217 protein-coding genes, 2 tRNA genes, 4 pseudogenes and 3 riboswitches (1 of these 226 only partly in view) are annotated in these 230,686 nt (G+C 43.1%); of the genes and pseudogenes, 67 read left to right on the plus strand and 156 right to left on the minus strand.

Going from position 1 to position 230,686, the window contains the following annotated elements:
• The 4 genes from mgtA to trpS all read right to left on the minus strand — a co-directional run.
• Positions 1 to 1,607, minus strand: the 5' portion of a protein-coding gene (mgtA, locus tag ACSYSN_RS06670; RefSeq protein WP_491712072.1) for a magnesium-translocating P-type ATPase. 1,084 nt of this gene lie to the left of the window's left edge; only the first 1,607 of its 2,691 coding nucleotides appear in the window; it begins with the start codon at positions 1,605 to 1,607; its stop codon lies off the left edge, out of view.
• Between the two features lie 88 nt (positions 1,608 to 1,695).
• Positions 1,696 to 1,859, minus strand: a riboswitch (M-box (ykoK) riboswitch).
• Between the two features lie 56 nt (positions 1,860 to 1,915).
• A complete protein-coding gene (locus ACSYSN_RS06675) occupies positions 1,916 to 2,575 on the minus strand; it encodes a TPM domain-containing protein (RefSeq protein ID WP_491712073.1) in 660 nt (219 codons plus the stop codon).
• Positions 2,505 to 2,984 (minus strand): deoxycytidylate deaminase, encoded by a 480-nt coding sequence (locus tag ACSYSN_RS06680; protein WP_491712074.1) that lies wholly within the window; start codon positions 2,982 to 2,984, stop codon positions 2,505 to 2,507. The genes ACSYSN_RS06675 and ACSYSN_RS06680 overlap by 71 nt, the downstream gene beginning before the upstream one ends.
• 3 nt (positions 2,985 to 2,987) lie before the next feature.
• Complete coding sequence (gene trpS / locus ACSYSN_RS06685) at positions 2,988 to 4,007, minus strand: tryptophan--tRNA ligase (protein WP_491712075.1); 1,020 nt, start codon at positions 4,005 to 4,007, stop codon at positions 2,988 to 2,990.
• Positions 4,008 to 4,104: 97 nt separating this feature from the next.
• On the opposite strand from trpS, the gene ACSYSN_RS06690 reads away from it, so the two are divergent.
• Positions 4,105 to 4,707, plus strand: coding sequence for an SOS response-associated peptidase family protein (locus ACSYSN_RS06690; protein WP_491712076.1), 603 nt, complete (start codon positions 4,105 to 4,107; stop codon positions 4,705 to 4,707).
• A 90-nt stretch (positions 4,708 to 4,797) separates the two neighbouring features.
• Positions 4,798 to 4,868 (plus strand) — tRNA-Gly (locus ACSYSN_RS06695).
• 42 nt (positions 4,869 to 4,910) lie between these two features.
• Here the strand turns inward: ACSYSN_RS06695 and ACSYSN_RS06700 are convergent.
• The 3 genes from ACSYSN_RS06700 to greA all read right to left on the minus strand — a co-directional run bounded on the left by ACSYSN_RS06700 (position 4,911) and on the right by greA (position 7,533).
• Entirely contained in the window at positions 4,911 to 5,573 is a 663-nt protein-coding gene (locus ACSYSN_RS06700) for a CPBP family intramembrane glutamic endopeptidase (protein ID WP_317637251.1), read from the minus strand.
• 108 nt (positions 5,574 to 5,681) lie between these two features.
• Complete coding sequence (locus ACSYSN_RS06705; RefSeq protein WP_491712915.1) at positions 5,682 to 6,995, minus strand: Y-family DNA polymerase; 1,314 nt, start codon at positions 6,993 to 6,995, stop codon at positions 5,682 to 5,684.
• Between the two features lie 76 nt (positions 6,996 to 7,071).
• Entirely contained in the window at positions 7,072 to 7,533 is a 462-nt protein-coding gene (greA, locus tag ACSYSN_RS06710; protein ID WP_491712077.1) for a transcription elongation factor GreA, read from the minus strand.
• Positions 7,534 to 7,738: 205 nt separating this feature from the next.
• Between greA and ACSYSN_RS06715 the strand changes: the two genes are divergently transcribed.
• A complete protein-coding gene (locus ACSYSN_RS06715; protein ID WP_491712078.1) occupies positions 7,739 to 8,161 on the plus strand; it encodes an Hsp20/alpha crystallin family protein in 423 nt (140 codons plus the stop codon).
• A gap of 128 nt (positions 8,162 to 8,289) precedes the next feature.
• The gene (locus ACSYSN_RS06720) at positions 8,290 to 9,606 is read left to right on the plus strand and encodes a C1 family peptidase (protein WP_491712079.1); all 1,317 of its coding nucleotides are present in this window, start codon (positions 8,290 to 8,292) and stop codon (positions 9,604 to 9,606) included.
• 51 nt (positions 9,607 to 9,657) lie between these two features.
• Here ACSYSN_RS06720 and ACSYSN_RS06725 read toward each other — a convergent pair whose 3' ends face one another.
• From ACSYSN_RS06725 to ACSYSN_RS06745, 5 genes are all read right to left on the minus strand, one after another.
• Entirely contained in the window at positions 9,658 to 10,596 is a 939-nt protein-coding gene (locus ACSYSN_RS06725) for a nucleoside hydrolase (RefSeq protein WP_491712080.1), read from the minus strand.
• 8 nt (positions 10,597 to 10,604) lie between these two features.
• Positions 10,605 to 11,561, minus strand: coding sequence for an ABC transporter permease (locus ACSYSN_RS06730; protein WP_491712081.1), 957 nt, complete (start codon positions 11,559 to 11,561; stop codon positions 10,605 to 10,607).
• On the minus strand, positions 11,561 to 12,694 hold the full coding sequence (locus ACSYSN_RS06735) for an ABC transporter permease (RefSeq protein ID WP_491712082.1): 1,134 nt from the start codon (positions 12,692 to 12,694) through the stop codon (positions 11,561 to 11,563). Before ACSYSN_RS06735 ends, ACSYSN_RS06730 begins: the two co-directional genes overlap by 1 nt.
• Positions 12,687 to 14,222 carry an ABC transporter ATP-binding protein gene (locus ACSYSN_RS06740; RefSeq protein ID WP_491712083.1) on the minus strand — a complete coding sequence of 512 codons (1,536 nt, stop codon included), beginning with the start codon at positions 14,220 to 14,222 and terminating at the stop codon, positions 12,687 to 12,689. The genes ACSYSN_RS06735 and ACSYSN_RS06740 overlap by 8 nt, the downstream gene beginning before the upstream one ends.
• 70 nt (positions 14,223 to 14,292) lie before the next feature.
• Positions 14,293 to 15,384, minus strand: a complete 1,092-nt coding sequence (locus tag ACSYSN_RS06745; protein WP_317637259.1) for a BMP family lipoprotein — start codon at positions 15,382 to 15,384, stop codon at positions 14,293 to 14,295.
• A 295-nt stretch (positions 15,385 to 15,679) separates the two neighbouring features.
• On the opposite strand from ACSYSN_RS06745, the gene ACSYSN_RS06750 reads away from it, so the two are divergent.
• Positions 15,680 to 16,183, plus strand: coding sequence for a methylated-DNA--[protein]-cysteine S-methyltransferase (locus ACSYSN_RS06750; RefSeq protein ID WP_491712084.1), 504 nt, complete (start codon positions 15,680 to 15,682; stop codon positions 16,181 to 16,183).
• Here ACSYSN_RS06750 and ACSYSN_RS06755 read toward each other — a convergent pair.
• The 11 genes from ACSYSN_RS06755 to ACSYSN_RS06805 form a co-directional block, all read right to left on the minus strand.
• Positions 16,180 to 16,833 (minus strand): HD domain-containing protein, encoded by a 654-nt coding sequence (locus ACSYSN_RS06755; RefSeq protein WP_491712085.1) that lies wholly within the window; start codon positions 16,831 to 16,833, stop codon positions 16,180 to 16,182. The genes ACSYSN_RS06750 and ACSYSN_RS06755 overlap by 4 nt on opposite strands.
• Before the next feature lie 29 nt (positions 16,834 to 16,862).
• Positions 16,863 to 17,711: a C39 family peptidase gene (locus ACSYSN_RS06760; protein ID WP_491712086.1), complete on the minus strand. Its 849-nt coding sequence runs from the start codon at positions 17,709 to 17,711 to the stop codon at positions 16,863 to 16,865.
• 116 nt (positions 17,712 to 17,827) lie between these two features.
• A tRNA-Thr gene (locus ACSYSN_RS06765) sits at positions 17,828 to 17,900 on the minus strand.
• 66 nt (positions 17,901 to 17,966) lie between these two features.
• Positions 17,967 to 18,305: a heavy metal-binding domain-containing protein gene (locus ACSYSN_RS06770; protein WP_491712087.1), complete on the minus strand. Its 339-nt coding sequence runs from the start codon at positions 18,303 to 18,305 to the stop codon at positions 17,967 to 17,969.
• Positions 18,306 to 18,404: 99 nt separating this feature from the next.
• Positions 18,405 to 18,806 carry an NUDIX domain-containing protein gene (locus ACSYSN_RS06775; protein WP_491712088.1) on the minus strand — a complete coding sequence of 134 codons (402 nt, stop codon included), beginning with the start codon at positions 18,804 to 18,806 and terminating at the stop codon, positions 18,405 to 18,407.
• A gap of 54 nt (positions 18,807 to 18,860) precedes the next feature.
• A complete protein-coding gene (gene tyrS, locus ACSYSN_RS06780) occupies positions 18,861 to 20,126 on the minus strand; it encodes a tyrosine--tRNA ligase (RefSeq protein WP_491712089.1) in 1,266 nt (421 codons plus the stop codon).
• A 261-nt stretch (positions 20,127 to 20,387) separates the two neighbouring features.
• The gene (locus ACSYSN_RS06785; protein ID WP_491712090.1) at positions 20,388 to 23,360 is read right to left on the minus strand and encodes an LTA synthase family protein; all 2,973 of its coding nucleotides are present in this window, start codon (positions 23,358 to 23,360) and stop codon (positions 20,388 to 20,390) included.
• A 293-nt stretch (positions 23,361 to 23,653) separates the two neighbouring features.
• Entirely contained in the window at positions 23,654 to 24,766 is a 1,113-nt protein-coding gene (locus ACSYSN_RS06790) for an LCP family glycopolymer transferase (protein WP_491712091.1), read from the minus strand.
• A 111-nt stretch (positions 24,767 to 24,877) separates the two neighbouring features.
• On the minus strand, positions 24,878 to 25,441 hold the full coding sequence (locus ACSYSN_RS06795; protein ID WP_317637270.1) for an aldose epimerase family protein: 564 nt from the start codon (positions 25,439 to 25,441) through the stop codon (positions 24,878 to 24,880).
• Between the two features lie 321 nt (positions 25,442 to 25,762).
• Positions 25,763 to 26,050 (minus strand): type II toxin-antitoxin system HicB family antitoxin, encoded by a 288-nt coding sequence (locus tag ACSYSN_RS06800; RefSeq protein WP_317637271.1) that lies wholly within the window; start codon positions 26,048 to 26,050, stop codon positions 25,763 to 25,765.
• A gap of 243 nt (positions 26,051 to 26,293) precedes the next feature.
• Positions 26,294 to 27,724: an MFS transporter gene (locus tag ACSYSN_RS06805; protein ID WP_491712092.1), complete on the minus strand. Its 1,431-nt coding sequence runs from the start codon at positions 27,722 to 27,724 to the stop codon at positions 26,294 to 26,296.
• 198 nt (positions 27,725 to 27,922) lie between these two features.
• On the opposite strand from ACSYSN_RS06805, the gene hflX reads away from it, so the two are divergent.
• Positions 27,923 to 29,215: a GTPase HflX gene (gene hflX / locus ACSYSN_RS06810; RefSeq protein WP_491712093.1), complete on the plus strand. Its 1,293-nt coding sequence runs from the start codon at positions 27,923 to 27,925 to the stop codon at positions 29,213 to 29,215.
• Positions 29,216 to 29,301: 86 nt separating this feature from the next.
• On the opposite strand, the gene ACSYSN_RS06815 is transcribed toward hflX, so the two are convergent.
• The 4 genes from ACSYSN_RS06815 to ACSYSN_RS06830 form a co-directional block, all read right to left on the minus strand.
• The gene (locus ACSYSN_RS06815; RefSeq protein ID WP_491712094.1) at positions 29,302 to 30,207 is read right to left on the minus strand and encodes a C40 family peptidase; all 906 of its coding nucleotides are present in this window, start codon (positions 30,205 to 30,207) and stop codon (positions 29,302 to 29,304) included.
• Positions 30,208 to 30,364: 157 nt separating this feature from the next.
• Positions 30,365 to 31,099 carry a C40 family peptidase gene (locus tag ACSYSN_RS06820; protein ID WP_491712095.1) on the minus strand — a complete coding sequence of 245 codons (735 nt, stop codon included), beginning with the start codon at positions 31,097 to 31,099 and terminating at the stop codon, positions 30,365 to 30,367.
• Positions 31,100 to 31,318: 219 nt separating this feature from the next.
• Positions 31,319 to 31,804 carry a C40 family peptidase gene (locus ACSYSN_RS06825; RefSeq protein ID WP_317637279.1) on the minus strand — a complete coding sequence of 162 codons (486 nt, stop codon included), beginning with the start codon at positions 31,802 to 31,804 and terminating at the stop codon, positions 31,319 to 31,321.
• 174 nt (positions 31,805 to 31,978) lie between these two features.
• Positions 31,979 to 32,527, minus strand: coding sequence for a guanylate kinase (locus ACSYSN_RS06830; RefSeq protein ID WP_491712096.1), 549 nt, complete (start codon positions 32,525 to 32,527; stop codon positions 31,979 to 31,981).
• 94 nt (positions 32,528 to 32,621) lie between these two features.
• Here ACSYSN_RS06830 and ACSYSN_RS06835 point away from each other — a divergent pair, with 94 nt between their 5' ends.
• Both ACSYSN_RS06835 and ACSYSN_RS06840 read left to right on the plus strand, forming a co-directional pair.
• Positions 32,622 to 32,948, plus strand: a complete 327-nt coding sequence (locus ACSYSN_RS06835) for a DUF2187 domain-containing protein (RefSeq protein ID WP_491712097.1) — start codon at positions 32,622 to 32,624, stop codon at positions 32,946 to 32,948.
• A 100-nt stretch (positions 32,949 to 33,048) separates the two neighbouring features.
• Positions 33,049 to 34,557 (plus strand): O-antigen ligase family protein, encoded by a 1,509-nt coding sequence (locus ACSYSN_RS06840; RefSeq protein WP_491712098.1) that lies wholly within the window; start codon positions 33,049 to 33,051, stop codon positions 34,555 to 34,557.
• A 23-nt stretch (positions 34,558 to 34,580) separates the two neighbouring features.
• On the opposite strand, the gene ACSYSN_RS06845 is transcribed toward ACSYSN_RS06840, so the two are convergent.
• Positions 34,581 to 35,201, minus strand: coding sequence for an LVIS_2131 family protein (locus ACSYSN_RS06845; protein ID WP_491712099.1), 621 nt, complete (start codon positions 35,199 to 35,201; stop codon positions 34,581 to 34,583).
• Positions 35,202 to 35,244: 43 nt separating this feature from the next.
• Positions 35,245 to 35,841, minus strand: a complete 597-nt coding sequence (locus ACSYSN_RS06850; protein WP_491712100.1) for a hypothetical protein — start codon at positions 35,839 to 35,841, stop codon at positions 35,245 to 35,247.
• Positions 35,842 to 36,197: 356 nt separating this feature from the next.
• On the opposite strand from ACSYSN_RS06850, the gene ACSYSN_RS06855 reads away from it, so the two are divergent.
• Both ACSYSN_RS06855 and ACSYSN_RS06860 read left to right on the plus strand, forming a co-directional pair.
• Positions 36,198 to 37,775, plus strand: coding sequence for a multicopper oxidase family protein (locus ACSYSN_RS06855; protein ID WP_491712101.1), 1,578 nt, complete (start codon positions 36,198 to 36,200; stop codon positions 37,773 to 37,775).
• Positions 37,776 to 37,876: 101 nt separating this feature from the next.
• Positions 37,877 to 38,587 (plus strand): C39 family peptidase, encoded by a 711-nt coding sequence (locus ACSYSN_RS06860; RefSeq protein WP_491712102.1) that lies wholly within the window; start codon positions 37,877 to 37,879, stop codon positions 38,585 to 38,587.
• 185 nt (positions 38,588 to 38,772) lie between these two features.
• Here the strand turns inward: ACSYSN_RS06860 and ACSYSN_RS06865 are convergent, their stop codons facing one another.
• The 3 genes from ACSYSN_RS06865 to ACSYSN_RS06875 are packed head-to-tail and all read right to left on the minus strand — an operon-like array spanning position 38,773 to position 41,565.
• Positions 38,773 to 39,231, minus strand: coding sequence for a threonine/serine exporter family protein (locus ACSYSN_RS06865; RefSeq protein WP_491712916.1), 459 nt, complete (start codon positions 39,229 to 39,231; stop codon positions 38,773 to 38,775).
• A gap of 2 nt (positions 39,232 to 39,233) precedes the next feature.
• The gene (locus ACSYSN_RS06870) at positions 39,234 to 40,010 is read right to left on the minus strand and encodes a threonine/serine exporter family protein (RefSeq protein ID WP_491712103.1); all 777 of its coding nucleotides are present in this window, start codon (positions 40,008 to 40,010) and stop codon (positions 39,234 to 39,236) included.
• Between the two features lie 7 nt (positions 40,011 to 40,017).
• Positions 40,018 to 41,565, minus strand: a complete 1,548-nt coding sequence (locus ACSYSN_RS06875) for an ABC-F family ATP-binding cassette domain-containing protein (RefSeq protein WP_491712104.1) — start codon at positions 41,563 to 41,565, stop codon at positions 40,018 to 40,020.
• Between the two features lie 147 nt (positions 41,566 to 41,712).
• On the opposite strand from ACSYSN_RS06875, the gene ACSYSN_RS06880 reads away from it, so the two are divergent.
• Positions 41,713 to 42,249, plus strand: coding sequence for a hypothetical protein (locus tag ACSYSN_RS06880; RefSeq protein ID WP_491712105.1), 537 nt, complete (start codon positions 41,713 to 41,715; stop codon positions 42,247 to 42,249).
• 45 nt (positions 42,250 to 42,294) lie between these two features.
• On the opposite strand, the gene ACSYSN_RS06885 is transcribed toward ACSYSN_RS06880, so the two are convergent.
• Positions 42,295 to 42,654, minus strand: coding sequence for a hypothetical protein (locus ACSYSN_RS06885; RefSeq protein WP_491712106.1), 360 nt, complete (start codon positions 42,652 to 42,654; stop codon positions 42,295 to 42,297).
• A 27-nt stretch (positions 42,655 to 42,681) separates the two neighbouring features.
• Complete coding sequence (locus ACSYSN_RS06890) at positions 42,682 to 43,854, minus strand: LCP family protein (protein WP_491712107.1); 1,173 nt, start codon at positions 43,852 to 43,854, stop codon at positions 42,682 to 42,684.
• A gap of 137 nt (positions 43,855 to 43,991) precedes the next feature.
• Here ACSYSN_RS06890 and pepF point away from each other — a divergent pair, with 137 nt between their 5' ends.
• Positions 43,992 to 45,797, plus strand: coding sequence for an oligoendopeptidase F (pepF, locus tag ACSYSN_RS06895; protein WP_491712108.1), 1,806 nt, complete (start codon positions 43,992 to 43,994; stop codon positions 45,795 to 45,797).
• Positions 45,798 to 46,080: 283 nt separating this feature from the next.
• On the opposite strand, the gene ACSYSN_RS06900 is transcribed toward pepF, so the two are convergent.
• Positions 46,081 to 46,437, minus strand: a complete 357-nt coding sequence (locus ACSYSN_RS06900; protein ID WP_491712109.1) for an ATP-binding cassette domain-containing protein — start codon at positions 46,435 to 46,437, stop codon at positions 46,081 to 46,083.
• A gap of 241 nt (positions 46,438 to 46,678) precedes the next feature.
• Here ACSYSN_RS06900 and ACSYSN_RS06905 point away from each other — a divergent pair, with 241 nt between their 5' ends.
• A complete protein-coding gene (locus tag ACSYSN_RS06905; RefSeq protein ID WP_491712110.1) occupies positions 46,679 to 46,954 on the plus strand; it encodes a DUF2087 domain-containing protein in 276 nt (91 codons plus the stop codon).
• 65 nt (positions 46,955 to 47,019) lie between these two features.
• Here the strand turns inward: ACSYSN_RS06905 and ACSYSN_RS06910 are convergent, their stop codons facing one another.
• The 15 genes from ACSYSN_RS06910 to ACSYSN_RS06980 form a co-directional block, all read right to left on the minus strand.
• The gene (locus ACSYSN_RS06910) at positions 47,020 to 48,162 is read right to left on the minus strand and encodes an ArgE/DapE family deacylase (protein ID WP_491712111.1); all 1,143 of its coding nucleotides are present in this window, start codon (positions 48,160 to 48,162) and stop codon (positions 47,020 to 47,022) included.
• A 15-nt stretch (positions 48,163 to 48,177) separates the two neighbouring features.
• On the minus strand, positions 48,178 to 48,924 hold the full coding sequence (locus ACSYSN_RS06915) for an amino acid ABC transporter ATP-binding protein (RefSeq protein ID WP_491712112.1): 747 nt from the start codon (positions 48,922 to 48,924) through the stop codon (positions 48,178 to 48,180).
• Positions 48,917 to 50,395 carry an ABC transporter substrate-binding protein/permease gene (locus ACSYSN_RS06920; RefSeq protein WP_317637298.1) on the minus strand — a complete coding sequence of 493 codons (1,479 nt, stop codon included), beginning with the start codon at positions 50,393 to 50,395 and terminating at the stop codon, positions 48,917 to 48,919. The genes ACSYSN_RS06915 and ACSYSN_RS06920 overlap by 8 nt, the downstream gene beginning before the upstream one ends.
• Before the next feature lie 161 nt (positions 50,396 to 50,556).
• Positions 50,557 to 51,786 (minus strand): alpha-hydroxy-acid oxidizing protein, encoded by a 1,230-nt coding sequence (locus ACSYSN_RS06925; RefSeq protein WP_317637299.1) that lies wholly within the window; start codon positions 51,784 to 51,786, stop codon positions 50,557 to 50,559.
• A 169-nt stretch (positions 51,787 to 51,955) separates the two neighbouring features.
• On the minus strand, positions 51,956 to 52,753 hold the full coding sequence (locus ACSYSN_RS06930) for a metal ABC transporter permease (protein WP_491712113.1): 798 nt from the start codon (positions 52,751 to 52,753) through the stop codon (positions 51,956 to 51,958).
• Positions 52,753 to 53,373 (minus strand): metal ABC transporter ATP-binding protein, encoded by a 621-nt coding sequence (locus ACSYSN_RS06935; RefSeq protein ID WP_491712917.1) that lies wholly within the window; start codon positions 53,371 to 53,373, stop codon positions 52,753 to 52,755. The genes ACSYSN_RS06930 and ACSYSN_RS06935 overlap by 1 nt, the downstream gene beginning before the upstream one ends.
• Positions 53,374 to 53,420: 47 nt before the next feature.
• Positions 53,421 to 54,602 (minus strand): SLAP domain-containing protein, encoded by a 1,182-nt coding sequence (locus tag ACSYSN_RS06940; RefSeq protein ID WP_491712114.1) that lies wholly within the window; start codon positions 54,600 to 54,602, stop codon positions 53,421 to 53,423.
• A gap of 19 nt (positions 54,603 to 54,621) precedes the next feature.
• Positions 54,622 to 55,503: a metal ABC transporter solute-binding protein, Zn/Mn family gene (locus tag ACSYSN_RS06945; protein ID WP_491712115.1), complete on the minus strand. Its 882-nt coding sequence runs from the start codon at positions 55,501 to 55,503 to the stop codon at positions 54,622 to 54,624.
• A gap of 283 nt (positions 55,504 to 55,786) precedes the next feature.
• Complete coding sequence (locus ACSYSN_RS06950) at positions 55,787 to 56,512, minus strand: LrgB family protein (RefSeq protein WP_317637303.1); 726 nt, start codon at positions 56,510 to 56,512, stop codon at positions 55,787 to 55,789.
• On the minus strand, positions 56,512 to 56,952 hold the full coding sequence (locus ACSYSN_RS06955) for a CidA/LrgA family protein (protein ID WP_491712116.1): 441 nt from the start codon (positions 56,950 to 56,952) through the stop codon (positions 56,512 to 56,514). Before ACSYSN_RS06955 ends, ACSYSN_RS06950 begins: the two co-directional genes overlap by 1 nt.
• Positions 56,953 to 57,122: 170 nt before the next feature.
• Positions 57,123 to 57,854: a LytR/AlgR family response regulator transcription factor gene (locus tag ACSYSN_RS06960; RefSeq protein WP_491712117.1), complete on the minus strand. Its 732-nt coding sequence runs from the start codon at positions 57,852 to 57,854 to the stop codon at positions 57,123 to 57,125.
• 12 nt (positions 57,855 to 57,866) lie between these two features.
• Complete coding sequence (locus ACSYSN_RS06965; RefSeq protein WP_491712918.1) at positions 57,867 to 59,567, minus strand: LytS/YhcK type 5TM receptor domain-containing protein; 1,701 nt, start codon at positions 59,565 to 59,567, stop codon at positions 57,867 to 57,869.
• A gap of 249 nt (positions 59,568 to 59,816) precedes the next feature.
• Positions 59,817 to 61,766: a PTS fructose transporter subunit IIABC gene (locus ACSYSN_RS06970; RefSeq protein WP_491712118.1), complete on the minus strand. Its 1,950-nt coding sequence runs from the start codon at positions 61,764 to 61,766 to the stop codon at positions 59,817 to 59,819.
• Positions 61,767 to 61,781: 15 nt separating this feature from the next.
• Positions 61,782 to 62,696, minus strand: coding sequence for a 1-phosphofructokinase (gene pfkB, locus ACSYSN_RS06975; RefSeq protein ID WP_491712119.1), 915 nt, complete (start codon positions 62,694 to 62,696; stop codon positions 61,782 to 61,784).
• Entirely contained in the window at positions 62,693 to 63,451 is a 759-nt protein-coding gene (locus ACSYSN_RS06980) for a DeoR/GlpR family DNA-binding transcription regulator (RefSeq protein ID WP_317637308.1), read from the minus strand. Before ACSYSN_RS06980 ends, pfkB begins: the two co-directional genes overlap by 4 nt.
• Before the next feature lie 166 nt (positions 63,452 to 63,617).
• On the opposite strand from ACSYSN_RS06980, the gene ACSYSN_RS06985 reads away from it, so the two are divergent.
• Positions 63,618 to 64,973, plus strand: a complete 1,356-nt coding sequence (locus ACSYSN_RS06985; RefSeq protein ID WP_491712919.1) for a threonine/serine exporter family protein — start codon at positions 63,618 to 63,620, stop codon at positions 64,971 to 64,973.
• A gap of 595 nt (positions 64,974 to 65,568) precedes the next feature.
• On the opposite strand, the gene ACSYSN_RS06990 is transcribed toward ACSYSN_RS06985, so the two are convergent.
• Positions 65,569 to 65,946 (minus strand): hypothetical protein, encoded by a 378-nt coding sequence (locus ACSYSN_RS06990; protein WP_491712120.1) that lies wholly within the window; start codon positions 65,944 to 65,946, stop codon positions 65,569 to 65,571.
• Between the two features lie 11 nt (positions 65,947 to 65,957).
• Complete coding sequence (locus ACSYSN_RS06995; RefSeq protein ID WP_491712121.1) at positions 65,958 to 66,617, minus strand: hypothetical protein; 660 nt, start codon at positions 66,615 to 66,617, stop codon at positions 65,958 to 65,960.
• A 246-nt stretch (positions 66,618 to 66,863) separates the two neighbouring features.
• Between ACSYSN_RS06995 and ACSYSN_RS07000 the strand changes: the two are divergent.
• The 3 genes and pseudogenes from ACSYSN_RS07000 to ACSYSN_RS07010 form a co-directional block, all read left to right on the plus strand.
• Positions 66,864 to 66,981, plus strand: a pseudogene (locus ACSYSN_RS07000) (IS30 family transposase); the annotation flags it as partial.
• 304 nt (positions 66,982 to 67,285) lie between these two features.
• Complete coding sequence (locus ACSYSN_RS07005; RefSeq protein ID WP_491712122.1) at positions 67,286 to 67,561, plus strand: hypothetical protein; 276 nt, start codon at positions 67,286 to 67,288, stop codon at positions 67,559 to 67,561.
• A 294-nt stretch (positions 67,562 to 67,855) separates the two neighbouring features.
• Positions 67,856 to 67,936, plus strand: coding sequence for a putative holin-like toxin (locus ACSYSN_RS07010; protein ID WP_223902397.1), 81 nt, complete (start codon positions 67,856 to 67,858; stop codon positions 67,934 to 67,936).
• Positions 67,937 to 68,136: 200 nt separating this feature from the next.
• Here the strand turns inward: ACSYSN_RS07010 and ACSYSN_RS07015 are convergent, their stop codons facing one another.
• The gene (locus ACSYSN_RS07015; RefSeq protein ID WP_491712123.1) at positions 68,137 to 68,262 is read right to left on the minus strand and encodes a hypothetical protein; all 126 of its coding nucleotides are present in this window, start codon (positions 68,260 to 68,262) and stop codon (positions 68,137 to 68,139) included.
• Between the two features lie 192 nt (positions 68,263 to 68,454).
• Complete coding sequence (locus tag ACSYSN_RS07020; protein WP_491712124.1) at positions 68,455 to 68,847, minus strand: hypothetical protein; 393 nt, start codon at positions 68,845 to 68,847, stop codon at positions 68,455 to 68,457.
• A gap of 483 nt (positions 68,848 to 69,330) precedes the next feature.
• Here ACSYSN_RS07020 and ACSYSN_RS07025 point away from each other — a divergent pair, with 483 nt between their 5' ends.
• A complete protein-coding gene (locus ACSYSN_RS07025) occupies positions 69,331 to 69,618 on the plus strand; it encodes a bacteriocin immunity family protein (RefSeq protein WP_491712125.1) in 288 nt (95 codons plus the stop codon).
• 460 nt (positions 69,619 to 70,078) lie between these two features.
• Here ACSYSN_RS07025 and ACSYSN_RS07030 read toward each other — a convergent pair whose 3' ends face one another.
• From ACSYSN_RS07030 to ACSYSN_RS07065, 8 genes are all read right to left on the minus strand, one after another.
• Positions 70,079 to 70,375 (minus strand): bacteriocin immunity family protein, encoded by a 297-nt coding sequence (locus tag ACSYSN_RS07030; RefSeq protein WP_491712126.1) that lies wholly within the window; start codon positions 70,373 to 70,375, stop codon positions 70,079 to 70,081.
• Positions 70,376 to 70,834: 459 nt separating this feature from the next.
• Complete coding sequence (locus tag ACSYSN_RS07035; protein WP_491712127.1) at positions 70,835 to 71,467, minus strand: hypothetical protein; 633 nt, start codon at positions 71,465 to 71,467, stop codon at positions 70,835 to 70,837.
• Positions 71,468 to 71,849: 382 nt separating this feature from the next.
• Positions 71,850 to 73,289 carry a vinyl phenol reductase gene (gene vprA / locus ACSYSN_RS07040; RefSeq protein ID WP_491712128.1) on the minus strand — a complete coding sequence of 480 codons (1,440 nt, stop codon included), beginning with the start codon at positions 73,287 to 73,289 and terminating at the stop codon, positions 71,850 to 71,852.
• A gap of 70 nt (positions 73,290 to 73,359) precedes the next feature.
• Entirely contained in the window at positions 73,360 to 75,225 is a 1,866-nt protein-coding gene (locus tag ACSYSN_RS07045; protein ID WP_491712129.1) for an FAD-dependent oxidoreductase, read from the minus strand.
• A gap of 29 nt (positions 75,226 to 75,254) precedes the next feature.
• Positions 75,255 to 76,475 carry an MFS transporter gene (locus tag ACSYSN_RS07050; protein ID WP_491712130.1) on the minus strand — a complete coding sequence of 407 codons (1,221 nt, stop codon included), beginning with the start codon at positions 76,473 to 76,475 and terminating at the stop codon, positions 75,255 to 75,257.
• 28 nt (positions 76,476 to 76,503) lie between these two features.
• Positions 76,504 to 77,988, minus strand: coding sequence for an FAD-dependent oxidoreductase (locus ACSYSN_RS07055; RefSeq protein ID WP_491712131.1), 1,485 nt, complete (start codon positions 77,986 to 77,988; stop codon positions 76,504 to 76,506).
• A 205-nt stretch (positions 77,989 to 78,193) separates the two neighbouring features.
• On the minus strand, positions 78,194 to 79,105 hold the full coding sequence (locus ACSYSN_RS07060) for a LysR family transcriptional regulator (protein WP_491712132.1): 912 nt from the start codon (positions 79,103 to 79,105) through the stop codon (positions 78,194 to 78,196).
• Between the two features lie 141 nt (positions 79,106 to 79,246).
• Complete coding sequence (locus ACSYSN_RS07065; RefSeq protein ID WP_491712133.1) at positions 79,247 to 81,049, minus strand: FAD-binding protein; 1,803 nt, start codon at positions 81,047 to 81,049, stop codon at positions 79,247 to 79,249.
• Positions 81,050 to 81,237: 188 nt separating this feature from the next.
• On the opposite strand from ACSYSN_RS07065, the gene ACSYSN_RS07070 reads away from it, so the two are divergent.
• A complete protein-coding gene (locus ACSYSN_RS07070; protein WP_491712134.1) occupies positions 81,238 to 81,900 on the plus strand; it encodes a TetR/AcrR family transcriptional regulator in 663 nt (220 codons plus the stop codon).
• 1 nt (position 81,901) lies between these two features.
• Positions 81,902 to 83,716, plus strand: coding sequence for a translation elongation factor 4 (gene lepA, locus ACSYSN_RS07075; RefSeq protein ID WP_491712135.1), 1,815 nt, complete (start codon positions 81,902 to 81,904; stop codon positions 83,714 to 83,716).
• Between the two features lie 114 nt (positions 83,717 to 83,830).
• On the opposite strand, the gene ACSYSN_RS07080 is transcribed toward lepA, so the two are convergent.
• Positions 83,831 to 84,523 (minus strand): 2,3-diphosphoglycerate-dependent phosphoglycerate mutase, encoded by a 693-nt coding sequence (locus ACSYSN_RS07080; protein ID WP_491712136.1) that lies wholly within the window; start codon positions 84,521 to 84,523, stop codon positions 83,831 to 83,833.
• A 154-nt stretch (positions 84,524 to 84,677) separates the two neighbouring features.
• On the opposite strand from ACSYSN_RS07080, the gene ACSYSN_RS07085 reads away from it, so the two are divergent.
• From ACSYSN_RS07085 to ACSYSN_RS07095, 3 genes are all read left to right on the plus strand, one after another.
• Complete coding sequence (locus ACSYSN_RS07085; protein ID WP_491712137.1) at positions 84,678 to 85,475, plus strand: DUF6612 family protein; 798 nt, start codon at positions 84,678 to 84,680, stop codon at positions 85,473 to 85,475.
• A gap of 161 nt (positions 85,476 to 85,636) precedes the next feature.
• Complete coding sequence (locus ACSYSN_RS07090; protein WP_491712920.1) at positions 85,637 to 86,608, plus strand: Gfo/Idh/MocA family protein; 972 nt, start codon at positions 85,637 to 85,639, stop codon at positions 86,606 to 86,608.
• A 28-nt stretch (positions 86,609 to 86,636) separates the two neighbouring features.
• Positions 86,637 to 87,005, plus strand: a complete 369-nt coding sequence (locus tag ACSYSN_RS07095) for a hypothetical protein (protein ID WP_491712138.1) — start codon at positions 86,637 to 86,639, stop codon at positions 87,003 to 87,005.
• Between the two features lie 120 nt (positions 87,006 to 87,125).
• Here the strand turns inward: ACSYSN_RS07095 and ACSYSN_RS07100 are convergent, their stop codons facing one another.
• The 8 genes from ACSYSN_RS07100 to ACSYSN_RS07135 form a co-directional block, all read right to left on the minus strand.
• Complete coding sequence (locus ACSYSN_RS07100; RefSeq protein WP_491712139.1) at positions 87,126 to 88,253, minus strand: SLAP domain-containing protein; 1,128 nt, start codon at positions 88,251 to 88,253, stop codon at positions 87,126 to 87,128.
• 44 nt (positions 88,254 to 88,297) lie between these two features.
• On the minus strand, positions 88,298 to 89,515 hold the full coding sequence (locus ACSYSN_RS07105; RefSeq protein ID WP_491712140.1) for a glucosaminidase domain-containing protein: 1,218 nt from the start codon (positions 89,513 to 89,515) through the stop codon (positions 88,298 to 88,300).
• 121 nt (positions 89,516 to 89,636) lie between these two features.
• The gene (locus ACSYSN_RS07110; protein ID WP_491712141.1) at positions 89,637 to 90,125 is read right to left on the minus strand and encodes a sigma-70 family RNA polymerase sigma factor; all 489 of its coding nucleotides are present in this window, start codon (positions 90,123 to 90,125) and stop codon (positions 89,637 to 89,639) included.
• Positions 90,126 to 90,353: 228 nt separating this feature from the next.
• A complete protein-coding gene (locus ACSYSN_RS07115) occupies positions 90,354 to 91,187 on the minus strand; it encodes a hypothetical protein (RefSeq protein WP_491712142.1) in 834 nt (277 codons plus the stop codon).
• 160 nt (positions 91,188 to 91,347) lie between these two features.
• Positions 91,348 to 92,709 (minus strand): SLAP domain-containing protein, encoded by a 1,362-nt coding sequence (locus ACSYSN_RS07120; RefSeq protein ID WP_491712143.1) that lies wholly within the window; start codon positions 92,707 to 92,709, stop codon positions 91,348 to 91,350.
• 91 nt (positions 92,710 to 92,800) lie between these two features.
• Positions 92,801 to 94,636, minus strand: coding sequence for an SLAP domain-containing protein (locus ACSYSN_RS07125; protein WP_491712144.1), 1,836 nt, complete (start codon positions 94,634 to 94,636; stop codon positions 92,801 to 92,803).
• A 512-nt stretch (positions 94,637 to 95,148) separates the two neighbouring features.
• Positions 95,149 to 95,385 carry a DUF2922 domain-containing protein gene (locus ACSYSN_RS07130; RefSeq protein ID WP_491712145.1) on the minus strand — a complete coding sequence of 79 codons (237 nt, stop codon included), beginning with the start codon at positions 95,383 to 95,385 and terminating at the stop codon, positions 95,149 to 95,151.
• A 22-nt stretch (positions 95,386 to 95,407) separates the two neighbouring features.
• The gene (locus ACSYSN_RS07135) at positions 95,408 to 95,620 is read right to left on the minus strand and encodes a DUF1659 domain-containing protein (protein WP_491712146.1); all 213 of its coding nucleotides are present in this window, start codon (positions 95,618 to 95,620) and stop codon (positions 95,408 to 95,410) included.
• A gap of 217 nt (positions 95,621 to 95,837) precedes the next feature.
• Here ACSYSN_RS07135 and ACSYSN_RS07140 point away from each other — a divergent pair, with 217 nt between their 5' ends.
• The 4 genes from ACSYSN_RS07140 to ACSYSN_RS07155 all read left to right on the plus strand — a co-directional run bounded on the left by ACSYSN_RS07140 (position 95,838) and on the right by ACSYSN_RS07155 (position 101,450).
• Positions 95,838 to 96,704, plus strand: a complete 867-nt coding sequence (locus ACSYSN_RS07140) for a hypothetical protein (protein WP_491712147.1) — start codon at positions 95,838 to 95,840, stop codon at positions 96,702 to 96,704.
• A gap of 221 nt (positions 96,705 to 96,925) precedes the next feature.
• On the plus strand, positions 96,926 to 97,363 hold the full coding sequence (locus ACSYSN_RS07145; RefSeq protein ID WP_491712148.1) for a hypothetical protein: 438 nt from the start codon (positions 96,926 to 96,928) through the stop codon (positions 97,361 to 97,363).
• Positions 97,364 to 97,481: 118 nt separating this feature from the next.
• Positions 97,482 to 99,512, plus strand: a complete 2,031-nt coding sequence (locus ACSYSN_RS07150) for a KUP/HAK/KT family potassium transporter (RefSeq protein ID WP_491712921.1) — start codon at positions 97,482 to 97,484, stop codon at positions 99,510 to 99,512.
• Between the two features lie 399 nt (positions 99,513 to 99,911).
• Positions 99,912 to 101,450, plus strand: coding sequence for an L-lactate permease (locus ACSYSN_RS07155; protein WP_491712149.1), 1,539 nt, complete (start codon positions 99,912 to 99,914; stop codon positions 101,448 to 101,450).
• A gap of 128 nt (positions 101,451 to 101,578) precedes the next feature.
• Here the strand turns inward: ACSYSN_RS07155 and ACSYSN_RS07160 are convergent, their stop codons facing one another.
• The 7 genes from ACSYSN_RS07160 to ACSYSN_RS07190 all read right to left on the minus strand — a co-directional run bounded on the left by ACSYSN_RS07160 (position 101,579) and on the right by ACSYSN_RS07190 (position 110,708).
• Positions 101,579 to 101,869: a hypothetical protein gene (locus ACSYSN_RS07160; protein WP_491712150.1), complete on the minus strand. Its 291-nt coding sequence runs from the start codon at positions 101,867 to 101,869 to the stop codon at positions 101,579 to 101,581.
• A 153-nt stretch (positions 101,870 to 102,022) separates the two neighbouring features.
• A complete protein-coding gene (locus ACSYSN_RS07165) occupies positions 102,023 to 103,972 on the minus strand; it encodes a M13 family metallopeptidase (protein WP_491712151.1) in 1,950 nt (649 codons plus the stop codon).
• 96 nt (positions 103,973 to 104,068) lie between these two features.
• A complete protein-coding gene (locus ACSYSN_RS07170; RefSeq protein ID WP_491712152.1) occupies positions 104,069 to 105,298 on the minus strand; it encodes an MDR family MFS transporter in 1,230 nt (409 codons plus the stop codon).
• 144 nt (positions 105,299 to 105,442) lie between these two features.
• A complete protein-coding gene (locus ACSYSN_RS07175; protein ID WP_491712153.1) occupies positions 105,443 to 106,702 on the minus strand; it encodes a carboxylate--amine ligase in 1,260 nt (419 codons plus the stop codon).
• A gap of 19 nt (positions 106,703 to 106,721) precedes the next feature.
• Positions 106,722 to 108,671 carry an asparagine synthase (glutamine-hydrolyzing) gene (gene asnB / locus ACSYSN_RS07180; protein WP_491712154.1) on the minus strand — a complete coding sequence of 650 codons (1,950 nt, stop codon included), beginning with the start codon at positions 108,669 to 108,671 and terminating at the stop codon, positions 106,722 to 106,724.
• A 101-nt stretch (positions 108,672 to 108,772) separates the two neighbouring features.
• A complete protein-coding gene (locus ACSYSN_RS07185; RefSeq protein WP_491712155.1) occupies positions 108,773 to 110,170 on the minus strand; it encodes a metallophosphoesterase in 1,398 nt (465 codons plus the stop codon).
• Between the two features lie 52 nt (positions 110,171 to 110,222).
• Complete coding sequence (locus ACSYSN_RS07190; protein ID WP_491712156.1) at positions 110,223 to 110,708, minus strand: hypothetical protein; 486 nt, start codon at positions 110,706 to 110,708, stop codon at positions 110,223 to 110,225.
• A gap of 140 nt (positions 110,709 to 110,848) precedes the next feature.
• On the opposite strand from ACSYSN_RS07190, the gene ACSYSN_RS07195 reads away from it, so the two are divergent.
• On the plus strand, positions 110,849 to 111,421 hold the full coding sequence (locus ACSYSN_RS07195) for a DNA-3-methyladenine glycosylase I (protein WP_491712157.1): 573 nt from the start codon (positions 110,849 to 110,851) through the stop codon (positions 111,419 to 111,421).
• Positions 111,422 to 111,478: 57 nt separating this feature from the next.
• Here the strand turns inward: ACSYSN_RS07195 and phnE (ACSYSN_RS07200) are convergent, their stop codons facing one another.
• From phnE (ACSYSN_RS07200) to ACSYSN_RS07225, 6 genes are all read right to left on the minus strand, one after another.
• Positions 111,479 to 112,291, minus strand: a complete 813-nt coding sequence (phnE, locus tag ACSYSN_RS07200) for a phosphonate ABC transporter, permease protein PhnE (protein WP_491712922.1) — start codon at positions 112,289 to 112,291, stop codon at positions 111,479 to 111,481.
• Positions 112,291 to 113,094: a phosphonate ABC transporter, permease protein PhnE gene (gene phnE / locus ACSYSN_RS07205; RefSeq protein ID WP_491712158.1), complete on the minus strand. Its 804-nt coding sequence runs from the start codon at positions 113,092 to 113,094 to the stop codon at positions 112,291 to 112,293. The genes phnE (ACSYSN_RS07200) and phnE (ACSYSN_RS07205) overlap by 1 nt, the downstream gene beginning before the upstream one ends.
• The gene (phnC, locus tag ACSYSN_RS07210; protein WP_491712159.1) at positions 113,087 to 113,860 is read right to left on the minus strand and encodes a phosphonate ABC transporter ATP-binding protein; all 774 of its coding nucleotides are present in this window, start codon (positions 113,858 to 113,860) and stop codon (positions 113,087 to 113,089) included. Before phnC ends, phnE (ACSYSN_RS07205) begins: the two co-directional genes overlap by 8 nt.
• A gap of 19 nt (positions 113,861 to 113,879) precedes the next feature.
• Positions 113,880 to 114,806, minus strand: a complete 927-nt coding sequence (locus ACSYSN_RS07215) for a phosphate/phosphite/phosphonate ABC transporter substrate-binding protein (RefSeq protein WP_491712923.1) — start codon at positions 114,804 to 114,806, stop codon at positions 113,880 to 113,882.
• Positions 114,807 to 115,100: 294 nt separating this feature from the next.
• The gene (locus ACSYSN_RS07220; RefSeq protein ID WP_491712160.1) at positions 115,101 to 116,033 is read right to left on the minus strand and encodes a phosphate/phosphite/phosphonate ABC transporter substrate-binding protein; all 933 of its coding nucleotides are present in this window, start codon (positions 116,031 to 116,033) and stop codon (positions 115,101 to 115,103) included.
• Between the two features lie 144 nt (positions 116,034 to 116,177).
• Positions 116,178 to 116,645: a universal stress protein gene (locus tag ACSYSN_RS07225; RefSeq protein ID WP_491712161.1), complete on the minus strand. Its 468-nt coding sequence runs from the start codon at positions 116,643 to 116,645 to the stop codon at positions 116,178 to 116,180.
• Between the two features lie 154 nt (positions 116,646 to 116,799).
• Here ACSYSN_RS07225 and ACSYSN_RS07230 point away from each other — a divergent pair, with 154 nt between their 5' ends.
• Both ACSYSN_RS07230 and ACSYSN_RS07235 read left to right on the plus strand, forming a co-directional pair.
• Positions 116,800 to 117,600 (plus strand): tyrosine-protein phosphatase, encoded by an 801-nt coding sequence (locus ACSYSN_RS07230; RefSeq protein ID WP_491712162.1) that lies wholly within the window; start codon positions 116,800 to 116,802, stop codon positions 117,598 to 117,600.
• Positions 117,601 to 117,614: 14 nt separating this feature from the next.
• Entirely contained in the window at positions 117,615 to 118,091 is a 477-nt protein-coding gene (locus ACSYSN_RS07235; protein WP_491712163.1) for a nucleoside 2-deoxyribosyltransferase, read from the plus strand.
• Between the two features lie 100 nt (positions 118,092 to 118,191).
• Here the strand turns inward: ACSYSN_RS07235 and nagA are convergent, their stop codons facing one another.
• Entirely contained in the window at positions 118,192 to 119,346 is a 1,155-nt protein-coding gene (nagA, locus tag ACSYSN_RS07240; protein ID WP_491712164.1) for an N-acetylglucosamine-6-phosphate deacetylase, read from the minus strand.
• 157 nt (positions 119,347 to 119,503) lie between these two features.
• Here nagA and ACSYSN_RS07245 point away from each other — a divergent pair, with 157 nt between their 5' ends.
• The gene (locus tag ACSYSN_RS07245) at positions 119,504 to 122,554 is read left to right on the plus strand and encodes a TIM-barrel domain-containing protein (protein WP_491712165.1); all 3,051 of its coding nucleotides are present in this window, start codon (positions 119,504 to 119,506) and stop codon (positions 122,552 to 122,554) included.
• Between the two features lie 445 nt (positions 122,555 to 122,999).
• On the opposite strand, the gene ACSYSN_RS07250 is transcribed toward ACSYSN_RS07245, so the two are convergent.
• Positions 123,000 to 123,929, minus strand: a complete 930-nt coding sequence (locus tag ACSYSN_RS07250) for a cytochrome C5 (RefSeq protein ID WP_491712166.1) — start codon at positions 123,927 to 123,929, stop codon at positions 123,000 to 123,002.
• A 143-nt stretch (positions 123,930 to 124,072) separates the two neighbouring features.
• Between ACSYSN_RS07250 and ACSYSN_RS07255 the strand changes: the two genes are divergently transcribed.
• A complete protein-coding gene (locus tag ACSYSN_RS07255) occupies positions 124,073 to 125,311 on the plus strand; it encodes an MFS transporter (RefSeq protein WP_491712167.1) in 1,239 nt (412 codons plus the stop codon).
• 48 nt (positions 125,312 to 125,359) lie between these two features.
• Here the strand turns inward: ACSYSN_RS07255 and ACSYSN_RS07260 are convergent, their stop codons facing one another.
• The 4 genes from ACSYSN_RS07260 to ACSYSN_RS07275 all read right to left on the minus strand — a co-directional run bounded on the left by ACSYSN_RS07260 (position 125,360) and on the right by ACSYSN_RS07275 (position 129,308).
• Positions 125,360 to 125,881 (minus strand): STM3941 family protein, encoded by a 522-nt coding sequence (locus tag ACSYSN_RS07260; RefSeq protein WP_491712168.1) that lies wholly within the window; start codon positions 125,879 to 125,881, stop codon positions 125,360 to 125,362.
• 184 nt (positions 125,882 to 126,065) lie between these two features.
• Positions 126,066 to 126,890 (minus strand): histidine phosphatase family protein, encoded by an 825-nt coding sequence (locus ACSYSN_RS07265; protein ID WP_491712169.1) that lies wholly within the window; start codon positions 126,888 to 126,890, stop codon positions 126,066 to 126,068.
• Between the two features lies 1 nt (position 126,891).
• The gene (locus ACSYSN_RS07270) at positions 126,892 to 128,337 is read right to left on the minus strand and encodes a 6-phospho-beta-glucosidase (protein ID WP_491712170.1); all 1,446 of its coding nucleotides are present in this window, start codon (positions 128,335 to 128,337) and stop codon (positions 126,892 to 126,894) included.
• Between the two features lie 101 nt (positions 128,338 to 128,438).
• Positions 128,439 to 129,308, minus strand: coding sequence for a BglG family transcription antiterminator (locus ACSYSN_RS07275; RefSeq protein ID WP_491712171.1), 870 nt, complete (start codon positions 129,306 to 129,308; stop codon positions 128,439 to 128,441).
• 253 nt (positions 129,309 to 129,561) lie between these two features.
• Between ACSYSN_RS07275 and ACSYSN_RS07280 the strand changes: the two genes are divergently transcribed.
• From ACSYSN_RS07280 to ACSYSN_RS07295, 4 genes are all read left to right on the plus strand, one after another.
• A complete protein-coding gene (locus tag ACSYSN_RS07280; RefSeq protein WP_491712172.1) occupies positions 129,562 to 130,533 on the plus strand; it encodes a class A sortase in 972 nt (323 codons plus the stop codon).
• Between the two features lie 23 nt (positions 130,534 to 130,556).
• Positions 130,557 to 131,630: a P1 family peptidase gene (locus ACSYSN_RS07285; protein ID WP_491712173.1), complete on the plus strand. Its 1,074-nt coding sequence runs from the start codon at positions 130,557 to 130,559 to the stop codon at positions 131,628 to 131,630.
• Positions 131,631 to 131,936: 306 nt separating this feature from the next.
• A complete protein-coding gene (locus ACSYSN_RS07290; RefSeq protein ID WP_491712174.1) occupies positions 131,937 to 132,521 on the plus strand; it encodes a hypothetical protein in 585 nt (194 codons plus the stop codon).
• Positions 132,522 to 132,533: 12 nt separating this feature from the next.
• Positions 132,534 to 133,127: a hypothetical protein gene (locus tag ACSYSN_RS07295; RefSeq protein ID WP_491712175.1), complete on the plus strand. Its 594-nt coding sequence runs from the start codon at positions 132,534 to 132,536 to the stop codon at positions 133,125 to 133,127.
• Positions 133,128 to 133,189: 62 nt separating this feature from the next.
• Here the strand turns inward: ACSYSN_RS07295 and ACSYSN_RS07300 are convergent, their stop codons facing one another.
• Positions 133,190 to 133,963 (minus strand): tyrosine-protein phosphatase, encoded by a 774-nt coding sequence (locus ACSYSN_RS07300; RefSeq protein WP_491712176.1) that lies wholly within the window; start codon positions 133,961 to 133,963, stop codon positions 133,190 to 133,192.
• Positions 133,964 to 133,991: 28 nt separating this feature from the next.
• A complete protein-coding gene (gene glpK, locus ACSYSN_RS07305) occupies positions 133,992 to 135,503 on the minus strand; it encodes a glycerol kinase GlpK (protein ID WP_491712177.1) in 1,512 nt (503 codons plus the stop codon).
• Positions 135,504 to 135,696: 193 nt separating this feature from the next.
• Between glpK and thiD (ACSYSN_RS07310) the strand changes: the two genes are divergently transcribed.
• The 3 genes from thiD (ACSYSN_RS07310) (at position 135,697) to ACSYSN_RS07320 (ending at position 137,959) form a co-directional block, all read left to right on the plus strand.
• The gene (gene thiD / locus ACSYSN_RS07310) at positions 135,697 to 136,449 is read left to right on the plus strand and encodes a bifunctional hydroxymethylpyrimidine kinase/phosphomethylpyrimidine kinase (RefSeq protein ID WP_491712924.1); all 753 of its coding nucleotides are present in this window, start codon (positions 135,697 to 135,699) and stop codon (positions 136,447 to 136,449) included.
• 64 nt (positions 136,450 to 136,513) lie between these two features.
• Positions 136,514 to 137,185, plus strand: coding sequence for a type 1 glutamine amidotransferase (locus ACSYSN_RS07315; protein ID WP_491712178.1), 672 nt, complete (start codon positions 136,514 to 136,516; stop codon positions 137,183 to 137,185).
• A gap of 150 nt (positions 137,186 to 137,335) precedes the next feature.
• On the plus strand, positions 137,336 to 137,959 hold the full coding sequence (locus tag ACSYSN_RS07320; protein WP_491712179.1) for an NAD(P)H-binding protein: 624 nt from the start codon (positions 137,336 to 137,338) through the stop codon (positions 137,957 to 137,959).
• 173 nt (positions 137,960 to 138,132) lie between these two features.
• Here ACSYSN_RS07320 and tenA read toward each other — a convergent pair whose 3' ends face one another.
• On the minus strand, positions 138,133 to 138,798 hold the full coding sequence (gene tenA / locus ACSYSN_RS07325) for a thiaminase II (protein WP_491712180.1): 666 nt from the start codon (positions 138,796 to 138,798) through the stop codon (positions 138,133 to 138,135).
• A gap of 459 nt (positions 138,799 to 139,257) precedes the next feature.
• Here tenA and ACSYSN_RS07330 point away from each other — a divergent pair, with 459 nt between their 5' ends.
• The 4 genes from ACSYSN_RS07330 to thiE all read left to right on the plus strand — a co-directional run bounded on the left by ACSYSN_RS07330 (position 139,258) and on the right by thiE (position 143,789).
• The gene (locus tag ACSYSN_RS07330; RefSeq protein ID WP_491712181.1) at positions 139,258 to 141,144 is read left to right on the plus strand and encodes a beta-glucoside-specific PTS transporter subunit IIABC; all 1,887 of its coding nucleotides are present in this window, start codon (positions 139,258 to 139,260) and stop codon (positions 141,142 to 141,144) included.
• Positions 141,145 to 141,332: 188 nt separating this feature from the next.
• Positions 141,333 to 141,433, plus strand: a riboswitch (TPP riboswitch).
• Between the two features lie 84 nt (positions 141,434 to 141,517).
• Complete coding sequence (gene thiM, locus ACSYSN_RS07335) at positions 141,518 to 142,306, plus strand: hydroxyethylthiazole kinase (protein WP_491712182.1); 789 nt, start codon at positions 141,518 to 141,520, stop codon at positions 142,304 to 142,306.
• An 11-nt stretch (positions 142,307 to 142,317) separates the two neighbouring features.
• Complete coding sequence (gene thiD, locus ACSYSN_RS07340; protein WP_491712183.1) at positions 142,318 to 143,121, plus strand: bifunctional hydroxymethylpyrimidine kinase/phosphomethylpyrimidine kinase; 804 nt, start codon at positions 142,318 to 142,320, stop codon at positions 143,119 to 143,121.
• A gap of 11 nt (positions 143,122 to 143,132) precedes the next feature.
• On the plus strand, positions 143,133 to 143,789 hold the full coding sequence (gene thiE, locus ACSYSN_RS07345) for a thiamine phosphate synthase (protein ID WP_491712184.1): 657 nt from the start codon (positions 143,133 to 143,135) through the stop codon (positions 143,787 to 143,789).
• 88 nt (positions 143,790 to 143,877) lie between these two features.
• Here the strand turns inward: thiE and gap are convergent, their stop codons facing one another.
• Positions 143,878 to 144,894 (minus strand): type I glyceraldehyde-3-phosphate dehydrogenase, encoded by a 1,017-nt coding sequence (gene gap, locus ACSYSN_RS07350; RefSeq protein ID WP_491712925.1) that lies wholly within the window; start codon positions 144,892 to 144,894, stop codon positions 143,878 to 143,880.
• A 111-nt stretch (positions 144,895 to 145,005) separates the two neighbouring features.
• Here gap and ACSYSN_RS07355 point away from each other — a divergent pair, with 111 nt between their 5' ends.
• Positions 145,006 to 145,737, plus strand: a complete 732-nt coding sequence (locus tag ACSYSN_RS07355; protein WP_491712185.1) for a LysR family transcriptional regulator — start codon at positions 145,006 to 145,008, stop codon at positions 145,735 to 145,737.
• 94 nt (positions 145,738 to 145,831) lie between these two features.
• On the opposite strand, the gene ACSYSN_RS07360 is transcribed toward ACSYSN_RS07355, so the two are convergent.
• The 6 genes from ACSYSN_RS07360 to ACSYSN_RS07385 all read right to left on the minus strand — a co-directional run bounded on the left by ACSYSN_RS07360 (position 145,832) and on the right by ACSYSN_RS07385 (position 149,653).
• Positions 145,832 to 146,098 carry a hypothetical protein gene (locus ACSYSN_RS07360; RefSeq protein ID WP_491712186.1) on the minus strand — a complete coding sequence of 89 codons (267 nt, stop codon included), beginning with the start codon at positions 146,096 to 146,098 and terminating at the stop codon, positions 145,832 to 145,834.
• A 498-nt stretch (positions 146,099 to 146,596) separates the two neighbouring features.
• Positions 146,597 to 146,725 (minus strand): hypothetical protein, encoded by a 129-nt coding sequence (locus ACSYSN_RS07365; RefSeq protein ID WP_491712187.1) that lies wholly within the window; start codon positions 146,723 to 146,725, stop codon positions 146,597 to 146,599.
• Complete coding sequence (locus tag ACSYSN_RS07370; protein ID WP_491712188.1) at positions 146,726 to 147,115, minus strand: hypothetical protein; 390 nt, start codon at positions 147,113 to 147,115, stop codon at positions 146,726 to 146,728.
• Positions 147,108 to 147,371, minus strand: coding sequence for a hypothetical protein (locus tag ACSYSN_RS07375; RefSeq protein ID WP_491712189.1), 264 nt, complete (start codon positions 147,369 to 147,371; stop codon positions 147,108 to 147,110). Before ACSYSN_RS07375 ends, ACSYSN_RS07370 begins: the two co-directional genes overlap by 8 nt.
• A gap of 79 nt (positions 147,372 to 147,450) precedes the next feature.
• A complete protein-coding gene (locus ACSYSN_RS07380; protein ID WP_491712190.1) occupies positions 147,451 to 148,449 on the minus strand; it encodes a helveticin J family class III bacteriocin in 999 nt (332 codons plus the stop codon).
• A 211-nt stretch (positions 148,450 to 148,660) separates the two neighbouring features.
• The gene (locus tag ACSYSN_RS07385) at positions 148,661 to 149,653 is read right to left on the minus strand and encodes an SLAP domain-containing protein (protein WP_491712191.1); all 993 of its coding nucleotides are present in this window, start codon (positions 149,651 to 149,653) and stop codon (positions 148,661 to 148,663) included.
• A 154-nt stretch (positions 149,654 to 149,807) separates the two neighbouring features.
• Here ACSYSN_RS07385 and ACSYSN_RS07390 point away from each other — a divergent pair, with 154 nt between their 5' ends.
• From ACSYSN_RS07390 to ACSYSN_RS07400, 3 genes are read left to right on the plus strand one after another with little or no spacing between them, the layout of a single operon-like run.
• Complete coding sequence (locus tag ACSYSN_RS07390) at positions 149,808 to 150,341, plus strand: helix-turn-helix domain-containing protein (RefSeq protein WP_491712192.1); 534 nt, start codon at positions 149,808 to 149,810, stop codon at positions 150,339 to 150,341.
• 32 nt (positions 150,342 to 150,373) lie between these two features.
• Positions 150,374 to 150,976 carry a DDE-type integrase/transposase/recombinase gene (locus ACSYSN_RS07395; protein WP_491711753.1) on the plus strand — a complete coding sequence of 201 codons (603 nt, stop codon included), beginning with the start codon at positions 150,374 to 150,376 and terminating at the stop codon, positions 150,974 to 150,976.
• A 3-nt stretch (positions 150,977 to 150,979) separates the two neighbouring features.
• Positions 150,980 to 151,204, plus strand: coding sequence for an IS3 family transposase (locus tag ACSYSN_RS07400; protein WP_491712039.1), 225 nt, complete (start codon positions 150,980 to 150,982; stop codon positions 151,202 to 151,204).
• 280 nt (positions 151,205 to 151,484) lie between these two features.
• On the opposite strand, the gene ACSYSN_RS07405 is transcribed toward ACSYSN_RS07400, so the two are convergent.
• The 16 genes from ACSYSN_RS07405 to lysA form a co-directional block, all read right to left on the minus strand.
• Positions 151,485 to 152,219 (minus strand): LiaF transmembrane domain-containing protein, encoded by a 735-nt coding sequence (locus tag ACSYSN_RS07405; RefSeq protein ID WP_491712193.1) that lies wholly within the window; start codon positions 152,217 to 152,219, stop codon positions 151,485 to 151,487.
• On the minus strand, positions 152,216 to 152,674 hold the full coding sequence (locus tag ACSYSN_RS07410) for a LytTR family DNA-binding domain-containing protein (RefSeq protein WP_317637397.1): 459 nt from the start codon (positions 152,672 to 152,674) through the stop codon (positions 152,216 to 152,218). The genes ACSYSN_RS07405 and ACSYSN_RS07410 overlap by 4 nt, the downstream gene beginning before the upstream one ends.
• A gap of 215 nt (positions 152,675 to 152,889) precedes the next feature.
• Positions 152,890 to 153,498 carry a P-loop nucleotide/nucleoside kinase family protein gene (locus ACSYSN_RS07415; RefSeq protein WP_491712194.1) on the minus strand — a complete coding sequence of 203 codons (609 nt, stop codon included), beginning with the start codon at positions 153,496 to 153,498 and terminating at the stop codon, positions 152,890 to 152,892.
• 14 nt (positions 153,499 to 153,512) lie between these two features.
• A complete protein-coding gene (locus tag ACSYSN_RS07420) occupies positions 153,513 to 154,352 on the minus strand; it encodes a class II fructose-bisphosphate aldolase (protein ID WP_491712195.1) in 840 nt (279 codons plus the stop codon).
• 43 nt (positions 154,353 to 154,395) lie between these two features.
• Positions 154,396 to 154,812, minus strand: a complete 417-nt coding sequence (locus ACSYSN_RS07425) for a hypothetical protein (RefSeq protein WP_491712196.1) — start codon at positions 154,810 to 154,812, stop codon at positions 154,396 to 154,398.
• 19 nt (positions 154,813 to 154,831) lie between these two features.
• Complete coding sequence (locus ACSYSN_RS07430) at positions 154,832 to 156,163, minus strand: PTS sugar transporter subunit IIC (RefSeq protein ID WP_491712197.1); 1,332 nt, start codon at positions 156,161 to 156,163, stop codon at positions 154,832 to 154,834.
• 22 nt (positions 156,164 to 156,185) lie between these two features.
• On the minus strand, positions 156,186 to 156,491 hold the full coding sequence (locus ACSYSN_RS07435; protein ID WP_317637402.1) for a PTS sugar transporter subunit IIB: 306 nt from the start codon (positions 156,489 to 156,491) through the stop codon (positions 156,186 to 156,188).
• Positions 156,484 to 158,589, minus strand: coding sequence for a BglG family transcription antiterminator (locus tag ACSYSN_RS07440; protein WP_491712198.1), 2,106 nt, complete (start codon positions 158,587 to 158,589; stop codon positions 156,484 to 156,486). The genes ACSYSN_RS07435 and ACSYSN_RS07440 overlap by 8 nt, the downstream gene beginning before the upstream one ends.
• Positions 158,590 to 158,904: 315 nt before the next feature.
• Complete coding sequence (locus ACSYSN_RS07445; RefSeq protein WP_491712199.1) at positions 158,905 to 159,438, minus strand: FMN-binding protein; 534 nt, start codon at positions 159,436 to 159,438, stop codon at positions 158,905 to 158,907.
• Positions 159,439 to 159,886: 448 nt separating this feature from the next.
• On the minus strand, positions 159,887 to 160,948 hold the full coding sequence (locus tag ACSYSN_RS07450; RefSeq protein ID WP_491712200.1) for an aspartate-semialdehyde dehydrogenase: 1,062 nt from the start codon (positions 160,946 to 160,948) through the stop codon (positions 159,887 to 159,889).
• Positions 160,948 to 162,135 carry an aminotransferase class I/II-fold pyridoxal phosphate-dependent enzyme gene (locus tag ACSYSN_RS07455; RefSeq protein ID WP_491712201.1) on the minus strand — a complete coding sequence of 396 codons (1,188 nt, stop codon included), beginning with the start codon at positions 162,133 to 162,135 and terminating at the stop codon, positions 160,948 to 160,950. Before ACSYSN_RS07455 ends, ACSYSN_RS07450 begins: the two co-directional genes overlap by 1 nt.
• Before the next feature lie 10 nt (positions 162,136 to 162,145).
• Positions 162,146 to 162,910 carry a 4-hydroxy-tetrahydrodipicolinate reductase gene (gene dapB, locus ACSYSN_RS07460; protein ID WP_491712202.1) on the minus strand — a complete coding sequence of 255 codons (765 nt, stop codon included), beginning with the start codon at positions 162,908 to 162,910 and terminating at the stop codon, positions 162,146 to 162,148.
• Positions 162,910 to 163,833: a 4-hydroxy-tetrahydrodipicolinate synthase gene (gene dapA / locus ACSYSN_RS07465; RefSeq protein WP_491712926.1), complete on the minus strand. Its 924-nt coding sequence runs from the start codon at positions 163,831 to 163,833 to the stop codon at positions 162,910 to 162,912. Before dapA ends, dapB begins: the two co-directional genes overlap by 1 nt.
• Positions 163,833 to 164,993, minus strand: a complete 1,161-nt coding sequence (locus ACSYSN_RS07470) for an N-acetyldiaminopimelate deacetylase (protein ID WP_491712203.1) — start codon at positions 164,991 to 164,993, stop codon at positions 163,833 to 163,835. Before ACSYSN_RS07470 ends, dapA begins: the two co-directional genes overlap by 1 nt.
• Before the next feature lie 4 nt (positions 164,994 to 164,997).
• Positions 164,998 to 165,708, minus strand: coding sequence for a 2,3,4,5-tetrahydropyridine-2,6-dicarboxylate N-acetyltransferase (gene dapD / locus ACSYSN_RS07475; RefSeq protein ID WP_317637413.1), 711 nt, complete (start codon positions 165,706 to 165,708; stop codon positions 164,998 to 165,000).
• Positions 165,709 to 165,717: 9 nt separating this feature from the next.
• The gene (gene lysA, locus ACSYSN_RS07480) at positions 165,718 to 167,028 is read right to left on the minus strand and encodes a diaminopimelate decarboxylase (protein ID WP_491712204.1); all 1,311 of its coding nucleotides are present in this window, start codon (positions 167,026 to 167,028) and stop codon (positions 165,718 to 165,720) included.
• A gap of 88 nt (positions 167,029 to 167,116) precedes the next feature.
• A riboswitch (Lysine riboswitch) is annotated at positions 167,117 to 167,293 on the minus strand.
• A 279-nt stretch (positions 167,294 to 167,572) separates the two neighbouring features.
• On the opposite strand from lysA, the gene ACSYSN_RS07485 reads away from it, so the two are divergent.
• On the plus strand, positions 167,573 to 168,925 hold the full coding sequence (locus ACSYSN_RS07485) for an aspartate kinase (protein ID WP_491712205.1): 1,353 nt from the start codon (positions 167,573 to 167,575) through the stop codon (positions 168,923 to 168,925).
• 19 nt (positions 168,926 to 168,944) lie between these two features.
• Entirely contained in the window at positions 168,945 to 169,931 is a 987-nt protein-coding gene (gene dapF / locus ACSYSN_RS07490; RefSeq protein WP_491712927.1) for a diaminopimelate epimerase, read from the plus strand.
• A gap of 258 nt (positions 169,932 to 170,189) precedes the next feature.
• Here the strand turns inward: dapF and ACSYSN_RS07495 are convergent, their stop codons facing one another.
• The 21 genes and pseudogenes from ACSYSN_RS07495 to ACSYSN_RS07595 all read right to left on the minus strand — a co-directional run bounded on the left by ACSYSN_RS07495 (position 170,190) and on the right by ACSYSN_RS07595 (position 192,648).
• Positions 170,190 to 170,525: a hypothetical protein gene (locus ACSYSN_RS07495; RefSeq protein ID WP_491712206.1), complete on the minus strand. Its 336-nt coding sequence runs from the start codon at positions 170,523 to 170,525 to the stop codon at positions 170,190 to 170,192.
• A gap of 7 nt (positions 170,526 to 170,532) precedes the next feature.
• Positions 170,533 to 171,007: pseudogene (locus tag ACSYSN_RS07500) on the minus strand (transposase); the annotation flags it as partial.
• Positions 171,008 to 171,247: 240 nt separating this feature from the next.
• A complete protein-coding gene (locus tag ACSYSN_RS07505) occupies positions 171,248 to 172,645 on the minus strand; it encodes an APC family permease (RefSeq protein ID WP_491712207.1) in 1,398 nt (465 codons plus the stop codon).
• Between the two features lie 13 nt (positions 172,646 to 172,658).
• The gene (locus ACSYSN_RS07510) at positions 172,659 to 173,387 is read right to left on the minus strand and encodes a gamma-glutamyl-gamma-aminobutyrate hydrolase family protein (RefSeq protein ID WP_491712208.1); all 729 of its coding nucleotides are present in this window, start codon (positions 173,385 to 173,387) and stop codon (positions 172,659 to 172,661) included.
• Positions 173,388 to 173,796: 409 nt separating this feature from the next.
• Positions 173,797 to 175,347: an ATP-binding cassette domain-containing protein gene (locus tag ACSYSN_RS07515; protein ID WP_491712209.1), complete on the minus strand. Its 1,551-nt coding sequence runs from the start codon at positions 175,345 to 175,347 to the stop codon at positions 173,797 to 173,799.
• A gap of 307 nt (positions 175,348 to 175,654) precedes the next feature.
• Entirely contained in the window at positions 175,655 to 176,089 is a 435-nt protein-coding gene (locus ACSYSN_RS07520; protein ID WP_491712928.1) for an ASCH domain-containing protein, read from the minus strand.
• Complete coding sequence (locus ACSYSN_RS07525; protein ID WP_491712210.1) at positions 176,089 to 176,481, minus strand: cytidine deaminase family protein; 393 nt, start codon at positions 176,479 to 176,481, stop codon at positions 176,089 to 176,091. The genes ACSYSN_RS07520 and ACSYSN_RS07525 overlap by 1 nt, the downstream gene beginning before the upstream one ends.
• A gap of 39 nt (positions 176,482 to 176,520) precedes the next feature.
• Positions 176,521 to 177,009 carry a GNAT family N-acetyltransferase gene (locus ACSYSN_RS07530; RefSeq protein ID WP_491712211.1) on the minus strand — a complete coding sequence of 163 codons (489 nt, stop codon included), beginning with the start codon at positions 177,007 to 177,009 and terminating at the stop codon, positions 176,521 to 176,523.
• Positions 177,010 to 177,249: 240 nt separating this feature from the next.
• A complete protein-coding gene (locus ACSYSN_RS07535) occupies positions 177,250 to 178,416 on the minus strand; it encodes a MalY/PatB family protein (protein ID WP_491712212.1) in 1,167 nt (388 codons plus the stop codon).
• Positions 178,417 to 178,418: 2 nt separating this feature from the next.
• Positions 178,419 to 179,309 carry a DUF3737 family protein gene (locus tag ACSYSN_RS07540; protein WP_491712213.1) on the minus strand — a complete coding sequence of 297 codons (891 nt, stop codon included), beginning with the start codon at positions 179,307 to 179,309 and terminating at the stop codon, positions 178,419 to 178,421.
• A 328-nt stretch (positions 179,310 to 179,637) separates the two neighbouring features.
• Positions 179,638 to 180,495 carry a PRD domain-containing protein gene (locus tag ACSYSN_RS07545; RefSeq protein ID WP_491712214.1) on the minus strand — a complete coding sequence of 286 codons (858 nt, stop codon included), beginning with the start codon at positions 180,493 to 180,495 and terminating at the stop codon, positions 179,638 to 179,640.
• 9 nt (positions 180,496 to 180,504) lie between these two features.
• Positions 180,505 to 180,921, minus strand: coding sequence for a PTS sugar transporter subunit IIA (locus ACSYSN_RS07550; RefSeq protein WP_491712215.1), 417 nt, complete (start codon positions 180,919 to 180,921; stop codon positions 180,505 to 180,507).
• 1 nt (position 180,922) lies between these two features.
• A complete protein-coding gene (locus ACSYSN_RS07555) occupies positions 180,923 to 181,744 on the minus strand; it encodes a PTS system mannose/fructose/sorbose family transporter subunit IID (protein ID WP_491712216.1) in 822 nt (273 codons plus the stop codon).
• Complete coding sequence (locus tag ACSYSN_RS07560) at positions 181,737 to 182,531, minus strand: PTS mannose/fructose/sorbose/N-acetylgalactosamine transporter subunit IIC (protein ID WP_491712217.1); 795 nt, start codon at positions 182,529 to 182,531, stop codon at positions 181,737 to 181,739. The genes ACSYSN_RS07555 and ACSYSN_RS07560 overlap by 8 nt, the downstream gene beginning before the upstream one ends.
• A gap of 2 nt (positions 182,532 to 182,533) precedes the next feature.
• A complete protein-coding gene (locus ACSYSN_RS07565) occupies positions 182,534 to 183,028 on the minus strand; it encodes a PTS sugar transporter subunit IIB (RefSeq protein WP_491712218.1) in 495 nt (164 codons plus the stop codon).
• A gap of 157 nt (positions 183,029 to 183,185) precedes the next feature.
• Positions 183,186 to 184,265, minus strand: a complete 1,080-nt coding sequence (locus ACSYSN_RS07570) for an alpha/beta hydrolase (RefSeq protein WP_491712219.1) — start codon at positions 184,263 to 184,265, stop codon at positions 183,186 to 183,188.
• Between the two features lie 172 nt (positions 184,266 to 184,437).
• On the minus strand, positions 184,438 to 185,460 hold the full coding sequence (locus ACSYSN_RS07575) for a branched-chain amino acid aminotransferase (protein ID WP_317637431.1): 1,023 nt from the start codon (positions 185,458 to 185,460) through the stop codon (positions 184,438 to 184,440).
• A gap of 187 nt (positions 185,461 to 185,647) precedes the next feature.
• Positions 185,648 to 187,741, minus strand: coding sequence for an ATP-dependent Clp protease ATP-binding subunit (locus tag ACSYSN_RS07580; RefSeq protein ID WP_491712220.1), 2,094 nt, complete (start codon positions 187,739 to 187,741; stop codon positions 185,648 to 185,650).
• Between the two features lie 205 nt (positions 187,742 to 187,946).
• Complete coding sequence (locus tag ACSYSN_RS07585; protein ID WP_491712221.1) at positions 187,947 to 190,481, minus strand: AAA family ATPase; 2,535 nt, start codon at positions 190,479 to 190,481, stop codon at positions 187,947 to 187,949.
• Positions 190,481 to 191,350 carry an alpha/beta hydrolase gene (locus ACSYSN_RS07590; RefSeq protein WP_317637434.1) on the minus strand — a complete coding sequence of 290 codons (870 nt, stop codon included), beginning with the start codon at positions 191,348 to 191,350 and terminating at the stop codon, positions 190,481 to 190,483. The genes ACSYSN_RS07585 and ACSYSN_RS07590 overlap by 1 nt, the downstream gene beginning before the upstream one ends.
• Positions 191,350 to 192,648 carry a PTS sugar transporter subunit IIC gene (locus tag ACSYSN_RS07595; protein ID WP_491712222.1) on the minus strand — a complete coding sequence of 433 codons (1,299 nt, stop codon included), beginning with the start codon at positions 192,646 to 192,648 and terminating at the stop codon, positions 191,350 to 191,352. Before ACSYSN_RS07595 ends, ACSYSN_RS07590 begins: the two co-directional genes overlap by 1 nt.
• Before the next feature lie 152 nt (positions 192,649 to 192,800).
• Between ACSYSN_RS07595 and ACSYSN_RS07600 the strand changes: the two genes are divergently transcribed.
• Positions 192,801 to 193,034: a hypothetical protein gene (locus tag ACSYSN_RS07600; protein WP_491712223.1), complete on the plus strand. Its 234-nt coding sequence runs from the start codon at positions 192,801 to 192,803 to the stop codon at positions 193,032 to 193,034.
• A gap of 60 nt (positions 193,035 to 193,094) precedes the next feature.
• Here the strand turns inward: ACSYSN_RS07600 and ACSYSN_RS07605 are convergent, their stop codons facing one another.
• The 8 genes from ACSYSN_RS07605 to ACSYSN_RS07640 form a co-directional block, all read right to left on the minus strand.
• Positions 193,095 to 193,802, minus strand: a complete 708-nt coding sequence (locus ACSYSN_RS07605) for a DUF975 family protein (protein WP_491712224.1) — start codon at positions 193,800 to 193,802, stop codon at positions 193,095 to 193,097.
• A 234-nt stretch (positions 193,803 to 194,036) separates the two neighbouring features.
• Complete coding sequence (locus tag ACSYSN_RS07610; protein WP_491712225.1) at positions 194,037 to 195,011, minus strand: serine hydrolase domain-containing protein; 975 nt, start codon at positions 195,009 to 195,011, stop codon at positions 194,037 to 194,039.
• A complete protein-coding gene (gene dltD / locus ACSYSN_RS07615) occupies positions 195,011 to 196,318 on the minus strand; it encodes a D-alanyl-lipoteichoic acid biosynthesis protein DltD (RefSeq protein ID WP_491712226.1) in 1,308 nt (435 codons plus the stop codon). Before dltD ends, ACSYSN_RS07610 begins: the two co-directional genes overlap by 1 nt.
• Positions 196,308 to 196,550 carry a D-alanine--poly(phosphoribitol) ligase subunit DltC gene (dltC, locus tag ACSYSN_RS07620; RefSeq protein ID WP_491712227.1) on the minus strand — a complete coding sequence of 81 codons (243 nt, stop codon included), beginning with the start codon at positions 196,548 to 196,550 and terminating at the stop codon, positions 196,308 to 196,310. The genes dltD and dltC overlap by 11 nt, the downstream gene beginning before the upstream one ends.
• Positions 196,551 to 196,580: 30 nt before the next feature.
• On the minus strand, positions 196,581 to 197,819 hold the full coding sequence (gene dltB, locus ACSYSN_RS07625; RefSeq protein WP_491712228.1) for a D-alanyl-lipoteichoic acid biosynthesis protein DltB: 1,239 nt from the start codon (positions 197,817 to 197,819) through the stop codon (positions 196,581 to 196,583).
• Complete coding sequence (dltA, locus tag ACSYSN_RS07630; RefSeq protein WP_491712229.1) at positions 197,819 to 199,333, minus strand: D-alanine--poly(phosphoribitol) ligase subunit DltA; 1,515 nt, start codon at positions 199,331 to 199,333, stop codon at positions 197,819 to 197,821. Before dltA ends, dltB begins: the two co-directional genes overlap by 1 nt.
• Before the next feature lie 14 nt (positions 199,334 to 199,347).
• On the minus strand, positions 199,348 to 199,500 hold the full coding sequence (locus ACSYSN_RS07635; RefSeq protein WP_491712230.1) for a teichoic acid D-Ala incorporation-associated protein DltX: 153 nt from the start codon (positions 199,498 to 199,500) through the stop codon (positions 199,348 to 199,350).
• Between the two features lie 108 nt (positions 199,501 to 199,608).
• A complete protein-coding gene (locus tag ACSYSN_RS07640) occupies positions 199,609 to 199,872 on the minus strand; it encodes a hypothetical protein (protein ID WP_491712231.1) in 264 nt (87 codons plus the stop codon).
• A gap of 359 nt (positions 199,873 to 200,231) precedes the next feature.
• On the opposite strand from ACSYSN_RS07640, the gene cbpB reads away from it, so the two are divergent.
• The 3 genes from cbpB (at position 200,232) to ACSYSN_RS07655 (ending at position 203,475) form a co-directional block, all read left to right on the plus strand.
• Positions 200,232 to 200,708, plus strand: a complete 477-nt coding sequence (gene cbpB / locus ACSYSN_RS07645) for a cyclic-di-AMP-binding protein CbpB (protein WP_491712232.1) — start codon at positions 200,232 to 200,234, stop codon at positions 200,706 to 200,708.
• Positions 200,709 to 200,905: 197 nt separating this feature from the next.
• The gene (locus tag ACSYSN_RS07650) at positions 200,906 to 201,469 is read left to right on the plus strand and encodes a hypothetical protein (protein ID WP_491712233.1); all 564 of its coding nucleotides are present in this window, start codon (positions 200,906 to 200,908) and stop codon (positions 201,467 to 201,469) included.
• Between the two features lie 140 nt (positions 201,470 to 201,609).
• Positions 201,610 to 203,475 carry a heavy metal translocating P-type ATPase gene (locus ACSYSN_RS07655; RefSeq protein ID WP_491712234.1) on the plus strand — a complete coding sequence of 622 codons (1,866 nt, stop codon included), beginning with the start codon at positions 201,610 to 201,612 and terminating at the stop codon, positions 203,473 to 203,475.
• 271 nt (positions 203,476 to 203,746) lie between these two features.
• On the opposite strand, the gene ACSYSN_RS07660 is transcribed toward ACSYSN_RS07655, so the two are convergent.
• Positions 203,747 to 204,424: a CPBP family intramembrane glutamic endopeptidase gene (locus ACSYSN_RS07660; RefSeq protein WP_491712235.1), complete on the minus strand. Its 678-nt coding sequence runs from the start codon at positions 204,422 to 204,424 to the stop codon at positions 203,747 to 203,749.
• Between the two features lie 224 nt (positions 204,425 to 204,648).
• On the opposite strand from ACSYSN_RS07660, the gene ACSYSN_RS07665 reads away from it, so the two are divergent.
• From ACSYSN_RS07665 to ACSYSN_RS07700, 8 genes are all read left to right on the plus strand, one after another.
• Positions 204,649 to 205,779: a YdcF family protein gene (locus ACSYSN_RS07665; protein WP_491712929.1), complete on the plus strand. Its 1,131-nt coding sequence runs from the start codon at positions 204,649 to 204,651 to the stop codon at positions 205,777 to 205,779.
• Between the two features lie 54 nt (positions 205,780 to 205,833).
• Entirely contained in the window at positions 205,834 to 208,197 is a 2,364-nt protein-coding gene (locus ACSYSN_RS07670; RefSeq protein ID WP_491712236.1) for an ABC transporter ATP-binding protein/permease, read from the plus strand.
• A gap of 169 nt (positions 208,198 to 208,366) precedes the next feature.
• Entirely contained in the window at positions 208,367 to 209,083 is a 717-nt protein-coding gene (locus ACSYSN_RS07675) for a glucosamine-6-phosphate deaminase (RefSeq protein WP_491712237.1), read from the plus strand.
• Between the two features lie 194 nt (positions 209,084 to 209,277).
• The gene (amaP, locus tag ACSYSN_RS07680; RefSeq protein ID WP_491712930.1) at positions 209,278 to 209,802 is read left to right on the plus strand and encodes an alkaline shock response membrane anchor protein AmaP; all 525 of its coding nucleotides are present in this window, start codon (positions 209,278 to 209,280) and stop codon (positions 209,800 to 209,802) included.
• Between the two features lie 12 nt (positions 209,803 to 209,814).
• A complete protein-coding gene (locus tag ACSYSN_RS07685) occupies positions 209,815 to 209,991 on the plus strand; it encodes a DUF2273 domain-containing protein (RefSeq protein WP_491712238.1) in 177 nt (58 codons plus the stop codon).
• 21 nt (positions 209,992 to 210,012) lie between these two features.
• On the plus strand, positions 210,013 to 210,513 hold the full coding sequence (locus ACSYSN_RS07690) for an Asp23/Gls24 family envelope stress response protein (RefSeq protein WP_491712239.1): 501 nt from the start codon (positions 210,013 to 210,015) through the stop codon (positions 210,511 to 210,513).
• 243 nt (positions 210,514 to 210,756) lie between these two features.
• Positions 210,757 to 211,407 carry a deoxynucleoside kinase gene (locus ACSYSN_RS07695; RefSeq protein WP_491712240.1) on the plus strand — a complete coding sequence of 217 codons (651 nt, stop codon included), beginning with the start codon at positions 210,757 to 210,759 and terminating at the stop codon, positions 211,405 to 211,407.
• A gap of 12 nt (positions 211,408 to 211,419) precedes the next feature.
• Positions 211,420 to 212,106, plus strand: coding sequence for a deoxynucleoside kinase (locus ACSYSN_RS07700; RefSeq protein WP_491712241.1), 687 nt, complete (start codon positions 211,420 to 211,422; stop codon positions 212,104 to 212,106).
• A 79-nt stretch (positions 212,107 to 212,185) separates the two neighbouring features.
• Here ACSYSN_RS07700 and ACSYSN_RS07705 read toward each other — a convergent pair.
• Positions 212,186 to 212,905, minus strand: a pseudogene (locus tag ACSYSN_RS07705) (Cof-type HAD-IIB family hydrolase).
• 222 nt (positions 212,906 to 213,127) lie between these two features.
• Between ACSYSN_RS07705 and ACSYSN_RS07710 the strand changes: the two are divergent.
• From ACSYSN_RS07710 to ACSYSN_RS07730, 5 genes and pseudogenes are all read left to right on the plus strand, one after another.
• A complete protein-coding gene (locus ACSYSN_RS07710; protein ID WP_491712242.1) occupies positions 213,128 to 214,435 on the plus strand; it encodes an NCS2 family permease in 1,308 nt (435 codons plus the stop codon).
• A gap of 103 nt (positions 214,436 to 214,538) precedes the next feature.
• A complete protein-coding gene (locus ACSYSN_RS07715; protein ID WP_491712243.1) occupies positions 214,539 to 215,993 on the plus strand; it encodes a DASS family sodium-coupled anion symporter in 1,455 nt (484 codons plus the stop codon).
• Positions 215,994 to 216,120: 127 nt separating this feature from the next.
• Positions 216,121 to 217,339: pseudogene (locus ACSYSN_RS07720) on the plus strand (NCS2 family permease).
• A 178-nt stretch (positions 217,340 to 217,517) separates the two neighbouring features.
• Complete coding sequence (locus ACSYSN_RS07725; protein ID WP_491712244.1) at positions 217,518 to 217,811, plus strand: hypothetical protein; 294 nt, start codon at positions 217,518 to 217,520, stop codon at positions 217,809 to 217,811.
• Between the two features lie 1,440 nt (positions 217,812 to 219,251).
• Positions 219,252 to 219,569, plus strand: a complete 318-nt coding sequence (locus ACSYSN_RS07730) for a hypothetical protein (protein ID WP_491712245.1) — start codon at positions 219,252 to 219,254, stop codon at positions 219,567 to 219,569.
• A gap of 174 nt (positions 219,570 to 219,743) precedes the next feature.
• On the opposite strand, the gene gnd is transcribed toward ACSYSN_RS07730, so the two are convergent.
• The 8 genes from gnd to ACSYSN_RS07770 form a co-directional block, all read right to left on the minus strand.
• Complete coding sequence (gnd, locus tag ACSYSN_RS07735; protein WP_491712246.1) at positions 219,744 to 221,129, minus strand: NADP-dependent phosphogluconate dehydrogenase; 1,386 nt, start codon at positions 221,127 to 221,129, stop codon at positions 219,744 to 219,746.
• Positions 221,130 to 221,237: 108 nt separating this feature from the next.
• Positions 221,238 to 223,037 carry a pyruvate oxidase gene (spxB, locus tag ACSYSN_RS07740; RefSeq protein WP_491712247.1) on the minus strand — a complete coding sequence of 600 codons (1,800 nt, stop codon included), beginning with the start codon at positions 223,035 to 223,037 and terminating at the stop codon, positions 221,238 to 221,240.
• A gap of 262 nt (positions 223,038 to 223,299) precedes the next feature.
• On the minus strand, positions 223,300 to 225,198 hold the full coding sequence (mnmG, locus tag ACSYSN_RS07745; protein WP_491712248.1) for a tRNA uridine-5-carboxymethylaminomethyl(34) synthesis enzyme MnmG: 1,899 nt from the start codon (positions 225,196 to 225,198) through the stop codon (positions 223,300 to 223,302).
• 8 nt (positions 225,199 to 225,206) lie between these two features.
• Positions 225,207 to 226,592, minus strand: a complete 1,386-nt coding sequence (mnmE, locus tag ACSYSN_RS07750) for a tRNA uridine-5-carboxymethylaminomethyl(34) synthesis GTPase MnmE (RefSeq protein ID WP_491712249.1) — start codon at positions 226,590 to 226,592, stop codon at positions 225,207 to 225,209.
• Between the two features lie 106 nt (positions 226,593 to 226,698).
• Positions 226,699 to 227,565 carry a membrane protein insertase YidC gene (locus ACSYSN_RS07755; RefSeq protein WP_491712250.1) on the minus strand — a complete coding sequence of 289 codons (867 nt, stop codon included), beginning with the start codon at positions 227,563 to 227,565 and terminating at the stop codon, positions 226,699 to 226,701.
• Between the two features lies 1 nt (position 227,566).
• Positions 227,567 to 227,935 (minus strand): ribonuclease P protein component, encoded by a 369-nt coding sequence (rnpA, locus tag ACSYSN_RS07760; RefSeq protein WP_491712251.1) that lies wholly within the window; start codon positions 227,933 to 227,935, stop codon positions 227,567 to 227,569.
• 52 nt (positions 227,936 to 227,987) lie between these two features.
• Entirely contained in the window at positions 227,988 to 228,128 is a 141-nt protein-coding gene (gene rpmH, locus ACSYSN_RS07765; RefSeq protein ID WP_003549412.1) for a 50S ribosomal protein L34, read from the minus strand.
• A gap of 123 nt (positions 228,129 to 228,251) precedes the next feature.
• Positions 228,252 to 228,533, minus strand: coding sequence for a hypothetical protein (locus ACSYSN_RS07770; RefSeq protein ID WP_491712252.1), 282 nt, complete (start codon positions 228,531 to 228,533; stop codon positions 228,252 to 228,254).
• Positions 228,534 to 228,851: 318 nt separating this feature from the next.
• On the opposite strand from ACSYSN_RS07770, the gene ACSYSN_RS07775 reads away from it, so the two are divergent.
• Positions 228,852 to 229,493: a DUF3862 domain-containing protein gene (locus ACSYSN_RS07775; protein WP_491712253.1), complete on the plus strand. Its 642-nt coding sequence runs from the start codon at positions 228,852 to 228,854 to the stop codon at positions 229,491 to 229,493.
• A 69-nt stretch (positions 229,494 to 229,562) separates the two neighbouring features.
• On the opposite strand, the gene ACSYSN_RS07780 is transcribed toward ACSYSN_RS07775, so the two are convergent.
• Entirely contained in the window at positions 229,563 to 230,447 is an 885-nt protein-coding gene (locus ACSYSN_RS07780) for a DUF4097 family beta strand repeat-containing protein (protein ID WP_491712254.1), read from the minus strand.
• Positions 230,448 to 230,686 lie beyond the last annotated feature (239 nt).

Consider the following 230,686-nt stretch of genomic DNA (forward strand, 5'->3'; position numbering starts at 1 on the left):
TTGGCACTCTCCTTGGGCGGATCAAGAAAGGCTAAAAACCCGCAAAGAATTAGCTCATTTTCATCCTTGACCGAAAATTCGCCCACTGGGGCCGGATTCCGCTTATAGCCAATCATAATCACGCGCAGGCCATCATCATTCATGTTGTTGACCTTTTCCATTACCTTTTGTTTACGCTCTGGGGTTAGCGGCAGAATCTGGCCATCAACCTCAAGCTTGGTAGCAACAGCCATCATTTCTTCAGAAGCGCCCTTGGTTACCAGCAAGTGTTCGCCATGTTCACGATCAGCATTCTCAACCACAACACTCATGCGTCGTCTGGAGAAGTCGAAGGGGATTTCATCAATCTTGTTATAATCACGCTGGATTTCACTAATATCGAGTTCGTCACCGGAAGCCTCGATAATTGCCTTGTCAATCAGATTTTTCATCCCCGTTTGATAATTAGCATTGATGTAGCCCATTTCCAAAATCCGCGGGTTTTCGTGCAAGTTCAAGTCATAATGGCGTTCTAGTACGACCTTGTCCTGGGTAAGTGTTCCCGTCTTGTCGGTACACAGGATGTCAGCAGAGCCAAAATTCTGAATTGAGTTCATTTTTTTGACGATTGTCCCCTTTTTGGACATCTCAATTGAACCCTTAACCAAGTTAGTGGTAACAATTACCGGCAGCATCTCTGGAGTCAAACCAACTGCGGTCGCAATCGAAAAGATCAAGGCATTAACCCAGTCACCCTTAGTTAGACCATTAATAATTAATACCAGCGGCGCAATGACTGCCGTCATAACAATCAAAAGCTTAGAAACGTTCTTGATTCCCACGTCAAAAGTCGTGTTTTTAACATCACTGTGGGCAATGTCATGCGCCAGCTTGCCAAACATGGTCCGCTCACCCGTGGCAAAAACTACACCTAAGCCAGAACCAGAAACAATTGTCGTTCCCTCGTAGAGAATGTTGGGGTAATCCAGATAGTCACGATCTTGACCTAATTGCGGTTTCTTAGTCGCAATTTTTTCAACTGGATTTGATTCACCATTGAGCGAACTAGATGAACAAAAGAGGTCTTTACTAGTAAGTAACCGCATGTCTGCCGGCACCATATCACCAGCAGCCAGACGAATTACATCACCAACCACCACCTTGCTGGTATCGATCTCCTGGTCCTTGCCATCCCGGATGATATCCGTGGTAACCGAAACCATTTTTAAAAGTGCTTCAACGGCACTAGAAGATTTGACATTTTGGATAAAGCTAGTAATCCCTGAAATGACCACCATCGTGAGCATGATGGCAACTGTACTCAGATCTTTTTCTCCGGCCGGTACAAAAATATAGTCGGTACAGAGAGAAATTGCCGCCAAGGCTAATAAGACCAACGTAAACGGCGTTATAAAGGCCTCAGCTAGAAACTGCAGCTTAGAGTTGCGCTTACCAGACGCGATTGTATTGGAACCAAATTCCTCCCGGTTTTTTTCTGCTTGACTACTGGTCAGTCCGTCGCTGCTTGCATGGAGCCTTGCGAGTGTCTCTGCCCTATCCTCATTGGCAATGGCTTTGACTAGCTCCAGGTCCTTGTTGCTAGCAACTTCAGTTGGTTTTCTCAGCATCTTCATCACTCCTTTTCTTTCCAAAACGCAAACAAACTAAAAAGAGATCGCCCTCATACCGCTGGCGACCCCCTTTTAAACAAGGTATCATTAATACTCGTCGTTCAGTTTTAACACTACGTGACGTAAGCTCAGGCTAGCTATCTGGTTACCGCCTTATCTCGACGGTAACTATTTAACTCATTGGCATCTCTGGATGTTTCTGAGCGATAGCATTTGTTCACGTAGGAGTCTCACCTAACAGTTTATTTGTTTTATTTGATTTGCACTGTGAGTGTAATACACATCACCAACCCAAGTCAACCCATTTACTTATTTTTTGGGTGCAAGTTATTTTTAAAGAATAAAGCCAGTCCCCCCAAAACGACCACAAGGGCTAGGGCAATCGGAAGTGCTAGCCGGTGGGGATGCGTGATTTGGGCGCGTTCCTCTGCCGACAAGTCGTACCTATCAAGCGAATACTGATACTGTTGGTCAATGGTGGTCGCACATGCTCTAAAGACGAAGCGTAAGCCTTGATTAAATTTTTGGCGGTTATTGCTGCGCAAGCGGTCGGACTGTGCCCGAATGATGCTACCGCGAATATCCGCGGTAAAGCCGCCGTGTAAGTCCTTACTGGTATAAATCTGGACGTTACGCTTCTGATCTTTACTACCTACCACGATAAAGACGGTGTGTTTATACTTACTCAGTTTTTTGGGCGTTAAATGATTCACCCGGTTTACTGTCTGCACAATAATTCGCGGTTGCTCACTCGTCTGCAGATAACGATCGTTCTTAGCCATAATCAACTTACTGGTTTCACGGTCCAGCAGATGACTATTGTCTTTGACGTTGGGATTGGTAAAAGCCGTCATCGTGCAAAACACCCCCACCAAGGCAAGCATTAACGTCAACTTAGTTTTCAACGTCTGCCAGCATTTGAGCCAATTGCTCCACGTAGTCGCGGTCAATTTTAATTTGCTCATAGGGTACCCCACATTCTTTAAACAACGCTATAGTTAACGGACTATCATGATAGTCAAAGTAATAATTAACTTTTTTGACTCCGGCCTGCGTCAGTGCTTTGGCACAATTGTAACAAGGAAAGTGCGTTACGTAGATTTCCGTAGCGGCAGTCAAAACTCCGTTCTTGGCACATTGAATCAACGAGTTCATTTCCGAGTGAATTGTCCGCACACAATGCCCATCCACCATCTGATGACCGACGTCATCACAATGCGGAGCACCCGTCACGGAACCGTTGTAGCCGGTTCCGATAATTCGATTGTCCTTGACCAAGACACTACCAACAAGCGCTCGCGCACAAGTTGAGCGTTGGGCAATCACCAGTGCTTGCATCATAAAGTATTGTTTCCAAGGAATCCGTTTACGCATTTTTTACCTCTTAAAGTAATTCAGGCCAATTGCCTCACGCACCTCAGTCAGAGTTTGATTAGCTACTTGATTGGCCTGGTCTGAGCCTGCTACTAGCATCTCCTCAACCTCAGCTAAATTTTGCTCAAAGTGGGCTCGGCGAGCCCGAATTGGACTCAATTCTGCTTCCATTACTTCGTTCAGGTAACGTTTAATTTTGACATCGCCCAAGCCACCTTTTTGGTAATCTTCTTTCAATTCTGCTACCTTATCCTTATCAGGGGCAAAAATATCAAGATAGGTAAAGACCGTATTACCTTCAACCTTGCCTGGATCCTCGACATGAATATGCCCCGGGTCAGTATACATTGACATGATCTTCTGCTTGACAGTTGCTGCATCATCAGACAGGTAAATCGCATTATTCAATGACTTGGACATTTTGGCATTGCCATCGAGTCCAGGCAACCGCCCTTGGCCTTGGGTCGGAAAATAACCTTCCGGTTCAACCAGCACCTGACAATTATATACACGGTTGAAAGTCCGCACGATCTCACGGGTTTGTTCAAGCATTGGTGCCTGATCATCGCCAACCGGCACCAGTGTTGCTTTAAAGGCCGTAATATCGGCTGCTTGAGACACTGGATAATTCAAAAAGCCTACTGGTAGGGACTCAGCAAAGCCTTTTTGCTTAATTTCAGCCTTCACAGTGGGATTACGCTCCAAGCGGCTAACCGTTACCAGGTCCATATAATAAGCTGTCAGCTCGAACAAAGCTGGAATTTGCGACTGCACGAAGATGGTTGAAATAGTTGGATCAAGCCCCACCGCCAGATAGTCAAGGGCAACTTGCACGAGACTGGTGCGGATTTTTTCGGGATCACGGGCATTGTCAGTCAGGGCCTGAGTGTCGGCAATCATAATGAACGGGTGGTAATCACCAGTATTTTGCAGTCTAACCCGATTTTTTAAAGAACCAATGTAGTGGCCCACATGCAATCTCCCAGTTGGGCGATCGCCTGTTAGGATAACTTTCTTATTCATTCTATCTTGCCTTCCTTGAACTTTTAAAACCTATTTCATCTGCTAATTATAGTCAATTCTACCAAAAATCAAGTGATGATTAAATACGGAGAGAAAAATGTTCAATCAATTTCAATTAGCCAGTCTGGCCGAAATTAGCAAGTATCTGATACAGGACTTGAACTTACCACTAGTCGAACCAGCTGCTCAGCTTCCGCAAGCGCAGCAAATCTTTCCCCAAGCGGCTGCACCTGTCTTGCTTTTTCAAGATAAGCAGTTAATCTTAGACAAAAAGACCTGGGGTTATCCCAGCCCATTCGCCAACAAGGTAATCTTCAATGCTCGTATTGAACGCTTTTTTGCGGAAAAACCGTCGCTGTGGGACAGCTCCTTTGCAAAACGGCGTTGTCTCATTATTGCCAAGCAATTCTTTGAATCCGGGCCGCAAACTTATCTAGCTAGCAACGGCCGCCGTTACCATGAACGTTTCAGTTTTCGCAATGAAACTGAACCATTGACCTTAATTGCCGGAATTTATCAAGAAGACCATTTCGCCATGGTGACGACTGCCCCTAATTCAGTAATGGCACCACTTCATGACCGAATGCCCTTAGTCATTCAACCCCAGGAATTGCGGCAGTGGCTCTTTCAAAACTTCACTTCATTGCTTGACCGTAGTCAGATACCCCTAGCCGTCAGCAAAATACCGCAAAGACAATAGCCAATCTGCTACTTTTGCTAGTTACCGGTCTAAATTTTTTAAATCGAAACTTGGATTTAGACCAAAAACATGGTAAACTGGTTCAGTAATGCGGGTATAGTTTAATGGTAGAACGTTAGCTTCCCAAGCTGAAGATGCGGGTTCGATTCACGCTATCCGCTTGAAACAAAAAAGGCAATGACTTAAGTCATTGCCTTTTTTTGTTAGGTCATAATAACCAAGATCAATCCGTTAACTATTGCCAAGTAGACAGGCATCCAGAGCGTTTGGGTATAGAGGTAAGACCAAGCAAAGATGGCACCAAAGATCAAATTGACCACCAGTAACGGCAGCGAATTTTGCCAATTGAGCAGGCTAAAGACCAAGCCCGAAGCAAGTGTCCCCAGCGCAGCTGTCATTACGGTGTTACGCCGGAAGGCATAGTTAAACAAAAATCCAGTCGCCAGAAATTCCTGCAGCACAGGTACGACAATACCTACTGCCAATAATAAAAACCAGTACGTACCACTTGCTTCATGGTGCAAGTAGTCAAGCTGAAAGCCATACAGTTTGAGTTTGCCATAAGACTGTAACCACGACACGCTAATCCGCAGAACCGTCACGACCACCGTCAAGCCCACAATAAGACCGAATTCACTCAACCATGAGCCCGTGAAACTGCGGTCGAAATAACGCTGCTCCCGGTTAAAACGATAAATAAAAAACAACAAAACCATCAGTGAAATCGTGACAAATAAAATTAAGTCCCAGATGTGAATTGGTGAATTGTTAGTAACAAGCTTAACTACGCCAGCAACCATTATGTAGCCAATTAAGTAAATGGCATAGCGAATTAGGTTGCCTTCTCTTGATGCTGGTGTATTCACAAAAATTACCTCTATCCAATGTGTACCTTACAAGTCCCATATTATAGCAAAAAAAGGCCGCTTTATGAAATGCCAGCTGTTTTTTCTCCTGCAGACCGGCCATAATGCTTACTCATAAGCATTACCACCATTGTGACCACCAACCAGGCTGCTACGTCTGATGGCGGTCGCCCCGGGCAACAGACTGGAAGCCCGGATTAGACTGGTAAAACCGTACCTTTGTCTAATCCGATCGATAGTCAGATCAATGGTATGTTTTTTTAGCTGTTCAGCAGGTTGAACAAAAAAGGTTAGCTGGTCGCTAGTTGCAGGGACCAAGTGGCCACAACTTACTCCTATTTCTCGGACAGGCTCGCCATGCCAATTTTTGCGCAAAAGTGCAATGAGTTCTTGCGCCAGCAGGTCATTGTCATTAGTGGGGAGAATTTTTTGCTGAACGCTGAAACCCTTGCGGTTGCCATCTTGCTGATATCGTGAAAAGCCAATATGTAGACTAAGGCAGCCGGCCTGCAGGTGATGTGCCCGAATCCGAGCGGCCACCTGCTCACCAATTTCACGGAGGACGATTTCCAGCTCACGTTGGACCGTATAATCCCTTGTTAAGATTTGCGAATTACCATAGCTTTTCGTCCGCGGTTGGTACTTTTGACTGATGATACTACGGTCAACCCCCCAACTCATGGCAAATAATTGTGCGCCAATAACCCCGAATTCTTTTTGTAAAATAGCCGGATCAGTGTGAGCTAATTCATACATATTATTAATCTGTAACCGGTGCAGACGCTTGGCCGTTCTCTTGCCAATCCCCCAAACATCTTCTAAATTAGGAAGCCGCCAAATTGTGTCGGGCACATCAATGTAGTGCCAGTAATCAATCATCGATTCCCGGTGTTTAGCCGAAGTATCCATTGCCAACTTGGCCAGTAGGGGATTTTCACCGATCCCACAAGTCGTGTATAGTCCCAGCTCCTTTCTAATTTTTACTTGAATTTGCCGTGCCACCAAGTAAGGATCGTCACCAAACAAGTGCCAGGACTTGGTCATGTCAATCATCGACTCATCAATTGAATAAGCATGGATGTCCTCCTCAGCTGCATATTCCCGCAAAATGTCCAGCACTTGCATGCTACGCCTGATATATAAGTTCATATGTGGTTCTACTAAGATCAAATCGGGGGCCGCATCACTATTAGGTAGGTCACGTACTCGCATCACATTAGTCAAACCATACTTCTTTTTTGCCAGTGGCGACGCTGCCATGATTAATCCCGCGCCCGCCTTACTGTCAGGCTGGTGGGAAACCACTGCTAATACTGCCTTCATCGGATTGAGTCCCCACTTAAGTGCCTCACAACTGGCAAAAAAAGACTTGTTATCAATCATTAAAATCACGCGATGCGGTTCATAGCGGTAATCATACATCATCTTCACCCTCTGTTCCAAACTACTGTTCGATTATCAATTATAGAAACATACGTTTGAACAAGCAAGTAAAAACTTATTTAATCGCAATGATAGTTACCTGGTATTCACCAGCTGGTGCTTCTACCTTAACCTTACTTCCGACCGTTTTTTTCATGATGGACTGTCCCAATGGTGAATCATAGGCCACCTTACCGGCTGTAAGATCGGCCTCCAGCTGGCCCACAAGTTGATACTCCACTGTTTCTTCCTCATCAGCAAATTTCAAAGTGACGGTTTTGCCTAAGTCAACCTTGCCGTCTGCGCTTTTTTCAACAATTTCGGCATACTTTAACTGCTTGTCCAAGTAACGCAACCTGCTCTGCAAGTGTCCCAAGTCCCGTTTAGCTTCCGTATATTCAGTGTTTTCTGACAGGTCGCCTAAGGCTCGTGCCTCCTGCAAAATCTTAATCCGACGGGGCCGGTCCTGCTTTAACCGAGTAATCTCATCCTTGATTTTTTGGTAACCGGTTGGTGTCATTTTTTGATAATAAACCATTATTTTCTCTCCCTACTTTTTTAAAAAATTATCCACAAGCATTTAATGCTATTTTACCAGCATTTAAGCGACTTATTTGGCACTCAAAAATAAAGAGTGCCAATTATTTTATTTTTCCTAATCTGCATACTATAATAAGCAGTGTAAGGAAGAAATGAAAGTCTTCCGTTACAAAATAAAGTTAATTTGAAAGGAAGTTTTTACTATGGCAAATGAAATGATGAATCGGCACAATGACATTTTTGATGCGATGAATGACTGGTTTGATCTTCCAAAGAAAATTTTTGACAACAATGAAATGGCAAAATTAATGCAGGCAGATGTCGTGGAAAACGACCACGAATACGTTATTAAAGTTGACCTGCCCGGCATGGATAAGGACAAGATTAACCTTAGTTATAACAATGGTATTTTGAGCGTTTCAGGTTCGCGCAAGTCCTTCAAGGACATGTCCAAAGATGGTAGTCTTATCCACCGCGAAAGAAGTGAGGGTCACATCTCCCGCAGCTTCAGGCTCCCAAATGTTGCAGCTAGTGACATCCATGCCAAGTATGACAATGGGGTACTGACCATTAACCTACCAAAACAAAGCGCTAGTGAAAGCGAAAACTCGATCCAAATCGACTAGCTATCCAGAGCGTTTTAGGACAGCCCAAGATAATTACTTTGGTAAAACGAGTTCAAATATTGAACTCGTTTTTGTTTTGGCTTAGAATAGAAGATAATTTAAAATTAAATTAAAAAGGAGATTAATTTATGGGACATCAGGTTACCGTCCAAGAAATCGAAAAATTTGCAGACCAATTCAATGCCAACCCTAAAAATCAAGTTATTGCCCGCGCCGCTCAAAAGAGTGGCGTACAGGCAGCCGCATATAACGAGCGGGTGCAAGCTGAATTAAATCGGGTTTTTTCAACTGAACTAGACACTGAAAACGTTACTAATCAGCGCCAATCGGGGCGCTGCTGGGAGTTTGCGACACTCAATATTTTGCGCCATAACTTTGGCAAGCAGCACCACGTTAAGAACTTCACCTTCTCGCAAAGCTACAACTTCTTCTGGGACAAGATTGAACGCGCAAATATTTTTTATGAGAACATTCTAGCTACTGCTGACCAGGCACTAGACTCCCGTACCGTTAAGGCTTACCTTGAAGATGCGGGAGCAGACGGCGGACAATTTCACATGGCCGCTGCCCTAATAGCAAAATATGGGGTAGTACCATCTTATGCCATGCCGGAGAATGCTAACACCAACAATACTCATGCCTTTGCCAAGACACTTGGCGACAAACTGAGAAAAGATGCCCTAGTGCTGCGCGCGTTAAAGCAAAAAGGTCAGGAAGATCAACTTGCCAAAGTACGCGAGCAACTCTTGAGTGAAGTGTATCAAATGACAGCTATTGCAGTCGGTGAGCCGCCCCGGAAGTTTGATCTCGAATACCGCGACGACGACAAAAACTACCACTTGGACAAGGACTTGACACCACTCGAGTTCTTGCACAAGTATATGGGCGACGTTGACTTCGATGACTACGTTGTCCTAACTAACGCGCCCGACCATGAATATAACAAACTGTATGGTTTACCCTTTGAAGACAATGTAGCAGGATCTTATCGTATCAAGTTTCTCAACGTACCAATGGAATATCTCGAATCAGCATCCGTTAGTCAATTAAAAGACGGCGAAGCCGTCTGGTTTGGCAATGAAGTTGGTGCCCAAAGCGACCGCCAGCAGGGTTACCTCAACAGCGACCTGTACCAGTACACTGACTTATATGGGGTTGACCTCAAAATGTCTAAGGGTGACCGACTACGTACCGGAGCTGGAGCTTCCACTCATGCCATGACCATTGTGGGAGTTGACGAAGACCAGGGCCACATCCGCCAATGGAAAGTGGAAAATTCCTGGGGTGAAAAGAACGGCGACAAGGGCTTCTTTGTCATGAATAACGACTGGTTCAGAGACTATACTTATGAAGTAGTTGTCCACAAGAAGTACCTAACCCCCGACCAAGTCGCCTTGGCAGAAGGCCCAGTAACCGACCTACCCGCCTGGGATTCACTTGCCTAGTAATAAATTAAGATGCAAACAAAAAACGAGATTCACAAGAATCTCGTTTTTTTAGTTAGTTCGCATGAGCAGTTCATCAAACCGCTGGAAAAATTTTTCTTTATCAGCCTTGGTTACTAGGGTAAGCTCGCGACCATTTGGATCATCAACCAACCGGCCAGCAGCCACGCCAGCGGTAATTACCTTGACCCGGTGCTGCTCTACCCGCGCAACAACTTCTGGATAAAGTGCACTAATAGTCGTCAAAACATCCCAGAAGTACAGCTGAGCGGTTTGAATCGGTGGATTAACCAAGAGACTGTAAGCTTGCCCCACTAAGTCAATGGCTGGGTACTTGCGCAGGCGAGCCCAATGCATTCTGAGTTCATCGGTTAAGGGTAATTCTTCGCTACTTTCAAGTCCCACCACCTGCATTGGAATAGCCGAGTCTAAAACGCGAGCAACGGCATCTGGGTCCCAGAAGGCATTCCATTCCTGGCTGCCGTCAGCATTGACCTGAACCACATTGCCATGGCCATCAAGTGACCCACCCATCCAATAAAGTCGAGCAATTTTAGTTTCAATTGCCGGACTGGCATCAAGTGCTCGGGCTAGATCAGTTAAAGGTCCGGTCATCACCAAAGTTACTGGCGCGCTCGCCTGTTCAAGCTTGGCTATCATATCTAAGTGCGCCGGCTGCTGCGCCTGCTTAGTGACCACTTTACCTGCTTCATTTAACATTGGCAGGTAGTTGAAGGAATATGAGGCCGTCCGCCACTCTGCTGGAAACTGATTGACGGCGCGAGAAGTTGACCTGGCAACTTCTAACTTGTCACCACGTAAGTTGAAACGGTCGGTCAGCTTTTGACAAACTGCGACAGCTGGATCTACATAGCCGTCGGCATCAATTGCGCTAACACCTAATAGTTTAATGTTGGGGGCTTGCAAAAAAAGCAAGTACGACACCAGGTCATCAATATTGCCGTCATGGTTAAAATAAATTTCTTTCATCGTTCTCCCTACTTAGACTTAATATAATTTTGGCCGTCGGCTGCAGGTGCAACTGACTTACCAAAGAACAAAACCAGTATCACAATCGTAATCACATATGGTGCAATCTGCATGTAAACCGCCGGAATATGGTTGAAAAACGGCAACTGATTACCGATAATGCTAAGACTCTGGGCAAAACCGAAAAATAGTGAAGCAAGCATCGCGCCAAGTGGGTTCCATTTACCGAAAATCATCGCGGCTAAGGCCATAAACCCTTGACCAGCAATTGTAGAAACGGAAAAGTTACCAGAAATCGCCTCTGCAAAGACCGCCCCACCAATGCCGCCCAAAAAGCCAGAAATCAACACACCTGCGTAGCGCATACCGTAAACATTGACCCCCATCGTGTCAGCCGCCTGTGGATTTTCCCCACAAGAACGCAGCCGCAAGCCAAGGCGGGTCTTGTATAACACCCACCACAGGATGAATGCTAGGACAATGGCAAGCCAGGCTGGTGCAGACGTATCCTTAAACAGAATAGGACCGATAACCGGGATATTAGCCAAGCCGGGAAAGCTAAAATATCCAAAGCTCTGACTAATATTTTCCGTTTGACCTTTGTCATAAATAGCTTTAACTAAAAATACACCTAGTGGCGGGGCCATCAAGTTCAAGACCGTTCCACTGATAATATGGTCAGCGTGAAAGTTGATTGTTGCAACTGCATGCAGGAGGGCAAAGAGAACGCCAACCAGACCACCAACCACAATTCCCAGCCACGGCGTCAGGGTACCGAAAGTCGAGGCAAAAGTCAGGTTAAAGACAATTGAAGCAAAGGCGCCCATCGTCATAATCCCTTCTAGACCAATGTTAGTGATACCGGAATTTTCACTGTATACCCCACCTAAAGCAGTAAAAATTAGGGGCGTGGAGTAAACAAAAGTCGAAGACACCAATAAGGGTAAAATTGTCATTAGATTCATTAGACCTGTCCTCCTTCACTAGCCTGCCGGGGGCTAGCTGATTCTTTGGTAATTGTTCCCGGGCGCTTGCTTTGGGTGGTTTGCTTATTCTTAAATAGCAGCCCAATAACGTATTGGATTGCTACGAAAAAGATGATTGCGGCAATCACAATAGACACAATTTCATACGGAATCCCGGCAATTGTTTGCATGCCTAGACCACCAATCTTTAAAATTGAAAACAAGATGGCGGCCAGCAAAATACCTAACGCGGTCCCACCTCCCAAAAGGGCAACGGACAGTCCATCCCAACCAATATCAAGACTAGTGGTTTGCGTAAAGTAGTTCTGGTAAGTCCCCAGACCTTGGACGACACCGCCCAAACCAGCAAAGCCACCTGATAGAAGCATCGAGATCATGATATTCTTCTTAGTCGACATGCCAGCATACCGACTAGCAAAGGGATTAGTTCCAACCGCCTGGATTTCAAAACCAGTTGTCGTCTTTTTCATTAGATACCAGTAAAAGAAAACAGCCACGATTGCAATGAAGATGCCAGCATTGATCCGCGAATCGCCAAACATCGTACTCAACCAAGGAATCTTCAGGCTACCGTTAGCGCTGATGGTCTTAGTCGTGTCAATATCTAGGCGTAGCCTAGCCGGCATCACTTGCTGAGTTAAGTACTGACAAGTATACAAGACAATGTAATTAATCATAATCGTCGTAATTACTTCGTTAGTGCCAAACTGAGCCCGCAAGCCGCCGGCCAGTCCTGCCACTACAGCACCAGCTAAGACGCCGCTAACAATGGCCAGCGGAAGCAGGATAACTTTAGGCAGTTGCGGATTAGCTAGCACGACCCAAATTGCTGCAAGCCAGCCAGCCTGCGCCTGTCCTGGCAAGCCAATATTGAAAAAACCCGCCTGCGAAGCAATGGCAAAGCCAATAGCAGTAAAGATCAGGGGCGTGGCTTCACGGATGGTCTCACCAAGCCCGTTCAAGTTGCCCAGAGCGCTAGTAAACATCGACGTGTAAGCGTCCAGCGGATTGTAACTCCACACTAGCATGATCAGCGCACCGATTAAAAAACCCGCCATAATTGAGATTAAGGGCACCAAAATTCTTTTTGTTTTAGGAGTCACTTTAAGCAAGAGTTGTACCTTCTTTCTTGAAGCCCGTCATTAGCAGGCCTAGTTCCTCATCACTGGTTTCTTCCGGCTTTACTTCACCCGAAATAGTGCCGTCATGCAGGACAATAATACGGTCTGAAAGTTGCATAATTTCATCCAATTCATAGGACACCAGCAGAATCGCCTTGCCCTTGGCTCGTTCAAGCAATAACTGCTGGTGAATGTACTCGATTGCACCAACGTCCAAACCGCGGGTCGGCTGAAAGGCAATAATCAGGTTACTATCACGACTCAACTCGCGCGCAATAATGACCTTTTGCTGATTTCCACCAGATAGGTCGCCAACCGGTTCTGCACTACCCGTTGTCCTAATATCATACTGTTCAATAAGATCATCAGCGAACTTATTAATAACCTCATGGTGCATTACATTGTACTTTGAAAACGGTGCTTGATAGTAGGTCTGCAGACTAAGATTGGCCGCAACCGAAAATGGCAAAATTAAGCCGTATTTTTGGCGGTCAGCTGGAATATGTGCAACCCCGCTAGAAGTGATTTTACGCACATTTTGGTTGGTCATGTCCTGATCAGCAATGATTACGTGCCCTGAATCAACGTGCTGCAAGCCAGTTAGTGCCCGCACTAGTTCATCCTGACCGTTGCCGTCAATCCCAGCAACACCCAAAATCTCACCGCCCCGCAGGTCAAAGGACAGCCCCTTGAGTGCCCAAACTGCTTGCCTATTTTTCACTTTGAGCTTGTCTACCTTCAGCATGGTCTGACCCAATTCAGTGCTGGACTTATCCAACTGCATATTGACGTGCCGCCCAACCATTAGCTCCGCTAAATTATTGTCCGAAACCTCGTTTACCTTAAAGGTGCCCACGCTTTGTCCAGCGCGAATAACCGTTACCTCATCAGCAGTCCGCTTAATTTCCTCAAGCTTATGGGTAATTAAGATAATGGACTTGCCTTCAGCGGCCAGTTCCTTCAATATTTGGATGAATTCCGTAATTTCTTGCGGGGTCAAAACAGCAGTTGGTTCGTCAAAAATCATGATGTCAGCACCGCGGTAAAGAATCTTAAGAATTTCTACGCGTTGCTGCTGCGCTACCGTAATCTCACTTACCTTTTTGAGCGGATCAACGTTGAGGTTATAGCGATCCGACAAGGCCTCAATTTCCTGCTTGGCCTTGGTAAAATCCAGCTTCGGGCCATGGCTTGGTTCATGGCCCAGAATAATGTTTTCCAGAACAGTAAAGGAATCCATCAACATAAAGTGTTGGTGCACCATTCCAATTCCTAAATCTTTGGCAACAGTTGGATTTTTGACAGCGACTTCCTGGCCGCGCACCTTAATTTCACCCGCAGTAGGCATCATCAATCCGGACAAAATACTCATTAAGGTTGACTTACCGGCGCCATTTTCACCAAGTAAAGCCAGAATTTCGCCCTGCTTTAACGTTAAATTAATGTCATCATTAGCCTTGAACCCATTGAAATCCTTGACGATGTGCCGCATTTCAATTACATTTGTCGTCTCGTTCATATTATTGTTAATTTCCTCTGTAAAAAACTCTTTGCATCAGCATACAAAGAGTCTTTAAAGCAACTTACTATTATTTAGCCGGGTGCAGCGGCACCTTAATTTTACCGTTTATAATGTCTTGGCGTGCATCACGGGAATACTTCCAGGCCTTAGCACTAACTTTTCCCCGCTTGATCGAAACTCCATCCGTCTTTAGCCCATAAACCAGGTTTTGCCCACCAGGGAACTTGCCCTGGTATGCTCGGTCGGAAATGTCCTTGGTTGCAATATCAACCCCGGTAATAACTGAAGTCATCACAAAGTTGTCTTTCTTGCCATCCTTAGTCTTATAGTTGCCAAGGTATGATTGGTCTGAGTCGACGCCGATTGCCCACACCTTTTTATCAGCAGGACGATCTTGGTTAATGGCTTTGGCCTCTTGGAACAGTCCATTACCAGCCAACCCTGAAGCATGGAAGATAATATCAGCCTTTTTAGCATACATTGAACGAGCAATGGCCTTTTCTTTGTCGGCGCTCTTGAAATCACCCACGTACTGGTTCAGCAGTGTAATTTTCTTGCCCAATTTTTTGGCTTGATCGTGGACGCCCCGCGTAAACCCAGCATCAAAGAGGTCAATAATGTCGCCGTGAGCACCACCAATGAAGCCAATCGTATTTGTTTTGGTTTCTGTTGCTGCGACTACACCAGCCAGATATGAGGCTTGCTCACTTCTAAAGTTAGCAGAAGCAACGTTTTTCTGACCCTTAATTACTTCATCGACAATAACAAAGTTCTTTTTAGGATACTTCTTAGCAGCTGCACTAACCGCATCCTTTAAGCTATAACCGATACCAAAGATTGTTTGATAACCAGCCTTGCTAGCCTGGTCAAAGTTGGGCTCAAAGTCAGCGGCTCCACTAGACTGAAAGTATTGGTAACCATTGCGGCCCCGCTTTAAATCGTGTTCCTTACCATAATCCTTAAAGCCTTGCCAAGCAGACTGGTTGAAGGAGTTGTCATTGACCCCGGCAGTGTCAGTAATCAAGGCTATCGAATGCTTGGCACTATCACTCGAATTACCACTGCCACCCTGTTTTCTGCCAGCACACGCAGTTAGTGCCACTCCCGCAGCAACGGTTACCGCAGCGAGTGAAAAAATCTTCTTAACTTTAGTTTTCATGTTTGCCCTCCTGGTTTTAATTCCAGTTACTAAAATATCAACATTTAGTGGTTATGTCAAAAATTGAACACAAGATAAAGTGTTGATGTGACAATGTTCTTAATTGGTATAGACCACAAAGTAAGCTAGATCTAGCAAATTTTTGTATACAGCAACGAAAAATTTTAAAATTTTTATTTTTTCGGCCAGTGATCGGACAAATTTCATTAGTCACTTTGCTATTAAAATGGCCATTATTAGACTAAAATTACTAGTGAAATTATTTGCGTAAAAGATTTTTAGGGGGAGCCAGGCCATGCTGCACCAAATAAGCTATCAATCGAACTTGGGTAAAATAACCTTACTGAGCAATGATTATTACTTGCTTGGGCTATGGTTTGCAGAACAAAAATACTACGGCGCTCATTACAACTTGGAGCAAGCTGATAACGTTGTTTCCCAACCACTAAGTCTTGCGGTCAACTGGCTTAATGACTATTTTGCCGGGCGAAATCCGGATCCGGCCGCTATCCCTATCAAGCTTGACGTTACGCCTTTTCGCCAAAAAGTACTCGGTGAATTACAAAAAGTTCCTTATGGTCAAACAGTGACCTATAAAGAACTTTCTCATTGCTTGCAAGCAGGACAGACGAACAAGGTCAATCAGGCCCAGGCAATTGGTGGTGCAGTTGGCCACAATCCCCTAACCTTGATTATTCCCTGCCACCGCGTTATCGGTAGTAACGGTTCACTGACGGGCTATGCTGGTGGAATTGAGCGCAAAAGGGCCCTCTTACGCCTGGAACGACAAACTAGCTAGACTTCCCACTCGTGCTTGAATTCAGCAACAAAGGCCCGCATGAACTCGGTCCGATCATGTGCTAACTTGGTACCGCCAACCGTATTCATCAAGTCTTCTAACTGAAATAGCTTTTCATCAAAATGGTTAATCGTTGTTTCCGTGTGCTTACGGTACTGACTGTGACTGACCAGCTTTTGTGGTTTAATCTGGGGATCATAAATCACATTGCCATGTGCCCCGCCAAAGGTAAACGCACGAGCAATTCCGATTGCTCCTAAACTTTCAATCCGGTCTGCATCCTGGACATATTGACCGGACAGGGGTAGCTGATAGCGGTGCTCAATGTTCTTAGCAAACGACATGTGCTGCATTGTGAACAAGATGTCCTTGGCTTCTAACTCACTAAAGCCAACTTGCGCCAGCAAACCCGTAAGCTGCTTCAAAACCGCCTCAGGGTCCGCACAGACCTTTTCGTCAATTGTGTCGTGCAAGTAGCCGGCTGCCTGAATAATTGCTACCATCCGGCTGTTAGGGCGTGCATCCGCATTGTCCTGTAAATAGAGTTTACTAGCCAAGTGGGCCACACGTTGCCCATGATAAAAATCATGACCGGTTTTTTCATTTTTTAATTGTACTTTGACAAAATCTGTTATTTTAACTAAATCCACCTTAATCAACCCTTCTTATACTCAAACTGCTAACGAATAACCACGGCCCGTGAATGCTGCTTGCGATACAACTGCATGAACTTACTAGTCGACAGCCAAAAGACTTTGTTGGGTGAACTCTTTTTCATATAGGGATCGGCCACTAAAAAGCGGCCGGGCTGGTATCCTACCAAGGTCAATACATGATACGAACCGCGCTGTTGCATATGTAATGTACCAGCAAAGATAACTGGATTGCCGCGCTTTATTTCTGTAATCAAAGTTTGCTTGCCTGCCCCCGAAAAGTTAGCTACAAGCTTAGTATAAGTCTTAGCATAGTTGGTCAGTGGCCCAGGATAAATTGTGCGAATTTCACCCGGTTGGCTTTTAGTGTATGGATCACCATTAAAGCCCGCAGTCGGCCTTGCCGCTCGAGGCATCTTAGCAATAATCGACCTTAAATCCGTCTTACTGGCAATGCCCTTAACTGACAACGCCATTTTCAAACTAGCCGCTTCACACCCATTGGGTGCATAAACGGGATACAACTGGCTGGTATAGGTGTACGGCAACTTATAAACGGCCGGTAAAGTCAAAGCGCCAGCATTTACCCACCCATACGTACGACCACGCCGACTAATTTGAAAGTAGGTGCCGCTCTTAGTGGTAGCAACCTTATCTAGTTGCATTAACTTACCCGCTAGCGACCTAGTCGTCCCCATCGTTTGGCTACCTTGGGTATATGGCTCAGCCCACAACTTCCAGTTGCTACTTCGGACTATACGGCTACTGTAATTTCGGGCTGACTTGATGGTAGCGCGATTGGCTGGAGCTATTCCAATCACTAAGCCAATTCCTAATACCAACAAACTTAGCTTAACCAGTTTTGAAGTTTTCATTTCCGCGCTCCTTTACTTAACTACTACGTGGTAGCTCCACGTAAATTTGCTAACCAGCAGCCAATACTTACCTTGATTAGGATCAACCATATAATCGGTCTTGTTTCTTTGAGTTAAGCCGCTTCCCAGATTTGAACTGGGGGCCTCCTCCTTACCACGGCGGTGCTCTACCTGCTGAGCTAAAGCGGCACTTCAATTCTACCAAAAAAGTACCCACGTCGCGACAGTGGATACTTTTTTGATCTAAATAGTTAATTATTCTGCATTCGTGGTGTATCGAACTGCCGTACCGTAGGCAACAACGGATTGCATATCGCCGGCAATGGAGCCTGAGTCAAAACGCATCATCACCACTGCATCAGCTCCCTGTTCACGAGCTGATGCACGCAATCGGTCTAAAGCCTGTTGACGCGACTCTTCCAGCATTTTGGTATAACTGCGAATTTCGCCACCAACCATTGATTTTAACCCCGCCCCCAAATCTTTGAACATATTCTTTGACTGGGTTGTCAAACCAAAAACTTCACCAATCACTTCATATTCGATACCAGGGATTTTTTCCGTAGTGGTAACCAAAAGTTGACTATCGCTCATATATTGTCCTCCTATAATGGGCTCTTAAAATAACTTTGTTAAAGCTAAATTATGAATTTATTATGCCAACTTGTCAACCTTAAAATAAGTTAAGCTGGTTCACTTCAATACCGCCATAATCTTGCTAGCAATCTTAGGTGGCATCAAGTTAATTTTGCTCAAATCGTTTAGGTCAACCCATGCTGGCTCATAGACATTATCGCTACCAGCTCGATCTCTTTCTTCTCCGCCAATCTTGGGCGCTGTAGTTACATCAACTGCCACCCAGAAAATCAACTGTTCTTCGCCGTGGTCCTCTACCTTAGTCAGCTGCTGCAGACTAGTTGGCGCAAGCTTAAGCCCCAACTCCTCTTTGACCTCGCGTACTACCGCTTGAAGAGGCGTTTCTGCCCCCTTGGCGCCGCCCCCTGGTAGTACCCAGTAGGCTCTTTGGGCTTTAATCCGGTGAATTAGTAGAATGGCCTTCATTTTTGGATTATAAAGTACTACTCGTGCTCGCATCTGCTTGCCTCCTGCTTAGTTAAAAACCACCACTTGTAGGTCGCGTCTTATGCCCTAGTCCTTAATACTAACCAAAGTATACTTTCGCTTACCTTTGCGGACAATGACATATTTGCCATCAAATGCCTTGGACGGGTCAACCTCAAAATTAACTGATTGCTGACGCTCACCATTGATATAAATTGCCCCATTCTGAACATCCTCACGTGCCTGCCGCTTAGACGGTTCAACCTTGATATCAACAAGGAAGTCAATAATATTTTGACTAGTAGTATCCTTTTCAGCCGCTGGTGCATGCTTGAGTCCCTGTTCAATCTGCTTAACGGTCAGGTCTTTAACATTTCCTGAAAAGAGGGCTGCAGTAACCAGTTCTGCTTCCCGCAGTCCTTCCTCACCGTGGACAAACTTGGTTACTTCTTGGGCTAGAGTCTTTTGGGCCGTCCGCTTCCAGGGCTCACTCTTAACTTGCTCTTCCAACTCATTGATTTCTTCATGACTTAAAAAGGTGAAGTACTTCAGGTACTTGACCACATCGCGATCATCTTGGTTAATCCAGAATTGGTAAAACTCGTAGGGACTGGTCTTCTCTGCGTCAAGCCACACAGCTCCACCTGCAGACTTACCGAACTTAGTTCCATCTGCCTTGACCATTAACGGTATAGTCAAGCCAAAGGCCTGACGATTTGTACCTGCCAGCTTATGAATCAAGTCAATCCCGGCCGTAATGTTACCCCACTGATCACTGCCACCAATTTGCATTTGGACGTCGTGGTCCTTATTAAGACGGTAAAAGTCAATAGCCTGCAAAATCTGATAAGAAAACTCAGTAAAAGAAATTCCATGTTCCAACCGGCTCGCCACCACATCTTTATTAAGCATGTTGTTGACCTGGAAGTACTTACCATAATCACGCAAGAAGTCAATCAGACTAATCTGGTCAAGCCACTCCGCATTGTTGATGATTTCGAAGTTATCTGTACCAAACAAGCGCTCCATTTGGGCAGTTAACGCCAGTTCATTTTGATGCAGCTTTTCAGCACTCAGTAGCACCCGCTCAGACTTACGACCAGAGGGGTCGCCAATTGAGCCAGTCCCACCACCAATCACAATTACCGGGTGATAACCTGCTAGCTGGAACCTTTTCAGAATCATGAAGGGAATCAAGTGGCCAATATGGAGCGAATCGCCGGTCGGATCGGTTCCGCAGTATAAGGCCAGGTCATCATGCTCTTGCAAATACTTAGCAAGACTCGCTTCGTCTGTTTGCTGGTTAATGGCACCGCGCCACTTTAAGTCTGCCAAAATATCGAAATTCGCCATTTGTTTTCCTCCAATAAAAAAGTCCCTAGATTCAGGTATGAATCTAGGGACGACTAAATTACTGCTCTTAGCCGTGGTACCACCCACGTTTGCACCTTAAAAAGGGCCTTATTAACGGTCTATACGGGAACCACCCTGCTCGTAATTCGTTGGCTTCGACCTGCCTAGTTTGCACCATCCACTAGTTCTCTGAACTCTGAGTCGATCAACTACTGTTTTTTTCTTAAGTGATCATACTAATTTTGGACTGGTAAGTCAATACTATTTGTAAAAGCCCTTCATCTGTAAGCCGTAAGCCTTACCAGCGGTCATATCATACTGCACCGTCTCGTAATCGGCCAATAACTTCTGTTGCTTCTTAGTCAGGTATTTAGGATCGATTACTTGACCCTTGCGTCCAATTAGCTCATAGCCTTTGTCACCATTAAAGTTGATTGTAATAGCTGGCAGTTTCTTGTGTACTTCAGTCAGCAGGGCCTGGTAAGGCGTCACTTTTGAATCAGTCTGTTGCAGCACCATAGCGATGAAGTCACTGGAGCTGACAAAGTTATTGGCCTTGCGTGGTAATCTGGTCTTGGCACCGTGGTCACGAGCGTACTTGTTAGAATAAATAAAGTAACGGGTTGAGTGCATTTCTACTGGATACTTGGCCGTGTAGCTTTGCGAAACAACACTTGGGTAGTGGTCGCCATAGAAGACTACCGTAATTGGTTTCTTGATGCGATCAATTTTGCCAATAAACTGTTTGACTGCTTGGTCAGTATATTGTGTTCCCTTAACATAGGTCGCCATTTGAACCCGAACCGCTGGTGTATTGAACAAGTCTCCTGAAATCTTACCCATGTATTCGTTATTAGCATACCAATTGTTATACGGCATGTGATTTTGAATCGAAATTAAGTTGATGAATTGGCCATCTTTTCTCGAATTAATTTGCTTCAAACCATTGGCATAAGTAGTGTAGTCAGAGTTATAGCCACTCTTGCCCAATTTCTTTTGGTCAATGATCTTGTACTTCGAACCACTATAAACAAACTTATCAAACTTAAACCGGTGATAGTCTTCACGCCTTGAGTAATAAGTACCAATGAAGGGGTGCACTGCAGACCGGTAATCGAAGTTCATCCCAATTGTTGGGTAAAAGTCGTAGTTAGGGACAACCTGAACATAAGGCGTTAACGTGGACTTAAACAGGCCCATATTAAGCCCAGTCAACGTTTCCCATTCCATGTTGGCCGTGCCACCACCGTAACCGGCGCTAAGCATGGTGCCATATGAAGACCGTGATTTCATTGACTGGATGAACTTGACCGGGTTAGGAACTGAACGGTCAAACCTAATCGTCGGGAAAGTATTGGGATCAACAAAACTTTCACTTAAGTTAAAGACAACGGTCTGGTCGCGCAAATCGTTCTTCCGGTTCTTGTTAATGCGCTCCGCAATCTTACTATATTTATCATTCAGTTGCTTCATAGTGGAAGCTGAATAGCCAGTTGGTTTGTCCATAATCTGCAAGTCAATGTAGTTAAGAAAGTTTAAAACTGGACCATTCACTTGGATATCACGTTCTGGATTACGGAAGCGTTGCCGGTTATCAAAACCACGGTTAATATGGTAAATAACCCCGCCATCGTGGTTAAACCGCAAGGGCGTCATAAACAGCAGCAGGCTGAGCAGAGCCCAGATACCGCGGCGCTTCCACGAGCCATGCTTCTTGATCGGAACCTTGCGCTCCAAAAAGAGATCAAGCACAATGACAGCAATAATCGCTACCAAGATAGCAATCACGGTAGTTTTACCCACCATTGGCAACAGGGTCTTCCAGTTAACAATTTCACTGATTTCAGTTGGGTAAATAGGCTCACCCCGGAGCAGCAACTTAATCTTGTTAGCAATTGCCCAACCAATTGCAATCAAGCTAACCAGCATGTTGGAGGTCCAGTAACGGGTAGTCACAAAGTAAAAGATTGAGAACAGCGCATCAAGAAAGATGGTCGTCAAAATAATGGCAAAAAATTTCGTTCCCAAGAGATAGACAATTGCATTAATGGTAGCAGCAGTACTGATTTGAATGCGCAGATTGTCCGCTTCAATTAAAAAGGAGCCAAAACTGAGTACATAGAACCAAGCCCAGGTAAGCAGCTTAACCCGGTTATTGGCAACAAACCGGGTGAACCGCGACCAGATTGCTTCACAAACCTTGGCCAGGTTCGGTTCATTGTCTAAGTAGTCAATCGTCTTAGCCAGTGGCTTGATTCTAAACAAGTAGCGCTCCAGCACTGCCGCCCAAAGCCAGGCAATTGCAGTCATGACCACAATCATGATTAACTTGTCAAGCGCACCCGACCCAGTAAAGTGAAAGTCATTCATAAATCGCGGCGAAATCGGTGCATCCATAAAAATGATCACCGGAATAAAATACCGCATGTCTTTCTTAGTAAGGGTCATGATGACCTTTTTAAACAGTAAAAAAATTGCTACAACAAGCAAAAACATAAAGGGCGAAGACGGGTTATTCAAAAATTCCCGGTTCCAGTCACCGCCACCGTTACCAGAGATAATCTGTGACCAGTAAACCGCATCAAAACCGGAGACACCAATCACCACCACCAAGAAAGAGATAACACCACTGATTAATGAGAGTGTTAACAGCTTCCCATTGATTGGAAGATCAGCTAAAAACATACCCCATGCAAAAAACAGCACCAGATATAATCCATAAATGGAGTATTTGAAAGATAAGTTGCCCGCGCTCAAGGCAAAACCCAATAACGTGAGCCCACTCAGTACAATTAGATTCTGCTTTACAGTTAATTTGTGCAGTAGGTCAGATAAATGTGACTGCACCAACAAACTGAAAAACAATCCAGCAAATAACACTGAAGTACTAGTAATGATGGGAAAGAGCATGCCCCACACCCGCCACATATTGAAGCGTCCTGGCACCTTAAAGAAGAAGAGTACGTAATAGACCAGCAAGGTGGCCATAGCCAGCAGCCAATACTTATAGCTTTCACTAGCACTCTGCTTCTTGCGGCTATACACCGCTCCAAAAATCATTGGCACAATCATCAAAGTCGCATTATGCATCATGTTAGGCATAAAACGGACAAAGGAGTAATGTGCTTGCGCTGCTACACCCTTCAAACTGTACATCTGCACTAGCATGAACAAGGTTGCCGCCAGCATGCAAATAACTTGAACCGCTTTTAACGTTTTTTTGTTTTTATTCATATTCCAGTCTATGTCCTTACTAAATTAATGATGCGATCGCACACCTCTTAAACCCGCTATCTAAAATACCATAATCCAGGTTCAAGGAGCATTCTTAAGCAACAGGTCATAAAAGCAGTTTCCGTGCTAAATTGTGACCAAAAGAGTGCTATCCAATATTCTACAACACTCACAAAACTAAATTTGCAATTATTACCAGTATACAATATTATACTCCGTTTTTTAGCTAAAACGATAGTCCGCAAAAAACCGCTGGGCCAACTAAGTGGTGCCAGCACTTGAGCGGCGCACCTTTAATTCCCACCAGCTTTTGGTTCAGCATAATCTAAATAAAGGTGGTACTCCTGTGTTGCTAAGTTGCTAAAGTCAAAGCCGCGCGCCACATTACGTTTATTCTGGTAAGTTTCATTGTTTTTGAGCGGCAGTAATTTAAGGCCTAACTCCGCACGCAGATAATCTGATACCCGTTGTAATTCCTTGGTTGACTGCACCTGGTAAGAAACATCGTCAATCGTAGCATTATGACCGTGCAGGTAGTCGCTTTTGGCATGCTTAGTGGTATCACGATAATTTAACGCAATCTGCTGGAGCGCGGCAAAAGTCAGATTAGTCTTAACATTACCGGAAATTGAAGTCAAAACTGAATCAAGCTTGGTTAATGTATTAAGTGAAATCGTTTTTTGAATCAGGGCTGTAATCACTTGGCGCTGGCGCTGTTGGCGACCATAGTCACCCTTGGGATCATCATAGCGCATCCGTGAATAGGCCAACGCACCACCACCACCCATGTGAGTTAACTGATTTTTCTTAAAAATATAACCACCATACTCAAAGCTGAGGTTAGGCCTAATGTCAATCCCGCCAACATAGCGGATTAGCCGCATAATGCCCTTCATGTTGACCAAGGCATAATACTTGATGGGCACGTTAACCAGTTTTGAAACGCTGGCCATCGACATAGCTGCACCCCCAAGCGGATATGCCGCATTAATCTTTTCGATTTGAAAAGTTTCTGCACCCACCATCTGGGCCATCGTATCACGTGGCACCGACATTAACGTGTAGCGCTTTTTTTCTGGATTGACCACAGCAATGATTACCGTATCGGAATTACCCACTTTTTCCGTGCGGTCCAGCGCACCCGTATCAGTCCCTAGCAGCAAAACCGCAAATTTACGCTGGCCGTTGAACTCACCCTGCTTAATTTGAACGTGATTACTGCTGTCATAAGTACTATCAATCGCATTTTTGGTGCGAACATAAACATAGGCTGAATAGGCCGCAACTACCACTGTTGCAAGAGCAAGAACACTCAATACCCACGCCCAAATCCGCCGCTTCCTCTTATGCTTTTCGGCATGTAATGCGACCCGTTTGCGAATGGGCTGATTATCATTATGATCCATCGTTTTTATTTACCAATTATCAATTATTAATACTAATTACATGATTATATCATAGCAAAAAAGCAAACCGTTGCCGGTTTGTCTATAATTTCTTATTAAAATCGTTAAACTTTAGCTCACCGTTAAAGCCAGCTTAAATTCCACACTAGCATCACTTTTCAAAGTAGAGTCATTGGCAGCAATGATTTGCTCATTTTGAGCTAACAACTCAAAGTTGGTGGCCTCCGCTTTTAAAGTTATTTCATCTCGTGTTAGTTCAAGTTCATTCACCCTTTCGGTGATTGACCATCCTGCAAAAACCGGCAGGGTAAAAGCAAAGGAAAAAGGCATATCCTTATGTGAGTTATTTTTTAAATAACACTTGAGTTCAACCCGGTTACCTTCTAATAGATAGGTCAAAATTGCTTCAAAGTGATAGGGAAACTTCTGATAACTGTCATTATCATCAATCAAGGCCAAACTAACCTGCGCATCCCCCTTATCAATGACGGTCCAAGGTAAGAGCTGGGCCCAGTTTTCACTGCGGTCCGCCCCCTTAAAGGCAACCTCTAAATTTTTTCGCGTATCCTGGTCTCTGAGATAATCAATTTGATTATTTTGGTTAACCAGGTTTAACACTTGGCCGCCCTTTTCATCAACGGCCACGCGCAAAACAGAATTTTCAATTGTTTGCATAGCACACTCCAAACTTTCTTCTTAAGAAAATAGCATTTTATCGGTGTTGGTGTCAATTCACGCTTGAAATCTAACTAATTGGCAGCTAGAAGAGCTTCATTTAAATTATTGAAAAAGAATTATACTACAAAAACTTTAATTAGGACCAAAAAATAATTAGGGCAAAACACAATTATCAATAACTTTCCTAAAAGAAAAAGCACAAAACATTAGCAAAATTTGCTCTGGTATACTATAATGTAATTGTTCCCGAGGATTATAAATTTAGTTTTTGGAACAAGTTAATAAAAAGAGTACCCCAAGCAATTGGGGTACTTTTTTCTATATTCGATAATTAATGCGCGCGTGCGCTGCTTCGGTTAGGTCTGCAGAAACTGGCGCAACAAAGGAGCCATCGTTAGGCACTTCGACTTCACTAATTTTACTCGACTGGGGCAGGTCCGTCTTGTTATATAACCGGCTGGCAAGGGTATCAGCAGCCATCTTCATTGCCTCACGCAATCCTTGGCCTTCAGTGATGCCACCCTTAATATCGGGAAAGTTAATGACATAAACATCATTCCCCAATGGCCGAAAAATGGCGGGATAAGTAACTATTCTGTGCTTCATCTACAAACCTCCTTAATTTGTATGTACTCTTACCTATCATATAACAAAACCAGTGAAATTTAATAAAAATTAGTGAAAAATTACGTTTTAACAAAGAAAAATTTTTTCACTTTCCTTTTTTAATAATTTTCTCCTCTTCTTTAAGACGAGCTTAATTGACCAATAAAAAAGCGCTACATCAACTTGTAGCGCTTTTTTTCGATTAATCTTAAAATCCTAAACCTACGGATCAAGCCTGATCACTTAATTCTTTTTAAATAACCGCCAGCCACTCAAAATTACAGTCACCAAGCAGATAAGTAGTGAAATAATGAAAACGACGTGCATACCGTAGATAAAGATTTCCGGCTGCTTGGGCAAATAGCCCGTTACCCGCGCCCCCTTGGCTTGGCTCATGGCAGCAAAAAGAACTGTGGTTGCACTTGAAATCCCAATTACCATACCCAAATTACGGGAAAGTGAGTTAATACTGCCAGCAATGCCCAAATCCTTTTGCTCAACTGAACTCATTACTAAAGAATTATTCGGCGAGCTGAAGATACCACTGCCGAGGCCCATGATTGCGATGCTGACTACAAAAAGCCAAGTAGGTGAATCGAGGTTGCACATCGTGTAACCAATCTGGCTAATTAGCAGTAATACTAACCCGATAAAGGTTATTAACTTGGGACCAATCTTATCAGAGAGTGTCCCGGCAACTGGCGCAGCAAAGAGCTGTACCACTGGCAAAATCATTAAGATGTAACCCGTCTGGCTCGGTGCCAGGTGCCGCGCGTTTTCCAGGTAAAACGGCGTAACTACATTAAAGAAGAAATTAGTAATAAAAATCAATAATGCACACAGCAAACTGACTGAAAAATCCGGGTTTTTAAACAGTTTAAACTGTAGCAAAGGGTTAGTGGTGTGCTTCTCAACGTATACAAAGCTAACCAAACTGACCACCCCAACTAGTAGCATTGCTAAGACAGGGAGAGCAGTAAAGCCCAACTGTTGTCCCAAAAAGACACCGCCAAACAGGGAAATCATTCCTAAAGCAAAGGTAAACGAACCGGTCCGATCAAGTGGTTCATTGGTAAAGGTAATGTCCTTTGGCAGGTAAATAGCTCCGATGATGGCAGCAACAATCCCAACTGGAACATTCAACCAGAAGATATATGACCAAGATAAATGACTTAAAATCAGGCCGCCAAGTCCTGGCCCTGCAATCGAGCCCAGCGCTACAAAGGAGCCAATAGTTCCTAAAGCCTTGCCCCGTTCAGTATTAGGAAAGATTTCGGTAATAATACCATTATTGGTTGCCATCGTCATGGCTGCACCCAGAGCTTGCAGGGCCCGGGCAGCCAAGAGAAATATCAAATTAACCTTAAAGCCAGACAAAAGTGATCCGGCAATAAAGAAAATTGCTCCTAAGCGGAAAATCTTGATTTTTCCGTGTAAGTCGCTCAATTTCCCAAAAAATAAAATAAAGCTGCAGACAATAATCAAATATAGTGAAACTACCCATTCAGATTGACTCATTGGAATCTGCAGGTCCTTGCTGATTACCGGCAAGGCAATATTGACAATGGTCCCATCAAGCGTCGACATGAAGGTAAACAGCCCTACTGCCACTAATATCCACCAGCGATTTTTTTGCACCTTTTGGTTAGTTTGATAACTCAACTTTTCTGTCATTTAAACCAATCTCCTTAATTTCTAATTTAGTTAGGTACCTTATTAGAATAGATTATACTCTTTTTTTCTACGCTGCCAAGTAGCAAATGTATTACAATTGAACTTAACGATAAAAATCGAAAAAAGAAGCTGATTAGGTGGGAAAACTGCTAATACCAATATCATCGGCGTCCAGAATATCGATGGAAAGAGGACTAAATGATTGAGAACATCCCTCACAAAACAAAGGCTTATCTTGCTGGCGTCAACTTGTCTGATGCAAACTTTGAATACTACATGGCCGAACTAGCCAACCTGGCAGCAGCAGCCAACCTGGAAATCGTGGGACAAGCGCGGCAGAATGCTGACCACATTGTCAGCGCCACCTACCTAGGTCTTGGTAAAGTCAATGAAATTAAGGAGCTGGCCCGTGGACTAAAAGCGAAAGTCCTAATCTTAAACGATGAACTGTCGCCCGTCCAAATTCGCAACTTGGAAAAATCGACCAAACTGCGGGTAATTGATCGAACCGAACTGATATTGGAGATTTTTTCCAATCGTGCCCGCACTAAGCAGGCAAAACTACAGGTGCAGTTGGCTCGGCTACAATACGAACTGCCCCGGCTACACCCTTCAGAAAATACCCTTGACCAACAACGCGGCAATGGGGGAACAGCTGGCGGCGGATTTGCTAACCGTGGCGCCGGTGAATCAAGGCTAGAACTGAATCGGCGAACAATTGGCAAGCAAATCGCCACCATCAAAAGTGAATTAAAAACAATTGTTAGTCAAGAAGAAATTAAGGCGAAACGCCGCCATGACAGTCATATTCCCAAAGTAGCTCTTGTTGGTTATACAAATGCTGGCAAATCAACAACAATGAACGGCCTGTTAGCAGCCTTTTCCCCAGAAAATAGGTCCAAACAAGTACTAGTTAAGGATATGCTCTTTGCAACGCTTGATACCAGTGTTCGCCGCATCGATTTAGATAGTAACTTTAGTTTTATTCTTTCCGATACCGTTGGCTTTGTTTCTAAACTGCCTCACAGCTTGATTGAATCCTTTAAGGCTACCCTGCAGGAAGCTAAAGACGCTGACCTATTAATCAATGTGGTAGATGCAGCTGACCCGAACATGATCCAAATGATTCGGACAACCCAAACTGTTTTAAGCGAAATTGGTGTGACAGATATCCCAATGATTACGGCTTATAACAAGGCCGACAAAGCCCACCGTAATTACCCACAAATTGAAGGAGACAGCATTCTATACTCCGCAACCGATTCCACATCGCTAAAAACCCTGGCTAAATTAATTACCAAGCGAGTCTTTGCCAACTATCAAAAAGTCAACTTGCTGTTGCCGCTAAGCGAAGGCAAAGACTTGGCTTACTTGCATACACATGCCCAAGTTATGGCAGAAAAATATCAGCCCGATGGTGTGCACGTAACCGTACGACTGGCTCCAGAAAAACAGGCAAAATTTCAGCGCTATCTTGTAAACATGAACTGACTTGCATAGCTTCACCATGATTTATTTACTTATATAGCAAAACAACAGTTTACTTCAATTTAGTAAACTGTTGTTTTTTATTCATTTTATTGAATTACTCGTTTAGCAACACAAGGATAAAAGTAGGAGCTAATGACCTGTAAAACCACCCCTTGATCAGGAGTAGCTGCATGAACATACTGATTGTTACCAATATAGATACCAACATGGTATGGCGCATCCACTGATCCCCAATACAAGAGGTCTCCTGCTTGTAGTTGATCCATTGCAACGGTTGTACCGACCTTAACCTGGTCAGTGGTCACGCGGGGCAGCTGGACACCCCCCACTTGGCCATAGATGAACTGGACAAGACCGGAACAGTCAAAATTGTCCGGACCATTGCCGCCCCACGCATAGCCCTTACCTACTTGACTCTTGGCTAAGTTCACAACCGCCTGCGCCCGCTGTGAGCTGGGGCCCGTTGGGACTGGGGCTGGGCTTGGACTAGTTACGGCTGGCACGGTACTCGGGCGCGTTTTGCTAGGCTTGGTGCTAACCGGAACTGGCTTAGGTGCAGCCGGCTTGACTGGTTGCTTGGCTTGGCTTTGAATTTCCGGCTTTTTCTTTGCTTTCTTTACCTTTTTTTTAGGTGCTTTGGTAGCAGCCGGCTTGTCTACCTTACTGCCCGCCTCTTTTTCTTCTAAGTCCTCAGTGTAGCGCGCTTGAATCCACTCATCATAGCCAATCTTATACCACAGTCGGCCCTTACGATCGACAGCCGTCTCGGCAACATTCCACTTACTCTTGTTCTTAGCCTGAAAGTTGATTAGTTGGCCACCTTCGTAACTTGTCCAAACTTTGGCGCTTTTTCCCGGCAGACAATTAATCTGCACCCGCTTGATTGGCTCTTTGAGTATGGCCGCATGGACCATCTTCTGTGGTACAGCCGCGACCACACCCGTTAGCGTCAAGGCGGTCGCGAGGCTCATTTTCCAAAAATTGCCTTTCATTAAATTATTCTCCTTTGGTAGCAAAAATGTGATCGAGTAAAAAGTACTCGTCTTTATTTTAGTCGTTTTATATATCTATAATCAAGTTACACCGACAAATAAAAATAAAAAAACACTTAGAATAGTTCTAAGTGTTAAATAATCTTTGCTTAAATTGCTAGTCAAGCACCCGCTTGGCAACTGAAGGATAAAAGTAAGAGCTCAAGCTAGCCTTTACAACACCTTGCTTAGGTGCAGCAGCATGAACGAATTGGTTGTCACCAACGTAAATACCAACATGGTAGGGAGCTGAAGCAGAGCCCCAGAACAACAAGTCACCTGGTTGTAGGTTCTGCATCGAAACCTTCTTGCCTTTCTTCACCTGAGTGTAGGTAGTGCGACTGATTTGCTTGCCCGTAGCCTTGCTATAGACGTACTGCGTCAACCCTGAACAGTCAAATGCACTCGGACCATTGCTACCTTGAACATAAGCCTTGCCAACAGCTGCATTAGCAACGTTAACAACTTTTTGAGCCTGGTCTGCTCTATTACTTGCCTGGACACCTTGGCCAACTTTGGAGCTTATACTCTCCTTAACCGTATACCGGGCCTGAATCCATTGACCCTCGCCAATTTGATACCAGCTTCTGCCCTTTTGGTCAATTGCACTAGCCAAGACTGTAACTGTCTTACCATGCTTAATCCTAGTACCGGTAAATTTGGGGTTCTGATAGTTGTCCCACACATTAATGCCGTAACCAGCAACATAATTGATTCTGACTCTTTGAGCAACAGTTGCAGCTTCGACGCGGGCAGGTCCAAGATTTGAACTAACTGTATTAGCAACCCCGACTCCAGTAACTGTTAAAGCTGCAGCTGTAGTATATTTTACTAAGTCACTCTTGATCTTCAAAAAAATTCCCCCATACAACTTCGCATTAGTCATTACACCTGTTTTTATTTTTTGATTTTAGATTTTATTAGTTAGGTAGATTACAGTAATTAGTCTACTCGTAAGATATTACAAAAAGGTTACAAAAATGATACCGGTAAGTAAAAAACCTCACCAAGATACTTTGGTCAGGGTAAAAGCGAAAATTTTGCAGTTTTATTGGTTGGTTTAGCTTTGGGGTTATTCAAGCACTCGTTTGGCGGCAGCTGGGTAAAAGTAAGCGCTAAGCGCTTGTTGACGAACACCTTGCTGGGGTGTGGCAGCATGAACAAATTTGTTACCACCCACATATATCCCAACGTGGTTCGGCTTAGCTGCTGAACCCCAGTAGAGCAGATCGCCCTTTTTAAGTTTTTTTAGAGATACCTTCTTGCCAAGGGCCACTTGAGTATAAGTTGTTCTAGGCAGGTAGGTATTACCAGCTTGTTGGTAAACATATTGCACAAGCCCCGAGCAGTCAAAGGCAAACGGTCCGGTGGCACCATAAACATAGCGCTTGCCTACTTGCTTTTTAGCAAGTTTAGCAACAGCATTGCGCTTTTGTGTTATCGAACTATCATCACCTTGTTCTGTCGTTGCTGCATTAGCTACATTAGTAGTTGCTATCCCTGTAAAAAATAGAGACATCAATGCAACTAACTTAATTAACTTTCGACTATGCTTCAAACCTGTTTCACTCTTTTCAACTAAATATTTCTTTGTCCTAGTTAGAATTAACTATCTTTAAGTTGTTTTCCGTAATTGGCATTCTATATATTACCCATTGAATGTTACACATTCGTGTCAATCGGACTACAAATTAATAAGAAATACTTGATGAAATTGAAACAAGTGGTAAAATCAGCGTTGCAGTAGGCTTTCTGCTAGCTTGTCCAATTCTTTTTTAGTCTTGGACCAGTCATCATTAACCAATATGTGGGCATCCTGCGCAAGTTCCGGTGGCAACTCATTCAGTTCACTGCCGCTAAGCCGGGCTTGGATTTTAAGTGGATCATCACCGCGTTTGCTTAAACGCTCCTGCAATTCTGCCCTGGTAGTGGTGGTGACATATAGAAAATAAACTTGACCCTTAATTACTTGGAGGTAAGAAGCGGCCCCCTTAATGTCGACAATTAAAGAAACCAGTTCATGCTTACGCCAAGCCTTTCTCAAGGCTTCTTCACTTGAACCATATTGGTAAGAGCCATATTTGACATGTTCAAAAAAATGAAGGCGACTAAAAGTTGCATCACTTTCAAAATGGTAGTCGCGGTCTGGCTGCTCCCCTACACGTAGCGGTCTGGTGGTATGGGTTAGGACCCGCGGAATGTTAAAATTAGCCCTTAGGTAGTCTGAAATAGTCGTTTTACCAGCACCACTAGGACCGGCAATTAATATTAATTTTTGCAAAATCCAAGTCCCCTTTACTTGAAAACCATTAGTTTTTATAATACTATCTTTCTATTATAATTAAACCCGATGATGAGAGGAAGTAAAATTCATCATGAAAAAAGCAGACGTCAAACCAAATAGTATTGTGAGTGCAAAGTCTGAAGAAGAACTGACCAAGCCCTTTTTAGGCAAAGTGGAAAAAATTTACGAAAATTCAGCAATGCTAGCAATTATCGACTTTGATCAAGAGGATGAAACGGCCGTTGGTGACTTAAACAAAAAAATTGTGGTTAACTTCAAGAATCTGAAGAGTGCGCCCAAGCGCAAACTCAAGGAAATTGAAGCTCTAGCTAACAGTGATGTTAAAGTAGAGAAGATTACTCCGACCAAAAAGGCTGCAGCCCAAGCTGATAGCACTACTGAAAAGAAGAGCAAGTAGGATTTTTACTTAAAAAGCAGCAATTATTCCTGACTGCTCTTTTTTTTTGCCGCTTTTTTGCCTAAAATTAGGCTAGTTAATATTTTATGGAGAAGATAAAGTGAAAGATAAAACAAGAACCATCTTATTTTGGTTTATTCTCATTCAGCCGTTTTTAGACTTGTATTGGTTCTACCACGGGCAACTGGCCAATCTCTTACCTTTTACCCTACCAACCATTATCCGCATTTTAGCGGTTGGCGCGCTACTCGGTCTTTACTTTAGCCAAAGAACGGCTTGGCTCAAGCTCAATAGGCAAAAGTGGCTCCTGCTCTATCTAGCGCTTTTGCTTGTCTATTCAGCACTACACTTAGTGCATGTGCGTAATTTTACCAGCATCAGTCCCACCAGCTACGGTTATTCACTCAGCAGTGAACTTTTCTATCTAATTAGAATGACCCTGCCCCTAGTAGTTGTCTATCTTACTACAGAGCTGCAATTTAATCAGAAGCAGTTACGCCTGGTAATCGAGGGCATTGCGGGGCTTTTTTCTGGTACCATTGTCATCTCTAACCTCTTGGTCATTTCGCTGAAGTCCTACGAAACTGGTACTATTAGTGCTAACATCTTTGCCTGGTTTTTTGATTCTAACATCGGATACTCCCACATGGCTTCCAAGGGCTTTTTCAACTTTACCAACATGGTTTCAGCCGTCTTGTTCATGCTGCTGCCGCTGGTATTATACTACTTGTTTACCGCCTTCAGCTGGCATACTGTAACCCTAACCGTGGTCCAAACGCTGGCCATGATTGAGATTGGTACTAAGGTAGCGGCCATCGGCCTGCTTGGTGGCATTGCAATTGGCATTACATTATTTTTGTTTCACCGTTTCGCACTTAAAGATGTCAAAAAAGGGGGCCGACCCCTTTTAACTGCGGTCTTGCTTGAAGTTGCTGCATTAGCTATTTTGCCCTTTGGCCCAGCCAACCAGCGTTACCATTACGAAATCTACTTGGCCCAGCAGTCTGATCATGACTTAACGCGTCCCAAGCAGGAATTAGCGCAGGGGCTCCATAAACATCCCACCGAACCCGAACGCACCGCCTTTTTGCGTGACTTCATTAAGAAGAATTATCGCGTATATGCGCTTAATCCCAAATTTGTTTTCAAAAGCTATCCCTACCAGGACGACCCTGAATTCTGGCTGCAGATCATTCGTGAACCAGGTCAAAGCCGCATGGAAAACCGGCACGTGGAAGCGGCCATGCTCAACCAAGTGGTAAAAACCAATAACAACCACTGGGACAAGTTTTTGGGCATTTCATATACGCGTGAAAATAACATCTTTAATCTCGAACGTGACTTTGCCGCCCAAATATATTCCTTGGGCTGGTGTGGTATGCTGCTCTTTTTAGGGCCCTACTTGATCATCTTAGCCTATTCTGCATACAGGTGGCTTAGGTTCAAGCCTGTTCGAACTTACTTGGTTAGCTCGCTCATTGTTTCTACCAGCTTTGTCCTGCTCGCCGCCTTTTCTTCTGGTAATGTCGTTGACTTCTTGACTGCTAGCTTCATCCTAGCCTTTGTTAGTGGCAACCTGCTGGTTCAAGTACGCAAAAAAGCCTCCTAAGAGGCTTTTTTGTGTGCTTTTAATTAATTGTTTTTGATGAAGGAAGCATCCGGTACTCGGATCAGATAGTAGCGCATGGCATTGCGGCCTGCATGCATGCCAAGTCCATTTTGCCAGACCTTTTTATAAGTAGCGGTATAAACCGCCACATAAGCATGCTGGTATTTACGATCCATCTTCTTAAGCATCTTTTCGTTATATGGAATCCGAGCCGCACTGATGTTAAGCGGGCTCTTGCCATAGGCCACTGTCGCAAAGTCACTAGTCACCTTGGCCTGTTTGCCTGGACGATAATAAGTATAAGTCTGCGTACTAATCTTCTTTTTCTTGGAGTCAACCATCACATAAGTTGAGTTACCAGTGCCCGGATTCACCACCAAGGGTTCGTAAGTGATCTTGGCTGAAATCTTACTTGTATCCGTCAAATCGGGATTATCCAGCATGGTCTGACTAAACAACCAGACGGCACCGATCAGCAAAACAGCGACTTCCAAAATATCAACGGCAAAGTTGGGCCAGCTGAATTGCCGGTGCTTTTTGATAATCATCGCAATCCGGCGTCTACGAATATTCTGAACCACAAAGACGAAATAAAGTATGATGATAACCCATAATAATATACCGAGTAGGTTCCAGTTGAACATAACAATCCTCCCGTAATGTTTCTAGTCTAATAGTTGACTCCGCTTATTTGGAAGACTTAGTGGCTTTAGCCGAGACTTTGCCAGCTTTCGTAGCCGATTTCTTAGTTGCTGCCGGCTTAGCTTTACTTGTTCTGGTAGCTGTTTTTTTGGTGACTGTCTTTTTAGCCGCTGGTTCGGGTTTCTGGTACTCACGTACTTCCTTTAGTTTGACCATTATAGCGTTGGTTAAGTTGGCAATAACCTTGTCTTCATCCGCCGCAAGCTCTTCTTCGGTCGCTAGTTGGTCGATCCTGAAGCCTGAAGCATTGAGATAGTCCGACTGCGTCTCAAAGTAAAGCCGCACCGGATAATCTTTGCCTGCTTCAAAAAAGTTGGCCACCTTCTTGTAGTTGCTATAGGGCAGATTAATAATATTATTTTCCAGTGCGAACACAATCGGTCTTTGTCCAGTCACTTCAAGCGCAATATGACTTAAGGAGTTATGCTTGATGGCAGTAGCAGCTTCTCGCACCATTTTGCTAGCTTGTTCCTTAACCCTGGCCTTAGATTTACTGAGATCCGCATATTTAATGGTGGCTAGGTCTTGTAAGTAGTCTTGTTGTTCAATCTTTTGAGTTAAATCATCCAAATTAATCTTCAAAGTAAAAGTCCTTCAAAATTCAAATTAGTTTTTTGTTCTTCATTTACGATACTCAAATTTCCCCCCAAAAACAATTTATTTTTATTTCTTTTAAAATCTTTTTAAGAACATGCGCTTTAAAAAACATCGATTCCGGCAAATCAAATTGGATTATCCCTGTTAAGATTCAAGCTATACTGGGCTATTCTGCCGATTAAAAAATAACAATTTTGATATTTTACTTCATAATGCATAACACTTTAAGTTGACTCAGAAAAATTTGCTTTTAAGCTCTTTACAAGCGTTTTCACAAAGTGTAAATTGAGTATGTAACTAAAAATTTTTAAGTAAATTTTTTAACTGAAAGGTAGACAGATATGTCAGATAAAGTTTACACAGATTATTTCTATAATTCAGAAGATTTTGATAAAAATCACGGTATGGGCTACCAAGACCTTCATATGCCTGAAGGCGTTGAAGCGCAACCGCTGATTGTGCCACCCGTTCTAGAACCTGATAAGCAGGAAGGCAATGACGTTTGGTTTACAATTGAATCCCAAGAAGGTGAATTCCAATTCTTGCCAGGCAAGAAAACCCACACTTGGGGCTATAACTTCCCTGTTCTTGGTAAGACTATGGTCTTGAAGACTGGTCAACACGTTCACGTAACCTTGAAGAACAGCTTACCAGAATTAACCACATACCACTGGCATGGTATGGAAGTTCCTGGACCTGGCGCTGATGGTGCTTGTCACTCACCTGTTTATCCTGGTGAAGAGAAGCATATCGACTTTACGGTCGATCAACCGGCTGCCTTAACTTGGCTACACGCTCACCCATGTCCATCAACTGCCGAACATGTTTGGATGGGACTGGCCATGGGAGTTGTTATCACTGATGACAACGAGGCTAAGTTACCTATTCCAAAGACCTACGGTAAAGACGAATTTCCGATTATTTTACAGGATCGGATCTTCCACGAAGATAACCAGTTCAACTACAAGGCAGACTACAACCCAATGGGGATCTTTGGTGAAGTACCAGTGATTAACGCTGTAGTTAAGCCTTACGTTGATGTCACTACACAGAAAGTACGTCTGCTCTTCTTGGGTGGCTCTAACCGCCGTGAGTGGAGACTGCACTTCACAGATGACTTGGTAATGACCCAAATCGCTGGTGACGATTCCTTCTTGGAGCATCCAGTTAAGGCAACTAAGTTGCTGATTGCTCCAGGTGAGCGTCAACAAGTTGTTGTCGACTTTGGCAACTATCAGGAAGGTGACGTCGTTAACCTTTACACCGACGACTTTAAGCTGGTTGAATTCCGGATTCACAAGTATGAAAAAGATGATAGTGTCATTCCTGATACCTTGTTTACACCACATGATCCAGAAGTTAATCCCGAAGCCGAAGTGCGCAAGGTTACGATGGACAACCACAACATGATCAACAATAGACTCTTTGCAATGGACCGCATTGACATGAAGCAAACGTTGATGAGTACCGAATATTGGGATGTTACTAACACCAACGACAAGGCCAACGGGATGCTTCACCCATTCCACATTCACGGTGCTCACTTCCTCGTTGTTTCCCGTGACGGTAAAGAGCCTTACCCTAACGAAAGAAACGTCTACAAGGATACAGTTGACGTTGCCCCACAAGAAACAGTTCGTTTGAAGGTTTACTTCCAAAACGCTGGTATCTTCATGTATCACTGCCACATCATCGAACACGAAGATGCCGGCATGATGGCACAAATCCAAATCGTTGATCCAAAAGAGCCAGACAAGAAGTATGACTTGATGGACATGGAGACCCTGACTAAGGCCTTTGCCGAAGAAAGAGGTATTCCAATGGACGAGGTTTGGTGCCCAGGAATGGATACTGAAGGTATGGAAACCAAGGGAATTGACCATACTATGGATTCACTCTCCGGAGCCAGCCACCACTAATTTATTATTTACTGACTAAATAATAAAAATTCATAAAACCACTCAATAATTTGAGTGGTTTTTTGCTTTTCGCAAGCTTCCTATGATTAAATAGCTGTATCATGAGTAAAAAGATTTCTGCCAATAAACCATTAAGACGATTTTTGTTGGGACTATTAGTCATCGGCCTGATCCTAACTGCTATGAACTTCAATGATCTGAAGGATCGCTTCGCTTGGCTAACTATGAAGCCAAGCCAACAGTTAAACGTTCCCATCGAAAATCAGTACCCAGAACTACCTAATGGCTGTGAAGTGACCTCCCTCTCGATGTTACTGCGCTATTATGACATCAAAGCATCCAAGATAGACTTATCCCAGAACATTAAACATGTTGCCTCCTATACCAACAATGGTCACTATCGGGGTAACCCCCACGCCGGCTTTGTCGGCTACATGAGTCAAGCTAATGCGGGTTGGTGTGTTTACGACGAACCCTTAGAAGCGGTTGCGAGCACCTACACTAACCGTATTCGTAACTTTACTGGCCATGATTTCATTCAGGTGTTAAAGCTGGTATCTGATGGGCACCCTGTTTTAATCATTACAACCACCAACTTCAACCGCGTTAAGAACATGCAAACGTGGAACACGGCCCAAGGAAGGGTCCGTGTTACCCCTTCTTCTCATGCCTGCATAATTACCGGTTATCGCAAAAAGACTGGCACCATCTTGGTCAACGACCCCTATGGCCATAAAAACAAACAAGTACCCTGGCAAAATCTGGAACGAAGTTACAAGCAGCAAGGCAAACAAGCACTATATATCAACTAAAAAGAGCAAGTTCAGTTAAGAACTTGCTCTTTTCAAATCGAGGCCTGTAAAAACAGGTGACTACTTCTGTTCACATCAGGTTGGTCAAGCGCCAACACTTCCCGTGTCTGCCAGTTAAGGCGGGCGTCCTCATCCAAATACGCATCTCGCGTTTTTGTCGACTCGCAGTACTTATTGTACCTTTTTTAACCCTGCTTGTAAAATTTCTTTATTCTAAAAAAGATTTCGACGAACATGTTGGACAAAAGCATCCCCAAGGCACTTGACCCCGTGACAATAATCACCCGCAAAACTGCATCGTTGGCCCCCGTAATGTTTCCGGCGGTCAACTCGCGAACAGCCTGGTAGGCTGGTACACCGGGAACAAGCGGTACAATCGCAGGAATATAAAAAACGGTAGCCGGACATTTATGCTTACGAGCAAAGACTATGCCGAGAACCCCAATTGCAAAGGAACCAAGCAAGTTCGACAACAGTCGCCCCATTGCCGCCTGCATGGCTAACCAGTAAATCATCCAGCTGATTACGCCGCTAAGTCCAGCTAGGTTGAGTACCCGACAGGGAACGTTAATAGTCAAAGCAAAACCCACAGAAGCGAGGTAGGCAAAAATAACGTTAATCATAAATTCTAACCAAAAAGGCATCATTACGCTCCCAAAAATTTCAAAATAATTCCGACTCCGCCGCCAAGCGCAAATGCCGTTAGCAGGGCCTCACACATTCGTCCCATCCCAGAAAGCAGATCTCCCTTAAACAAATCGCGTAGCGCATTAGTTAGGGCCAACCCTGGCACCAGAGGCATTAGTGCACCAGTTAAAATATTATCAATCACCAGTTGGGGGTAGAGGTGAACAATGCCAACTGCGACGGTAGTCATGATGAGCGCTGCTACCAATTCAGACAAAAATTTAATATTGGTGTAGCGCTTGAAGTAGTAAAAAGAAACAAACCCAATGGCACCAACAATCGCCGCTACGGGAAAGTCCAACCAATCATAATTATCGATGAACATTACCATCAGCGTTGCACTTAATACGGCTGCACCAATTGTTTGCAGCCAAAGCGGAAAAGTCGGAAAATCACCCTTAGCGATTTTTTTCACCTGCTGTTTGAACTGCCTTAACGTAATCTCCTTAGCTGCAAAGGCACGGGACAGGGAATTGATGCGGTCAACTAGCTCTAAGTTGATATTACGCTCCTGCACTTGAATACTCTGGCAATAATTGCCTTGATCCAAACTCATGAAGATCCCAGTAGGCACAATAAAGACCCTCGGATCAGGTTCCCCGGCACTTTTGGCAATGCGTAGCATCGTATCTTCGACCCGGTACATCTCGCTGCCGCCTTCAATCATCAATTCACCGGCAGTCAAACAGGTATCCAATAAATTTTGGTAAAAATACTTGTCTTGCTTAATCCCCATCTTACGCTCACACCTTGTTCATCGTTTCAATATCAATCGTTTTGTCAATCCAGTCACCCTGGAAAAAGTCCCGCTCGTGGCTGACAATAATTACACCACCTGGAAAGTTGACAATTGCTTGTCTTAGGGAGTCTTTAGCATCGCGGTCCAAGTGGTTGGTCGGCTCATCCAAAAGTAAGAGGTTAGCTGGTTCAAACTGCATTTTGGCCAGCTTAACCTTTTCCTGTTCGCCCCCTGATAACTTTTTGAGTGGACTCATCGCCTGCTGACCCGTCACTCCAAGCCGGGCTAAGGCTCCGCGCAATTCTCTGGGCTTTTCCCGCTCAAACTCTTCTTGCAAATACTGCAGCGGTGTCATATTTTTGTTGGGCCAACTTAAGTCCTGTTTAAAGTAGGCAACCTTAGCAGTAGTTGACAGCTCAAACGTACCAAAAATCGGCTCTAGCTGGCCTAGCAAGGTCTTGAGTAAGGTCGTCTTACCGATCCCATTAAAGCCCGTAATTGCCACCTTTTCACTACCGCCAACTGAAAAATTGAAGGCTTCCTTAACTAAGGCCTGATCATAACCGATGACCAGATCCTGGGTCTGCAAGAGTAAGTTGCTCGCGGTCTCCACATAAGGGAATTCAAAGCGCGGCCGTCGGTTGCCCTTAGGCGGACTGAGCACCTCCAGCTTGGACAGTTGCCGTTCACGCGACTTGGCACTCTTTGACCGAGTACCAGCCTTGTTCTTCCGAATATACGCTTCAGTCTTGGCAATCTTCCGTTGCTGGTTGCTAAAGGCCTTTTGGTAGGTTTCACGATTAGCAGCCTTCTGCCGCATGGCCTGTTTGAGTGACCCAGTGTAGCGCGTAATTGTCCCGAGGTCGACATCAATCACGCAGTTAGTAATCCTGCCCAAAAAGTCATAGTCGTGGCTGACCACAATAAAGGCACCGGAAAAATCGTTCAGATAGTCGACTAACCAGTCAATATGACCGATATCCAAATAGTTAGTTGGTTCATCTAGGAGCAAAACCTCTGGACTCTGGAGTAGCAGTTTGGCCAAAATAATCTTGGATCGTTGCCCACCTGATAGCTCGGCAACGTCGTGATTATAGCCCAATTCGGCCAAACCCAAGCCTGAAGCCACGCGTTCAATTTCGGTGTCAATGCCATAAAAATTATTCTCTTCCAAGTAAGTCTGTAACTTGCCCGCCTGCTCGAGCAAGTCACTGTCTCCCTGATCAGCGTACTGCGCATAAAGTTCGCCTAATTCTCGTTCTTTCTGGTAGAGTGGTTCAAAGGCTGTCCGCAAAAAAGACCGAATGGACACTCCCGGCATGAGTTTGGCATACTGGTCAAGGTAACCAACAGTTACATGGTTCTGCCACTTAACCTGACCTTCATCGGCCAGCATCTCACCCGTCAAGATTTTAATTAAAGTTGATTTGCCGACCCCGTTTTGCCCGGTGACCCCCATGTGGTCTTCCTTGTTGAGGACAAAACTGGCATCTTCATAGAGCGTCTTGTCCACAAAGCTCTGGCCCAAATTTTTAACCGTCAATAAACTCATTATCTATCCTTTTCAAAAAAACAACTTGCTCTAGTATATAATAAAGTGACGTTTTTGGCTCGTTCTCTAAACAAAAACAATTGTGCAGAGAGACATTTCAAGATATAATTTAGGCATCAGCAAACTTTAAATGTTTAGGAGGGAAAAATGAAGAAACTAAAGAAAATTTTAATTACACTTGCCGCACTGGTTACAGTGGGAGGCGCTAGTAGTGCTGCGTTCAGCCTGCCCCGAGCCGTCCAAGCCCAAACAACTAAGACTGCCACAGTCTTTCCCAATAAAATGCGTGGTACTTGGTACTCTTATGACACTACCACTAAAAAGGTCAACAAGCTTAAATTCACTAAAAAGACGCAAATATCGTTTGATGAACAGGGTCAAAAGCTAGTTCAGACACTGCACTCGAAAAAAACGGCTCCGCTCGACCCACAATTTGACCAAGACTATGTCAATTGGATTGTAATTGCGGGCCAGCCTAAGGCCCATGGCCGCAAATGGTTGAACATCGAGGGCTTTGACCACGGCGCTGGTGCTGGTGTTTTTTATAATGTTGCTCAACTTAAAGGCCATCAGGTGCTATCGACTGCAGTAGGGGCGGGTATCTGGCAAACCAAGCACGCCTATAAAACAGCCAAACTGGCCCAAAAATTTCAACAACACCACTATCCTCACTTTGAATATTAGTAAAAAAGAAGTTCTAATAAGAACTTCTTTTTAATTAAAATCTTTTTACTTGTGCTCTCGCTCATACTTCTGCAAAGCGTCCAGTACCTTAGGCCAATAGTGCTTGGGCAGGATCAACTGCAACTTGTCATGATAGATGGGAAAGTCACTGCTCTTCATCCCCGTAATCTGGGCTAGTTCTTCATCAGTCAGGCGAAGTTCGCGGACAATGCGCTTGATTTCCACTGAAGCGTGTCCCCGAAACCAGGAAAGACCGAAGAAGAAAACAGCAAAGAGGCTGGCAGCTAAAACCGCAATGGGAAGAACCCAATGGAAAGTCCGCAAACAGATGAAAAAGGCGGCGATAAAAGCAATCAGGGCCGAAATCAACCCGTAAATCACCGGAAACAAACGCTGCTTGTTCATTTTGCAAACCCCCTCAAGCTTTCTGACTTATTGCCCATAAGAATTGTCATTTGTGTTCTGATTGTTGTCCGCTTCACTGGAAACAGCTGACCGGTATATTTGGTAGTTAGTGAAGGCGTTGGGATCCTTCCACTTAATGTTGTTATTTTGTTCATTTAACTTATTGAGCCGGGTCTCGTCATTGTCGAGGGTCTTCTGGTCCAGGTCCAGGTTCGTGCGAATATGATCAGAAGCTTTTTGCAAGGCCGCGTTAGAAGCGACCTGAATTGAAGAACCGTTAATCCAGGCATCATGACCCTGAATATAACCACTGGCAATGTTGCTTGAGCAGCCCCGGTAGTTCAAGGCCAGAGCCAACATGTCATTGAAAGTCAAATTCGTCTTAACATACTTGGTGAAAATTTTGACCAGATTACGGTAATTAGCAATCGAGTCAACTGAAATGGCCTTGTGCACAACCGCTTCAATCACTTGACGCTGCCTCATCTGCCGCCCATAGTCACCGTGCGGATCATCATGGCGCATCCGCACATAGGCAACAGCATGACGTCCATTTAGACGCTGCTTACCCTTATGAAAATCGCACCAGTCATAAGTGAAGTCAAAGGGCACCTTAACCGTAACCCCGCCTACGGCATCAACCAGACTCTTGAGTGCCTTCATGTTAACTTCAACATAGTAGTGGATGGGTACGCCCAGTAATGCTGAGACGGTTTTCATTGAAGCCTTGCTACCACCGACCCCATAGGCAGAATTAACCCGAAACATGTTGTACTTGTCGCCTGGATCGCCTAAAATATTAGCTAAGGTATCCCGCGGAATGGACGTCATTGTCGCCTTGTTCTTGCCCGGGTTAGCTGTAGCCAAGATTAAAGTATCCGAGTTCCCCCGGTCGTGGCGACCCTCGATTCCCTGGTCAACTCCAAGGATTAGCATTGAAATTGGTTGCTTGTTGGCAATCCGGACTGAGGTGGCCGAATTACCGTTTTCACCGTCGATTGCACTATGCAAGGCGAAGTACAAGTGGGCGGCCCAGGCAAGACCAAAGCACACACACATCACGGCTACAATCCCGCAAATTCGACTAATGGGGTTGCCCGTCAGTGCTGCAGCAGGAGCGGCCCAGGCATGATTACGATGAAGATTGAGAGAACGACGTGCTTTACGGTAGTCTTCTCTGCGTTTTGAATTAGAATTCATTCCACAGTTAATTCCTTCCATTTTGTCCTTGTATATTTGTATCACTTTTAAGTCCGAATTAAAATATCAGCTAAGAGAATTAATAATATCTTATTTTTTAGTTTTTAACATCATTTTTACCATGAAGGAGATTTTTTATGAGCATCCCTAAAAGAAGCGAAGTTCCAGATGAACTTAAATGGGACCTTACCCGGGTCTTCAAAACCGACCAGGACTGGGAGGATGAATATCACCGCGTTAAGCAGGCCATACAGCAGTTGACTGACTTGAAGGCTGACTTCACCGCCTCAGGGCGTAACTTATATGAGGGCTTAAGTCAGATTCTAGCCGTCAGCCGGCAACTAGAGCAGGTCTACGTCTATGCCTCCATGTCCAGTGACGTTGACACCAGTAATGCCCACTACTTGGGTTATGTAGCCCGCGCCCAAACGATCGCAAGCCAACTAGAGGCGGCTACCGCTTTCATGAATCCAGCCATCCTAAGCCTTACCCCAGCAGAACTGGCACAATTCAAACAGGACGAACCACGCCTGGCAAATTATGACCACTTGCTAGAGCAAATCATGCGCCAGCGCCCGCACACGTTATCAGCTCAGGAAGAAAAACTGATCGCTGATGCAGGCGAAGCCATGTCGTCAGCCGAGAATACTTATAACGTACTAACCAACTCGGATATGGAATACGGTTACGTGCAAAATGACGACGGCGAGATGGTGCAGCTATCTGATGGGCTCTACTCCTTACTGATTCAATCACAACAACGGCAAGTGCGCCAAGATGCTTTTGATTCAATGTACGCTACTTATGACCAATTCAAAAACTCCCTAGCTTCAACCCTGGCTGGAGCAGTTAAAGCCCACAATTACAACGCCCGGGTCCATGACTATGACTCAGCTCGCGCTGCAGCTTTGCACGAAAACAACGTGCCAACAGTTGTCTATGATACGCTCATCAAGGAAGTGGATCAGCACCTTAACTTGCTCCATGAATATGTGGACTTGCGCAAGCAAATTCTCGGTGTGGAGCAATTACAGATGTGGGATATGTATGTGCCACTGACGGGTAAGCCCGCGCTCTCCTATACCTTTGACCAGGCTAAAGCAGAAGCCAAAAAAGCCCTGCAACCGCTTGGTGCCGACTACCTAAAGCACGTCGACTACTTATTCAATAACCGCGTGCTTGACGTAGTAGAATCACAAGGCAAGGCAACCGGTGCATACTCTGGCGGCTCTTACGACACTGACGCCTATGAGCTACTCAACTGGGAAGACAACGTGGACTCACTCTATACCCTAGTCCACGAGACCGGCCACTCCGTCCATAGCATGTATACCCGGGAAAGTCAGCCTTACGTCTACGGTGACTATCCCATCTTCGTGGCTGAAATCGCCTCAACCACTAATGAAAACATTTTGACGGAATACTTCCTCGACCACATTACCGACCCCAAGACTCGGGCCTTCGTCCTTAACTATTACCTTGATTCCTTCAAGGGCACTCTGTTCAGACAGGCCCAGTTTGCCGAGTTCGAGCAGACCATTCATGAACTGGACGCACAGGGTGAACCACTGACAGCCGACCAACTTGATGACCTTTACGGTGACTTGAATCAGCGCTACTACGGTTCTACTGTTGAACCCGGCAGTGCCATTGCCAAGGAGTGGGCCCGCGTGCCGCACTTCTACTATAACTTTTACGTTTACCAGTATGCCACTGGGTTTGCGGCTGCCACCGCCTTAGCCAACAATGTGGTGCACGGAACGGCCGAACAGCAGGCAGCCTACATTAACTTCCTCAAGTCTGGTTCTAGCGACTATCCCACTGAAATTATGAAGACGGCCGGTGTCGATATGACCCAACCAGCTTACTTGGAAGAAGCCTTCACCACCTTTACTAAGCGCTTTACGGAATTCAAGGAGATTGTTCAAAATAACTTCAAGTAACAAAAAAGCCCCATTAGGGGCTTTTTTGTTTACTTACACCATCACACAGTAAAACAAACTTAATCGCACTCCTAACAGACATAAGCAGACCAGCAGGTTCTGCACTAGGAGTGGCTGCAAGTAGGCCGGAAAGAAAACAATAATTAGCCAGAGCAAGGTCATTACTAATAGAAGAGCCATGGACAACCATAACTTAGCAGCTGGCAAGTCACCTGCCCAATTCTGCCGGGCCAAGACCAGTAATAATGCTGTTATTACCGCATAAGCCTAGTAAGAGAACTTCTTATTCATCACTAATAATTCCGTCATGTAGCTTCAGGCGCCGGTCATAGTCAATTGCGCTAATATCATCATGGCTAGCCACAATCACTGTCTTATTTTGCTCTCTTAACTCATGCAAGAGAGCAACAAATTGATCGATACTCTCATGGTCAATGCCTCGAGTTGGCTCATCTAACAGAATAATATTCTGCTCTTCCATCACAGCTTGGATAATACCCACTTTCTGGCGCATCCCAACGGAATAGTTAGCAATCGCCCGCGTATCATCTGGATCAAGCTCAAAGTGCGCCAGCAATTCGCAGACCCGGTCCTCATTGAAGCGGTGGTTAAGGTTAGCTAGGAATTGCAGGTTGGTCATGGCCGACTCATATTCCAAAAAGCCCGGATTCTCGATCAGAGCTAACTATTATTTTTCCTTTATTAACTCAACTATACAGTAGCTCACAGTCTATGTAAACGCTTTTACAGTTTAACTGATAACTATTCCGGGTTATAATGGCATTATGCAATAGCTAAATTAAGCTTATCTTCAACCTATTTACAAGTATTAATATATTTTTGCTAAACTGATATCTGACCACGAAAGGACGGCGAAGTTGATGAACACTAACCAACTACTAGAGCGCTATTTAGACTCTAACGGTAGAGTGAAGGCTTGGCCCGGCAAGGCCAAGAAGCGGCTACTGGTCTTGGCTTATCTGGCCTCTAAATTTGAACCGAACACGAAGTATTCAGAACAGGAAGTTAACGCCATTTTGATGCCATTGATTGCAGATTACGTAACCAGACGACGTGACCTAATTGAATATCATTTCTTAAGTAGAACTGCTGACGGCAGCCAGTATTGGCTAAATATGGCTTCTACCAACAGCTGATTTCAAAGCAAAAAAGGGAATATACCATGTTAAACAGTATATTCCCTTTTTTAGTTTTTTGATGTTTAAGCATATTCCTGCCAGAAGCGCAGTGCTAACTTCTGGTAAAGCATGCAGCCAGCCAGATAATCAGCAATAGCTACGAATTCATTGGGTTCATGATCCGTTGTCCCTGCAGCAGGACCCAGAATAATAATGGGAAAGGCACCTGCTTGAACATATTCAGAAGCATCAGTTGCACCAGTGCCAGCGGTAAGTTCACATGGCCGCCCCACATCCTGGCGAACTACTTCTTGGGCAAGCTGGGCCAACTTAGTGGCTGACTGGTCAGGGAGCGGCACCTCTGGAAAACTATAGCGAATTGCTAGCTGAGCTCCTTGATCATTAAGGTCAGCAATCAGTTCTGCCAGTTCAGTATAGATCTGCTCGTTGTCATAGACCGGCGTTGTCCTGATATTGCCGGACAACCACGCACTGGCTGGCACCGAATTAATCTGGTCACCGCCGTGAATCTGGCTGATTACATGAGTCAAGGAGCCTAGAACGGGATCCTGCTTCTTATGACTGTCCATCAGTTCCTGGGCCCTCAACGCAAAATCCATAAGTGGCATAATGGCATTCTGACCCTTATCTGGAGTTGAGGAGTGAACACAAACTCCCTTAGAAGTTACATAGTAATCAATCACACCTTTATGAGTCACGCGAATGTTGAAATGCGATGGCTCACCAATTACCAGACCGTCTAAATCACTGGCGTAGCCTTCCTTGACCAGTTGAGCTGCGCCGTACTCACCCGTTTCTTCACCAACTGAGGCTAACAGGCGAATCCGCCCCGGCAAAGGCTGCTTACTATCCAAGAGGTCCAACATCCCAACTACCATCGCGGCCAGGCCTGACTTCATGTCACTAGTCCCGCGGCCAAAGAGTTGGCCGTCTTTGATAGTAGGGCTAAAGGGTGGCGTTCGCCAACTAGCTAAATCACCTGCCGCAACTACGTCTTCATGGCCCGAAAAACCCAACAAGGGTCCTTGTTCACCCATTGTGACAACCAAGTTGTCGCGCCCTGGGGCATAGGTTACCCGTTCTAGCTTGACGGGATACCCTTTAAATAAGTCGCTCAGGTAGTCGGCCACCAGACTTTCATGGTCATTAGCCGACTCAATTCCAATCAAGTCAGTCAGTATTTTTACCGCACGCTCTTGTTCCACTGTCCTGCCTCTTTCCTATGCTTCCAATATCTTAGCCAAAAAGTCTTGTGCTCGTTCCGTCTGGGGCCGCTCAAAAAAGTCCCGCGGGCTCGCCTGCTCCTGAATATAACCATCCGCCATGAACCAGACCTCATCGGCCACACTCTTGGCAAAGCCCATCTCATGTGTAACGACCACCATCGTCATCCCCTTGTGGGCCAAATCCTGCATTACCTTAAGAACTTCGCCAACCATTTCGGGGTCAAGCGCACTAGTGGGTTCATCAAAAAGCATCACTTCCGGATCCATCGCAAGGGCCCGGGCAATTGCTACCCGTTGCTGTTGGCCACCAGACAAACTGGCTGGAAACTCCTGCGCCTTATCACTCAGACCTACTTGCGCTAGCAGCTCCTTCCCCTTAGTTGTTGCCTCGTCATCACTGCTATTCTTCACCTTCAAAGGAGCCAATTTAATATTTTCGATAATGTTCATATGCGGGAATAAGTTGAATTGCTGAAAGACCATCCCCATTTTTTCGCGTAATTGGTCAAGTTGGTCTTCGCTCAAAGCGGTTAAATCAGTTCCTTCAAATAAAACATGCCCCGTCGAAGGCTGGTCCAACATGTTTAAGCACCGTAAAAAAGTACTCTTACCAGCTCCTGATGGTCCCACCAGGCAAATGACCTGACCTTCATTCACGGTTGCACTAATATCTTTTAGAACATCATTCTTACCAAAGGTCTTGGTCAGGTGTTCAACTTCTATAACTGCCTTCTTAGTCATGGTCCATTTTCCTTTCAAAGTGTTTCATCAGAGTAGATAAGCTAAATGTAATAATAAAGTAGAGCACCATCGTAATTACCAGTGGCATTACCCCGCGGTAAGTATCAGCCTGGACAACTCGTGATTGATAAATTAGATCCGTGACTCCGATGACCGAGACAATTGAACTTTCTTTGATTAGTGAAACAAACTCATTGCCTAAAGCTGGCCAAATATTTTTCATAGCCTGCGGCATAATGACGTAACGCATGGTCTTTTTTCGCGATAGGCCAAGTGAACGCGCCGCTTCAGTCTGCCCCTTCGCAATTGAATTAATCCCCGACCGAATGACTTCAGCCACATAAGCCGCAGAATTGAGCGCTACTGCAATAATTCCCGAGAGTAACGCCGGAATGTTAACTAGCAGACCCAAGCCAAAATAAATAAAGAGCAGTTGCACCATGAGTGGTGTGCCTCGAACAAATTCAATGTAGGCCGTTGCGACAGCATGAATCAAGTGATTATGACTGAGCCGCATCAGTGCCAATAAGGCGCCTAACAAGAAGCCAAAGAAAACCGCAATGGCCGAAATAAAGAGGGTGTAGCCCACTCCAGCAATGAAGAAGTCTTTATAGGCCCACATGGAGTTGGACGTCTTAGACTTGCTGTCGGCCAAATATTTGCCCGCCTGTGGTAGGTATTGCTTGTTGATTAAATTTTGCTGTTTAATTTCAGCAATCGACTTGTTGGCTGCCTTAACCAGACTCTGCGCCCCCTTGTGAAAGGCAATCGCTGATCCGTTGGAGTCAACCTTGAAACCGGAGCGAATCGCCGTGATGCCGTCCGTATTCTTGACAAAGGCACTGGCAGTGGCCGTATCTACTGCCACCGCATCAAACTTATTCGTCTTAAGTCCAAGAATCAGATCACTATCCTTGTCCATCGTCTTCAGTTTAGTCTTCTTAGCCTGTTCTTTAATTAAAGTAGCTTGCAAACTGCCGGTCTGCGCACCGATCGCTTGCCCAACAAAAGACCGATAGTCATGGTACTTGTCTTTGTCGGTGGTCCGAATTAACAAATCTTGACCGCTCTTGTAGTATGCCTCACTAAAGGCCACACTCTTGGCGCGCTTAGGCGTAGCCGACATACCCGAAATGACCATGTCAATCTTGCCGGTTTCTAAAGCCACGAGCAGGGAGTCAAAATCCATTGTGCGGACAATCAGCTTGACTCCAAGGTCGCGAGCAATCTTGCGGCCAATCTCAACGTCCATGCCCACAACTTTGGACTTACCATCAATATTTTGCACAAATTCGTAAGGCGGAAAGTCTGGGCTGGTACCCATGACCAACTCACCCTTCTGCTTAACTTTTTTTAGGTAGTTGTCTCTTGGTGCTGGTGCAGCTTGCACCGGCTCTGATGATTGGGGCAATAAAGCAAGCAGCATCATTAAGGCTAGGATACCGGCCAGCCATTTCCAAGATTTTTTCATAATTTTCCCTCCGCGTATGTATTACGATAATTATAATAATATAAAAATAAAATAACAATGCTCTTTTTGCTTTATTATTAAAAAAGACAGAAAAAATGCTCTGCTTATTCACTACTGAACTAATAATCGCAGAGCATTTCTTATTTTTTTATTAATTACTTTTAAGAGTGTGAGGCTCCTGATACGGCATCCGAGTCATCATCCTTCATCTGGTTCTCGGCAGTTACAGGATAAGGCTTAATTCTTGAAGGATCTGTATTAGACTTCAAGTTATCAGCAGTGTAGTTGATATGAGCAATCTTGGCATGCTTGATATCTTCCACCGTCTTGCAGCCGGTCAGCTGCATATCAATTAAGAGTTCAGTATTCAGTTGTTCAATAACTGATTGAACACCCTTAGGACCACCTAGAGCTAGACCATAGAGGTATGGTCGACCAACACCAACTATATCAGCGCCAAGAGCCAAGGCCTTGAAGACGTGTGATCCGCGGCGAACACCTGAATCGAAGATAATCGGTACCCGGTGGTTAACCGCCTGAGCGATTTCTGGCAACATGTCAATGGTAGCTGGGCCACTATCAACTTCACGTCCACCGTGGTTGGTAACGTAGATCCCATCAGCACCACAGCCCATTGCCAGGTAGGCATCTTCAGCACAAACTACACCTTTAACAAAGACTGGTAAGCCAGACATTTCCTTAATCCGGCGAACATCTTCTGGACCAATCTTCTGGGCAGATGAAGCGTACATTTCCGCAACGGTCTGACCCTCTCCTTTAGCACCCTGGTAGCGGGTAAAGAAATCTAATGGCACTGGGAAGGCAAACTGGGTTCTCAGGTTAGCCTCACGAAAACCTGAAACCAGCGCATCCACCGTTAAGAAGATGCCTTTATAACCAGCCTGCTTGATTGCATCAAAGACCATCTGATTGAACTTCCAATCCTTACTGAGGTAAAGTTGGAAGAAGCGCGGTGCATCTGGTGCTGCTGCAGCAATATCTTCAACACTCTTGTTACCATAGGTACTAGAAGCAAATAATGCACCAGCAGCTGCAGCACCTTTCTGAGTAGCAACTTCGGCATCCTTGTGAGCAATACCGTGGCAGGCAATTGGCGAAATCATTACCGGCGTTTTCAACTTCATCCCCATGAATTCAGTATCAAGCTGGGGATTATCCATATTAGTTAAAGCGCGCGGGACAATTTGAAAATGGTTAAAAGCAGTAGTATTATTCCGCCAGGTCCATTCATTCTCTGAACCAGAAGCAATGTAGTAATACGCACCTTCTGGCATAACTTCCTTGGCACGTTCCTCAAGTTCATCGAGGTTAATCATGTCGATCTTTTCATCTTTATCACTCTGGGGAAAACCATTGTAATATGCTGTCATTTTAAAGACTCCTTTGATTGTTTAGTATATTTTATAGCTATACTCTTATTATACATGAAACTGCTTACAATAGTTAGTGAAAAAGTTAAAAGATTGTTTAAATATCAGCCTTAATGCTGTGCTATTTTTCACAAACTTATAAATGTGACCGATAATTTAGTTGTATTATCTACAACTTATGTTTAATCAGATGAGTGAAGTAAGTAACAAGATATACCACAACTTCGATTACTGCAATAAAAAAAGTAACAGGCAGATTGGTAAGAAAGCCGAGGTAGAGACCCAGCCATACCCCTATTAAAGCCAGTGTAACTGACCAGCTAATCATCGACGGCACAGTCTTACCAATGTAACTAGCAGTTGCTGGTGGTAAAGTCAGTAAGATGAACACCAGGAGTGACCCCACAATTTGGGCGCCGATTGAAACCGACATAGCCAGTGCAATTAAGAAGACTACGCTAACCATGCCAGTTTTGACACCATGCGCCAGGGCACCGGTATGGTCAAAGGAATCAAAGTTTAACGGGCGCTGTAAAAGCAGTATCATCAATAAGACAATTACCGATAAAACAACCAGTTGAATTACGCCCTGCTGGTCGACTCCGATAATGCTACCAAATAAAATATTGGTGGCATAATTGCTATTGGCTCCTGAGATGGCTAAGAATAAGACACCCAGTCCAATAAAGAGCGCTGAAATTGCACTAATTGATGATTCTTTTTGGTCGCTGTGCAGGGATAGTTCGCCAACACTAACCGAACCTAAAAGAGTAAACAACAGCATCCCCCAAAGTGGGCTAATGCCAAGCCAGACAGCAAAAGCTGCACCAGCAAAACCGATTTCAGACAAAGTATGGGCTAAAAAACTAAAGTTACGTGCAACTACATATACTCCAACGGTACCACAAGTAATCGCGATAAAAGTACTTGCCAAAAAGGCATTGCGCATAAAATCGAATGCAAACATTATTCATAGGCCTCCTCGAATTGTGCCATTTCACCTTGTTCGATTTTGCCATGGTTAAGATAAAGGTAATCTGTCATATACTTGCGCGCCAAGGGTACGTCGTGGGTTACAAACAGAACGGTTATTTTGTGTTGCTCATTCAGGTGGCTAATCAGCTGCATCAATTCGTCCTTGGCTATCGGGTCAAGACTGGCAGTAGCTTCATCTAGAATAATCATGTTAGGCTGGTCGAGCAGAGCCTGAGCTAGATAAGCCCGTTGCTTCTGTCCACCAGACGCCTCACCCATGCGCGTTTTTTTTATCATTTCCAAGTTAGTCTCTGCAAGTTGCTTCTTAATCGTCTGCTTCACCGTAGCCGTTTTTAACAAGGGGGCATTCAGACCAACAAAGGCTTCAATCGATAGCGGATATTCGGAATCAATATTACGGAACTGAGGCACATAGCCTAAACGCAGATCATCAGCAAACTTAAAAGTTCCGGTTGTTGGCACTAACATCCCCATTAAAATATTGATTAAGGTTGTTTTCCCAGCCCCATTAGGACCCAAAAGTGCAGTCATTGAACCTTTTTTGAGTTTAAAATTCAGATTGGAGAAAACCCTCTTTTTCTCAAACCTCATTGCAAGATTATTAACTTTTAAAATATCAGACAAGACCTAACTCCTTACTAATAGCGGCTAAAATTACCAACTTTGACAAATTGGTTGACATTGATTTGGTAATACCAGCGACCTTTGATTTTAACGCGGCCACCATATATTCTAAGGTAGTTGCCGCGATATAACTTAGGGGTGTTAACCCGCCAGCCCTTCCTATCATAGACAAAAGCATTATGAGTCAGAGACTGCAGCTTGCCTTCAACGTTGCTGGCAACGACGTATTGATCTACCCCAATCTGCATGTACTTCTTACCCTTGATAGTCTTATTACCATAAGTGGTTAGGCTGCTACCAGCTTTTTTGGTTGGCAGATCAGCAGCTGTACCACTTGCATCATAAACTTTCGCATTGTGCATTAAAGTTCTAGTGGCAATAGGAGTAGGTAGTGCTGGCTTACTTGGCGTAGTCGGCTTATTAGCGGGCACGGACGGCTTACTTGGCGCAACTGGCTTAGTAGGTTTTTCTGGCTGCTTATTAGCAGAATCCCCATCAGTACTACCCGAAGACCCTTGCTGGTCATAGTAATATTTGATGAGATCATAAAACTCATCCATTGAATATCCCCATTTAGCAAAGTAACCATCCGGATCGGTATGGTCAGTACCACCTAAAAAATTAGAAACAGCATGGTGGGACCAAACTGTCCCTTTGCCGTCATGAACTGCGTTATCAGGCACCAAGTTGTACTTGCGCATGATTTGCGCCACGTAAATGGCATCATTATTAATGCTCTTGGCAAAGTCAGCCTGGTTATTTTCTTGGCACAATTCGACCTGGACAAAACGGTTATTAGCATTGGGGCCAGCTCCCCAGACACCGTAATCAGGCGTGGTCATTTGGATAACGCCGGTGTGGTCAACAAAGGCATGGACGTATGAATAAATATTCATCCACTCCCGGTTAAAGTAAATTGCTTCTGAATGGGCGCTTGCTCCAGGGGTTGCAGTTTCATGGATAACCACCCCTTCAGGTTTACCATAACGGTAGTTTATCTTGTTTTTAGCTGTAAAACTGTTGTACTGAATCCCTTCCTGTTTGAGCATTTGCTCTAGGTCGGTCACGCCACTGAATGAATTTTGCTTGGCTGTATCGTTAATGGTACTGGCATGAACTTCTACTGCTTCGCTTGCGGTTTGGACTGGCACAATAAGCCCCGTAGCCAATGCCATGGCTGCAATTATCTTTTTCATTTTTTCTTCCTCATCTAAGTCAATTATTCACAACTTTTGCTAGCTTTTGATAATTGGCGGTCATCCAATCCAGGTAGGTCGTATTATTAGGAATCGTTTCCCGGACCTTTAAGATTGGTAAATTCTGCTTTTTAGCTTGCTTGACAAAGTTATTGACGGTTGAACTAGAGGTCTGCGAGTTAAGTACCATAAAGGCAATGCGCCGCTTCTTGATACCATTCGTCATTTCCTGCACAACAGCCGGACTCGGATCCGTTTCATTTTGGATTGCCTTTTCAAAGTCTTGGTTGCCCACCTTTAAGTGAGCAGCCTCTAAAGCATAGTCAAAGACCGGTTCGCTCACGTAAACGAGTTTGCTATCGCGGCCGTCAATCTGACTGGCCGTTTTTTGGATGCCAGCAATTTTGCTCAAATACTTACGCCCATTAGCGCGGTATGCATCAGCATGCTGGGGATCCTTCTTACTCAATCTTTTGACCAAGTAGTTAACATACTTTTCTGGCATCGCTAAATTAAACCAAATATGCGGATTAGCGCCCTTTTTCAGCCCCATCAGGTCTTCACCAACTAACAAGGGTTTCTTGTTAACCGATGAAGCCAACTTGTTCATCCAATTATCATAACCTAAGCCATTGGCAACAACGATATCAGCATTTGATAATTCCTTGGCATCATTGGTGGTCGGTTCAAAATCATGCGGATCGGCCGCTGGATTCTTGATCACTGCCTTAGCAGTACCATACTTTCCCACCACATTTTGGGCAATATCAGCGTAAACATTCGTCGTCGTCATAATTGATATTTTACTATCTTTTTGAGGCTTTTGCGAACACGCCGTTAGGGTTAGCAGGAGCAAGCTAAGAATTGCAATAAAAGCTAAAATTTTACTATTCTTTTTCATATCTGTTCTCTCTTCTTTCTTCAAAAATCACTTCTGACATTGTATCTGGTTACTGGGTTATTTTGATTGTCAGCTTGGTAGTTTAATCAGTAAGTGGTGCTCACTTACAATTAGTAACTATTATACAATAAAGTATCCTTACTTACAAATAGTAAATGAAACTACTAATAGTTCTCACATTATTGGGCGCCACTAATTTTTAGCCAAACTAAAAAGCGCGCGGTCAAGCCGCACGCCTTTAGTGTAAGTAAATGTTAATAAATAATAACTGCTAAAAAATAAACTACAATCCAATCAGATGGGCAAAGATTGGAACCAACATATTATCGACTAAAGCCGTTGCAACAACTGCTACAGCTGCCATGGCGCCTTGCGTCGAGCCCATTTCCAAAGCAAAAGCTGAGCCAATCGTGTGACCTGCAGCACCAAGGCCGAGGCCAGCGCCGAGGGGATCACGATTCAAATTGAACCACTTAACCAACTGCTTACCCAAGGCATAGATAACTACCGCATTGAGAATACATGCCATGGCCGTTACTGACGGATTGCCGCCAATTGACTGGGTAAGTGGCATGGCTACAGCAGTGGTGGCTGACTGGCTAAGCATCGACTTAATCCCGACACTATCAAGGCCAACCGCCTTGGCAACTAATGTAATTAGTACCATTGAAATAAACGTCCCGCAGACTAAACCTAACAAAATGACGAGCCAATTTTTCTTAACAACATCATTACGCTTATATAATGGTACAGCGAAAGCAATTGTGGCTGGTGTAATAAACCAGAAAATGATATCGCCGCCCGGTTTATAAGCTTTGGTATAGACTTCAGCGGTTGTCGTCCCCAAGAACTTGGCCAGGACAATCAACACTGCAATTCCTAAGACCATGCCTACAAAGAGCGGTTGGAAGAGAAAAAAGCCTTTAGATTTTTTGAATAGCCATTGACCAATTAGAAAAACAACTAATGACAGGAAAACACCAAACAAAGGTGTAGCTAGGAATTTCATCATTTAACATCCTCCACTTTTTTCTGGTCAGCAACATCAAGTTGATTATTCGTCACCTTGCTAACGAGCCAGCTAAAGAAGCGAGTTGTATATGCCACAACGACTAACAAAATAACCGTTGAAGCTATCACTACAATAACCAGTTGCAGGCCCTGCTCTCTCATAATCTTTAAGTTAGCCGCCAGCGATATTCCTGATGGTACAAACATAAAGCCAATTAGCGAAATTAATGCACTACCAAAGGAATCGACCCATTCTACTTTAACAACATGAATTGTCAATAAAACATAAAGCAGAACCAACCCAATTACCGGTGTCGGTACTGGAAATGATTTGGGCATCAAGTCAGACAGCATTTGGGCTATAAATAAAATTGCAGCGTAAATCAACATCTGAACTAAAATCGGTGCCGACTTTGTTTTTTCCTTTTCCTTTTCCATAAAAACTCATTTCCTTTCTTAATTACATCTTCCTTGCTTTCAAGTAATAAGATAAGCGAAAACTTGCTTTTTGTAAGCGGTTAAGCCGTGAACAACCAAAAAAGACCTGTGAACTGCACCCAAGCAATTTCACAAGTCAATCTTCAGACTCAAGATTTTCCAGTTATATACTACATCCCTAAGCGTTCATTCAAATCTTTGCGGTATGAACGGCCCACCTGAATCTTTTCTGTATTACTCATAATTAACAAAAGAGTATGGTTGAACCAGGGTTGAATCTCCTTGATGTCTTCAATGTTAACCACGGCGTTGCGGTGAACCTGTAGGAAGCGCGAATCAGTCAACCGTGCCTTGAGCCAAGCTAAAGTTTTTCTGCTTTCATACTTTTGCTTAGCAGTAGAAATTGTTAACACCCCATTGTTAACTGTTGCAGTTACCACATCGAGCTTTTTGATAATCACATTCCGATCCTCAAGTTCAATACTTAGCACTTCACTTTCGGCGTTATCTTGGGCCGGTCCCTGCTTCGCTGACAGCGTGCTGACCGCCTTGGCAAGCGCCTGGTCAATCCGTTCCTGTTCAAAGGGCTTTAGGACATAATCAAGTGCACCAACGTCAAAGGCCTTAACTGCATACTCATCGTAGGCCGTCGCAAATACAATCATCGGTAAGTAAGACAACTGTTTTAGCTCGTCTGCAAGTTCGAACCCATTCTCTTCATTTAACGAGATATCCAAAAACATCAGGTCAATCTGATGTTTAAGCAAAGCGGTCTGGGCTTCTCTAATATCTTCTGCCTGGTAAATTTTAACTGTCTGCTTTTGCAAGCTCGGACTTTTTTTAATTAGATACGATAGTTCGGTCCGCGCTAGCGGCTCGTCATCAACCACTAAAATCCTCATCTTAGTTTCCTTCTAGCTTTCTTTGCTCTTGCTTTTGGCCTGTTTTAAGGGAATCTCTGTCCTAAAAGAAGTACCGGTGGGACCGGTCGTGATTTGGAGTTTACTGCTAGTACCGTACAAACCCTTGAGCCGGCGATTAAGGTTATAGAGGGCGGTTCCACTGCCCTGCGATTCGTTTATGGTCTCTTGGCCTAAGCGTTTTAGAATTGGGGGCTCAATGCCGCTACCATTATCACTAACCGTAATTTCCAGGTTTTGATTCCTACTACACAAGTTAATAACAATCTTATTACCGGTTTTCCTACCTTTAAAGGCATGCTTAATCGCATTCTCGACAAAGATTTGCAAGCAAAAGGATGGTATCAAAGTCGTTTCTGGCACATCAATCCGGTAGTCCACCGTGAACTTATTAGGAAAGCGCAAACTCTCAATGCCCGTGTAGGAACTTACATAGCGTTTTTCCTGTTCCAGCGTGATTTCCTTTGACTGCCCATTCTTAAGACTTGACCTAAAAAAGGTACTAAGCTCCATCAGGGCCTCATGGGCCTTGTCAACATCAACCCGCATCAACGCCCCAATCGTGTTGATGGCATTGAAGAAAAAGTGGGGGTTAATCTGCACCTGTAAGGCTCTGATCTCGGCTTCGTTGACCAAGCTGGTCTGCTGCTCCGCAATGCCAATCGCCAGTTGGCCTGAAAAAATCATGGCCAGGCCGCGGACCAAGTTTTCCTCGACCACCGTCATTTTTCTTTCCTCGCAGAAGTATAACTTGAGCGCCCCAATGGTTTTTTTATTTACCTGCAGGGGACAAACAATTGCTGAAGTTAAGGGGCAATCCTGGTGGGGGCAGCCAATCTCTGCCTTCGTATAAGCTCGCTTTTCCTTACCTGCTGAAATCACCGTCTTCGACAGGTCGGTAATTACGGGTTCATTAGCAATATGATGATCCTGGCCCGCGCCGACATGGGCCAGCACATTGACCCGATCCGTCAGACCGACCGCATCAAAGTTGGTGTACTCCTTAATAATCTGGCAAACATGCGCGGCCGAATCGAGGTCAAGGCCATGGCGAAAGTATGGCAGGGTCTTGTTGGTTAATTCCAAGACATCCTTGGTTTGGACAGCGCGCAGCTGTCGTTCATTAGACAAGTAAGTTCTCAAAATTTCAATAAATAGGCTCGAACCAATCGTATTCAACAGAATCATCGGAACAAAGATTAACTTAATTAATCCAAACCCCCGGAAAGCAAAAATAAAAGCCATCTGAATCAGCTCCGCCAATAGAGACAAAATTGCCACCCAGAGAGTCGACGGGTATAAGTTGTTCTTCTTCACCCGATCGCCCCAAACACCGACTAAGTAGCCAATCAAGACTGAACTAACAATGTAAAAGTAATCAGAAAAGCCCCCAAAAATGACCCGGTGCAGACCACCCACTAAACCAACCAGCATCCCCACATAGGGTCCTGCAGTCAGACTAGCCGTTGTAATAACCAGCACCCGGGTGTTGGCAATCGAATCAGACTGCGGCATGCCGGTAACAATCAGCGGTGCGATGATTTCCTTAGAACTAGAGATCTCAACCCCGGCCAGGTTAGCAACAACAACAAACAAAGAGAAGATTACAAATAACCAAGTCTGTGATTTGAGTGTTCGTTCTTCAATTAGGTCCCTGAAAAAGCGCATGTTGACTAGCAAAAAAGCCAGGACCATGATGATCCCCAGCCGCTCGGCCAGCAAAATAAATAGGTTAAACACAATAATCTCCATTTTCTGCTTGATGTTGGACTAAGCCCTTTTTAACATATAAGTATTCCATACTATTATACCCGATGTTGATAATCAGCATTCAACTGCAAAAATTAGGGTCTTAATTGACCCAATTAGCTGCTTAACTTTATCCCGCAAAAAAACAGTTTATGGTCATTTACCATAAACTGTTTTATTATCTTACCCTATTACTTATTCAATAGGCTTCTTCCACAGACCCAAAATTACCCCGGCAATTATTGAGCCAATAATGGTAGCTAGGAAGTAAAGCACAATGTGGTTGGAAAGCGGTGAAACCCACAGACCACCATGCGGTGCAGGAACTCCTATCCGCCACAATCCTACTAAAGCACCACCAACAGCGGAACCAAAAATACAGGACGGTAAAACGTGACCAGCATCGGCAGCTGCAAAGGGAATGGCACCTTCAGTAATGAAGGAGAAGCCTAAAATCCAGTTGCTGACACCAGCACGGCGCTCATCTTCCGTGTACTTATTCTTAAAGAAGGCAGTCGAAATGGCGGTCGCAAACGGTGGCACCATGCCACCGACCATCACAGCAGCCATCATGACAGCCGCAACAGTTGAATGCGGATCGTTGGCAAAGGCACCAGAAGCAAAGACATAGGCAGCCTTGTTGAAAGGTCCACCCATATCAATGGACATCATGGCAGCTAGAATTGTGGTCAAGACTACTAAGTTACCCGTACCCATTTGGTTTAGGAAGTTAGAAATTGCAAAGTTGATTGAGCTAAAGACTGGATTGACAATGTAGTACATGATGAGGGCAATCAGGAGCAGGCTCAAGATTGGGTAGATAAGCATCGGCTTCATCCCCTCAAGCGACTTCGGCAGCTTAGCAAACAGCTTCTTCAAGCCAACTACTAAGTAACCAGCAATAAAACCGGAAGCAAGACCACCAAGGAAGCCAGCAGGCGATTTGGCATTGGTCAAGACGTTAGCAACGTATACCCCGCCGTAAGCTCCGGTATAGACCGTAGCCATGAAGCCGCCCACAAAACCGGGCATCAGAGCCGGCAGGTCTCCGATTGATTCGGCAATATAACCGGAGAGAATCGGCACCATAAAGGCGAAAGCCATATTACCAGCATTGTTCAGGAAAATGAAGGCAGGCGACTTAGGTCCACCAGCATAGTTCTCCACGATGAAAGAAATTGCCATGAGGATCCCACCACCGATAACAAACGGTAACATGTGGGATACACCATTCATCAAGTTTTGGTAGATTGAACCCCAGACACCTTTTTTGGTCTCATCACCTGCTTGGGTCGCTTGACTATCAGAGTGGTAGACGCTGGCCTCATCATCCAAGATTTTGCTAATCAGTTCATCTGGCTTGTTAATACCATCAACTACCGGCCGCGTGACCAGTGGCTTACCATCAAAGCGGGGCATGTCGACCTTCTTATCAGAGGCGATGACTACACCTTGGGCCCGCTTAATCTCATCAGCAGTTAACTTGTCTTTGACGCCTTCTGAACCATTGGTTTCAATGCGGACATCAACGCCGCGCTCCTTCCCCGCCTTGATCAAGGCCTCTTGAGCCATGTAGGTGTGGGCAATACCATTGATACATGCGGTTACTCCGACAATTAGTGGACGCTCTTCACCTGCGCCCGTTGAGCTGGCTGCCTGCGCCTTTTCTGCCTGTTTAGCAGCATCACTCTTTTGCTCCGCATCTTCAAAAAGCTGAATTACTTCTTCTGGTGTCTGAGCCTGCTTCAGAGCTTTAACTAGCTCAGGATCAATCAGCAACCCCGAAAGCTTAGCCAAGGCTTGTAAGTGCGTATTATCAGCACCATCTGGGGCTGTAATCATGAAGAATAAATAAACCGGCTGACCATCAAGGGCATTATAGTCAATCCCCTTGGCACTTTTGGCAAAGAGGACCCGGGCCTTGTTAATCGCCTTATTACGCGCATGTGGCATGGCAATGCCATCACCGATGCCCGTAGTTGACTCGTTTTCACGGGCCCAGATTGACTTGATAAACTCCTCTTCATCATTAACAATGCCGGTCTTGACCTCTAAAGCGGCCATTTCCTTAATGGCCTCTTCCTTGTCGGTCGCCTGCAACGACATAATCATGGATTCAGGAGCTAAAATATCTCTAATTTTCATTTCCATCCCTCTTATCTACGAAATTTTTTCTACTTTTATCTGGGGTAAAACCGCCTCAATCTGACCCTTTACTGCAATATCTTGCGTAAAGGCAGTGGCGGCGCCACAGGCCATCCCCATCCGAAAACTTGCAGCTGGATCACCAGTTTGCCTGTATGTACCCACAAATCCGGCGGTCATTGAATCTCCAGCTCCAACCGAATTAACGACGGTACCAATTGCGGCCTTGGCATGATAAATCTGCTCTTTAGTGACCAGATAGCCGCCCTGCCCAGCCATCGAAACCAAGACATTCTGAGCGCCGCGCTCAAGCAATTTGCGCGCTGCTGCCAGCATTTCTGCGTCTGTTTCAAAAGTTGTTTGGAAAAGATCGGCGAGTTCATGATGGTTGGGTTTAATAACTAAGGGCTGGTAAGCCAACGTATCAAGCAAGGCCTGGCCTGTTGTATCAACCACAAACTCAGAACCTGCGGCCTTGATTTCCGGCAGTAGCTGCTTGTAAAAGTCAGCTGGCAGACTAGGAGCCAGCGAACCACTCATAACGACTACATCGCCTTTTTGTAAATCAGCTAACCGTGCCTTAAAGGCGGTTATTTCTTGGTTGGTGATATTGGGGCCGGCAGCATTAATTTCTGTTTCTTCTTGAGCGTGGACCTTAACATTGACCCGGGTGGGATCAGAAATCTTCACAAAGTCATTGACAATGTGGTACTGGTTGAGCTGGCGGACTAATTCCTTGCCCGTAAAGCCGCCCACAAAGCCCCAAGCAGTGTTATCCGTATCTAGCTGGTTAAGAATGCGGGAAACATTAATCCCCTTGCCCCCAGCTAGAAAGGCACAATCACCACTGCGGTTGACGCTGCCACGATCGACCTGGTCAATCTGAATAACATAATCCAAGGCTGGATTCACAGTAACTGTATAGATCAATCTATTACCTCCTTCAAATCTGCCTCAGCGGGCAGCAAGTCCTTCTGCCGCGCAGCAAGCGCGGTCGTGATCACGGTGACCTGACTGACATTACCAAAAACGGCAAAATTGCGCTCACCCAGCTTGGAAGCATCAGTTAACACATAAGTATGGTTGGAACGAGCAATTTCTAATTTTTTGATTGCGGCTTCTTCGGGATCAGGCGTAGTCAAGTCGCCCTGGTAATCGATGCCGTTAGCTCCGACAAAACTGGCTGCAAAGTTCATGCCCTGCAGCTGCTCAAGTGCAAATTGGCCAACTACGGCATGAGTATCTTCCTTGATTTGGCCGCCCAGAAGCATCGTATTAATGCCATGATTAAGCGCACCCAGTGCGGTTTCAAGTCCATTAGTTACAACTGTCACGCCCTGCATGGTTGCTAAGAACGGCACCATTTCATAGGCAGTCGTACCCGCATCAATGAAGATATAGTCATCCTCATGCACGTATTGTTGGACTGCATACCGAGCAATTCGAATCTTTTCATCATGGTTCATGGTGAAGCGAATATGCTGAGAAACGTCATGCGTGAAGTTCTTGACGGACTGAGCCCCACCATGGATCCGCTTCAACTGCCCCTTCTTCTCCATCTGAATCAGATCGCGACGAATGGTTGATTCCGATGTCGCAGCAATGGTACACAAGTCACTGACCCGGCACAATTCATGCTGGTTAACGTAGTTTTCGATTAGTTTTTGCCGTTCTGGCGTTAACATGTCATCCTCACCTCCTTGAATATTTTAGTCTGTTCGCTAGCAAAAATCAATCATTTTTGTGCAAAAAAATTCAAAAGATTTCAAGAAACTTGTTTAATACGGCCTTTTTTCTTTGTGGTAAAATGAGAAATGCTATATCTATCAAGAAAGGTCGCCGCAGTTGGCAATGGACGAAACTAAAGCAAAAGAAATAAGACACCATATCTCTACCAGACATCATATGAAAATTCACTGGAAAGATTTCTACAAAAGCCCCGACGAGACCCCCATTAAGGATACAACGTTAGTTGAAAAAGGCTCGCTGGTCGGCCGCATTGGAATTATGCTACTAGAATGCGGTACAGGTGCTTGGCGCGTGCGTGATTCGATGAACACGGCTGCTCGCGCTCTAGACATTACTTGCTCTGCCGATATTGGCTTAGTTACCATTGAATACACTTGCTTTGACGTTGACAATCTGTCCTATTCGCAAACGCTGTCGCTGCCAACAACCGATGTCAACATGAACAAGTTAAATGAACTTGAAAACTTTGTCCGCCGGTTTGAACGCGACATTGATACCCTAACTATTGGTACGGTCCACCACCAACTTAACCAAATTGAGCGCCATACCCGGAGCTACCCACTCGCTGTCTCTGCCTTGAGTGCTGGCCTAGCCTGTGCGGCCTTCATCTTCCTGCTAGGGGGCGGAATAATCGAAATGGCCTGCACCTTCTGCGGGGCCACTGCCGGTAACTACATCCGCATGTTAATGGGCAAGCACAAAATCACCCTGGTTGCGAAAATTGCGGTTGGCGTGGCCGTATCTTGTGCCATTTACTTCTTGTGCTTCAGACTGGGCGAGGCAGTTTGGGCTTGGGACCACAACCACGCTTACGGGTATCTGGGTGCCATGCTCTATGTCATTCCGGGTTTTCCCTTTATTACCTCTGGCCTCGACATGTCCAAACTAGACATGCGATCCGGACTGGAGCGGTTAGCCTACGCAGTGTTAATTGTCATGATTGCGACAATGGTTGGCTGGGGAACAGCAACGATGTTCAAGCTATCTCCCGGTGCAATGCCCAAGCTAGACCTGAGTCCTGCACTATTGACCAGCTCGCGGTTACTTGCAAGCTTCTGCGGGGTTTTTGGCTTTTCCATCATGTTCAACGCCAGACCAGCAATGGCAACTGTTGCCGCTCTCATCGGTGCTCTGTCCAACACCTTGCGCCTGAGCCTAGTTGACTTCAACCACCTGCCGGCTGCCTTAGCCGCCTTTATCGGTGCCCTCTTAGCCGGCCTCATCGCCAGCTTCTTCCGCGACCGGGTAGGCTTTCCCCGCATTGCCATTACGGTGCCCGCAATTGTCATCATGGTACCCGGGCTTTACATGTACCGCGCCGTCTTCAACTTCGGTGTCACCAACATTAATGTCGGTGCCTACTGGATTATGAACGCCTTGATGATTATCACAGCTTTGCCAATTGGCTTATTAACAGCCCGCATCTTGACCGACGCCAAGTGGCGGCATGCGGATTAAACGATCTAATGTCAACCAAATAGCCACCTGCAAAACGAGTTAAGCAGAAGACTGACAAAAGTAGACATTATGAAGAAAGAGTGCTTTCCAATAAATCCCAAAAATATTCAAATAACTCATCTAAGTCTTTTGTTGTGGCGTGATAGATAATTTTAGTCATAAAAAAAGTGCTCCTAATAGCCAACTTAATGTCGAACTATTTATGGAACACTTTGATATCTATTAATAGGATTTGGGGGGTTATAGCTGATTTAGTTCAGCCGTTAGGGGGCACTTCTGAGCTTTCTTTTACTTTAATTCATAGTCAAAAATTGCAATTTTTGAATAATAAATCTTTTATTAAATAAATGAAGTAAACCCCGCTGCTATGCTTGAAGCTATACCGCTTAAATGCGTGTTGCAATTGCGAGCTGTCCTTATCGAATTTAGGCTTGCGGCCATAAAGAAGACAGCTAAACTAAAGAATAGCTAAAATTTGGCGATAATCCACACAATTATAAACATAAAAGTTAAATTAATTATTAATATTACTTGATTTTGCGTAGAAAAAGACCGGACCAGTTTAACCTAGTACAATCTTATTCTTCATCAAGTGTTAGTTTTGTGTGTTTAATGCAGTAGTTTGTTCAACAACTATTACTTTCTCTTTCAATTTAGGATAATACAAGTATGACTTTTTATTTGTAATTATCAACATGCCATTAGCTCCAGTTTTAGGTTTCAATACATATGCATTATCCGCAGATTTTTTATAGATTCCACGGTCAAACTCCCTGCCTTGGAAATAAATTCGATAGTCATTGGTTTGCTTATATGCAAAACCAATATTTACATTATTTGATAGAGCTGTATTATTAGAAAAGGCTCCCATAATACTTGGTGGATTTTTTGTTGCATCAAACAAGAAAAATAGGGTAATGATAAGTAGTGCACCCAAAATATAAGTAATGATCTTGTAGATATTATTTTTCATGTTATCCTTGATTAAACTGCTTTAGCAGATTTAGAAGTAGATTTCAAAGCTCTGATGTAACCATAGTATAGAAACTGTCTTGGTCCATTTTGATGTCCATAAGGATGACCGTATACAGCTATTTTTTGGGTTTTAAAAGTTTTAGAAATATATAATTTGAAATGCTGTTTTCTATTAGGAACAAAGATAACATAGCCTGAATGTCCAATATTCCCTAGGCTAAATGAAATACTAAATCCTGCAAATCCTCCCCCAATACTAATAGTGGGACCTCCATTTTCTGACCAGTAAAATCCTCCTCCGGTAGGAAATCTAGTTCCTCCATAGGGCTGACCACCAGCGTATCCTCCACCAGTAACATATTTAGTTTGAACTACTTTTGAAGTAATATTTACATAATCGGGTATTCTAGTTTTGCTTGTATTATTTGTAACAAGTTCATTAACTTGTTGTTTCAATTCTTTGTCTACAATTTCTTCTGGAACTTCATAATACGAGTTTCCTGTGCTAGACAACCCATTATTTAAGCCGAGATTTTCAACATAACTGAAACCGTTATTATCTGAGGCCAAAATCTCATCTGCAGATACTCGCTGTGATACGCTCATAGTAATTAATGATAATAATAAAACTACCGTTGACTTTAATACGACTTTTGATGGTGTTTTCATAATTAATTATCCTTTCATTTAAATTAATTATATTTTTATTATATTATTATATATTTAATATTACGTCAATCTTTTTTATGAACATTCGTATCCTAATTCTTACGGTAAATTGTAGAATGAAGTTGAACACTTGCCCTGATTAGAAAATAAAAAAAGTCCATTGGACTTCTTTGATAGAATGTAATTACCAAAAGGGCCAACATCTTGCTTTGCAAGACCGCGTGATTATCCAAATCTTGCGCCAGCCAATACCAAGAACACTGGAACGAAGTCTTTAAGACCATTACCACGGACAGGTTCTGAATTTGCGGATTTGACTCAGTTAGAACAAGCAGCGCAGACGTTGGTCTACTACGCGCACCCGATGAAGTATATGAAAGAAGATTAGATTGCATCTATCATATCAAGTAAGGTGTTCAACTTAAAATTGCAATTTTCGAGAAGATTTTTCTTATGAAAATCCGCTCTTAAGAAAAAAGAAGAATAAAAAGCTGTGTAAGACTGCAATTGGATTCGCAGGCGATTTTTCTAGGAGCTGCATTTACTATTGGTGGTATAGCTGCGGTGCTCCACAGGCTGGGGCCATATTTGGTGGCGTTTATGGTGGTCTTATGAATAAAGCTAAGGATTATATTTGCTAGGGTTAATATATTAAGGAGATACTTATTATGAAACTATTTAAAAAATTATATGATAATTATCAAACCACTTGTGTAAATTGTATTTTCTTTCTTTTTCCTTTACAGGCATTACTTCTCGAGCATAGCATGAGATCTTTTATAAGTCTTATAATCTGGGAAATAAGTATGTTGTTTGCAAGTTTAATTGGGGACATTAATGCTAATAAGGCAGAGACTGAAAACGTGAGAATAAAAAGACAACAAAGAAATGGCGTTATAATTGCACTCATTTGGTTTATAGCATTAGGAATAATTGAGTGGTAAATGATTATGTACACGTTTTTTTGAATTAATTAAGGCCCAAATAACTAACGCTAGGTCACATCTAATAGTTGATTATTTTTCGACTAAAGGAAAAACGAAAATTGCAATTTTAAGTTAAACCCCCGCTGCTATGCTTGAAGCTGAAGCGCTGATGTTATTTAGGAATAAGGTAATATTTGCTATAATGGGGTTTGAATTGATAGCAAATTGTTTTGAGGGCGGTTGGCTGTTTCACTTGAAAGGAGAGGGTGCCTATGGCACGAAATCTTTTAGGAAGGTGTGCAGTCGGTGAGTGTGTACCATGCGCTAGAATTAGCGCTGGCATTTGCCTCGTTTATTATTGTCTTGTTGACGTATATCGACAAGCACAGATAAACAAAAAGACCGTCCCAACAATAACTCTGACAGGTTATGGGATTGGTCTTTTTGATTAATCAGTAACTTAGTCAACCGCCTTTAAAGCGGCTGCTTGAAGTTCAGAGAAGAAGTCTTGTTTTACAAGGCTTCTTTTTCTCTATAGTTATATTCTAGCATGATTAAACTGATTTTGCACAAGAACTTGATCAAGTTCTTGATTAAGTTAATCGGGTTATTCCTAGTTTTTCTCTATACCGCTTAAATGTTATCCGATTAATTCCAGTTACCTTGCTGACGGCAGTATCAGTCATACCACTTTGGTAAAGTTTAAAGGCGCGTTGCAATTGCGGGCTGTCTTTATTGAATTTAAGCTTGCGTCCATAAAGAGGGCAGCTAAACTAAAGAATAGCTAAAACTTGGCGATAATCCACACAATTTTAAACATAAAAGTTAAATTATTTATTAATATTACTTGATTTTGCGTAGAAAAAGACTGGACCAGTTTAACCTAGTACAATCTTATTCTTCATCAAGTGTTAGTTTTGTGTGTTTAATGCATTAGTTTGTTCAACAACTATTACTTTCTCTTTCAATTTAGGATAATATAAGTATGACTTTTTATTTGTAATTATCAACATGCCATTAGCTCCAGTTTTAGGTTTCAATACATATGCATTATCCGCAGATTTTTTATAGATTCCACGGTCAAACTCCCTGGATTGGAAATAAATTCGGTAGGCGTTTTCTTGTTGCACTGCAAAAGTAATATCTACCCTATCTGGCTGAGTTATTTTATTAGAAGCTGTTATATTAGAAAAAGATCCCATAATACTTGGTGGATTTTTTGTTGCATCAAACAGAAAAAATAGGGTAATGATAAGTAGTGCGCCCAAAATATAAGTAATGATCTTGTAGGTATTCTTTTTCATATTTTCCTTCACCATTTAAAGCACTGATATTTCATTATTTTATTATATATTTAATATTAAGTAAATTAATTTTCACTTTTTATAAGCAAATGTGTCTTACTTACAAACAAAAAAATATAAAATTTGTCGTTTTTCGGGAACAAAATAATCCATTTCAGGCTAATCTGAAGAATTTCACAGTGGTTAAAGTTTCGCTAAGTTTGCTGTGCCCTAATGAATATTAATATAGTTAGCGACCGCATTATTTTGTTTAAGTAAAATCCTAATTGTGCTTATAGTTAAAATTATATTAAGAAATAAATTATTGCGTTTGCTTTTAATAAAACACACAGTATAATATTCTCAATTATTGTCATGGAATCATGGAGTCTACAAAAACGAATAGAAAAAACAATTTTTAAGTATCATGTATCATGGTTTCGGCAGGCGGGTTTGGATTTGGTAGTAATACAATATCATCATCAAAAGCAAGAGGTACTACTAGTGAAAAGACAGAAACCAGAAACTGTATTATTAGCTGAAATTAATGCTTGTCTTCAGGAACCTATTTCAGCAGAAGAAAAGAGAATTTTTCTTTTAGCCAAAAGAGACTTGGAAAAGAAAAAATATCTTTCTGCTATAGTAAGTTCTCTTCAAAATGCACTAACTCCATTAGCTATTCGTCAAGAATTGTCTGATGGTGGTAGAAAAATTTATCGGTTATTACTTGACCCCAAATTTCCTGGGAAACGTAGATTTGGGATAGGAATAATGTCACTCTTCGGTGGATAAATTTGTTAAGTGATTTAGCGTGTACCTGCAAATAAAACCAGATTCCATTTTATTTACACTCAAATAGTAGTGGCAATAGCTGCTGCTCTTTTTATAGCATATCGGGTTGATACTCCTTTTTTTAACTTAATTTTAAAGCTAAATAATATTTTCTTTGATAAATGTAGTTTTTTGCCCTATTACTGCATATGGTCTATTACTTTTATTGGGTAGCCCGGACAATGATTTCTTCATAACAAAAGTTCAAGTTCTTGTAGAATAAAACATGACGGCCAAATTGCTTTTCTAAACTAAACAAAAAGACTGACAAATCACATTAACAAACGTTTACTTGTCAGTCTGTTCAAATTGTGGAATTTTTTAGTTTAAATTAAAGCGCACTTTTCCCGGACGCTCGGTCTTTAATATCATGCTTCATCAATTGCAAACTACATGGCACACAATAAAAAGCTGATAATACCTAGCCTACGTGTCCACCAAAGATTGTCGCTATTCCCATGCCCAATCCCTTATTCGCAGGGAATTGTGGATCAAGTAATAATCGATAAATCTTTCTTCCACCATCAGACAGTTCTTGTCGAATAGCAAGCGGAGTTAGTTCCATCTTGAGAGAATTAACTATAGCAGGAAAATATGCTCTTTTTTCTAAGCGCTTTTTTGTATTAAGAAATAGCTTCTTTTCTGCTGCTGTAATAGGGCTTTGCAGACAAGAATCAATTTCCGTTAGCAAAATCTGCTCTGGTCTTTCTTGTTTCATCGTAAACACCTTTATTTATCACTGTCAACACCGCATAAAGTCAAGCCTTAGCAAATAGTCAACTAAACAATATGCTACTTTTTATTATACTCGTGAAAAATGCGGAGAATGATTTTTTTGAAAAATGTCCATGCAAAAGCAACTGTGAAAGCATAGATAATAACTACTAAAATATCGGGTATTTTTGCGAAACATTTTATATTATGGAAGAAAGCAAGTATTTGATTTCTGAAAATCATAAATATCAGTGCAACTACTATCGCAAAAATCGAATTATGGAGATTATAAATTATTCTCTGCTTTCTCGACATGCTTAGATAATTTTTTCTATTTTTTGCTAAATATCTTTTGGTCACGGTCATTTTTCTCATCACTCTTCTAATTCTAACAGTAATACAAGTCCTTATCGACAACCGCCTTTAGACCTCATTTAATCCAAATTCCTCTACTTGCATTCATTTATTTTATTTCCTCTAAAACATTACCGGGATAGCGCCCAACTAAAAGCACTGGTGTTTCTGCCATCGTCCCCCACTTAATGTAATCCTTTAATTGCCTGATTGAAGTCAATGCAATTTTTTTGTTTTGTTTAGTCAAACCAGCAGCTATCGCTTCGGCCTGCGTTAGCAGACCGTCTGTGGGCTTACCCAAATCCTTAGCATTCATTACGGTTAACTCAACATTAATCAGCAATTCAAGCTTTTCATTCAGTAAATTTTTATTGTAAAAACCATTTACATAAGTGGTAGAACCCTTATATTTGCCATTTTTTGATACCAGATCAACAAATACGCCGTTATGAACTGATTTGATCCTTTTCACTTTAAAAAGTGTAAAGTTATTGACAATTTTATTTAGCGTTTTTTTGCTATAGGAATTGCCATTAGCTTTGATCAACGCACCCTTGTCAGCGTTAGGCAACATAAAGACATAACCAGCTTTAGCTAATTTTCTAGTCCAAGCTTCATCTGTATCGTACCGAACTGCTTTTGACGTTTTAGCTGCTGCAATAACATTGTTTGTGGGAAATGACACTGCCACTGAAACAGCAAGCAGCAGCGCAGTTAACAGGACTTTTGCAACTTTTTTCATAATAATGTCTCCTAAAAAATTAAATGATGACCTTAGAAAAATGTTATTCAAGCGCGCTTTTTGTATTGTTTTTCATTTACATAACATTTATACTACAAAAGTTTTACAAATATTACAAGGTGAAGTTTTATTTATTTAAGAAATATCAGTGGCCTGTGATTTTTTCATTAATGATAAATATCTAGCATGGCAAAAATCAGGGTGGCCGGGTTGAATGGCATAGTCGGCCTCCCCTTATTATCGGCAAGCAAAAAGGCTAACCACAAGGATTAGCCTTCATTAATGCTGGAAAAACTGGCGAGCATCAATCGCCCGCTCTTCTTTCTTTATTATAAAGCAGTCGCGGCCCAAAAGCGAGCCTCGCTCTTACTAAGAAGTTTTTTTATTTTTTGCTGGCAATTGCCTTAATTGCGTTACGGCCAGAGAAGATACAGTAACCGGCATGTGTACCCGGTACGTTGACGCCATAGGTATCACCGTAGAGAACAGCTGAACCATCTCCGCCAATCGCGTAGATACCTTCGATTGGTCGACCCTGAGCATCAAGGACTTCATTGTTAGTGTTGACCCGCAGGCCGTCACCAGTTGTGTAAGCACCAACGCCCAGTTCGATAGCATAGAAAGGACCGTCACCATCAACGGGTAACATGTACTTTGCCGGCTTGTGGAAGTCTGTGTCTTCACCCTGTGCCGCCATCTCGTTGTAATGTTTAACATAGTCAACTAAGTTAGGCGTGGCAATTTCTTTTGCCAGGTCTGCTAAGTTATCAGCCTTGTGCAGGTATTCGTGACCTTCTGTTTCAGCCTTGGCAAGATCAGCGCGCAAGCTGGGATAACGATCTTCTGGAACGAATGGCTTCATTGACCGCGGAAAAGACTTGTCGGTAAAGTCATCCAGAATTTTTTGGCTAAAAATACAGAAGACCCGATCTTGCCGGTTCATGGCATTACCTTCGTTAGCCCAGTTGACCACGCAGGCACTTTCATCGACAAAACGCTCGCCCAGTTCATTAACCCACATTTGCGGCTGATCACAAACGGAGCTCCAGATTGCAGTTCCCCATAACTTAAATGACGGGATCTTCTTACTCTTGAGCTGTCCACCAAACATCATGGCCATCCCCGTGAAATACTTTTTAGCACCCAAGTTCCAGGCTAGACGCAGGCCGTCACCAGTGTTTTTGCCTGAATTGACCGGAATAATATTGTCCGGATTTTGGTGCGGCGTACTCTCCAGCAGCTCCTGGTCGTTCAAGTAACCACCAGTAGCTAGAACAACGTTTTGGGCAATAATCACTTGTATACTTTTATCTTCAACATTAGTTAAAGTCACTTCATAAGTGTGGTCAGCCTTTTGCTTCAAACCGGTTACTCGTGTTAAAGTAAGAACTTCCAGCCCCTTGCCTTTAGCATAAGGCTCTAAGCCATTATGGATTGCATCATGGCCCTTCCCCCTGAACAAGTGCCAGGTTTGCGCACCATCACCCAGACCGGCGACGGTAATAAAGTCTACTCCTCGCTCTTTTAGCCAGGAAACATTTTTACCAGCCTGGTCAATATACTGCTGCCACATCTTGCCATCGGCCTTATAGTGGGAATAAGTTAGTTCTTCTTCCAGCAGTTCCAGCTTGTCCATGACCGCATTTTGCTGCTTCTGCATTTCGGAATCAGCAGCAAACACACCTTCAACATAATTACCCGTTCCCCCCGTAGTGCGGCCTTTTTCAACCAATAGGGTCTTTAAGTTGTCATCAGCTGCTTCAGCGGCGGCGGCAAAGCCAGCAAGGCCGGCACCGACGATTACTACATCATATTGTTCCATGGTTATTCTCCTTTGAACAAAAAGCATGCACAAACTAAGTCTCCTTTAATTCATCCATGCTTTTAGTTAACTACTTATCCACTTTTGCCATTTCAGCAGCATCGATTCCAGCTAAGCGACCAGAAATATAAGCAAAGCCTAAAGTGCCACCTTCAAAATCGACGTATGCCTTGCCGTACATGCCCGAGGCATCGGCACCAGCTACGTATAGGTTAGGGACCGGTTCGCCCGCAGGATTTAATGCGTGCATCTTTTCGTCAATTGTTGCACCACCAAGCGTTCCTAAGTTACGTGCAATAAACTTAACGGCATAGAATGGCCCTTCTTCAACTGGTACCATGCGCTTGGTGTCAGAGAAGAACAAATCATCTTCACCCTTCTGCTTGGCTTCGTTGTATTGGTCAACGGACTTTTGCAAGTTGTCCTTATCTACGCCCATCTGCTCAGCCAGCTCTTCAATCGTCTTGCCGATGAAAACCACATTAGTTGACTCAAGCTTAGTTAAGAGGCTGGAGAAGTCCATCTTCTCATGTTCGCGCTTAATTGCATCATCAGTATCGGTCGGGAAGTTGAATTCCATGTAGAATTGGTTGTGGTCCTTCCACTTGCCATAGTGATCTTCAATCGCTGCCGTACCACCGGTCTTAATCTTATTCAGCGCAGCTTGGTCCCAAATAACGAATTCAGTTTGTTGCGGTTGCTCAGATAATTCAGCGCCATGAACCGCAAAGTCCAAAACGTGACTTTCACTTGCATAGCGTTGGCCGCGGTTGTTAACCCGTAGGTTCGGGAAGTTGGCCAGGCCGGTCAAAGCCATCCAATTAGGACCAATTAACTTAACTAAATCAGCAACGTCCTGGTCGCTAAAGGTCTGCCAGAAGTAGTGGGTCGAACCATTAATATGGTGGGCAGCCCCCGCATCCCAAGCCATGTTCAAACCATCACCAGTATTTTGCAGAACCTGCCCTTGGGTGCTGACGTCGCCCAAGTACTGTTTGCGCATTTCTGGGTTCCCACCAAAGCCACCGGTAGTAATGATGACCTTCTTGGCGTTAACTTGCAGTTCCTGGTCATCGCCTTGGGCCACCAAGCCAACAACCTTACCTTCACTGTTAGTCAGCAGTTTTTTACCAGCAAAACCAAAGTACATTTGCCCGCCAATTGACTTAAACTGCTCAATCAGCTTAGTAATTGCCTTGGTACCACCTTCTTGGTAGCCATGAAGGGTAGCCGGCATCCCAATATGGTCAAAACTACCACCAGTACCAGCATCAACTAGCTTCATGATTGCCCCATTTTCGTTGAGCCAGTCAACTGTCTTACCAGATTCATCAATAATCCGGCGTACCAAGAGCGAATTCATGTAACCTTGGGAAGCATCCATGTATTCTTCATACAACCACCGCTTAGAAACCACCTTGCCTTGGTCTTTTTGTTGTTGACTGTCAGCAGCAAACATTCCACCGGCAAAAGTACCAGCACCAAGTGGTGAAATGGTTTTTTCAAGTAGCGCAACACTGGCACCATGTTGCCGAGCGGCCAAAGCTGCTGCTGCACCGGCTGCACCAGCACCGACAACAGCGACGTCAACGTCAATTGTTTTTTTAGCTGTGGAGCTGGTTTGAGCGCTATTTTCCTTTAGGGCATTGAGGTCAACGTCAGCCTTACCCAAGGCTTCTTTGACACCCTCAATGATGCCGCGGGAGGTTTCAGATGCACCAGATACTACATCAACATCAACCGATTGATGGTCAAGAATTTTTTGGGCCATCTTCTTAAAGGCACTATCATTTAAGCTGTCTGGTGCATACTTATCCAACGGTTTAATACCAGTAATTTGATCAGCACCAACTTCAACCTCGAGGTTAATTCGTTCTTCTTTACCCTGGCCTGAACCAATGTACTTGCCTGGTTTATTAGTGATTTTTCGGGTCATAATTTAATTCCTTTCAAACAGTAAAACAATTATTTAGCGTGACGGCGTGCTTCGTTAGCATCCGGTAAGATTGCAACAATGACAGTAGTTAAAGCAAGAACTAATCCTTGAATCATAAAGGTCAAAGCGTAGTTTCGACCTGCAATAGCAGAAATGATAATTGGAATAAAGTAGGAAAACAACAGTGACACAGTGCCGACCAAACCACCGGCAGAACCAGCATTCTTAGGACCAATCTCTGGGAAGGAAATTGGCAGTGACTGCATAACCGGACCAGTCATAGCTCCAAGTAAGCCACCTGCAATTAAAGCTGCTGTTAATGGCAAGCCCATTGGAATAAACCAGTTGGCAGCCATCAAAATACCGCTTAAAACTGTAATAGTGATCATGAATGGCTTAGCATGACTAAGTTTGTTAATAATAGCCGGCCCGAAGAACGAGCCGCACATACTACCAATAGTACCAATAGCTGCTGCTGGACCAGCACTAGCAGGAGTCATGCCGCGAGCGGTAAAGGCCTGTGGCAGCATTCCTGAAAAGGCCTCACTAGCACCCATGGCACAGCCAACACTAACGGCAACCAGCCAAGTCTTCTTGCTGTGAATAGCAGCATTTAAGAAATCGAGTGTTGACTGCGTCTTTTCTTGCTTAAGAGCCTCTGGTGGAATTTCTTCGCCAGCCGGAGTTTCCTTAACAAAGAGCATCCAGCAAACAGCTAAGACTAATAACAGAGTTGATGAGAACATGTAAGCAGATCGCACACTTGGGAAATAGTGGCTCGTTAGCTGCGACAACATGATACCGATGCTGGCACTGGCGAAGAATACGCCCATGGCCAGGTTCGTATCTTGCTTGAACCAAACGCCAAAGATCTTCATCGTGTTGGCGTTCAACAGTGCCATGTAGACACCGAAGAGCAGCAGCATAATCATCAATGATGCAAAGTTAGTGGCAATCAGACGACCGTAAGCACCAAGGACGGAGATGATCAATCCAATGGAAACGATGCGCTTGGCACCGAACTTATCAGCCAGAGTACCAGCTGGGATACTGAGGAATACGGCAACCAGCATTGGCGCCATCAAGAGGCTAGAGAATTGTGCTGGTGAAATATGCAATGCTGGCATAACTTGAGTTGCCAGTGCAGAAATTTGAAATTGAATGTAACTACTGGTTGCATCAAGCAAAGCAGCAATAGCTAAAATTACCCATCTATAATTAGAAAGCTTGGGCATTTGTCTTTCTTCCATAATATTAAAACTCCTTTATTAAATCTGATTAATTTTCAGCAGCAGCTTGACCGGCTAAACGGCCAAAAGTCTGAGCGTGACTGCAAGTCAAACCTGGGACCCGGTCTGGATAACTACCCCAGAAGAAACCACCACTGGCATTCCCGGCCGCATATAGGTGCGGAATCGGCTTACCCATCTTGTCGATAACCTCCATTTGAGGGTTGATTCGCAGACCATCAAGTGTAGCTAAGAGCCGGCCACCCATGAGGACGCCATAGTAAGGACCATGTTCTACCGGAAATAGTCTGAACTTTTCCTTGCCAAAATCAGTATCTTCGCCCTGCTGGCACAATTCGTTATAGCGGGCAACCGTCTTAACCAGGTTATCCTGCGGTAGATTCAGCTTCTCAGCTAATTCTTCGATGGTGTCGGCCTTCTGTACCATACCATCGTCAATCCGGCGCTGGATCTCTTCCTTATTCCCCTCAGTACCGTAAATTCCAGGGAACCCGAGGCGAGCACACCCCTGGGTATCAAACTGAGCCAGATGATCCATCGTCTCTGCCGACCAAATCTGTGCTTCCAGGTAACCCGGCTGCTTGGACATCGCATTGATGTCGAATTGGTAAGGAACACTTTCATTACCAAAGCGCTCACCGTTGAGGTTGACCTTAAGTAGCGGATAAGCACCTAGCCAGAAGTAACCTGGCCCCTTGAAGTCAATCACATAATGCTCTTCAGCATTAGTGCCGACCGGAACCGCACCGCGGTCAAAAATGATCTCGGCTGGTTCTTCATCGCGGGCAGCTCCCACCTTGAGACCGGCCAAGATTCCTGATCCATCGTCGCGGGGACTGTCTGAATAGACATTCTTCTTGTAGCCGAGCGGATCCCACTTCTTCATCAATTCAGTGTTAGCCCCATAGCCACCAGTACAGATAATGACTCCCTTAGTCGCCTGGTACTCGGTCTTTTCGCCGCTGGCCCGGTCGCTGGTGATAACACCTGTGACTGTACCGCTGTTATCAGTTACGAGCTCTTCCAGCTTGGTGTTGTACTTAAGCGTCACGCCCAGCTCCTTAACCTTGTCGAGTATCCACTCACCGTAATGAGCCCAGCCACCTTCAGGCGTTGCAATTGCTAATTCCGTGTTAAAGGCAGTGTTGACAATTGTTTCATAATGAGCATCTTCCTGCGGTCTAAGGATACCGCCGTTAGGCTTTAAAATATTGTCTTCAAGCCAGTTAGCTGTTTCATCAGCATGGTTAGCCCAAGTCCAGAGCAAGCGTTCATCTACATTATCTTGATAGAACAACGTTAAGAAGTTGATTAACTTTGACTTGTCAACCTTAATTCCTGCTCTTCTTTGCGCATTACTGTCTAATGCCGCAAAGAATGACCGAAACAGGTACTGCGAACTGCCTGACTTATCAATCAGTAAGACCTTAGCACCCTTTTCGGCAGCCGCACAAGCAGCCATCGCACCAGAGTTACTAGCACCAGCAATAATCACGTCATAAATATTTTCCATTTCCATCCCTCACTTTTTCGAAGCAAATCTTTTAATCGCTTTCATAATACTATTGATCAAGTGAAAGGCTGCACCAATTTTAGAATTGAGGATTACCAAATGGAATGCTCGCCGTTGTGCAAAAAAGTGCTCACTAAAAAATGCTTGTAATATCAACCTTTTCGTGATGATTACAAGCATCTTTAAAGCAAGCTAAGTTTGTGCATTACTTATTATTATTTTCGTTAGTGTATTCTGCAATTGCCTTTTTCATGGTAGTAACTACTTCTTCTATCACAGATTCATTGGTAAAGGATTCCATATAAGCAATTCCATATGGCGAAATATCCTTGTAGTCAATTGGAACGTAAGAAACACCGGAGGTTTGATAATCAGCAATAAAGTTAGGCAGGATACCGTAGCCCCAGCCACCCTTAACGTAAATCCCCATTGACAGGTAATCCTGCACAAATTTGATATGATCCATGCCCATATTATTAATCAAGAGATGTTGATACTTCATCTGCACATTGAGTGAACTATTAGGATCAAGTAAAAAAATGTCTATCTGCTCTAAATCTTTTAAAGAAATTTGATTTTTTTGAGCTAATGGCGAATCATCTGGGCAAGCCAAGACAAATTTACCTTGAATTAACGGTCTAAACTTTACATCCTCAACCACATTAACATCATCTTGGGCAATGGCACACAAGTCCACATGATGATTGAGCAGTTCACCCAGCGAATTATTGAGTACAAAGACAAATTGCACATTTAAGTTGCTACCATTTGCGCGCAACTTACGCAAAAACAGGGGCAATAACTTTTGTTCTAACGGTGTGTCAGTGACCCCTATGCGCAGAAGCGTTTCCGGATCATTACGCTTGCTTTGCAAATACGAAACTGTATAGTCCATATCATCAACAACATTGCGCGCCACGCGGTAAAAGTACTTACCTGCATTAGTCAGCGAAATCCGGTGATGGGCCCGGTTAAGGAGGGGTACACCGATAGTATTTTCCAAATCTTTAATATTTTTTGAAACGGCTGATTGCGAAAAATTCAAGCGTTCGGCCGCAATCGTAAAGCTTGAATTGTCCACTGCCTTGATGAAACAACGTAATTGAGTAAAATTCATTTTTTCTTCCAATCAACTTAAAACTAACCTGAATTGTATACCAGGTAACACTGCTTTACTATAAAAACCACTAGATTAACCTATGAATATACATAAAAAAGGATTATTGCTTGAAATAACCCTTTTTGCACTATTCCACTACTAGTTAATCTTGCTCAGGGCATTATTAACCGCATCCTTTAAGCCGCGGCTGGTACTGGAAGCTCCAGAAACAGCGTCAACATCAACCTTATTCTGCTTAACCATTTCGGCGGGCAGAGTTTCTACGGCTTTTAGACCATAGTCGGCTGACTCATCCTGCTTTAGCACCTCAATATTAGTAAGCCGCTTCTGTTCACCAATAGTGACCCGGACAACAAGCTCATCACCCATACCGGTCGTCGACCGGCCAATGTACTGATTCTTGGCAGTTGTATAGTCTTCTTGCTTAAGATCTGAATCCAGGTACCTTGCCTGAGCAGACCCTCCACTAACAGCATCAACAGTGATATCATCCTTGATGCGAGCAGCTTCTACACCAGCAATTTTGCCCCAGATCAGACATTCAGCCAGGTTACCCCCGCCTTGGTATTGGTTAGCACAGAGACCACCCAATTCACCCGCCGAATACAGGTGCGGAATCGGCTCGCCCTTAGTATTTAGAACTTCTGCACGAGTGTTGCGTTTAGGACCACCCTGGGTATTGAGCATAGTCTGCTCCATTTGAACTGCATAGACTGGCTTGCCAGCTAGTGCCTTCATTGTTGCCGGTGCCCGGTGAAATTCTGTATCATCTTGCGCTTCGGCTGCTTGGTTGAAGCGCTTCAACGTAGCTGTGAGTGTTTGCGCTTCAACCCCAATCTTGTCCGCCAACTCTTCGATCGAGTCAGCCTTCAGCACGTGTTCCGTGTATGGCTTGTAATCGCCAATAATATCATCGGCATCCAGTTCTTGTTTCTTATTTTCATCAAAAATTAAATATGGATGTTCCTGATTTAGCGGCACCTTCCACAAACCATGGTTTTTAATATGGCCATGGCGGTTTTCTTCAGCTTCATTAAAGTACCTGGTGCCATCGTCACCAATCACAAAGGAGCTACCTTGTGCAACAACGTCATTTTGTTCGCCAAGCATTAAGCGCCCGCGCTCGCCGGCGGGCACGGCAAAGGCCATGCCGTGCAGGAGACCTAGGCTCTCGTAGTTAGCCATATGCCACAGGTCGGCACCGACTGCTTGAGCCATCGTAATCCCCATCCCTTGGTTGTACAACGTACCCAGTGGTGCCACCCGTTTGGCCCCTAAGAAATCTTCAATCATGCGCTGGTTATTCTCAAAGCCGCCAGTTGCCAGCACGACACCATTCTTAGCCTGGACCTTAAGCTGCTTACCCGTACGGTCAATAACCACCCCTTCAATCTTACCTGTTTCCGGATTCTGAATTAGCTCTTGTGCCGGGGTATTATATAAGACCGTGATTTTAGCTTTACGCTTGAGGACTTGCGTTTTCAAATTTTGCCATAAAGAGGCATCAAATAAGTTCTCCACAACAGTTGTATAGTCGTAAGAATGGACTCCTGGAAACTCTGGATACTCTTCATACGAATTCTTCAGAAACGGGGCAAATTGACGTGCACTGCACGGCTTAACCTCAAGATGCTCTTCAACGTACTCTGGCATGTCAACCATGCCTCGAACAAAGGTATCTATCATCTCTTCGTCAAGTTCCATTGGCGCAGTCAATTTTTCATAGTATTTTTTCGTTTCGGTAAAGTCCTTACCCGTCCCGATTAACTGAGCAGAGTAACGGGTATTGCCTCCTTCATGACCTTCTGGGGCCGAGTCGACCAATAACACTTTAGCACCGGCATCAGCAGCAAATCTTGCCGCAGTTGCACCAGCTCCCCCAAAGCCCAACACAACTACATCGTAATTAGCATCCCAAGCAATATTTTTTTGATCAGTCATCACTTTGTCTCCTTTTGTAATCGGTTACATTTTCATACATGTTAAGCTTATCACATATTGACTTAGAAAACTATTCCCACCCAAAAATCCTTCACTTATCAACAAACTTGCAAGAGCTTTTTCTTGCTAAAAAGTTGATTCATTTGTAAAATGACCGATGGTCATTAATGAAAATAACGGAGGCTTATATGCATACATTAACACCTACAGCAAGAAAAGCTAAAAAACAGTTGATTGCTACCGCAGCGGGTAGGCTATTTCACGAACACGATTTTAATGAGCTTTCAATGGCTCAGATTGCACATGCAGCTGGCGTAGCTAAGGGAACATTATTTAACTACTTTAAAAGCAAAGAGAATATTTTTATGTACTTGCTCTTAGCAGGTTACCAAGACTTCTTGCAGGCTGCTTTAAACAGCTGGCAGTCACAACCGGAATTATCCACCTGGGGAGACCTGGTTGAGTTTTTATTACAGCAAAATCACTTGTTAATTCACAAGCAAGCCGACTTAGTACGCCTTAATGCCCTCCGTGCGCCAATTTTAGAAGCTGCAGCTGACCGGGAAGAAACGCTAGCCGAGCGCCAAAAGCTCTACCAGATTAACCAGGCACTGGGACAGGCAATTGCTGACCGTATTCCTCGCCTTTCAGTCAAGCAGGCAAGCCATCTATTTGTAATTCAGAGTGCCATCATCAGTGGTCTAATCAACATGATGAAGTTAGATGAGTTTCACCATGACCACTTGCCAGTGGATTTCACAGGCTTTCAAATTGACTTAGAAGCCGAAGCCAAGCAAATACTAAAGTTCTACTTACAAGGTTTACAAAAGGAAATAGAGGTAGCTAAATAATATGAAGCGCGCAAATATCCGTAACTTTGCTATTATTGCACATATTGATCACGGTAAGTCCACCCTGGCTGACCGCATCATGGAGCAGACTAAAACCGTCAGTGAACGCGAGCTTAGTGCCAAACTACTAGACAGTATGGCAGTCGAGCAAGCACATGGTGTTACCGTCAAAGCTCGCTCGGTACGAAATTTTTATCATGGTGCTGATGGCCAAGAATATGAATATAACCTGATTGATACACCTGGGCACGTTGATTTTTCTGATGAAGTGGCCAAAAGCTTGGCTGCCAGTGATGGCGCCATCTTATTGGTAGATGCAACCCAGGGCGTTCAGGCTCAGACAATTGCCAATCTGCGGCTCGCTATCAAAGACAACTTGAAAATTATTCCGGTAATTAACAAGATTGATAATGTTGCAGCAGACATTACAGCAACAGAAAAACAGCTTCGCAGGCTGCGACCCGAATTTGCAAACGGACCCATCTTAAAGATTTCTGCCAAAACCGGACAAAATGTCCACCAAGTCCTTGAAGCCATCTACCAAGAAATTCCTGCCCCAACGGGCGAACCGACTGCTGCTCTTAAAGCTCTAGTCTTTGATTCCCAATACGACCCATATCAGGGAATTATCGCGGACATTCGCGTCTTTGATGGTCACTTGCAGACTAAGCAAAAATTACAACTAATGGGCCATGACAGCTCATTTACGGCCCAGCCTATCGGGATTTTCAACCCAGATATGAAAGCAGTCCCAACACTAACAACCGGTGAAGTTGGCTATCTGGTAACTGGCCTCAAAGACGTTCAGGCCCTGCAGGTCGGTGAAACCATAACTACTACCGCGCATCCTGCAACTACCGCAATTCCCAACTTTAAGCCCGCACAATCAATGGTCTATGCGGGACTTTTTCCAAAGGGGGAGACGAGTTATGAGGAACTTAAGCAGGCAATCAGCAAGCTTGCTCTCAATGATACTTCGTTTCACTATAAACCGGAACAGTCTGAAGCACTTGACGCTGGCTTTCGTTGCGGCTTTCTGGGCATTTTCCACTTGCAAATTATCAAAGAAAGGCTGCGTACCGAATATCATGTTAAAGTCTTAACAACCGCACCCAACGCTACATACCAGGTCTACCTTAAAAATCAGCAGCCACAAGGTGAATACTTAACCATTACCAACCCGGTGGAGTTTCCCGACTTCGCTATAATCGATCACGTGTGCGAGTCCTTCGTCAAAGCCATCATTACTACTCCCAACACCTATCTCAGTGCAGCCATGAAACTCTGTGAGGAACATTATGGCGAATTACTCGACATTGATAATCAGCAAGACTTGGTTACTCTTACCTACAAATTACCTGTTTCTGAAATTGCCTACAACTTCTTTAACAGTCTAAAGTCACTCACACACGGTTATGCGACTCTGGACACCGAATTCCTCGACTATGAGCCCGTTGATATTGTCAAAATCCAAACGCAAATCAACTATGCACCGGTTGATGCCTTAGATATCCTGGTACCGCGTCAACAAGCAGACCAAATTGCACATAAGTTAGTGGAAAAGTTAAAATATGTCATCCCGCGTCGGTTATATCCTATGCCCGTTCAAGCAATTATTGAAAATAAGGTTATTGCCCGAGTTGATGTTCCCCCATTGCGTAAAAACGCTGCAGTTAACGGTGAACAACGTAGTATTTCGAAAAAGCAACAATTGTTGCGCCGTCAGAGCCTCAATAAGCGCCAGGCCGCCCGCAGTGACATTAAACTACCCCAGAGCGTCTTTGATGCGGTTTTAAATTTAGACTCACCTGCATAAAATATAGCTTATTCTCCTAAAGTCATGTTTTTAATTAAGCGAACATTTAATACCAAAAAATCTCCCAAGATGCACTACTTGAGAGATTTTTAGTTAATAGATTGATTTTAAAACTTAGTCGTCCAGCTTTTCCTTGTTAGTAACCTTTAATTGGTCATTAAAGGTGTAGACAACTGGTTCACCGGTCTTCATTTCTACGTCCATGATATCAGCATCGGAAATGTTCTCAATGTACTTGGTCAGGGCACGCAGTGAGTTACCGTGAGCGGCAATAATGACGTTCTTACCAGCCAATAAGTCAGGCGCAATGTGATCTTCCCAGAATGGCATTACCCGTTCCAGACACACTTTGAGGTTCTCAGTCCGTGGAATGATGTTCGGGTCAAGGTCAGCGTAACGGCGATCATGCACTTGACTAAATTCTGAATCATCCTCAAGCTTCGGTGGCAGCACATCATATGACCGGCGCCAGATATGGACCTGGTCGTCGCCGTACTTGTCAGCTGTGTCCTGCTTGTTCAAACCTTGCAGACCACCATAGTGACGTTCATTCAGCCGCCATGACTTAGTCTCTGGCACCCAAAGTTGGTCACTTTCTGCTAAAGCATAGTGCAGAGTCTTAATCGCCCGGGTTAACACTGAAGTATAAGCTTGGTCAAACTTCAAACCATGCTCCTTAATCAGCTTACCTGCGTTCTTGGCTTCTTTAACTCCCTGGTCTGATAGGTTAACATCAACCCAGCCCGTAAACTTATTCTCAAGGTTCCATTCACTTTGTCCGTGACGGATCAAAACTAATTTCGACATGAAATATCTCCTTTGCAAATTAAAAACTTCACTTACCATTTTACACATTTAGCCCTTGTTTTCACAGAGTTTCGAACTAAAAATCATTTTTTTAATTCAAGTTTTACGATACAATAGACATAATATAATTAGTAGAAAAGAGATTTTAACCACCATGAAACTGAAAAAATTATTACTTGGCTTGGGACTTGTAACTGCGCTGTTGGTCAGCGGTTGCTCTAATCAGCAAAAAAAGTCTGACCCGGTCTTAACCAAAACAGCAGTAATCAAGCAGTCCCAAAAGAGCTTCAAGAGTGGTCAAGTCAAACAAGTTGTTGACTTAAACACGGACACATCCAGCCAGTCAGTTGCCACACTCTTCACCTTTGGCGGCGAACCGACAATTGTTCACCTTAACTATGAAACTAAGAATAAGAACAAGGCTCAACGCGCTGAAGAATGGGTTAGCAATACCGGTACAACTTATATTAACGGTCAGAGTAATTGGTATAAGTCCGACCTAGGCAAAATGACCGGACATTCTTACGCTGATGTGCTTGACACGATTTTTAATAATGGAATGTTGATGGCCCCGCCGAAAGACCTCGTCAAGGCATACCAGATGAAACGCAAGGGCAACACCTACACCTTAACTGCAACCCTCAAAGACAAAAAGATCATGCAGGAAGCCGTTAAGCCAATCTTTTTGACTAACACACAGACCCCGAAGCAAACTAAAATTTACCAACGCTTAGGTAAAGAAGGCAAATTTAAGAACATGCAGGTCAAGTTGGTAGTCAAGAACGGTCACCTGCTCACCTTTAAGTACTTCGTTAACATGCGGATTGGCAAGTTAATGACACTAAGAACTGGACAAGTCTACAGCAATATGCGGAGTCGTGACTTCTTAAAAATCCCTGACAACGTCTTGAACGCTAAACCTTTGCCAAAGGATAAGCAAGATAAAAAGTAAATTCCAAGCCCTTTACTAGCGCAACGCAGTGACGGGCTTTTTTATTAATGAAATCAGCTCAGACCTAGCAGTAAAACTTAAATTATGCACCCTAATTGCCCAGATATTCCCAATCGTTTATGATGGAGTAGACAAGGATATTTATAAATGGAGGTTTAATGATGAAGTTAGGAATTATCGGCAGTGGCATGATTGTCCACGACTTTTTGACGACCGCAGACCAGGTTAAGAACTTAGAATTAACCGCAATTTCAACGACGCAGCGCAGTCAGCCGGTTGCCCGCGAGTTGGCTCAGCAATACGGCATCAAAGAAGTTTATGCTGACAACGATCAGCTGCTACACCATCCTGAGGTTGATACAGTCTATGTTGCCCTACCCAACTTCTTGCACTATGACGTGGTCAAGCAGGCAATTGCAGCCGGCAAGAACGTCATCTGTGAGAAGCCATACGTGGAATCTGTAGCAGAAGCTCAAGAGTTGAAACAACTGGCTGACGACCACGGTGTAATTATTGTTGAGGCTATCACCAACATTCACTTAGAAAATTATCGGGCAATCAAACACATGCTTGCCAAGATTGCTCCGATTCACATCATCTCGCTCAACTACACCCAATATTCTAGCCGTTATGATGATTTCTTAGCCGGAAAGATTGCGCCCGTCTTTGACCCAGCTAAGGACGGCGGCACTCTAAAGGATCTGAATATCTACAATATCCATCTGATGGTTGGACTCTTTGGCAAGCCGGAAGCGGTCCACTACTACCCGGTGATTCAGCGGGGAATTGACACCTCCGGTATCTTAACTATGACCTATCCAGATAAGCAAGCGGTCTTAATTGCTGCCAAGGACTGCTACACTACACCCCGTTCCTTTATCGAAGGTGAACAAGGTTCAATCTCGTTTGACGGGTCAACTGGAGTTATCAAGGACTTCACGGTCGAACCACGAGATGGCGATATTGATAAGTTCCGCTTCAACCAGTTCCAACATCGCATGACCAGTGAGTTTATTGACTTTGTTAACATTATTGACAAGCATGACACTAAGACTGCAGACGACCTATATGAACACAGCGTCAACGTCATTGATGTCTTGGCGCAAGCCAAGGCCTCGGCATTAAATAAGTAATTGCTAAATTCAGGCTAAGGGAATATACTTGATAAAAATTACAGCAAAGGTGGGTGCAGCAATGATTATGAGGGATATTTTTTATATCTTAGACAGGGTAATAATCTCTTACGGAATTATTGGGCTGCTTTACAATGTGAAGAAGTATTACAACAATAACCGCTATCCGTTGGCACTTAGCAAATTTTCTAAGGGAATGAGGCTCTGTTTTATTGCCTTATTGCTTATCCCCTGGCTCCTTCCGTTAGCTAAAATACTGTTCCCACTAACTTCAGTTCCACCCACTTATCTTCAACGGACGGTAACAGCTTCAGCAATATTCCCGCTAGCAGCGCTAGTCACGGATGCTGTCTTGTATGCCTTTACTTGGCTACAGCAAAGAAAATTGCTTAAATAAAAAATAAATCAAACCACAATAAAAGGCCGTATTCCACCTAATAGCTGGATATGGGCTTTTACTTAGATGACAACTGAAAAAGTCCACAGAACAAACCTCCTGTGAACTTTCTTTGTTATTTTAAAAATTGGCTGCCTTGACAAATTCGGTAGCACTAATTGGATAGTACATTTGCCCAGCAATATTAATCCGACCACCATAAGTACGAACAGGGGCGCCGCGTAGTAACTTCATCTTATTGGCACGAACGCCAACTGTGTTGTAAACATAAGCATTGTGCTTCAGGACCCGGTTCTTGCCAATAATGTTGCTGGCTACAACATATTGGTTATCACCAATCTGCAAAAACTTCTTGTTGTTAATAGTAACTGTCTTCTGCACCGTAACCTTCGTGCCCGCAGTCTGCAACTTAGCACTAGTCTGCTTACCTTGCGCATCATAGATATAAGCATCATGCATTAAGACTTGCGCACCAGTTACCTTATCAGTATCAGCTGGCTGCTCATTCGCAGCTGTTGCAGTCCCAGCAGCTGCTGGTGCAAGATCACTATCGCCCGCTTGTATATTATAGTAATACTTCACCAAGGCGAAAAAATCATCCATGGAATAGCCCCACTTAGCAAAGTAATCATCCGGATCGGTGTGATTCGTACCACCAAGAAATTGTGAAACCGCGTGGTGTGACCAGATTGTCCCCTTACCAGTATTAGAAGCATTAGTCGGGACAATATCATATCGATTCAAAAGCTTAGCTACGTAGATGGCATCATTGTTCACACTCTTAGCAAAGTTATTCCGTGTACTCTCCTGACAAAGTTCAACCTGAATAAAACGGTTGTTGGCATTAGCACCTGCACCCCAGACTCCATAGCTGGGTGTCATCATCTGAATAACCTGCTTGCGATCAACGAAGGCATGAACGTAAGAATACATATTCTTCCATTCACGATTGAAGTAGATGGCCTCATTATAGGCTGAGGCTCCTGGCGTTGCCGTCTCATGGATAATAATCCCTTCAGGCTTACCTTTGCGATACTTAATTGCCGTCTTCTTGGTGTAGAACTTATTATACTTAATACCTTCTGTTTGTAACATCTTATACAGGTATGTTATTCCAACATAACTATTCTGCTTGGCAAGTGAGTTAATGGAAGCAGCTTGAACCACTTGACTCTGACCAACTGACAAAATAGGTGTAACTAAACCTACTCCGATAGCAATAGTAGTTATTAGTTTCTTTATTTTCATTTAAAAATTCATTCCTTAATTCTTATTATGTGTCCCGCCTGGAACTAAAAATTCCCCTTCTTAATATATTGGTGAAGTCCAATTCGGTAGTACTGGCTACCATAGATCTTAACAGCCGCACCAAAGGTGGCAACGGACTCACCCTTCTTCATCACTTTCTGATTATCGCGATTGCCATAATCATTGAAGATATAGGCGTTGTTCTTCAGTACTTTGATCGTGCCATCAATGTTACCACTTGCAATGTACTGGTCAGTAGCAATCCGGTAATACTTCTTGCCATTAATGGTCTTGGTACCATAAGTGGCAACTATCTTGCCGTTGACACCGGACTGGAGTGCCTTCACACCCTTAACACGTTCACCCTTACCATTATAAACGAGCGCATTGTGCATTAAGGTCTTATTAACCTTCTGATCACCCTTAGGCGCTTTAGCGGCTGGTGGCAATGCACTGCCCTGGTTCAAAAGAGTATCATTAACCCAGCCCTTGCCGTCAATGTACATCCGCTTCTTACCATTATAAAAAGTAATCGTCTTGGATACTGTAACGGCATCGCCCTTGGCAATGGAACTCTTCTTAGCTGAAACTGCGTGGTCAGTTGGCCAAGCGTAGGTTGCACCAGACTTCTTCACAATATACGACTTACTAGAAGTGGAAATTTGCGGGTCATATTGCGTTAAGTTATAAGTACTAATGCGGTCGTTTAAAATTGTGTTGTAGTTATTAGCAGTGGCGTATGTTCCAGTCAGCGCCTTGGTGGCATCCTTATAACTGGACGCATTCTCAAGCCATGCACCTTGGTAGCGTAATGGTTGCCAAGAAACACCTTCACGAAGCTTCTTACCATTATCGTTGAAGGACTGTTGATAACTCGGGTATTTCCTAAACTTAGCAACAACATAGTAGCTCTTGCCACCCTTAGTCTCTTCACGCGTCTTAGCAGAATAAGTCGCACCAGACCAACTATCATCGGCTTTCATACCGAACAAGTTGTTGGCGTTCACGGCTAAGCCTGATTGACCCCAATTAGATTCTACAATTGCCTGCGCAATCATGACTGATGGATACAGACCATACTTCTTTGCCATCTTCTGAGCTTGCTTAGCAGCCGTGTTCAAGAACGTCGTCTGACTGGACGTAGCTGCTGATACCTGCTCAGCTCTTGCTGGAGAATTGGCAATTAAGTTGTTGGTAACTGGTACAACGGCGCCCGCAGCAAGTGCTGCCACCGCAAAACCAGTGATGAGTCTTCTTTTCATAAATTATGTTTCCTCCCTAATTGACCCTTTTATTGTATCGAGCAATTTGCTGATAAACAATACTTTCTGCCTATTTGTAGTCAAAAAGTAATATTGGCTTTTCTATGTTACAAATGGTAATTTAATTTTCTAAAACATTGCGTAAACGGACCAGCAAGTTATGCTTGATGCGTTGCAATTGTCCTCGGCTAAGTCCGCTCTCAACTACTAAAGAATTAATAGGCTGCTCCAATACTAGGTGCTTGAAGAAGATGATGCGTTCAATTGGGGACATTCTTACCAACTCGTGCTCTAGGGTTAAGTAGTTATCCCAACTCGTCGATTGACTGACCCAGACCAGATCTTGGTCAAGTTCTTGCGTCTCTTGCCGCTGATTCTTGCGCAGCTGGTCGATGGTTCGCCAGACAATCTTGCGAAAGGACCGCCGGTCGACTTCTATCCGGGGCAATTCCCGCGATTGACTAAGCAGCTCGGCATACAACAATATGCCCTCCTGGAAGAAGTCCTCATAGTTGGGATGGTTGTATCTAACGCGGGCAGCCTTCAATGCCCCCCGGACTAACCGCTGGTTATCCCATGCCGTTAAGAATGCTCTTTTGCTAATCTTCATTTTGTGACTCTCCTTAAATTAATGTCACAAGCGCTTGTGTAGCCTAAGATTAGCAAGTTAGTCAGTTATTGCAAAGCCAGTTATTGTAAGCGCTGACAATAATATTCATCATTGTCACCCGGGTGGCCCTAAAGTAGCTGATGAGCGGTCGTCCATACTGGTAAGACCTAATCTATGGGTATAAAAAGACCACAAAAAACGCAAATCTATGTAGATTTGCGGCTATGATTAATAGAGTGTATCAGGACGTTGACTCAAGTGGTAGATGATTCGATGTGACTCAGTTAAGTAGGCCTGTTCGTAGTAGTCTGCTAGGTATTGGACATAGCGGGAATGCTTCTTGTTGAGTAAGTCATGCAAGATTGCATTCAAGGATAGGTGACTACTTGATTGGTGCGGATGGAAGTAGTCAGACTGGTCAATTAGTGAGGGGCCACTAGGCGGCTTGACCTTCCAACCCAACCGCTCTTCTAGGTGGGTCAGGCCTAACTCACACAGATAGTGGTTGTACAGTAAGCCATTGCGGAGACGGTCATGGATTCGGTTAGTGCAATTATTAAAGGTAAAAATACCCCTACCCCGACCAACCGGTTCAAAGTTAATTGTATGCTCCTTAACGACCTTGAAGCTGACCATCTGGTGCAAGGCAACCCAGTCAACATTGCCAGCATTATAGCTGCGCATAGAGAAGTAGGCTAAGCGACCAGTCGCAAGGGTATTGCGACCCTTAATGTTGATCTTACGGGCAAATTCACGTTGAAATTCAATTCCGGCAAGTAGACATTGCTTACCATAAGAAGTGAAGAGCGCACTGGAACCGCGCTTACTTAGCACAATACCTGCTTGGCTGTCAAAGACCACACTCTTATACTTGCCCAGAAGTGGTTGCTTCTGAAACTCATAAACAGCAATGGTCTTTAAGTTAATGCAGTAGTTCTGATTAACCGTCAAATAATGGTCGAGCAGCGAGTCGTGTCCAATCTGCTCACGAAGCAGGCGCTTAGACCAATTACGGTAATTCTCATTGTTGGGCAAATTCCATCTATTATTATCGGTTGTCATTACTCTTCCTCCCTTAAATTGTCTGGTTATGCCAATTATACAAGAGAAGTGACTTATAATAATAAAACTGCTAAAAAAGTGCAACAAAAAACGGAAACAATTTCTTGTTTCCGTTTCAGTTATTAATCCTTGCAGTTAAAACTTAACTGTCATAAGTTAATTAGCGAACGTTAGCAACCTTGATGTATTGCTTCGAAGGACCACCAATCCGGTAGTAAGCCTTGCCGTTCTTGAATGTGTAAGGTGAACCGTAAGTAGTTACAGTGTTACCCTTACGCAGAACACGCTTGTCAGCGCGCTTCTTGCTGGTGCTGTAAACATATGCATTGTGGTTCAATACACGTGAAGTACCATCAATGTTGTCAGCCATTACGTATTGGCCTTCAGCAATCTTGTAGGCCAGACGACCATCTTCAAGCTTAACTGGTTGACGATATACATCAACCTTAGTGAAAGCACGTAAAGTTTCAGTGCCAACACGCTTGTGGCTAAGGTCATAGATGTAAGCGTTATGCATAACAGTCTTTGAGACCTTGTCCTCAGCTGGCTTGGAAGAACCATCAGTAGCACCAGTTACTGGAGTAGTAGTGGTAGCTCCACCACCATTAACAGGACCTGGGTTAATAACAACTGCTGGTGTAACCATAACATCAAAAGTAGCAGTTTTACCATTTTCTGCCAATAAATTCAAAGTAACCTTGAATGGACTTGTTGGCTGAACAAAACTACCGTCTGGACTTACAGTAATGCCAGCAGCAGTGAGAGAGGCACGAATATCAGCTTGAATGTTGCTGAAATCAGCCGTTGCAGTGGCATCAGTAGCTACAGTGTATTTACCCATAATCTTTGCTGCAATGGCATCAATCTTGGTATCTGTAGCGGCAAGTTTAACTTCACCTGAAGTAACTTTCGTCCCATTTTCCTTAACAATTGGTGTACCAGGTTTGGCAGTGAAAAGTTGGAACGCGTCGCTAACTACACCAATTCCAGTAATCTTACCTGCACTATCAGCAGTAAGATTGTATACCCCATCACCAATCGTGATTGCATATGTCTTACCAGCAGTCAAACCGCTAATGGTAACAGTTGATGATGCAATATAATTAGTATTAGCAGCTAAATTCTGAACTTCCGTACCAGAGACCACTAATCCTTTATCATCTGGTGCTGGTTCTACATCGGGAGCTAAAATAGGGGCTGCATTACCATTTCCATCTACTTCTGCTGTGTCAGTAGCTGACTTATAAATTTTGGCTACTGTTGACTCAACTTGAGCACCTGCTGGCTTATTCGGCGTTGCAAGTGAAAATTCAAGATTAGCAGCAGGGTCCCCGCTAGCTAGACTAGCAAGATTTTTGATATTTAACTTAAGTGTAGCAGTATCAGCAGTATTAACGGCAGTTCCATTATCAATAGTAACTGTTGAATCAGCTAATACAGTTGATACTGACGTTGCAACAACTGGAGCAACTGCTAATAAAGCAGCAGCAACAGTACTAACCATTCTCGAATTCTTTTTCATGAGTTTATCCTCTCTTCCAAAAAACCCGGAAACGACTAGCTCGTTTCCGGGTTTCTAGATTAACAATTAAAACTTAACTGTCAAAAGTTAATTAACGAACGTTAGCAACCTTAACGTATTGCTTCGAAGGACCACCAATCCGGTAGTAAGCCTTGCCGTTCTTGAATGTGTAAGGTGAACCGTAAGTAGTTACAGTGTTACCCTTACGCAGAACACGCTTGTCAGCGCGCTTCTTGCTGGTGCTGTAAACAAATGCATTGTGGTTCAATACACGTGAAGTACCATCAATGTTGTCAGCCATTACGTATTGATCTTCACCTTCAGCAAGCTTGTAAACAAGACTACCGTCTTCAAGCTTAGTAGGTTGGCCTAATACGTCAACCTTAGTGAAGGCTGCTAAAGTCTTAGTACCAACACGCTTGTGCTTAGCATCGTAGATGAAAGCATTGTGCATAACGGTCTTAGAAACCTTGTCAGCTGGCTTGAAAGTACCATCGATGTATTGAGTTTCAATGTAAAGGTCTGAATCAGCACTGTTAATGTGAGTGTATGACTTACCATTGATGATAACTGGTTCGCCAAAAGTAGCAATCTGGTCACCATTTTGAACAATGGTCTTGGAGTCAGTTACAGTGTTACCAGTAATTTGGTAAACTGGAACGGCACCATTTGATTGAACAGTCTTGTAAGTAGCACCCTTAGCACCAACAGTTAACATGAAAGTCAACTTCGAAGTCAACTTATCAGCGTTAGTAGCAGTTACAGTTACTGGGTACTTACCAGCAACCTTAGTGTTAACCTTGCTGTAGTCAAAGGTTGGCTTCATAGCTGCAGAACCTGGCTTATTACTTACTTTAGCAGTAAAGTCAGCTTCAAGTCCTGGCTTGTTAATAGCACTGTTAACTGGCACATAGTTCCAAGCAGCTTTTTCTAGTGCATCATTGTCCTTCATGGTTTGAGTACCCTTGAAGCTCAGACCAGGATAAGCAGCACCTGGTACAAAAGTAATCAATGGGTATGAGTCAGAAACTTGAGCAACACCAGGGTCAACTGTAACTACGAAAGTACCAGTCTTACCATTAGATGCTTGCAAGTTCAAAGTAACCTTGAATGGCGTAGCTGGCTTGGCAAAAGTATCGTCTGACTTAACAGTAACACCAGCAGCCTTCAATGAATCACGAATATCTTGGTAAAGGTTGGTGAATTTTGCAGTTGCAGCATTTGCATTAACTGAGCCATCTACTGCAGCGTCAGTAGTTGTTGGCGTATACTTGTCAGTAATTGCTGTAGCAATAGAACCAACAGTGTCAGCAGCAGCAGTAACATCACCAGAACTTACAACAGTTGTTTGTAAAGTGTTGTCAGCTTGCTTAATTGGTGTAGTAACAACTGGGGCACCTGTCTTAGTAGTGTCAAAGAGCTTGAAGCTGTCACTAACAACATCAACCCTAGCAATACCTGTAGCATCAGTAGTTGCCTTGTAGTTCTTACCACCTACAACAATAGTATATTCCTTGTTAGGCGTTAAGTTGGTAACAGAAGCAGTAGCAACAGCTACGTATTCACCAGTAGTTGAAAGTTGCTCGGTAGGAGCACCAGTAATAGTTACTGCACCAGTATTAGCATTAACAGCAACACCACCCACTGGGTAAATCTTAGCTGTTGAAACTGACACACCAGCACCTGTTGGCAAAGTTGGGGTTACAAGTGTAGCTGCTACTTTAGAAGCAGGGTCATTGTTAACTAAGCTAGCAACATTAGTAATGTTCAGGCCAAGTCCAATAGTTGCTGTAGTAGTATTAGTAGTACCACCTACAACAGTAACAGTAGTATCAGCTAAAACAGTTGATACAGTAGATGCAGCAACAGGGGCAACTGCCATTAAAGCAGCAGCAGCAGCGCTAGCAATTCTTAAATTTTTCTTCATGTGGTCTTTCCTCCTTGTGTATATACAAAATAGTAATAGGCTATAGGTTCGGTTGCATTGAGCCTACCTTGTTACAACACCCTTCCAGCCGAATTCATAAGTTTATAACTCTTATGAGGTAGCTTTCGAGCTGAAGAACGCGCATGCGTACAGGCAATTCAACCTGAAGCATAGCTATTACTTACCACATTTCATATTGTACCTACCTTTCTGAGAAATTGCAAGACGTGCGTTTATTTAACATACTTTTGTAATAAAGTCTTAGGCTTTCTTTATTTTTTGATTTTTTTTGTAACAGAATGGGGCGCCAGTTATCAACCTTTACCAAGATATTGATGTAGTAAAGGGCTTTTATTGCTACACGAATTTTACAAACAAATAACGAAATAAAGTAAAAAGGCATGCCAATATGACATACCTTTCTATCGTTAAGTCTCTACTTGGACCTAAAATACTGCTTAAGCAACTTGATTAGCCTGATAACTGCATGCACTAGGTGCACGCTAGCTTGATTAAGCTGCAGTATCATCGAACACACTAGTAACAGTTCGTTCAATATAGGCAGCAGATTGTGGAACCTTATACAAATCAACCCCATCTTTAGCGAAGACATTCGCCTGCGCAATTGTCTCCATTGCTGTCTTCACAGTCGCTTGATTTAAGTTGGCACTGGCCTGTGGCACCGCTAGCTTAGCCTTCTTAGCGGCACTGGTCAAGAATACTAGTTGTAAAGTTCTAGTTGTCGTCATTGTGATTACCTCTTTCTTCCTATTAGTTTAACGGGACTGCTTGCCGCTGAATCAGGGTGGCACTACCCAGGTCATCGCCCTGTAGGCCCGCTAAGGCGCCACCTACTTCGGCTAGGCCTGTAGCTGCCGCTCCCTGCTTAACATTCTTGAAGGTGCGGGCCTTGGTCCCTGCCTCACCGTATTGGTCATTCAAGAAGGTATACTGGATTGACTGATCTATTAACTCGAAATTCATGTTTCCTAAACCTTTCCTTATTATAGTTTGGTAAGTTCTACACGTAAGTGCTTCGCGCGCCAGCTCCCTACACTATTAATAACGAATTAGGTGGGGCAAGTGTAACATTTTTCTTGCGAAAGGTTTATTTTTCTAGCTTAAAAACATCATTAAGTAGTCAAATCGACCTAAAGCAACTATAATTAATCTTAGTACTAATAAGGAGGAATATTTCCTAATGAAGAAATCTACAATTTTGACAATTGTGGCGGTGGTGGTTATCGCCATTGGCGGTGGTGTATTCTACGCCACCCAGAAAGCCAACCACAATCAGGTCGATGCTTCCTATAATGACGCAATGACCAGCGGCAAGCAGGCCGTTGCGGGCAAGGACTACGAGCGGGCAAGTAGTGCGTTCGAGAAGGCGCTAGGTATCAAGAAGACCGACCAGGCCAAGGCATACAAAGACCAGTCTGACAACATGATGGTAGCAATTACGGCTACTAAAGCTGGCAAATACGACCGGGCCCTTAACCGCGTTGACGGGGTAATCAAGCAAAGTGCTGGTTATGGCGTCTTGGTTAAGCAAGGCAAGCAGCTGAAGGAGACCATCGAGGACGTGCAAGACAACTACGACCACGAGATTACGCCCATCTTCACTGCAGCTGAGGAAGCAGAGAGTGACCGGCAATACGTGAAGGCCGTTGAACAATACCAACGCGTACTCGACTTGCCTTACATCAACGGACAATACTACAGCAAGTACAAGAAGCAGGCTCAAAAAGGTATCAAACGGAACAAAAAGGCCGCCAAGAACAACAATGGCACTGCAGCCGTTCCGTACGGTTCAAAGTCAAGTCGCGCAAGTAAGAATGACACGGGTAATGCCGGCAAGACCGGTGAAGGTGCCATGGGTGACCACAAGGTGCACGGTAAGACCGTTACAAACAAGCAGATTACGCAATTGCGCAAGCGCGTTGGTCAACTGGGTTATGATGCTTCATCTTGGAGTCCGCAGGATTTGATTGACTTGTACCGCAAGTCAGGTCAGAGTAAGCCAAGCAAGATTAGCCGCCAAGATGTGCAAAATTACCTAAAGCCATAAAGTAACAACTTATGCGGTCAACTAATCGCCCTTGCTGCACTCTGCGGTGAGGGCGATTTTTGTTACGGATTAGTATTGCATTGCTAGTCCTTGTATTCAGCCTGATCACCAACCATATTCCGCCCTTGCGAAAACGTTCCAATGGTTGCTTTTACCATTTAAACTCTGTAAAATGACTATTGACTTTCACGTTTCCTATTTTTACTAAAGGAGTGTCTGCTTTGACCGAAAACGAAGAGAAAAACATCAAAGATCAAGAAAACGAAGAAGAACAAGAAAATGAAGATCTGCAGGTTATCGTTCCTGAAACCACTTGGACCACGATGCCAGCAGCGGAATTCGCCGAGCAACCCAAGTACTTGCAAGTCTTTACCGACTTCTATATTGCGAAGTTCAATCAACGCGACTTAGAAATCATGAACACTTACGACGTCGACTCTAACATGGTTGACATCAACATCTACTTACTCGACAACATTAAGTTCGGGCGCCAAGACCTGGTTAACCATGCCTTAGAATATCACGCCCAGAACTTCCTCAATCTGGTTACAGAAATTGCCCAAAAAGACGATGTAATCGCAGAAAATATGACTTCCTACCAGGACTGGGACGACTGGTACGAGGATTGCCGCAACAACATTTCTACTTCTTTATCATAATTCACTTGTACTATAAAGAAAAAAAGAACAAAATAGAGTTTTAAAAGAGGATGTCGCTTGGACATTCTTTTTTACTTAAACTATTTTGGGTTAAGTCTATGGGAGTATTAAAATGTCTATGGATCAGAAGCAAAAGCGCATTTCAGCAGCCGGATTATTAATCACAATTGGGATTGTCTACGGTGATATCGGGACTAGTCCACTCTACGTAATGAAGTCAATCGTTACCGGGAACGGTGGCATTGCCAATGTCAACCGAGAATTAATTTTGGGGGCAATCTCATTAATTTTTTGGACGGTTACCCTATTAACAACCGTTAAGTACGTCATGATTGCCTTACGTGCAACTAACCGCGGCGAAGGCGGAATCTTCGCCCTCTATGCGCTAGTACGCAAACGGGCCAAGTGGCTAGTAATGCCAGCGCTAATTGGAGGCGCTGCGCTCCTGGCTGACGGCACGCTAACTCCAGCCGTAACGGTTACCACTTCAATTGAAGGTCTTAAGAACATGCGCTTTGGTTCCAGCATCCCAGTTCCTAGCCAGAATGCAGTCGTTTTAATTACGATTATTATTCTGCTGGCCTTGTTTTCAATTCAAATGCTTGGCACTAGCAGCATTGGTAAGGCCTTTGGTCCCATCATGCTAGTCTGGTTCACCTTCCTAGGATTAGTTGGCATCAACAACATGGCGCATGACTGGTCGATTCTCCAAGCACTTAACCCAATCTGGGCAATTAAGATTCTCTTTAGTCCAGCTAACAAGGCCGGCATCTTCATCCTGGGCTCAATCTTCCTGGCGACAACTGGGGCTGAGGCTCTCTATTCTGATGTCGGTCACGTTGGACGCGGTAATATTCATGGTTCTTGGCCATACGTCTTTGCCTGCCTTGCCCTCAACTACCTCGGCCAAGGGGTTTGGATTCTGCAAAACCCCAACTTCAAGACCACTGGCGGGACTGAGCTTAACCCCTTCTTTGAAGCTGTTCCAGCCAACCTGCGCCTATTTAGTATTATTTTAGCAACAATAGCGGCCATCATCGCCTCTCAAGCGCTCATTACCGGTTCCTTTACCCTGGTTTCTGAAGCCAGTGGGTTAAAGTTCTTACCGCGGATGAATATCCATTATCCAACTACTGCCCACGGTCAGATTTATATTCCGGCGGTCAACAAGATGATCTGTCTTGCTACCATTGCAATTGTGCTCTTCTTCCGCACTTCCCAGCATATGGAAGCCGCCTACGGTCTGTCAATTACCGTAACTATGTTAATGACGACCCTGCTCTTATTTGAGTACTTGGGGACTAAAAAGCGACCGTTCATCTTACGTTTGCTCTTTCTTATCGTCTTTGGTTTCATTGAGGGCATGTTCCTCATCTCTAGTTTGACCAAGTTCATGCACGGCGGTTACGTAACGGTACTCATCGCGGGCTTCATTGGCATTATTATGTTCATCTGGTACTTCGGCAATAAGGTGCGCGACAAGCACGAAGGGGCAAGTACTTATGTCCGGCTAGATGAGTATACTGACATGCTCACCGACCTAAGTCACGATGAAGATTACCCCATCTACGCAACCAACCTCGTTTACATGGCCCCGGTCAAGTATAACAAGTTCATCAAGCGCGAAATTTTGTACTCAATTTTGGATAAACGACCAAAAAGGGCACGAGCTTATTGGTTCGTTACTGTCAACATTACTAACGAACCCTTTACCGCCAGATATGCAGTCAATACCTACGGTACCAAGAACGTGATTAACGTCCAGCTCTTCCTTGGTTTCAAGAAACAGACCAGTGTCAACGTGTATCTAAGGCAGATTGTTCACGACCTGATTAAAGACGGCACGATTGAGTCTCAACCGCAAGAATACACAACTACACCTGGCCGAATGGTCGGTGACTTCTCCTTTGTCTTAGTTAGCGATGTCGTCAGTCCCTTAACCCGGCTAAAGGGCTTTGAGAAGTGGATGTTAAAGGCCCGTGTCTGGCTCCAAAACCTGTCCCCTAATCCGGCTTCCTGGTTCGGGCTTGAGTACACTGACACCGTAATCGAACAAGTACCGTTAATCTTGGGTAAGCCAAGACACAACCTGCATATCCGGCGAGTGGCGGCACGAGATTATTCCCACTTAAAAGATCAAGATAGCTAATTTCATAATTTTTCACTTTAAAAGGCATTACTTCGGTATAATTTACCAGGCAATGTCTTTTTATGTTGCCAACTTTTCATGATTATTTAGATCAATTTAGTTATCAACTAAACAAGCTTTGCCTGCACTAGTATACTTATTTTCACTGCTAGTAGCAGTACTTGCTTTTTAGGTAGCTCAACTCTTGCTTTGCAGCTTTGCTGATTTTTTCACAAAATAAATAGCTTGAAATCAATATTTTTATTGGCTTAATTTCACAAAATTTTGATTTTTATATTTATTTTTGCTTTTAGCATGCTATAATGTAAGCGGTTATATTCAATTATCTTTTATTTCTTAATTGAAGATATGCTAGGAATATTTTACTTGTGTTGAATGTATCTTTTGGAGGATATTAGAATGGATTTATTTAAAACGGTGATCGCCATTATCCCAATCGTGTGGTTGATCTTATCCCTGGGCATCTTTCACGTTCGCGGCGACCTTGCCTGTGTGATTGGCTTCGTCAGTGCGATTGTGTTGAGTATTGTCGGGTTTGGCTTCTCCATTCCGGACAGCCTGACTGCCGGGTTAGACGGCATCATGATGGCATTTTGGCCAATTATTTACGTTATTATTTCTGCTGTCTTTATCTATAACATCAGTAGAAAGTCTGGAGGGATGGACACTATCATGTCCATGTTAACCTCGATTACCAAGGATATGAGAATTCTTGTCTTGATTCTTGCCTGGGCACTTGGTGGCTTCCTAGAAGCCGTCGCCGGCTTTGGAACTGCCGTAGCGATTCCTGCAAGTATTCTAATTATGCTGGGAATGGAACCAATTAAAGCAGCCGTTATTTGTCTGATTGCCAACACTGCTCCGACCGCCTTTGGTGCAATTGGTTTGCCAATTACTACCTTGGCCAAAGTAACCGGCTTGGGTGCAACCGAATTAGGCTTCTTCGTTTCCATTCAATTATTTATTTTAATTATTATCATTCCTTTTGTACTGGTTTATCTAACCGGCGGTAAAGGGATGAAGTCGTTTAAGGGTAATGGAGTATTAGCCGCAACGCTACTGGCAGGACTGACTTTTGCTGTTCCCCAAATCTTCATTACCAAGTACATGGGACCAGAACTACCATCCATTGTCGGTTCAATCGTTTGCCTGGCTGCGCTCGTCATAGTTACCAAGATGTACAACAAAAAAGATAGCGATGGAGCTAACGATGCATCCGACAAGTCGACTAGCGATAAGGTTAAGGCTTGGTTCCCGTTCATCCTGTTGTTTGTCCTGATTATCGCCACTTCTTCCCTGTTCCCAGCCGTTAAAAATGCCTTGGCTGGGGTTAAGACCAGCTTCCACTTCTATACTGGAGCACATCCAAAAATGGTAGACATTGACTGGTTGACCTCTCCTGGTACCCTGATCTTGCTATCAAGCCTCATTGGCGGTGCCGTGCAAGGTCTGTCACTGGGCAAAATGCTCTCGGTCTTAGGTAGCACAATCAAGCAGTTGAGTAAAACCATTGTAACTGTCTGTGCCATTGTTGGCTTATCAAAAGTTATGGGATACAGCGGCATGATTGCCACGATTGCAGTTAGCCTGGTTGCTATCACCGGTCCTTTCTACCCGGTTATCTCACCGATTATCGGTGTTCTAGGAATCTTCATTACGGGTAGTGATACCTCTGCCAACGTCCTGTTTGGTGGTCTACAAGCCCAAGCTGCACACGCCCTAAGTGTTAGCCCTTACTGGTTGGCCGCTGCCAACATGGCCGGTGCTACCGCAGGGAAGATGATCTCACCGCAGAGTATCGCCATTGCAACGGGTGCAACCGGCTTGGACGGTAAGGAAGGTGTCCTTTTGAAGAAGGCCCTACCATATTGTGCAATGTACACCGTAGCGCTTTGTGCCATTGTTTATATCGTTGGGAAGCTGATGAGCTTACTATAAACCCGCTTGAAGTTATATAAAACAAAGAAAATATAGCACAAACAACACAGCAACAACATTATCAAAAAAGACTAGCCTGCCATTCAAGCACGTGCTAGTCTTTTGCTTTGCTTTTAGCTACCGCTTCTTTATTCCGTAAGTAAGTACCAGCAAAGCGGAATAATCGCCAACAGGATGACTCCGCCAATCACGCTGGCCCCAACTACCTTAATCCGTCTTGTTTGCTGCGCTGTTGCCGCATGGTTAGCTTGCGTTTCCACTGCTAACGTTACCAGCAGGACAAGTAAGCTCCAGCAGCCAACGATCAAATGTCCGTGACGAGCTTCATTAACTGCTCGGTTAAAATAGAAAAAAATAAATGGTATAACGAAGCTAATTGTTAACTGATACCTGGCATAAAAGCGATTTATTGTTTGCATTATCGAAACTACCTCCCCGCCTAGCAAAAATCTTTTCTTATTATCATAGTCCTCTTTTGCAAAAATACCACTACTTAGTTAATTTTTTGCTACACCTAAAAAAGTCCTATTTCTGCTTAGGAATAGGACTTTTATACTTATAATAGGACTCACTTACCAGATGTCAACACGCTGGTCTGGGTCAAGCCACATGCCATCACCAGGCTTTACGTCAAAGACTTTGTAAAAGTCATCCTGGCACTGAGTTTGGACGTTGGCACGCAAGGGACCCGGTGCGTGAACATCTACTGCTGTCTGCGTCTTAATTGACTCCGTCAGCTGCTTATTAGCCCAAATCCGGGCAAAGTTTTCAAACAGTTTCTGCAAGTCATCGTTTTCATTCTTGGCTGCTTCCACCGCGGCCGTCAGTCCACCCTGATCAGCGATATTCTCTGACACAATCTGTTTACCATTCAGCTTCACGGGGCCATATTCAATTCCATCAAAGAGATCGATTTCAGCTTGGGTACGCTGCTTGAACTCAGCGTAATCTTCGTCTCTCCACCAGTTCTTCATGTTTCCAAATTCATCGAATTGTGCACCATTGTTGTCAAAGGCATGAGAAATTTCGTGGGCAATAACCGTTCCAATTCCACCAAAGTTCGTCGCCCGATCCTGCTGCAAGTCATAGAACGGGGCCTGCAAAATAGCCGCTGGGAAAGTCAGGTCATTTCTCTGGGGATCATAGCAAGCATTAACCAAGTTGCCTGGCATTGCCCAAACTGTCCGGTCAACCTGCTTATGCAACTGCTCAATGTTATACTTTTGCTCTGTAATGCCAAAGGCGCGGTCATTAGCATATAGGCTACCACCCCGACTTGCTGGAATCACTTGCAAGCGGTTGTAGATTTCTTCAATCTTATCTGGATAGCCAATCTTCAAGACTAATGCCTCAAGCTTGCCAACAGCCTGTTGTTTGGTTGCCTCTGACAGCCAGCTATTGCTCTGCAAGCGTTCCTTGTACACGTCGAGCATCCGGTGGATCATGTCTTCAACGTCTCGCTTGGCATCTGCACCAAAGTATGTCTGGCCATAATAGACCCCGACTACTTCACTAAAATTACCATTAGCAATGCGGTAAGCCTGCTTCTCTCCACTTGCCAACTGTGGCTGACCAGATAGTGCCTGGCTGAACGGAAAGGCTGCTTCACGGAATGCTTGAGACAGGTCTGAGGCAACATCGTTGATAAAGTTGACAATTATCCAACCCTTAATTTCAGCAAAGTTAGTCTGATTGATAAGTTCGTTAATATGGTCGAGGTAGCGCGGCTCACCCACAATAATGCGTTCAGGTTCTTCCCCAATCACTTCTTGTAGGTAGTGCTGGATTTTGAAGTCGCTGAATTTAGCTTCGAAGTCAGCAATTGCCGTTGGATTATATGAAGCTGGATAGTCGGCCCATTCTTCAGTTGACTTAACTACCTTGGCTAGTTTGGCATCAAACTTGATCGCGTCGCCCGCATACTGCTTGGCTTCATTCTGGTCGACACCGGCCATTTGCAACAACTTAACTGACTGCTTTTGTAAAACTTCTAGCAGCTCGGGTGCATCAGCCGTTTGGTAGGTGGTTGTATCGGGCAGGTAAGTAGTCGGACCAGTGAAACTCAAGACATTAACCTTGGTATTCTTCATGTCTGGTTCAACACTGAGACTAAACGGAACTGAGGCAAAACTGGTTAAATCAGACGCCTTCAGGTTAAAATCAGCGAAATCCTTGAGCCCGGTAAGAACTGCCAAGTCGGACCTAATAGGCTCTGCACCTTCACGATTACGTTTGTCAAAGTCCTTAGCTAACCGGTAAAGCTCCACTGCCTTAGCCAAATTGGGTACATCTGGGACCGCCTTTTTGCCAGCGGCAAAGTCGGCAAAGTCCTGCATCAAGTGTTGTTCAACATTCAAGTCAATCCCGTCAAAGGAAGCCATGCGTGAGCGGTCTGCCGGAATCTTAGTTTTTTCCAACCACTCAGAGTTAACTGCCAGGTAGATATTATCCTGCGGGCGTGTACCCACTTTAGGTTCAATGACATCTCCGCTCCCGCCGCGGACTGCAAAAGTATTTTTCATCAAGAGTATCCTCCTCTTTTAAATCCAAATTAAAATCATGCTAAATTAATATTATCATTTTAATCAACGCTTGGACATTAAAAAGTCGTTACAGAATCACTTAAACAACTTAATCCGTCCCCGCAACTTGGCATGTAGCGGCAGTAGCAGCAAAACCATCAAGAAAATGCCGGCAGCGGCAATAATGAAGAAGGGAATGTAGCCCGCCCGGTCAATGACCAAGCCGCCAAACAAGGGACCAAAGGCTTGACCAATACCTCGGGCCACGTTAATCTCGCCCTGATACTTGCCCTTACTGCTGAGCGGTGACAGGTCATTAATGTAGGCCGGTACGGCTGGAAAGGCAGTCGCTTCTCCCAAAGTCAAGATTACCATTGACAGTGCAAAGTGCCCGAAGTCACGCGCAAAAGTCAACGTGGCAAAGGAAATAGCAAACATTGCGGTCCCAAAAATAATCTGTTGGAACAAGTTTTTAAAGACATGTGGAAAGCGGGCCAGTAATACCTGAATAATTACAATAATTGCCCCGTTGAGGGTCCATAGCAGGCTGTACATGTGGAATGGAATGCCGAGCGAGACCATATAGACCGAGAGGTTAGATTCCCAATTCATGTACATCAGCCACGTTACTGCCAATGAGATTAAGAAGCCCACCATTAGCATTGCATTGTACTTAGGCATCGGCTCAGCCTTTTGTTTCTCGCCGGTATCCATTTTCTTGGCAGCCTGCCGACGTTTGTGAAAGCCACTAATTGGCCGATAATGAATCGCCGCATTAATGCAGGCAATAGCAAAAAGACTAGCGGCTAACAAGAATAGAAACTCAATGGAAAAGTCATACAAGTAACCCACCAAGAGTGTCCCAGTAACAGTGCCGACGTTTTGAGCAAAGTAAATCAGGTTGAACACATAGCGCCCAGGATGCTTACGCAGACTGGTAGCAATTGAGTTAATCATCGTTGCATCCCAACCATCAAGAAAGCCGGTAATGACTAACCAAATCCAGTATTGCGGCCAGCCATGGAAAAAAGCCATAAAAAATAAGACCAGGGCATTAAGGCCAAGGCCCGCAACAATTAGCGGATATGGGTTGCAGCGATCATAGAAGCGCCCGGCCGCAAGGGACCCCAACACATTGCTAGCGCAGTTGCAAAATAGCACAATTCCAATAACTGAAAGACTGATGTGCAACTGCTTGTTAAGGTAAACCGAAGTTAGGGGCCAGACAAAACTGGCCCCAATCCACGTCGCTAGTTCTCCTAGCAGAAGCCAACTTAATTTAACTTCCTGGTCATTTTCCTTATGAAAACCATGTGTAATTTTCATTTATTCAGTCCTTCCTATTTTAAATCCAATTACTAGTGTAGCAAGTTGCCCTCAAAAAGAACACCCCGAGTTACCCGTAAAAGAGCAAAAAAGATAACAGGCAAATAATTGCACCGTCATCTTCTATGGTTTGGATTCATCCTTTTATTCGAAAAATTGCCCTTTGTTCACCTGGAAATACTTCTTGTAGCGGGCATAATAGTTATGGAACATGTACTTCATGAGTAGCCAGCGTTTAAAGCTATGATCTTGGTCATAAAAGACCGTTGTACCGTAACGCCCTTCATGGATTAACTCCTCGGCCGCACCTTTGGCCTCATTGTTAACAGTGTAACGCTTGAATACCTTCACCGGGATACCCAGCCACAGAACTTGCTGCGCTTGCAACTTGTTACCGTAAACGGTCTCCTGATCCTTCAGGCTATCATTAATATAGTCGTCAACATACCATTTGGCTAGGTTGTAGCCGTTTAAAGTAACATAAAAGCTGGACCGCCCTTGCCGCAAATTAATTTCGAAGAACTTGAACTTACCATCGCGATTATCATACTTAATATCAAAGTTGGCCATGCCAACATAATTTAACTTCTCTAAAAATGCTTCAACCTGCTCGTATAATTTTTCGTTATATTCTGGCAGAATTGCCATGTAGTTACCAATCGCCTGCGGCGTTGGATCCTCTAAGAGCGGGTGCCCCAGGCACATCATCTTAATGTGGTGATGCTTATCAACATAGGCGTTTAACACCCGCATATTGGAATCATCACCGGGAATAAAGTCTTGCAAAATCAAGTCGGCCCGATAGCCATTATCATAAATCTTGCCCACAATATCTTGCAGTTCAGCTTCATTATGAATGGTAAACGCCTTTTTGCGACCTTCAAAGTGAACATCAAGCCAAGCTACCGGGTCTTCTGGTTTAAGTTCTAATGGGTAGCCAAAAGGCAGCGATAAATAGTCTTGCGCCTGATAATCAGCTATAGTCACAATCTTGGTCTTCGGATACGGCAAGCCATATTCTTCTGCAATCTGGTAAAAGCCTTCCTTAGAAATCAACTTTTCCAACAAGTCGTGTTCAATATAGGGAACAACGAAGACCTCTTCTAACTCAGCCTTATGCTTGGACAGCAGTTCAGCGTAGCCATCACCACAGGCAATCAGCATAACGGGCTCTTGATGGTCGCGGTAGTGAGCCATTTGCTGGCGCATTACCTCGATAAAGGTGGGATCCTCACTAAAACCATGGTGCAATTCAACTCGCACGATTTTGGAATAACGCGTAGCTGCTAATTGGCTATCAGCTAACGCTTTAACAGTAATGCCGTATTCCTCATGAAAGGAGCGAGCCATGCCGTAAACATTAATATCACTGCCAAGTAAGATCGGTGTAAAGTCCTGCTTCATTATCAAATTTTGCTCCTAATTAAACTAGCTTTCCTTGTTCAATCAAACTAGCTACTTCTGGTTGCACATGCTGGAAATTGGCTACTGTGCCTTCGTAATCGACGAAGAATAGCTTGTACCAAACTAGAAAGGTGTAGATGGTCCAGACCTGGCGACGGTGTGAGCCATCGCCGTGGTAATTATCATCGAGCAAGCGCAAAATCTGCTCTTGATCAAAAATATCGGCAACAAAGTCCTCACTGAAGAGTTCCCTGACTTGCTTGTAAAAGCGCGGTTCCTGCAGCCATTGCTTAATCGGGGTAGGGAACCCCAATTTTGGTCGCTGGGCCCATTCATCTGGTAAGACTTTTTCTGCGGCCTTACGCAGAGCATATTTGGTATCATACTTGTTGACCAGATAGTCAGTCGGAATGGAATTGGCCCGTTCCGCAATCTTTTTGTCTAAGTATGGTACCCGCAATTCTAGTGAATGCGCCATGGAAATCTTATCTGCCTTCTGCTCAATGTCATTGAGCATAAAATGGTGTAAGTCAATATACTGCATTTGTCGAACGTTGTCGAGGTCCTTGACCTTCTTAAAGTCATTTTGGTAGATACTGTTGACCGTCAGCTTGTTGCGGTATGACGGCTTAAGAATCCCATTAGCATCGTCAGACGTAAAGATCGTAGGATAGTCCATATCATAGATTACTGATTGCCCTACATAAAATTCGCTGGGTTCAGCCAGGTTGGTGTATAAGTGTACTTTGCCCGGAAAATTTGGCAGCTTTTTGATCCGGCGGGCCAGTTTGAGCTTACTCTTTGGAGGCAACTTCTTGAACTGCGACGTAAAGGCTTTAATCACACTGTTATGCGTATGCATACCATAGTTGACGTAACCGGCAAACAATTCGTCAGCACCTTCACCCGATAAGGCAACCGTCACATGCTTACGTGCTAACTTGCACAGATACCACAAGGGAATAATTGATGGGTTAGCGTCAGGTTCATCCATGTGATACTGCATCTCGGCAAAGTCATGCATGGCTTCATCGGCATTTACCTTATCGGCAAAAAACTTCCAGCCCTTAATGTCCGCTAATGCCTTCGCCTTTGACGCCTCATCATAAGTTGCATCATCAAAGGAAATGGAAAAGACATCATCAGGGTTCAAAATACTGGTAATGTAACTGGAATCAACCCCCTCTGACAAGAAGGCTCCGACCGGAACATCAGCATTATGGTAGAGTTTGACGGTTTCTTGGAGGTCTTCATTAATTCGATTAACTGTCTCCTCAAAACTTAAACTATTGGCCTTGTACTCAGCATCCCAATACTGGTGAAGCTTCAGCTTACCGCCCTGGTACTCAAACCAATGACCGGCTGGGAAGCGGTGGATGCCCTTGAAAAAGGTCTCATTAAGGTCGTTATACTGGTTCATCAGATAAGGCTTAACAGCAGTAGTATTCAACCTGCGCTTAAAGCCGGGATAGGCCAAAAAACTCTTGATCTCTGAACCCATAATCAGGTGGCCGTTTTCGTCACTATAATATAACGGTTTAATCCCAAAAAAGTCACGGGCACCGTACATGGTTTGGGTATTATCATCCCAAATAACAAAGGCAAACATGCCCCGTACCCGCTTTAAGAGACCGTCCATCCCCCATTCCTCAAAACCATGCAAAAGCACTTCCGTATCGGTCTTAGTTGAGAAAGTATGGCCAGCAGCAAGTAGCTCTTTTCGCAGTGGCTTGAAGTTATAGATTTCACCATTAAAGATAATTGCCCGAGTTTGATCTTCATTGTAGATTGGTTGACTACCACCGCGCAAGTCAATAATTGACAGCCGTCTAAAGCCCAAGGCAACTTGATCATTCGTGTAGTAGCCGTCTGAGTTAGGACCGCGGTGCTTAATGGTAGCCATCATCTTGCCAATGGCCGCTTGCTTATCATTGATATCTGGATTATAAAATGCGACAATTCCGCACATAGTGATCGTCCTTTAATTAATCTTTATTTATCTTCGTACAAGTCTAACTGTTCCATTATATGCTAAAAACCACTATTTACCAAACTCACCAGCTTGCTTGATCAGACGTAGAAGAATCTTCTCCTACCTGCTGCACCATAGCCGAACACCTGAATGAAGTGCCGGTGCAGGTCAATATTGACCACGTAGCCAGCAAACTCGGTCTGGTGGTCAAGCTGGCGATTCCAATTCTTGTTATACTTCGTCGTTAACGTATGATTAGCACCCATGAGGGCCGAGCAGTTGAACAAGATGTACTGGATGCCGTTAATGCGGTACTGGTCTTCGCGGTGACGGTGACCACAGAAGTAGGCAATAATCCGCGCATTTTTAACATTGGTAAAGTCAAAGGCATTAGCCAAGCGAAATTCAGGCGGAATCCCGCGGATAGAATGCATCTGTCCCTTTTCGCCCTGGTTGAAGGCAACTAACAACTCATGCAAAGAACGGCCGTTATACTTCAAAGCATTTGAACCCTTGCGATTGATCGGGTTGGCATGACTCATGAACACAATCTGCTTGTTTGAAGACTGTTGCAGAATTTCGATAATTTCTTCAATCTGGTCTTCGCGTACCGCTAGCGTGATTTTGGCATCATAGTGCTTTTGACCCTGAGCATTTAATAGATAAGGCAAATCCGTCGTGTTGACAGTAATAAAGCGGACATCATCCACATCATAATAACTGACGCCATGCCGGCGGGAAATATAGTGCACCCCTCTTTGGTTATATAAAGTCGGCCACATAATGTTTTCGAATTCGTTCTCGGGAAAAGATGCCTTCATATCATGGTGTTCATCATACTTGTCGTTTTCATCATGGTTACCCTTGATCAGCAAGCTTGGCACCTGCTTAGACTTGAAGGCATCGCGCAGTTTGATTAGTTCACTTTCACCGATAAAGCCGGTATCAGACCCATCAATCCAATCGCCTAAATGAACTTTTAAATCGACTAGTCCAGACTGGTCAAGATAAGAAAACTCATTGACGTGAGTTAGCCCATTCCAACCGTAAAAGTCGAGACTATTACGGTCCTTATAGTGAGTATCAGTAATAACACTAATATTGACCGAATTCTTGCCGCGCCGCACATGTCCCTGCACCCGCTCAACAAAGCGGTCGAGATATTCCTCAACCACGTAGCGGCGCCCGGTTTTACGGTTAACAAAGGCCCGGTAGCGCCCCAGTTCAGGGCTATACGTGCGCACGTATTCCGGTTCTAAATTTTCTGTCTTTTGGGGACTAAGGGCTTGGTGCAAGATACCATCCTCATCCTGGTAGACTGTCAGATTATAGGGCTGTCCACCAGGTGTCTGCTGTTCTTGACCAACGTTATACTCGCCTACCTTGACATAGGTCTGCATTGGATCGAGCAACTCATCCTTCTTGTTAAACAGGGGCCTTTTTTGAAGTTCTCGCGCCTGCTTGATTAACCCTTTAGCATATTTAAAAACACTCATGATTCTGCCTCAAGACAAAGAAAAAGCTGGGGCCCTGCCGCAGCTTTAACAATTATGCATTACTTGCCAAAGCATGCGCTGCTAAACCGATTGACAAAACTGCATCCTTGGATAATACTTCTTGTAATACTTTAGGCGCAACCGCTTGAACTGCACCGATTACCTTTAAACTATAGGTAACAACGTGTAAATCAATCAACTCATTATAATAATCGTCCTCATAAGGATTCTCATGATTATAAGTCAGATTAATTTTGTTCTGATCAACAAAGCCATCTACATGATTGGTTAAGACGCGCTCGTGCAGGTCAGTCAGCTTATCAGCTAAGTCAATCAGGGGCAGCTTATGGTCACTCTCGGTCTCATAATACTGCTCTTCGGTTAATTCAAAGTACTCTTTAATTGGCCTTTGCAACACATGCAAGTGGTCGATCGCCTGATAAACGGCCTCTGCATCAAAGTCTTTTTCTTTATTCAAAATACTCTCTTGATTTGTGGCCAAATCATCGGCCAAGGTCATTATATCTAACTTTTCCATGGTATCCTCCTCAAGTTCATTCCATATTATACCAAAAAAAGCCTTAATGCACTTTTTGCGGCAGAATTTTTTATTCTTTTATAATTGCTTTAAAATTAAAGCTTGAGCAAACTGCTTAAATTTTCTAAAGGAGAAAGCAATTGACCCTCATCACCCGTTGCTCATGGAGCAAGCCAAACGACCCCTTAGTTGAAGCATATCACGACCACGAATGGGGCAAGCTCAACCTAAACGAGCAGTACTTATATGAAATGCTCGTGCTTGAATCATTTCAGTCGGGCCTCAGCTGGACTACGATCTTACACAAGCGCGAGAACTTGCGGAAGGCATTTAGGCAGTTCAAACCGGCCGCAGTAGCACAGATGGCCGACACTGACGTGAACAGACTGATGCAGGATGCGTCCATCATTCGCAACCGGCGTAAAATTGTGGCCGCCATCCAAAATGCACGGGCAATATTAACTATTGAGGCCAAACATGGCAGCTTTGCCAGTTACCTGCAAGATTTTATTAAAAAACCCATCATCAACCACCCGCAAACAGCTACCGAAGTGGCGACGACAAGTCAGATTGCCCAGAAGCTGGCCAAACAAATGAAGCAAGACGGCTTTACCTTTGTCGGTCCCGTGGTCATCTATTCTTTTTTAGAAGCTATTGGCCTCATCAATGACCACTTAGAAAGTTGCAGCTTCAAGTATACGAATAAAGAATAATAAAAAGATGCCGCACCCCACAGGGTTGATACGACATCTTTTTAAGTTGATGAATTTTTAAACCAGCTTTTTCCGAATCCAACCGGAAATCCCGTCAATCACAATGACCATCAGAATAATACCAAGCAGGATGATGCCCACCCGGTTCCACTGCCGATATTGCAAGGCAATAATCAGCGGATAACCGATTCCGCCAGCACCAACCAGGCCGAGAATGGAAGCCGACCGAATCGAAACGTCGAACCGGTACAAGGTGTTGGAAATCAGCGCTGGCAAGAGGTTGGGCAGCGTTGAAAACATGATAATGTTAGTCTTTGAACCACCAACTGCTGTTACCGCCTCGTTCGGACCATCTTCTAGATTCTCAATCGCTTCGGAGAAGAGCTTAGCCAGCATCCCCACTGAGTGAAAGCCCAGTGCTAGCACACCGGCAGCTGAACCCGGCCCAACCGCCTTGATAAACATTAAAGCCAACACGATCTCGGGAAACGACCGGATAATTGCCAGCACAATCTTTCCCGTACGCGAAACATACCACTTCTTATGCTTGGTATGGGCCGCCCAAAAGGCAAACGGTAGTGAAATGATTGCTGAGATAAATGTTCCTAAAAAGGCAATACAGACGGTTTCCCATAATTGGGAAACTAGGTCCTCACCGGTTCCGTTGTATACGTAAGACCAGTCTGGATGAAAGATTCCCCCAAAGATTGCGCCCGCAATCTGGCCGGCAGTTTCTTTAATGCCGCCAAAATCAATTCCAGTACATGACCAAACGATTAAAGCTGCCGTGATTACAGCCACTGCCCAGTGCAGCAGCCGCTTCTTCGTCTCTACTGGTTTTGGGGGCAGTTTTTTCATTGTAGTATCCATCATTCCATCAACGCCTCCCGTGATTTAGACGAAGCATAATCAATCAGGACCACCACCACGATAATCACAATAATGATGGTGCCAGTCTTCCCATAGTCAAAGACTTGCAGGGTCTGTTGCAGGTACAGGCCAATCCCGCCGGCACCGATATAACCAAGGACAGTTGACGCCCGGACGTTAATCTCAAAAGCATACAAGCAATATGAAATAAAGTAGGTCATCACCTGCGGTAACACCGCAAATACAATGATTTGCAACTTGTTAGCCCCAACTGCGGTCAAAGCCTCTATGGGCCCCGGGTCAATCGTTTCGATTGCTTCATAAAAGAGCTTGACGACAATACCAAAAGTGGCAATTGCTAGCGCCAGCACACCGGCAACTGGGCCGATGCCGACAATAGCAACAAAAATCGCCCCGAGTAGGAGGTCTGGGACCGTCCTGATGATATTCATTATTATCCGCAAAACACCAGTTACAGCCTTGTTTTTGACAATATTGCGGGCAATCAGCAAGGCGTAGATAAAGGCCACCATTGAACCAATCACCGTACCCAAGATAGCCATTTTGATAGTCTCAAGGAGTAGCGGAACCACTGTCCCCAGGTAGGACCAATCCGGATGCATCATCTGTACAAAAATGTCGGTAAATTGGCTAAAATTGGCAAAAAAAGCACCCAAACTTGTCTTAGTGACATCAGTTGAAACGAAGATACCGCCAATAAAGATGATTAACCAAATGAGGTTTAAAAAGTTGAACTTCTTTCTTGGCAGGGTCAGCAGCTGATCACGCTCAGTCTTACTCATCTTCATCACCGCCACTGTATATTTGCTTAAAAGTCGACTCCGGCGTGTCACTCATCTTGCCATCGTAGATAATCTCACCGGCGCGGACCCCGATTACCCGCTGGCCAAATTCACGGGCCAATTGGACACTATGCAAATTGATGACCACAGTCATGCCATGCTTTTCGTTGAGCATCTTAAGATCGCTCAAGACGCGGCGCGAAGTCTGCGGGTCAAGTGAGGCAGTCGGTTCATCCGCCAAGATAATGTCGGGATTTTGGGTCAATACCCGGGCAATCGCAACCCGTTGTTGCTGACCACCCGACAGCTCATCAGCCCGCGAATAGACCTTATCGGCCAAGTCAACTTGCTGCAAGGCTTCATAGGCACGCTGCTTATCTTCCTTGGTAAACAAGTTTAAACTGCTCTTCCAGGTGGGATAGTAGGCTACCCGACCCGTTAATACATTGCGCAAGACACTAGAGCGTTTAACCAAGTTAAAACTCTGAAAGATCATCCCGATGTTGCGGCGCAGCATGCGTAGTTGCTTGCCCTTGGCCTTGGTAATCGATTCACCGTTAATTAAGATATCACCCGCACTCACATCGATGAGACGGTTGATCGAGCGCAGCAGAGTGGACTTACCGGCACCCGATAACCCAACAATTACGACAAATTCGCCTTTATTAATAGCTAAATCGACGTTTTTTAGCCCAACAACGTCTTTACCATAAACCTTTTTAACCTTTTTTAATTCAATGATTGGCTCAACTGCAGAATCTGCCATTATATACTTCCTCTATATCTTATTTTTGGGTTGATTCGATAATCTTTTCATATTTACGAACACTATCGAAGTCACTGTCCTTAGACTTAACGTAGCCTTCGTGCGTATAGATACTTTCGATAACCTTTTTACCCTTCTTGGACTTACCAATGTCAATAAATGCCTTGGCTAATTTTTGCCGGAAGGCCTTGGACATGCTCGGCACCACCGAGATGGTGTCATTAGGAATTGGTACCGTGAAGTAGATTGGCACGACCTGACTCATAATCTTCGGGTTGTCTTGCTTAACCGTGTTGCGCGCATCTTCAAAAGCAAAAGCAGCATCAGTATCACCATTCAACACGTTCAAAACAGCCTGATCTTGTCCAGTCACTGTAACCAGTTTACAGCTCTTGCGCACATCGAGGCCTTTTTCCTTTAACTCCGCAATTGGGTATACATAACCACCGGAAGAAGATGGGCTTTGGATTGAAATTGACTTACCCTTCAAGTCCTTCCAAGTCTTGATGTTAGAGCCTTTTTTGACCAAAATTTCTGCCCGGTAACTGTTAACCAGTTCACTGGTAGCTCGACCACCCGGTTGCTTAACCCCATATCGCTGAGCCTGCAGCAGCACATCAGCCGCCCCTTGCTGATGGGCCAAAACATAACCACTTGGCGGTAGGAAGCCAACATCGACCTTCTTAGACTTCATAGCTTCAACCACCGTATTATAGTCGGTTGACATGGAAACGTGGACCGGAATTCCTAAACGATCCGACAACATTTTTTCAAGGGGCTTAGCCCGGGACTCAAGTTTAGTTGCCGCCTGGCTAGGTACAAATTGAACATTGAGCGATTTTGGGGTGCCATTATCGGCACTCTTGTTCTTGCTCGAACACGCGGTTGCCATCATTGCTACCAAGAAGACAGCCAGACCAGCTAATACTTTTCTGAATTTTTTCATCATGCCCTCCAGACATAAAAAAAGACTTTAGATAGAACCACAAACGTGAATTATCCCAAGTCTTTCAACAACATTTTTATTTAAAAAACGAACAATACCAATATTTTCGAGGAAGCGAAAAGCCTGCTTGATAAAAAGCACAATGAACGCTTCAAATCGCTCGTACTTCTGCATAGCCTTCACTTCCCTTCAATATCTGTATTTATTCTATCAAAATAATAGCAGAAATGTTTTGTTTAGAAAAGGGAATCAGGTAGAAAAATTATTTTTTTAGAAAATCAACTAATTACAATATTATTTTCTAATTGCTGATACGATCTTATTGTATTTGCGGATAATGTCATAATCACTGTCTTTGGCTCTAACATAGCCCTCATGGGTGTAGACTTTTTCAATAATTGCCTTGCCCTCTTTGGACTTACCAATCGCAATAAAGGCGTTAGCCAACTTTTGCCGAAAAGCCTTCGACATACTCGGTACAACCGAAATAGTGTCATTGGGAATCTGCTTAGTAAAGTAGATTGGCACCACTTTATTCATTATTCCAGGAACATCTTCCTTCACGTTGTTACGCGCGTCTTCAAAGGTAAAGGCGGCATCTGTGTCCCCATTAAGAACATTGATGACGGCTTGATCAGCTCCCTTAACTGTAACCGCCTTACAACTCTTAGGAACATCCAGACCGCGCTGCTTTAGTTCAGCAACCGGGAAGACGTAGCCGGAATCTGAAGTAACATCAGCCACCGAAATCGACTTCCCTTTCAGATCCTGCCAGCGCTTGATGGCTGAGCCCCGTTTTACCAAGATCTCACCGCGATAAGAATTAACCAGTTTTTTAGTGGCCTGGCCACCTGGTTGCTTGATCCCGTAACGAACAGCTTGTAGCAGCAAGTCTGCAGCACCCTGCTGGTGGGCCATGATGTAACCATCTGATGGTAAAAAGCCCACGTCCACTTGCTTGGACTTCATTGCTTCAACCAAGCCATTATAGTCAGTTGACATAGAAATGTGGACCGGAATTCCTAGCCGTTTAGAGAGCAATTTCTCTAGAGGCTTAGCCCGGGCTTCAAGTTTATTGGCACCAACGCTAGGGACAAACTGCACCTTGAGCTCTTTAGGTGTGCCATTATCGGCAGTTGATGACGACTTTTTGGTTGAGCAGGCCACAGTCCCCACTGCTATTAGCAATACCACCAACGTTAACCAAACTTTTTTGATCTTAGACATTTTCTCTTCTACTCCTTCTAAAAAATTCAAAATTCGCACATTAAAATATTATTTTAAAAAAGATGAAAACGAATAAATAACTAACATTATCAAAAGAAAAAAGCACCCAGACTAGCTCTAGGTGCCTCTTTAGTAATCTTATGCTTACTTGATTGGCTTATTATTAATGTCCGTTCTAATAATCAAAACGTCGGCTAGGGCATGCTGGTTGACATACTCTGTTACCGAGCCCACCAGCATTCTTTCAACGGCATTTAAACCGGTTGCGCCCATAATAATTAGGTTATTGTGGTGATCTTTAATAAAGTCATAGGAAATGACCGCCTTGGGACTACCGTAACGGATGTGGTAGTCAATATTATCAAAGCCAAAGTTGTCGTGAGCCCAATCCTTTAGGCTCTTCAAGTACTTGGTAGCATCTTCCGTCATTTGGTAAACCGTATCACTCGTAATCAGCGTATCTTGCATTTCGCCCAGGAATTGTCTGGTATCAATCACATTTAAAATATCAATCTGAGCATCTTCTCCCATTGCAATTTTGACTGCTTTGTCAAAAGATCTTTCAGCTGATTCAGAACCATCAACGGGAACTAAAATCTTATCTTTTTTCATAACTTATGTCCTCACTCAACTAGAAAATACCGGCCTTTTACTGTTAATTTTACCATAGTTTAGGCAGCTGCTACTTTTTTAAATAATTGTTTGCACCTTGATTTATTGCTAAAATGTTCTTTAAAAGTCAAACGGAAAAAAGGTGGGAGAATTAATGACCAAAAAACTAACCAATCAACTAATCGGTGTAAAAAGCGGCCGCAATTTTCGTGAATTAGGCGGCTACCAAACAAAAGATGGCAAAACTATCAAGATGCATAAGTTGCTCCGAACAGCCAATTTAGCGACTCTTGATCAGGCTGACCTCAAGTTTTTACACGATTATGGTGTCAAATATATTGTTGACTTTAGAAGTACAGCGGAAGTCGAACATGAACCTGATTTGGTTCCCGCAGGGGCCTTCTACAACTTCGATCCTGTCTTCAGTGAAGACCTGACGGACGCTTCTAAGGGCATCGATGAGATCATTAACCAAGAAGAAAAAGATCCTAAAGCCGGTTTTAACCACATGTTCATCGCATACGACGACATGATTAATAGCGTATCGGCTCAGAATGCTTATCGCCGCTTTTTTGACACACTGCTGGCCAACACGGCTGCAGGAGAAAGTGCAATTTTTCATTGCACGGCCGGTAAAGATCGGACTGGTGTTGCCGCTCTCTTAGTCTTAACTGCGCTCGGTGTTCCACTTGACACGATCAAGCAGGATTACTTGTTGACTAACGTTGCTACAGCTGACTTTGTGGCTCAGTTTCTGGCCAAGGCAAAGTCCGAAGGCGCAAACGACGTCACCCTAAATATTTTAAAAGACCTGCAGACCGTACACCCCGAGTACTTTGACCATGTTGTAACCACCATGAATGAAAAATATGGCAGCGTTGAAGACTACTTACGTGATATTATGAAATTAACTGATCAAGAAATCAGTGACTTGCGTAAAATTTATCTTAATTAGTAAAGGAGAAAGCAATGAGCAAGACAAAGACAGTATATTTTGGTGCGGGCTGGTTTAATGACAAACAAAACCGAGCTTACAAGGCTGCTATGAAGGCGCTGGAAGAGAATCCGACCATCGACTTGGAAAATAGCTACGTTCCGCTTGATAACCAGTATAAGGATATCAAAGTAGATGAGCATCCCGAATACCTACATGACCGTGAATGGGCAACTGCTACCTACCGCGGCGACCTTACTGGCATCAAGTCCAGTGATATTATGATTGGCGTCTATTTGCCAGAAGAAGAAGATGTCGGCTTAGGTATGGAGCTCGGCTATGCAATGGCTCAAGGCAAGTACATCCTTTTGGTGGTTCCCGATGAAGATTACGGCAAGCCAATCAACTTGATGAGCTGGGGCGTTTGCGATAACGCGATCAAAATCAGTGAACTACAGAGCTTTGACTTCAACAAGCCAAAGTTCAACTTCTACGATGGTGCGGTATATTAAATAACCTAGCTAACGTAAACTTAAAAAGCTCCCAAAAGCAAATTGCCTTTGGGAGCTTTTAATATACGCCGCTTTATTTTAGATTGAGTTTACTAATATTTTAGGCCTGGTAACGCGACTCGCCGTTCAAGTACGTTTCTGCCAGCGTCATATCTGGATTCAGCACCAGGAAGTCAGCATCCTTATCGGGAGCAATCGACCCGCACTTATCCAAAACCGCAGCGCTCTTAGCTGGTACATAGGAAGCCATCATCAGCGCTTCCTCGGGAGTTGCAATGTTCCAGTCGACTAGATTCTTCACGGCCGTTTTCAGCTGCAAGATGCTGCCTGCCAGGTTGTTCCCATCCTTGAGGCGGGCCATACCATCCTTAACATATACCGACAATTCACCTAACATGTAGTCACCATCCGGCATCATTCCGGCCTCCATACAGTCAGTAATCAAGCAAATATGCTCTGGACCCTTGACTTTGACTAGCGTACGAATCATTTCCGACTTAACGTGGTGGCCATCACAAATTAACTCGTCGGTCACATTATTCAAAGCCATCGCCGCATTAGAGATTGAAGAGTCATGGTGCCCTGGATCAGGCATTCCGTTAAAGGTATGGTTGAACATCGTGGCACCAGCCTCAATACCGGCCTTAGCTTCAGCAAAAGTGGCACTTGAGTGACCAAGCGAAACGACCACCCCTTCCTTGACCGCTGCCCGAATAAATTCCTTGGTTCCCCGACGCTCTGGGGCAAGCGAAATCTTATTCAGCAGGCCCTGGGATGCTGCCCGCCAAGCATTGAACTGGTCAATGTCAGGATCAAGCAAGTACTTCGGGTTTTCTGCACCAGCATGTTCAGCTGTAAAGTATGGTCCTTCAAAGTGCATCCCCTGGATCTTCGCTCCAGTCTCTTCACCCTTGTGGTCGCCGAACATCTGGCAAATCCTCGTCAATTCGTCTACGCTAGTAGTATAAGTGGTCGGCAGCCAACTGGTCACACCTGACCGCAAAAAGCCTTCAGTCAGGCGATTAATACCCGCCCAGTCGCTTTTGGTTACGTCTTCTTTGAGTGAGCCATGGACATGGGTATCAACTAGTCCCGGCGCAATCCACTTGCCTGCATAGTCAACAATTTTGCCCGCCGGCTTTTCATCTTCTGGGTAATAAAAACCAAACTTGCCATCATCTTGAACTTCAAGATAACCGCCCTCTTCGGTCACGTTTTCAAGAAAGAATTTAGCTGCATGGATATAATACGTCATTTATTTTACCTTTCTCTTAAGGTGTTTCTTCTAGTCTTTTCAAATTATTCTAGACTAATATACTGGTCTTTACCAGTTTAAATCATAAATACTAAAGAAAGTTTTTATTTTTTAGTTATAATATGTAGTAAGTAGAATAATACAGGAAGCAAAAATCATGATTAACGACACGCAAACAAACAAACATCAATTGGGCGCTTTAACCGGCGCCAGCAAGTGCCAAAATTACTATGAGCTCCACTTTGCCACTGGTGAAACGGCCCACTTTTATATTTTGGCCGACGGGATTTTTCGACTTTTGATCGATCCCGACCAGAACTTTACTGAAATTCGCACGCCCTTTATCCAGTTGGCTACATTCACTGCTGACGCATTCGAGCAATCAACTGTGCGGGCAACTAGTGATTCACTGATTATTCAGGCGGGTACTTACCAAATCATTTTTGAACAAAAACCCTTTGTGATGAGTATCTTTGACGAAGCTCTGCACAGGACCCGGATGACACAAGCAAGACCGCTGGAACTGGCGGCGAATGGCACCAGTGAAAGCTTGGTTCAAAATAAAAATGAGTACTACTTTGGCGGCGGACTACAAAACGGTTACTTTAGCCACAAGGGACATAAAATTGTAGTAGCCCGCGACCAGATTACCGGCAAAGGCGGCGTAATCTTGCAGGTACCCTTCTTCTGGTCAAGTGCAGGCTATGGCGAGGTGCGTAATACCAAGCAGAGTGGCACATACGACTTTGGCAAGCTCAATCCGCGCGAGACCACAATTGAGCACTTGGACCGGGTTTTCGACAGTTTTTACCTACTTGGCCATAATCCCCAAGAAATGATGGCCAAGTACTATACTTTAACTGGTCAACCCATGCTACTGCCTAAGTACATGCTAGGATTAGGTCATATCGGCAACTTCTGTACTACACTCTGGCAACCCAGTCAGGCTAAAGAACGCAATGCTAGCAAGTTCGGTAGCAATTTTTACACGCGGACCAGCGACACTAGTGTCGTATCGGGCCGGGCTTCGCTTAATGGTGAAGAAAACTACCAATTCTCAGCGCGGGCGATGATTGACCGCTATCGTGAACTACACCTGCCCCTAAGCTGGTTTATTCCTAATTATGGTGTGAATGAAGTTAGTCTTCAGGCTGCCAGCTTCTTCAATGATTATGCATATAACCAGGGCGTTCAGCCCGGCTTTTGGCATGACCAAAGCAAAACTTTACCGGACCAGACAGCCTTCACTTTTACAGCTGATGCAGACACCGCTTCCGACTTAGAGCAATTACAGAGACAGACTAATAAGCACCCCTTCACCAGCAGCAGCGGCGGCTTTATGGGCCAGCAAAAGCACACTGCACTGCTTTTTGGCGGGGTCGGTGGCAACTGGGAAAACATCGCAACCCAGGTAGCTGGCCTAATCGGAGCCAACCTGTCAGGGCAGCCGTTAGCCGGAGCAGCCGTTGACGGCGCTGAAGGCGGTGGTAACGCTCAGATCTATGTACGCGACTTTCAATGGAAGTCCTTTACCCCCCTGCTGTTCAACCTTGACGATCAGGGTAACTTTAGTAAGACGCCTTTTGCCTATAACCGCCGAATCACCGAAATCAACCAAGCATACCTGCAGCTCCATACTAGACTTACCAGTTATTTGTACACCCTCAATGCTCATGCAAAAGCAGGTGAGCCAATCATCCGGCCACTCTTTTTAGCTTTCCCAGATGAACAGACTAATTACAGTGAGCAGTTCAGTAGCGAATTTATGCTAGGTGATAACTTGCTAATCGCGCCAATTACCAACGGTCGCGAAGACGAAAATGGCAACTCCCGCAAGGACAACCTATACTTGCCGGATCAGTCAACCATGTGGATTGACCTGTTTACAGGGCAAAAGTATGCTGGCGGCCGGGTTTATAATAATTTAACTTATCCAGTGTGGCATCTGCCTGTTTTTGTCCGCGGTGGCAGTATCTTTGACTTCGGTAAGCGGGACTATGTCTTCTACCCCCAAGGTGAACGCGAAACCGTCACTTATAGCGGCAACGAGAGCGACGATAACAGTATCCATTACGAAACCAAAATCAGCAGTAAACTCGATGAAAACAAACTAACCATCATCATTGATCCCGCTAAGGGTGATTTGCCAGGCGCAGAAACCATGCAAGAGACCAAACTGTCCATTCTATGTGATTCATACCCGCACCAGATAGCCGTCAAAGTCAATGACCGTGAAATTCCGCTGCAGGCATGCGGAACAGCTGATGCGTTCGAACATGCCCGCGAGGGAATCTTTTACAACAGCAGCTATGGTCTACCCGAATTCGGCCAATACCAGGAGTTAAAGCAAAAGGCGCTCCAAATTAAGCTGGACAGTCATGATATCACTACCAATAAGATTGAAATCACCATTCATAATTTCACTTACAGCCAACAAGTCCTAGTCCATGAAGTCACGAGCGGACTCTTGCCCACGCCGAAGTTACCATCTGTTGATTCAAATAAAATCACCGCCCACTCCTTCGAGCTTGCTTGGACTAGACCCAGTAGAGTTCAGATTGAAATCAATCACCTCCTCTACGAAGGTATTTCGGGAACCAGCTTTACCTGCCACGAATTGACCCCCAACACGCGCTACATTATCCGCATCCGTTACGTGAGCGGAAACCGCGTTTCAGAATGGTCCGAGCTTTTTGGGGTAATTACCAAGCCGGCGGCCGCAGATTACGCCATTGAGCAGATTACGGCAACCAGCAACTTTACCAGCAATCCCCAGCACCCGCTGTCCTACCTAACCGATCTCAAATTGGCCAGTGAATGGCAGACGGAGGAAGCTGCTACACCTGATCATCCCCTGGAATTGACCTTTACTTTTGAACAAGTAGAAAAACTGAGTCGAATTGTCTTTGTTCCCCGTAACCTTGATCACAGCGGTGATCCGACTGAAGTAAGCATCGCTATCTCAGAGGATGGCATCAATTACACACCTTATGCCTTTGCTCAGAAACAAGCACAAGAAGATGCTGATTCAACTAGCCAAGAAAACTACACTGCATATAGTGACCAACTACAGTGGAAAGCTGACAGCAAGAACAAGGTAGTTGGCTTGCGGGACGTCCAGGCCAAGGCAGTTCGCTTAACGGTCTACCAGTCTTCAGGTCCCATTGTAGCGGCGCGCGAAATTTTCTTTTACCGGGCAAAGAAATAAAACCGCAAAATCCTTATCCCGACAAAATAAAAAAAGGTCTGTCGAAGAAATTCCAGACCTTTTTTATATTTTTTCCAGCTTCCTAGTCTTTTCGAGGCTTACGATTACCCAATCGGGAAAGCTTACCAGCAAGATGGTCAGAGACTTCGAATATAACAAGGGCAGTTGATAGATTGCTTTTTTGTGTTTGGTAAAGTAAAGCGCATAGACAATTGCACTGATTAGGAAAATAAGTGCGATTATCCCCATACTCTGCTATAATAGCTCCCTCCCACTTGTCATCAGTGGAACGGAAAAGTTTAAAAGCATTTCTTGCACGTTCATGGTTTACACCTCTTTCTCAAAGCAATCGTTTACTTAATAATTTCATATTAGGCTATTTAGATTTTTTGCAAGCGTTTTCTTAAAATGATAATAAAAAAAGTTTAAATGATAAACTTTCTTATCAATTAAACCGGTCCTGCTTAATTACCCGGTAAATAGAAATTACTAGCACTAAGCCCGCACAGGCCATGGCCACATAAGCCATCGGTCCCACACTTACCGCGGCGCGGGCTTGACTACTAGCCATGCGGCTTTCCATGGCATACTCCACAATCCACTTACGCATGAGCTGGGGAGTCAGGACAAAACTGACCGTGGCCACGATTGAAGCCACTAAAGCTGTATTTCGAGCATAGGGCTCACGGAAGAATTGAGCTAAGACACAGCAGGCAGGCGCGATCATTAGGAGCAGAATCCACATGATGATGAGGCGGCCGGCGCTGCTATTCATCATTTGGGCGCTGTTAGTCGCATAACGATACTTGCCCCAGAGTTGGCCGTTAGTCAACGTGTTGAGTAAACTCAGCAAGTACGACCCTCGTTGACCATAAACGCCGCCGCGGTTGGATAGCACACCCTGAACCACTTGCAGGCCATCAGTTAAACCCGCCGTTGAAAAGTTAACGGTGACCACCTTTTTCATGTAAGTTGCCAAAAACATAATAATGGCACCACCGAACTGCAAGGCACGGAGCATGCTCAATTTACGCGAGGCTTTCAGCCTGAACTCAAGACTAAGAACACGGCTGGGATGGTGACTGCGCCCAATCACCCAAATCCCGGCAATTACCAAAACAATAAGCAGCAGCAATAACCACCAAAACTTCGCCATCACGAAGAAAATCGCCAGGACAATCACGGCTACCGCCAAGTAAGGCCGATCCGAAAAAATTTCCCAAAAATTCAGTTTCAAGTGCTGGTAGCTAGTTCGACTTTGGGGGAGTGTTGGCTGATCAGCCAGCTGGGGCGTAACTTTAGGACCACTATTTACTCCCTTATCTATCTGCCGGCGACGATATTCTCGCCTGGTCAGGCGTGAATTTTTAGCCATATCTACCGCCTCCTTTCAGGAATAATATCCTAGCACGTTCTCTGAGTAAAATTATTGCTTTTAGCAAATTCTTATCTTTTTTATTGTGCTAAAATGGAAAGGATAATGTTGTCAGTGCAATAACAAAGGAAGATGAAGATATTTTGAAAAGTTCCGCTAAACTACCAGCAGGTTGGCACAAGGCTTTTTATACTTTATGGCTAGGCTGCTTTATTACCGGCATGGGATACTCGATGACAATGCCATTTATTTCTTTATTCATTGCCGACCTAGGCCATTACAGTAAATTGCAAATCAGTCTGTATTCCGGGCTGGCATTCGCCGTGACCTTTATTGCCCAGGCAATAGTTTCACCCTACTGGGGCAACCTCGCCGACCGTAAGGGACGTAAGCTGATGTGTATGCGCGCGTCTGGCGTAATGGCCCTAACGATCACAGCCACCGGTTTTGCTCCCAACGCAATTTATATTATCGTACTGCGGTTCATCCAGGGAGCCTTTTCTGGCTATATCAACAATGCTACCGCCCTGATTGCCGGTGAAACTCCCCACCAAAGGAGTGGCTGGGTCATGAGCCAAATGATGACGGCCGGAACTGCCGGCAACTTAGTGGGGCCGCTGCTGGGGGGCCTCCTATCGAGTTTCTTTGGTAATTGGTTGGGGGCAGTCTGGGGTTACCGGATTCCGTTCTTTATTACGGGCTTTTTGATGTTGCTGGTCTTTCTCGGTAGTACCTTCTTGGTCAAAGAAGAATTCACCCCTGTTTCACGTGCGGAAATGAAACCAATGAAGGAAATTATGCACACGTTGCCCAACGTCAAGCTGATCATCGCCATGTTTGTAACCACGCTGCTAGTGCAAGCGGCCAACATGTCAATTGATCCCATCGTCTCGCTCTATGTCAAGTCAATGATGCCTAATAGCAACAACATTGCCTTTGTTGCTGGCGTAGTCGCTGCCACTCCCGGCTTAGGGACCCTGCTCGCCGCATCTAAAATCGGCCACAAGATGGATGAAATTGGTCCGCTAAAAATTTTGCGCGTGGGCTTGGTAGCCGGAGCTATCCTCTTTATCCCCATGGCCTTGACCAGCTCTCCTTGGGTACTGGCTGCCTTACGCTTCTTGTTGGGAATTGCTAGTGCTGGCATGTTGCCAGCCGCCCAAACTGTACTGACTCTTAATACGCCGCCTGAAAGTTTTGGCCGGATCTTTAGTTATAACCAGTCCTTCCAAGCCATCGGTTCGGTCGTTGGCTCCCTCATGGGATCAACCATTTCAGGACTCTTCAATTACGCCACCGTCTTCTGGACAACCGGCTTAACTCTACTACTCAACTTTATGCTTATTGTCCTGTTCAGTTTGCGCAAAACGGCAAGTAAATAAAAAGTCCGTTGGAATCGGGCTTTTTTTATGGAAATATTCTATTTATACTTAGCCGTTAGCAGCAGCAAGCAAGGAATTCATTTGTTCAACTAATTGGTCATTAGAGCAATCTTTAGCACTTTTTAAGTTAATATTAATTTCTCCAAGTCCCATCTTTACATTGGTTTGAATTGACTTTTGTGCTAATAAAGGTAATTTAGATAGAATTTGGTCAGGATTCTTTAGATAGACAGAAACTAAGTCTTGAGAAGTCACTATTTTTATTTCAATCTTTGTAACATTGTTCCAAGAAATAAGTATATTTTTAGTTGCAATAGCACTACTGTAGTCATAAAATCCTTCTTGATTAAGTACCACTAACTCTTTACCCTTAGCTAGTTGCTTGGTGAAAAATACTTCACCTATGGCAAAAAGAATCATTCCAATTGATCCACCGAATACGTATATATATTTAGTGAATGTAAACCCAACCATTAAACTAAAAAAAGAAACCATTTCCATTATTAAACTCAAAAATGCCAATCCAACCAATTTTGCTTTGCTCTGATAGACAACAAAATCTTTTTCCATTCTTCACATCTCCAATCATAATATTATATACTATAATACCAAAAAGTAACATCACTTTTTTACCTTATAAACACTATTTCGCGAGTTGAACTAGTAGCAGACAGACTAAAAGGCCGCACCCTGACGTTCTGAACATCGGGGGTGCGACCTTAGTAAATTGCAACTACTGCACTGTTAAAGCAACTTAGTTACTTGCGTTTTTGCCAGCATCAAAGTACTTTAAATCACCAATTTTTCCGGCTAACTTAAACTTCCCATTCTGATAAACTAACTTAGTTACCGAATCATTAGCTAAGCCCGTCCCCTGATAGGAAGGATAATTTTGCGTTGACAAAAACATATTAATTGCCATTCCTGAACTAACTACCAAGACGTTGCCGCCTTTTCGTTGCTGCTTTTTGGCGATCATCGTTAGGCAATCGGTCATTCTTTTCTGAACGGCCTGTGAACTTTCTGCCCGGTACTGGATTGGCAAGCCACTCTTCAGTTTGTCTTGTTGGTCAAGCTCATAGTAGCCATCCTGCATCTTATTTTGGAAGAGTTTACCCGTCTTCGCTTGGAAGTCTTCGCTACTCTCATAACCATAGTATTCGGCAATTTCCGGTACATTCTTACCGATATCTGACCGGCCCTCATAGCTGCCGTAGTTACATTCACGCAAGCGCTGGTCTATTTTAACCTTGATTTTCTTGTTGCCAGAGGCCTTTAATGCTCCTTGGGCGGTTTTTTCTTGTCTCGATAAGTCACCTGAATAGGCCGCCTTGAATTTTACGCCTTTTAGACCTTTACCTAAGTATTCTGCACCCTTTACCCCGTTATCCGTCAACGTAAAGTCGCTCCAGCCTTGGGCCAAGTGCATCACATTAGCAGTTGTTTCCCCATGCCGGGTTAGATAGATTGTAACGGGCTTAGTGCTCTTACTTTTAGCTTGGACTGTACTAGTAGTAATAAAAAAGATGTTTAAAATACTCGCTAATAATACCAATACTTTCGTTAATTTATGTTTCATTTTATCCAATCTCCTCTCCATTAGAAGCGATAACCTGTTTATACCAGGCAAATGACTTTTTCTTATACCGGTTAAATGTTCCGTGCCCCGCATCGTCTTCATCAACATAAATGAACCCGTAGCGCTTAGACATTTCTCCCGTTGAGGCACTGACTAAGTCAATACAGCCCCATGGAGTATAGCCCATGACCTCAGTACCATCATCAATTGCAGCCGAAATTGCTTCAATGTGTTGGCGCAAGTAGTCAATCCGGTAGTCATCAGCCACAAAGTTGTTCTCATCCGGTTGATCGAGGGCGCCCAAGCCATTTTCAACAATAAACAGGGGCTTTTCATAACGATCATACAGCTCATTTAGAGCAATTCGCAGACCAGTAGGGTCAATCTGCCAACCCCAATCACTCGACTCTAAGAATGGGTTCTTAACTCCGCCCATCAAGTTACCAGCAACGCGATCTTGGTCTTCATTAGTAACATCAACGACAGAAGACATGTAGTAACTAAAGCCAATGTAGTCAACCGGATACTGAGCCAGTAAGTCCAGCTCGTCAGCAGTATAGTCTAGATCGCTGAGCTTGACCCCATTGCGCGCAAGTAAGCTCTTAGTATATGCTGGATAATGACCGCGAACCTGCACGTCAGCACAGAAGAAGTTGTTAGCCTGGTTATCCTGCAGCGTGGCCAATTGATTCTTAGGATTAGCATCAAAACTGTAGGTAGTGGCATAGAGAATCATGCAGCCAATCTGCAACTTAGGATCTAACTCGTGGCCAATTTTGACTGCCTTCGAACTGGCAACAAATTGATTATGCCAAGCTTGATAAATATTCTTTTTGTCCTTTGCTCCATTGCTTACCGTCAAGCCCTGACTCATAATCGGAAAATGAGCTGCACTATTAATTTCGTTGAAGGTCATCCAGTACTTAACCTTGGCATGGTACCGGTCCAAAACAGTTCTGGCAAACCGTTCATAGCAGGCAATTAATTTTTTGTTTTTCCAGCCGCCATACTCCTTAATCAAGTGGACTGGCAATTCATAGTGCGAGATAGTAATTATCGGTTCAATCTGATACTTCAAGCACTCATCAATTACGGCATCGTAGAACTTAAGCCCCGCTTCGTTAGGTGTTTCTTCATCACCCTGCGGGAAGATCCGTGACCAAGCAATTGAGAAACGATAACACTTAAAGCCCATTTCACCAAACAGCTTGATGTCTTCTTTAAAGTGGTGGTAGTGGTCAATACCAACGTGGTTAGGGTAAACCCGCTGCGGATCGATGGTAAAGTCGAAATCCGGTTCATTAATGATAGCCATCCGGTCTTTGCCCCCAGGTAATACATCTGGTAAGGATAAGCCCTTGCCACCTGCTTGGTAAGCACCTTCAAGTTGGTTGGCCGCTGTAGCGCCACCCCATAAAAAACCTTTAGGAAAATTGTTCGTAGTCATCAATTGACTTCCCTTCTTTATTCTAAGCTAAGTAGTCGTCCGCCAGTTCCCCTGCCGTCAACCATTACCTTAATATTTGTAACAACTATTTACTTATAGGACTATTTCTTTTGAACTTTATCATCCCGCTGCCTGTGCGTTACCCGCCAGATATGGAGCGTTAGATAAACCTCATCATCAGGTTGTAAGTCCCAACCAGCCTGTTTAGATAAATAAGCGCCGATCTTTAAGGCCGTCTTGTATGCTTTCTGATACTTCGCCCGCATTAATTCAAGTAAAGACTCATCAAGCTCACTACCAGCAGAATCTGCACCAGTATCGTAGAGGTGGCGTACCATGAATGACCTCAAGTGAGTCATGAAGCGGTTGAAATTAAAGGACTCAGTATCAAGTTGCAGGCCATACTGATATTCAATAATGTTGATAACTCCTTGAATTAACTTGGTTATTTTGATCGTGTCTTGAATTTTGGTCTGGTTTGAAGCCGCGTTAATGAAGTGATAAGTTAAATAAATTTCTTCAGAATTAGAAAAAGCTAAACTTGTCTTTTTTTCAATCAACTTCAACGCCGCTTTTGCGGTAGAATACTCTTTAGGAAATAACTTATTCATTTCCCATCTGACCGTGGCTTGACCTAAATCAAGACCTTCATCCGCTCTTTTGAGCATGAAGTCAATATGATCTGCAAGAACCAGGTATTGATAATCAGAAAACTTAACTTGCAACTTATTTGAAGCTAGTTCAATGACGTCAGTTGCCAACGATAACGTCCGTTCGTCAATGTTACTAACGCTGTCAATCATCTTGATATTCTTCTTAACAGCAACAAAGCGGTGAGTGATTTTGGCTTCATCAATGGAATCATTCGGCTTCTTACCAAAGCCAATCCCATTACCAATCACGACCCATTCAATCCCAGATTCATCCGACACCAGAGCAGCATTATTGTTAAAATTCTTAATAAATTTCATCCACAACACTCCCTCTTTCAATAAAAAAACCTATGGACTACAAGAAAAGCCTTATCCATAGGTTAATGCCTGATCGAATCAGTAACACACTCATTTACACCTAGAATTATAAATTATTATTTAAGCGATTTCAATACTTAATTATTTATTTTTAGTCAGTGTTTTACTTCGCTTAATTACTAGAAGAGCAGCTAACGGCTAACTGCTAGCTGGTTAATGTGAAATCAGTGTTTTAATAAGGACGCTAGTATAAATGACCACAGTCAAAGCACCACACTCACTTAAAAATAAACTGTACGCGACTACTCGCGTGCTCCTTTGGGCTACTCTCTTTTACCTTGGCGTTACCCTGATCTTTTTGGGATCAAGCTTTGGCACATCTTACCTTTTGCAGCAAAATACTGAACAGGCTAGTAGCGGCTTAACGGTTAACCAGATAGATGCCAACAAACGACGTAAAACTAGCTATGACGCCAGTAAAACGGCCTCCATCAGTACTAGTAAAATTTTGCAAGCCAAACGGCAAAAAGCCTATGCCATTGGCCGCCTGGCAATTCCTGCGGTCAACATTCATAACCCCCTTTTTGCTGGTTATGGCGACCAAAACCAAAATTTGGCCTATGGCGTTGTTACTTGTCTGCCCGACCGGGTAATGGGCGGGGGCAACAACTACGTTTTGGCTGGCCACTATATGGGCGCTCATGGTCCTGCAGTCTTAGATAATCTGCACCTGGCTAAACGTGGCGACCGAATCTACGTAACTGATCTGCATCACATCTATGCTTACCAGATCAACCGGATTTCTTTTGCCATCAAACCTAATCAAGTCGAGGTTGAAAATAATGTTAAAGAAAAGAGCATGATAACCTTAATTACCTGCTCTGACTTTAATACTTCTAAATACGGCTACGGCGAACACCGGACAGTTGTTCAGGGCGACCTGATTAGCCAGGTCAAAGCTACAAAGAAAAACTTGCAGGCCATGGAACTAACTGATAAGATGCAGCTAATTAACAAGAAAAAACGTACAATTATCCCTGCCAAAAAAGGAGCCCAGGTGCTTAACCGCGTGCGGTCTGCCGCCCGACCCCAGTTTTTCCAAAATACGAACCTGATTAGCAAGTTAATTATGGGCTTCACCGTTATTTTCCTGCTACTGCTTTGCTGGCGGATCGTACGCATTTGGCGACCGCGAGGCAAATCATCGTCATCACATCAAGCTTAATTTTTAAAAAAAGAGGTAGAAAAATGGGACTGCACAAACCACTATTATTCGCACTTAGCGATGCACCAACCGGACCAAATAACCTAATCACCGACGTTGCTGGTATCACGGTCGGCCACAAAACCATTGTCACCGACCGCCTGAGAACCGGTGTGACCGTGATTAAGCCTTGTCAGGACAACATCTTTCGTGAAAAAATGCCAGCTGCAGCCCACGTCATCAACGGCTTCGGCAAAAGCACCGGTCTGGTCCAAGTCGAGGAATTGGGGACGATTGAAACTCCGCTGGTATTAACCAACACTCTGAGTGTCGGCACCGCTTCAATGGCTTTAGTCAAAAGAATGCTGGCTGAAAACCCCGAAATTGGCCTTTCAACGGGTAGTGTTAATCCACTGATCATGGAATGCAATGACAGTAGTATCAACCATCTCCGTGACCTAGGTGTAACCGAAGCAGACGTCGACGCGGCTTTTGTTAATGCTAGCACCAAATTTGCCGAAGGAGGTGTGGGCGGTGGCACCGGCATGCGCTGCTACCAGCTTAAGGGCGGAATCGGTTCAGCTTCACGCCAAGTCCTAATCGATGGTCAGACTTTCACCATGGGCGCCTTGGTCATGTCCAACTTCGGTTTGAGCCAAGACTTGAACATCTACGGCCGGCCAATCGGTAAAAAGTTTCAGCAAATCCAAGCAAGTAAGGAAAAGGGGAGCATTATTACCATTATTGCCACCGATATTCCCTTTAACTCACGGCAGTTAAAACGGTTGGCCAAGCGCTCCAGCATCGGTATTACCCGCTCTGGCTCCTTTAGCGGAAATGGTAGTGGTGAAATTACCCTCGCCTTCTCAACTGCCAACCGGGTCAGCCACTTCCCTGAACACGAGCTAACTACAATTCAGGCTATTACCGATGACCAGATTGACCGTTACTTCCGCATCACCGTCGATATTGTCAACGAAGCCATTTTGAGTTCCTTGACTCATGGTCAGACCACACCAGACCGTGATGGTAAGCCCATCTTAGGTTTACCAGCGGCCTTAAGCAGTCTAGGTAATGATCCTGACGCCCTAACTTTACGCCAGCAGCTAGGTCTTTAAACACTAAACCGCTAAATTTCGATTTGGCGGTTTTTAGTTAAAAAATAATATTAAAATTTATGTGCTTATGTTATGATCGAACTATCATATCAACAATTTCAACCAGGAGTAATATCATGAAAAACGATATTAAAATATTTGGTCTAACATAGTTTCCCTTAATTATCTTGCTCAAAAGCTGTACTTTTAGACAGCTTATTTGGCTAGCCTAAAGTCACAGCGCTGCTACACTAAATTAACTTTACTGTAGAACTTGAGCCTCTATCGTCAACCTAACCACTATGCACAAGCAAAGGAGCATTAAAGATGATAATTAAGCCAGAAAACTGGAATGACTACCTGAACAAAAAAACTTTATTGGGAATTTATGAAAAATTCACCACTAACGAGTCATTTGCAGTTGGGTATCTGCTTGCCAATCTAGGAGAGTATTATATCTTTCAAGAGATCGATAGAGATGGCTGCTTAGATAGTTATAGCCTCCATAAAAAGGCTGAAATTTCCAAAATCGAATGTGATGACCGCCATCTTAAGACATGCGCTTTTTACGTTAATTACTTACAAAAAATTAACCAATTTGACCAACTAAACCTGCAAACCGTCTACAATCGTCTTCCTCAAAAGAGCCTGATAGCTATTTTGGAATACTGTCGTGATCACAATTTTTACGTTACGATTGCGGAAGCTGAAAATGATTTTCTAGAAGTTGGCCGGATTATAGCGGTCAGTGACCAAGCCGTTTCCATCGACCAAGCTGAATACTTTGAAGATTACGAAATGAACGCTACAGTAGTGCCGCGGACAAACCCGATTAAGATTGCTGATATCCAAAAAATTAACCTTGTTTGCAGGGATAACTACCTTTACCAGCAATATCTCAAGCAGAAATAGAGGTGAATTAGCTTGAAAATTATGAGAAAAGATTGGAATACCTACTTAAATAAGGATATTCTCTTAGAAGTCTATGGCAAATTTGATACAAATGGCACCTGTATGCATGGTTATCTGCTTGCTGAACTCGATCAATACTATATTTTCCAAATCATTAATTGCGATTATGGTAGTGTAGATAGCTATGTTCTCTACAAAAAAGATGAAATTGAATATATCAAATGCGCTAATCGTTCTACCAAATTATTTACTTTTTATGTTGACTATCTCAAAGCGCACAACCAGTTCGATCCGCTAAATTTACAAAAGGTGTATGATACTGTGCCTAAGGACAACATTTATACAATTCTAGAATACTGCCGTGACCACAACTTTTATGTTACGATTGAAGCCTCAGAAGATGACTACATCGAAAACGGTAAAATCGTTGCTGTTGATTCTGATCAAATAACTATTGACCAAAAAGAGTATGGCAAAGACCATGGATGGACGGAGGAGAGCTCCGACCCTCAACTTGAAATTGACACCATTCAAACGTTAGATATTGTCAACCGGGAAAATTATCTTTACCAACAATATGTCAAACAGAAGTTGCTAACTGATTAACTTCAGCATAGCGAAAGAAAGACTGCAACTGCAGTCTTTCTTTTTTAATTATTACGCTTTAATTATTCCAAATACAGCTGGCGCAATTTAGCTAAATCTTCCGTGCTAAAGCCCAGAGTCTTGGTAAAGAAACTCGCAAAGTCGCCCCAACCGCCACGGATGGTCTCCGTAATACCAAGAATAGCGTCCCCCTCACCTCTAGTAAGGTTCATCTGCGCAATCATTCGGGAAATTTCATCATTGCTCGGCAACTGGCGGGAGGCTGCAAAGTCATAGAGCTTATTAGTTAGCAAATAGTCCCTAGCAATCGTATCATCATCCACGCCCAGGGCCATCAAGATTAAGGCCGAAACCATCCCCGTCCGATCTTTACCGGCGCTGCAGTGATAGACTAAGGCCTGATCTTGCGGCAAATTCAGCAATTCGGTAAAAATCTCCGCGAACATCTTTCGACTGTGGGAGTTAAGCAGGGTCTGTTGGTAGATGCGCCCAATAAAGTTACCGCTTAAGTCTGGAATATGGTGGATCAAACGGTATATCCGGTGGTCGTTTTGACTATCATCCGCCTTTTCGGAGTAGACTGGCACATCAACGAGGCGAGCATCAGGCCAGAGCATATCAGGCGCAGAGTGTTTTTCATATTGCGAGCGCAAGTCACAATCAACTGTAACCCGGAGCTCTACTAGCTTATCCTGGTCAGTTGACGTTAGTCTACTGAGTGAATCTGACCGGTAAATCTTATTCCACTTAACTGCCTGACCAGCTTCATTCTGGTAGCCGCCAACATCCCTAAAGTTTAGCGGACCGTCCATCTTAACAATGCGATCATGTGCCATCTTACTCACCCCTCATACTTTTATTATCTCACTTATCGGTCTGGTCGCGGGCAAATAATTGGGTTGCCTTGACTGCGCTTTTCCAACCTTGGTACAGGTGGTCACGCTCGGCTGAACCCATCTTGCTCTCAAAGGTCTTACCAATTACAAAAATATCTTTTAACTCGTCAACATTTTTCCAGTAGCCGGTCGCTAGTCCGGCCAAAAAGGCTGCACCCATTGAGGTCGTCTCGAGTGTTTTTGACCGCTCGATTTTAATTCCTAAAATATCGGCTTGAAACTGCAACAGATAATCATTGTTGGACGCACCACCATCAACCCGCAAGGTCGGAATTTTAATACCTGAATCGTCTTGCATCGTGTCAACTACATCCCGCGTTTGATAGGCCAGAGACTGCAACGTGGCCTTGATGAAGTCATTCTTACTTGTGCCGCGGGTAATCCCAAAAACCGCCCCTCGCGCTTCTGAGTCCCAATACGGTGCACCCAGTCCGGTAAAAGCAGGAACAACAAAGACCTCGTCTGCAGACTTGGACGCGGCGGCAGCCCTTTCCGATTCTGCGGCTGTTTTGATCATCTGCATCGAATCACGCAACCACTGCACAGCACTACCTGAGACAAAGATTGACCCCTCAAGCGCATAAGAAATATGACCGTTAATGCCGTAAGCAATCGTAGTTAATAGGTTGTTGTCCGATTCGGTCGGCTCCTCGCCAGTGTTCATTACAATGAAAGAACCTGTTCCATAAGTGTTTTTGACCATGCCCTTCTTCAGCGCAAGCTGGCCAACCAAGGCTGCTTGCTGATCGCCCGCAATACCGCAAATAGGTACTTTTCCCCCAAAAAAGGTATAGGCTCTGGTATAACCATAGACTTCCGAACTGGACTTAACCTCTGGTAGCATTTGCGCCGGAATATTGAGCAAGTTGAGGATATCTTCATCCCACTTTAGCTCATGAATATTAAAGAGCATTGTTCTTGAAGCATTGGTGTAGTCCGTAACGTGGACCTCACCGTCAGTTAACTTCCATAGTAGCCAGCTGTCAATTGTCCCAAAGAGCAGTTCACCCTGCTCAGCTCGCTCTTGCGCGCCCTCAACATGGTCTAAAATCCAGCGAATCTTGGTCGCACTAAAATACGGGTCGATGATCAAGCCCGTTTTTTTATGGATCAGGTCGCTATGACCGGCCGCCTTAAGTTGCTCAGCCAGATCTGTCGTTTGCCGGGACTGCCAAACAATTGCATTATAAATCGGTTTACCCGTTTTCTTATCCCAGATGACGGTTGTTTCTCGTTGGTTGGTAATGCCGATCCCTTGGATCTGCTCAGGACGAATACCTGAATTAATAATTGCATTAGCAATAGTGGTTTGAACTGCGTGCCAAATCTCTTCGGCCCTGTGCTCAACCCAGCCCGGCTCAGGGAAATACTGCGGAAATTCCCGTTGGGCTGAGGCAACCTTGTGGCCTTGATGATCAATGATCATTGCCCGCGTAGAGGTAGTCCCCTCGTCAATTGCCATAATGTAGTTTTTCGCCATAATGTTTCCCTTCTAAGAAAGCGATTCATAATAATTTTACTATTTAGCCCTACTTTTACAAGAAATAATTATCTCATTGCACTTATTTACGTTATACTAAGGCATAATGTATACCTTAAAAGGAGGACTATTAGTGAAAAAAGAAATTATTGCCTTGACAATTGCCGGCAATGACAGTGACGGCAGCGCTGGCATGACGGCTGACCTACATTCATTTTATGCCCGACAAGTTTACGGAATGGGCCTGCTAACCGCTGCTGTTGCTGGCAATACAACCGGCATCTTTGCTCAAGAGGTAATGCCAATCCCCTTTATTCAAAAACAATTCGACGTACTCAACGAGGACTTCAAAATCAACGCACTGAAGACCGGAATGCTAGCCAACCAAGAGGTAATTGCCTGTGTTGCTAGCAACCTACAAAAGTACCAGATGGGCAAGATTGTCCTTGATCCGGTCATCATGACCAAGCATGGCGATACGTTGCTCGATGACGATGCCTACCAGGCCTTTTTGGATGACTTACTGCCCCTAGCCGACATCATCACGCCGAATTTCTATGAGCAACAAAAGTTAACCGGCCTCGAACTCATTGACAAGGACGAAATTCACCAGGGGGCTAAGAAGTTGCAGGCCATGGGGGCTAAAAACGTGCTGATGAAGGGCCGCCATGACGACAAAACCCAAAATCAGGTAACCGATATCCTGCTAGCAGCAGATGGTCAATTTTATGAATTTACTAAGCCTTTCATTAACACCGACCGCATCAACGGCACCGGTGATACCTTATCAGCCGTGATTGCAGCTGAGCTGGCCAAGGGGAACACAATTATCGATAGTATCAAGATTGCCAAGAAGTTCACGTATGAGGCCATTGCCCATCCGATTGAAGTTGGGTCTATGTATGGCCCAATTAACCATTTTGCCGCTCAGCAAGATACAAAATAATTATCTTTTGCCCATGGCCAACCTTTAAGCTATACTTTAACAAGATATTAGAGGCAGGTGCATAATGGCAGACAAGACAATTAAAATTGCTTACTTATACGAAGATCTAATGAATACTTACGGCGATTCCGGTGATGTCAAGATTATTCAGTTTTGGCTAAAAAAACAGGGCTATTCAAGTCAGGTTGCCAATATTTCTTTGGGCGACCCGTTTAACGCCTTTGATTATGACTTTGTCTTCTTCGGAGGCGGCCAAGACTTTGAACAAACCGTGGTAGCAAAAGACTTGCCGCGCCACAAGGAAACCTTGAGCGCCTACATCAAGGCAGGTCGACCAATGCTTGGTGTTTGCGGTGGCTACCAACTGGTAGGCACATATTACAAGACCAACTCCGGGGTTACCATTAAGGGTTTAGACATCCTGCCCTTCCATACAGTCTTCAAGGCCGACAAGCGGATGATTGGAGACACTCGCTATCTGAGTGAATGGGGCGAAGTCACGGCCTTTGAAAATCACTCTGGCCAGACCTACTTCGACGACCAAGACTTATTGGAACCGCTGGGCAAGATGATTGCAGGCTACGGCAATAACCCGCAAGATGGAGTTGAGGGACTACGCTACCGCAATTTCATCGGAACTTATTCGCATGGGCCGCTCCTTAAAAACCGCAACGTGGCTACTGCCATCAGCAAGATGATCTTGTCCTGGCATGAAGAACGGATTAGCACCAAGTAAGTATGAAACTAAGCGGAAATAGTCAACTTTAGAGGCGGCTGTTTCCGCTTTTTTGACAGTTTTGGGGAATCCTTAAGTAAGCAACCATTACGATAAGCTGTTATAGTAAAGTAAATATTCCATGATTTGACTATAGTCAAAGGAGATCTTATGAAAGTTTTTGTAGTTGGGGCTAGCGGCCGGGTAGGCCAAGAATTATGTCAAGCATTAGTTAAACGCGGCCATCAAGTTACTGCTGGTGCCCGTCACTTTGACTCCCTCAAGGAATTGCAACTGACGAAAGTACCACTCGACCTCCACGCACCGGCTGACGAAATCGCAGACAAAATTGGTCAGCAAGATGCCCTTTACTTTGTCGCCGGATCCCGCGGCAGCGACGTCTTAGAGATTGATACCTACGGTGCCATTAAAACGATGCAAGCGGCGCAACTCAACCATATTAGCCGCTATATCATGCTTAGTGGTTATGGTTCTTTAAACCCAAGCTTTTGGGAGGAGAATACTATCCGTGAATACTACTTAGGCAAGTACTTGGCCGACAACTGGCTAATCCATCAAACCGACTTGGATTACACCATCTTACAGCCGGGTAGTCTTACCGAAACACCGGCAACTGGGACAGTTGCCCTAAATGTTCAAGCAGCTGGTAATAATTCAATTAGCGATGTTGCCCGTGTCCTTGCTGCAATTCCAGACCACGACAACTTGATTAACAAAGTAATCCCCATGCATGAAGGAACTATTCCGATTGATGAAGCGCTAGCGCAAATTTAGTCAAAAGACCGCAATTCAACATTAGTGGGTTGCGGTCTTTTGGTGTTTTATGCTTTAACTTAATAATTTGCCATCTTCTAAGCAACTATATCAAAGGGACTTAATCTGGTCACTTCAGCTACTAACAGGCTGAGGGGCTCTTGTATTTGTATCAGCACATTACTTTTCAGGTGTTAGTTCCAGTCCTCTTCTTCATAGGCCATTTGCCAAAACTGCAATTCATAGTAGCTGCTGCGAATGAAGGCGTCCTGCATCCCTTGCCGCTCATGTTTTGTTGCCTGGTCGGCCAGCTGGTTGGTCAGGGCCAACACCTTGGCCACGTTAACTTGATACCAGTCAGCTTCATAGGTATCAATCCATTCCTGATAATAAGTAACAGGTGAATTAGTGTCAGCCAGCGATTTACCAATCTCCTGATAGAGCCAATAACAAGGTACGATGGCCGCCACTGCCGGACCAAGACCAGCCGTTGCTAAAGTTTGATACAAGTGATTAACATAAGCATAGGCCGTCGGCGCAATCGGTGTCTTTAATACTTCTTCCGACGTGATTGCTAATTCTTGAAAAAATTGTTCACGTACCTTGATTTCCGTATCCCTTAAGTCCTGGGCTCGTGCCCGCACGAAGTCAGCTAACTGCTGGTCCTCAGCCGTTGCCGCAATTAGTTGGTGGAACTTGGTGAACTCGTCTAAATAATACCGATCCTGCAACAAATAAAAACGAAACTTCTCCAGTGGCAGTTCCCCGCTCGCTAACTCTTTGACAAAGGGGTGATCCTGGCTTTTTTGCCATAAACTACTAGTCGCCGCCTGTAATTGGTCCGTAAATTCTGCCATCATCTTTTCTCCTTGCTCCTAATGGCTTCAGTTTACGCCAGTCTGCCTTTTGGGGCAATCTTTGACTGCTAGCGCATTTAACTCGACTACAACAAGGAATAGTTCAAATTTTACCGTCCAAATTCATTGTTGACAACGTTTACAGCAAGACCTATAATATCTAGTATAAAAGGTGTGTTACCGATTAAATTTGGGCATTAACCTATCTTTTGATGTACGAGTACTTCCAGAAGGTAGGTTTTTTCTTTGCCTTAATCAGAATGAGTGGTGATTAGGAACTACAGGTAACGGAGAGCAGATTTTTACAAAATGGCATGTGACCCCTTGCCACATAAGTGAATAATCATTAATTTGGTGTGTTACTGATTCGATCAGGCATTAACCCGTTAATTGTGATTGCTAGGATTTATTGCAAATTTTAGTCTTTTGCTTTGACGGGTTTTTATTATTTAGGAGGAAAAAATGGCTTACGAAGAATTAAGCAAGCAAATTTTGGAAAATGTTGGGGGAGAACAAAATATTAAGACCGCCTGGCATTGTGCAACTAGACTTAGATTTATTTTAAAAGACGAAAGTAAAGCTAATAAGGCAGCTATTGAGGCCTTGGATGGTGTCGTTACGGTGGTGCAGGCCGGTGGACAATACCAAGTTGTAATTGGTAACAACGTAGGCGAGGTTTACGATGCGCTGATCGCCCAGGTGCCACGGCTTGGTGCCGGTGATGAAGCAGAAACTGTTGCCGGAGATAAAAAGAAATTGACTGCTAAAGGCGCCTTTGATGCTTTTGTCAGTTTTATTTCCGGATCGTTTACGCCATTTTTAGGTGCAATGGCCGGTGCCGGTATCTTAAAGGGCTTACTTTCGCTGTTTGTCGTTCTACATTGGATGACGCCAAATACTGGTGCTTACCAGGTTTGGTACGCAGCCGCTGACGGCATTTTCTACTTCCTGCCAATTGTTTTAGCATTTACTGCCGCAAAGCAGTTGAAGGTCAACCAGTTTGTTACGGTTTCAATCGCTGCGGCGCTAGTATATCCAACAATGGTTGCACTTACTTCCGCCAAAACCGCCATTAACTTTTTTGGGATTCCAATTATTCCAACCACTTATACCAGTACGGTAATTCCCATCTTGTTGGTTGTTTTCTTACAAAAATATTTAGAACCACTATTTAACAAGTTTTGGCATGAATCGGTGCGCAATATTTTGACCCCACTCTGCGTATTAATGATTTTAGTGCCCTTAACTTTTATCGTAGTAGGACCGATTAGTACTGCTATCAGTAATGCCCTAGCCAACCTGGTGCTCTTCTTATACAAGAATACCAGAATTATCTCCGGTTTCGTTTTAGGCGGTTTCTGGGAAGTCTTCGTGATTTTTGGGGTCCACTGGGCATTTGTACCAGTCATGATGAACAATTTGACTAAATGGGGTTATGACCCGTTAGTTCCAATTCTATTACCTGCTGTTTTAGCCCAAGCTGGTGCTGCCTTCGCCGTCTTTTTAAAAACTAAAGATGAAAAAATGAAGGGTTTAGCAGGTTCAAACACTATTACCTCAATTTTCGGAATTACTGAACCAACTGTTTACGGTATCACTTTAAAAATGAAAAAGCCTTTCTACTGCGCAACGATTGCGGGTGGTATTGGCGGTGCAATTGTGGCCGCTTCTGGCGTTCATGCTAATACGGTTGGCTTAGTCAGCGTTTTAACGATTCCAACCTTTATTAGTAAAGGTTTTGGCATCTCTTTAATCGGTGACGTTGTAGCCTTTGTTTTGGCCACCATTTTCACTTTGCTATGGGGCGGCATTAACGATCAGCCTCAAACAGCAGCTGTTGCTGCCGCAGCACCACAAACAAAAACTAGTGGACAAGCAAAAGCAACGCTACAAACTAGAGCAGAAACTTTAGTAAGTCCCTTAACTGGCCAGGTTATTCCGTTAACAGATATTAAAGATGAAGTCTTTTCTTCTGGTGCGATGGGTAAGGGTGTTGCGATTGAACCTAGTGTAGGTGAAGTTGTGGCACCAGCTGATGCCACAGTTCAAATGGTCTTTCCAACCGGTCATGCGATTGGCTTATTAACCGATAATGGTGCCGAACTTTTAATTCACATTGGCATGGATACCGTTCAAATGGATGGCAAAGGCTTCGAAACGCTGGTGAAGAAAGATGACCAGGTTAAGGCTGGCCAACCACTGGTTAAATTTAACATCAAAGAAATTAAAGCAGCTGGCTTAAAAACAACCACTCCAATTGTCGTCACTAATAGCAAAAATTATCATGAAGTTAACGTAATGGCTAAAAATGAAGTTAAGCAAAACGAGCTATTGTTAGATTTGGAATAAAGTTTTAGCCAGAAAGTACATTTTGATAAATGTGAACTGCAAAATTAGAACAACTTAATAAGTTTTAACTGAGGACTAACTCCTGCTGCACATCAGGAGTTAGTCCTTTTGTGATTGGCAGTAGCCTATGAAAAGCAGTAACCCAACCTAGTTGTTGCCAACCGCTTTCAAAGTCGTTATAATGAAAGTGTTAACACGAGGGGTGCCTTTTAGGCTGAGATGAAAGTTAAGTTCAGACCCTTTGAACCTGTAAGCTAATTCTTGCGTAGGAACGTGTCAAATACGATTATGCTTTGACACCAATGTGTCAAAGCTTTTTTATTTGCTTGAAGCTAGGTTTGGGTACTTCTCTGCTTTTTCAAGGAGAAAAAATATGCAGATAGATATGCTTAATAAGGTACGCGGACAAAATCCCGTAGTTTTAAACGTGGCCAATTTCGTTACCGTTCAAGACGTCGCCAACGCCCTAAATGCAATTGGGGCATCCCCCATCATGAGTAAAGAAGTCGCTGAAGCTGAGGAAATGGTCAAGATGGCCGGTAGTGTGACCATAAACTTGGGTACACTAACTAAAGAACAGGTTATCCAAATGCGCACTATTGGGACCCTGGCCAACCAGTTCCACAAGCCCGTGGTGCTTGATCCCGTTGCTGTTGGTGCTGTTCACTACCGTTTAGAAACTGCCCTGGACCTACTAGAATCATTCCCAGTCAGCATTATTCGCGGCAATGCAGGCGAAATCGCTGCTCTTGGGAGCTTTGACTGGAAGGCCCACGGAATCGATGCAGGAACCGGTTCTGGCAACCTGGACCAAATTACTAAGCAAACGGCGACTAAGTTCCACTCTGTGGTCATTGTCAGTGGGGCCACTGATACAATCAGTGACGGTAAAACAGTTGCACACATCTATAATGGTACTCCGCTCTTTCAAGCTCATGTTGGTTCCGGGGATATGCTGTCCAGTATTGTCGCAGCCTTTGCGGCCGTCTGTGACGACCCCTATGCAGCAGCACAAGCGGCCACATTGATTTTTGCCGCTACCGGCGAAAAATTAGCCCTAGATCAACCAACTCTGGGTCCTGGAACTTTTGGAAGTCATTTGATGGACTACCTAAATAAGCTTCAAACCACTGACTTTGACCAAATCGCACGTTTTGATTAAGGAGAATTATCATGAATGACCAAGTCAATTCCTTTCCCCAAGTGCTTACTATTGCTGGCACTGATTCAGGTGGTGGTGCCGGCATCATGGCAGATCTTAAAACCTTTCAGATGCAGCGGGTCTTTGGCACCGCAGTGGTCGTCGCTGTGACCGCTCAGAATACACTAGGCGTGCAGGACTCTTACTTAATGCCACTCGACATGGTGGATGAACAGTTTGCTGCTTTAGCCGCTGACTTTAAGATTCGCGCGTGCAAGACCGGCATGCTGGGCGATGCTAATCATGTCCACCAAGTTGCCCTCAACCTGCAAAAATACAATTTTGGACCTGTGACCGTTGACCCAGTGATGGTAGCCAAGGGCGGCGCGCCATTATTGGAGCCAGCTGCAGTAGCCACGGTCAAGGACGAACTGCTACCGCTGGCCAACCTAGTGACACCTAATCTACCCGAAGCAGAGGTTCTAACGGGACTTAGAGCCGAAAGTGAGGCCCAGTATCCTGATCTAGCCCACAGCCTGCAAGAGCTGGGCGCCCAAAACGTCTTAATTAAAGGTGGTCACGCTAGTCATAACACTGTTCGGGATTATGCCCTGCTTAGCAATGGCTCAAGCTTTTGGGTCAGCAGTCCGCGCAAGCAAACAGAACGCACACATGGGACCGGTGATACCCTAGCAGCGGCAATTACTGCTCAGCTAGCTCTGGGTCACAATCTACAAGATGCAATCGAAAGCGCCAAGAAATACGTCAGCCGGACAATTGAGCAAACTATCCAGGTTGGCCACGGGCATGGACCACTTAACCACTGGGCCAAGTAAAAGGAGAAACTATGCAAAAATTCAATTCCCAGTTGTTACGCGCTTACTTTATTTGTGGATCTCAAGATGTCCCTGCCGGCAAAACACTACCAGGACTAGTTGAAGAAGCCTTAAAAGCTGGTATTACCGCCTACCAATTTCGTGACAAGGGGCCCGGATCAACTTTGGCGGCCGCAGCACGTCTACCGCTGGCTCGCCAATTACATGAGCTCTGCCAGCAATATCACGTGCCTTTCTTTGTTGATGATGACGTAGACTTAGCCCGAGCAATTGGTGCCGAAGGTATCCACGTGGGACAAAGCGATGAGGTCATCGAGCAGGTTGTCGCAGCAGTTCACGAGCAAATGATGGTCGGTTATTCTTGTTCAACCCCGGCTGAAATCATTCAAGGCGACCACATAGGTGGCATCGATTATTACGGTAGTGGGCCGATTTTTGCCACCCAATCTAAAGACGACGCCGATCCCGAAATCGGCCTTAGTGGCCTGACCCAGTTAGTGGAACAAACGAACCGGCCGATTGTTGCCATTGGCGGTATCACCGTAGAGAGCCTTCCTGCCATTGCGCAAACCGGCGCAGCCGGTGCCTCAGTCATTTCGATGATTGCCAGTAGCACCAACATCAAGCAAACAGTGCAGGCCATGCTCGCTGCTCCGTGGAATAACTAATTCCGTTTAAGTCCTTAAATACACTTACACCAAAAACCCAGCTTCAAGTTGAAAGCTGGGTTCTTTTGGACTCGTTTGCTTAGTCTTTTTATAAACAAGCCAATTTGGTTAAAGTTCGAATCATTTGTGCCACAAAGCCTGATTCATTATCATACCAGGCATAAGCCTTAACAACCTGACTGCCCGCAGGACCATTGGCAATCTGGGTAATTGTGGGGTCAAAAATTGAGCCAAATTCTGTACCAATAATATCCGACGAAACAATTTCATCATCATTATAACCAAAGGATACGTTATCAATGGTGTGTTTTTTTATGCTGTCATTAAAGCTACTTACCGTCACAGGCTGCTGCAAAACGACTACTAATTCTGTTAATGAACCAGTAATTACTGGGAGCCGCTGAGCAATTCCCGTCAGCTTACCTTGCAATTCAGGAATTACTAATCCAATAGCCTTAGCTGCACCAGTTGAATGCGGAATAATATTCTGTGCAGCAGCGCGGGCATTACGCATGTTGTCATTACGATCTGGACTATCTTGTAACATTTGCGATGTCGTATAAGCATGGAAAGTCGTCATTGTTCCCGTTTGGATACCAAACTCATCGTTCATTGCCTTAGCAAGAGGAGCCAGACAATTGGTCGTACATGACCCTGCTGAAACAATCTGGTCATCGGCAGCCAGAATGTCATCATTGACATTATAGACAATCGTCTTAATATTTCCGGCCGGAGCAGAAATGAGGACTTTTTTTACACCAGCTTTCAAATGCGCTTGCGCCCGTTCCTTAGAGGTATAGAAACCAGTACATTCTAACACTACTTCTACTCCATCATTTTGAACCCAGGGAATATTCTGTGCATCTGCCTCCGCATAAACGGGAATTTTTTTGCCATCAATTACAATACCATCTTTAGTCGCTTCAACATCGTGATCAAACTTGCCATGTGCGGTATCATATTTTAACAAATGTGCAAGCATTGCTGGTGAAGTTAAATCATTGATGGCAACAAGTTCAAGATCGTCATTACCCACTTCATACATGCGCCGTAAAGCTAAACGACCAATCCGGCCAAAACCATTAATTCCTATTTTCTTTGTCATCATTATTTTTCTCCTTTAATATTTATTGATAGGCCAAGTATATGACCTTCAAGCTGTTGTGCATAATTCAAAATCATGATTGTGTTATCATCTTTAAAGATAGGAGAAAAAATGAATTTTAACGACCTTAGTATTTATCAAACCATTTATGAAACACAGTCGCTAAACAAGGCTGCAAAAGAACTAGGTTACTCCCAATCCAACCTTACTGCACGTTTGCAGGCGTTGGAAAAGGAATTAAATACTCCACTCTTTATTAGATCCAATTCGGGTATTCGTCCAACTACAAATGGGGAGCAAGTTTATAAATTTACTGTATCTGCCCTGCACAATCTCGACGCACTCAAGGACAAACTAGCTGACCGCCAGCCTCAAATGCTTTCTTCAGAACTCCTCTTTGACTACCTACTCAATCAGAAAGATAACTTTCTACTTGACCATTATGATGTAACCATTAAAAAGACTGATCAATTTCAAGACATTCTGGCTCGTAAAGAATTCGATGTGGTTTTATCCTTTACACCGACTACACTGCCAAACTATTCTTTAGTCAAGGAAGACCAGCTTACAGCAACTTTTTTACAAGGAAAGCCGTCAATTAATAGCAAGCTACCAATTGCAATTAATTCTGACTATTCCTGTCCTTTTCGCCAATTAACCTGTAAATTGTTTCCCAACCAGAATGATCTGATTGAAATTGATTCTTTAGAAATGATTTTGCAACTGGTCAAGCAACAACGGGCAATTGCCTTGTTGCCATGTCATTTGATTAATGAACAACTGGTTCAGGCTAGCCCAAAAAGATGGTCTATCCCCTACTATCATTATCGCAACCAGCTATAATAGCTTGCAGAAGTTACCTTCAAACATGGATCAAATAAAACTGTTTTGAACAAAGCTTATAAGCTATCATGGTCATGGCAATAAAAAAGGCAGTTTAAAAACTGCCCCCTCTTTCTGATAAATGAAAAACGTATCTATGAATTATATTTATCAGTTCATCATACGTAGTATATGGTTTTGCATACATGTGTGCCAAAGCATCGCAGCTTTTGTGGGCACTTTCTACTCCCTTCGCTTCACCAGCCTTTTCTATTACATGCTGCTTGAAGTTAGTGCGGCTGATGTCTTGACTTTTTCTACTTATGAAATCAACCATTTTGTCTGCTACCGAGATGGCATTATTTAAAATGACTGCTTGCATTTTAGGTTCGACTTTATCCAGTTTTTTCCGTTTTCTGTCCAATGTGCAATGTAATCAATTGTATAATCGTGGTTATCAATACCTAGATTTTTAGCTACTAAACTAAGAAGTTAATTGGCTTTGCAATGCTCTCTTTGGTCGGATTAACGTGCAACTGTGCGTGGCCTATTTCGTGCATAAGCGTTGTAGCAGCTTTCTTTAAATTCCTGTTGAAGACTTAATTCAATTAAATTACAGTGACTCTGGTAAATTTTAACTGAAGATGAACAATTAGTGTTAAATCTTCACCATCAATATTCGGAATTTTTGTCGTATTCAGAAAAAAAGAGTTTTCATTCGCGCACTTGATTTTCAAATGTATTCAATTACGCACATGCTACTGGATCTCAAAAACGCAAAAGTAATTGATAGTAATGGAAATGATATTACTAATTTCGAATAATAGAGTTTTGGCTTATTAAATAATTTGTTTGCTTATAAATCGTATATAATTAGTTTTTATTTTTGCGCTGCTCGATCGGGATTAGAGTAATATGTCCCCTCAGTAAACTTAACAATTACAAAATCTTGTCCCAAATTAGGGAATCCTGTTTGATATGGACTAGCGAGATCGACTCCATTTAACATTTAATCACGCTCCATTGCAGCCTTAGATTGATAGTCAGTGTCAGAAACAAAGCCCAGTGTATCAGGTAAAGTAGCATCTGTAGTCGTCTGCGTCTGATTGTAAGCCTGTTGGACTAAGCCAGCCGCCACATTCTTGTCTAAGGGAACTTTTAACTGCTTCGCCTGATTTACTAATGTTTCCGTTGCTGCCTGCTTCTTGTCGCTGCCAGCCTTATCTGTCTTAGTAGCTTCATTATTGACCAAGACCTGCGCTATCTTATACCAAACATCTAGTTTATCTGCCAGTGGCTTATCATGCTTTTGAATATATGGATAAATACCAACAAACAGGAATGCAATTATGACCACCATTGTACTCAATAACTGTAGCGTAGACGTTAAATTATTCATCAAAATCACCTTTTTTCTCTGCAGCATTCAGTTGTGCTGCTTTTAATTTACGTATTTCTTCTTTTAAACGATCAATTTCATTTTCATCGGCGCGAAATTTATTGCGATAATATTTCACATCATTAAATAATCGTTCTCGCTCTTCTTCATCAGCGTCACGCTTTGCCTTTACTTGCCACTGATAGAAGTTGATCAGCATCGAAACAAGTCCACCAAAGGCAGTTGAAGTTAGCAGAATCAATAAGTTCTTATTCATTGTGCGGACTCCTCCTTGCTTTTTAGGTTAGATATAAAAAGGGTCTCACCAGCAAACAAGCTGTATGAGACTCTTTTATTTATAGCTCATTCCAAGAAATTTCATAGATTCTGCTATGCAACGTTGTGTTTGTCTTTTCATCATGATACGAAACGGTTAAGTAAACATCATTGGTTCCAATTACTTGAATGCTTTCAAATTCCGTAACAAAACCAGGTCGTTCTAAAACGGCAGTACGATTGCCATCAGGATTATCAGCATCTAAATTAATTTCTTCCCAATAACCAACATTCCCTTCAACTTTATATGGAATTTTTACAATTTTACGTAATTGAGCAACATATTTCTTCTTGTCATCATCATATTCAGGTGAGTATTCACTCGAAATATAAATATTCTTACCATTATCTATATCGAAGCCTTGAATAGAGCCAACAGTAGAAGTAAATCCATTAATTTTAAATGCATAATAGCAAGTAAAAGTATCGAGCGGGAAATTTGTACCTTTTGCACTATTATTAAAGGCCGAATTGATATCTGGCAACCAATAGAAGCCAAAATGAGCTGCTCCAGCCTTATCAATAGTGGCAATCATTAGCCAGTGATAATTAGGAGAGACCGCAGCTTCAGATCTAACTAAATCATCGCCAGGATAAACAACACCATTGCCATCACTACTATTAAGATATCCTGCACCTGCTCTATTAAGAGCTGATAATCTTGTTAGCTTTGTATTCTTAGCAATACTAGTATTACTAAAATCAACTCGAGCAATCTGTGAAGCCCAGTAGTATTCCTTATCAGGTCGGGGGGCTCTCTTAGGTTTAGTACCAATAAACCATTCTCCATTACCTGTATCTCCAGCATATTCCCAGGTTTGCGTATGAGCTCCAGCTGTCCCACCTTGTTTAACACCAGTTAAATACAATCGATAACCATTTTTAGTAAACTTTGTACTAAGTCCATTTTTAGGAGCCTTATAAACTACTGTATCCGTACCTTTTGATAATTGCTGCAAAGCATAAATATATTTAAGTCCTACATTACCCTTTTGGACAACTGTCTGATGTAAATCCATTTAATTCATATTCTAGACGTGGAGTCACGTTTGTTATTTTGTTCATATAATTTCCTTTCAAAATAAATAAAAATAATTTTTAAAACAAGTTAATCTGATCTCGAGATCATCATCATTCTACAACACAAGTTTCAAAAAATCAAACACAAGTTCGTAAAAGTATAAAATAAATAGCAATGACTGCCTATCATTGCCTTTATTCAAGTATAATTTATTTTTTTACATCATCTGCTGTATTGGATGGTTCTAAATGTCTGCCATAATTGTATTTAACATCAGAAGCCTTTACATACACGTAGCTAGTATCATTTGACCAGGTAAGTAAAGTTCGATAAAAAAGTTCAGCTTTATTTTCACTTGGGATCCAAATATAGCGTAAATCTACTACATCAGTACCACGTCCTTGCTTAAAAGTAATGACTTTGTCAGCATTCCCATCAGTATCATAAAGTCTAGCATCATTCACAAATTTCACAGCCATAAAATTAGTATATGGTCGCAGTATTTGTCGAACCTTTGTTTTAACATCATCCATTAGAATAAATTGTTGTTTATTATTCTTGATTCGATATACTTCTAAGATATTATTTGCCAAACCTTCAATTTCTCGTGAGCCAGATAACAGCGCTCTATCAGATCTACGGTCTACCACCACTTTAGTACCTGCCTTGAGATATTTACCAGTAAATTTGCCTTGGTTATCAACCATTTGAGAATAACCATTACCTTTTTCTGAAGGCAAAGTTTCCGCAGAAATCGTGACCGTCGCATAATTAGTATATAGTCTTTGACCATCAATGCTATCAACATTTATGGCCTTAATATAACCACCATGACCAATGTTATAGTATTCCTTACCCTTTATCGTCTTATATGGTAAATAGAACCAATTCCAATCATCATCACGGAAAGAATAACGCTTGGCATCTGGGTCAGTTATTGCTTCAACCTTACCAATATACTTCACAGTAGCAGCTTTTTTTAGTAAGCCATTGCCTCCGCGATAAGAGTATCTTTTTTGCCCCTTCTTGTTATAAATCCGGGTTTTATGATTCAGGGTTAATTTACCCTGGTCAGTATTTGGGCTTGGGCTAGTTACTTCTTCTGCATGAACTTGATTTGGGTTGGTTATTACCGAAACTGCTGAAGTTGTAGCCATTAACCCAGCTGCTAAACTAATAAATAATTTCTTGGTCTTCTTCATTATTGTCACCTCTCTAGGTCAATTCTAATATTTGTTTCTATCAATGTCTAATCGCTTTATTTAACTGCTATGCTGGAATAAAAAAGCATAAAGATTTCAATTAGCTGAAGTTAACCCTCTAGATTGGACCAAAATCCATCTGGAGGGTTTTACTATGGTTAAATTTACCGTTGAACAAAAAGTACAAGCACTTAACTTGCTCAAAGAAGGCTATAGCAGCTGCTCTGTGGCCCAAATAATTGGTGCTGGCTCACATCAAACAATTGATACTTGGGCAGGGCAATACCAGCACTTTGGCGTGCAGGGTTTAGAAATTCAGCGCACTTCGCAAAATTATCGTGGTCAATTCAAGCTCCAAGTCTTAAACTGGAGAAAAGAACATGACGAGACCTATCAAAATACCGCCATTCACTTCAAGATTTCCTCCCCTAGCTTAATTTATACTTGGGAAAAACGTTTTGACGAGGGCGGACTTGATGCACTCTTTACTAAACGAGGCCGACCACCGATGAATAAATCACCTAAAAAACCAGGTAAGTATACCAGCAGCGAGTTATCTGAATTAGAGCGGCTGCGCTTAGAAAATCGCCAGCTCCACATTGAGAACGACTACTTAAAAAAAGTCGAGGCCTTAGCTCGGCGCAAAGACGCTCAACGCAAGAAGAACGGACCATCATCCAAGAGCTAAGGCATGAGCATAACTATCAACTGCAAGAACTATTGCACTATAGCTTTTTAGCCAAGAGCACCTATGAGTATCACCCGAGCAGCAGGCGAAAAAGGTACAGCGATCTGGCTTTACTGTCGCTAATTAAAGTGGTTAAAAGGCATAATCCCAGCTTTGGCTACCTGCCCATGACCGATACGCTAAAAATCAAGTATGGTCTCAAGGTAAACCATAAACGGGTTTACCGGTTGATGAAAGAACAAGGTCTGCTGGCGTGCAAATACAACCTGCGTGCAGGCAAGTATGATTCATCCAAGGGTCCTCAAGGCAAGAAGGCCAAGAATCGCTTCCACCAAAAGTTTAAGACGAATCGGCCCTATCAAAAGATAGTCACCGATATTAGTGAATTTCGCTATGGCAATAAGAGCATGAGTGAACGGATATATTTCTCACCTTTTAAAGACCTTTACAGTGGTGAAATCATCAGCTACACCATTAGTCAGCGGCCACAGACCAAGTATGTGCTGGATGGACTCAAACAGGTTTTGGTCAGCCGGCCTAAACTGCCTTACCGCATGACGATTCACAGCGACCAAGGCATTCAATACCAGTCCAAAGCATATTGCCAGACCCTAAAGCAGCATCACATTTTTTAAAGCATGTCGCGGCGAGCCACCTGCCACGACAATGCGGCCTGCGAGAGTCTCTTTCACATCATGAAGGTTGAGCTAGACTACTACACCTATACCTATCCTACTAAGAAGGTGCTGCAGGAGGCCATGGAAAAGTGCATCAAATACTACAATCAAACTAGAATCAGGCACACGCTAAAAGGCCGCACCCCGATTGAATATCGGAACACGGCCTTAGCAAATATGAAATAATGTTAATGTCCAATTCTAGGGGTTAACTTCATTATACAAATAGTATATTGCTTTTTTATTTTTATTAATAAAACTGTCATATTTGACATAAATAAACTAGATATGACAAATATAAAAGATAACAGAATTTATTTTCTATCCACTTCAACCTATCCCACCGCTAACTTTATATGATGTAGTTTAAAGCGAAGTAGGTTTAATACCCAGAGCCACAAGGCTCAATTTAGCCACAAATAAGTGTTTGTGTGTTTTAAGGACTATCGGTTGGTGACGTTTTTTACTAAACGTACTTAATGGAGATTTCACCAAATTTAATCGTGCCTTGTAAGATGACGGTTGGCCCTCCACCCTGGGACGTGCCACTAATATTCACTTCACCAAAAGCAGCTGACAAGTGATCCTCAATCTGCCAAGACAACGGCAGGTAGATTTCAACTTCGCCCATTGCCGCACTCACATTAACAGTTACAGTATCACCAGCTGGTTTAGCCGCATCAAGGTAAACAGAAACTTGACCAATAGTTGAATTGATTGTTACGCTTTCCAAATTTTGCGAATGTACATAGCGCGAAGTATCGCCAATCTTTTGACTAATTACAATGTTGCGGTCGTTTTCTTCGGCTCTGCCAGCATTATAGTGCTGCGAACTTTCATTTATCTTGCTCCAATCGTGGCTAACAAAGTAAGACTTAGGATGACGCCAGCCATGGGGTAGAATCAGTGACAAGCCAGCATAGATAAGACCAGCAGCTAAAAGCAGAGTCCACGGCACAATCTTAGTAATATGTAGTGGCCCAGCATAGATAATTAGCAAGAAGGCAATTGAAAAGACGATGCCAAAAGTACTTCTTCCGGCAATACTGTTAACCAAGACTAGCCCAAAAATGACGGTCCAAAAAATTGTCCCCAAACTCAAGCTAAATGACAAAACATGCAGCTGATTGAGCACCAGAAAGGCTGCAGCTGCAACTAATCCCATGCCCCATAGTAATTCTTTGATTTTTTGTTTTTTCATGATGATGACCTTCTCTCGTTTAATCGATCGTTCAAATTGTGGTAATAGCGACGTGAAACATAAACTGTTTTATAAGAATCTCGAAAATGCACCTGGCAATTCGAAATCGACCTGGTTAAAGCATATATCTGCTGCAAATTCAAAATGGTCGACTTAGACACCCGCATGAACTGACTGCTCAAAAGATCTTCCAACTCATAGAGCTTGTAATTGACTACGAATGACTCCCGCTGGGTGTGGGTGATTACCTGTCGTCCTTCCGTTTCAAAAAATAAAATATCAGCTAAATTCACATAATACGTCATATCCTCTTGATAACATTCAAGTTGGTCTGGCCGCTTACTTACTTCCTGCAACTGCCGGTATATGCGCTCAACCTCCGGCGATAATTCCTTGGCATGAATAGTTACGACTGGTTCGCCTTGGTCTGGATCAAGGTCAATTTTTACTTTCAAGATTCTCACCTACCTTTCATTTGATATTTTTATTAAACGCTAATTTTTTCATAAAAGCTAGACCATTTGCGCAAGCGGTTAGTTTTGCTGTTTAAACGGTTAGACTTTTAGCCATCAAAAAAGCAGTTTACTGATGAAGCGTAAACTGCTTTTACTTGTTTTAGCTAATTACCGTCTTGCCATATCCTCTAGTTTTCTGCAGCTCGAATAGCCATTTATTCAAGCCAAGTTTTCACTTTAACAATCACTTCGTCATATTCAACCTTACGAAAATCTGATACATCTAAAAAAATTGTTTTCCCTAAACTAAAATTTTCATAGTCCCGTATTTTATTGAATTTTTCAAATTCCGCTTTTGTTTTTTGGATATCCATTTTGGTTCGGTCTGGTAAAGTGTCGCCTTGATGAAAATGATTCATGATAAAGCCTAGGTGGCGATCAGGATCAAGATCTCTTTGTCTTTGCCGTTGATACAAAACATCGGGATCACAAGTAAGAGTAATGGTAATTACCTGGAAGGCATACTGGTTAGCCAACCGTTGTAAGCTATCATGTTGCCGATAAGAAAAGGGATAATCTGAAATGATCGATTTACCTTTTTCCATTAACGTTTCAATACTTTGGTAAAACAGGCTGTACGCCTGATCATCTAGCTGCTTTTTCTCTTCGATATTATTAAAGCCCTGTTCATCATAGAGTTTTTCTTTGAAGAAATCTATCGATGTCTCATTAAAGAAATCTAGAATAGCTTTACAAATCAGCTTTCCTAGGTAAGACTTACCTGTACCTGGACAACCAGCTAAAAGTAACAGCGTTTTTTTCAATGAAATCCTCCGTATTACTTGTTCATAAATAAGGCAAGTTTATGTTTGATAATCTTATGAACCTGATCATTACATGGAATAATATTGTTTCTAAGTGAGCTGTTAACTTCAGTTTTACCAAACATTTCTTTAGCTTCCTCAGTCCAGGCTACTAATAATTCCGTGCCAACATTAAATTTCCGAATGCCATTTGCGGTTAATCGATGATAGTCTTCCTCCTTAACACCTGTACCCCCATGAATCACCATTGGTTTATTAAGCTTTTGGTTCAACTCTTCAATAAGTGCGAAGTTTAACTCAGTTTTTGATTGGAATTGGCCATGATGTGTGCCTACCCCAACAGCTAGAGCATCAACATCACATTCCCGTAAAAAAGCAACCGCATCTTCTGGACGAGTATAGCTCCCTTCTTTAACCGTAAAACCTTCTTCTGTACCACCAATCGTGCCAATTTCACCCTCGACTGAAACGCCTCTTTTATGTGCATATTCAACAACTCGCATGGTTTTTTCAATATTTTCTTTAAATGGAAGTAACGATCCATCAAACATCACCGAACTATAACCCGCCTCAATTGCAGCTTCAATATCATTTAGCTCACGGGCATGATCTAAATGAAGGACCACATCCACAGCTTCATGTTCTGCCATACTTTTACATACCGCAACAAAGTTTCTCATTCCTTCTGTATTGGCGGTGCTAACAGATGTTTGAATAATAATTGGTGCACCCTCATCATGGGCGGCCTCAATCATCGTTGGTACCATTTCAAGATTATGTGCATTAAATGCACCAACCGTAAAATCTAATTCTTCTGCTTCTTTTAGTACTTCTTTTAAAGTCTTGTAAGCCATTTTTTCCCTCTTGTGTTTTAATTCAAAGATCCAACTAGATCAGTTACTTTGATCTCATTATTTTCTTTGATAATGCCGTCAATTCGTCACTCTTATTGAGCCACTTTTGAATCTCACTGTTATCTTTTGCATAAGCCGCCGCTTGCCTTTTGACATCATATAGTTTAAGCAAACCATCAAAAGCAGGACCGAAGTCCTCACTGCACTTTAAACTTTTTTCATAAGCAGCAATCGCTTTATCTACTTGGCTTAATTCTTGGTAACATTGGCCTAGTTCGGTTAGCATGGCAGCCTTTTGCTTCTTTACAGCTACTGTACCAGCAGTTGTTCCAGCATTTAGCTGCTCAGTCAATTTAGTGATTTTATCTGTTATTTTCTTTGTTTCTGCCGCTGATATTTTTTCCACTTCAGGTTCTTTTGGTTCCGCAGTGGATTTTAAAAATTTTGACCAAAAAGACATTTTTATTACCTCCTATGTACTAGCCAACCGCATGAAAAGCTGGAGCCAGCACCCAAAGATAAAGCAACGCAGCAACAATAGTATCCACATCAGTAGCGGTCGCGTTTACAAATCCTACTGATGATAACGCACTTACTAGTAGTGCTGGCAGTAGCGTAATAAACAGTCCATGGACAATACCACCAATAATGGCGCCTCGTTTACCACCCACTGCATTGCCAAAAATACCGGCTGTACCACCGGCAAAAAAGTTAGTCGTCATCCCCGGCAGGATAACTGCAAGGCCTGCTAACGGTGACAAGAACATCCCAATTACTGTACCGATGGTCGTGGTAATGAAGCCAATAATTACAGCATTAGGCGAATAAGGAAACAATACTGGACAGTCTAAAGCAGGTATCGAATTTGGAACTATCTTCATCGCAATACCACGGAAGGCAGGTACAATTTCTCCTAACATTAGACGAACACCCGAAAGCATTACGTATACACCAACGGTAAACTCAATTGCTTGCAAGAATGCATAAATAATATAATTTACGCTTCCAGCTGCTCCACCTGCAGCCTTAATTGACCAGTAAGGGCCGGCAAAAGCTGCCGTAATTATATACAGGGGTATCATGACTACCATGATAGAAAGTGAATTGTCCTGCAAAAATGACATACTCTTAGGCAGATTGACATGTTCCCAGGAATCTTTCCTTTCTTTAATATTGGCAACATGTTGGTCGACTTTACGATCTCTAACGAGCCAGGCAACCCCAGCTTCAACTAAGTAACCAATTGTACAGAAGTGGCCTAGTGCAATAGTGTCATTCCCAGTTATTTTTCGCACAATTGGCTGTGCTAGGGCCGGCATAGCAATGGCAAAGATACCACCAACAATACTACCCATTAAAATCAACGGAAAACCCTTTAAACCAGCAAAGTGTCCCCCAATAACGGTCATGGTTGCCATCCACAATAAGGCTTGTCCGGTTAAAAATACGTATTTCCATTTAGTAAATCTAGCAATAATAATATTTACAATAAAAATACCTAACAGGGTCAACGCAATGTCATTACCTAGACCCAGTTTATTCATCGCTTGGCCATTAATTGCTTCAATACTTGGAACAATCCCTTTCGTATTGAAACCATGCTGAAAAATTACAGCAAAATAGGCTAAACTCTGTTGAATAATGCTAGAACCGGCAGACAAAACTTCAAACCCAAGTAAAGTTTTAAGTGTACCACCAATAACTGCTCCGGGTTTTTTACCCTGTAACATCAAACCCAACATTGCAATTAATGAAATCAAAATTGCAGCTTGCGTAAGTACATTATTAATTATCCATTGAACAACAGCCATTTTCTCTCACTCCCTTATCCCTTTAGCTTTCCGCGATTTCTTTTATAATTGGCACGACTTTTTCTTTTATTTCGTTTTTATCCACAATATTATCCAGATAGACAATCTTAGTTTTAGGATCAATTTGCGTATTTGCAAACTGTGATTCAAAGTTGCTCGCCGAAACAATCACATCGGCATCTAATGAAGGTGCCGCAGAGATTGAATCGTGGCCGGAATTGACTTCAATTCCCGCTGCTTGAAAAACATCATCTGCCTCCATTTGACAAGCCAAACTCGAACCTAACCCGTTTCCACAAATAAAAAACACTTTTGGAATTTTAGCCATTATCTTGGTCCTCCGATCTTTCAGTTCTGTCATCGCCAAATAAGGTTGCTTTAAAACTTGCTTTATTACTTTTCTGGCATAGTTCATCAATCTTATTTGGTTTATTTATTAAATTAACTACTGTCTTCAAAACATTTAGATGAGAGTAACTATCAATCGCCGATAAAACAAAAATAATCTTTACTGGATCATTCGCTTTATTGCCAAATTCAATTGGTTCAGCTAAAGACGCAACACTAACATCTAATTTCGCAGCACCATCTTCTGGTCGTGCATGGGCCAAAGCTATCCCGGGCCCAATTACAATATAGGGGCCAAATTTTTTGACTGAATCTTCCATTGCAGCGATATATTTCGCATTAATTGCTTTGTTTTCTAGCAATGGTCGACTAGCTTTTTCAATAGCTTCACACCAGTTATTAGCTTTTAGATGTATTTGAATCTTGTCATCAGTTAATAAATCTTGGAGCATTGGCCTCACCTCTCTTTCTTTGATGTCAATACGATATTCCGAAAAAATATTGATTAATTTATCCACTGTCTGTGATGAAACAGCTTGGTCAGTCTGTGCTTCAATCAAAGCAATCACATCTTTGAGCAAATTTGCCCTAGTTACCGTATGCTGCTTAACTGCAAGAATATGCTTTTTGATATCGGCTCTCGTGATAAAATTTTTTAATGCCTGATAATCACTTTGTTTAGGAACTAGCGGCATTTTGAAACTTGGAACAGCGTCCGTAGGCTCATCAATTGTCTTAACCACAAAGTCAATATTTAACTTTTTGAGTGATCTAATATCCTGCAAACCCAAAACAGCAACAACCTCAACATTCATATTCCTTGAGATATTAGCAGCCAGCAGCTGGCCAGTAGCTTCACCATAATTGCAGAGCACAGCAATCCGATAAAAATCATTTTCTTTGATGATTTCCTCGTAATACGTACTAAAATAAACTGTTATATAAGCTTTTTCTCCTTCTGAAACACTTTTATCGTACTTACGTTGGAAAAAAGTCGAAACATCTTGATAAATTGTTGTATAACTTGTTTTCAGCACATCAGTTAAGGGATTATATATTTCAATATGATTTTCTTGTCTTTGCAAAAAAGCTGAAATATGAAAATTAAGTTGCTCATATAACGGTTCAGAGTCACGATAATCGATGTTTTCCACTTCACTCATGTAGTCTATCAACTGTAAAGTAAGCAATTCCGACTTATTCCACTTATCTAGCCTCACCTCTTTTTCACCTAAAAAGTTCTTAAGAATGAAAGTCATATAACTCTTTTCATTTTCTGGCACTTCGAGTTTGAGCTTTTTTAATAACTCATTGAGCGATTTTTGAATCCTCGTATCAGCTACTTCTAAATTAGTCGCGGGACTTTCATCAAGATATTGCTGTTCCTGCACCCTTCTAATCCATATCGCCATTAATACCGAGACTTGCGCTTCTCTTGCAGACACACCCTCATACCGACTGCCAAGTATTAGTTGTTTAGAAACTTGATCCGTTTGGTTAAGTACTTTAGGGTTTAAATAATCAATTACTATTTTATTGCTGTCACTTCCTTCAAAACTTTTTTCTCTTAATCTCGAAATATCGACATTCTCAACAATTAACTGTTGAATCATCGTTCTAATGTTTCTCTCCGCACCAACAATTTTTGCTCCCTGCTGCGTATTCAAAGTTAACGAATACTTTGCAAGAAATCTTCTAACCTGGCGCATATCTTTATCCATTGTGCTTTTACTGATATGTAATCTTTCTTGCACTTCATAAATTTTCACCTGGTGTGGTGCTTTGAGAAAGCTAACAATAATGTCAAGTTGCCTTTTTTTCGGATCAGGAAACGGGTCAACTCCAATTTCCAAATAGTGAGATAAGGAATGCTTTTCTTTAGAGTTAAGACTAAAGTCAAGCTGACCACGTTTATTGGAAATTTTAGTAATTGACCAATTATTTAACGCTTCATTGATATCAATCACGTCATTTCTAATTGTTCGGGAAGAAACCTTCAAGGCACGACTTAATTCATCGATTGATAATCTTTCTTTACCAAGCAATTTTTTTATTATCAATAATTGCCGGTCTTTCATATCCCTCACCCCAATTCACATATTACGTTAACGCTTTCATTTAAAAAAGAGTTTATTGCTTCCACTTTATTTTGAAAAATTAAACACATAGTTTACCCATTTTCATAATATTTATGAAAATGGATAGACCGTAAAATAAAGCCATAACCAGAAAGTTTACAGCTTAAACCATACTTTTATCAGTTGACCATAAGTAGCGTACAAATTGCGTACTGCAAAAAAGATATTTAAAGCAAAAACAAAAGAGCTAACTTCGTCTATATCTTGGAAGCTAGCTCGTTGTTAAAGTTTAAAAATTATCTTTTGACTTATCCTTTATTTGATTTTATTTAGAGCATCTCTAACCGCGTCTTTTAGGCCACGGCTGGTGTTGGAAGCTCCAGAAACAGCATCAACATCAACGGTATTCTCTTTAACCATTCTTCTTGGTATTTCAGCAATCGCTTTTTGCCCATAATCATCTGATTCGGCTTGCTTCAAAACTTCAACATTTTTGATGTTCTTTTGTTTATCTGCCGTTACCCTCACAACGATTTCATCACCAATTCCCTGGTCAGACTTACCAATATACTGGTCGGGGGCAGTCGGATAATCTACCTTTTTGAAGTCAGAAGTCAAATGTAGCATCCCCAACCGTGAAGATGCTACCTGTAAGAAGATTGGATTATTCATGTAAAATAGTTCTTGTTTAATTCCCAGGTTATTTTCGATTTTGGGATCGATTTTAAAATGCTGCGCTAAGTGCTTATAATATTTTCGATAATCTTCATTGCTATTATAGCCGACGAATTCCCTGGCGCATCTCGTATTTTCACCTTCATGACCTTCTGGGACTGAATCAAACAGCAATACCTTGACTCTGCTGTCAACGGCAAAACAGTCAGCAGTTGCTCTGGCACCCCAAAATCTCAAAACAATAACATTATGACTTGTATCATCATGAACCTAATTTTTTAAAAATATTTCAAGCTTTTATACAAGCTTGACTTTACACATACTAATGACCAGTAGCTATAATCCAAACTAGTCTGAGACAAAAGTTTTATGACCTTGCCCTAAATTATTATAAATACTAGTTAAAAACTGCTCTTTTTTACGCGATTTTTAAATTAGTATGGAAATGAATCAGTCTTTCCGTTAAAATAATACTTATCTCAGCACTGTTAGGTAGTCAGTGCTGAGTTTTTTGCTATCTTTAATAGCCGTAAAAACGTAAACTGGGTTAATCAGTCAAATAGTTAATAGTAACTTCAACCTCAACGCCTATTATCGCTGTTTTATACTAATAAGACTGGCCTTACTTAACCGCACGTACTAAATCATCACGCACCAGGCATTCTGCAATTTCCACCGTGTTGCTGGCAGCGCCGCGCAAGAGGTTATCGGCAACAACCCACATATGGAAAGCACCGGGATTTTCCCGATCTGCACGAACACGACCGACAAAAGTCGCCTTCTTGCCGGCTGCTAACAAGGGTTGAGGGTAAAGCTGTTTTTGCGGATCGTCTTGCAAAACTAAACCTGGCGTTTTGGCCACTTCGCGTTGGATCGCGCTCGCAGTTGCACTTCTATCCTTGAGCACAAAGTAGACAGTCTCGCCGTGACCAACTTCAACCGGGACCCGCACACAGGTTGCCGTCACCTTGATACGGTCGGAATTTTGGTCATTAAACAAAATCTTCTTCGTTTCATGGATCATTTTCCACTCTTCATGGGTATAGCCGTCATCCTCAAAGACATCAATCTGAGGCAGCAGGTTAAACGCCAGCGGATAATGCTTGGAGTCAGATGAGGTTGGCAGGATTTTGGCCTTAGCTGGTTGCTCATTCAAACGGGCCTGCGCCTCGCTAAGCAGTTCATCCCACGCTGCCTGACCCGCTCCCGACACCGCCTGATAGGTCGAAACAATAATCTGCTCGATCCCCCAACGTTGGTAGATGGGATACAGAGCTGCCACCATTTGAATAGTTGAACAATTGGGATTGGCAATAATACCGCGATGCTGGCTCAACTCTTGGTCATTGACGCCCGGAATAACGAGCGGAACTCCCTCCTGCATGCGGAAGGCACTGGTATTATCCACGCAGACTGCACCACGTTTGACCGCCTCAGGTAACAGCTGCTGTGACACTGTACCGCCTGCAGAGGACAGAACCAAATCAACACCTGTAAAGGAATCCGGTTGGGCTTCTTCTACTGTTATTTCCTGCTGGTGAAATTTTAATTTTTGACCAGCCGAACGCTGAGAAGCTAGCAGTTTAATCTTTTTTACCGGAATTTGTGAATGTTCCAATTCATTAAGTAAGCGGTGTCCCACGGCACCCGTAGCGCCAAGGATCGCCACAACATATTCTCTCATTACTTACTGCCTCTTTCCTTCAAAAACTTTTTAATGCGCTTCATAGCCACTTGCAATTCTTGATCGCTAGCAGCATATGAAAAGCGAATATAACCTTCACCGCCCTCGCCAAACGAACTACCCGGGGTACCGCCAACCTTGGCCTGGTGTGCCAGGTCTAGCGCAAAGGCTTTATCATCAGTGCCATACTCTGCCGGAATCTGACTAAAAACGTAAAATGCACCTTCACTGGTCTGCGTTTTTAGACCCACATCATTGAGGACTTTAACAATATAATCGCGGCGCCTTTGATAAATTACCCGGGCCGCTGCCGGATCCCCAGCCCCATTCTCCAAGGCCTCAGCTGCAGCGGCCTGGGCGGGATTGGATGGCGCAGTTACCATAAAAGCATGCATTTTAGCAATCAGACTAAGCAATTGCGCCGGTCCGGCGACGTACCCAATCCGGTAGCCCGTCATCGCGTGAGATTTTGAGAGTCCATTGATTAACAATGTCCGCTCCGGCAAATAATGGGCAATCGAGACATGTTTAAAGTCATAGGTCAATTCACTATATATTTCATCAGAAATAACATACAGGTGGTGCTTGGCAATTAGCGGCGCCAGTTGGGCTAAGACTTCAGGCGAGCACTCTCGACCAGTTGGGTTTGTCGGATAGTTAAGCAAAATTGCCTTAGCAGCAGGATGTTCTGCCAGTGTTTGGGCAAGAGCCTGCGGCGTCAACACAAAATCTGACTTTGCCGTATTAATTGCCACCGCCTTCGCCTTGGTATACTGCAATAAAGGAAAATATAGGGCATAAGATGGGGTCGGCACGATTACCTCATCCCCCGGTTGAAATAAGGTCAGCATGGTGGCCGCCAATGCTTCAGTCGCACCCACGGTCGCAATGATTTCAGTATCGGGATCATAGGCCAAGGCTTGCTCGCGCTGCAAAAAATGACTGATAGCCTGGCGTAATCTAAGTGTACCCCGCTGGGCCGAATAGTGTGAATCATCATTTAAAATACTCTCCACCGCCGCTTGCTTGACGTGTTCAGGCGTGTTCAGATTGGGTTCTCCCAGGGTTAATTTGATCAGTCCAGGAATGTTATCAATCTTCTGGGCGAACGCCCTGATACCGGACGGTGGGATTTTTTCCAGTGGTGAATGAATAATTTGAGTTAAATCGGAAGCTAGTTGTGGCATTTTTCACTCCTTAGATTGTTAATATATTTTCTAACCCGACTACTAATTCGGTCAGGTTCATCACCTGGTCTAGCGCAACTTTGACGCCCTGCATAAATGATGAACGTTCAAAGGAGTCCTGCCTGATGGTCAACGCCTCGCCGGGTCCGCCAAAAAGCACCTGCTCATGAGCAACATAGCCAGGCAGACGAACCGCGTGAACCGCGATCCCATCGTAGTTAGCACCGCGCGCGCGAGGAGCATCCCGCACACTTTTTTGTTCCGCTTTATGACGGCCAGCAGCTATCATTTTAGCCGTGGCAATGGCGGTTGCGGACGGCGCATCCACCTTGTCAGCATGGTGCAGCTCAACTATCTCCGCCTCAGGAAAGTAACGGGCGGCCGCCTGGGCAAATTTCATTAATAAAACCGCCGAAAGGCCAAAGTTGGGGGCAATAATTCCGCCTAGATTCTTTTCACTAGCCAATCTTTGCAGTTTTTTTATTTGGTCAGCTGTTAAGCCACTAGTACCAACAATTGGCCGCATGTGATGCTCCAGGGCAAACTTGGTATTAGCAAAAACGGCCTGCGGCGTGGTGAAGTCAATCCAAATGTCGGCATCAGTTTCCACAGCGGATAAGTGATCAAAGCGCTGAACCGTCTTTTCCAGTTCGGTATTGGCTGTGGCTGTAGGCGCCAAGACAGCAACCAATTGGCAATCTGCTCGCTTTTCTACTAAACGTATAGCTTGCTTGCCCATAGAGCCGGTAGCTCCGGCAATGAGAACTTTTTTCATTAATCTACTCCTAGTTCCAATGGTAATTCATGCAGCAGTGCCGACTCGTTCAACCCGAGATGAACAGCTAGCTGCTTTTTTTCCGCTTCATTCAAAGCCGTAATCGGCAACCGGCAACCACCCGCTGCTAGACCCTGCGCATTTAAAACGGCCTTGACCGGTGACGGTGACGGATACATGAACAATGCCGCCATCTTGGGCACCAGCCGCCGCTGCAACGTACCAGCTCCCTGGAAGTCACCCCGGTACAAGTCATCGTACATTGCCCGCATGGCCCGGCCATAAACGTGACTTGCAACCGAGATTATGCCCCGCGCACCTAATACTCTGGCCGCCAAAGACTGCTGGTCTTCGCCGGTATAAACCAGAAAATCACTGGCGGTATGTTCCACAATGTATTCCAGGTCTTCAAGTTCACCGCACTGCTTAACGCCAGCAATTTGGGGATTATCAGCAAGAGCAACTAAAGTCTCTTTAGTGATTTTTACTCCCGTCCGGCCCGGAATGTTATAAATCATTATTGGTACCTCAGCCTGGCTGGCCACCGCTTCAAAGTGCTCCTTGAGTCCCCTTTGGTTAGGCTTGTTGTAGTACGGTGCAACTACCAGCGCGAGGTCAATCCCAGGAATGGCACTCACTTCACGGGTAAACGCGACCGTCTGGGCGGTGTCATTGCTCCCTGTGCCCGCAATCACAGGCACACGGCCGCCGACCAGCTGGACAAACTTCGTGTACAGGACAATTTTTTCATCATGTGTCATCGTGGCGGTCTCACCGGTTGTGCCGCCAATGACAAATCCCCGACTTCCGGTTGCCAGCAAGTGTTCAACTAGCTGCTTGAGTCCCGGATAATCAATCTCCCGCTTCTCATTAAAAGGAGTAATTATCGCTGTTAGTAGGTCAGCATTAGTAAAATTCGTCATCATTGTTCTCCTTCATCGCGGTGCATGTGTGCTGTTAAAAAGCCAATCATCGTTTCAACTCCCACCGTGATAGCTTCTTCACGTGGATTAAAGGTAGCCGCATGAAGTTGCGCACGATCTTCTACCCCTAGCCAAAACATCGTCCCAGGAACCTGTGCCAACAAATAGCCAAAGTCTTCACCCGTCATCGCCGGCTGGGTCTCCTGGTAAGTGATCTGCGGCGTTTGCTGCAGATAATCAATGAATTCCGCAGTCAATTCTGGATTGTTTTCAACCGGCCAGTAACCGCCCTGGTTAAGCTGAATATCCACTTTAGCATCGTAGCTTTTGGCAATACCAGCTGCTACTGCGCGCAAGCGTTCATCAATGCGCTCAATCATGGTCTGGGTCAGGCCGCGAATTGTCCCCTCAAGGTGGGCATGACCAGCAATTACGTTGCGGACCACGCCAGCCTCCAGCTTACCGATAGTGATTACACCACCGGCAACCGGATCAATACTGCGGGACACAATGGTCTGAATCTGATCAACTAACTGGGCAGCAGCCACAATCATGTCGTTGGCTCGTTGCGGATATGCGGCGTGACCGTCTTGACCATACAGGTCAATGTTTACCTCAGTCGTACCGGCAAAAAGCGTCCCCAGGCGGCAGCCAATTGTCCCTACCGGCAGGTCCGGCGTGACGTGCAGTGCAAAAAATTCATCGGGTCGTAATTGACCGGCCAAAAGCCCCTGCTCATAGGCCAACTTCCCACCACTTTCACTCTCTTCAGCTGGTTGAAAAAAGAAGAGCAGGTTGTCCTGCGGTTGGTGGTCACTAAAATAACTAAGGATTCCTAGTGCAACTGTCATGTGCAGGTCATGGCCACATGCGTGCATTCGTCCCTCGTTTTGCGAAGAAAACGGCAAGTTTGTTTTTTCCTGGACGGGCAGGCCATCCATGTCGGCCCGGTAACCGATTGTTTTAACCGGATGACTGCCTTGAATTCTGACTATAATAGCTGTCGGCAATTGGCTAAAGGTCATAACCTGTAAATGCTGCTGGTTAAACTGCCCGATTACCTGAAGCAGATACTTTTGGGTTTCTTGTTCCTGCAGAGCTAATTCAGGCATCTGGTGCAAGTCGCGGCGGATCTTGCTTAGTTGCTGAGTTGTTAACATAAGATCACAACTTTCTTAAATCTTTCTCAATCTTGGTTTTAGCGGCTGTTTTCTGATCACGCTGTTTGATAATTTTGGCAGGGACACCTGCAACTACAGTAAGGGCGGGTACATTTTCGGTGACTACGGCACCGGCCGCGACCACCGCCTCATCGCCGATTTGCACGCCTTCCAAGACCACGGCATTGGCACCAATCAGCACATTTTTGCCAATTCGCACTGGTTGAGCTGACGCCGGCTCCACCACTCCGGCAATGACGGCACCTGCGCCCACGTGTGTGTTAGCGCCGATAACGGCCCGGCCACCTAACACGGCATTCATATCAATCATGGCACCAGGACCAATTTCAGCTCCGATATTAACCACTGCCCCCATCATGACTACCGCACTATCACCGATTTTAACCTGGTCGCGGATCATGGCACCGGGCTCAATTCTGGCAGCGATATTCTTTAAATCCAATAGGGGAACTGCCGAGTTACGGCTAATATTTTCAACCTGATATTCGGTTATTTTGCCAGCATTAGCTTTTAAAAAAGGGGCTAGTTCCTGCCAATCACCAAAAACGACGCCGGTTTGTTTTTCAACAAAGGACTTAACTCCGGCCGGCCAGGTTAAGCTGTTCAGATCACCCTTGACGTAGACCTTTACTGGCGTTTTTTTAGGTGCATTAGCAATAAAATCAATAATTTCTTGTGCTGATCTGTTTTTCATTTGGTAACCTCACTTTAGTTGATATGATTGATCATGGCTGATAAGATCTTCGTATGTTTCACGTGTAACTACTTCCTGTGCTCGGCCATTCTCCGCAAAGACCACTGCTGGCCGCGGTACGCGGTTGTAATTGGAAGCCATACTATAGCCGTATGCGCCTGTAGCCAAAACGGCAATGACATCACCGGGCTTAGTAGCTGGCAACGATACCTGCTTAATCAGAACATCACCAGATTCACAATAGCGGCCAACCAGACGTACTGTTTCACGTGGTTGGGCGGCTGGTGAGCTGGCCAAAACTGCCTCATAGTCAGCCTGGTAAAGTGCGGGACGGATATTGTCACCCATGCCGCCGTCAACCGCCACACATGGCGTTAGGCCTGGCACATCCTTGCGCGAACCGACTGTGTACAATGAATAACCTGCACCGCCCACCAGTGCCCGGCCTGGCTCAATCCAAATAGCTGGCTGGTCCAAGTGATATTCTTGCGCGCTTGCGCGCATTGTTTGCACAATCTGCGTGATAAAGGTTTGAGCAGGAAGTTCTTTGTCGGCTGCAGTATAGTGGATACCAAAACCACCGCCCAAGTTTAAAACCTGTGGCTGGTAGCCAAACTTCTGAGACCACTCATGGACTAAGGCCAGTAGTTTTTGCACTTCTAACTGGTAACCATCAACCTCAAGAATCTGTGAACCAATGTGGGCATGCAGGCCAATTAAAGTCATCCACGTGCTGGCCTGTACTTGAATGAGAGCTTGCTCAGCCTGCCCCGATTGCACATCGAAACCAAATTTACTGTCCTCTTGGCCGGTTTGGTCATATTCATGGGTATGTGCAGTCACACCGGGGGTGACCCGCAACATTACCTGCATATGACTTTGTGTTTCAGTTAAGATTTCCTCTAACAGCTCGATTTCGTAGAAGTTATCCAAAATAATCACGCCAACATGGTTTTTGACCGCCATGATCAGTTCTTCCCTAGTCTTATTATTACCGTGAAAACTGATTTTTGCGGTTGGAAATCCGGCCCTAAGTGCGGTATAGAGCTCGCCTCCCGAAACAACATCGATATGGCCACCCAACTGCTTGATTACTTGATACATTGCAACGGTGGCAAAGGCCTTGCTCGCATAACTGATTACATAAGCGCTTTGGGCTTGCTCAAAGGCCGTTGCAAATGCCTGATACTGTTCCCGAATCTGTCCCACGTCATAAGCCACTAGCGGACTACCAAACTTTTTGGTTAATTCTAGGACATCAACGCCGCCGATCGTCAGGTGTCCTTGATTATTAGTGTGATAGTATTTTTCTGTAGACATGGCAACCTCCGCTGTACAAATAAAAGGACCCTTTTGTGTGCTTAAACAAAAGAGTCCTTCGAATTTAAAATTATTTTCTGGTATCAGTTTTGTCGATAGCGCTCCGCAAACTCTGTTTTGCGACAGTCCGTAACTTCTTAAATTACGTCCCAGCTAATTAATTACCGCAATAATTAATGCTTCGGCAACCGCCCCTTTCACTGGTTTCTTCATTTTTGCAGAAACTCCGCCAGCTAATCTTGTTAGTTGCAACCTCTTCGATTTACTAAAATATTATTATCATTTATTCATAATGTCAAGCTTTTATTTCGGCTAATTTTAATAAATATTTTGACTATTAATCTTTTCCGTTATGCACGGGCCGTTTTTCTGCTAGCTAAATTTATTTTTTATCCCGCAAAAATCATTGCTATTAAGGTAAAAATATCAAAATTTTAGTTTTTTTGACCAGCCATTTTTTACTTTATTGTTGCAGTTAAAAATTTTGATGATAAAATGCTTTACTAAAATAAACTAAGTTTTTTTTAATCTATGGGGATGCAAAATGAAAGTTGTAAAATTTGGTGGTAGTTCTCTGGCTAACGGCGAGCAATTCCAAAAAGTAGTCAATATTATTAATGCCGATACCGAACGCAAAGTCATTGTCACCTCAGCGCCGGGCAAAAGGTTCGACCGGGACACCAAGGTAACTGACCTGTTAATCGATTATGCCCAGTACACCAGCAAAAAACAGGAGACGGCACTTATTTTCAAACAAATTTGGGCTAGATACCAAGAAATTGCTGATTATTTTCACATTGCGGCAGAGCAGCTGGCGCCTTTACGGCAGGAACTAGCCACTTTGCCCGCCAACAAGTACCGCAGTCAAGCTATCTTACTGGCTACCTTTAAGGCCCATGGCGAAAAACTTAACGCCCAGCTTTTGACTTTGATTTTACAAAAAAAGCAGATTGCTGCCCGTTACCTCGATCCCCAACCGGCGGGATTTGAAGTTGATGGTCCCGCTAATGATGCCCACATCTTGCCGCAAACCTACCAGAACCTGCAAAGATGGCAAGAGCCAGCCACTTTGCTAGTTGTCCCTGGCTTTTACGGTATCAACGAAAACGGTGAAATTGCCACTTTTTCACGGGGAGGATCAGATATCACCGGTGCCATTTGGGCACGTGGACTGCAGGCTGACTTATACGAAAACTTCACTGATGTAAACGCAATTTATGCTGCCAATCCGCAAATTATTAAGCATCCCCAAGCAATCAAAGTCATGACCTACCGAGAAATGCGCGAACTTTCTTACGCTGGCTTTTCTGTTTTTCACGATGAGGCAATTATCCCCGCCATTGAGGGCCAAATTCCGATTAACGTTAAAAGCACCAATCATCCCGAGCTACCGGGGACAATGATTGTTCCAGAAAAAGAATTTCAACCGCAACATGTGATTACCGGCGTTGCTAGTTCTAATCACTTTTCCGCATTATACTTACATCGATACCTGCTTAATAAAGAAGTTGGATTTACACTTAAATTATTGCATATTTTTTATAAATATAATATTTCTTATGAACATATGCCTTCCGGTATTGATGACTTAACCGTTATTTTTGATAAGCGCCAGTTTACCGCTCAAGTTCGGGATCAGATGTGTAACGATATTCGAGCAATGCTTGCACCAGATTACCTAGAGTGGATCGATGATTACGCTATTATCATGGTTGTTGGCGAAGGCATGCGCAATAAAATTGGCGTAATGAAAAACATCACGGCTCCCCTTGCGCAAAAACACGTGGCAATTCACATGATCAATCAGGGTGCGTCACGTATTTCAATCATGTTGGGTACCAAAAGAGCCGATGCCGCTGCTGCTGTTACCCAGATTTACCAACAATTTTTCAATTAATCATTAAGGAGACAAGATGATGGTCCAATTACAAAAAGTGCATGGTTCACAAAATCAGTTTTTCCTGCTTGACCAGACCAGTCTGCAGAAAGCTCTTTCTACAAATGAGTTGGTCAGCCTGGCCCAACAATTAACCAATCCCCAGAATGGTCTTTTAGGTGGCGCGGATGGCTTACTAGTGGTCAGTGCTTCGCAGCATCCTCAGGTTCGTGGCCGCATGCAAGTAATTAACAGTGATGGCACTTTCGCTGCAATGTGTGGCAACGGACTGCGAACTGTTGGCCGCTACTTAGCCGAAAAATATGGTGAGACTGACTTTAAGGTTGAAACCTTGCAGGCCGATTTGCAAGTCAGTTGCCAATCCGATTGGGCCCCGCAGGTAAAGGTGATTAGCGTTGAAATTAGTCCCGTCAGTTTTCAAGATACGGCTTTACCCTTCACCAATCTAGGCGGTCCAAAACTAGTTAACCAATTTGTTCCTGCCTTCGCAGACGAGTTAAAATTTTCGGCAGTTGCCGTTCCTAATCCTCATCTTATAAGCATAGTTAGTCATGATGTGTTAACCAGCAATTTATTAGAAAAATTAGGCACTAGATTAAATCAACCTAACGCTTATTTTCCGGATGGAGTCAACGTCAGCTTTGCACAAGTAGTTAATTCCAGGCACCTTTTTGTCAGAACCTTTGAACGCGGCGTCGGCTTCACGAATGCCTGCGGCACTGGTATGTCGGCCGCTAGTCTGATTTTTGCTTTAACAAATCCCCAAGCTGCGGCTTTCGAGCAAATTCTCACCGTTGCCAATCCAGGCGGCTTTGTTCAAACCAAAGTCCATCAAACGCATGACAGTTACTGGATTGAACTCATTGGCAATGCCACAATTACCCATTATCTTGAGGTTGACGAGGCTGAATTGCATCAGTCGCAGCCTGATTTTGACCGATTCGAGGTCACTTCAACCAGTGAAGATGCTGCTTATCGCGACTTTATCGCCCAACACACGGTTTAACTTACTCCACGCGAAATTTAAATTAGACTTTTCGAGGAAAAAATACTCCTAATAGTTGACCTAAATATCTAACTATTAGAAGCACTTCACAATTAATCATTGTTATTCTCTTATTTACTCCATCCAGCTATTTACTAAGAACTGGTAATTCAGGACCGGATAGGTACTTTACATCAGAAGCTTTTACATACGCTGGCTAATATGCTCGATAATAAATTTTTTTGTTATCTTTAGGATTAACTACCTTAATAGCAATGATTACCTATCATTGCCTTTATTTAAATATAATTTATTTTTTACGTCATCTGCTGTATTTGATGGTTCTAGATGTCGGCCATAAATATATTTAACATCAGAAGCCTTCACATACACGTAGCTAGTATCATTTAGTAAAGTTCGATAAAAAAGTTCAGCTTTATTTTCACTCGGGATCCAAATATAACGTAAATCTACTACGTCAGTACCACGTCCTTGCTTAAAAGTAATGACTTTATCAGCATTCCCATCAGCATCATAAAGTCTAGCATCATTCACAAACTTTATACCCATGAAATTAGTATATGGTCGTAATATTTGTCGAACCTTAATTTTCACATCATCCAGCTGTCATCACACTGGTAGCCGTTTTATCCTTAATGGGGATAATCATGAATTTACGCGTCATGCGTTCATACAGGGGTAAGAGGACATGGTCATCTGTGGTTTTGTGGCCTAAGACTAGGTCGCATTCCCAGTGACCAAACTCGCGGCGCTGGTTAATAGCAGCAGCCCGCTCACTAAATACTGCGCTCCAGTCTGCGTTTATGCTGGCATATCCGTTTGGCTTTGGTCTTGCGGCCACAATTTAAGCGCCTTTTCTGATAGAGTCTTTGCGCTGATTGGTCATCACAGCGGTGCCGTTTACCGTGGTATAAAGAAATTTGGCCCCGTTCAAGCTCATATTTCACGGTTGAGGGTGAACAGTTGAGACTAGCGGCAATTTGACGCAGGGACTGGCCCTGCTGGCGCAAGATTTGGATAATCACGCGGTCTTGCAAAGCAAGATGTTGGCCCTTTTGGTAATTACATTCTATCAAAGAAGTTCAATGGACTTTTTTATTTTCTAATCAGGGCAAGTGTTCAACTTCATTCTACAATTTACCAAAAAATAAAAATGCAGCTGTTAATGTAGCATAACTAGACATAAAATAATTTAATCTAACCGTTCTTAATTTGGTGATAAATAGTTGCCGGTAATTTTAACTCGTATAGCAAAAGTGCAGACTGTTAACTCAGTCTGCACTTTTTTACTTACTAGTCTTACCACTAGGCTACTATTACTTCTTTTGAGCATTTTTAGAAACAGCAAACATGATTAGCGGTAAAAGCACAAACCCAAAGGTCATTATCATAATTGCGTACCAGTTAACACCTATTACTTGGCCATTTTTGATGATACCAAACTGAGCTTGCCAGTTATAATTGACTAGTAAGAAAATAACTAAAACGATTGACAGAATTGGCACAAAGATATCCGTCAGAATATTCTTGGGTGCGGGCAAAACCGCCTCTTTGTTTTTGCCATAATAAAAGCTAATGACTGCCAGTGGAACAATAATAAAACCCAAGAATCTGACCATTGCGCTCAGCGTAATCAGGTTGACCATGTTGTATTGAAAGGCTAATGGAACCAGGATTGCCAGAGCTTCTGAAATAAAGAAAGTTCTGATTGGAAAATTATTTTCCGTCCTTTTAATCAAGGAATCTGGTAGCTGGTGCTCACGCGCCATTGCCTCTAAAATACGCGGTGCGTTAAAGCTGGAAGCGACATTGATGCCTAGCATTGAAATGAGCGCTCCCACCAGAATCACGTCACGCAGAAAATCGTTTTTAAAAATTGCACTAATAGCTACTACCTGCTTAGTAGTCATCAAGGTCTTGGGATCGAGCACCATAGCCACGGCAACTACGCCAATGTAAATCGCCGCAATGACAAAGATAGCCAGTGGAATGGCCCGCGGCAAGTTCTTCTCCGGCTTCTGCATGTCCTCTGACCCAGAAGCAACGGATTCAAAACCAGTAAAGGCATAAAATGCGGAAACAACCGCCATAACAAAGCCCGTAGTAGTCAATGTTGGCACAATTTTCTGGCCATTTTGGGTGATTTGGTCAGCTGCCCCCAGACTGTGTGACGCACAAGTCGTAATGAGCAAGACCACACCAGCAACAATAATTAGCAACAGTGCAGCTAATTTGCCCACTGTAGCCATATTCATAACTACTTTGACAAACTTTTGACCAAACAAATTAATTACGGTAATCAGTAACATTAAGATTAGAAAACCGACCGTTACACTGGTAAAATTATCAGGATTCCCACCAAAAATGGAAATAGTCGACTTAATCACGCCGACAGCCATCACGCCCCAAGCCACACTTGCCGAAAAATAGCGTAAAATACCGACGTAAAAGCCCACATTATCACCAAACGCCGCCTTAGAATAGGCGTAAGAGGCACCTGATTTGGTCACATACTTGGCCGCCGCCGAAAAGGAAATAGCTAAGATCGATGCAAAGGCAGCCGCGATTAGATAGACCACCAGTGCCTTACTTCCTGCTTGACTAACAACACTTCCTGGGGTCAAAAAGATGCCGGACCCGATAATTGAATTAATTGCCAAAAAGACAATTGACCAAAATCCTAACTTGTCGTTCGCTCGTTTACTCGTATTCATTACAGGAGCTCCTTTACTTTGCATTTTCAATGACAAATTTAAATAAATTATTCATAAATTTAGTATTTGAATTACGATGTAGCATTTCTGGGTGCCATTGGACAGCCACCACATTACCCGCCTTATTTTCCAGCCCCTCCGTGACACCGTCGCTAGAACATGCAACTGCCTGCAAGTCTGGCGCAACGTCTTTAATTAATTGGTGGTGGAAGGAATTAGTAGCAAAGCGGGGCTTCCCCAATATTTGAGCCAGATGGCTACCTGTTTGGACTTTTACCTCATGAGTTGGCAGATCAGGCGTGTGACCCTGATCATGCTTGTAAGTCTTTTCCGGGCGATAACTAATATCTTGGTAAAGACTACCGCCGTGGGCTACATTGATAATTTGCGCACCGCGACAGATGCCAAGAATCGGTTTATGCTTTTCTTCAGCCAGCTTTAACAAGAGCATGTCAAAGTGGTCCCGCTCAGGCCACGTCTCACCTATCTGGGGCAATAATTCCTCGCCGTACAAGTGCGGGTCAACATCATGACCGCCAGATAAGATCAGTCCTTGAACTTGATCCAGCTGCGCTTCAATGACCGCTTCATCTGCAGTAAAGGGAATAATAAAGGGTACCCCACCATTTTGAACTACAGAGTCAACATAATCTTCATTGACATAACTACGTCGATAGCCCGGGAACATTCCGCCCGAATCAACTATCACCGATCCCGAAATTCCAATAATTGGTCTTGTCATTTTTACTCACCAGTCTTTTCTTTAAACTAATTACTATATTATATAGTTGACAAACCAATTTTGTACTATATTTGATTTGTCTTCTAAATTTTTTAGGGCAAAACAGTATTACTTAAGGTAGAGATATAAGCAAGTGACACCAGTTCATTACATTACATACTTTTCACATCAAAGAACCGTCATCACATACTCGCTACATTCCTAATGGCTAGTTTCACTACTAACTTTGTCGCCATCTTTCTAGGTGCAAACCTGGTGGCTTAGGAATACCCTTAGCTTCATTCACAAACCCGCTAGCACTAAAGGGCCTATATTCATAATTAACCTGTGGTTACAGGCTTTTTAGTCATTAATTGTTAGACTGAATTTTCTCTCATAATTAGACTTACTTACTAGTTTGTAAATTAAATTATTTATCTTGCAACTTGTTTATTTCCTGGGAAATTTTTTGAATCTCATTCATTGATGCGCCTGGCTTAGACAGCAACTGGTCACGCTTAAACCTTAAAAGTTCTATCTGATTAGCAGTTTGCGTATTCTTATGATTAACAAAAGTAGTAGGTAAAACCAGCTGATGGTCATGGATATGCCAGGTGACCAGATTCAAATTGGCCAAGAATTCCTGATCGTGGGACACAATAACAACGGCAAACGGATAGTTTTTGATGAATTCTTCCAGTGCTGTAATAGCGGGCAAATCCAAAAAATTCGTCGGTTCGTCAAGAATAAGCAAGTTATGCTTTCCCAACAGTACCTTGGCCAATTTAAAGCAGATCAACTGTCCGCCACTTAAATGGTAAACCGGTCTAGTCAGGAAAGGGTGCAAATGAAGATCGCCTAGTAGTTGCATAGTTGCTGCATTATCAAATATTGTTACCCGTTGAATTTCATTTTGCACAGTTTTATTATCTGTTATTTCCTGGGTCATATTTTGCTGGAAAAAGCCAATCTTGGCTTGCGGATTAACCCATTGTTTAAGCTGATCTTGCCATAATTTATTAAGAAAAACGGACTTACCGCTACCATTAGGACCGGTCAAAGCAATTTTTTCACCATTTTTAATTTTGAGCTCGACCGAAATTTGAAACAGCTTATTTTGGGTAACGATAACTTCTTGGGGTTCAATTCTAAACAAGGTACTGTTCCGAGGCGGTTTCAAGTCATTTAGCTGTAAATTGTTCAGTGTAATCGGCCGGTGTGTTACGGGCTTGTCTAGTTTAACTGTTTCTTTTTTGATACGGTTCTTAAGGATAATGCTTGAACGCAACAAGAGACCTTCTATCCCACTCGAGTCTTTAATTTTCCAGTCTGACCATGAGATGTTCTTTTTCTTCTTTCGGGCCTGCTTGCCCTTCACTTCCTTTTGCCTTTGAGCTTTTTGTAATTTTTGGATATGCTTTTGCTGGTTATAGTAGACAAGTGCTTGTCTTTTTTGCTCTTTTTCTCTTGCTTCACTGAATTGGGTGTAAGTGCCCTGATATTCCCTTATTTTTTTATCCTGCAACAACCAAATCGTGTTGGCCGTTTGCTTCAAAAAATTACGGTCATGACTAACGATGATTACTGGCTGAGACAAACCATTAAGTAGTTTTATCAGCCAGGACTGCTGCGTAGTATCAAGATTCGACGTGGGCTCATCTAAGAGAAGCAGACCCCGGGGATATTGCTGCAAGCGCCGATGCGCCGTTATAATAGCGGCCTTTTCCCGTTCGCCGCCGCTTTCCTCGTCATAAGTCAAAATTTGTGGCACCCGGACAATCTGGCAATTGCGTCTAATCTGACCTGTTATATTGAACAGAACTGCCTCTTCATTCAACACCTTAAGCAAAGTGGTTTTACCAGCACCATTTGCCCCGATCAAGCCAACGTGCTGACCTTCCTGCACATTTAAACTAGCAACTTTGAAGAGTTCTTCACCCTGATATTCAAGCCTAAGTTCAGTCATTTTAAGATATTCCATACGTAACATCGCCTTTAAACAGTTTTTAGCCGTTTAAGTACAAAAAGCACTGTTAACCCAATTACGCCGAATCAGATTAGCAGTGCACAAAAAGCCAGTGTCACATAAAGACTACTGCAAATAGTTCATTACTAATTTCTGATCATCGGCAAAAGCGCACAAAAAGCGCTTGGGTTATCAACCTTTTTTGCTTACCAACAAAATCAGAAATTAGTTTTTCATTTTACGCAGTTGCCTCGTTTCTTAAAGTTACAACCAATGTATCATCTTTTTTTAATTTATGCAAGTGATTTATTCACTTTGCTTTCTAATCAACCTTGGCAAAAACCTCACACACCATTGGCGCCTGCGGATAAAACTGCTTACCAACCTTTTCGTATTCTTGCTTAAAAAAGCGGTCGTGGATTTCCCGCCAATTTTCATAAGTACGGTCACCTTCATGATATGCATGTTCTACTGAAATTAAATTATAGGGGACCAGCTCGACTACCCTTTCCTGAACCACACAAACTGGGCTACCAGCATTAGTTAGAATAATACCCCATTCACCCACTTGAGGCAGTTCCTCGTGCTGGTCGTATAGTTCATAAGCCGACGTCGTAGCGGTTTTAATTCCGCGGTTTACTAAATCTGCCAGGCCGTCTGGGTCATCGCCAAAGGCCCAGGCGTCAACTGGCGTATCAGCTGACAGTTGATGCCTTTGACAAAAGTTCTGCCAAAATTCTTTTACTTCTTTATTCATCATAACCACCATTCTGGCGTCAGTTCGCCCATTGTCATTACCTTGGCCTGCTCGTAATCCATCATCACTTCAACTTTTTGGTAGTCCTTTTCCATTAGCTGCACGATGAATTCACGGCAAGCACCACACGGTGCACCGTTTTTGCCATCCGACATCAGAGCTAAGACCCGGGTAACGCGCGCTTCACCCTGCGCGATCATGTTAAACAAGGCGTTACGTTCAGCACAGACGCCTAGGCCGCATGCTGTGTCAACGCAGACGCCGGTATAAATCTTGCCGGATTCACCCAAAACCGCCGATGCCACGCCGCCCGCTTCCATGTGCGGTGAAAGGGCTCGGAACTGCTGCACGCGTTTGGCTGCTTGGTACATTTCTTGCCATTTTTGATCCATGTATATCTCCTTAATTGGTTATTTAAATAGTAATCCATATTACCTTTGCATTAATTCTTTCACCATTAAGATAAATTCATAGCTGCCACCGTTCGATGGCATTTGTTTCCTGCCTGTAACGGCAAAGCCCGCTTTTTGATAAACCTTAAATGCGCGCTTATTAAAACTCGCCACCGCTAAAGTGATCTTGCTATATTGGCCCTGTTGCCGCACATAACCGTCAATTAACTGTAGCAGTTGGCTCCCCCGGCCTTGTCCTGTCAACTCTGGTGCCATTCCTAAGCCAAGCTCGATTCGACCAGGCTCAGTAGTTGGCTCTAGGCAAAAAAAGGCCGTTAGCTGCCCCCGGTCATCCAGTACTTGAAAGTATCTATTGCCCCGCAGCTCTGGCGTAACGATTTCGTCGTAATCTTCTAGGTCATTTTCCATGTCATAAAAGTCATACTCTCCATCATAGTGCCAATCTTTGGCAATAACTTCAGCATTGGCTTGAGTTAATTGTTCAACTGTTTGGAAGACATTTTTCATAATTTTTCTCACTTTCAATTAATTATGTTTAAATAACTATAACATATCTTTAATAATAGAGTAGGATAGTTCAAAACTAAGCAAGGAGAACTTATGACGAACTTATTTGACACTTGGACGGACGCTGGACCAATGAGGAACTTCCCTGGAATTACCAGCAAATGATTACTTCTTACTAGTTGCCCAGAAACAACCAGCTAACAAATAAAATAGTTCACTTACGCAAACTTGCTAAGTGAACTATTTTTGATATTGCGCTATACCTTCTTGTAGTCGCTGCAGCCCGTCATCAACCATCTTCAACGGACAGGCCAGGTTCATACGGATAAAGTCGTGACCATTACCGCGGTAGATACTCCCAGGAGAGATAAGTAGCCCAGTCTGGGCGCGCAGAAACTCGGCCAACTTTTGTGCATCCCGCTCAATCTGATGTACATCTAGCCACATTAAGTAGGTCGCCGTCCCCGCAATCACTTTTACCTCAGGCAGATTTTCATTGATTAAGTTATGGGCAAAGGCAAAATTGGCGTTCAACTGGGCCAGGAGAGCCTGGCGCCACTCGTGTCCCCGTTCATAAGCCGCAATTGTACCTGGGATAGCTAGTAAGTTAGGCTCAGCCAGTTCCTCACTGTTAAGTCCGCGATTGACAACATTGCGGATATTTTCACGTGGAACAATTACCGTTGCTGCATGTAGAGCCGCCACATTAAAGGTTTTACTAGGTGATACAAGTGAAATCACCTTATCTTGCGCTGCACCCGTAACCGTAAAAGCGGGCGTGTAATCTTCGCCAGATCGGACTAAGTCACCATGGATTTCATCAGACACTAGCACTACATGGTATTGCTGACATAAGTCAGCTGCCCGCTGGACTTCTTGCCTCGTCCAGACTTTACCAATTGGATTGTGTGGGTTGCAGAAAATCATCAGCGTCGTTAGCGGCTGGGCCAATTTTTGTTCAAGGTCAGCCCAATCAATCGCATAGCTCTCGCCGTCAAAGAGCAGGTCATTAGCTAGCACATGGCGGCCGTTATTCTCAATTGAATTATAAAAAATATTATAGACCGGTTCCTGCACCAAGACGTTGTCACCAATCTGGGAAACGTGGCGAACAATCGATGAGAGAGCGGGTACCACGCCCGTGGTAAAAATCATCCACTCGCGCTGCAGGCGGTGATTGTGCTCCTGTTCATACCAGTCAGCCACCGCCTTAAAATAGTCATCTCCCGGCCACTCATAGCCAAAGGCACCTAGTTCAACCTTTTCTTGCATTGCCGCAATAATTTCTGGTGCAGTCTTAAAGTCCATGTCGGCCAGCGACATGGGCAACTCACCTGGCTTAACATCCCACTTGACAGAATCAACCCCACGTCGATCTGGTGCATTGATAAAATCATACTTTTCCATTATTAATCCCCTGGTTTCTGGTTTTGATCTGAACGATCCACTTTTGCTCCAATTTTAGCACAAGCGATTTCAGTTTTGCTCGGATTAACCTTGTCCGAATCGACAATCAACTCACCAATTGCGGGTACCGAAATCTTACCTGAAAGCGGGTTTTTGACGCTGTCAATCTTGCTCGTGATTTCCGCAGTTACACGTGAAACATATTCAAAGGCCAGGTCCGTGTGCATCAGACTCGTATTGACTATTTCCAATTCATCAATATAGTTGAGGCCCTGTTCACTTTCAATCGTGCAGTTAATAAACTTAAGCTTGTGGCCGTTCCAGGCCAGGTATTCACCGTCAATGGTTGAATCGTAAACTGTTACGTTCTCACAGTTCCAGAACGCATCCTTAGAGATAAAAGTAGAATTGTGAACTTCAACGTTTTCGGCGCCATCAAAAGCATAGTTGCCAATTACACTAACGTGGTCCAGGTAGATGTTCTCGCTGTCCTTGCCAAAGTAGTCGCCATTAATCTGGCTATTGGTAATTCTAATGTCCTTGCAGGTCCACATCGTTTCTTCTGCATCGGCAAAGTGAACGTTGTCCAGCACAATCCCCTGCGCTCTTCTGAATAGCTTAGGAGCCTGCAGGGCCGAGTTTTTCACTGTAATATTTTTGGTGTACCAAATGCCACTGCGCGCCATAGTTTCAAAGGTAGTGTTTTCAACTTCAACGTCCGTGTCATACCATAACGGGTACTTCCACTTAAAGATCGAGTCTTGCAGCTTAATGTTTTTAGCTTCTTTCAGCGGAGATTCCCCGCTACCAAAAGTAATTCCTTTTAATTCAGTGTTTTCCAAGCCAAAGAGCGCCCGCTCGCCATCATAATAGTGATTTTCAATAATGTTCATTTGTCATTCTTTCCAAGTAAATTCAGTTAACTTAATAGACTAAATGCGCGAAAGCCGATTGCTTCCACGCATTTTTCTTTGTCTATTAATTATCTAACAAACATCGCTTGAGTTGAAATACTTATTAATTAGGTTCTGCGATTACTAAAAGTTATACCACTTCAACCTAACTGAAAGATAACTTTTAGTAATTGAACAAGATTAATAATTGGTATTTTAATTTTGTTGCTGCTTGGTCAGTTGAAATATTAAGGATAGAAAAGAATTAGTTTCTCTCATCAATTAAGCTTATGCCTCGCTATCAGTAATACTCGCAAATGTTCCTCACTTATTCATCCTCTACACCATTTTCAATTTGTTTCAAGTGAATAACTAGATAAAGCCGTTCACTGCTATTTAATTGATAGTCCATTTGCTGATAAAAATAATCTTGCAATTTTTTCAACGTTCCCTTTAATTCAGGAAACTGTTTCAAAAAAGACGTGAGAATTTTTTTGTTATCTGATAACGGATCATCTATATACCTATTATTACCTTGAATCTGCATCAGCAAAAAACGCAAGTGAACTGTCAACCGCTCAAGAGCAGTTGACTGAGCTGGATAGCCCAAATTTGAAATGATTATTTGTAAAATTTTGCTCAAATGCAAAGCAACAAAATTTTCGCTAGTCTGTTGTTTTTCATTAATCGGGCTCAGCTCATTTTCTACGAAATGAATTGCGATTAGTCCTGTTTCACCCGGTGACAGAGAAACATTAAACGTGCCATTAATCCGTTTGACACTTTCTTTTGCTTCTGCATACTCCAAAGGATAAATTTCTTTAACACTGGCTAGTGAAGAGACATCGTGCTTGTTGCCTCGCTTAACGGCAAAATAAATATGATCAGCCAAACTGATAATCAAAAACTGATTGAAAGTAGTCCCTAACTTTTTTTGTGCGTGCTCAACAATGTTTTTAGAAACTGCTAAATATTCAAGCGGTACGTTTTCCAATAAATTTGATAACGAGTTAAGCCAACCGGTATCCTTAATATTTTTGATAAAAGTCTGTACACCTCTGCTTTTTGCTATTTCATCACCAGGTTGCTTTTTAAAGCCAACACCATTACCAAAAAGAATTACCTGTTGCTGATTTTGATCATTAACTAGAACCACATTATTGTTAAAGACTTTTATTACTTTCATATTTGTTTCCTATTCATCGTCTGCTTCGTCATCACCGTCGTATTCATTCATATAAATCATCTGATTTTTAGCTTGACCAACCAATTCTATTATCTGTTGTTCCAGCAGTCGCTCACTAGGATCAAGCACGATCGATAACGCTAAGGCAAGATTTATTCCCGTAATGATATTGATGTGGTGCTCCTTAATTAACTGCACACTGTTCTGGTTAACGCTTCCGCCTAGTAAGTCTGTCAGTAAAAAAATCTGATCCTGTGCATCAAAGTTTTCAATTAATGCAACAAGTTTTTTAATAGGAAATTCATTCTCGCCATTTTGATATGCACAAATATAGTATAAATTTTGAATATCACCAGCAAAAAACTTGATGGTTTCTGCCATGCCTTGAGCCATTGTCTTGTGGGAAATAATTACTATTTGTTTCATACTATGCCTTAAAAATACCTAAAGCCGCACCGACCATGGCAATAACAATTACCAGTAAAATCAGTGTAGTCATCTTTCGCCCTTTTTTCAGCATCCAATATAATAAGCCAGTTAAAAGTACTGGTAACAAGCCGGGCATCAACTGGTCCAGTACTTGTTGACCAGTAAGGGATACACCTGCTTGACTAAATTTCAATGCCAGTTGAAAGTTGACAGTTGAGGGCACAATCGCCCCAATTACCGCGATTCCTAAAACTGAAACAGCGTCAGTTAAGGCAGAAAGTTGATCGCTCATATTGGTCATTAAAGACGTGCCCGAGTCGTAGCCAATACGATATGCAAAAGAACGCAGGAAAAAGAACAAAACATAAACTGCAAAATAAATCCACATTCCAATGGCATTACCATGTTTACCCATTGAAGCAGCGATTGCACCCAATACTGTAGGAAATAGAACCCAAATTAATGTATCGCCAATTCCTGAAAAAGGCCCCATTAAGGCTGTTTTTAAGTCTTGAACTGCCTGCAAAGATTTATTCTTACCCTTTTCTTCAATGGCCAGTGTTGCGCCAGTAATAATCGGTGACATCCATGGATTGCAGTTATAGAATTTGAACTGGTTATCGATTGAGGCCTGTAAACCATCTGGATCATCTTTATATATTTTGCTTAGAGCTGGAAAGAGTTCCCAAACCAAAGTAGCCGCAAAACCACTATCATAGTTATAGGTACTGATGGCCAAATAGTGTCGTCTCATTGCCCGCCAGATATCTTTTCTGGTTAAAACACGACCATCTTGTTTAGTTTCATTTTCTTTATTCATCTTCCATGTCCTCCTGAGTCAATCCGTTTACAGTAGTAGCAGCGCCGGTTCCGCTACCTTTTGAATAATTCATAAATGTTGGAATAGCACCTGCAATCCCAATTAAAGCGACACCTAAGACCGGCATCTTTAGGTAAGCAGTCAACGCAAAGCCTACTAACAGCCAATAACCATATTTCTTCAGTGGCATATAGGTCAAAAGCATTGCCATTCCAACCGCTGGAAGCATCCCCCCAGCAACATTAAGCCCAACTGTAAACCAGGCAGGCATAAAGTTTAAAATGCTGCTAACAACGGTCTTGCCAAACAATACAGCAATAAAAACTGGAATTGCAGATTCTAGCGGCATTAAAGTCGTCATTACTGGAATAAGTATCCTCATTTTGCGATATTCACGCTTATCAGCTAGTTCGTGGGCCTTATTAGTTATAAAGGAATTGAGAATCTTTAATAAAACATCTAGTTGAATACAGATCATCCCTACCGGAACACCCAAAGCTAGTCCGGCCGCCATACCTTTACCTGTACTAATAGCCACTGCAGTTGAAATTATCGCAGCAACGGCATAATCAGGAGTTGAACTACCACCCAAGGCAGCTACACCAAGAGACATTAATTGGATAGTTGCACCAACGATTAAGCCCATTTGGAAATCTCCCAAAAGCGCTCCTACCACACAAGACCAGAACATATAATTCATAGGTACAATCTGTGTCGTTTCAAAGTCCAATCTTTGAATATAAGCTAAAATAGTGATTAAAACCACTTGCCAAAATGTGAAACCCATGATTAAGCACCCGCTTTCTGATTATCTAAAATTTTAGCAACATCCACCCGATCATCTTGAGGAACATATTGTGAAGTTACCTTACAGCCTCTACTAATAATTGCTTGGTAAGTACCCACTTGGTCTGGCTTAATGTAAGCACGTTTGGTGACCTTAATTGCTCTTTCAAAGCTTAGGGTCCCGCCTAAAATAAGCTCATTTATTTGCTGACCTGCTTCAAGTAAATGCAGAAAAATATCGGGGCTTTGTGACACAACAAAAACTTTTTGTCGATCATATTTATTTGCCTTAAAGTTTTCTAATGCCGTTTGCTCGGTAATAATGGACACGGCCATTCCAGACGGCCTGCCCAACTTCATCGCCTGCTTTTTTTGCGGATCATTAGCTACATCATCATCAATCACCATCACTCGTGTAGCATTCGAGTCCGGTGCCCAGGAAGTTGCTACTATCCCGTGAAGTAACCGGTTATCAATTCTTGCTCCTACAATTGCCATTATTTTTCCTCCTAAAAACAAAAACCAAAATGCTGTTTTTCAGGCATCGCAAAGACGCGTGAACAAACAGTATTTTGGTTTCGCCAGTTTCTAAACTGTAACGATCCATTATTCATTAACTATTGTATTACTAATTATTACTTTTTAAATTTTTCTGCTATTTTGCAACGTTTTTAATAACTTTAGCAATTTCCAAACACATGTCTTCAGCCTGGGGTTCGGTGCCAAAGAAATTAAGGCTGCCATGATCGCACCCCATATACTTAATAACGTTTAGCTCAACACCTTGTTTCAACGCCCTTTTGACAAAGGTTTCTGCTACAAGTGTGATTAAGTCATATTGATTAAGTATAAAAGTGATTGGTGGAATCTTATCCCACTTTCTAATGTTAAAAATATCTACTAACTCATCACGAGGATCAATTTTATGATGGAAATAATTTTTCTCCAGACCTGGCAAGGAATTAATCATCCTAAGAATTCGGTTTTTGGCATATTCTTCATCCTCAGCACAAACATCAAACTTATCCCAGTCGTAGTATGGTTCCATATTACTGTCGGTCACGGGGTATAATTCTATTGCTCTAGCAATTATCGCCGTATCATCCATGCGGACAATACAAGAATTAATCAAGCCACTACCAGCACTGTCACCCGCTAGAACAATCTTTTCATTATCAGAACCAAGCTGCTGGTGATTCTGCTTAACCCAGTTAATAATTCCTATTGCATCATTAATGGCGGCCGGATACGGATTTTCTGGAGCTAACCGATAATGCGGAAAGACTACTGTAGATTGAGCTTGTTCAGCTATATACTTCATTTGCTTACCAAATTCTTCTATCTTGCCAGTCATGTATGCACCGCCGTGAAAGTAGATTAGGATAGGGTTAGCACGAAGCGGTTTTTCCGGTGAAAAGATAAAAGTATCAATATAATGATCACTATCTATTTCTACTAGTTGTTCATCTTGATTAACCACGCTCGTAGTTAAATCATAAGTAATATTTTCTGGACGGTTACGATCAAAATTCAAAGAAAATGGTCGGTTACCAATCCCCTCATCGATTTTCTTTTGAATAATCATTTTGACGTGTGGATCAACGATATTTAGTTTAAGCGCTCCTTTCTGTCCCGGCACAGGCTTAATAGTCTCCTCTACTCCGTTGATCACCTTCTTCATCGTCTTTGCTTGAAGTTCATCAATTTGAGACTGCGGATATTTTCTTTGCTCCATTCAAACACTCCTTTTTGCATAAAAAAACCGAAAAAGCATACAGCAACAGTATACTTTTTCGGTTTCGCCAGTTTCTAAACTGTAACGATCCTAATTAATTTTACAACAATAGAATAACACATTTCTTCTTTTCAAGGAAGCGCTTCCGTGAAAATGTCTAACCATTTTATCTTTATTCCAATGTCTGCACCCAGCCTGCTGGACCTGGTTTATTACCGTATTGGATATCGACTAATTCATGGTAGAGCTTGGTTGTGATTGGTCCGGTCTGGTCCTCACTGTAGATGACGTGCTTTACGCCTTGATAGGTAATTGAGCCCACCGGAGAGATTACCGCTGCTGTCCCCATTGCCCCCGCTTCTTTCATGGTAAAGGCTTCTTCCAAAGTAATCTGGCGCTCCACTGGGTTTAAGCCCATCCGCTCCGCCAATTCCAAAAGTGAACGCTTGGTAATCGAAACTAAAATTGACTTCGATTGGGGCGTAACAAACTGTCCCTCTTGAGTAATACCGAAGAAGTTGGCTCCGCCAAATTCGTCTACATACTTATGCTCCCGCGGATCCAAGTAGAGGCAATCAGCAAAGCCATGCTGGTGCGCCTCAACCGATGGCAGCAAGCTGCTGGCATAATTTCCTGACGTCTTGGCTTGACCCGTTCCGTTGTAAGCAGCACGGTCATAGTCACTGACCAGATAAGCGGCCGGATTCAGCCCCTTAATATAGGCACCAACCGGCACAGCAAAGATTCGAAAGAGGTATTCATCAGCGGCCGTCACCCCTAAAACATTAGACGTACCGACCATGAAGGGCCTTAGGTAGAGGGTTGCTCCACTATCATATGGTGGGACAAATTCTTCATTAGCACGAACCACTTCCTTTACAGCTTCAACGAACCGATCTTCAGGAAATGGTGGCATGGCCAGACGCTCAGCTGACAAGGTGAAGCGGTGCGCATTCTGCTCGGGCCGAAAAAGGTTGATCTTACCGTCTTCGCGGCGGTATGCCTTGAGCCCCTCGAAGATTTCTTGGCCGTAGTGCAGAATTTCAGCTGCCTCAGACAGCTTGATGGTGGCATCTTCAACCAGGTTCCCCTGCTGCCACTTACCATCCTTAAATTTTGCTTCGTACCGGTATGGCAGGTCGCGATACTGAAAGCCTAAGTTTTGCCAATCTAGTTCTGCTAATTTTTGTTTCATTGTGCTTTACCCCTCAAATCAAAAATAATCATCTTTTTTTAATTGTTAATTAATGTAATCCATCAATCTTAGCTTGTCAATAGGTTGGGGATTTTTACCTCATTGCCGAATTATTTCACGTGAAACTTTTGACCAATAAAAAAGGAACCATTCTTTTAGGGAATGGTTCCTTAGTCAGTTAAGACCATTATTCTGCTTTTTTGGTTGGAGTAGCTTCAGGCTTGGAGGCAATTTCTAAAATTGCCTTGCCATTTAGGTAAACGTGCTGCTGGTCAGCCGTGAACTTGACCTCTTTAGTGTTTGGTTCTTGCATAAGTAGCTTGGCAATTGGCGTCTCCAAGTCTTGTTCAACAACCCGGCGTAGCGGACGAGCGCCAAACTTCTTGTCATAACCCTTGTCTGCTAAATAAGCCTTAGCAGTAGCAGAAACATCGACTTTGACCCCTTTCTTGGTCAGAACATGCGCCATCTTATCTAGATAGAGATCAATAATCTTAGTCATATCACTCCTAGTCAATGAGTTGAATGGCACAATTACATCTAACCGGTTCAAGAATTCGGGTCTGAAGTAGGCCTCAAGCGCGCTAACCAATTTATCATGATCAACCTTGCCATTCTGCAATAAGTTATCAGAATAACCAGCATTAGACGTCATGATAAGAATTGTGTCTTTGAAAGAGACCGTTCTACCCTGTGCATCAGTCAATCGACCATCATCCATAATTTGTAACAAGGCATTGAAGACTTGCGGGTTAGCCTTTTCAATTTCGTCCAGTAAAATCAAACTATACGGCTGGTGACGCACCTTCTCAGTTAGTTGGCCGCCTTCACCGTACCCTACATAACCTGGTGCTGAACCAATCAGCTTATTAACCGCCATTTGGTCTTGGTATTCCGACATATCGAGCCGGATTAGGTGATCTTCACCGCCAAACAGTTGAATTGCCAGTTGCTTGGCCAGCTCAGTCTTACCAACCCCAGTTGGTCCAGTCAGCAAGAAGGAGCCAGTTGGCCGGTTGTTATCCTTAAAGACCTGCTTACGGGCAATCGCATCAGTGATTACGTTAATCGCATCAGCCTGATCAATGACAGCACGCTTTAATTTGGCAGCCAAGTCAAGATTCTTTTGGCTTTCACTAGCATGCAGTTCACTCATCGGAATCTTGGTTTTAGCTTCAATTAAGGCATAAATATCTTGATCAGTTACTTGCGGCATTGTAGCATCATCAACATGCTTTAACTGGTCGCGCAGCTGGTCAATTTTCGTCTTTAAGTCGCTGGCTTTAGCATAGTCTTCATTTTTAGCAGCCGTTGCCTTGGCAGCTTCAAGCTGGTCAATTTTCTTTTGCAAGCCAGCTTTATCACTCGGAACAGCACCAAGCCCTTTCTTAGCCCCTGCTTCGTCCATCAAATCAATTGCCTTGTCTGGCAAGTAACGGCCCTGAATATAGCGCTGTGATAATTCCACTGCAAGTTTTAATGCACTGTCAGCGTACTTTACATGGTGGTAGTCCTCATATCTCTGCTTTAAACCTTCAAGGATTTTTACCGTCACCTCAGTAGATGGTTCTGGAACTTGTACCGGTTGGAATCTCCGGGCTAACGCTGAGTCATTTTCAATCCGGCGATATTCGCTGGTCGTCGTAGCACCAATCAGGTTTAAGTCACCACTAGCCAGCGCTGGTTTCAAGATATTAGCAGCATCTCCACTGTTGTTTTCCGAATCAGTCGATCCAGCACCAACAATGTTATGCAATTCGTCAATGAAGAGAATGATGTTAGGATTCTGCTTGGCCTGGTCAATAACCCCTTTCAACCGTTCTTCAAAACTACCGCGTAGACTGGAACCAGCCACCATGTCATTAATATTAACAGCAATGATGTGCTTGTCCTTCATCTTGTCAGGAACATCACCCTCGGCTATTTTTTGTGCCAGACCCTCAACAATTGCGGTCTTACCAACACCGGCAGGTCCTACCAGAACTGGATTATTCTTTTTGCGCCGGCTTAAAATTTCAATTACTTCCTGAATTTGCTCATCACGACCAATGACTGGATCGTACTTGCTCTGTTTAGCTTGTTCAACTAAGTCAACTCCCAGCGGCTTTTCTGCTTGCGTTTGCTGCTGCGTTTGTCCATTTTGGTTAAATTGCTGCGGCGATGCATGCATGCTGCTTGCGTAATGAATGGGAATCGAACCATTGTTACCACTTGTATTATTAAAAAAAGAATTGTTTAATTCGTTAAATAAATTATCAAACTCGTTATCAAAGTATGCCATATATAAACCCCCCTTACTATCGGCTTTAAATTAGCAATTAGCACTCAAGGCATCCGACTGCTAACTACTTTCATTGAATATTATAGCAGGTTATCCACAGAAGGCAACTATAAACTTCCGACTTTTCCACATTTTTTCAAATCCGTTTTTTTGTGCCCAGCTAACTAAAAAGACCCTAATAACAGGGTCTTTTCTTTCGGTTCTACTAAGCTTTTTGATATAAGTTAAAATGTTCACGTAAATACTTTGCCGTCAAACTACTGCTTTTTTGCGAAATATCCACAGGTGTTCCACTAGCCACAATTTGGCCGCCGTGATTGCCACCTCGAGGTCCCATGTCAATCATATAATCACTGTTAGCCATAACATCAAGATCATGCGTAATGGTAATAATCGTTGCTTCTTGATCGAGCAGTTTTTGCAAAACCTGCAACAAGGTTCTGACATCTTGGGGGTGGAGACCGACCGTTGGCTCGTCAAAGACAAATAGGGTTCCTTTTTGTTGACGATGAATATGACTGGTTAGTTTAAGACGCTGGGCTTCACCCCCAGATAAGGCAGGTGTAGATTCGCCTAAATGTAGATAACCTAAACCCATGTCATGTAAGGTAGTGAGGGTTTTGGTGATTTTGGGTTCATTTTGAAACAGCTCTTGCCCAAGTGCATCATCGACTGCATAATCAAGCACGTCAGCGATACTTAGTTCTTTCCACTTAACCTGCAGAACAGCTTGATTGTAGCGGTGGCCGCCACACAACGAACAAGTCTCGACCAGGTCGGGCAGGTATTGAATATCGAGGGCGATCACGCCACTACCACCACAGGCTGGGCAGGCTCCCTCCTTGTTATTATAAGAAAAATGAGCCGCGCGATAGTTTAATTTTTGGGCCTCCGGTTGTCGAGCGTAAAGTTTGCGCAGATTATCCATTATATCAGTATAAGTGGCTACTGTTGAACGCTGGTTTTTCCCGACTGGCAAAGAATCAACATTAATCACATTTTTAATCCCGCCATTGTTTAGTGTTTTCACCCATTTTGGTGGTTGTCCACCTGCTTTTTGTGCTTTAAGAGCTGGTAGTAAGGAATCAAGAATCAGCGTGGTCTTGCCCGCACCCGAAAATCCCGTAACAGAGGTAAGACAACCTAAGGGAATCTGCGCTTGAACTCCTTCAACATTAAAGCGTTGGGAAACTGTGAATTCAACCTTGCCCCGTTTAAAAAGCTGATCTGGCGCAACGCTCGGGCGGGCATGCAAGGGAGCAGTTCCTTGGAGGTATGGTCCAATAAGTGATTTTTGGGCATGCTCAATTTGAGTTGGCATTCCCTGGGAAATAATTTGGCCACCGCGGCTACCTGAACCCGGACCAATTTCAATAATCCAATCCGCCGCACTGATAATCGATGTTTCATGGTCGACAACCACCAGTGAATTTCCCTGATTAACCAATTCATGAAAAACCTCAATCAAGCCAGCCACATTATCCGGGTGAAGACCTACAGACGGCTCATCTAAGACGTACAAGACGCCGGTAGTTTCAGTGCGTAAGGTACGACCCAATTGAATTCTCTGTAATTCACCGGTCGACAGGGTACTGGCTTGTCGATCTAAACTAAGATAATCTAAACCCAGTTTTAATAACGGTTTTATCTGATGGCTCAATTCACTAGTCAAATTTTGAGCTAAAGCTTGCATATCTTTAGGTAACCAGTACAGAATCTGTTGCAGGTACTCTCCCAATTCTCCCAAGGTCAAGGCTTCCGCTTCGACAATATTCTTACCGGCAACTTGCTGCTGCCAGCGGCTAGGATCAATCCGGCGACCTTGACACCGCGGACAAGTAGTAAACTGATAAAAAGTATTAATGCGCGCCAGGCCACGTTCTGACTTAGTAGTCTTACGCGAATTTACTACCGCGTTATAGGCATTTTCATACAAAGCATCTAAGTGATAGACGCGCCCCGTGGAAGTCGGCAAGTCCACTGGGACTTTGCGTTCTTCGCCATGTAAGACAATTTCTTTTTCAGCTGGATTTAACTTTTTATAAGGAACATCCGTCCTCACGCCTAATTCCCGTGCAATCCGCCACATCCAGTTTCTTCCCGGAATTTGCCAGGTTGCAACGGCACCATCTTCCAGGGTACGGTTTTCATCCGCAATGATTTTTTGGTCATCAAGCTGCTCTACCGTCCCCAAACCCTGACACTTCTGACACGCACCAGCGGAGTTGAAGGCAAAGTCTTCAGCACTAAAAGCGTAGAATTGCACCCCGCAGGTCGGGCAAGTAATCCGCCCCATTGCAGCACCCGTCAGGTCCATTGCCTGGGCAATCTTAATCGTTGGCGGGATCCGGTGGCCATTCGGGCAGACCGGTGATCCCAACCGTGAAAAGATTAAACGCAGAATATTAAAGACTTCAGTCACCGTCCCCACAGTTGACCGTACTCCTGGCACGGCCGGTCGCTGCCGCAAGGCAAGGGCAGAAGGAATATGCCTTACCTCATCAACTTGGGCCCGTCCCACTTGACTGATTCGCCGTCTGGTATAGGCCGCGAGTGAGTCAAGATAACGCCTTGCTCCTTCAGCATAAAGAATACCCATGGCCAGACTGGACTTCCCCGAGCCGCTCAATCCTGAAATTGCCACAAACTGGTGCAACGGAACATTGACACTAATATTTTTTAAATTGTTAACTCGGCCGCCAATTACTTCAATTTTACTTGGCTGTTGCTGGTAGTCCATCAGTGGCCATCCTTTCCCTTATTAATTGGTTTTGGTGCCTTATCAGTCTTCTTTAACAAGTATTGCCGGATTACCTGAATCACCTGCTTGTTCTGCGGTAAACTCGAATGACCGGCCTCCTTGCCAGTTACAATCATCGAGGTATAGTCCTTGACCTGATTTTGAAAGACAAACTTTCCTGCGGCGACACTTGTTTCGGGGACAATACCATCTGATTCATAGCTTTTACCACCAGAAAGCGAATAAACTTTAAGATTTCGTGGTAAGTGCGACCGGCGTTTGATGAAATCTGCCAGCATCTGAGTGTGGTTTTTAAGGTTTTTCTCCGTGAAATTATATGGGGTACCTAGGGTCATTAAAGTAGTCATGCGGGTATCAGCATCATATTGCGCATAATCATGCTCTAGCCAATAGGTCCAGATCAAGCCACCGTTAGAGTGACCAAAAGCTCGGAAGTTATTAAAGCGATAATTTTGCATTAACGAAGCAAAAGCCACGTCAAGCCAACCCGCTTGCTTCTTGATATTAGCATAACCATCTTTATTATTTTCGAAGCCAATAATAATAAAGGGTTCAAGGTCATTCTTACCAATCGAACCACTATAGGTCAATTTTGCTTCACGTGAAACAGTGATTTTTAACACACTGTGACGGTTCAGTGATGTCTTATTGAGTTCTGCGATTAGTTGATTAAAGCGCTCGGTGGTAGCACTTGAACCCGGTACCATGATAACCGGTGAAAGCAGCGACTTACTACGCTCAGCCCGTGCATTGTTATCTTTTTTCATCCAAAAAAAGCTCGGAACCGCCAGTAAAACTAATATCGTAGCCAGCAAAAGTAGCCACTTTAGATTAGGATTTTTGCGCATTATTCGACCTCCTTTAGGTGGACAATTTGCAATTCGACTTTTTCATTAATTTTAATAATGGGCCATAGTAAAAGCAGATCAAGTAAAAAAAGTAGAATTGAAAACACTAATGCTGCCCAGTTACCGTTAGTAGCCAAAAATGGAATCAGCAAACCCGGAGTGCCCTTTAAAATTGGGTACACACAGGCCGGAATGAGGTGCAAGCCAAGGGCACAGGCTGCCAAAATCACGTTAACCAGTGGCAGTAAAACACTGGGTAACAAAAACACCGGATTGAGGATGACGGGCAAGCCAATGGCAAAGCCTGAGCCGCAACTAAAAGTGGCTGGCAATAAATTCAAACGCGCAATAGCCTCAATTTCTCGCCCACTACGCCGCAGAAGTAGCAAGACAATGATAGCTAGAACCACACTTGTCCCACCCATTACACTATAGCTGTTAACTAGGCTACTACCTAAAAATTTATAGGGGACATTCCAGGAATTGCCATGTTGCAGTGCATAAGTCAGGTTGGCCGCTGTAAAGGAATTATTAACTCGATCGGTAACTGAACTCATGGGAAAGCCAATACCCAGCCAATTAAGAAAAGTAATAATTACTAAAAGTAGCAGCACCTCTACTAAGTTGTTACTGGTTTGAATGCGGCCAACAATTTCCTTAAAACTGGCTGAATTCAACATCTTAAGCTGTAACTCGTAGATCGCAATCCCGAGCACAATTCCCAGCACCAAAGAAACAAGGGAGGGCCACACGGCATCCCAGGCCCGCCGCTGCACCCACTTGACGTTCTCCTCGGCCACAGGCTGGTAATCTTTTCCCAGCCAATGAAAAACTTGCCCGACACAATAGCCAACAATTAGCGCCAGAAAAAGCGCCTTTATCTGTAATAAACTGGCCGTAAAGGGCAAGCGCGCATTCCTACCGCTACTTGATGCATAAGAACAGAAAAGCAAAATCAGCACTGCCATTAGGCCCGCGAGAGTCGAATCTTTACGGTAGATGCGGGCAGTGTAACGTGCCATAAAGTAACTAGCATAAACCCCAAAAACGCCAAAAGTAATGCCTACCATACCTTTACTGACGAAAGAACCAGCATACCAAATGTGGTCAGACATAACTTTGTCCAAACCTAAAATATTGTAAATCATTCCGTCTGGCGAAAAAAACAAGTCATTCAGTAATTTAAAATACGCACCAATTACCGCAATCGGCATCAACATTACCAACGTGCGCTGCGCAGCCCGAAAAAAGGCCGAGCGCCGTATTTCGAGCACGATTTTAACCGCAAAATCAAACATTTTTTCAACCCTTACTTTAATCATGAATTAACAAATCATAATACTCCAATTATACAACTCAAGTTCCCTTAAAGATGCTAACTAACTGTTACATTTTTCTATCATTTTGGATAAAGATGTTATAATGAAGATGATTTTTGAAGGGTGAAAAAATGAGCAAGAAAAAAATCGAATTATCTGAAAAAGTAACTAAGTTAGTCCAAAAGTATTTAGAAATATCTGGCGGCGACCTTGATGAGTTAACTAATGAAGCCTTGCTAGCCTACTTAACTGACCACCTAAAGTCCAGTCAAATTAAAGACGCCTTGAAAGAAAGAGACGAAGCTGATGCTAATTATGCCGGCAAGTTAATCCATACCGGGATTAACAACCTGAACAAGTTCTAAAAATTAGACATAAAAAGAGCAGGATTTATCCTGCTCTTTTTACTAGTTAAAATCAATTTATTATTTGGTGAATTGATCACCAGCAAGTTTACGGTAAAAGTTGGCCCGCGTAGTTTGAACATATGGTGTTAACCAAATTAGTCCCAAGCCAAACGGAATCAGTGCAATAATGGTCCAGCCAATGAAGCTCAGATCCAGTTTAAACAATTCCCATTTATGGCCTGCCATCAACCGACGACTAGCAGTAATCCCAGTTGTTGCATGAATTTCTTGACCACTTTCAACCAAATCATTAACAATGTATGGTGTTAGTGCATAAGAATATGACTTAACTATACCAGGGATAACTAATAGGAGCATCCACAAATACTGAAAAAGATAGCTTAACAGATAATTTAAAAATTCCGGAATAAAGCGATTATCAGTAAAAACAGAAAAAGTAGCTTTAAGTACCGGCAATTTCTGTCCCCTACTAAAGTTCAAGAAAGTAACAACCATGCTCAACATAAAGAAGCCGCTAAGCAGGCCAAGTCCCACACTACTCCCCAAGCGGCCGGACCAATAGCCCGGATCTAATATCTGATTTGGTGTAACATAGTCCACAAGCTGACCACTGCTGAAATTCTGCAAATCTTCAATAGTAGTTTTAATTTGTGGACTAAAAATAATACCATTAACCACAGTAATTAATATTCCCACAAACACAGCCCAGCTCCAATTACCGCGCAGGTTTTCCTTGGCTTCTGCCTTTAATTCAGCTCTATTCATAAATAATCTCCTTAATTAAAAATCTAATACATTTTACATCTTTTATTTGAGAATAGCAAATAGGGCATAAAAAAAGCCTAGTTCCACCAACATCGGAACTAAGCTCACACAGTGTTGTGCCGCCATAAACTGACCACATATAGAAAAATTACATTTTCGCTACCGAAGAAAATGATTACTTTCGTTACGACGACACAAGAAAATTTTAGCACTTAATAGTCTAAAAGACAAGAACTAGCCGATAACATTCAGGCTATACGACTTACGACCGAGCAAATTTAGGATGATTTGATTTATTTCATCTTTTAAGATAGCAAATTGCCCAGTACGCGTCCGATTGGTTTGAATAATAATCATTGTCTTTGCGTCATTGGTAGTACGTACAAAGGTATAGTACCCATTACCAGCCCCATTTGCCGTTTTGAGCTTGAGCTGTTTGCTGTTATACAATCCGCCATTATAGTAGTAAGGTGAGTTCGCTTGATAAAGTTGTTTACGACTCTTTGCCGTCAGTACCTTACCCACTAGAAGATAACGCAGCGTCTTAGCTAAATCGTGGTTTGACATTACCACCGAGCCTGCACCTAATTCATTATGTGCGTCACGCACAATCTTCTTCTGTTTAACTACAGCATAGCGGCCGTGTTGGTAATGTTGACCCCGAGCTAGCTTACCAGTTAATATTTCTTCTGATTTTGACCATAAAAAATCGGTATGCTCTAACTTAAGTGGTTTAACGAAGGTATCACAAAATAACTGTTCATAACTTTTTCCTGTAATTTGAGTCATAATTCCACATAAATAAACATAATTTAGCGAGCTATATTGCCATTGTCCTAATAATTCCGGCCAAAAAACTGTTTTAGTAATATCACTCTGAATGTTATTTTCATCGGAAATAAAATGTTTTTGTCCAAGTTTAGCACCGGGTTTTAAGCAAAGTCCAGACGTCATTGTCAATAAATTCTTAATCGTGATTTTCTGGGCCCCTGGAATCCGAGGATAAAACTGGCTAAGTCGATCTTGCAAGTGTAATTTCTGCTCTTGCACCAACCGCATTACCATCGTTGCAGTCATCGATTTTTGAACAGAGTTGATTAGATAACTAGTGTCAGGCCTGTTTGTTCTGTCATAGTCGAGTAAAATTTGTCCATTCTGAACGACTAAAACCGAACCTTTGATTTTTAAAGCATCAACTTGCTGGCGCACTATTTTGCTTTTAAAGCTTTATTTTTACTTTTAAATATGGAAGATTTGTCTATCACACTAGCTCCATATGATCTTTTTTGCCATTTTTTACTATAAAAATATTTCTGGAGGTTATATTTATAGGGCAGGTTAGGCTGAGCCATAAATGGTTTAACGACTTGGTCAACTGCCACCCAACCACGCCAACCAAGGTGAATAGTATCTTCCATGAAGTACTTTTCTCCGCCACGCTTAGACAGGTCCAAAACATTGTCAAATCCCTGACTGGTTAACTGGTATTTGATTTTAGTAACTGCTTCCTGATACATCTTCTGTGATAAGCCGGTATACTTGGCCCATTTTTGATTGACGGGGGGAATAATAAATAGTACATTGGTGTGCTGTTTGGCAAACTGGTGGAGTACTAACTCAAAATCACTGTATTCAACTGACTTGGTATAATCAAAATGACGTTGGCTACCCTTTACTTTAGCTAAAATTTGCTTATTTAAACGCACCTTAAAGAACTTATTATTAATTCCAAACTTATTTGAATTAGTCCGTCTAGCAGCTTGTTTACCTGCCACTCGATTGAGCGCCTTGACCGAATAATCATCTGGTAGCCACTTAGCCTTCTCATCAATCTTTTTAGTTCGATCGTTCAACTGGAACATACTAAAAAATTTATCCTCATTATTAAGCATTTCTCGTTGCTTTTCTATGAGCCAACGCTGCATTGAAGAAAGTCTTTCACCTGCTGCAATTTTACGCATACCTTGCTTAATCACCCCTTTAACTTCAGGCATAGCCAAGAAGCGCTTAGCAGCATAGCGGTTAGCAAAGGTATCTTTTTTAACACCTAGCAAAAAATTACAAGCTTGCAGAGGAGAGTAGTACAAGGCAAAGGCATTTGGGTTTTGCCCTTGCCTTGTGAACCATTGCGGTGAAACTATCATAACTGCTTTTTTATTCCGTAATTCTTCAGCTGAGCCTTGCATTCCCAAAAAGTGGACTAGTGACTGACTTCCTGGGCCACCTAGTAAAAATGGGCGGTAATTTCGGTGATATTTCTGAGCTAGCACACTCGGATGTAACGGATCCATTCGCGACAACTCACTAGATCCATAAAAGGGCACATACTTATCTTGAAAAGCATCTTGTTTTACCAATGAACCCTTAAAAATAGTCGTTGAACGTGAATTAGCTGCCTGATAAATTGTATCACTAGAAAAGGTTCGCTCCCACGGTAACATAAAAATAACCATGGCAAGGATAATAGCACAAAGAACCGGACCAAAAATCTGCCATAGTCGGTGTTTATTGCTCATTTTCTAATTTTTCCACCTTTGCCACAATTTTAGCCGGCGTATCCCACTCCTCGCGGTCAAATTCTGAAACCGGAACGTCAATACCAAATTTTTCCTGCAAATTAAGTAACATTTGAACGCTGGCCATTGAGTCCATCAATCCAGTAGTGAAAATATTTTCATCCATCTTGTCAGCCAAGTCTTCACTAGTTAATTCCTGTAAAATTGCTAAAACTTCGTTTTTAATATCCATAATAATAACCTCTTAAATAAAAACTGTTGCTTACTTCCAACCAAACCAAAGCTGGCTGAGAAAGCCTGAGAAAAGCAAAAAGCTGAAACAAACCACATTGAATGTCACAAAAATTGCGAGCCCTTTGGTAAAACGATTGGATGGGATTTGATCCCGGTGTTTCTTTTTAAATCTAATCCAGCTGTCGTTGATAATAATGGCGAAGGCATGGAACAGACCATATACAATATAATACCACGTTAGACCATGCCACAGCCCCATTACTAAGAAAAGTAATAGGTAAGCCACTTGTGACAGATGAACCGTGTTTTTAAACCATTTTTTCTTCATTGCAAAGAAGGTAAACCGCATGTAAATGTAGTCACGGAACCAAAAGGAAAGGGTCATGTGCCAACGATTCCAGAAGACCTTGATATTAGGCGCAATAAAGGGCTGGTTAAAGTTCATGGGCGTATGAATGCCCATAAAGTATGAAATAGCTACCGCAAACAAGGAATAGCCTGCAAAGTCAAAGAACAAGTACATACTATAACAGTACATATAGGCAACTACCCACCAGGACAGTTTCAAATTGCCATTAGCCGCTCCCGCAATCAGTGCGTACTTGGTGATTTTAGGTAGCCAATACGTGCCAAAGAACCAACCCAGAATAAACTTATACAGGAAGCCCTGGAACAAGTATCGGGTAGCTTGCGCCAGGTCATCGACATACTGCGCACGGGTGGGCACAGCATCACAATCCTTAGCAAACCTTCGATAGCGGTCAATTGGACCAGAGGACAGGGTTGGGAAAAATAGCAGAAAACGGAGGTAAGTACCCCAATCAAGCTTCTTAATTGCCCCATCACGCACTTCCATAATTACTTGGACGGTTTTAAAGGTAATATAAGAAATCCCTAAAAAGCCTAAAACTCCTGGAATTTTTGCGGCTGGAAAGGCAATTTGAAACTTAACTAGGATTAAGGGAACAATCGCCAGAATTACCGCCAGGTAGAAGACCCAGGTCTTATTCTGCCCGCTCTTGCGATAACGGAGGTAGCAATAAGCCAGTAGCAGCTGAAACAATAAATAAAGAATCAGGCTGATGCCTTGTTGCCACTTATCCCCGTCAAAGATCAGAAATAAGAAAACTAGCGAAAACACCAGCTCATAGATCTTAAAACGGCGACCATTATAGAGACCCCAAATTAACGGCAGTAGCCCTACCAGCAAGTAGATGAAGTACTGCGGATTACCATAAGGTTGTAAGTTAACGAAATTAAAATTCACTACTCGTTAACCTCCTTAATTACTGCTTTGATATCAACCTTACCGTTTTGCGAAACTGGTAACTTCTCCTGGTAAATAAAGCGCTGGGGAATCATATATGGCATCAAATCTTTGGCTAAATCGGCCCGAATTGCCTTAGTTATTTCGGCTTCTGAATACCGGTCGGCGACACCATCCTTGAGCTCGATTTCAGCCACAATTTGTTTGACCGTATGATCCTTATTGTACTTAGGTGCAGCAACACCATGGTCAACGAACTTGTTTCGACTGATATAATGGTTAATTTCTTCAAGCTCAATTCGATAACCATTAAATTTAATCTGAAAGTCAATCCGTCCCCGGTAAAAGAGCAACCCGTCTTTAAAGAAGCCCTCATCACCAGAGCGGTGACTCAAATATTGATCTCCCGGTTTTTTGAAGAAAGCTTGCCCCGTTTTAGTTGGATTATTGATGTAACCCTTGGAAGTGGCCGGGCCTGTAATAATAATTTCCCCCATATCGGGACGATTACCCTTACTTTTATCAATCGTAATACGCATATCTTCTTTAACTTTACCAATTGGCAGGCGATCATATTGCTGCAAAATTTTATCGGTAATTTCAACCTGCGTCACTGCCACCGTTGTTTCAGTAGGCCCATATGTGTTAAAAATTCTGGCATGCGGGAAGCGCTCTTTCAGCATAACTACTTGTGTATGTGGTAGTTCCTCGCCACAGAATAAGAATTGGCTTAAGTTTGGATGGTGGGCCTCGTCAAAAGTTTTATCCAAAAAACACATCCGGGCAAATGAAGGCGTTGATACCCAAATATTGAACTGCAGCTTAGGTAGGGTTTGAAAGAGCTGGGCAAAATTTTGCGTCAACTCATGGGGCAAAACAACTAACTTACCTGCACCTAGCAACACTGGATAGATACTCATCACTGAAACATCAAATGAATATGGCACCTGCACCAGAAAATCGGGATGCTCAGGCAAGCCAAAATCAGTCATTTCCCAGTTAAGGTAGCTGAGTAGGTTGTTATGGCTAATTTGCACGCCCTTAGGTTTGCCACTAGTTCCTGACGTAAAGATAATGTAGAAATTATCATCCCCGGTCACAAAGTTAGCGGGATCAATCGCATAGTTACCAACTTTAACCTCTTCCGGTTTGACAACCTTCAGACCAGATAAGCTAATATCTGGCAATTCATCAATAGCCAAAATTGCTTCAGCCTCAGCCACTTCCTGGATCATCACTATGCGCTCAGCATTAGAGTAACTGACAATTGGAATATAAGCGTGGCCGGTTTTGACACAACCCAGAAAGCTGGCCAGCATTTCAAAGTCCTGTCCTCCCCAAACCATCACGGGACTTCCTGGCCTTATATCTAGGCTAGCAATTTTATGTGCCCAGGCATCAGAGCGCTGCTTCAAATCAGCGTATGTATTGGTTTGACCCAGATAATCGAAGACTACCCGTTCAGGGTCTGCGCTTGCAACCTGATCAATTTCTTTAATTACATCTTTAATCATACCATCCTACCACCTTAAAACTCATTATAAATAAAGTGAACCGAGGTAAGGCCACTATACTGATATAGATATATCAATACCATTAAAATCGCACAATAAACGAATGTGGTCAGAATAAACTTTCCGACGCGCTTACTACGCGAATCGCTTTTTTCCTTTTTAGCCATCGCTTCTCATCTCTTTCCAGTAATGTACCACCAGATTATAACGCTGATATTCTTGTTTGGTCAGAATTTTTATTTAATTTTTACCAAATTTTACTTTTTCTATTGAAACTATTTTACATCTATCTTGCGACAAATGGTATATGCAAAATAAAGTGGTATGAAAACAATTATAGCAATAAATATAATTGCAGTTACTGCCAAAATAAAAATATTTCTAGTTTTTAGCCAAAAGGCAGCTGGTATCACGCAAAGCCAGCCAGCCCAGCGCAAACAGCGAATAATTTTTTGGTGATATTTTTCCTTATCGCTTTTGCTCTCCTCAATCCCAAATAAAAAAGTACTAGAGTTATTAAATCTCTCTAATTGTAACAAAGTGCGCTCTAGCAGACAATTTTTCACTTTTTAGCGGTCCGCACTGCAATTGGCGCTACTGGCTAGTCGCTTATAAGGAGACTAGCCTGCTTGTGATAGTCTGGTCTTTACTAGTTCTAAAGGAATTCTTTACCTATTCATAAGAGAATATACACCTTTACTTCAGATTTAAGGTTTATTATTTTGGATGTAATGAGCAATCATAAGCTTATTACATACTCCCACTTTTTATTTCATTCATTCTTACTCCTTCAAGTAGAAGAAAATAAATCGGTTCGCATTTCTATGTGGGCCGTTTTTCTTTGTTACAATTAGTTTGCTTTAATGTTGTTTTATCTCATGAAAGGTTCTGTAATAACATGTTTTCACCTGCAATTAGCCGCTTAATTGAAGAAAAGTCCGGTTCTTTTATCATTCCGGCATCACGCATCGCTTTTGTTGAGGATGATAATCCCCTCTACCACGCTTTTTTAATCTTAACTCGGGTTAAATACTCTAAGATTCCCGTTCTCGACCGCGACAATCGGGTGGTGGGCCTGCTCAGTTTAGCCATGATTACGGCTAAAATGCTCGAAACGGATGACATTTCCCTTAATCCGTTGACTGACTTAAAGGTAAAAGATGTGATGCAAACTGAGTTTGATAAAATAAACTTTGTGGAAACAACTTTAGAAACTCAACTGCATTTGCTTGTTGATAACGCCTTTTTGCCTGTTGTTGACGATGCTGGTGTTTTCCAGGGATTATTGACCCGGCGGGAATGGATCAAAGCCTTTAACTTTGTAGCCCATAATTTTGACCAAAAATATAAAATAACAAAAATCGAAGATAATTAAAAAAGTCTCGCTCTAATTAAATTTTTGCTGCTCTTTTTGTGTATTTTTAATCAAGGTGGATTATAATAATCATCAATAAGGTACCTTTATATCAATTTTTTGTATATAGAAAGTGGTTAAATATATGGTTTACCATAATAAATAATTATTGAAAATACACACTATTGTTATTACCGTAGAAAAGAAAGACATTAAAAATGACAACTCCAATAATTTCTGAACAATTCACCACGCTAGTTAATACCATTATTAAAAACGGAGCATACCCAAGTAATCACGAATTATCGTTGAAAGAAAAAGAAGAGCTCGTCGGTCAGCTTAAGCAGTTAGACCTGTCTGCTGATGATTTAACCTCGGCCTTACTTATTACTTCAGCCCTTTACCAGGATAAAGAGGCCAAAGAAACTAGAGTAATGAATGCTAATTTTTCGTGGGTATTTGAAATCGTGCAACATGAACTAGTTTCAGCCACCCGGCTGCATACGTTGCTGCTGGACTTAGCCCGCGAAGAGCATTTTTCGCCTCAAGGCATTAACCGCATCAATCGCTACTTTACCGAAACAAGCGATTTTGGCAATAACGACAACTTCGTTACTATGTCAGCCTCCGATGTAATCGATTCGCTGCGGCGGGCCGGAACCTTTCGCATAAATCCTGTCGATTATAAAGACCACCGACCAAGTCGGACTCCTTCAGCCAGACAGACAGGAGCAGACCGAAAAAGACACTCTGATAAAGTGATAAAATTAAGAGATTATTGATGAAGAAGGCCTAGCCTTCTTTTATTTTTTACAACCATAATCCCCCAAGCTTATTTAGACTTATTCTAATTAAAATAAAAGAATTTGTGTTAAAATAAAAAATACATACTTTAATTTTATTCTTAGGAGGCAAACAAACTATGAAGTTAAGACAGCAAGGGAAGTTTATCCTGGTACTCATAGTGGGAGCAATTGGGCTGATTTGTCAGTTTGGCCTACATGCGCAGAGCATTTTCCAAATTGGTAACTTGCAATTTCCAATTCAGGCGATCTTAATTGATCTGATTGGTATCATGATGGCAATTTCATTATTAGGAGAGATCATTGCCGACTTCCAGTCTGGACGCTATGGCGTTGATATTTTAGCCGTGATTGCGGTTGTTTCAACGATTTTAATTGGTGATATTTGGGCTGAGTGGATGATTTTAGTCATGATGACCGGCGGTGAGACCTTGGAAGATTATGCAACTGGCCAGGCGGATAAAGAGTTGCGGTCACTGCTAAGCAATTCACCAACAATTGCTAACAAAATCATGGGCAAAGAGCTCGTCTCGGTGGATGTTGATCAGTTAAAAATTAATGACCACGTCTTAATCAAGCCAGGCGAACAAGTTCCAGTAGACGGTCAGGTGGTCAGCGGTGAATCAAGTTTTGACCAATCGTCATTAACTGGTGAATCTCTACCTGTAAGCAAGCATCCCGGCGATGAACTAATGTCTGGTTCAATCAACGGCAATGTTGCCGTGGAAATGGTGGTGACCAAAAAGGCGAGCGATTCAGAATACCAAACCATTGTTTCCCTGGTACAGTCATCCCAAGCCCAACCAGCCAAGTTTGTTAAGATGGCAGATCGGTATGCCGTGCCCTTTACCGTTATTTCCCTGGTAATCGGACTAGCTGCCTGGATTCACTCCGGTAATCCGGTCAACTTTGCCGAGGTGATGGTTGTCGCTTCTCCATGTCCTTTACTAATTTCGGCACCAGTTGCCCTCGTTTCAGGCATGAGTTCAATGTCCAAGCACCATATCATCGTCAAATCTGGTCCCACCCTAGAAAAGCTTGCGACGGCCCAAACTTTCGCTTTTGACAAGACTGGCACTTTAACTGAAAATCAGCTAGTCATTGATGAAATAGTCCCGACTAGCAAGAACTTTAGCAAAAAAACTCTGCAAAGTTACGCAACCAGCATTGAGCAGCAATCAAGCCATATCATTGCTAACTCCCTAGTCAGCGTAACCGCCAAACATCTCCTCAAAGCTGCTACAGACATTAAAGAAACGACTGGGCAAGGCATTAGCGGTAAAGTTGACGGTCATCTAGTTAAGGTTGGCAAACTAAGTTTTGTAGCGCCCAGTCAACCAACTAAAGTAGTCAATTCAACCGCCATCTACATTTCAATCGACCAAACTTTCGCTGGATACATTACCTTTAAAGATCAGGTACGCCCAGAGAGCGCCCAAACCATCGCCCAGCTAAGGCGGCAAACCGGTGCCCACATGATGATGCTAACTGGCGATCACCAAAACGTCGCAAGCCAAATCGGTCAAGACGTTGGCATCAAGGATATCCGTGACAGCTTATTACCAGCTGAAAAAATTGCCGCAATTAAACAGGTCCCACAAGAAAAACGTCCGGTAGTCATGACTGGCGATGGTATCAACGATGCACCGAGCCTAACTGCCGCTGATGTCGGTATCGCGATGGGCGCAAAGGGAGCTTCTGCTGCCAGTGAAAGCGCAGATGCAATCATCATGGTTAATGACCTATCCAAGATTAATGATGCTGTAGCAATTTCTAAGCACACCATGAAGGTAGCTAATGTCGATGTTTTAACCGCTATTACCATTGTCATCATTATTGAACTAATAGCTTTCACTGGTGTGATTCCAGCCTTCTTCGGTGCCATTCTGCAAGAAGTAGTCGACATGATTTCGATTAGTTTAGCGCTCCTAGCCAAAACAACACCTAAGAACCCGCAACAAACGGGCATTAGTTCTGAAAGATAAGTTAATAAAAATAAAACAGACCACTTCATTAATGAAGTGGTCTGTTTTATTTTATTCTTTCATTGTGCGAGTAAGCTGAATTGTTTTTAATTTTACCAGCCCACTAGGCAGACGTTCATAGATAATACCGTAGTATTCAGAACCAATCTTGAATTGGTAATAAAGTTCGTCTCCGCCGCCTTGATTATCAGTGGTGATTGTTTTCCTTTTCCACCGGTCAGCATTTCTTTTGTTCTCCTGCGTAACGCCTAATGCTATCAACTCAATATTTTTATAAAAAACCAAGTGAATTGTACAACATGTGGGCAATCATTGAATAACGTAGATCCTTGGTTGTCGTATAGGTCCAGGCTAATATACAACCCAAAGCCCAATATAAAAAAAGATATTTCGTTAAAGTCGGATCATGAATATACCCAAAAACAAAACCGCTAAATAAAATACCCAGCCACTTACTGCTTGTCGTCTTCTGCGGGAAAAAGGTGTTAAAGAAAAATCCCCGGAAGATAGTCTCTTCAAAGATTGGTGCAATCAAGACAATCATTGGAAAGTAAAAATTACCGGCAGACCGCAGAATTCCATTTAAAATGGTTTGATTGTTTGAGGTGCTATGTCCATTAATGCCCAGCAGCTTCGGAAGTAAGATACTTGTAATCGTCAGCAAGAGGAACCCTGCAATGGCAACCAAAATCCGTCGAATCCCCCAGTGCGGTTTGCGATTAAAGTCCCACTTATTTTGCTTTTGTAACTGTTTGCGATAGATAAAAGCAAGCAACAACAAAACAACAATCGTAACCGCCACAGTCAAGACAACATAGCTGTTTGAGCTAAGGTGAAGTGCTTTTTTAACCCGACTAGGATAAAAGTAAAACTGCTGGGTCAAGCCATATAATATTATTGCCACAACCATGACAACAATATTTCCCAGGAAATAAAAAACCTTGCGCATATTGATAACTCCCTTTCAGTTCCGCTTGAAAATAAAAATATATCATTGATTATGTACGCTGTCATAGTATAATGCAAGTTATCTTAAAAATGATTTGTTTTCTTATTAGGCTAAGCTTTGTGTACTTTGGGATAATGCCTAGCTAGGGCCACCATTGCCTAGCTAGATTAACGAATCAGTTATGTTACTAATTACAACGATCCTTATTGAATGCCGCGGTAGAAATCATGATGCACTTGCTTGAGCTCCTTAGTCAAAACCAATCATTTACTGAACTTTCACTTGTTTTGCTTGCTTTTGTTATTATTTTTTTAATTTCTTGGTTGACCGAACCTCGTAGGTTGCTTAATGGTATTCTTTTTACTGCTTTCCTAATAATGTTAGGTATTTGGCTAACCGTTATTGTCATGGCGACCAATATTTATGCTTTAAGAATGATTTATGTCACCTTCCTAATGACTTTTATTGTAACCGTCACTTTACTTGCGGCTTTTTCTTGGCTATTTTTCTTATGGAACGCATATTTTGTCTGGAAACATGAAGGCCAAACCCTAACCAACTCTCTCACTTTTTTCACCGGTCTGGTGCTTTTGCTATTTTGGGCAATTGCCTTACTCGGTCCACTTAGCAGTTTGCCTAATTGGGCCAAAACGCTATTATATTGTCCAATTGCCATCATCCTCTACCTACTCATAGTTGCGTATAACTTTTTAGTCAATCTGGCTCTTTACCAACTTGTTCCACGCCACTATCAGCAAGATTATTTGATTGTGCTTGGAGCCGGACTGAGCAATGGAGAAACTGTAACTCCTCTATTAGCTGGGCGGATTGACCGTGCAATAGAATTTGCCCAAAAACAAGTTGCCAAGGGCCGACCAATGCCCAAACTGATTATGTCTGGCGGTCAAGGAAACGATGAAAAAATCGCTGAGGCACGAGCGATGGCTGAGTATGCGCTGGCTTGTGGTATTGACCCGGATGACCTTCTGCTTGAAACAGAATCCAAAAACACCAGCCAAAATATGCAGTTCTCTGCTCGGGTTGCCGCCAAGGACTTCGGCAACAATAGCTACCGCGCAAAATTCTTCAGTAATAACTATCACATTTTGCGTGCAGCGCTAGCTGCCAAGAACGTGGGACTCAAGGCTAATGGGGTTGGCTGCTATACCAGATTCTACTATCTACCTAATGCAATTGTCCGCGAATTCGCTGGTGTTTTATTATTTCAGAAGAAACGGCATCTTATTGTTATTTTAGGAATTATGGTTTTCTTTATTATTTATGCCCTTTTGCAATTAACTAATGTTTATATTTTTATAAATAAATTAGTCTATTTTCATATGCTTGTTTTTTAAAGAATGGTAAAATATCTATCAGTAATTACTTAATTAAGGAAAAGGGATAAGATTATGTTGCAGTTAAAGCATTTACGTAAAACGTACCATGTGGGGGATACAGTAACACATGCACTCGATGACGTAACCATTTCATTTCGCAATCAGGAGTTTGTTGCAATTTTAGGACCCAGTGGTTCTGGTAAAACCACTCTGTTAAACGTTATTGGTGGACTTGACCGTTATGATACGGAAGACCTTAAATACTATTACAACGGTGATCTAATCATTAATGGCCAGTCTACCGAAGACTTTAAAGAAACAGATTGGGACGCATACCGTAACAATTCAATTGGTTTTGTGTTTCAAAACTATAATTTAATCTCTCACCTATCAATTATTGCCAATGTTGAACTCGGTATGAATTTGTCTGGCGTATCGGCAAGTGAAAGGCATAAACGTGCAATTGATGCTCTAACTCAAGTAGGATTAAAAGATCAGATTAACAAGCACCCTAATCAACTTTCAGGTGGTCAAATGCAACGCGTAGCCATTGCTCGAGCCTTAGCCAATAATCCTGAAATTCTACTTTGCGACGAGCCAACAGGAGCACTTGATACTGAAACTTCAGAACAAATCATGAAACTGATTAAAAAGCTTTCTAATGAACGTCTAGTTATTATGGTTACTCATAATTCAGAGCTAGCCGAAGAATATGCAACACGAATTGTTAACTTCCAAGATGGTAAAATCATTAATGATTCAAATCCATTTACACCTGTAAATGAGCCAGACACTTTTGAGTTAACTCGAACCAAAATGTCATATTGGAACGCAATTAAATTGAGTTTTAACAATATTATGACCAAAAAGGGGCGAACGGCATTAACTGCCTTTGCATCAAGTATTGGAATTATTTCAATTGCCATTGTATTAGCCTTGTCCAACGGCTTTCAAAAGCAAATCAATTCCACCATGTCAAAAATTCTGACCAAACAACCAATCACTATTGCTCAAACCGCTACTGACATATACAGATTGAGTAATCAACATAACACGATAAAAACCAAAAATCATTATGTTATTGCATCAGAAGACAAACTAAAGCAAGCAACACATAAAAACTTAATAACTCAATCTTATTTTAAATACATTAAGAATATCAATTCGAAATATGCAAACAATATCTCTTATAAGATGGGAGTTAATCTCAATCTTTTGACTATGCTTAATGGGAAGGTCAAACGTGTTCAATTCTCCTCAATTGCTGGAGGGTCTAATCCTCTTAATTCTTATGCGCAAGCACAAACTCAAGCAATCGAGGTTTCTTTTTCAGGATCTAACGTTTTTCCTATCTCTCTAAATAAAAACAAAGGCAACTTCATCAAAGAGAACTATAAATTACTTTCAGGTAATTGGCCTAATCACATCACAGATCTTGCTTTAGTCGTTGACGCTAAAAATACGGTTAATAATAATATTTTAAAAAATCTTGGAATTAAGTCTAGTGTTGGATCAAAAATAAACTATAATAAGTTTATTGGTAAAGAATTCCGCATTGCGAGCAACAATTTTTATTATCAGAGATTACCTACCGGGATGTTTATCCCCAAAAAAGCAGACCTATCCATGTACAATAATAGTAAAATTAAATTAAAAATCACTAGTATAATTCGGCCAAAAAACAAAGATTCCAGAGCTATGCTATCACGTGGAATTGTCTACAATGTTAAATTAGATAAAAAAATTATTGAAGAAAATATTAATTCAAATATCGTTAAAGCACAGAAAAAAACTAAATTAAATGTATTTACTGGCCAAAGTATGAATAATTCCTCAAAACAACAATTGTTACAATCTTTAGGAGACTCGTCCGTACCTACCAATATTTTGATTTACCCAAATAATTTTAACTCTAAAGATAAAGTTTTAAAGTACTTAGATAAGTGGAACAAAGGGAAAAAATCAGCTCATAAAATCCTTTACACTGACATGTCTAGTACAATTACTGCTCTCACGGGAGATATTCTTGATGGAATTACTTCCGTGTTAGTCGCTTTCGCTGCAATTTCATTGTTAACATCAATGATTATGATTGGTATTATTACCTATACTTCTGTTTTAGAACGTACAAAAGAAATTGGCATTCTAAAAGCGCTAGGTGCTCGAAAAAAGGACATCATTCGAGTTTTTGATGCAGAAGCCCTTCTCTTAGGCCTTTTTTCAGGTGTTCTTGGAATTACTATTGCTCAGTTGTTAATTTTGCCAATCAATAAAGTGTTATATTCAATCACTAATCTGTCAAACATCGGTCAATTAAAGCCAGACCATGCTTTAATCTTAATTGTGGTTTCCACTATTTTAACCATGATTGGTGGACATATTCCGGCAAGAATAGCTTCTAAAAAAGATGCCGCTGCTGCCTTAAGAAGCGAATAAAATATTATCATTAATTAAAACTCCTAATAATGTTACATGTGAAACAATGTTAGGAGTTTTTGCTTGCCCAAACTTTACACCATTACCCTAAAATCTTGCAAAGTCAACTTATTGACAAATTGGCATATACCAATTTATAATGAGCTTAATTAAAAATGGAGGCAAAATTATGAAAATTATTATAAAAGACACCAAAGCTAACGCCAGTACAGAAGCTTTTAGGCTTTTTAGTAAAGGTATCAAGCAGGGCGCTAAGGTCCTCGGCCTAGCTACCGGTTCTACTCCAGTAGATCTATATCGCGAATGGATAGCAAGTGATTTAGATACTAGTGAGTTAACTAGTATTAATCTAGACGAATATGTCGGCCTAAGTCCAGACAACGATCAAAGTTACCATTATTTTATGCAGAAGCACCTATTTGAACAGAAGCCATTTAAGCAGTCATACGTTCCTGATGGTCTGAAGGCAGCGGCTGATCCGGCAGGTGTATCTGCTGAATACAACCAGATTATCAAAGATCATCCAATTGATATTCAGCTCCTAGGTCTTGGTCAAAACGGACACATCGCTTTTAACGAACCAGGAACTTCCTTTGATTCAATTACCCATGAAGTTAAGTTGACCGAAAACACCATTAAGGCCAACTCACGCTTCTTCAGCACTATTGACGAAGTACCAAAAACGGCTATTTGTATGGGTATTGCCAATATTATGGCAGCAAAAGAAGTTGTTATTATGGCCTTTGGTGAGAGCAAGGCTGATGCAGTTAAAAAGATGATTGAGGGTCCGGTAACCGAAGCTGTGCCAGCCTCAATTCTGCAAAAACATGCAAATGTAACGGTAATAATCAATGAAGCAGCCGCAAGTAAACTCACTAACCGGTAAAACACTAGTACCGGCCAGCTTAACAACAACCATTCATTATTATTGAATGGTTTTTTTATTTACCTTCAATATATCAAGCAAATAATGTATATATAACGGTACCTTTAATTAGCTTAATCGCAAAATCAGTATTAGTATTAGTCATAAGAAAAGGATGTGATCAGTTGAAGAAAAGTAAAAAATGGTTGCTGGTTATGAGTATACTTTTATTGCTACCTCTACCAGTATATCTTCTGTGGAAAACTAAAGGTTTTTGGCAAATGTATCTAAAAATCCACTTACCCCCGCTAGGCAAAATCGATCCGCTATTTTCTTGGTATCTAATCGCGCTCAGCGCTATTGTGTTAGTTATCCTAGTGATTAGTCTACTTGTTATCTTAGGTTGGCCAGTTCAAAGGTATTTTAACCTAATTCATAAACGGACTGGACAAGTCACAATTACTAGTAAAGCGATTAATGGCTATATCAGCAATTCTTTGGTTGATTTACCCTATCTAAGTAAGGTTAAAGTTGATTCACGCCTTACCAAGCGACGAATTAAGATTAAGATCAGCGGTTCACTGGGTACGGGAGAAAATGTTGCAGAGCTGTTAGATAGTTACTTTGATGAACTATCAAAAAATCTCAAGCTCCTACTTGGAATTGACCAGAAACCCAAGATTATTATTAAGTTTGTAAACTATCGTAATCCAGAAAGGACTCACAAGCGGGTTCAATAAAGGAGGTAGACCATGAAAGCGAAAATAAATCAATACCTCCCAGAAATATGCGGTGCAGCAACTGGTTTATTAGTGGCATGGTGTTTTTTGGAAGTGGGCTTTTTCAAAACAATTTTTGTAATTGCCATGGGCGTGCTGGGTGTTTTAGGCGGACACTACCTGCCCTTACTCAAGGATTTAAGAAAATAAACTACGAAAGGGATTTTTAAAATGGTACAAAATAAATCGAATCAAGAAATTAAAGGCAATCTAGCATATGATTCAAAAGTGATTCAAAAAATTATTGGAATTGCTTTATCAAATATCAAAGGACTTTTGACCATTAACGGCGGTTTCTTTTCCAATCTGGCGGACAAGATTGTCAACAATGATGATATTACATCTGGTATCAACGTTGAAGTTGGCAAACAACAAGTGGCCGTGGATATTGAGATTGTTGCTGAATACGGTGTAGAAATTACCAAATTATATGATCAAATCAAGCAGCAAATCTATGACAAAGTTAAGGAAATGACTGGTTTGGACACGGTTGAAGTCAACGTTACGGTTGTCGATATCAAGAGCAAAGAACAGCACGAAAAGGATTCAGTTAGTCTGCAAGACCGGATCTCTGATGTGACTAAGGATGCTAAAGAAAAAATCACTGATCAAAAAGAACAGATTGGGGACAAAAAAGACTCCCCAGCAAAGACAGAAAAAAGAGTTAAGTAACCCGCTTCCCAATTTTTGAAGCTAAGAGAGCAATACCAATGCATGGTGTTGCTCTCTTTAGTTTCACGTGTAACAAAACTAAATCCGGTAAATAATCTGAACCACATTTTGTGATTTTTTTGTCCTGCAATATACAAAATCACTTGACATTTGACTCACCATTTTAATTAAATTTTTGCTTGTTTACCACAATATCTCGTATTAAACTAAATAAAGATCTATATATTGTATTTAAGAAAGAGCGTGATGACAGTTATTGTTTTAAGTGGGCCAATTGGAGCCGGTAAATCCAGTTTAACCAGTATTCTAGCTGAACACTTGGGGAGTCAAGCCTTTTACGAGGGAGTTGATAATAATCCTGTACTACCCTTGTATTATCAAGACATGAAACGCTATACGTTTTTGCTTAACATCTACCTTCTCAACCACCGCTTAGCGCAGATTAATCAGGCAATCAAAGAAAAAAATAGTGTTTCCGACCGTTCTATTTATGAAGACGCACTCTTTTTTCAAATGAACGCTGAAAATGGCGTCGCTGACCCAACGGAATTTCAAATTTACGACAGCTTGCTAAAGAACATGATGGAAGATACACCGGGTAATCCGAGCAAAAAGCCTGACTTGTTGATTTATATCCATGTATCTCTTGATACCATGTTAGAGCGAATAGAACGACGGGGCCGCTCCTTTGAACAGCTCAGTACCGATCCGAGTTTAAAAGACTACTACGCCCGCTTACTTCGTTACTATGAACCGTGGTACCAAAACTATGATGCATCACCAAAGCTGAAGATCGACGGTGATAAGTTCGACTTTATTGTCGATGAAGCTGCTAAAAGAGAAGTAATCAGACAAATTGATCATAAATTACGCGTAAGTGATAATTTAGAATAAAGAAGGATCGTGATGACAGTTATTGTTTTAAGCGGGCCAATTGGAGCCGGTAAATCTAGTTTAACCAAAATTTTAGCTAAGTATTTAGGAACTAAGCCTTTTTATGAAAGTGTTGATGATAACCCCGTATTGCCACTTTTTTATGCGGATCCCAAAAAATATGCATTTTTACTTCAGGTGTTCTTTTTAAATACACGTTTTCGTAGCATTAAGGATGCTTTGACAGACGACAACAATGTCCTTGACCGTTCAATCTACGAGGACGCCCTCTTCTTCCAAATGAATGCCGATATCGGGCGAGCAACTACGGAAGAAGTAGACACGTATTATGAACTTTTAAACAATATGATGGGACAGCTTGAGCACATGCCTAAGAAAAACCCCGACCTCTTAGTTCATATTAATGTTTCTTACGATACCATGATCAAACGCATTCAAAAGCGGGGGCGACCATATGAACAATTAAGTTATGACGCTACCCTGGAAGATTACTACAAGCGTCTGCTGCGTTATTATGAGCCTTGGTATGAAAAGTATGACTATTCACCTAAAATGGAAATCAATGGTGATGAACTCGACTTTGTGTCCAATGATCACGACTTGCAGCTTGTTTTAGACCAAATAGTTGCCAAATTAAAAAACTTAGGTAAGCTCCCTACTTCTTGGAACAAACCAACTAATATCAAAATTTCACAATAACAAGTTTCACTTGCTTGGTTAACCTAAAACCGCTGTGGCAGTTAGTACTGCCACAGCGGTTTTTTCTGTTCACCTAATCCTAGTCCACAGCATCCAAAATAGCTGCAAGCCCGTCATGATTATTATCCAATGTGATATTGGCAAACTCTCGCTTCAACTCAGCAGGTGCATTACCCATCAAGTACGGATGACCTACAGCCTTGAGCATGGCCGCGTCATTATAGTTATCACCAAAGGCCCAACAATGGTCCATCCTGACTTTTAACGCTTCTGCTAGTATCTTAACCCCTGCACCCTTATTTACTTTCTTAACCATTATTTCCAACAAAGTAGGCGCTGATTTAACCAAGAACAAATCCGGATGCAACTTTGCTAAATTCTGCTTTGCTACATCTAATGCGGCAGCTTGACCCATCAGCAAGATTTTGTGCACCCCCGGCAATTGCTCTACTTCAGCTACCGAACTAGGACTTGCCTTAAGTTGAACAATTTCTTCTTCTTTTCTTCTTGTTCAAGATATGCACAAATTGATGCTGCCTGGCTTGAAGCAATAGACTTCGAATAAAGCGGCTGCCCTAGCTCGTCTAAAACCAACGCACCATTATATGCAACCATGGGGGCATGACTGCACGATTTGACCAACAACGATCATGATTGCTTGGGGCATGCGCGCAGATACTGGGACAAAGATATTTCCAGTAACAACCTGTTTACGAATAGCATCACGCGTCCTAGGCGTTACTGTTAATGCTGAATTAATTAACGTACCATCAATGTCTGAAAAAAGCAGTTTAACCATCTAAACCTCTATTAGTTGAAAGCGATTAAAATTTTACTTTATTCTACGGGTTACTTGACTATTTAGTCAACGACTATTCTTCGTACCAATGCCCATAAAGCGCATTTATTTTTTATTTCTGCACTATATAATTCGTGTTTACAATTATTATGTCACGTGATAAACTTTAATTGTTGTTATAAATATATAAAACACGAACATTTAGATTGTGGGAGAAGTTAAATGAATTTTCTTAAGAGTTACTTTCAACTCGATAAGTACAATACTAGTATCAAAGTAGAATTTCTTGCAGGGCTAACCACCTTCATCAGTATGTCATACATCCTCTTTGTCAATCCTAGCGTCTTAAGCGCTAGTGGTATAAATAAGGGGGCCGTTTTTACTGCAACTGCATTAGCCAGTGCTTTGGGCACAGCCTTAATGGGAATTGTGGCTAATTATCCAATTGGTGAGGCACCCGCCTTAGGTATTAATGCCTTTTTTGCCTATACGGTTTGCCTGGGTATGAAAGTTTCATGGGAAACAGCACTAGCTGCGGTCTTTGTTGCTTCCATCATCTTTATCCTGATTACCATGTTTAAGCTACGTGAAAAAATTATTAACGCCATTCCAGCTGATCTAAAGTTTGCCATTTCTTCTGGGATTGGATTATTCATTGCCTTTCTCGGCCTGCAAAATGGCGGTCTCATTGTTGGTAATAAGTCAACTTTAGTTGGCTTGGGCTCACTGCACGACCCTGCCGTTTGGATTACCATTTTTGGTTTACTGGCCACCGTCATCTTAATGATTATGAAGGTCCCTGGAGCGATTTTTATCGGCATGGTCTTAGCTGCCATCTTTGGTATAGTAACTAGTCAGATTGAGCTACCAAGTAAAATAGTGGCCTTTGCACCAAGTATTGCACCCACTTTTGGCCAAGCCATTTTTCACGTTAAGGACATCAACTCTTTGCAAATGTGGGTAGTTGTGCTTACCTTCTTACTAGTTACTTTCTTTGATACCGCCGGTACTTTAATCGGGTTAGCACAACAGGCTGGTTTTATGAAGGACAACAAGATGCCTCGCGTTGGCAAGGCTCTGGCCTCTGATTCCACCGCAATGATGGTCGGATCTGTCCTTGGTACTTCACCAGTTGGTGCGTTTGTTGAATCCAGTGCTGGCATCGCAGTCGGCGGACGCACTGGCTTAACCGCTGTCTTCGTTGCTATCTTCTTCTTGATTTCTATGATTTTCAGTCCCCTTTTGGGTTTATTTACGACCCACGTTACAGCACCGGCTTTGATTATCGTTGGTGTTTTGATGGCGCAGAACACTGCCCATATTCACTGGGATAAAATGGAAATTGCTGTACCGGCTTTTCTGATTTTGACCGGCATGCCATTAGCCTATTCCATTTCAGATGGCCTTGCCCTTGGATTGATTACCTACCCAATTTGTATGGTGGCGGCTAAACGCGGCAAAGAAATCACGGCAATGATGTGGATCTTATTCTTCGTTTTCATTATTTTCTTATGGGTACTGAATTTTTAACTATTCTCTATAAAAAGAAGATACTGTTATGATAAAATAAATAATATAGCACGATAAAAAATATCTTGTTATATTATTTTTTATTTTTAAAAAGAGGATTGGCATGAAAACACTTGAAAAAATAAACTACCAAAAGTTTATCCTACCACTGGTATTTGGATTACTTTTTTGGTTTACAACACCTATTCGGCCGGCTGGGGTCACGGTTCAAGCCTGGCAAATGCTAGCAATTTTTATTGCAACTATTGTCGGCTGTATTACCCTGCCGATTCCAATTAGTGGCGTCACTCTTATCGGATTTACATTAACAATCTGCTTGGGGTTAGCGCCGCTTGCGGATAAAGTAGTTAACGGCCAACTGGTAGCCAAAGGAGCCATTAATGCCTTTGCTAATTCATCTGCCTGGCTGATTGTAATGGCCTTTATGATTTCCCGAGGAATCGTTAAAACCGGTTTGGGACAAAGAATTGCGCTTTTCTTTGTTAAATGGTTTGGGCATAAATCTTTGGGACTGGGTTATGCAATTGGTGCAATCGACCTACTAGTCTCACCAGCAACCCCATCGAATGCTGCTCGAGCCGGTGGGGTGGTTTATCCACTTATCAAATCGTTGGCTGAAACATTCGACTCTAAACCAAATGATTCTTCACGAAAAAAAATGGGCGCCTATTTGATTTTTACTGAATTTCAGATAAATATTATTACATCTTCGCTCTTTATGACAGCTTGTGCACCAAATTTAATTGCCGTAGCGCTAGCATCCAAAGCTGGCGTTACCCTTTCTTGGACGCCCTGGCTAATGGCAAGTATCGTTCCGGCAGCCATTTGCTTACTTACCGTACCTTACTTCGTTTACAAGTTGTACCCTCCTGAAATAAAGGAAACTCCTAATGCAAAAGAATGGGCTACCGGTCAACTTAAAGAAATGGGCAAGCTGACTATGCCAGAAAAAATGATGGCGGTGATTTTTGTCATCACCTTAATCCTCTGGATGCTTTCAAGCACCCTGGGTATTGATGCAACTCTAATTGCTTTCATTTCCGTGTCGCTTTTGCTTTTTACCGGTGTTTTAACGCCTAAGGATCTATTAAGTGAGACTGGTGCATGGAACATTCTAATTTGGTTGTCAATTTTAGTCTTCATGGCTGAAAAGTTAACACAATTTGGCTTCATTGGTTGGATTTCAACTAGTATCTCAGCAGGTATGAAAAACATTAGCTGGCTGGCTGCATTAGTCATCCTTGCGCTAGTGCTCTTCTACACCCACTACTTATTTGCTAGTGCTACCGCCCATAACTCAGCCATGTACTTGCCCCTGTTAACGGTTGCGATTGCTGCCGGAGCACCAAAAGTACTAGCTGCGCAATTCTTAGCACTCTTTTCTGCAATTATGGGTTCAACCACACATTACTCCAGTCCCGCAGCATCAGTTTTAGCTTCATCTGGTTATGTCAAACAGGGTGAATGGTGGCGACTCAGCTTCATTTTTGGTATTTTTTACATCTTAGTCTACGGCATTATCGGCCTAGCCTGGATGAAGTTGATCGGAATGTGGTAACAGCCTAAAAGCTGTCGCATAAGCGACAGCTTTTTTATTTCCCAGGAAATATTTACCATAGAATCTAGCTCTCACTTAGTTATATACTAGATACATTAGTTTTATTTAGTTATTAATTGGAGGAAAAATGACGACCTTAAATAAAGTCTTTCATTTAAATGATGTTCATACCACCGTAAAACGTGAGCTTCTTGCGGCACTGACCACTTTTGTTAGTCTCTCCTACATCCTCTTTGTCAATCCCAGCATCTTACACGCTGCTGGGATTGATCAAAGGGCAGCCTTTACGGTAACGGCTCTTTCAATCGCAATCGGTTGCTTCATTATGGGACTAGTGGCCAACTATCCCATTGCATTAGCACCAACGCTAGGTAGTGCAGCCTTTTTTCTTATAATGTTTGTGTAGGTATGCAGATCAACTGGGCAACTGCCCTGGCTGGTGTTTTAGTGGCCTCTGTTTTATTCATCTTAATTACCCTGTTAAAACTCCGAGAAAAAGTCGTTGAAGCAATTCCGCCAATCTAGTGATGCTGGGCAAATTTAATTCACCAGCTATTGGGCTTGCCCTGTTTGGTTTAACTTTGACGGTCATTTTAATGGCAATGAATGTTCCTGGTTCAATTTTTATCGGGATGGTAGTCACTGCTCTTTTGGGAATACTTATTGGCCAAATTCCTTTGCCTAAGAGTCTAGTTGCTTATCCGCCCAGTATTGCACCAACCTTTGGCCAGGCTATCTTTCACATCAAGGATATCAATACGCCACAACTACTTATGGTGGTGCTGACTTTCTTATTAGTTACCTTCTTTGACACTGCTGGTACCCTAATTGGCATGACAGAACAAGCTGGGCTAGTTGATAGCAATGGCAAGATTCCAAGAATTGGTAAGGCCTTTCTTTCCGATTCACTTGCCATGGTCGAGGGCGCGGTAATTGGAACCGCACCGCTTGGCACTTCTGTTGAATCCAGCGCCGGCATTGCCATGGGCGGGAGAACTGGCTTGACCGCAATCTTCATCGGGATCTTTTTCTTAATTAGCATGATCTTTAGTCCGCTCCTTGCTGTTATCCCAACTACGGTTACAGCACCTGCGCTAATTATCGTCGGTGTTTTGATGGCTGGTAACCTTAAAAAGATCAACTGGGCTAAATTCGAAATTGCCTTTCCAGCCTTTTTGACTATCGTCGGCATGCCATTAACATATTCAATTTCCAATGGTCTAGCTCTAGGGATGATTGCCTATCCGATCACGATGATTGCTTCAGGTCATGCTAAGCTGGTCTCGCCCATGATGTATGCTTTATTTTTTATCTTTATCATTTTCTTCTTGATTACCAACATATAGCCGGAATTAATAGTTAATGGAAGATAATGGGCATTGCTTAATTGTTTTAGTTTAAGTATCTGTTCATAACTAATAAAAGTATACCTTTACTTTTTATTGGTATCGCCTTATCATATACTAATAAACTCAACAGATAGTAACTCAATCTACTTAAATTTCAGAAAGAGGCTGGTCAGCGATGGAAAAGCAAGCTCAAAGATGGTATAACCGCTATAGTGGAACTTTAGTGTTCTTCAGCTCAGCAGTCTTCATCAGTTTTAATTCTATTCTCTTTCCCTATACTATTGCAGGTCGACTATGCGCCCTAATCTGGCTCCTGGCCTTTACTTTTGCAATGTTTGCAGGCGAATACCTAGTTAGCCATGTTGAAGTAACAGGTAAAATGGGCTACTTGCAGGCCATTTTGATGACTAGCAATTGGCTGCTTGCGGCTGTGGCACTGGTGCTTTTTAGCCTGTTCTTCAGTAAATAGCCTCCTGCACATAGCCATAAATACGCTTTCTTGCTGGCTAAGTTCGTAACTTACCAGGTTCAGTTTATACACAAAAAGCGTTAGTTCTTACCACTAACGCTTTTTATATCTAGCAATTATTCAATAATTGCTAAATTAGATTATAAAACACCCAAAAGGTATTGCATAATCAACTTAAGAATATCTGTAAAAATTTTCATATATAACACACCTCCCATAATTAGATAGACTATTGCCTCCTGTTATATTATAGCTTTATAAGAAATAAAAAACTAGCCCTTATTTGCTTTTATTTTATTATTTAGCTTAAAAATTTATCGCTAAAAAGGTTGTTCTCGAAATGAGTGCCCAGGCAAAGCTTCTGCTTATTAGAAAAATGAGAGTATAGCTTAGTACATTTTCAAACCCTTAAAGTAGAAATTCAAGCAGCTGCCACAAGTGGCTATACGGCAGCTAGTAGGAATCGAACAGCAGCTTCACCTTAGAACTTTTCTCCTTTACTAGAAGGAATTGGCATAATTGGTTTTGCTGGTTTTTTGTTTCTTATAAAGCTATAATATAATAGGAGGCAATAGTCTATCTAATTATGGGAGGTGTGTTATATATGAATATCTTTAAAGAAATCTTCAAGATGATTATGGAATTCCTTGGCTACATTGCTATCTAATTCACTAATTATTTCAGCTAGTTGTTGAAATTTAAAAAGCGTTAGTGTTAAAGCTAACGCTTTTTTGTGGTTGATAGGTTTTTATACTTGTTATTTAATTATTATAAAATAACACTCTTCTTCTAGCCATTTTCTCATACCTTGAGGAATTTTGTTATGTTAGATAAGTAACTTATTTTTTGTAACCAGGGGATGTTGAATAAGTGGCTCAGTAGCTATTACTGAAGCTAGCAGTGTTTTGATCAGTCGCCTATCAGTTCGGATTGGCATCGGTTTAATGATGACGATTGATTACACCGTGGGCAATGCGCTCTAACTGAATGGCTGCCTCAGAGAGAACACAGCAAAAGGCAGAGCCACTTGCTGTGTTATTGGGTTCTGGGATTCATTTCTGCTTACGTGATAGGAACCCTCTTTCCTTTGCCGCCCTCTCGTAACTGTTAGCCAGCAAAGTCAAGTTAAGACTGCTAATCAGGTAATCAGCAAAAAGCTGAGCCATAAATGGGATATTTTGCGTCACTTCAAGCAACCTAAGAAATCGAATTAACCGTCTTGGACAATTCCCTTCAGCAAGAAGTACCTACGCCCAACCCTAGTTAGCGGAATGTTTTACGCTGCCAAACTTTTGCTTTTTTGGTATCAGTATCTTCTTACCAATTCTGTTAAATGGAATAGGCATCAGTAATCCCCAAGTTTCTGGAAACTTATATAACACCAGCATGTTACTCAGTATTTTCTTGAGTATTTTTAAGCTCTTAAGCCGGCGGCTATTCTTGACCAGTAACTTTTTAATTTCGACTATTTTAATGCTGATTTTAGCCTTGAGCCCTCACTCTTTACCAACATTCAAACTAGTACTTTTTGTAATCATCTTGTCTTCCGGTCTTGTTTTAGATTATCCTTACCCAACCGAATTATTTGACGGCAAGGTGCAAGCTAGCGGGGGCGCGGTCTGCATTACCATTAGACGCGTTGGTGCAACAGCCGGAACCTTTCTTTTATCAGTTCCAACCAGAGTCGGTGGCACCAGTTTGGCAATCCTGGTTTGTGCGGCAGTTTTATTTAGCGGTTCCCTTGTTTGCTTATTCTAGGCCCCTGAAACTTCACCTAAGTATCTAAAGCAGGGCTATAAAAAAGACCACTAAATAGAACTTTTTGAAGCACCACCCAAGTTTCACGTGAAACAGCAGTTAATTTTTTTAACTCACTTAAAAAAGATAGATAAGTTAAACTTATCTATCTTTTTTGTTACACGTGAAACTAAGTTATTTTTCTTCATACCATTCAGTGTGGAAGACGCCTTCCCGATCATTTCTTAAATAAGTATGCGCTCCGAAGTAGTCGCGTTGGCCTTGGATTAGGTTGGCTGGCAGACTTGGATTAAAAATCGATTCTAAGTAATTAAGTGCTGCACTTAAAGTCGGCGTCGGAATACCAGCCTTAGTTGCCAATTCTACCACTTGGCGCAAGGCTGGTAGGTTCTTATCCATTAGGTCTTTAAAGTACGGATCCTGGAACATATTAACCAATACTTTGCCATCAGAGTATGCCCGCTCAATATCTTTTAACATGGCAGAGCGAATGATGCACCCCGCTTCCCAAGTTTGGGCAATTGCTGGGTAACGCAAAGCCCATCCATAAGCATCAGCGGCCAGTTTCAATTGCTGAAATCCTTGAGCATAAGCCACTGCTTGACTCAATTGCAGAGCTTGCTCCAAATTATCAATCAAGTCAGCAGGCGCTTCACCTTGCCAGGTGATTTCCTTGCCTTCACGTGTCGACGCCTTAGACATGAAACGGCTAAGCACTGCTTCAGCAATTACGCTAATCGGTGCACCTAAACTGACACCATCTTCTAGCATCCAGTTGCCCGTTCCCTTGTAGGAAGCTACGTTCAAGATATGATCAATGATATGATCAGCAGTCAGGTCATCTTTTTGCTTCAAGACCTCGGCTGTAATCTCACTAAGGTAGGCTTGAACCAAGCCCTGGTTCCATTTGGCAAAAATTTCAGACATTTCATCATTACTTTTACCAGCAATTTTGCGAAGAATATCATAAACTTCTGAGAATTCCTGCATAATCCCATATTCAATTCCATTGTGAACCATCTTTACATAGTGGCCGCTGCCCTCAGGACCAATAAAACTAACGCAAGGCTGTCCCTCAGCGTTTTTAGCGGCTACTGCCTTCAGAATGGGTGCTACCGCCTGGTAGGCCTGTTCATCGCCTCCCGGCATCATTGCTGGGCCATTTAGGGCACCTTCTTCTCCGCCTGATACGCCCATACCGATAAAATGGATCCCCTGATCTTCCATTTCATGAAAACGGCGATTAGTATCGTGAAAGTTCGAATTACCACCATCAATTAGAATATCACCTTGATCAAGAAGCGGTAACAGCGTATGCAAGGTTTCATCGACTGGTTTTCCAGCTGCGATTTGAATTAAAATTTTGCGTGGTCGCTCAAGAGAATTAACAAATTCTGTCCAAGAATAAGTTGGTTTCAACTTGTCATCTTCATACTGGGCAAAAGAATCAACTTCCTCTTTAGTAATGCTAAAGCCAGAAACAGAAAAACCACTGTTTCTGACGTTTAAAGCAAGGTTCTTACCCATAACGGATAAGCCAATAATCCCGAATTGTTGCATATTTAATCCTCCATCATTAAAATTTATACCTTTTCATTATACTTGTAAGACAGCAAAAAAGCGAAACTTTGAAAAAGTTTCGCTTCTTGCTATTTCTAATATTAAGTATTAGTGTGCTGAAGCACCTGAAGTTGTATCAGTTTCTGCATCTGCTCCTGAAGTAGCAGTTGAAGCTGAGGCAATCTCTTGGTCAACACCATACTTTTCAGCAAAGTAGCTGAATGGCTTCAAATCTTCTGCTTGGTACTTCTTAACGAATTCAGCATCGCCAAGCATGTTCAATTCAGTTGAGTAAGGCATGTCATGAGTAAACTTAATGTCAACTAACATTGGTCCATCCATTTGCTTGAATTCTTTGACTGCATCTTCGAATTCTTGCTTGGTGCGAACAGTTACACCCTTAACGTTCATACCTTCGGCAACCTTAGCCCAGTCATTATCTGGCATAATAACGCCAGATAATGGTTGGTTAGATTCATCAACTTGTTCAGCTTCGATGAAACCTAAAGTTTCGTTAGTGAAGACAACGTTCATAATGTGCATGTTGTAACGAGCTTCAGTTAATAACTCCTGGCTCATCATTGCAAAACCACCGTCACCACTCAAGTTCCAAACTTCACGGTCTGGGTGAACAGTTGCAGCAGCAAGTGCAGCAGGTGAACCAAAGCCCATAGTTGCATATAGGCCAGAAGTTGCCCAAGTTTGCTCATCATGCAGGTTAACTAAACGTTGGAAGTCAATGTTAATGTTACCAACATCAATAGCAAATTGTGCATTGTCGTCAGCGTATCTATTAATAACTTCAAAGATTGGTTCACGGCGTACAGGCATTTCATCTGAGTTTTCAAAGCTGTGTACCCATTCATCCCAGTTTTCACGGTCAGCAAGGCCGGCCTTGTAAATTGGGGATTCTTCACGAGCCGGAGCAGCGTCAATAATTGCCTGCAAAGTCTTGGCACCATCAGCTAAGATTGGTACATCAACGGCATGGCGTTTGCCCAATTTTTCTGAGTCAACGTCGATTTGAACAATTTTAGCCTTAGGAGCAAAGAAGAATGATGAGAATGGTGAGTCGTTACCAACCCAGATAACAGCATCTGCATGCATTTGAATGTCGTCACTGGCTTTTGGAGCCACACGACCAATTGAACCTAAGTAAGCTGGGAACTTATCTTCCACAACACCCTTAGCCATAACTGATGACATCAGCGGTGTCTTGAACTTGTCAGCGAAAGCCTTTAAGACGTCTCCGTGACCCTTCATACCTAAACCAAAGTAGACAACTGGATTCTTAGCTTCTGACAGAATCTTAACAGCTGCATCAACTTCGTCCTTCTTAGGTGCAGCATAGTTAGGGATAGCTGACATTGAGTTGTAAGTTACACGGAAATTATCATTAATCTGTGCCCAACCGAAGTCCTTAGGCAGAATTAGCACTGCAGGGCCTTTCTTAGCATATGCTTGACGGATAGCTTCATCCATCATGCGTGGAAGTTGGTCGGCTGCTTTAACTTGGTGATTCCAAACCGCAACTGCATCAAACCAAGGCTTTTCATCAAAAGCTTGGAAAGCATCCATGTCTTGACGACCAGTCGGAACGTTAGCAACAATTGCTACCATTGGAGTCTTGTCGTACTTAGCGTCGTACAAACCGTTCATCAAGTGAACGGCACCAGGTCCAGCAGAACCAAAACATACACCAAGTTTACCGGTGAGCTTGTATTCAGCTCCAGCTGCTAAGGCTCCGGCCTCTTCGTGCCGAACCTCAATAAACTTCATCTTGTTTTTAAAATCGTGGATCGCGTTCATTGTTGAATCGAATGAACCACCCGGGAAACCATAAATATGATCTATGTGCCAGTCCAAGAGAACTTGAAGCATAGCATTTGAGCCATTAATTTTTGTCATTTGAAGTGCATCTCCTTAAAATACATTTACTTACACATTACATTAAAACATATAATTTCACAATTTCAAGGGTAGAAAATTCATGACGCGCTAAAGATGTAAGCGCTTATTAAAGATATTAATTTCACAATATTCAGGTAAACGTTTACGGAATTTCAATATTACCAATAAAAATATTTGTGATTATTCGAACATTGACCCAATTATTGCGCTTTTTTTGCTGTCTATTGTTTCAAGAAAAAAATTTTAAATTTTACTAAATTTATTTTTGAATTTTTACATATCGGCCATTTTGAACATAAACACTCAGTATGGCTATATCGGCTGGATTAACTCCCGAAATTCTTTCCGCCTGGGCAATTGTTTCCGGCCTGATCTTAGCAAACTTCTCGCGTGCTTCGGTTGCCAGGCCTTCAATTGCTGCATAATCAATATCATTAGGAATCTGCTTAGCTTCCTGGCGGTGCAGACGGTCAATCTGCTGTTCTTCTTTCTTAATATAGCCAGCATACTTGACGTTGATCTCAACTTGTTCCTTAATATAGCGCTCAAGCGAAATACGCTTCCCCGTTAAGCGCTCAATGTCATCAACCGTTACACGGGGGCGGCGCAAGAAGGCATCAGCCTTGACCGCCGTCTTGAGTTCATCTTCACCAATCTGTTTAAGAAACTCCTGCACCTGGTCATCCGGATGAACCGTAATCGTCTTGACCGCCTGGTGGGCTTGGATAAGTTGCTGCTTTTTGGCCAAAAACTTAGAATACCGCTCCTCAGAAATCAGTCCCAGCCTAAAACCAGCATCGGTCAAGCGCAAATCAGCATTATCATTGCGCAAAATTAGCCGATACTCCGCCCGCGAAGTCAGCAAGCGATATGGCTCTTCGGTCCCCTTAGTAACTAAGTCATCGATTAGGACACCAATATAGGCTTGGTCACGACCCAAGGTGAATCCCGGTTGCTTGGCAGCCCTAAGGGCAGCGTTGATGCCTGCAATCAGTCCTTGACCCGCAGCCTCTTCATAGCCTGAAGTACCATTCATTTGACCAGCCGTGAACAGGTTCTTGATGTTCTTTGTTTCCAGCGTATGCTTGAGCTGCCATGGATCAACCACATCATATTCAATCGCATAACCCGGTCGCATCATTTCAGCGTCTTCCAGTCCTGCTACCGTATGCAGCATTTGTAACTGAACTTCTTCCGGCATGGACGTAGAAAAGTCACCAACATAAACTTCGTTAGTGTTCAGCCCCTCCGGTTCCAAAAAAATCTGATGACGTGGCTTATCGGCAAAGCGGACTACCTTAGTTTCAATTGATGGACAATAGCGGGGCCCAACCCCGGTAATCTCCCCAGTGAACATTGGCGAGCGCTCTAAGTTAGCATTAATAATCTTGTGCGTATCCTGATTAGTGTAAGTCATCCAACAAGAAACCTGGTTTGTGCGATAGTCTTCGTCCTTACTTTCATAAGAAAAGTGGCGCGGAGTTGCATCACCTGACTCCTCTTCAGTCTTGGTATAGTCAATCGTGCTGCTATTGACTCGCGGCGGTGTTCCCGTCTTGAACCGCCGCAACTTAAAGCCTAGCTTTTCCAGGTTTTCTGATAGCTTAATGGCCGGTATGGTGTTATTGGGACCGGAAGAATAGTTTAATTCACCAATAAAAATACGACCGCGCGCCGATGTACCAGTAGTTAATACGACACTTTTAGCATAGTAGCGGGCACCAGTATTCGTAATTAAGCCCTGACAGACCCCATCTTCAACAATCAGTTCATCGACTGTTGCTTGGCGCAGGGTTAAGTGCGGCGTCTGTTCAATCACATCCTTCAGATACTCATGGTACTGCCACTTGTCAGCCTGAGCCCGCAACGCTTGGACCGCTGGTCCCTTACCCGTATTTAACATTCGCATCTGAATGTAAGTGGCATCAATCGCCTTGCCCATTTCACCGCCAAGTGCATCAACTTCACGCACTACTGTCCCCTTGGCTGGCCCGCCAACGGATGGGTTACATGGCATGAAGGCAACCATATCAAGGCTAATTGTTAACAGCAGCGTCTTTTGGCCCATTCTTGCACTCGCTAGCGCCGCTTCCGTACCAGCATGACCCGCACCGACAACAATTACGTCATAATCATTCGAGTCGTAACTCTTAATCATCGTTTCACCTATTTTCCTAAACAAAATTGACTAAACAGTTTGTTAACCAGTTCATCCGGACTACTTTCTCCGGTGATCTCACCCAGTGTCTCCCAAGCACCGTTGAAGTCAATCTGGGCAATGTCCACCGGAACATCACCGGTTAGGGCCTGAACGACGTCTTGCAGCTGTTGTTTGGTCTGCTCCAGCAGGCCCACCTGCCGCTGATTAGTGACCATTACTTGGTCATTAGAATTCTCTATTCCGCTGAAGAATAGGTCCTTGATTGCCTCTTCCAATTGATCAAGGTTTTTTTCGTGCAAAATCGAGGTAGCGATCACTTGGCTTGCAGTCAACTGCTTAAGCTGATCGATGGTTATCTGCTGGCCGAGATCAGTCTTGTTCAAAATCGCAATCCGCTTCTTTCCGGCAGTTGCAGCAATAAGTGCCCGATCTTCGGCAGTTAGTGCCCGGCTGGCATCAAAGAGAAGCAAAACCAAGTCTGCTTTAGCCAGAGCCTTTTTTGAGCGTTCGACTCCAATCTTTTCTACCTTATTGTCAGTTTCACGAATACCGGCCGTGTCAATTAACTGAAGCGGCACCCCCTTGACTGCAACATATTCTTCCAGTGTATCGCGGGTGGTACCAGCAACGTCGGTAACAATCGCCGTATCGCTCTTAGTCAGGTAATTAAGTAGTGACGACTTACCAACATTGGGCCGGCCGATGATGGCCGTTGCCAGACCATTACGCAAGGCTGTCCCTTCCGCAGCTGTCTCTAGCAGTCTAGCAATCTTACCCATCACTGACTTGGACACAGTTATCATCTGATCGGCTGTAATAGTATCAGCATCATATTCAGGATAATCAATGTTGACTTCAACATTGGCTAACGTGTCCAAAAGCTCTTGCCGCATAGCCTGAATTTTACTTAAGAGGCCACCTTCAAGTTGGCTCTCAGCAACTTGCCGGGCGCGGTCAGTCTTAGCCCGCACAATATCCATCACACTCTCGGCCTGCGTCAGGTCAATTCGACCGTTAACAAAGGCCCGCTTGGTAAATTCTCCAGCCTCAGCCATTCGTGCACCACGCTTTAATAGCAGCTGGAGAATACGGTTGGTCACAACAATTCCGCCGTGACAGTTGATTTCCACGATATCTTCACGGGTAAAGGTCTTTGGGGCCCGCATTACCGACACCATCACCTCATCGATTACCTGCTGATCCGCCGGATCAATCAAGTGTCCGTAATGAATAGTGTGGCTTGGCACCACCGTTAAGTCGCCGCCCTTGAATACACCATTGGCAATCTTGACTGCAGCTTCACCAGACATCCGCACAATTGAAATACCACCCTCGCCAATGGGTGTTGAAATGGCAGCAATTGTATCGAATTCGGTTAAGGTTTTGACCATGATTCTACTCCTTTTTCCAAACAAAAAAGCGCAATATAGCACCATGAATAGCCATGATGTATAAAGCACTTTGACTGCTTTAACTAAAATCACTTTTAGATTATTCTTATTTTTTACGTTTTAAGCGTTTGTAAGTCTTCCGTAACTGGCGTTGGCGTTCACGTTCTTGTTCAGCCTTGGCTTTTTGCTCGCGCCGGTACTTAACTGGGTTCTGCAAGATAAAGGTCTGAACCACCTGGAAGAGGTTAGAAATCACCCAGTACAGGACAATTGCTGACTGGAAGTACAGACCCATCACACCAACCATCACGGACATACCATAGGTCATCATCTTAGTTGAAATGTTTTGGCCACTCTTCGGCGTCGACAACTGACTAATGTATGTCGAGATAAAAGTCAGCACCATCGACAGAATCGGCATAATAAAGTAGGGATCCGGCTTACCTAAATCCATCCAAAGGAAGTGCCCCGTCTGCAGTTGCGGCGTCTGCCAAATCGACCCATATAAGGCATACATAACTGGTAGTTGGATTACCAGCGGTAAACAACCTGCATATGGATTAATCCCAGCTTCTTTATAGAGCTTGTTAGTTTCTTGTGAAAGCAAGGTCCGGGTTTCCGTATCATTCCCCGCATACTTCTTGCGCAGCGCATCAATCTCGGGCTGGATACTCTGCATTTTAGTGGTACTCTTAATCGAAATCGCACTTAATGGATACAGAATTACCCGCACAATGACTGTAAAGGCAATGATTGCCCAGCCATAGCTATTATTCATCAACTTGGCTAGCCACAGCAGAAACGTTGACATGTAATAAATGACCCAACGATTCCACCAGTTACCACTAGTATGGGACACTGGCGCTGGCTTACCACTGGATGCAGCACAACCCGTTAGGACAAGGGCCAATGCGACAAGCGTTAGCAACACCAGTACCCGCTTGACATTCTTTTTGCTTAAAATGTCTCTCACTCTAATCTTCCTCAACTTTATCAGGTATTTCTTCTATCATATTGGCCAAAAAAAGTGCATGGAGCAAGTTCTTCCTTACTTCTGCCATTCTAAAGTCGCGCGCATAAGGCCGCGCTATCACCAAAAAATCGGTATGTGGCGCTAGGCGCTGCTTGTTATCAGTTAACACAGCACGAATATAACGTTTGAGACGGTTGCGGACTACCGCAGTATGGCCGACCTTTTTACCGACCGAGATACCCACGCGAAAGTGGGTATTTTCTGGTCGAGTAATCCGATAGATGACAAAGGCCCGGTTTGCTACTGAATTACCGGCTTTAAAAACTCGCTGAAAATCCATTTCAGACTTAACTCGATAAGACTTCCTCACAACGTTTCATTCCACTCTTTGATATTAAAAAAACCACTGGGATTTCAGTGGTTTAAGCAGATAAGACTTTTCTACCCTTTGCACGGCGTCTAGCCAAAACCTTGCGGCCATTAGATGTACTCATCCGTTTCATAAAGCCATGAACCCGTGAACGATGACGCTTTTTAGGTTGGTAAGTTCTTTTAGTTGTCATTAAACTACACCTCCAATAATGTGCCAGCTGCACAATTTAATAACTAGAATACCATGAATACAGTAAAAAACCAAGCAAAAACGAAAAAAAGATGGTCTTCTTCACAATTTTGTCAATTTGGTTTTACTGTAAATCTGCCTTCGTTATCTCTAGGGAAGGATAATGACCAAGAGCTGGCAGATCTGTATCAAGCGGACAACTATAGACCATGTAATAATCTTCTGCATCCTTTTGAGCTGTCAATTCTGCCAGCTTTTGTTTAGCCAGCTCTACGCTTGGAGTGATAAAAACCACCGCTATAACGCCAACCTTTTCTGCGCCACTATGCTCTACACTACCCTTAAGGATCACTTTGAGGTTGCCGTCATCCTTTAGCCCTAGTTCAACATAATCTTGATAATTCATCACTTGCCTCCTTAGTGCTAGTTAAAATCTTATCTATGTCTTCAAAAAATTATTGATGTAACGGCATTATAACGCTATATATAGATAAGTCAAAAATATTTATCTTTAAGGAGTTAAGTTATGAAAAGACCCAATTATTATTTGCACTAGTTAATTTTGTTGTTCTTGAGGCTTCATTCAGTATTAATGGGGCTATCCGCAGGCTAAGGCAAAGATTCACCGAGTTGGGTTTTTGTTTGCAATCAACAAATGATTTACGGTACTATAATTTAGTAAATATCATATACTAAAAGTATTATACGGAGGTTAATGCAAAACATGCATCATTTCAAAAAGGCTCTCTCAACGGTTATGCTAGCAGTGGTTGCCCTGTCAATCGTTGGTTGCTCCAACAATTCGAGTAAGTCAAGTAACAGTACCAAGACCGCAGAGCATAGTAAGAGCCCGGCTCAAAAGACTAACGAAGCCGCACTAAAAGACTTTAACAAAATAAAAGTCGGCGACATGTTGAACAAGGGGATCGGCGGTACGACTCTTGAAGAGAGTAAGACCCTCTTAGGTAAGCCTACTTCAACTTCTAGCACGAAAGTCGGCAAGCAGAAGATTAACTCCTACACTTGGGAAAAATCCGACGTCAGATTGGCCCTACAGTTCGTTAAAAATAAAGTAGTCAATAAGTCAATCGGAGGCCTTAAGTGGACAAGAACTGGTCCTAAGGCAACTCTGAAAGATTACAATGCAGTCAAAGAAGGCAGTTCACTTGCCAGCTTAACCAAAAAGTTTGGCCAGCCAGATGTCATGAGCACCAATACTATTCAAGGTAGAAAGACTGTTGTGGTAGTATATAGTACCGGCATTAATAAAAAGACCAGCAAGAAGTCTAAAAGCTCAACCGCCAACATGACTTTTTCCTTTATTAACGACAAACTAAAGTACAAAAGCCAGACCGACATCAAATAACAATGATAATAATAAAGGCTTCCTCTTTGAAAAGGGGAAGCCTTTTTTGTGTTTAGCCAGAAGCTGTTTTTATTCAATCGTAATATCGCCATATTTGCTAATAACCTTGAGGGTTGGGGTCTTGTTTACTGTGGAAGTGAAATGAGACAGCTTATGCTGACCCCGGAATTTAATGCTGCTGTTAGGATCAGTTGAAAGATTATAAGTAATTTTAGGGGCATCGTTCATTTTGAAATCACCAGTATTTGTTTTGAACGAACTGTTGCCAAGCATCTTAGAATTCTTGATTTTAACATCACCCTCAGCTAAAAATGCCGTTGTTTTAAATTTACTATTAACAATAATCATATCTGCGTCAGTTGAATGTACTGAACTACTTGCCAATGTCGAGTCCGTTACCTTTAACGCGCCCTCTTTCAGTTGAAAATGAGCTCTTTTGTTATCGACATTATCCATAACAACATCCCCATAATTTGCTTTAAAATTGATGTTGGGAATAACCAAATCATTCAAATAAATATCACCCTCATGACAAGAACCAGCTACTTCTTTGATGGCATTCGTATTAGGAACCGTAATAATAACTTGATAAGTACCCTCATCGTGCTTAAATGCTTTCCACCCTGCATCGGAAATGATTAATTCCTGATTGTTGACTTCTGCCTTGACTTTGCTGAGGTCTTCTCCGTTAATCGTTACCTGGTATTTATTACCTGAAGAGATCTGGATATCCGGTTCATATGTGTCAAACTTCACCTTAGTGAACTTCTTAACTACAAAAGTCTTACTTCGATTGTCCTTACCGTCATCTTTATCGCGAGATATATTGGCAGTTCTGCTGATACCCGTGTGTACCTTCTTAATGTCTTGATTACCGCTGTTTAGTTTGCCAAAAATGAACAAGGCCAACCCGACGATGATGATTAAACCACTGATTTGATAAAACTTTTTCATTATTTTTCCCTTTCCTGGTCAGAAGTACTATTTTGGTAATAATTTCCCTTTAAAATCTTTCTACCCACAACGCGCATGAATACAGCAAGTTTAGCAATTAAAAAGTTTATCGCTTTAGCAATAATTGGCAGTACCAGCACGCCAGCAAGTACTTTATACGGTTTTTCATTTTGCTCTCTCCGTTAAATTATTTATCATTCATAATCAATGTATCTGCTGGTTAATTAATCGCAATATCG

Source organism: Lactobacillus sp. ESL1191, from assembly GCF_058504435.1.

Excerpts from the sequence above, each read along its gene's own strand:
- asnB (WP_491712154.1), bottom strand. The coding sequence starts at position 108,671 with ATGTGCGGAATTGTCGCATTTTATAATCCAGATATCAATGATAAGCAA.
- ACSYSN_RS07005 (WP_491712122.1), top strand. The coding sequence starts at position 67,286 with ATGAAACTATTTAAAAAATTATATGATAATTATCAAACCACTTGTGTA.
- ACSYSN_RS07560 (WP_491712217.1), bottom strand. The coding sequence starts at position 182,531 with ATGGGTTTCACATTTTGGCAAGTGGTTTTAATCACTATTTTAGCTTAT.
- ACSYSN_RS06890 (WP_491712107.1), bottom strand. The coding sequence starts at position 43,854 with ATGAATTCTAATTCAAAACGCAGAGAAGACTACCGTAAAGCACGTCGT.
- dapD (WP_317637413.1), bottom strand. The coding sequence starts at position 165,708 with ATGAAAAACAGATCAGCACAAGAAATTATTGATTTTATTGCTAATGCA.
- rpmH (WP_003549412.1), bottom strand. The coding sequence starts at position 228,128 with ATGACAACTAAAAGAACTTACCAACCTAAAAAGCGTCATCGTTCACGG.
- ACSYSN_RS06690 (WP_491712076.1), top strand. The coding sequence starts at position 4,105 with ATGTTCAATCAATTTCAATTAGCCAGTCTGGCCGAAATTAGCAAGTAT.
- ACSYSN_RS07030 (WP_491712126.1), bottom strand. The coding sequence starts at position 70,375 with ATGAAACAAGAAAGACCAGAGCAGATTTTGCTAACGGAAATTGATTCT.
- ACSYSN_RS07375 (WP_491712189.1), bottom strand. The coding sequence starts at position 147,371 with ATGAATAAGAACTTATTGATTCTGCTAACTTCAACTGCCTTTGGTGGA.
- ACSYSN_RS07035 (WP_491712127.1), bottom strand. The coding sequence starts at position 71,467 with ATGAAAAAAGTTGCAAAAGTCCTGTTAACTGCGCTGCTGCTTGCTGTT.
- ACSYSN_RS06675 (WP_491712073.1), bottom strand. The coding sequence starts at position 2,575 with ATGAGCAAATTAAAATTGACCGCGACTACGTGGAGCAATTGGCTCAAA.
- ACSYSN_RS06875 (WP_491712104.1), bottom strand. The coding sequence starts at position 41,565 with ATGAGTTTATTGACGGTTAAAAATTTGGGCCAGAGCTTTGTGGACAAG.
- ACSYSN_RS07565 (WP_491712218.1), bottom strand. The coding sequence starts at position 183,028 with ATGGCAATTGTAGGAGCAAGAATTGATAACCGGTTACTTCACGGGATA.
- ACSYSN_RS07530 (WP_491712211.1), bottom strand. The coding sequence starts at position 177,009 with ATGAAAAATGTCTTCCAAACAGTTGAACAATTAACTCAAGCCAATGCT.
- ACSYSN_RS07045 (WP_491712129.1), bottom strand. The coding sequence starts at position 75,225 with ATGACCCGAAAAATCACTAATAAACCAGGCAAGTACATTGGTTCAGGC.
- ACSYSN_RS07700 (WP_491712241.1), top strand. The coding sequence starts at position 211,420 with ATGACAGTTATTGTTTTAAGCGGGCCAATTGGAGCCGGTAAATCTAGT.
- ACSYSN_RS07080 (WP_491712136.1), bottom strand. The coding sequence starts at position 84,523 with ATGTCGAAATTAGTTTTGATCCGTCACGGACAAAGTGAATGGAACCTT.
- ACSYSN_RS06920 (WP_317637298.1), bottom strand. The coding sequence starts at position 50,395 with ATGAAAAAATCTTGGAAATGGCTGGCCGGTATCCTAGCCTTAATGATG.
- ACSYSN_RS07710 (WP_491712242.1), top strand. The coding sequence starts at position 213,128 with ATGAATTTTCTTAAGAGTTACTTTCAACTCGATAAGTACAATACTAGT.
- ACSYSN_RS07725 (WP_491712244.1), top strand. The coding sequence starts at position 217,518 with ATGGAAAAGCAAGCTCAAAGATGGTATAACCGCTATAGTGGAACTTTA.
- ACSYSN_RS07435 (WP_317637402.1), bottom strand. The coding sequence starts at position 156,491 with ATGGCTAAAATTCCAAAAGTGTTTTTTATTTGTGGAAACGGGTTAGGT.
- ACSYSN_RS07285 (WP_491712173.1), top strand. The coding sequence starts at position 130,557 with ATGGGACTGCACAAACCACTATTATTCGCACTTAGCGATGCACCAACC.
- ACSYSN_RS07175 (WP_491712153.1), bottom strand. The coding sequence starts at position 106,702 with ATGAAGCAGGACTTTACACCGATCTTACTTGGCAGTGATATTAATGTT.
- lepA (WP_491712135.1), top strand. The coding sequence starts at position 81,902 with ATGAAGCGCGCAAATATCCGTAACTTTGCTATTATTGCACATATTGAT.
- ACSYSN_RS07290 (WP_491712174.1), top strand. The coding sequence starts at position 131,937 with ATGATAATTAAGCCAGAAAACTGGAATGACTACCTGAACAAAAAAACT.
- amaP (WP_491712930.1), top strand. The coding sequence starts at position 209,278 with ATGAGTATACTTTTATTGCTACCTCTACCAGTATATCTTCTGTGGAAA.
- ACSYSN_RS06945 (WP_491712115.1), bottom strand. The coding sequence starts at position 55,503 with ATGAAAAAGAATAGTAAAATTTTAGCTTTTATTGCAATTCTTAGCTTG.
- ACSYSN_RS07130 (WP_491712145.1), bottom strand. The coding sequence starts at position 95,385 with ATGACGACAACTAGAACTTTACAACTAGTATTCTTGACCAGTGCCGCT.
- ACSYSN_RS07330 (WP_491712181.1), top strand. The coding sequence starts at position 139,258 with ATGGCTTACGAAGAATTAAGCAAGCAAATTTTGGAAAATGTTGGGGGA.
- ACSYSN_RS07575 (WP_317637431.1), bottom strand. The coding sequence starts at position 185,460 with ATGAAACAAAAATTAGCAGAACTAGATTGGCAAAACTTAGGCTTTCAG.
- ACSYSN_RS06885 (WP_491712106.1), bottom strand. The coding sequence starts at position 42,654 with ATGAACAAGCAGCGTTTGTTTCCGGTGATTTACGGGTTGATTTCGGCC.
- ACSYSN_RS06925 (WP_317637299.1), bottom strand. The coding sequence starts at position 51,786 with ATGACAGCATATTACAATGGTTTTCCCCAGAGTGATAAAGATGAAAAG.
- ACSYSN_RS07125 (WP_491712144.1), bottom strand. The coding sequence starts at position 94,636 with ATGAAGAAAAATTTAAGAATTGCTAGCGCTGCTGCTGCTGCTTTAATG.
- ACSYSN_RS07580 (WP_491712220.1), bottom strand. The coding sequence starts at position 187,741 with ATGGCATACTTTGATAACGAGTTTGATAATTTATTTAACGAATTAAAC.
- ACSYSN_RS07055 (WP_491712131.1), bottom strand. The coding sequence starts at position 77,988 with ATGGAAAATATTTATGACGTGATTATTGCTGGTGCTAGTAACTCTGGT.
- ACSYSN_RS06980 (WP_317637308.1), bottom strand. The coding sequence starts at position 63,451 with ATGTTAACGCCAGAACGGCAAAAACTAATCGAAAACTACGTTAACCAG.
- ACSYSN_RS07220 (WP_491712160.1), bottom strand. The coding sequence starts at position 116,033 with ATGTCTAAGATCAAAAAAGTTTGGTTAACGTTGGTGGTATTGCTAATA.
- ACSYSN_RS06865 (WP_491712916.1), bottom strand. The coding sequence starts at position 39,231 with ATGCCTTTTTGGTTAGAATTTATGATTAACGTTATTTTTGCCTACCTC.
- trpS (WP_491712075.1), bottom strand. The coding sequence starts at position 4,007 with ATGAATAAGAAAGTTATCCTAACAGGCGATCGCCCAACTGGGAGATTG.
- ACSYSN_RS06760 (WP_491712086.1), bottom strand. The coding sequence starts at position 17,711 with ATGAAAACTTCAAAACTGGTTAAGCTAAGTTTGTTGGTATTAGGAATT.
- ACSYSN_RS07185 (WP_491712155.1), bottom strand. The coding sequence starts at position 110,170 with ATGAGTGTTTTTAAATATGCTAAAGGGTTAATCAAGCAGGCGCGAGAA.
- ACSYSN_RS06905 (WP_491712110.1), top strand. The coding sequence starts at position 46,679 with ATGAACACTAACCAACTACTAGAGCGCTATTTAGACTCTAACGGTAGA.
- ACSYSN_RS07100 (WP_491712139.1), bottom strand. The coding sequence starts at position 88,253 with ATGAAAATAAAGAAACTAATAACTACTATTGCTATCGGAGTAGGTTTA.
- mnmG (WP_491712248.1), bottom strand. The coding sequence starts at position 225,198 with ATGATTAAGAGTTACGACTCGAATGATTATGACGTAATTGTTGTCGGT.
- ACSYSN_RS07470 (WP_491712203.1), bottom strand. The coding sequence starts at position 164,993 with ATGTTAACAACTCAGCAACTAAGCAAGATCCGCCGCGACTTGCACCAG.
- tyrS (WP_491712089.1), bottom strand. The coding sequence starts at position 20,126 with ATGGCGAATTTCGATATTTTGGCAGACTTAAAGTGGCGCGGTGCCATT.
- ACSYSN_RS07670 (WP_491712236.1), top strand. The coding sequence starts at position 205,834 with ATGTTGCAGTTAAAGCATTTACGTAAAACGTACCATGTGGGGGATACA.
- ACSYSN_RS07775 (WP_491712253.1), top strand. The coding sequence starts at position 228,852 with ATGCATCATTTCAAAAAGGCTCTCTCAACGGTTATGCTAGCAGTGGTT.
- ACSYSN_RS06845 (WP_491712099.1), bottom strand. The coding sequence starts at position 35,201 with ATGTTCAACTGGAACCTACTCGGTATATTATTATGGGTTATCATCATA.
- pepF (WP_491712108.1), top strand. The coding sequence starts at position 43,992 with ATGAGCATCCCTAAAAGAAGCGAAGTTCCAGATGAACTTAAATGGGAC.
- ACSYSN_RS07370 (WP_491712188.1), bottom strand. The coding sequence starts at position 147,115 with ATGAATAATTTAACGTCTACGCTACAGTTATTGAGTACAATGGTGGTC.
- ACSYSN_RS06900 (WP_491712109.1), bottom strand. The coding sequence starts at position 46,437 with ATGACCAACCTGCAATTCCTAGCTAACCTTAACCACCGCTTCAATGAG.
- ACSYSN_RS07360 (WP_491712186.1), bottom strand. The coding sequence starts at position 146,098 with ATGCAAGCAGTCATTTTAAATAATGCCATCTCGGTAGCAGACAAAATG.
- ACSYSN_RS07160 (WP_491712150.1), bottom strand. The coding sequence starts at position 101,869 with ATGCAAACAATAAATCGCTTTTATGCCAGGTATCAGTTAACAATTAGC.
- ACSYSN_RS06950 (WP_317637303.1), bottom strand. The coding sequence starts at position 56,512 with ATGAAATTCCTAGCTACACCTTTGTTTGGTGTTTTCCTGTCATTAGTT.
- ACSYSN_RS07520 (WP_491712928.1), bottom strand. The coding sequence starts at position 176,089 with ATGAATAAAGAAGTAAAAGAATTTTGGCAGAACTTTTGTCAAAGGCAT.
- dltA (WP_491712229.1), bottom strand. The coding sequence starts at position 199,333 with ATGATTAAAGATGTAATTAAAGAAATTGATCAGGTTGCAAGCGCAGAC.
- thiM (WP_491712182.1), top strand. The coding sequence starts at position 141,518 with ATGCAGATAGATATGCTTAATAAGGTACGCGGACAAAATCCCGTAGTT.
- ACSYSN_RS07660 (WP_491712235.1), bottom strand. The coding sequence starts at position 204,424 with ATGCGCAAGGTTTTTTATTTCCTGGGAAATATTGTTGTCATGGTTGTG.
- ACSYSN_RS07170 (WP_491712152.1), bottom strand. The coding sequence starts at position 105,298 with ATGAAAATTACACATGGTTTTCATAAGGAAAATGACCAGGAAGTTAAA.
- ACSYSN_RS07155 (WP_491712149.1), top strand. The coding sequence starts at position 99,912 with ATGGATTTATTTAAAACGGTGATCGCCATTATCCCAATCGTGTGGTTG.
- ACSYSN_RS07535 (WP_491712212.1), bottom strand. The coding sequence starts at position 178,416 with ATGGAAAAGTATGATTTTATCAATGCACCAGATCGACGTGGGGTTGAT.
- ACSYSN_RS06835 (WP_491712097.1), top strand. The coding sequence starts at position 32,622 with ATGAAAAAAGCAGACGTCAAACCAAATAGTATTGTGAGTGCAAAGTCT.
- ACSYSN_RS07250 (WP_491712166.1), bottom strand. The coding sequence starts at position 123,929 with ATGGCTAAAAATTCACGCCTGACCAGGCGAGAATATCGTCGCCGGCAG.
- ACSYSN_RS07510 (WP_491712208.1), bottom strand. The coding sequence starts at position 173,387 with ATGACAAGACCAATTATTGGAATTTCGGGATCGGTGATAGTTGATTCG.
- ACSYSN_RS07605 (WP_491712224.1), bottom strand. The coding sequence starts at position 193,802 with ATGAATAGAGCTGAATTAAAGGCAGAAGCCAAGGAAAACCTGCGCGGT.
- ACSYSN_RS07425 (WP_491712196.1), bottom strand. The coding sequence starts at position 154,812 with ATGTCTTTTTGGTCAAAATTTTTAAAATCCACTGCGGAACCAAAAGAA.
- ACSYSN_RS06995 (WP_491712121.1), bottom strand. The coding sequence starts at position 66,617 with ATGAAAACACCATCAAAAGTCGTATTAAAGTCAACGGTAGTTTTATTA.
- thiD (WP_491712924.1), top strand. The coding sequence starts at position 135,697 with ATGACGGCTGACCTACATTCATTTTATGCCCGACAAGTTTACGGAATG.
- phnC (WP_491712159.1), bottom strand. The coding sequence starts at position 113,860 with ATGGCAGATTCTGCAGTTGAGCCAATCATTGAATTAAAAAAGGTTAAA.
- ACSYSN_RS06940 (WP_491712114.1), bottom strand. The coding sequence starts at position 54,602 with ATGAAAAAGATAATTGCAGCCATGGCATTGGCTACGGGGCTTATTGTG.
- ACSYSN_RS07690 (WP_491712239.1), top strand. The coding sequence starts at position 210,013 with ATGGTACAAAATAAATCGAATCAAGAAATTAAAGGCAATCTAGCATAT.
- ACSYSN_RS07430 (WP_491712197.1), bottom strand. The coding sequence starts at position 156,163 with ATGGCTGTTGTTCAATGGATAATTAATAATGTACTTACGCAAGCTGCA.
- ACSYSN_RS07600 (WP_491712223.1), top strand. The coding sequence starts at position 192,801 with ATGAGCAAGAAAAAAATCGAATTATCTGAAAAAGTAACTAAGTTAGTC.
- vprA (WP_491712128.1), bottom strand. The coding sequence starts at position 73,289 with ATGGAACAATATGATGTAGTAATCGTCGGTGCCGGCCTTGCTGGCTTT.
- ACSYSN_RS06915 (WP_491712112.1), bottom strand. The coding sequence starts at position 48,924 with ATGACTAAGAAGGCAGTTATAGAAGTTGAACACCTGACCAAGACCTTT.
- ACSYSN_RS06750 (WP_491712084.1), top strand. The coding sequence starts at position 15,680 with ATGCTGCACCAAATAAGCTATCAATCGAACTTGGGTAAAATAACCTTA.
- ACSYSN_RS06930 (WP_491712113.1), bottom strand. The coding sequence starts at position 52,753 with ATGTTTGCATTCGATTTTATGCGCAATGCCTTTTTGGCAAGTACTTTT.
- ACSYSN_RS06785 (WP_491712090.1), bottom strand. The coding sequence starts at position 23,360 with ATGAATAAAAACAAAAAAACGTTAAAAGCGGTTCAAGTTATTTGCATG.
- ACSYSN_RS06725 (WP_491712080.1), bottom strand. The coding sequence starts at position 10,596 with ATGAAAGAAATTTATTTTAACCATGACGGCAATATTGATGACCTGGTG.
- ACSYSN_RS06990 (WP_491712120.1), bottom strand. The coding sequence starts at position 65,946 with ATGAAAAATAATATCTACAAGATCATTACTTATATTTTGGGTGCACTA.
- lysA (WP_491712204.1), bottom strand. The coding sequence starts at position 167,028 with ATGTCTACAGAAAAATACTATCACACTAATAATCAAGGACACCTGACG.
- ACSYSN_RS07140 (WP_491712147.1), top strand. The coding sequence starts at position 95,838 with ATGAAGAAATCTACAATTTTGACAATTGTGGCGGTGGTGGTTATCGCC.
- ACSYSN_RS06770 (WP_491712087.1), bottom strand. The coding sequence starts at position 18,305 with ATGAGCGATAGTCAACTTTTGGTTACCACTACGGAAAAAATCCCTGGT.
- ACSYSN_RS07260 (WP_491712168.1), bottom strand. The coding sequence starts at position 125,881 with ATGGAAAAAGATTTTGTTGTCTATCAGAGCAAAGCAAAATTGGTTGGA.
- ACSYSN_RS07390 (WP_491712192.1), top strand. The coding sequence starts at position 149,808 with ATGGTTAAATTTACCGTTGAACAAAAAGTACAAGCACTTAACTTGCTC.
- ACSYSN_RS07135 (WP_491712146.1), bottom strand. The coding sequence starts at position 95,620 with ATGAATTTCGAGTTAATAGATCAGTCAATCCAGTATACCTTCTTGAAT.
- ACSYSN_RS07515 (WP_491712209.1), bottom strand. The coding sequence starts at position 175,347 with ATGGAATATCTTAAAATGACTGAACTTAGGCTTGAATATCAGGGTGAA.
- hflX (WP_491712093.1), top strand. The coding sequence starts at position 27,923 with ATGATTGAGAACATCCCTCACAAAACAAAGGCTTATCTTGCTGGCGTC.
- ACSYSN_RS06720 (WP_491712079.1), top strand. The coding sequence starts at position 8,290 with ATGGGACATCAGGTTACCGTCCAAGAAATCGAAAAATTTGCAGACCAA.
- ACSYSN_RS07590 (WP_317637434.1), bottom strand. The coding sequence starts at position 191,350 with ATGCGCAAAAATCCTAATCTAAAGTGGCTACTTTTGCTGGCTACGATA.
- ACSYSN_RS07105 (WP_491712140.1), bottom strand. The coding sequence starts at position 89,515 with ATGAAAAGAAGACTCATCACTGGTTTTGCGGTGGCAGCACTTGCTGCG.
- ACSYSN_RS07485 (WP_491712205.1), top strand. The coding sequence starts at position 167,573 with ATGAAAGTTGTAAAATTTGGTGGTAGTTCTCTGGCTAACGGCGAGCAA.
- ACSYSN_RS07245 (WP_491712165.1), top strand. The coding sequence starts at position 119,504 with ATGATTAACGACACGCAAACAAACAAACATCAATTGGGCGCTTTAACC.
- ACSYSN_RS07270 (WP_491712170.1), bottom strand. The coding sequence starts at position 128,337 with ATGACTACGAACAATTTTCCTAAAGGTTTTTTATGGGGTGGCGCTACA.
- ACSYSN_RS07635 (WP_491712230.1), bottom strand. The coding sequence starts at position 199,500 with ATGGCTAAAAAGGAAAAAAGCGATTCGCGTAGTAAGCGCGTCGGAAAG.
- ACSYSN_RS07265 (WP_491712169.1), bottom strand. The coding sequence starts at position 126,890 with ATGAAACATAAATTAACGAAAGTATTGGTATTATTAGCGAGTATTTTA.
- ACSYSN_RS06855 (WP_491712101.1), top strand. The coding sequence starts at position 36,198 with ATGTCAGATAAAGTTTACACAGATTATTTCTATAATTCAGAAGATTTT.
- dapF (WP_491712927.1), top strand. The coding sequence starts at position 168,945 with ATGGTCCAATTACAAAAAGTGCATGGTTCACAAAATCAGTTTTTCCTG.
- ACSYSN_RS07455 (WP_491712201.1), bottom strand. The coding sequence starts at position 162,135 with ATGCCACAACTAGCTTCCGATTTAACTCAAATTATTCATTCACCACTG.
- ACSYSN_RS07570 (WP_491712219.1), bottom strand. The coding sequence starts at position 184,265 with ATGGAGCAAAGAAAATATCCGCAGTCTCAAATTGATGAACTTCAAGCA.
- ACSYSN_RS06745 (WP_317637259.1), bottom strand. The coding sequence starts at position 15,384 with ATGAAAACTAAAGTTAAGAAGATTTTTTCACTCGCTGCGGTAACCGTT.
- ACSYSN_RS07020 (WP_491712124.1), bottom strand. The coding sequence starts at position 68,847 with ATGAAAAAGAATACCTACAAGATCATTACTTATATTTTGGGCGCACTA.
- ACSYSN_RS07150 (WP_491712921.1), top strand. The coding sequence starts at position 97,482 with ATGGATCAGAAGCAAAAGCGCATTTCAGCAGCCGGATTATTAATCACA.
- ACSYSN_RS07225 (WP_491712161.1), bottom strand. The coding sequence starts at position 116,645 with ATGAAAAAAGATAAGATTTTAGTTCCCGTTGATGGTTCTGAATCAGCT.
- ACSYSN_RS07275 (WP_491712171.1), bottom strand. The coding sequence starts at position 129,308 with ATGAAATTTATTAAGAATTTTAACAATAATGCTGCTCTGGTGTCGGAT.
- ACSYSN_RS06715 (WP_491712078.1), top strand. The coding sequence starts at position 7,739 with ATGGCAAATGAAATGATGAATCGGCACAATGACATTTTTGATGCGATG.
- ACSYSN_RS07065 (WP_491712133.1), bottom strand. The coding sequence starts at position 81,049 with ATGACTGATCAAAAAAATATTGCTTGGGATGCTAATTACGATGTAGTT.
- ACSYSN_RS07770 (WP_491712252.1), bottom strand. The coding sequence starts at position 228,533 with ATGAATTATCAAGATTATGTTGAACTAGGGCTAAAGGATGACGGCAAC.
- ACSYSN_RS07540 (WP_491712213.1), bottom strand. The coding sequence starts at position 179,309 with ATGAACATTATTGAAAATCACTATTATGATGGCGAGCGGGCGCTCTTT.
- ACSYSN_RS07440 (WP_491712198.1), bottom strand. The coding sequence starts at position 158,589 with ATGAAAGACCGGCAATTATTGATAATAAAAAAATTGCTTGGTAAAGAA.
- ACSYSN_RS06680 (WP_491712074.1), bottom strand. The coding sequence starts at position 2,984 with ATGCGTAAACGGATTCCTTGGAAACAATACTTTATGATGCAAGCACTG.
- ACSYSN_RS06775 (WP_491712088.1), bottom strand. The coding sequence starts at position 18,806 with ATGCGAGCACGAGTAGTACTTTATAATCCAAAAATGAAGGCCATTCTA.
- ACSYSN_RS06880 (WP_491712105.1), top strand. The coding sequence starts at position 41,713 with ATGAAGAAACTAAAGAAAATTTTAATTACACTTGCCGCACTGGTTACA.
- ACSYSN_RS06805 (WP_491712092.1), bottom strand. The coding sequence starts at position 27,724 with ATGACAGAAAAGTTGAGTTATCAAACTAACCAAAAGGTGCAAAAAAAT.
- ACSYSN_RS07215 (WP_491712923.1), bottom strand. The coding sequence starts at position 114,806 with ATGAAAAAATTCAGAAAAGTATTAGCTGGTCTGGCTGTCTTCTTGGTA.
- ACSYSN_RS07365 (WP_491712187.1), bottom strand. The coding sequence starts at position 146,725 with ATGTTAAATGGAGTCGATCTCGCTAGTCCATATCAAACAGGATTCCCT.
- ACSYSN_RS06815 (WP_491712094.1), bottom strand. The coding sequence starts at position 30,207 with ATGAAAGGCAATTTTTGGAAAATGAGCCTCGCGACCGCCTTGACGCTA.
- phnE (WP_491712158.1), bottom strand. The coding sequence starts at position 113,094 with ATGAGTAAGACTGAGCGTGATCAGCTGCTGACCCTGCCAAGAAAGAAG.
- ACSYSN_RS06960 (WP_491712117.1), bottom strand. The coding sequence starts at position 57,854 with ATGAGGATTTTAGTGGTTGATGACGAGCCGCTAGCGCGGACCGAACTA.
- ACSYSN_RS07450 (WP_491712200.1), bottom strand. The coding sequence starts at position 160,948 with ATGAGAGAATATGTTGTGGCGATCCTTGGCGCTACGGGTGCCGTGGGA.
- glpK (WP_491712177.1), bottom strand. The coding sequence starts at position 135,503 with ATGGCGAAAAACTACATTATGGCAATTGACGAGGGGACTACCTCTACG.
- ACSYSN_RS07400 (WP_491712039.1), top strand. The coding sequence starts at position 150,980 with ATGTCGCGGCGAGCCACCTGCCACGACAATGCGGCCTGCGAGAGTCTC.
- ACSYSN_RS07110 (WP_491712141.1), bottom strand. The coding sequence starts at position 90,125 with ATGAAGATTAGCAAAAGAGCATTCTTAACGGCATGGGATAACCAGCGG.
- ACSYSN_RS07715 (WP_491712243.1), top strand. The coding sequence starts at position 214,539 with ATGAAAACACTTGAAAAAATAAACTACCAAAAGTTTATCCTACCACTG.
- ACSYSN_RS06985 (WP_491712919.1), top strand. The coding sequence starts at position 63,618 with ATGGACGAAACTAAAGCAAAAGAAATAAGACACCATATCTCTACCAGA.
- gap (WP_491712925.1), bottom strand. The coding sequence starts at position 144,894 with ATGACAAAGAAAATAGGAATTAATGGTTTTGGCCGGATTGGTCGTTTA.
- ACSYSN_RS07355 (WP_491712185.1), top strand. The coding sequence starts at position 145,006 with ATGAATTTTAACGACCTTAGTATTTATCAAACCATTTATGAAACACAG.
- ACSYSN_RS07405 (WP_491712193.1), bottom strand. The coding sequence starts at position 152,219 with ATGAAAAAACAAAAAATCAAAGAATTACTATGGGGCATGGGATTAGTT.
- ACSYSN_RS07280 (WP_491712172.1), top strand. The coding sequence starts at position 129,562 with ATGACCACAGTCAAAGCACCACACTCACTTAAAAATAAACTGTACGCG.
- ACSYSN_RS07555 (WP_491712216.1), bottom strand. The coding sequence starts at position 181,744 with ATGAATAAAGAAAATGAAACTAAACAAGATGGTCGTGTTTTAACCAGA.
- ACSYSN_RS07380 (WP_491712190.1), bottom strand. The coding sequence starts at position 148,449 with ATGGATTTACATCAGACAGTTGTCCAAAAGGGTAATGTAGGACTTAAA.
- ACSYSN_RS06955 (WP_491712116.1), bottom strand. The coding sequence starts at position 56,952 with ATGGAAAAGGAAAAGGAAAAAACAAAGTCGGCACCGATTTTAGTTCAG.
- ACSYSN_RS07655 (WP_491712234.1), top strand. The coding sequence starts at position 201,610 with ATGAAGTTAAGACAGCAAGGGAAGTTTATCCTGGTACTCATAGTGGGA.
- greA (WP_491712077.1), bottom strand. The coding sequence starts at position 7,533 with ATGGTTTATTATCAAAAAATGACACCAACCGGTTACCAAAAAATCAAG.
- tenA (WP_491712180.1), bottom strand. The coding sequence starts at position 138,798 with ATGATGGCAGAATTTACGGACCAATTACAGGCGGCGACTAGTAGTTTA.
- ACSYSN_RS07595 (WP_491712222.1), bottom strand. The coding sequence starts at position 192,648 with ATGTTTGATTTTGCGGTTAAAATCGTGCTCGAAATACGGCGCTCGGCC.
- ACSYSN_RS07550 (WP_491712215.1), bottom strand. The coding sequence starts at position 180,921 with ATGAAACAAATAGTAATTATTTCCCACAAGACAATGGCTCAAGGCATG.
- ACSYSN_RS07120 (WP_491712143.1), bottom strand. The coding sequence starts at position 92,709 with ATGAAAAAGAATTCGAGAATGGTTAGTACTGTTGCTGCTGCTTTATTA.
- cbpB (WP_491712232.1), top strand. The coding sequence starts at position 200,232 with ATGTTTTCACCTGCAATTAGCCGCTTAATTGAAGAAAAGTCCGGTTCT.
- ACSYSN_RS07585 (WP_491712221.1), bottom strand. The coding sequence starts at position 190,481 with ATGGACTACCAGCAACAGCCAAGTAAAATTGAAGTAATTGGCGGCCGA.
- nagA (WP_491712164.1), bottom strand. The coding sequence starts at position 119,346 with ATGACGTATTATATCCATGCAGCTAAATTCTTTCTTGAAAACGTGACC.
- ACSYSN_RS07650 (WP_491712233.1), top strand. The coding sequence starts at position 200,906 with ATGACAACTCCAATAATTTCTGAACAATTCACCACGCTAGTTAATACC.
- dltC (WP_491712227.1), bottom strand. The coding sequence starts at position 196,550 with ATGGATATTAAAAACGAAGTTTTAGCAATTTTACAGGAATTAACTAGT.
- ACSYSN_RS07320 (WP_491712179.1), top strand. The coding sequence starts at position 137,336 with ATGAAAGTTTTTGTAGTTGGGGCTAGCGGCCGGGTAGGCCAAGAATTA.
- ACSYSN_RS06935 (WP_491712917.1), bottom strand. The coding sequence starts at position 53,373 with ATGAGGTTTGAGAAAAAGAGGGTTTTCTCCAATCTGAATTTTAAACTC.
- ACSYSN_RS07685 (WP_491712238.1), top strand. The coding sequence starts at position 209,815 with ATGAAAGCGAAAATAAATCAATACCTCCCAGAAATATGCGGTGCAGCA.
- dapB (WP_491712202.1), bottom strand. The coding sequence starts at position 162,910 with ATGAAAAAAGTTCTCATTGCCGGAGCTACCGGCTCTATGGGCAAGCAA.
- ACSYSN_RS07780 (WP_491712254.1), bottom strand. The coding sequence starts at position 230,447 with ATGAAAAAGTTTTATCAAATCAGTGGTTTAATCATCATCGTCGGGTTG.
- ACSYSN_RS07385 (WP_491712191.1), bottom strand. The coding sequence starts at position 149,653 with ATGAAGAAGACCAAGAAATTATTTATTAGTTTAGCAGCTGGGTTAATG.
- ACSYSN_RS07315 (WP_491712178.1), top strand. The coding sequence starts at position 136,514 with ATGGCAGACAAGACAATTAAAATTGCTTACTTATACGAAGATCTAATG.
- thiE (WP_491712184.1), top strand. The coding sequence starts at position 143,133 with ATGCAAAAATTCAATTCCCAGTTGTTACGCGCTTACTTTATTTGTGGA.
- ACSYSN_RS07545 (WP_491712214.1), bottom strand. The coding sequence starts at position 180,495 with ATGAAAGTAATAAAAGTCTTTAACAATAATGTGGTTCTAGTTAATGAT.
- ACSYSN_RS07300 (WP_491712176.1), bottom strand. The coding sequence starts at position 133,963 with ATGGCACATGATCGCATTGTTAAGATGGACGGTCCGCTAAACTTTAGG.
- ACSYSN_RS07070 (WP_491712134.1), top strand. The coding sequence starts at position 81,238 with ATGCATACATTAACACCTACAGCAAGAAAAGCTAAAAAACAGTTGATT.
- spxB (WP_491712247.1), bottom strand. The coding sequence starts at position 223,037 with ATGACAAAAATTAATGGCTCAAATGCTATGCTTCAAGTTCTCTTGGAC.
- ACSYSN_RS07115 (WP_491712142.1), bottom strand. The coding sequence starts at position 91,187 with ATGACAACCGATAATAATAGATGGAATTTGCCCAACAATGAGAATTAC.
- ACSYSN_RS06965 (WP_491712918.1), bottom strand. The coding sequence starts at position 59,567 with ATGGTCCTGGCTTTTTTGCTAGTCAACATGCGCTTTTTCAGGGACCTA.
- ACSYSN_RS07165 (WP_491712151.1), bottom strand. The coding sequence starts at position 103,972 with ATGAAAAATACTTTTGCAGTCCGCGGCGGGAGCGGAGATGTCATTGAA.
- dltD (WP_491712226.1), bottom strand. The coding sequence starts at position 196,318 with ATGAGCAATAAACACCGACTATGGCAGATTTTTGGTCCGGTTCTTTGT.
- ACSYSN_RS06870 (WP_491712103.1), bottom strand. The coding sequence starts at position 40,010 with ATGGGGATTAAGCAAGACAAGTATTTTTACCAAAATTTATTGGATACC.
- ACSYSN_RS07050 (WP_491712130.1), bottom strand. The coding sequence starts at position 76,475 with ATGGAAGAAAGACAAATGCCCAAGCTTTCTAATTATAGATGGGTAATT.
- ACSYSN_RS06860 (WP_491712102.1), top strand. The coding sequence starts at position 37,877 with ATGAGTAAAAAGATTTCTGCCAATAAACCATTAAGACGATTTTTGTTG.
- ACSYSN_RS07230 (WP_491712162.1), top strand. The coding sequence starts at position 116,800 with ATGACCAAAAAACTAACCAATCAACTAATCGGTGTAAAAAGCGGCCGC.
- ACSYSN_RS07420 (WP_491712195.1), bottom strand. The coding sequence starts at position 154,352 with ATGGCTTACAAGACTTTAAAAGAAGTACTAAAAGAAGCAGAAGAATTA.
- ACSYSN_RS06790 (WP_491712091.1), bottom strand. The coding sequence starts at position 24,766 with ATGGATCATAATGATAATCAGCCCATTCGCAAACGGGTCGCATTACAT.
- ACSYSN_RS06730 (WP_491712081.1), bottom strand. The coding sequence starts at position 11,561 with ATGAATCTAATGACAATTTTACCCTTATTGGTGTCTTCGACTTTTGTT.
- ACSYSN_RS06800 (WP_317637271.1), bottom strand. The coding sequence starts at position 26,050 with ATGAAGCACAGAATAGTTACTTATCCCGCCATTTTTCGGCCATTGGGG.
- ACSYSN_RS06795 (WP_317637270.1), bottom strand. The coding sequence starts at position 25,441 with ATGCAAACAATTGAAAATTCTGTTTTGCGCGTGGCCGTTGATGAAAAG.
- ACSYSN_RS06705 (WP_491712915.1), bottom strand. The coding sequence starts at position 6,995 with ATGTATGATTACCGCTATGAACCGCATCGCGTGATTTTAATGATTGAT.
- gnd (WP_491712246.1), bottom strand. The coding sequence starts at position 221,129 with ATGCAACAATTCGGGATTATTGGCTTATCCGTTATGGGTAAGAACCTT.
- thiD (WP_491712183.1), top strand. The coding sequence starts at position 142,318 with ATGAATGACCAAGTCAATTCCTTTCCCCAAGTGCTTACTATTGCTGGC.
- ACSYSN_RS06740 (WP_491712083.1), bottom strand. The coding sequence starts at position 14,222 with ATGAACGAGACGACAAATGTAATTGAAATGCGGCACATCGTCAAGGAT.
- mnmE (WP_491712249.1), bottom strand. The coding sequence starts at position 226,592 with ATGGTCAAAACCTTAACCGAATTCGATACAATTGCTGCCATTTCAACA.
- ACSYSN_RS07090 (WP_491712920.1), top strand. The coding sequence starts at position 85,637 with ATGAAGTTAGGAATTATCGGCAGTGGCATGATTGTCCACGACTTTTTG.
- ACSYSN_RS07505 (WP_491712207.1), bottom strand. The coding sequence starts at position 172,645 with ATGAATACGAGTAAACGAGCGAACGACAAGTTAGGATTTTGGTCAATT.
- ACSYSN_RS07525 (WP_491712210.1), bottom strand. The coding sequence starts at position 176,481 with ATGGATCAAAAATGGCAAGAAATGTACCAAGCAGCCAAACGCGTGCAG.
- ACSYSN_RS07085 (WP_491712137.1), top strand. The coding sequence starts at position 84,678 with ATGAAACTGAAAAAATTATTACTTGGCTTGGGACTTGTAACTGCGCTG.
- ACSYSN_RS06970 (WP_491712118.1), bottom strand. The coding sequence starts at position 61,766 with ATGAAAATTAGAGATATTTTAGCTCCTGAATCCATGATTATGTCGTTG.
- ACSYSN_RS07235 (WP_491712163.1), top strand. The coding sequence starts at position 117,615 with ATGAGCAAGACAAAGACAGTATATTTTGGTGCGGGCTGGTTTAATGAC.
- ACSYSN_RS07190 (WP_491712156.1), bottom strand. The coding sequence starts at position 110,708 with ATGGAAAAGTTAGATATAATGACCTTGGCCGATGATTTGGCCACAAAT.
- dapA (WP_491712926.1), bottom strand. The coding sequence starts at position 163,833 with ATGACGAATTTTACTAATGCTGACCTACTAACAGCGATAATTACTCCT.
- phnE (WP_491712922.1), bottom strand. The coding sequence starts at position 112,291 with ATGGATACTACAATGAAAAAACTGCCCCCAAAACCAGTAGAGACGAAG.
- ACSYSN_RS07060 (WP_491712132.1), bottom strand. The coding sequence starts at position 79,105 with ATGAATTTTACTCAATTACGTTGTTTCATCAAGGCAGTGGACAATTCA.
- ACSYSN_RS07675 (WP_491712237.1), top strand. The coding sequence starts at position 208,367 with ATGAAAATTATTATAAAAGACACCAAAGCTAACGCCAGTACAGAAGCT.